The following is a 229,114-nucleotide window of genomic DNA, read 5'->3' as shown; positions in this document are numbered from 1 at the left end:
CCAGCGACCAGAATTGGGCTTTCAAGAACACCTGACGGCGGCCTTTGTCAGTGAGAAACTGCGGCAATGGGGCATTCAGCATCGCACGGGTATTGCGGAAACGGGAATTGTGGCCGTGATTCCGGGATCGCGACCGGGGCCAGTGCTGGCGATTCGCGCCGATATGGATGCGCTGCCAGTGCAGGAGGAAAACGATAAGCCCTACCGCTCTCTCCATGAGGGGAAAATGCACGCCTGCGGGCACGATGGTCACACAGCGATCGCCCTTGGGACTGCGAAATACCTTGCTGAGCACCGCGATTTTGCTGGTACGGTCAAAATCATCTTTCAACCAGCGGAAGAAGGTCCCGGTGGGGCTAAACCCATGATTGAAGCGGGAGTTCTCGATGCCCCCAAAGTGGATGGCATTATTGGCCTGCACCTCTGGAATTTTCTGCCCGTTGGTACGGTGGGGGTGCGTAGTGGGCCGTTGATGGCGGCAGCGGAATTCTTTGAGTGTGAAGTACACGGCAAGGGGGGACACGCCGCTTTACCCCAATTTACGGTGGATACGGTTCTCGTTGTTGCCCAGATCATTACGGCCTTGCACACTATCGTCTCGCGCAACGTGGATCCCCTAGAGACGGCAGTGATCTCCGTGGGGGCAGTACATGCGGGCACCGCCAAGAACGTGATTGCCGATACCGCGACCTTTCGGGGAACAGTGCGATACTTTAAGCCAGAGTTGGGGGACTGGCTACCCCAGCGCATTGAACAGGTGATTGCGGGTATCTGTCAGAGTCATGGTGCCACCTATCGCTTTCACTATGAGCGGATGTATCCCCCCACCGTCAACGATGCCAAGATGGCGAAATTAGTGCGCTCTGTTGCTGAATCGGTGGTTGAGGTGCCGGCTGGGGTCACGTCCCACTGTCAAACGATGGCGGCTGAGGATATGTCGTTTTTCCTGCAAGCGGTTCCGGGCTGCTACTTCTTTTTGGGGTCGGCCAATGGCACACTGGGGTTAGATTTCCCCCACCACCATCCCCGCTTTGACTTTGACGAAACTGTTTTAAGTATTGGGGTTGAGCTGTTTGTCCGCTGTGTGGAGAAATACTGTGGTCTAGTGGAGACCTAAATTTCCTATGTCCCTCACAGTGCTTATTGCCGATGATGATCCCGGCATCCGCCTGTCGGTGAGTCGCTTTTTGGAATCCGAAGGGTACTGTTGTCTGACGGCGGGAGATGGTGCCCAAGCCCTCGAAATGATCCACCGCTATCAGCCTCACCTGCTGATTACGGATATTGCCATGCCGAATATGAATGGCTATGAGTTGGTGCGGCAGGTGCGCCAGCATCCCTCGTTACGCTTACTGCCAGTGATTTACCTAACGGCACGCACAGAACTAGAAGAGCGGATTCGCGCCTATCGCACCGGGGGCGATGTCTATCTCTCCAAGCCCTTTGACCTCAATGAGTTGGCAGCGGTGGTGCGTAATCTACTCGATCGGGCACAACTGGTACAAATGGAGTGGCAGCACCGACAGCAGCCCTTCTCAACCCCGAAAACCCAGCAGATTAGGGTTGATCTGACGCAGCGGGAAAAGGACGTTTTGGCTTTGCTGGTGGCGGGACTCTCCAATGCCCAGATTGGCGATCGCCTGCACTTGAGCGCCCGAACGATTGAAAAGCACGTCAGTAGTCTCTTTCAAAAAACAGCGGTTCACAATCGGGCTGAGCTGGTGCGACTGGCCATTGAACAGGGCTTGGTGGAGCGACAAACCAGTTCCCAAGCTTGAGCCATAGCTGTTACCGTCAAGGAAGAGTGTTGAGGAACTGAAACCCGATGCAACGGATTCCCCCTGCCCCCGGCCAAGAATCGGTTTGGGACTATCCCCGTCCGCCCCGTGTTGAACCCACCTCAAAACACCTGCGGGTGGTCTTTAATGGTGTGGTGATTGCCGACACCCAGCGGGGACAGCGGGTATTAGAAACCAGTCATCCCCCAGTGTATTACTTTCCGCCAGAGGATGTACAGGCGCAGTATCTGCTGCCCTCAGCACGGCAAACCTTTTGCGAGTGGAAAGGACAAGGCGCCTACTACCACGTCAAGGTGGGCGATCGCCAAGCGGATAATGCAGCTTGGTACTATCCCAAACCTACCCCTGCTTTTGCGCCAATCTGCAACTACATTGCCTTCTATGCTGCTTTGATGGATGAATGCACCGTGGATGGTGTAGTGGTGATTCCGCAACCGGGGGGCTTCTATGGCGGCTGGATTACTCCGGACATTGTCGGCCCGTTTAAGGGGACACCGGGGACTTGGGGCTGGTAAGGGCTGCTAAGTGTTTCTCAAATCACTCCATCTGCGCCACTTTCGCAACTACAGCGAGCAATCGGTGACGTTTGCTGCGCCAAAAACCATCGTCGTTGGGGACAATGCCCAAGGCAAGTCCAATTTGCTAGAGGCTGTGGAGTGGCTGGCCACACTGCAATCCCATCGCACCCATCGCGATCGCGACCTTATTCAGCAGGGACAAGAGAGTGCCCAAATTGAAGCCACCCTAGAGCGCCAAGGCATCCCCCTTGATCTGGCGGTGAGTTTGCGACCGCTCGCAGGCCGTGTCCTACAGGTGAATGGCTGTACCGTTAAGCGCACGGCGGAATTTCTGGGGCAACTCAATGCAGTGGAATTTTCCTGCTTGGATTTGGAACTAGTGCGGGGCACACCGGCCATTCGCCGCAACTGGTTGGATCGGATTTTGGTGCAATTGGAACCCCTCTATAGCCAACTGCTGCAAACCTACCAAAAAGCCCTGCGCCAACGGAATGCTCTCCTCAAACAGGCCGGCAGCCAAGGATGGGATGAAGCCCTCTGGCAGGCATGGAATCAGCAATTGGTGATCAATGGCACCCGCATTATCCGCCGCCGACAGCGCCTCATTGAACGCTTGGCACCCTTGGCTCAGGAGTGGCATCGCGTGTTGAGTGGCGATCGCGAGACACTCACTTTGACTTATGAGAGCCATGTGCCCCTTGGGGATGGCACCTCTGAAGCGATTGTGGCTGCCTTTAATGAGGCCTTGGCCGCTCGCCGCGCCATTGAACTGCTGCAAAAAACCAGTCTGGTGGGACCGCACCGTGATGATGTGGGCTTGTGCCTCAATGAGCAAAGTGCCCGTCAATTTGCTTCCCAAGGGCAGCAGCGCACGCTGGTATTGGCGCTGAAACTGGCGGAACTGGCTCTTGTGGAAAGTGTGGTGGGCGACACTCCCCTTTTGTTGTTGGATGATGTCCTCGCCGAATTGGATTTGCAGCGGCAGGGAATTTTATTAGAGGTGATGGGCGATCGCTACCAAACGCTGATTACCACCACCCACCTTGCCCCCTTTGCCACCCCCTGGCGCAAGCATGCCCAAATTCTCAAGGTGACGGCGGGGACGATCGCAAGCGTGCCTGACACTGCTGCTGAAACCAGCAACTAATCTGGGGAACGGTTAGCTCGGCAATGGGCACCCCCTCCCTTGCAGCAATTTGCCGCAGTTGCTTGAGGGCACTGATCAGAATTTGGCCGTACCACGTCATGAATCCCCCTTGGCGCTGCTCCTCCGCTTGCAACTGGGGATCGGCAGCAACGAGTTCATAGACTTGGGCTTCCGTCAGGGCTTCGAGGGGGTTTCCCTCAGTCTTAGCTCGCAGATAGCGCTGGGCATACACCGCTACTCGAATGGCAAAGCGATCTGCGGCCGGTAAGAGCAGTTGATCAATCTCTTGACACTCACTGACGGTGAGCAGATCTGCAGGATTCATGAACGGCTTAGGCCAGTCCAGCGGGTGTCGGTGCCGCTGTGGATTCTTGGATATTAATCACGTTGGGCGTAAAGAGAAAGACACCATCCCCAAGGCGCGATTGATGGCCATTGATGGCATAGGTACTACCAGCGGCAAAATCAGAAATGCGCTGTGCCTCGGTGACATCGAGGTGCTCTAGGTTGAGAATCACTGCCTTGTCAGCCCGCAGCGCTTGAACGATCAGGGTCGTATCACTGAGGGACTGCGGTTTGATCACCACTACTTCATAGCCACTACTCAAGGAATGACCAAAGGCAGTCAGTTCACTCATGACAACTCCCCCCTGGGAACATAGCAACAGTACCTACGATTCAATAATGACATTAGACTTCATCCTGTTATACCGACTACATCAAAATTTATGCAAATTCCAGCCTTACAGTCTTGGCACTGCGTGAATTTTTGAGCATGCATAGCTCTTTCTAATATCGGTTGCAGCCCCCACTGGGCATAGGCAAGTTACTGGTTGCGCACTAGAATAGGCGCACTTAGGTTTAGGAATGTCTCAATGATCAAACGTAGCCAAGCGAAGCGATATGGCTCCCTTGGGGCGATCGCCCTTCTGAGCGCGTATCTCGTGGTCGCGAGTCCTCACCCCGCCTTGGCGATGCACATTAGCGAGGGGTTTTTGCCCCTTGGCTGGGCAGTGGGCTGGTGGCTGGTTTTTTTACCCTTTTTGGCATGGGGACTATGGGCACTGCGACAACAGATTCAACAGCAACCAGAGTCAACCCTGCTGATTGCCTTAGCCGGTGCCTATGCCTTTGTCCTCTCTTCGTTGAAGATTCCTTCCGTTACGGGTAGCTCTTCCCATCCGATGGGGATTGCCTTGGGAGCCGTTCTCTTTCGGCCACCGCTGATGACCGTCTTGGGAACATTGGTGCTGCTCTTTCAAGCCCTGCTCCTTGCCCATGGCGGCCTGACCACCCTAGGCGCTAATGGCTTTTCGATGGCGGTGGTGGGACCTTGGGTGGCTGGGTTGACCTATTGGGGGATGTCCCGTGCCACGACTAAGCCAGCGATCGCGATTTTTAGTGCTGCTCTGATCAGTAACTTGGCCACCTACTCGGTGACTTCTTTACAATTGGCATTGGCCTTTCCCGATAGTATGGGTGGGGTGGCGACGGCTTTTGCCAAGTTTGCGGCGCTCTTTGCTGTGACGCAGATTCCCCTAGCGATCAGTGAAGGGTTACTCACGGTGTTGGTGTGGAACTGGTTGACCACGTACTGCACAGCAGAATTGCAAACCTTAAAACTCTTGCCTGGAGGGGAATCCAATGAATAAAAAAACAGTGGCGTTCCTATTGGGCGGCGCAATTCTCTTAAGTACACTTCCCCTCCTGCTGGTTAAGGGTGACTTTGAAGGTGCCGATGCCCAAGCCGAAGCGTTAATTAGCGAGGTGGCGCCAGACTTTGAACCTTGGGCAGAGCCATTGTTTGAACCCCCCAGCGCCGAAGTCGAGTCACTGCTTTTTGCCCTTCAAGCGGCATTGGGTGCAGGGGTCATGGGGTTTATCTTGGGTCAGTACCGCGAACGCCATCGCCAAAAGGCAGCCGCCGCCTCAAAATCGCAACAGTCCTGAGCAGTCAATGCACCATCACCTCGATACCTATGCCTATACCAATGGTCTGCGGCATCTGCACCCTGAACAAAAGCTGATTTTCGCGATCGCCAGCCTGTTATTGACGTTTTTTGCTCGCCCCCTTGTCCAGAGTTTGCTTTGGCTGTGGCTGAGCTTTTGGATTCTCGGCTATGCCCGCATTCCGTGGCGGGTTTATTTCACCCTCTTAGCCACAGTTGCTGCGTTTTGGCTGGTGAGTTTGCCGGGGTTAGTGGTACAAATCATCCCGACGGAGACTTTACGGGCTTCGGGGCAAGTGGTTCTCAGTGACATCTCCCTAATGGGCTGGTCGTTCTTTATCAGTGCCGAGAAATTGCACCAAGGCTTAACCCTAGGACTGCGGACAATGGTTGCCAGCACCTGTTTACTATTGATTTTATTGACGACCCCCTTTCCAGCCCTGTTGAGTGTGGCCGAACGCTGGCGGGTTCCCCATTTCATCCTCGATATTCTGATGTTGATGTACCGCTATATCTTCACCCTCTTAGAAACCGCTTTCACGCTGCAATTGGCGCAGCGGGCACGGGGCGGCTATCAACGGCGATCGCGCTGGCTCGTTAGTGTGAGCCTGTTGGCGGCTCAACTCCTGCAGCAGTCTCTGTACCGCTATGAACAGGTGAACCTTGCCCTGCTCAGTCGTGGCTTTCAGGGGCAGTTTCGGGTATTGCGCCCCCAGTCCTATGCCTATTCGCAACGCTATGGCCTTGAAATCGTCATTGGTGGCGGTGCCCTCATTCTGCTGAATGCAATCACCTGAGATGTCTGTGCCGCTACTGGAATTTCATCAGGTTGGCTTTCGCTATCCCAATACCACTACCCCCGTGCTGCAAGACTGCTCCTTTACCCTAGAGGCGGGACAGAAAGTTGCCCTTTTGGGGCTGAATGGCTCAGGCAAATCAACGCTCTTTTATCTGGCAGCGGCCCTCTATCGGCGCGATCGCGGTGAAATTTACTGGCAAGGGCAACGGCTCGTCCATCAACCAGAGCGACTGCGGCAGTGGCGTCAACGCATTGGCTTGGCCTTTCAAGACCCCGAACAGCAACTGGTGGCAGCCACCGTGGCGGAGGACATCTCCTATGGGCTGTACAACTTAGACCTACCCACCGCCGAAATCGAAGCGCGTTTGTACCAAACCCTACAGGACTTTGATTTAGTGGAGCTTGCCGATCGCCCCCTGCATCATTTGAGTTTGGGGCAAAAACGGCGGGTGGCACTGGCTGGAGTAATGGCCTTAGCACCGACGCTATTACTGCTCGATGAACCCACCACCTATCTCGACTCTCAGCAACGGCAGCAACTGGGGCGGGTTCTAGAGAAAATCCACCAGCAGGGAACCACGATTGTGATTGCCACCCATGATCTTGATTTTGCCTATGGCTGGGCCGACTGGATCATGATTTTGGCCAATGGTCATGTAGTGGTGAGCGATCGTGCTTCCCATGTCTTTGGGCAGTGGCCGACCCTTGCTGCTGAACTTGGAACACCCACCCTCCTTGCCCTGTGGCAACAATTCCCCGCCTCATGGCGACAGCATCGCCCCTTTCCCCGTACGGTGGCGGACTGCAGCCAAGAATTGATAGCCCTTTTTCAGAGCCTTTTACAAAACGGTCCCCCTTAAACCCCTCTCGGTTCTGTCGCTAAGTGCTGTTCAATGGGCATAATAGGAGCGATACCCTTTACCGATCAGCGGCACATATAAAACTGTATGGCTACAATTATGATTGTTGATGACAGCCCCACCCTGCGGGCAATGATTGTTCAGCTGATGAAAGAGCAGAACTATGACGTTGTTGAGGCCGAGGATGGTATCGAAGCCCAAGAAAAGATCAAGGCTCAATGTCCTGATTTGGTGATTCTGGATGTGGTGATGCCGCGCATGAATGGTTACGAACTGTGCCGCTGGATTAAGGGTGAAGCGGCTTGCCAAAGTGTGCCCGTGATCATGTGCACCACCAAAAGCGAAGAGTTTGATATTCACTGGGGTAAAAAGCAGGGGGTGGATGCCTACATCACCAAACCCTTTGATCCTGCAGAACTCATTGCCACTGTTAAACAACTCCTAGGATAGTCCTAAATCCAAGACGGCAACCACATCCGCCTAAAAAAGTCTTGGGGCGTCAGGGGTAGTCCTAAGTCAAGGGGCAGCCAGTAGAGGAAGCCCCCAACAACCACCCCGAGGACGGCAATGCGTGCCCAGCGTGCCCAAACTCCCCAATCGCGGCTGGCTTCCCAGACCAAGGCCAAGGCCATAAAGCTATAGAGGGCAGCGGGGAGGTAGTGATAGATAAAAACACAGCGGCTCACCAGTGCCCAGGGCAAGAGATTGGCAGCATAGTTTAAGAGCACAAAACGACCTGCGGTTGTGGTCAAGCTAAGGGGGACAAGAGCCACCGTGGCCAAGGTGCCCAGCCACAGCAGGGGGGGATTAAAGAGGGCATAGACGGCATAAACCCATTGCGTATCTGCCAGTGGTAGGGGCGGGCCAATGACCGGCACGGGTTCACTGAGGGTTTGCACCCGCTGAAAAAAGTAGCTCATGGGGCGCAGCAAGAGCGGCCAAGACCACCACGGCGAACAGTAGGGATGGGCAGTACTGGCAACACTGCGATGAAAGTTAAACATTTGGCGATGGAGGTCAAGTAGGCTCTGGTGGAGATGAAACTGGAGATGGGGTAGCCAGAGCAGGGTATAAACCACAAAGGCGACAACGGGGAGTAGCAGGCACATCTGCCACCACTGGTAAGTGGTCTTCCATTCAGCAGGCAGCGGTAACCTCTGCTGGAGAAGCCAGAAAAGCCCTACCCCCAACAGGAATCCCAAGCCACTCCACTTCACTGCCCCACAGGCGCCAAAGGCAACACCTGCGGCCATCAGCCAGAGCGATCGCCCCCTTCCTCGGTAGCGCAGCCCCCACAACCAGAGAATCTGTGCCACCACCCCAAAAAGGACAAGGGAGATATTGATGAGAGCATAGCGGGACTCCACCAAAAAGAGGCCATCGAGGGCAATAAAGAGTCCCGATAACAGTGCCACTCGCGATCGCCGCGTCAGGAGATAGGCCAACACTGCCACCGCTATGGGAATCAGTGATCCCATCAGGGCATTCAACCAGCGATAGCCCCAAGGGTGAAAGCCGCCCCCCAGCCAAATGCTCAGGGCAATCAGGTATTTTCCCAAAGGCGGATGGGCATCAAAGAAAGGAACACCGGCGAGATAGTTGTGGCCAAAGCGGGCAAAATAGACCTCATCAAATACCAGTGTGGGAAAGCGAGTCAGCCCCCAAAAGCGGGTGGCAAGGGCAAAGAGCCACAGCAGCAGTAGCCCCAAGGGCATCCTAAGCCGCTCCCTGCAACTCCGCTGTCCGCACCGCAATCCGTTGGCTGCGATCGCCCCGTTGAACGGTCAGGTTGAGAACTTGCCCCACAGCAGCACTATCAACAATCCCCTGCAACTGATCGGCACTGGTAATCGGTTCCCCATCCACGGCTGTAATCACATCCCCCCAGCGCAGACCGGCTTTTGCCGCCGGTGTATTGGGCAACACTTGCAGGACAAGAACGCCATTGACCTCTGGCAGAATCACTGGTGAGTTGGGGTTAGCATTGTTTTCCTTGGCCATTGCTGGCGTGAAGGTGGTCATTTGAATGCCAATGTAGGCGTGTTGAATTTTTTCACCGCGAATCAGGCGTTCTTGCAGCGCTTTGGCCTTATTAATTGGAATCGCAAAGCCAATCCCCATGGCATCGGCACGAATGGCAGTGTTAATGCCAATCACTTCTCCCTCTTCGTTGAGCAACGGCCCCCCAGAGTTGCCGGGGTTGATGGCCGCGTCCGTTTGAATAAAATCAAGGCGCTTATCGGGGATACCCACTTGGGCGCTGGAACGGTGGAGTGTACTGACAATGCCCAATGTGACGGTGTTATCAAGGCCAAGGGGATTCCCGACGGCGATCGCCCAATCCCCCACTTTCACGTCACTGGAATCGCCAAGGGGCGCAGTGGGTAGTGGTTCGGTGACCCCTTTGAGTTTGACAATCGCTAGATCAGATACCTCATCCACGCCGCGCACCTCGCCCTCAAAGACGCGGCCATCCTTGAGGCGCACTGTTACCGTATCTGCTTGACTCACCACATGGGCGTTGGTCATAACAATGCCACTGGGATCAATGATGAACCCCGACCCCTGACCCCGCAGCCGATCCTCTTGAGGGGGCAAGGCTAAACCGGGGAAAAATTGGCGAAAGAAGGGATCACTCAAGAGGGGATCCGCTGGGCGCACAATCGTGCGTTCGGTATCAATGCGAACAACCGCATCGCCAACCCGCTCCACTGCGGCTGCCACAAAACTATGGTGAGCTGCTGCTGCCCACACCGGTGTACCGCTACTGAGGCACCAAACAAGGGCAAGGCCAAGGCAGCATTTGAGGGTCTGCTGAAGCAAATGGGCAAGGCGTTTCATCATTGGTGGCCTAAAGCGCAACAGATTCATTTCTGATTGTATCGAAGCCCCCCCCTCTGGCTGTGAATCCAAAGCACAAATCTGCATAGGAGGGGAATGTCCCTCAGAACAAGAATCAATGTCACAATCGTAAAAGTATTCAAGTTTAGGGGCACTATGCTGCGGATTGGCATCGTCGGGCTGGGACTCATTGGTGGTTCACTGGGCATTGATCTGCGGGCAAAGGGGCACTATGTGGTTGGGCTGAGTCGGCGGACGGAAACCTGTGAGCGGGCGATCGCCAAGGGTGCCATTGACTGGGGCAGTACGGAGCCAGAAATTTTGCGTGCCCTTGATCTGGTGTTTCTCTGTCCCCCCATTGGCAGCATTCTCAGTGTCGCCTTGGACATTACCCCCTACCTCAGTCCAGAAACAGTGCTGACAGACGTGGGATCCGTCAAAGGAGAAATTGTCCCCGCCCTCGAAAAACTCTGGCCTTGCTATGTCGGTGGGCACCCGATGGCCGGTACCGCAGAATCCGGCATTGAAGCGGCGCAAGCCCATCTCTTTGAGAATGCCCCCTATGTTCTCACCCCAACCCTCTACACTGACAGTGCGGCCATTGACTGTGTGGCTGGTGTGGTCAATGATCTCGGTGCCAAGCTACTCTATGCCACCCCCTCGGATCACGATCGCGCTGTTGCTTGGATTTCCCACCTTCCTGTCCTCGTGAGTGCAGCACTGATTCTTGCGAATGCCCAAGAAGCCAATGAGCCGATTCGGAAGCTTGCCCAGCAGTTGGCTAGCTCCGGCTTTCGCGATACCAGCCGTGTTGGCGGCGGCAATCCAGAGTTGGGACGGATGATGGCGGAATATAACCGCGCGGCGTTGCGCCACTGCCTGATTCACTACCGTGCCACCCTTGATGATCTGATTCGCCAAGTGGAGCAGGAGGACTGGGAGCGGCTGCAAACAACCCTAGAACAGGCACAAGCCTACCGCGAGCAGGTCTATCCCTCAGGGACGCCGCCGGTAGTTTAGGCGACGCACAATCCAGTAACTGGCAGACAAGGCCAAGATGGCGATCGCCAGCCCCAAGAGCTTTGCCACCGTTTCCGGTTGGCCAATATCCAGAATGATAATTTTACGGGCAATGGCAATTAGAGACGTGACAATTACTAGCTCAACGATTTGCGACGAGACGTGGGTTTTCAGGTAGGCGGTGATATTTTCAAGAATCTCCAGAGCCACAAGCACATTGAGAAAGAGGCCAAAGATTTTCACCAGTTCAAGGCTAAACTGTCCCAAGGGGGGTGAGAATAGCTCCACGGTCAGAATCCGCCCCAAATCAATAATGGCGACGATGACCACCAGCAGCATCCCGATCGCCAGCACCCGAGTCGCGATCCCCTCAATCTGACTGAGCAACTGCAAAAACCGCTGATTGTCCTGAAGTAGAAGAATTACCTCTTGCCAAAAGAGAATCAAAGGCCGTAGCCAGCGTCGCATCCCTAGAGCTCAGCCAGAAGAACAAGGGGAGTGTAGGCTACTGGTTCCACCAAACGAGTGTTGAGGCCTAGCCGCTGAAACGACACTTGCAGTTCCTCAAGGGTGCCTTTGACCGAGAGCAGTCGCGGTAGCCATCCCTGAAGACGGAGGGTACCATTGCCAGCGGTGGTGATCATCACCTTGGGCTGAAGCCATTGCCCCAATTCCAATGCCGTTTTGCCCCCCTTGAGAATCGCCCCCACCACGGGTAAACAGACATCCAACAGCGGCGTAATCACCACATCCACCTTGCCGTAGGTGCGCAGCCACAAATCATGACAGCCGTGGGGTTCATAGTAGAGACTTTGAGTGCCCCAGCGCAGAACGTAACCATTTTCCTGTTGACGAGAGCCGATACTAGCGCCCTTCGTGGCTTGAATTGTGAGATCGCGGTACGTGTAGGTTTGGTGGGGGCTAAGGGCAATCACTGTTTCAAAGCCAAGGCCCTGGGCAACTTTGGCGGCACTGGGGGAGGCAATGACCGGTAGGGCGCGATCGCAGGTGCGGAGGGTAGGTTCATGGCAGTGATCCGGTAGCCCTTGGGAAAGCAAAATGACATCCACATCGGTTGGCATGGCACAGGGGCGCGATCGCTCCGCCTGAAACAGCCAAGGCGTGTTGCCAAAAGTCAGTGCCCCGACAAACCACGGATCAACCAAAATCCGCGTATAACCTAACTCCCACAACCAAGTATTGCTCTCCAACCACGTTAACTGCATTGCCCCGCTCCTACAGCAACCGCGCCAAGATATTGTAAATCAGCAAAAAAATGTTGCCCATAACCATGCAACCCAACCCCACTAAACCACAAATGAGCAGCGCTGTCACACCCCCTAGGCCTGCTTGCAAGAGGGGGACAAAAAAAAGAACTGCCCCTGAAATGACCGCAATGATCAACTGCTCCCAGTGTTCAATCCAGCGTTTGTACTGCAAAAACACCAAAAAGGCAAATAGAGCACCAATCAACCCCGCACTCACACCAACAGGCAACTGCCAAGCGGTCATCAAACTAAAAATCATCAACCCCAAGGCCGTCATTTCAAAGCCCGTAAAGCCAGCACCAATGAGAATTTTCAATGCCGGTAAGGGAGGCGCAGGCTGGCGGGGCGGTTTTGCTTTCGGACGTGGTGTGCTGGTCGGTGGCGTCACCGGTCCAGGTGAAGGAGGGGGTGCCGGTTGTGACACTACGGGTGGCGGGGAAGGGGGTGCTACTGTTACTGGTTGTGGCGGTGGGGGCGGTGGTGGGGCGGGGGTAGAGTAAGCATTTAAGTCCGCTAAGACCTCTGCCGCTGATTGGTAGCGATCGCTAGGAGCAGGTTGTAGCATGCGATCTAGAATGGCTTGCAGTTGTGGACTGACTTGGGCATAGGAATGCCAATGCCAGCGGTTGTTATAGGCGTCGAATAGCTCACTGGGATCTTTGCCGGTCAGCAATATGATACAAGTCACTGCTAAGGCATAGAGATCTGAACTGGGATAGACCCGTTCCCCCCGTGCTTGTTCCGGTGGCGCATAGTACTGGGTATAAATACCCGTAAAGTGTCCTTGCTGTCCCCCCGCTTGGGAAATCTGCTTCACCGCACCAAAATCCAGCAGATAGAGCCGCCCTTGGCCGGGAAACTTTGTCTTGCTGGGGTGCTGGCGCATAATATTTGAGAGCTTAATGTCACGGTGGATCGAGCCGTGGTCATGGACGTACTGCAACACGGGTAGGAGTTCCCGCAGCACCTGCCGCACCTCTTCCTCACTAAAGCATCCCTTTTGAGCCAGTTCATCTTCGAGGGTTTCGCCGTCAATATATTCCTGCACCAAGTAGAAATACTGCTCTGTTCCTTGGCCATTGGCACTGGGAACCTCTTCAGCAAAAAATGCCAGCAAGTCGGGAATTTGGGCATGCTGTCCCAGTTCCTCAAGGACTTGCCCTTCCCGCTCAAAGAGTTCCTGAGCTTTTTGCCGACTCTGGGGATCGGAGACGTTGGGGCGAAATTGCTTGATCACGCATTCGCGCCGACCGGGGGTATCCAAATCCCGCGCTAGATAGGCCGCCCCAAACCCCCCCTGACCCAGAACCCGCTCTGCAACGTATCGTCCCCGTAGAATCAAGGGCATCCCACAGGCCGTACAAAAGCGTTCAGCCACACGACTGTACCGTTTGTTGGGGTTGTCTAAGTCTGGAACATCGTTTTGGGGACAACGACAGTAGGGACGGGTGCAATAGACAAGCATGGCAGAGGTGGCGCGATCGTTTCCTTGATCATGATAGACCTGTTGTCGGCAGCAACGCTTGGCCTAAGGGACAAGCCCTATTGTGCTGAAATGAGTGAAAGTGGATCAAAGCTGATGGTCGGACTCGAACCGACGACCTACTGATTACAAGTCAGTTGCTCTACCAACTGAGCTACACCAGCACTACCCCTAGTGTACTACGCTTTGGCAGTAGTGAGAAATCCAAGACTATAGTCTCTTTCATAAACAATTGCGCACTGCCAAGCCAGATAGACAGTCTAAAATAAGGCTGCATGCTCAGTTAGAACAGTTAGCCTTGGCATCTTGAGCTGTTTATGATTTATTGCAAAACACTGCAGACATCGGCAAAGTGTAGGAGAATAGGCTAAATCTCGATGAGTTTGCTGTGGCAGTTCCACACCCGTGATTATTCTGCACCTGTTAGATCCTTGGAAACGCACTCCGGTCAAAACATGGCGTTTCCCGATTAAAACGACTATTCGTATTGGCCGTGCCGCAGACAATGATGTGATTCTCAATGATATTCTCATTAGTCGCTATCACGCTGAACTGTCTTGCTATCGGGATCCAGAAAATATCGGGCGTTGGTATCTCAAAAGTTTGGGGGCGATCGGGACGTTTGTTGATGGTCGCCTTGTTGACGAGAGCAAACTTGCCAGTGGCAGTCTCATTCAGCTAGGACCCACAGGCCCAATTCTTGAATTCCATGAGCAAACCTTTCGCCGCAGTGCGCCCACCCTCAGTGAGTGTACCCATGCCGGTAATATGCCAGGGAATCTGTTTTGCATTCACTGTGGTCAACCCCTCAATGTGCAGCGCACCGTACGCAACTATCACATCCTGCGCCTTTTAGGGCATGGTGGCATTGGCACAACCTACTTGGCCTGTGAAGCGCAACCCCCCGGGGGATGGACTGGCAAGGTTCCAGAGGTGCGGGTTCTCAAAGAACTGCGGTCTGATATGGAGGACAATGAAAAGGCACAGGAACTCTTTGAACGGGAAGCTCGCATCTTACAGCTCCTTGACCATGCAGGGATTCCCCGCTTTTATGACTTTTTCGTGGAAGATGGCAAAAGCTATTTGGTCATGGAACTCATTCATGGCATTGACCTAGAGCGCTGGGTACTGCGCAATGGCACGGTGCCAATTCCTCAGGCGGTGCAGTGGATGATTCAAACCTGCGGTGTCTTGGACTATCTGCACAATCAGGATCCACCCGTGATTCACCGAGATCTCAAACCCAGTAACCTACTGGTGCGATCGCGGGATAATCAAATTGTTTTGATTGACTTTGGGGCGGTTAAAGAACTGGGGCATTCCCCCGGTGGCACCCGCATTGCCGTGGAGGGCTACAGTGCTCCGGAACAGATGATGGGCAAACCCACCATTCAGTCGGATCTGTTTGCAGTGGGCGCAACCCTAGCCTTTCTGCTGTTGGGGGATAGTCCGATGCGTTTCTATCACCACCGTGATGGCTTTCATCGCCTTGATGTTTCGGATCGCCCAGAGATTCCTTACCCTTTGAAACAGGTGTTGCACCGTGCTACGGCTCCTCTGTTGCCCGATCGCTATCCTTCCGCGATCGCCTTGGCTAAAGCCCTCAAGGAAGCCCTTGCGGCACTGCCCCAAGAATCCTCGCAAGTTTAACGTGATCGCCAATTCCTATGATTTATCTGCCTGTTACTGCTCTACTTTTTGTGCTGCTGTTACTGTCGCTGCCTTTCCTTTGGCTAGCGATCGCTCTTGATGCTGTACAAGTGGCCGTTGCCAAGTTGGGCTTTTCACCCACTGCTGCCTCAGTGCTACTGCTGCTTGTGATTCTCGGCAGCACGATTAATATCCCCCTCTATGAGCGGGTCTCCACGGTGGCCATTGTTCCCGACTTTGAGGCACTCTGGTTAAGTCGGTTTTGGGGCATTCCCCTGCGCAAAATTGAGCAAAAGACGATTGTGGCACTGAATGTGGGGGGCGGCTTGATCCCGACGGTGCTAGCCCTCTATCAATTTACCCGCGTCAGTCCCTTGGCGATTCTCTTGGTGACGGCAATTGTGGCCGCTGTCAGTTACTACTCTGCTCAGGTGGTACCGGGGATTGGTATTCAAATGAATGCCTTGGTCGCGCCCCTGACAGCAGCAATGACAGCCATTTTGATTTCTGGAGGCGTAGCGGCGGCACCCATTGCCTTTGCTGGAGGTGTGCTGGGAACCCTGATTGGTGCAGATTTACTCCACCTACGGGAAATTGAGCGGATGTCGGCGGGAGTGCTGAGTATTGGTGGCGCGGGTGTCTTTGATGGTATTGCCTTATGTGGGCTATTTGCACTGCTATTAACTTAGGCATACCCGCTGTAGGAATGACCATGATAAAGTGCTGGATGGAATGCTAAAACCTGTGAGAAAAGATCTATGGGTCTGCTGGCTGGCTATCAATTTGTCAAAGATTTAGAATCGGCGGGGGCACTGGCACTCTTTGTTCCGCCGGAGGGGGGCTTTGAGGGTCGCTATCAACGGCGACTGCGTTCCAAGGGCTATACCACCTTGCACATGAGCGCACCGGGTTTGGGGGATTTGGCAGCCTACCTGACCCAAGCGCACGGGATTCGTCCGGCTCACACGGGCAAGGAAGACATTCGCGTTTATTTCCAGCCCCCCCTAGTGACCTACCACTTGGAAAACCTGCCCCCCAATGCCAAGGGACTGGTGCTTTGGCTGATTGATGGCAAGCGCCTCTCAAGGCAAGAATTTGCCTACTTGGCACAGTTAACCCAAACCCTACCGAAGTTCAAAGTGGTGGTGGAAGTGGGGGGCGATCGCACTGTGCGCTGGGAACCCCTTGCTGATTGGGTCGCTGCTGCTTAAAACCTAACCCTGACCTTCAACGTCAATCAACAAACTGCCTACTTGCCCCTTGACAGTCCCCCTGAAACCCTGAAGGATGTAGGCCAAGAGGGCGCGATCGCGCTGTATCAAAAATAACCATTGGGGAAGAAACCATGACCTCGAATTCCGATATTTCAGGGAAAAAAATTGCAGCCGCCATTTGCGGTATTCTCTTGGGTGCCTTGGGCATTCACAAATTTGTGCTGGGCTACAACACCGAGGGCTTGATCATGCTGTTGGTGAGCCTTTTAACCTGCGGTTTGGTTGCCCCTGTCATGAGCATCATTGGCCTGATTGAGGGCATTATTTACCTGACCAAGAGTGATGAAGAGTTTTATAGAACGTACATTGCGGGTAAAAAAGGCTGGTTCTAGGGGCTAGGGCTGGTTCCATTGGGGGAGACTGAGGGGCGATCGCCGACAGCGAGCCTATGGCCATCGTTGGCCTGTTAGAATAACATGCGCGGCATTTACCCACCAGCGTCTTCTGGCATATCCATTGCAGCCCAGCAGTGACCTACGAACCCCTGCATCACAAATATCGTCCCCAACGCTTTGCAGATCTAGTGGGTCAAGGGGCGATCGCCACCACGCTTACCCAAGCCCTACTCAAGGAGCGCATTGCCCCTGCCTATCTTTTTTGTGGTCCTCGCGGCACGGGTAAAACCTCTAGTGCCCGTATTTTAGCCAAGTCCCTCAACTGCCTGAGGACTCCCAAGCCTACCCCCGATCCCTGTGGCCAGTGTGAGGTCTGCCGTCAGGTGGCCAATGGCACTAGCTTAGATGTGATTGAAATTGATGCTGCCAGCCACACCGGGGTGGACAACATTCGCGAACTGATTGAGAAGGCACAATTTGCCCCAGTACAGTGTCGCTACAAAGTTTATGTGATTGACGAATGCCACATGCTCAGTGTGTCGGCCTTCAATGCCCTCCTCAAAACCCTAGAGGAGCCGCCGCCCCATGTGGTCTTTGTCCTTGCCACCACAGATCCGCAGCGAGTTTTGCCAACAATTATTTCCCGCTGTCAGCGCTTTGATTTTCGGCGGATTCCCCTAGGGGAGATGGTTGCCCACCTTCAGCACATTGCCGATAAGGAGCAAATTGACATTGAGCCGCAGGCCTTGACCCTGGTGGCACAATTGTCCCAAGGGGGACTGCGGGATGCTGAAAGCTTGCTGGATCAGTTGAGCTTATATCCTGAACGGATCACGGTAGAACATGTATGGCAACTGGCTGGGGCAGTACCAGAACAGGATCTGCGGCAATTGCTGGGGGCGATCGCCCGTCAGGATGCGGTGGCGGTTCTTGAGCACACCCGCCAATTACTGGAACGGGGTCGCGATCCGCTGACGATTTTGCAAAATCTGGCCAGCCTCTATCGCGATCTGCTCTTGGCCAAGACAGCTCCTGAACGGCAGGACTTGGTAGCCCTGACAGCGGAAACATGGCAAGCACTGATTACCCTTGCTGAGGCCTGGTCAGTTGAGGAAATTCTGCACGCCCAACAACATCTGCGCACCTGTGAAAGTCAAGTCAAACAGAGCAATCAACCCCGTCTCTGGCTGGAAATTAGTATTCTGGGGCTGATCACAGAGACGGTTCCACCGCCTGCTGCAACGCCAGTAACGCCTACCGCTGATCCAAAACTCAGGAGCGTCCCAACGCCTAAGGCCGAACCCCAAGCCCTAGCTGCGCCTGCTAAGACCCCAGAACCGCCTCCCAAGGAATCTGAGTCACAGGCCAAACCGGTTCAAAAAATTAAAGACCCTGTTGCACCAACGCTTCCACCAGAGCCAGCCACTGAAGCACCAGCCGAGAATCCTGAAGAGGTGTGGCACCAAGCATTACAGCTCTTACAACAGATGCAAATGAGTACCTATGCTCTGCTCTCGCAACATGGTCACCTGCGACAAATGAGCGATCGCGAGGTGCACATCGGCATTGTTAATCAAACACTGTTAAATCTGACGAAGAATAACCAAGCCAAAATTGAAGCCGCCTTTTCCCAAGTTCTAGGCCGCCGCATCAAAGTTGCCTTTGAGATTGCCCCCCTACCCCACAAAACCACGCCTGCGCCAAAAGCTAAGGAGCCGCCGCACTCCGCTGTCGTCATTCCCTCTCAACCACGGGAAGAACCACCGCCACCCCCCATAGAACCAACCCCTACTCCACCCCCGCCCCCTCTCACCACTGACCCGGATCCTGTGCGTGAATCTGCCGAAAAACTGGCACGATTCTTTAACGGGGTGGTTATTCGCTTACCCGATGAGGGAGAAAGTCCAGACATCCCAATTGCTGAAGCGTCTGAAGAGGATGAGCTTGAGTTTTAAGGGCTGTCGGGGTCTAGGCTTGATCGAGGGATTTAACAACGCCAAGATGCAACTGAATTTTTGGCTCTGAGTCAAGGGGGGTCTGAAGCTGCGCCTGTAACGCCGCCACTGCCGTCAAAAAGGCTGTCAAATCTAGGCCGCAAAAGTCTGGATCACACTGTTCAAGGCGACGCCGCCCTTCCCCCAACAGCAAAATCGCTCCCCGCTGGTTGCCCCGACTCAGGTGATAGCAGGCCACGGCAATTTGTAGCAGACCTTGGTAAAACGTGCGCTCAGGTTCACTGGCCTCTAACCAGAGGGCTTCGAGGGTGTCATGGCAGGCATAGAATTCACCTCTGTTGAATTGGCCAATGGCTAAGGCAAGCTCAGGCGGCATATTTGATTGGGGGAGCACAATGGGGGATAATAGTAAAGAATCATGACATTTTTTAACGAATATCGGCAGAGCTTGTGCAAAATCCTCGAACTGTCTCTGATACCAAACGCGCTTTTTATGCGGCTCACAGGCGACCGATTCACTCGATCTACCGCCGCTTTATTGAAGAACTGCTGGTCGAAATCCACCTGCTGCGCGTCAATGTAGATTTTCGCTACTCTCCCCTATTTGCCCTTGGGGTCGTGACCGCCTTTGACCAGTTTATGGAGGGGTATCAGCCTGAGGGCGATCGCGCCAGTATTTTCCATGCCCTCTGCGGGGCTGAGGAAATGAACCCGCAACAGCTTAAGGAGGATGCCGCCAGTTGGCAACAGTACCAAGGCCGCCCCTTGAGTCAAATCCTCGATGAACTCAACAGTGGTCAACCCAGTGCCCCCCTCAGCAGCCTCAACCACGAGGGCAAATATAGCCGCCTCCATGCGGTGGGACTGTATGCCTTCCTTGAGGAGCTGGCGGGGGATCTGACAACGAATCTCAACGAGACACTGGATCAACTGGCTCCCGTCATTAAGCTGCCCATCGAGAAAGTCAAGCGGGATCTCGAACTCTACCGCAGCAACCTCGATAAAATCAATCAGGCTCGTAGTCTAATGAAAGAACTGGTGGAGCAAGAACGCAAGCGCCGTGCCCAGCAGGCCTCTCCCCCACCCGCTGTAGATGCCAGTTCCGATGCCCCCGCTTGATCCGCCCCAACTCATTACCCTCGATGCGGTCGGCACCCTCTTTGGCCTACGGGAATCCGTGGGTACCGTTTATGGTCGCTTTGCGGCGGAAGTCGGGGTTCAGGTTGATTCAGCCGCATTAGATGTGGCCTTCTTTAAGGCCTTTAGGGCTGCCCCGCCCTGCGCTTTCCCTGATCTTGAGGCTGCACAACGGGCAGAGGCAGAATTGCGGTGGTGGCAAGGGGTTGCGGCAGAGACATTTCGCCGCGCGGGCGTCTTGGATCAGTTTGCGGATTTTGATCGTTTTTTTGCCCCTGTCTTTGCCTACTATGCCACGGCTGAGCCTTGGTTGCTTTATAGCGATGTCCTGCCTGCGTTGAAGGAGTGGCAAGCTCAGGGCATTCCTCTGATGGTGGTGTCGAATTTTGATAGCCGTCTCTATGGGGTGCTAGAGGCCTTGGGGTTAGCGCCGTTTTTCAAGGAGGTGTGGATTTCCAGTGAGGTGGGGGCGGCGAAACCGAATCGGCTGATCTTTGAGCGGGCGGTGACCCCCTATGCGACCTCTCAGGTTTGGCACATTGGTGACAGTTGGGAGGATGATGTCCTCGGTGCCCAAGGTGCTGGTCTGCAAGCGATTTGGCTGCGGCGCGATCGCCCCTTACTGCCAGAACCAGCTATCCACGAGACCCGAGCCGTGCCCCAAATTGCTGACCTCTCAAAGGCGCAAGTTATACTGAGGGGGATAGCATCATGACGGAATCAGCGGTGAAAAGCCAAATTTGTATTCTAGGTGGGGGGTTTGGCGGGCTTTATACCGCCCTCCGCCTTGGCCAATTTCCTTGGTCTGCGCCTCCAGAGATTACCCTTGTTGATCAGAGCGATCGCTTTGTCTTTACTCCCCTCCTTTACGAATTAATTACAGGGGAGCTACAGGCGTGGGAAATTGCCCCGCCCTTTGTTGAGTTGCTCAAGGAGACCCCGGTCGTCTTTCATCAGGGAACCGTGAGCGCTGTGGCTCTCAAGGAAAAAACGGTACACTTGACCGAGGGCACCCCGCTCATCTACGACAAGCTTGTCCTTGCCTTGGGGGGGGAAACCCCTAAAAACAGCATTCCCGGTGTTGCAGAGTATGCCTTGACCTTCCGAACCCTCAGTGATGCCTACCGTCTCGAAGAAGCGTTGCAACGGCGGGAGCGCTCTGATCGCGATCGCATCCGCGTGGTGGTGGTCGGTGCTGGTCCTAGTGGCGTGGAATTGGCCTGTAAACTAGCGGAGCGCTTGGGCAGCCGCGGGCGCATTCGTTTGGTGGATCGCAACACCGAGATTCTCAAGTCTTCTCCAGAATTTAATCGCAAGGCAGCTCTGCGTGCCCTTGAAGAGCGGGGCGTTTGGATTGATTTGGAAACAACCCCGGTTGCTGTCACTGCGGATCAGATTTCCCTGCAATACAAAGACCGCGTTGATGATCTGCCCGTTGATATTGTCCTATGGACGGTCGGTACAGCCGTTTCACCCGTGATTGCTGCCCTTGATTTGCCCAAAACCTCCACGGGGCGCCTGCAGGTGATGCCCACATTGCAAGTCGTTGATCATCCAGAGATTTTTGCCCTTGGGGATGCTGCGGATGCCGTGGATGAGCAAGGCCAAGCCATTCCCCATACGGCACAGGCAGCTTTTCAACAGGCGGATTATGCGGCTTGGAATCTCTGGGCCAGTCTGAGCGATCGCCCGCTACTGCCCTGTCGTTATTCCCATCTCGGTGAAATGCTCACCCTCGGAACTGATCGCGCCGCCTTGGCAGGGCTAGGACTGACCCTCGATGGCCCTCTGGCCTACTTGGCACGGCGACTGGCCTACCTCTACCGCATGCCCACCCTCGAACATCAACTGAAGGTGGGGTTGAACTGGATGGCAAAACCAATTTTGGATCTGTTGACCGGCACCGCGATCTAGAACCTGTGCGCATCCTTGGCCTAGACCCCGGCCTTGCTACCCTTGGCTACGGCTGTATTGAGGTGCAGCGCAACACCTGCCAAGTGTGCGATTTTGGTGTGATTACCACTCCTGCGGATATGCCCGTGGGCGATCGCCTCCAGAGTCTCTACAGCGATCTGCACACGTTAATTCTTGCCCTCCAACCAGATTTAGTGGCTTTGGAGCGCCTCTTTTTCTACAAAATGAGCCATACGATTGTGGTTGCTCAAGCGCGGGGCGTGATTCTTTTAGTCCTGAGTCAACTGCACTGTCCCCTCATGGAATTCACCCCTCCCCAAGTGAAGCAAGCCCTCACTGGCTATGGCAATGCCGCGAAAATAGACGTTCAACAGGCGGTGCAACGGGAACTCAATCTCAGCACGCTGCCCAAGCCCGATGACGCTGCCGATGCCCTAGCGATCGCCCTCACGGCCAGTCGTCACTGCCAAGGTTTCAACGCTTGACCAAGCCATTGCCACCGCTTCACTCAGCCATTGGCGGGTTTTGCGATCTAGCAGATCGTCCTCCGCAAGCACCCATTCCTGAACCTGCGCTAGACTGTGACCTTCCGCACGGCAAATCGTAATCACGCCGGCGATCGCTGCCGCCACCACCTCTTCACTGACAGGCTGCTGGCTGAGGGCTGCTATTTCTTCGAGACTCCTTGGAATGGGATAATGCATAGGGCAACAGGGTAATTCTGAGAAACCGTAAACTCTCTTAAACTGTTTAGTACAGTGCAGTTTACGCCAAATTGCGCCCTTGTCAAGCTCCTTAGCGGACTTTTGAAACAAAATGCAAGAACTGTTATACCTTGAGGTGCCCACTCCCGATACCGCAGCGGTGATTCACTGGCTGCACCACACCTTTGAGCCGCACATTGGCACCATTGCGCCAAAACCAAGCGGGGGTTGCTGGCAGGTTCCTGAGGCCCCCACGGAACTGGCTATTTTCCTGTGGAGCTTGCAGCGAACCACATACCTCAAGGTGATGCGCTGGGGAGAGCGGCCTTTCCCCCAGGAGCGGGCCTGTCTCCAACACCTTCAACAGCATTTGCGTTTGGCCTTTCCACTGCAACCTGAGGCGCTTCCCCCTTGGCCGGCTGGCAAGACAATTTTTGAAGCCTTGGTCGATCGCTATCCGCTGACCGTGAAATACTTCCAACGCATGCCCCAAGGTGAGGCGGATTTAGAGCGGGTTTATTGGTGGGAGCAACGCTGGCGCCAAGGGGTACAACAGCCCACGCCCCCGCTTCCAGTTTTGCACACTGCAACGACACCCTGTGATCCCCCTCGCTATGACCTAGTTTATGTGGGGGGTGCCTTGGGGGTGATCCACGCAGCGGTGATGGCGCGGTTGGGCTATCGAGTGCTGGTGATCGAGCGGTTGCCCTTTGGCCGCATGAATCGGGAGTGGAATATCTCCCGCATGGAATTTCAGAGTCTGATTGATCTGGGCTTGTTTACGACTGCGGAGTTTGAAAGCCTGATTGCCCGCGAGTACCGCGATGGCTTTAACAAGTTCTTTGATGCCACTAGTCCTCCCCATTGTCGGGCACCCGTACTGCACACCCCGACGGTTCTGAATATTGCCCTTGACTCGGCCAAATTCCTGCATCTGTGCGGTGAGAAACTGCGCCAAGCGGGGGGTGAGATTTGGGATTGGACGGAATTTCAGACAGCGACGATTCATCCCAATGGCGTGGTTCTGCAAACTCAGCACCGCCAGACCCAAGAACAGCGACAGGCGATCGCCCGTGTCCTCGTGGATGCGATGGGGACTGCCTCCCCTATTGCTCGTCAACTGAACGGTGGTCGTGCCTACGATAGTGTGTGTCCGACGGTGGGGGCGATCGTCAAGGGCATTGCCCCGCAAGTTTGGGATGGCGATTATGGCGATGTGCTCTTTAGCCACGGTGATATTTCGCGGGGACGGCAACTCATTTGGGAACTGTTTCCGGGGGCAGGGGAAGAGCGCACGATTTATCTTTTTCACTATCACCACATTCAGCCAGAGTTTCCCGGCTCTTTGCTGGAACTCTACGAAGACTTCTTTACGATCTTGCCGGAGTACCGCCGCTGCGATTTAGATCAACTGACTTGGGTGAAGCCGACGTTTGGTTACATCCCCGGCTACTTTAGCCACCACCGGAGCGATCGCACCGTGGCCTTTGATCGCGTCTTGGCCATTGGTGATGCCGCCTCACTGCAATCCCCCTTAGTATTTACTGGCTTTGGCTCGCTGGTGCGCAACCTGCCCCGCTTGACGGATCTACTGGACACCGCCCTGCGTCATGACCTTGTGCAAAAGCAATTTCTCAACCAAATTCGCGCTTATCAGAGCAATACAGCGGTGACATGGCTCTTTTCGCGGGGAATGATGGTGCCCAGCGATCGCCCCCTGCCCCCAGAGCGCGTCAATGCCATGCTCAACACCTTCTTTGGCATCCTCGGACAAGAATCCCCCGAATTGGCCGATCGCTTTATCAAAGACCGTGCGGGTTGGCTGCCCTTTAACCGTATGGCACTGCGAGCTGCTTGGCAAAACCCCGGCCTCCTTTGGTGGATCTACGAAATGGTGGGGGTTGGGGATCTGCTGCGTTGGCTGCAAAGCTATCTCAGTTTTAGCTTGGATGCCCTGTACCATGCCCTCTTTGGCTTTTGGCTGCCCCCCTTGGTGCGCCGTTGTCAACCGTGGCTAGAACCCATGGCACCACAACTTTGGTTTTGGCTCTTGGTGCAAAGCTATGCCCTGAGTTACTCTGTGGGACAACCCCGTTTGGAACGACCCTTAACCTCCCTCCCCACTGCCAGAGTTGATCAAGCGGTTTCCCCTCGCTAACCTTGGGAACAAAGGTGTTGCGGAGAGAATGACGGTGAATGCAGCAGAGCAGGCAGTGACCGTGCAGATGGCCAGCAAATTGGGGGCGATCGTCCACCTCTTTAAGCAGTGCAATGCGGATCTGCGGGCAGACCTGCACCCTTGGGCCGATGACCCCCATACCCGCAACCTAGTGGATCCCGATTCAATTGACATTGGTTTTCACCTACCGGGCTGGAGTCGCCGCTGGCAAGCCCGCAGTTTGCTCCTGCAAATCCGCCTCTATTGCGATCCAGACTCTCCCCAGCGCCGTGCCATTGGTCTAGACATCGTGGGGTTTAGCTATATGAGTGAGCAGTGGCGGTTCAGTAGTATTGGTCAGGGGGTTTTTAGTGGCAACAATTTGCCTAGCGAAGATCTACAAAACCAACTGCGCGCCATTAGCCATGAGATTATTGCCCTATTGAACACTTGATTTTGGCCATTGGATCAATCGTCAAAGACCTCCTCAAACACCTCGTGAACATACTCTCCAGCCGTACGCACAACACCCACTCCCACGATTGCCGACAACACGAGAGCTAGCCCCACCAACCACTTCTCCCTGAGGAACTGCCAACCCTCCTTTAGGGAAAAGCGATGTCTTGGCGTCAGTGGCTCTAAAATTTCTAGGGCAACTGGATGCTGTAAATACTCTTGGATGCGTTCTAGCTCACCAACGTATAGACGGCGATGTTGGCGATCGAAGAGCAATCCATGCCGGGGCGCCCGTTCCCCTGCCGTCAGTTGATAGGACAACAGGCGGGGTTGTATCTCTGGATGTTGGCAAAATAATTGCCATCCTTGCAGATTTACTGTGCCCACTGTCTGGCCATCGGTGTAGCAGGGATACCCCAGTTGTGGCTCCCAATACAGACCCAGCCAACGGGATTGTGCAGGCAGCGCCAAAGCACGTTCAAACTGTGCTGGTGCTGGAATAGGCAGAACTTCTAAAGTCATCGGTCTATTCCTCTTCCTTGGGATAGCTTTACTATAGGAACGAACTGTCAAGAACTTGATAAGAAATGCAGACTACAGCCCTTTTCTGAAATATGTGGTCAGCGGTTACCCTAGACTAGTTTCCCCAGTGTTGAGCACGTGTCATTGTTGCCAACAAGACTCTATTAGGCATTAGGTAGGTTCAAAATTGCCTTTTGATCTTGACGACTTCTTGACAATTCCTCCCTACTGTGGGAATTGTTCCGCCTCAGGAACAGTGAACTGAACTTGGAGACTCTACGATGAAAGACTCAATAAAAGTTTTAATGACACTAGGAGTGCTCTCAGCGATCGCCATTGGTGGCAGTGCAATGGCACTGAAAACGCAGCGTCACATTAGCTATGCTCTGGTGGCACAAACAGATCAAAAGGGTGGGTATGACGAGAGCGATCGCTATGAAGCGAAAAATACGGCTGAAGAAATGCAAGAGGAGGCCCAATACCGTAGCCTTGCTAAAATTAGCCCCCAACAAGCTCAACAAATTGCAGAAGCGGCTCAAGGCCAAAAGGCAATACGGGTTGCCCTAGGGGCAGAAAACGGTAGCTTGGTTTATGAAGTGCGCTTTCCCAATGCTGAGGTCAAAGTGGATGCCGGTAATGGGCGTATCCTCAGAACGGAACTAGCGGGTCAAGAGGAAAATGACCTTCATGAAGCTCCCTTGGATGGCAGTATCCAAGTCCCCAATTCTGATCGTCCATAGCAATAATGGCAACCATCCTTAAGGTTCTCTGAATTTTACTCAAATTGCCAAGCTGTCTAGGGTAGATTAACAGGCATAAATATCTACCCTAATTTTTTGCCTAAGGATGGGTTTGTGGTGAAAAGAGTATAGCAACTTCAAGGGGAACGCCAATCCATTAGGAACATGTTTCACGGGTAACTTGAGTTAGAGTAGCCGCCGCTTCTTCACGAATGACTCGCGCAGGATGATCCAATAACATTTGCAAGGCTGTGGTTTTCTCCGGAGAGTCAGGTAGCTTTCTTAAGGATCGGACGATTTCCATAGCTTGCCAAACGTCAATGGAGTAGGTTAAAGCACCTTCGGTAAGGGGAGTGGCCGTTTTGGGATTACCGCGATTGCCAAGGGTAATAATTGAACCCATGCGGGCTTCGGAGTTGGGATGCTTTAGGGCATTGATCAGTCGATCTTCGTAGGAGGGATGCTCCTGTTCCCACTGGTGAATGTTGACACCGCATACAGGACAGATTGAGTCGTCCGCGGCAATCTCCGCAAAACATGCTGGACAAAAATAGGCGTGATCCATCTTTTTATCCCCCAAGGGATACTCCCAATATACGCCCAATCCCAAAAGTGAGACCAGTTTAATGTGTCGTCGGCTGATCATGTGTCACACCAAGCCTGTTAGACTCAAACATAAGATAGTTACATCTTCCGAAGCATTGAAACCCTTCTTTGGCTCCACGGGTGAGTCTGTCATTAAATTTTGTTCGTACCACTGACTATAGTCCTGATATTGGCAATATGGAATACGTAAAAGGGATGTAATACTCTCTCATAGGGGCTTTCGCAGTTTTGAGCTTGTTCTATATGTGAAAAGGGTTGTATTTCGCTTTAATTGAGCAGTACCAATCATGGTCAACACCCTCTTTTCTTTTATGTTCGGCATATTGACAGCCCTCTTTCCGATTGCGAATCCAATTGGGGCAATTCCTATTTTCTATAGTTTGACTGCTAAAAACACTACGAAATATCGCCTGCGACAAGCACGAAAAATCACCTTTAATGTTTTTGCTGTCTTAGCAATTTTTTTCTTGGTGGGCAAGTTTATTCTCAGCTTTTTTGGAATTTCCCTAGCAGTAGTGCGAATTGCTGGTGGGTTGATTGTGGCACATACGGCTTGGCAGATGGTTGCTCCTCAACCGCGTCTGACCAATCAAGAGCAACTGGAGGCAGTGGACAAAGAAGATATTTCCTTTACACCTATGGCAATGCCCATCATTAGTGGGCCGGGCGCGATTGGTATTGTGATTGGTTTTTCAACCCGCTGCCATCAATGGCCAGAGTATCTTGGTTGTGTTCTGGGAATTACTCTGTTTAGCTTTATCACCTACTTTTGCTTAATTCTAGGGGAGCCTTTGATTAAGGGCTTGGGCACAACAGGCATAGGGGCACTCAATCGGATTTTGGGCTTTTTGATTTTAGCGATCGCGGTGCAGCTCATTGCAGATGGCGTGATCACCTTTATCAAATAAGTTAATGACTGAGGGGGAGCCTGACAGTAAATGAGGTGCCCTGACCCACTTGACTCTTGACATCAATGCTGCCACCGTGGCTCTGGACAACTGCTTGGACAATGGATAGGCCTAACCCTGCTCCTCCATCCACATAGTGACGGGAGGGATCTGCTCGCCAAAAGCGCTCAAAAATTTTACTAAGGTGCTCAGACGCTATACCAATGCCCGTATCAGCGATAGTCACGTGAATATGGTGCATGAGACGCTTGGCAGTCACACTGACTTTGCCCCCTTCAGGAGTGTAGCGCAGCGCATTTTGTAAAAGATTGGTGAAAGCCCGTATGAGAGCCGCCTCATCCCCCCGCAGCAGCAGTTGAGGATCGGTACTAAACTCTAAGCTAATTTGCTGTTGCTGTGCCTGTAGTTTATACAGTTGAATTAATTGCGCTAAGGTCTCTGCGAGGTTGATCGTCCGCATGGCCATCGGTTGTTGACAATCAGTTCTTGCCAGAATCAATAAGTCGTCAATGAGGCGGGTCATTTGATCCGTAGCGCTGGCGATCGCCCCGAGGACTTCCCGATCCTCTGGTCGCATTCCTTCATCGTACTTAAGGGCAACTTCAGCATTACTGGAAATGGCCATCAGGGGACTGCGGAGTTCATGGGAAGCATCAGCCGTAAACTGTCGCAACCGCTCAAAACTGTCTTCAATAGGCTGCATGGCTTGGCGATTGAGCCACAGACTACCCATAGCACTGAGGAGGAGTCCTATCATGACCCCTGCCATGAGACCAGTATCCAACTGCCAAACGGTCTCATTAAATTCATCCAATTCTTGACTAATGCGGATGTAGCCAATGATTTCGTTGGTTGCTTGGTGCAAAATTGGCAGTGTGACTAACTGCAAAGGGGGATCATGGGTGTGAATAGCTACTGAAACCTTTGGATTGAGCGGTATGTAGGGAAGTTCTTCGCCCTGTTGCTTGAGAAGTCGGCCGTGGGCATCAAACCACTCTAAGGTTGCTGCTTGCTTCTTTAGCTCATGGGGCAAACCGTGCTCCTCAATCTTGAGCTGACCATTCTCAATATCAGCATTAGCAGCCGCACCTTGGGCAATGGCAATGAGACGATTGGTGAGTTGCTCCCTGAGATTGTGAACAAAGACCACGCGCACAGCGATCGCAAACCCGCCAAGGACGACTGCAAACACGAGGAGATTAAAGAACAGTAAGCGGCGGCGAATATGGGTAAACATTGGGCTAGACGTGGGGGGGTACAAAACGATAGCCAACGCCATAAACTGTTTCAATCAATTCTTGGGGGCAACCTGCTGCCTTCAGCTTATGCCGCAGATTGGTGATGTGGGTTTTGACGGTGCCTTCACCAGCCTCTTGATCGAATGTCCAGAGTTTATCTAGGAGGGCTGTGCGACTAAAGACCTGCTTCGGATACCGCAGAAAATGCTCTAGGAGTAGATATTCCTTGGGGGTCAGAGAGAGCACCGTTTGATCGTACGTCACCACCTGACTCGCCGGATCCAGTTGCAGTGCCCCGTAACATAGCACAGGGGGTTTCAGTTCACGACTGCGGCGTTGCAGTGCCCGAATCCGTGCCGCCAGCTCTTCCAACTTGAAGGGTTTGACAAGGTAATCATCAGCACCTGCATCTAGGCCAATGACTTTATCAGTGGTCGTATCCTTGGCCGTCAACATCAAAATCAGTGCCTGACAACCTACCGCCCGCAACCGTTGACAAAGGGCGATGCCATCTAGGCGTGGTAGCATTAAGTCCAGCAAAATGAGGTCATAGGCAGTTGCTTGGGCATAGTCCCAGCCACTCAGGCCATCCTCAGCAATATCAACAGTGTGGTGTTGATGTCGTAAATCTTTCGCCAAAGGTGCTGCAATGCGGGGGTCATCTTCAACAATGAGAATTTTCATTGCTCTTGCCCTTGCTAAATTGGCTAGGCTTAAATTGTATCGTGGCTAAAATCAACCCTCATTGACGAGTGACGACTCTGCGCCTTTTTGTCTATGGCACCCTTAAACCCGGCTATCAACCCCATGACATCCTCTGTCGGCCTTGGCTGAGTGCCCATCAACCAGCGCTGGTGAGAGGTCGCCTTTATCACCTACCGATGGGGTATCCCGGTCTGACGGCTGAGGAAGGTTGGGTGCAGGGGGAGTTACTGATCTTTCATGATCCACCTCCCAGCGTATTGGCGCGGCTGGATGCCTTTGAAGGCTACAATCCCAACTTGGCTCCCGAAGTAAATGCCTACCATCGCCAAGAGGTGCCAGTGTATAACTTGAATCATCAACCTTTGGGCACAGCATGGGCTTACATGATGAGCACTGAGCGGGTGCGGGATGTCAACGGCGAATGGCTGCTAGAGGGGGTGTGGAATCGGCCAACAGACCTACGTGCCTAGACTTTGGTTTTAGCAGTGGTTGTTGCGGGCTTGGCGGAAGCCACATGGAGTTCCTTGAGTTGCTGTGGCTCAACACTGCTGGGGGCACCGGTAAGAAGGCAACGCGCCTGTTGGGTTTTCGGGAAAGCAATGGTGTCGCGAATGGAGTCTTCGCCGGCAAGGAGCATGACTAAGCGATCCAGGCCATAGGCAATACCCCCGTGGGGAGGGGTACCAAATTCAAAGGCCTCGAGAAGGAAGCCAAATTTTTCTTGGGCAGCCGTCTCATCAAGGCCGATGGTTTCAAAAACTTGCCGCTGCAATTCCGGTTGATAAATGCGCAGACTGCCGCCGCCTACTTCGTAGCCATTAAAGATGAGATCGTAGGCTTGGGCACGGGCAGTTTTGAGGTCCTCAAGGTCGGCGGGATGGGGTGCCGTAAAGGGATGGTGCAGCGCCTCAAGGCGTTTTTCCTCAGCATTCCACTCAAACATGGGGAAATCAACCACCCATAGGAGATGGGTTGCCGTCGGATCAATGAGATCAAATTCACGGGCAATGGTCTGGCGCAGGCGATCAAGGGTTTTATTCACAGTCGCGGTATCCCCTGCCCCAAACAGGAGGAGGTGCCCCGGCTCGGCACCCGTGCGCTCTAAGAGCGTGGCTTTCTGCTCTGGGGAGAGGTTATCCTTGATGGCACCAATGGTGTCAATCTCGCCGTTGTCGCGAACGCGGATATAAGCCAGCCCCTTGGCGCCGGCAGTGGTGGCCTCTTGGAAGAGATCGCCGCCGGGTTTAATGCGCACGTTCGAGATGCGGTGGTTGCCATTGGGAATCGGCAAAATTTTCACCACGCCCCCTTGGGCGATCGCCCCACTAAAAACTTTGAAACCAGAGTCTTTCAGAATATCGGAGACATCCACCAGTTCAAGGCCATAGCGGGTATCGGGCTTATCGGTGCCATAGCGATCCATGGCCTGTTGGTAACTCAGGCGGGGAAAGGGGCGCGGCAGATCAATGCCCTTCACGGTTTTGAAAATGTGGCAGATGAGTGCTTCGTTGAGATCAATAATTTCATCCTGATCCATGAAGCTCATTTCCATGTCCAGTTGCGTAAATTCTGGCTGGCGATCGGCCCTTAAGTCCTCATCGCGAAAGCAGCGAGCAATCTGGTAATAGCGATCGCACCCCGCCACCATCAACAACTGCTTGAACAACTGGGGCGATTGGGGAAGGGCAAACCATTCTCCCGGATTCACGCGACTGGGCACTAAATAATCGCGAGCCCCCTCCGGGGTCGAGCGGGTGAGAATAGGGGTTTCTACCTCAATAAAGCCCGCCTCATCCTCGAGGAAGCGCCGCATGGCTTGGACAACGCGATGGCGTAACTGCAAATTCCGTGCCATCCGTTCCCGCCGTAGATCAAGATAGCGGTAGCGCAGCCGCACTTCTTCGCGGACTGGCTCGTTCTCGGTGCTGGAGATGGCAAAGGGCAGTTGCTGGCGCACCGTATTGAGGACATCAATGTGATCGGCGTAGATCTCGATATCGCCCGTGGCCAATTTTGGGTTCACCGAATCGGCAGGGCGCTTGCTGACACGGCCAACAATTTTCACCACATACTCACTGCGCAGGCGATCGGCTTGAGCATAGGAGTCGGGAGTGCGCTGGGGATCACTGACAATTTGGACAATGCCGGAGCGATCGCGCAAATCAATAAAGATCACGCCGCCATGATCTCGCCGCCGATCCACCCAACCGTAGAGGGTGACCGTTGTTCCGACATCCGTTAGCCGAACATCGCCACAGTAGTGTGTGCGCATAGACCCCAATGATTTGTAAGTATGTTGGTAAAGCCTTACTATTTTAGCGGTTCACCGCCCTACCGTTAGCGGGGCATTCCCAAGGAAGCACAGGTTTGCAGGAGGGCTGCACTTTAGAAATCGCAACAGAAGTTTGCAGGACTTCATGTGGATTCCCTAACTTTAGTTGCAGCTTCAGCAGATTGCGCCCCAATTTTCCGAGGGGCAACGTATGGTAGTAGATAGGTAAAATCTAAAGAAAACCTTAAAAGGAGGGCAAGTATGACCCCCTCTCTCCTCCGGCAGTTCTGGCACTTTGTTGAGCAAGCACAGGTGGGACGATTGTTGAGTATGGATGATCACGCCCTACAGGGGTGGCTGGTGACGCAGTTTAGTGATGTTTATCCTTTAGAGCATAACCAGCGCTATCATCTGGAACGCTACATTTCCTCGCGTCTCTCGTTAATCCGCGATGTGGCAAGGGAGCAGGTGCTGCAAGCTAGGGTCGACTGCCCCTAGGGAACCGTGAACTGAGTTCAGCCTTCAAAAGGTGAGAGGATAGTCCTAGTTCGTGTTGCCGTGCAGAATATCAGTATGTGCGAATGATCAATGGGTATCAGCGATTATGGCGGTGGGGAGCGATCGCCCTTATCACTTTCTTTTTAGTCCTTCTCTCTCCTTGGTCAACTGTAGCTCAGGTTCCTCTGCCGGGGATTAGTCAAGCCACCGTTGCTCCCACCCCCCCCGGCGTCACCCGCATTGGCGAACTGGAAATTGCCGATGTCCGCTTTGATGGCAATACACTCTTTACAATTGCTGCGCCAACAGTTCGCGATCGCGATAACCCCGGTAACGCAATTCCCGTTGAAGTCCGAGCGGATTTAATTCAATCGAACCTACGGCGGGTACTCCAGAGTGCCCTTGAGCATGGGCGGCGATCGCCCGCAAGGGTAGATATTGGCGTTGCTCGCCTCAATAATGTTTTAGTCATCAGTGCCCGCATTGGCCAAGCGGAACGCACCACTCGCCTCCTGACGGTGACAGAGGCCGACAGCGACTACCATCAACTGCCCCCTGAAACCCTTGCTCAGCAGTGGCGAGACATTTTGCAACAGCAGATGAACCGAGCGATTCAGGAACGCACCGACACAGCCCTGATGTCGCAAATTCAGGGGGCGGTCTTGATCTTTATCAAGGTGGGTGCAGGTAGTTTCGTGATTTTAATTGTGCAACGCTTCTTGATCCGCCAACGCAAGCATCTACAAGGGCAACTGGACACAGTGACCACTCAAACGACGGAACCGGAGTGGGTTTTGCCGCTGCTACCCCACCTGCGACATCACTTTTTTCTCAAGCAGCGCATCAAGCTCATTAGTCTCGTTCGGTATCTACTGTTGTGGGGGCAAGTGGCTCTGTGGCTACTCGGCCTAGCGGCAATTCTGCGCCTTTTCCCCATGACCCGCTGGCTGAGTTCCCAAGTCTATGGCTTGCCGATTCTGTGGATGGTGGTCTGGTTTGGCACGGGGCTGCTGAATCAATTTGCTGACTTGGCCTTTGATCGCATTCGTGTTTTCTGGGAGCAAAATAATCTGCTCAAGTTTGCCGATACCCAGCGTAAAACCCTGCGGATTAGTACCACTGTGGAAGTGATGCGCGGCTTTAAGACCGTTGTCATTTATTTGATTCGACTAGTGGTTATCTTGGGTTCCTTAGGGGTACCTGTTTTCTCCATTCTCGCTGTGGGGGGCTTTTTAGCCTTGGCCATTTCCCTAGGGTCACAGAACTTGGTGAAGGACATTATCAATGGTCTGCTCATTGTCTGGGAGGATCAGTACGGCATTGGCGATGTGGTGGAAATTGAACCCTACTCCGGCTTAGTGGAAAATCTCAATTTGCGCATTACTCAGTTGCGCAATGCCGAGGGTCAGCTGATTACAATTCCCAATAGTACGATTACCAAGGTAGCCAACCTGACCCGCACTTGGTCACGGGTTAATCTCGAACTGTGGGTGGATATTGAAACCAATCCCGATCGCCTGTTGTCCTTGCTGAATGACTTGAGTATCCACTTTTACGAAGAACCGGAGTGGCAACTGAAGATGCTGGAGCGGCCAGAGGTTCTAGGAATTGATCAGATTACCGCCAGTGGCTTACTGGTGCGCATTTGGATTAAAACCCAACCGGGACAACAATGGGTCGTGGGGCGGGAGTTTCGGCGGCGGGTGCTCAACCTGATGGCCGCAGAGGGGATTGCCGTGGGTCGGCTGCATCAACAGCTGCATTTGGCGCGCGATCGCAACGGCAAAAACGACAACGATGAACATACCCATCCTTTTCCCTTGGAATCTTGATGGCAGGTCAGCGCATTTTGGTCATCGGCGGTGGTGCCGCTGGATTTTTTGGAGCGATCGCCTGTGCGACGGCTAATCCCCGCAATCTCGTCACGATTTTAGAAGCTGGGGCAACACTGCTGAGCAAAGTCCGCAGCTCTGGTGGTGGTCGCTGCAATGTCACCCACCACTGTTTTGATCCAGCCCTATTGGTGCAGCACTATCCCCGTGGTGGCAAGGCCTTGCGGGGTGCCTTTAGTCGCTTCCAACCCCAAGACACGATCGCTTGGTTTGAGGCGCGGGGGGTGAAGTTGAAAACCGAAGCCGATGGGCGAGTCTTTCCCGTCAGTGATGATTCAGAAACCATTATTGACTGTCTGGTGCAGGAAGCAACGGCTCTAGGCATTCGCATCTGTACCCGCGCAGCGGTGAAGGAGATGGTGAAAGTCGGCAATGAGTTTCAAGTCACGGTTGCTCAGCAGCCTCAACCCCTTGTGGGCGATCGCGTCCTTTTGGCCACTGGCAGCAGTTCCCAAGGTTATCGCTTGGCAGCACAATTGGGACACACCATTATTCCCCCCGTCCCTTCTCTGTTTACGTTTCACATTGATGACCCGCTCTTGCAGGAGCGCTCAGGCCTCAGTGTCCAACCCGTGGAAGCAACCCTCAAACTGCCGCAGCAGCCGCCCTTAACCCAAACCGGTGCTATTCTCGTTACCCATTGGGGCTTTAGTGGTCCTGTGGTCTTGAAACTCTCGGCATGGGGGGCACGTGCCTTGGCGGTGCAGAACTATCGCGGCACCTTGGTAGTGAATTGGCTCCCCCATCTATCGCTGCCGCAGATTCAAGGGGAGTTGGCAGCCTGTCGTAGCCATACCCCGAAGCGAGCGATCGCTAACCATTGTCCCTTTCCGCTGCCGCGCCGCCTCTGGAGTTACTGGACAACCAGCGTGGGGATTCCGGCTGAGCAAACTTGGGCACACCTCAGTAAAAAACAACTGCTGGCACTGGCGGAGGCCTTGCACCGAGGTACCTTCGCGATCGCTGGCAAGGGCGCCTTCAAAGAGGAGTTTGTCACCTGTGGTGGGGTGGCTCTCAAGGAAGTGGACTTTAAGACCATGGCCAGCCGCTGCTGTGAGGGGCTATTCTTTGCGGGCGAAGTTCTCGATATTGATGGCGTGACGGGGGGCTTTAACCTGCAAAGTGCGTGGACAACGGGCTGGATTGCCGGTCAGGGATTGGCAGAGGGTTCGACGGGCACCGTTTCGGCAGGCGCTTCCACGGCCACACTCTCTTGAGCCGCACCTTGGAGGGCAAGGGGTTCGGTTTCTTTTTGCTTGAGGGTGAGGGGTAGGCGCAGGGGTTGCAGTTCCCGTTGTAGCGCAGGTGCCAAGGGCAACGATTGATCCAAATCCTCAAGGGGACGAGGTACCAACATCACTGCATGGAGTTCACCAATGCGATCAGCTTCTGCCATCCCCGCCTCAAGGGCGATCGCGGTATTGGAGGCCGTGCCGCGAATAATGGCCGTACACAAACCGGCGCCAATGGTTTCGTAGGCCGTTAGGATCACATCTGCCGCCTTGAGCATGGCATCCGCTGCCCCCACCATGGCTGGAAATCCTCGCGTTTCCAATAGGCCAACCGCGTGGCTACTGAGGCGATGGCCGCGACTTTTAGAGGCAATCTGGGCGAGAAGACTGCCAATCGGCAGAATTTTCTCTAGGTTGGGGTCAGGTCGGGGAATGACTAACGTACTGAGTTCTTGACCAAACTGCTGCGCCCGTTCAGCGCCCTCTGCCACGGCAAGGCGCACATCGGCAATTCGCCCGCGCACGATCGCGCTACAGTGGCCACTGCCAATTTTCTCATAGCCCACTAGGAGGACATCGGCGGATTTGAGCATGTGATCGGCAATGCCCACAATTGCCGGAAAGCTCTGGGCTGAAACCAGTCCCAAGGCTAAATCCGTAAAGTCATCCCGTCGCTCCATTAGCGGAATTCGTCAATCCTTTCCATTGGGTGCATTTCTATCTTAACGGTTGGGTTGCGGAGGGCGCGGATCCCCCAAAAAACCAAATGATCGTCTTCACGCCAGCGATCGGGGTCTAAAAATGTTTTTAACAGTTCACTGAGAAAGGGGCGATCGCCCCCGGTCACAATCACCGTACCTTGGGGAAACGCCTGAAAAAAGGCGCCCAGATAGGCGTGTAACATGGCGGCAGTACCGTAGTAAAGACCGCTTTCAATCGCTGTGGTAGTGGTGGCGCCCCAACGGGGGGGTGGCTCTGGGGGAAGCGTCACATAGGGTAACGCTGCCGTATAGTCCGCCAGTGCTCGCGCCATTAACCCAACACCCGGGAGAATCACACCGCCCGCAAATTCACCGCGATCGTTGGCTAGGGTCAGCGTTAATGCAGTTCCCGCATCCACCACACACACTGGTGCCCCATAGACCTGAAGCGCTCCCCAGAGGGCAAGGGCACGGTCAATCCCTAGGGTGGGGTACATCTGAGGAATAGGAATATCCTCGAGGGTGAAGGCGATCGCTGTCGGATAGACTTGGTGCAAGGGCACAGAACCAACACTCGCACCCCAGCAAGGGAGTCCGGGATAGTCTTTGGCAGGATTGCAGGCAACTTCCTCAGAGGTGAGGTGCCAAGTGCGGCTGAGGTGTTCACCGCTAAAGAGTGCCCAGTGCTGCCGACTATTGCCAATCATGAGAGCGAACCATTGATTACTCTGTGGGGACACCATCCACCTCTTCTGGATCTATGAGGTAGAGATGAATATGTTTGTATCCCTGCTTAATTTTGAAGGTATCCCCGGGCTTTAGGTTCATCGCTTTTGTATAGGCGGAACCAATCACAATCTGACCATTTTGGTGCACTTTCACCCGATAGGAGGGCGATCGCCCCCGTCCTGATTGACCATTGACTTCTTTTTCCGATGACTTTACTTCTAGTCCGCTGGCAGCGAGTACCGCTTCGTAAAATTTCCCTAAGTCGACACGCACCTCACCGGATTTTGTGACGCGATAGTAGCCACAGAGCTTTGCGGCTTCTTTACGGGATGCAGAACCCAGTTCACTTAATCGCTGCAAGAGTGCTTTACCAGTTAGGGGCTTTGGTTTTTCCATTCGCTCTATATTTCCTCTATCAGAACACTATTCAAATGAATAAAGCAACTAAATTGTTCTTTAATCAACAGGTACCCACACTAGAGAGAAAAAGCGTGTCTGCGAGAATGATCTGACTAGAAATTATTAGATTTAATCAAGTTACCACTTTATTTGAAACACAAAGTATTCTTTTTAACAATATGTTAGTTTGAAGCAATCAGTATAATCATATAGTGATACCGAATCTATTTAACAAGAAAAGGGATTTGATGTTGGTTTGTTAAGTTTTATTTATCACTTATTGATTTTTGAGTCAAATTTATCTATAGCATTATGCCTCTCTAAAAATACGGAAGACATGTCGGCATTGAGTCTGTCAGAGCAGCCCTAGGATAGAAAAAAGGCTGTATAGTGGCTGTACCCTAGCAGATGAGTGACGAATGACCCCTTGGCAAGCGTTGCGGCGCAACCCCTTAGTGATGGTCAGTTTGGGGGTGTTGCTGACGTTGTACCTGCTGGCGATCGCCGCAGATTTTATTGCTCCCTACAGTCCCTATGCCTTTCAAGTGGAGGGTGCCCTGCTGCCCCCTACCCGCATTTACTGGCGCACCCCCAACGGTCAGTGGCTTGGCCCCCATGTCTATCCCACCCGCTTGGGGCCTGTGAACTTGGAAACCGGGGAACGACCTCTGATCGTGAACTGGCAGGAACCGTCACCCATTCGCCTTTTTGTCAAGGGCAGCCCCTATCGCTTCTTGGAAATTACCCTGCCCCTACCGACCCGCTGGAGTCTCACCAATCCACAAATTGAACCACGTACGATCTTTGCTGGGTTCCCCAGCGATCGCCATCTCTTTGGTACCGTGGGTAAGGGCTATCTGAATCTGTTGGGAACGGATGACCAAGGACGCGATCAGTTGAGTCGGCTGCTCTTTGGTGCCCGCATTAGCCTCAGTATTGGCCTTGTGGGGGTGGCGATCGCCTTCCCGATTGGTATTCTCGTGGGGGCGATTTCTGGCTACTTTGGCGGCTGGCTGGATGCCGTTTTGATGCGGGGTGTTGAGGTGCTGATGACACTGCCGACCATCTATCTGCTGGTGGCCTTAGCGGCGGTACTCCCCGTGGGACTCAGTAGTGGCGAGCGATTCCTGCTGATTACCGTGATCACATCGTTTGTGAGTTGGGCGGGGCTAGCACGGGTGATTCGCGGTCAGGTGCTGGGGATCAAAGAAATGGCCTTTGTCCAAGCGGCGCAGGTAATGGGGGGGCGATCGCTCTATATTATTGTGCGGCATATTATTCCCCAGACAGCAACCTACGTGATGATTGCCGCAACGCTCTCGATTCCCAGCTTCATCGTCGCGGAATCGGTGCTCAGTCTCATTGGTCTAGGGATTCAGCAGCCGGATCCCTCTTGGGGCAATATGCTCTCACTGGCAACGAATGCCTCAATCTTGGTCTTGCAGCCGTGGCTAGTTTGGGCACCAGCAACCCTCATTGTCATCACTGTGCTATGTTTCAACATTGTCGGCGATGGCCTGCGGGATGCCCTTGATCCGAGGCAAACCCAAAAATAGCTAGGAGCCTTGGGATACACTAGGGGGAGATTTTGCAGGCTGAAGCTATGAGCGGCGATCGCCAGCCCTATCGAATTCTCGTCATTGATGATGACCCTACCAGCCGACTGCTGCTGCGCAAAACCCTAAAGGATCTGGGCTACCAAGTCTCGGTTGCTAGCCATGGCCGTGAGGGAATCGCGATCGCCACCGCTGAGAAACCCGCCTTGATCATCTGCGACTGGATGATGCCCGAACTGGATGGCCTAGAGGTGTGCCGTCAAATCAAGCAGGATCAGGAACTCTCCCGCAGTTTTTTTGTCCTGCTGACCGCCAAGGGGGAACTGGAGGATCGCATTCAGGGCTTGGATGCTGGTGCGGATGAATTCTTATCCAAGCCCATTGACCCCAATGAACTGCGGGCACGGATTCAGGCGGGTCTGCGCCTTTATCAACTTAACCAAGATCTGCTCAAGCAGAAACAACTTCTTGAAGCGGAACTGCACGAGGCTGCGGATTATGTGCGATCGCTCCTGCCAGCTCCCCAAGAAGCCCCCTGCAAAATCAACTACTACTTCTTGCCGTCAAGTCAGTTGGGCGGCGATTGCTTTGACTTTTTCTGGATTGGCGATCGCTATTTAGTGCTTTACATTCTCGATGTGTCAGGCCATGGTTTGGGGGCTGCTCTGCCATCTGTCTCCGTCTTGAACCTCCTGCGCAGCACCACGCGAGAGCAAACGAGCGGCACATTTGACTATCTGCACCCTGCCCAAGTCCTCGAAGCCCTCAACAATGGCTTTCAAATGACGGATCAGCACGAGAAGTATTTCACGATTTGGTACGGCGTGTACGATCGCCAAACACGGCAGTTGACCTATGCCAGTGGTGGACACCCGCCGGCACTGCTCCTCACCCCTGAGGCTGATGGCTGGCGAGCGACTCTCCTCAAGACACCGGGCATTCCCATTGGCATGTTTGCCGACATGGCCTTTAGTCAAGCCACGATTGAAGTCCCCCCTTCGGCAGTTCTCTACCTCTTTAGTGATGGCATCTATGAGTTTGAAACAACCGACAATCGGGTTTGGGGTCTCGAAGCCTTTAGGACGTTGCTCATGGTTGCCCACACCCAAGACCCTGTGCCGGCGCTGCCCCAGTTGATTGCCCAAGGGCAGAGCCATGCAGCACCCGATGCCTTTGGCAGTGATGATGTTTCATTGGTGCAAGTGGCCTTTCCATCGGCTTAACTTTGCATCTGAGATTGCATAATGTGGCCTTTTCTGTGCAATATCCTAAGCAGTGGGAGAGTGAAAATGCGCTATGGGCGGATGGGAGTTTTTACTGCAAAAGGAGGGCGATCGCGCTTGGTTGCCCCTAGAACCACCCTCGGCGGAAGTTTTGGAGGGCAGTTACCGCTTGATGGCGCGCTGTCCGGTTGCCGAAACCTCGGTGGAAGTGCAAATTACCCATCTTTACGATGATCAGGGGGTGCCCAAGCAGCGCTACCAACGCCGCACCCACCGCAGCAGCTCCACAGGACTCATGGGTATTCTGCCCTTTACGTATTTGCAGGCGGGGCGTTGGGAATTTCAATGCCGTGTGGCCCAAGAGGGGGTGCTGGATGCAGAGGTGTTTGCGATCGCCCTTGATGTCCTTGCCCAAAGCGAAGAGTGGGATTTGCCGGCACCAGAAACCTTGCCTGCGGTTCCAGAGCAGCCAGTGAAAGCTGCCGACCCCCCTAAGCCGCAAGCACCCTCCCCTGCTGAGCTGCCCACGACGCTCATTGAGCTGCCCCAAAGTGCCTATACGATCTTTGCTGATGAAACGCTGGTTTTAGAGGGCACAGTTGCCGTTCCCGGTACGGTAGTGATTCGTTTGCGCAATCCCGTTACTCGCGATGTCGTGCAGGAGCACTCAGTGCCCGCGATCGCCCGCGAGGGGAAATGGGGGTTTCATTGTACACTCACCCCCTTGGCCGATTATCCAGTCATGGTGGGGGAAGCCCGCCTCCTGCCCAACCAACCCCTAGAGCACAGCGATCTTCGCCAAGTGCAAGCCTTTATGGTCACGGTGTTACCGGCACCGGAGATTCCTGCCGTCTCTGCGCCCCCCCAACCCGCCCCACCTAAGAGCGAAACACCCGCTGGCCCGCAGTTGCCCATCTTAGGGGATAGGACTCTCGAACCTGTGCCAGTGAGCGGCTTTTCCCTACCGCCCCAACTGAAGCCTGTAAAAGCCCCTGTTGTCGTGGATTTGCCTAGCTTTTGCCAGCCCCTATCTGCCGTTACCGTACCGCCGCCTCGGGATTTGCCCATTGATCGCCAAGAGCGATTTTGGTTGCGATTGCAACAGTTAGCCGAGTTGGCACCTCCCGTTGAAGCTACTCCCCCAGCATCTAGGAATCCTAAGAGCGCCTATCTATTGACCCCCCCCCAGCTCCTGCTGTCACCAGAGCCACTGGTATCGCCGCTGCACCTCAAGGTGAATTTGCCAGCAACACAACGGGGCTGCTCTGTCAAGGTGTGGATCACCAATGGCGAAACGGGAGAGTTAATTGCTGGCCCCCGCTGGCTCGTGGAGTTTGATTTTTATCGCTATGGGGATTACTGGCAAACCGTCCTTCACATTGATGTGCCCGCGAGTGTACGTTCCATTGCCCTGATGGCGATCGCTATTGACCCCAAAACAGGCGCCGAAAGTCCGACGGTCACCCTGCGACGGCAGGTCCAAGGGGCCTAGCTTTCGGGTTCCGGTTGTGTTTCTGCCCGCTCAAAGGCTGGACAATAGCCCTCCGGTGCCACTTTGAAGTTGTAGAGCGCAGAAGCCTCGTTCCAGCAGCGCTGACCGCGATAAAACTGGCAATTAAAACAGCTCTCCTGATCGGGGGCGATCGAAGCCGATGTCCCACCCAGCACTTCCTTGGGGGTCATACCGCGAATCAGCAACTGCTCCCCCTGCCATGAGGCAAGGACAAAGCCCGTATCCGCCAACCGTCGCCAGCGTGGATCTGTGGTAATAGAAGCGGGTAAACGAATCATCGCTTCATCGTTCCACTCACTCACCTCCCCCTCATAGGCCAGTTGCACCAACGAACTCGGCGTCGAAAGCGTCAGTTGGCCAATGGGAAATTGAATCGTTGAGCCACTGGTGGGGGTGTGCAGATGGTAGCGGTTGCTCAATTCATTCAGGCTGGCTAAATCGGCAAGGTAGTTGGGGTCGCCGTGGATAAGCACCACATGCTGCGGGCGAATATTGTGAATCAGTTGCGTTGTTGCAGGGCCATCGGCATGGAGGGAAAGTAAAAACGTATCCACCTCCACATTGGGCAAGCTGGCTAAGGTAGGATCACCGCCCCGAAAGGGCTGACCATAGCGCAGACGCGGGTAGAGCACGAGCCAAGGCCGTTTCCCCTGAGCCACGTAGGGACGCAGGTCTTGATCCTCCTCCACAAGGACAATGGTGGGGGCGTCGCCTCGAATTTGCGCCAAATCGCTTAAGGGCTGCACTTGGGGTTTGACCCGCTGATCCCAAAAGAGGGACTGGTGTTGGGCAAAATTTTGAATGGCCATGGGTAAATGGGGCAACACCGTGAGGTAGGCATCACAGCCGCGCGCGATCGCTGGCGTGACCCAAATTTGAATCGGCTGTCCCGTAAAAAGATGATGACTGCGCAGTAGGATGAGAATTTCTTGAGCGGTACCGAGGGGCGGCAGCGGCAGTAGGACATTGTAGCCTTGATCAACCGCCGTGCGGATGCGTTCTGCCAGTTGGTTTTCCTGTTGACGGCGGTGGGGATGACGCGCGGTGCCCAAGCTGGCCTCAATGATCAGCACATCCGGCTGCAATCCTCGCAGATCCGCAAGGGGTAGCCCTTCCGTAAAGCGAGTATGGGACAGGAAAAAATCCCCAGTATAGACCACGCTCAGGGGCGGTTGCTCTGGGTTTGGGTCTTGGTATGTGAGGGCAAAAACAGCAGCCCCCGGTAAATGCCCTGCAGGAAAGAGTTCGGCGGTCAGGCCATCCCCAAACTCAACGGGCGATCGCCAAGGCAAAGCACGACAGAAAGGGGGAACCGTTTCATGCGGCCAATTGAGGGGCAAAAGCTGAGTCGTGACCTCACTGGCATAGATGGGAATATGGGGAAAACGGCGATGGAGTGCCAACAAACTCTGGGCATGATCCGCGTGGGCATGGCTACAGAGCACCAAGTCAAAGGGATGCTGTTCAATTTCATCAAGGGGCAAAACATCAAGGGACGGCACACCACAGTCCAGCAAAATCCGATAGGTGCCAATTCCTAAGCCAATGCACACCCCCTCATCTGCGTGACCCACCCCATAGTTGAGGCACTCGATCATGAATGACGAACAGTCACCCTCCTTGGTTAGCTTTAGTGAGCAGAACCGTTGCCGTGGTAGTTATCGGTGTCGTAGAAGCCATTGCGGGTGCCAAAGACCAAACACAGCACAATAAACACCGGCGTAATGGCCAGTAGAATGGGTTTCACGTTAATAGCAACGTCCATGGCTGCACTCCTCGCTCTTGTCAACTCAGTCAATGGTGTCTTCTGCTACTCAGTGTATCGTGGATCATTGGGGGGCATGTGCTGATTTTCTCTCCTCAAAGTAACGCAACTGCCGCCAACCCACAAAATTGGCATAGGGCTGGCGATCGCCCATGCATTCTGCCACGTGTTCTAGGGGAGACAGGTGCTTCGGTTCTGCCCCCGCCAAGCGTTGATAAAGCGCCAGATCAGAGGCGGGGTCACTGCGTTGGCCATCCCGCAGATAGTAGGACACCCGCGCACAACGTGCCACAGACATATACTTACACTCCTCAAGGCTATATTGCTCGCGCTCACTGGGATCGATATAGGGAAGGTGCCAATCCCCCACCGCCACGGGTGTCGGTTCATGGGTTTCCAGCAAATGCTGAATCAGCTTAGCCAAGGCTTGCATTTCGGGCTGGGCATCGGGGTGGTTGCGCAGGCGCAAAAAGTTTTCCCACTCCGTGCTACTCACCACCGTTTGCATCCACATCCACGGCTCCAGCATGCGGTTCACCACCTGCTTGTGAATGCCTAGTTCATGGAGTTGGCGTGCCCCCTCAAGAACCGCGAGGCGGGTTTTCAACCAAATTTCCTTTGCTGCCTCCTTGTGTTCACTCTCTTGGCGCGCCTGCATGCCCCGCTGGTTTTGTCCCCAATGGTAGGGAATCACGGGATCCTCTTCCACCTGCGCCATCATTTTTGTGACTGGTACTGCCCGCGAACTGGCGGAATTACGGGAAAACACGCGATGGGTGAGAAGTTCACTATGGATAAAACGCGGATACGTTAGTTGCAGCGTCACCAAGCGCACCCCTGCTGGCGAAATTGAATCGGCAATCACACGCCCGTCTTGCATCTTTGTCTCTTCTGAATCTCTGCCTTTTCTAGGCTAGTGCAAGGGGAACACCGTCCGCGCGATCCGCAACCGCAAAGCGCGTCAACCTTGATGCTGTGGCACAGTGGAACTAGACCTGTTGTGGATATACCTTGCCATGTATGCGGTTGTTTCTCCAGCCAAAATTATTCTTCCCCCCGGCAGTGTCCTACGCATGCCGGGTACGTGGCAAGATTACTGTTGCCTCCGCAACAGCCGTGGCGATGGTTCGATTCCCCGCATCAAGTTTCGTCGGGGGGAAATTTTGCTCATGAGTCCCTTACCCCGTCATGTCCGCGAAGCGAATATCGTTGCCAATGTTGTCAAAATTTTGCTGGATAGTGAGGAGCGCAATTACGAAGCCTTTACGCCGATCACCATGGAGATTCCTGAGATGGGTGGCATTGAGCCTGACTATTGCTTCTATATTGACAATTGGACGGCAGCCGTCGGCAAAGACCGTATTGATTGGCAAACCGATCCGCCACCCGATTTGGTGATTGAGATTGATGTCACCACCTATACAGTGGCTGAGGACTACCTTCTTTATCGCGTTCCTGAAGTGTGGCTCTTTACGTCAACGGGCTTGAGCATTTATGCTCTCGATGGCCAGACCTATGTCCCTCGATCCAAAAGCCGCTATTTTCCAGACATTAACTTAGTAGCGTTGATGAGTGCTGTCCTCGAAGAGACGGCAACCCAAGGCACAGGGGCTGCGCTGCGACGGCTGCGGCAACAGTTTTCTAGTCAATAGGGAATTGTTAAAGATTGCTTTCTCAAGGAAAAAGGGGGTTGCTAGATCACCTAGGACGATTCCTCGTAGATGCTATGCTTTTTGTAGCATTGCCCTTAAGGTTTCTAACTGAATTCATCCCCTAAAAATTAAAAAATTTTAACTAATTGGCTTATTAGTGTGAAACTTCTATACCAATGACACACCAAGTTGCTTGTGTTTCCGAGTCTCTCAAGCCATACGTCCAAATTGACCAGTGGGGGACAGTTCCTGTTGTTCTAGGACACGGTTTTGGTACCGATAAAAGCGCTTGGGATTACCTAATGCCTTTCTTGCCTGAGGACTTCACCTATATTCGCTATGATCTTGCAGGCTGTGGCTCCGATGAAGACACGTTGCGCCGCTACGACCTGCAAAGACACAGTCATTTGTATGGTTATGCTGACGATCTCATTGAATTACTAGATAGCCTTGGTGTCCAATCCTGCATATATGTTGGTCATTCCGTCAGTTGCATGATTGGCGCAATTGCCGCGATCGCCAGACCTGACTTGTTTCGGCGACACATCTGGATTGGCCCCTCCCCTTATTACCTGAAAGAGGAGAATTATCCCGGCACCCTCCTGCCGGAAGACCTACAGTCGATTTATGAGGCAATGGTCACCAACTACCAAGCTTGGGCAGCGGGATTTGCTCCCCTGATGTTTGGTGTGACCGACGAGCACCGCTTGGCTAATTTTTCGCAAACCCTCTTTCGCTTGCAGCCCGATATTGCCCTGCGTACCCTACAAATGATCTTTGAAGCAGATACCCGCTCCTTTATCAGCAAGGTCAAGCAACCGGTTCATCTGATTTTTAACCGCGACGACTTTGTTGTGCCCCAGGGGGTGGCCCTGTGGCTGCAGGCAGCCCTACCCCAAAGTACCCTTGACTGGATTGACGCCCAAGGTCATCTGCCCCACATGACCCATCCTGAGGTTGTTGGTCCACTCCTCAGAAAATATGTCATATACGCCAACTAGGGCATGCTTAAAAAGTTGCAGCAACACTCCTCCCACCAGCTTCTGCCCACCCCCGATGGCATTACTGCTTTTTGCCACTTAATTGCCAGTTGGTTTCAGGTGGATCTGGTGCTTGCCCTAACAGTGAATGAGGCGGGCGATCGCGCCCAAATCATCACTACAAGCAGCGCAACCCCCTTTCCGCCAATCGAGCTGCGGTGTCCGTGGCGAGACGTCCTGCCGGCTGCTGCTGTGGATTTGACGCCTTTATTACAGAAAAAACTGCCCTCAATTTTTTTGTGCTATCTAGACCGCATTGAACAACTGGTCTACCTGCCCTGTGGTGAGCCCGCACAATGGCGTCAAGGATTGTTATTGATTAATCCGCAGGCCAACCTTTTGGGGCGAGTGACCCAACAAAAGGAATACATCGCCGCCCTCTATCGGCAACTATTGGCGGATCACTACCGGAATCAGCAAAATTTTCTTTTTGAAGTACAATTTCAAGATATTTTTAACACTGTTCCCCTAGGCTTGGTACTCATCAAAGGGGATGGCACTACGGCAATGGTGAACGCCTATGCCAGTGACTGGCTGCAACTACCGCCGGGCAACCATCCCATTTCCCTTGTGGCGCAGCACATGAAACAGGCACGGCAACGTTGCGATAACCGTGAGGAGCTAGAGCGCATTTTTGCGGATTTGGGTACCAATGCTAACTTTAGTGCCAAGGGGGAATGTCAGCTTGGTGAGAAAACAGTGCTCATTGATACCCACCCCGTCCAAGGGGATGGCAGGCTAGGGCGCGTGTGGATTTTTTCGGACATCACCGATATGCGCCAGCGGGAGCAAGCACTTTTGGCCTTGGCGTGGTTGGATCCCCTCACTGGCGCCTACAACCGCCGGTTTTTGTTGAGTCGTGTAGAAGCCTACGAAACCCAAGCGGCAAGCGGACAGACGAGCCTAGCGGTCATGATTTTCGACATTGATTACTTTAAGCGCATCAATGATACCTATGGTCACGATCAAGGGGATGTTGTCCTGCGCACATTGGCAGCAAGAGCCAAGCAGGTGTTAGAGGCTTGCAAAGACGGTATTTTGGTGCGCTGGGGCGGCGAAGAATTCGTCCTTTTGTTTTTTGCCTTAAACGAGGACCACGCCAAATCGGTGGCGGAGAAACTTTGCGCTGTGGTGAGAAGCAAACCAATTGAACTAGGAGATCAGCAGTTTTTGGCTGCAACCATTAGTTTGGGTGGCACGCTTTTTCGACCGGGGGAACAGGTGATCAGTGACTCGATTCCTCGTGCGGATCAGGCCTTGTATAAGGCGAAACATGGGGGGCGCGATCGCTGGGTGTGGATATGAAAGCTCAGAAACGATTTGTTAGAGTAGCGGTGTCTAAGGGATCACGTTTACACCAGTTGAACTGATATGACCTCCCCACGGTTTAGTTTTAGCGGCTTGGCGGTGACCCGCCACATCGGCACCCTGATGCTGACCCTGACTGTCATTGTGTTGGCGGTCTTTATTCTCATGCGGCTGCAAGTGGATTTGTTGCCGGCGATTACGTACCCGCGCATTGGGGTACGGCTGGATATTCCGGGGGTGGTGCCTAGTGTTGCTGTTGAGGAGGTGACCAAGCCCCTTGAGGAAGCCCTGAGTCGCACAGAGGGAGTGGTACAGGTCTATTCCCAAACCCGTGAAGGTCAAGTCAGTATTGATTTATTTTTTGAACCCGGTGGCGATGTTGATCAGGCCTTAAATGAGACCACTGCTGCTTTTAATCGTGCCCGCAGTACCTTGCCCGATATTATTGAGTCGCCGCGCCTCTTTAAGTTTGATCCGTCGCAATTGCCGGTCTATGAGTTTGCACTGACCTCAGAAACCCTTAGTGGCCGCGAGTTAAGGGTCTTTGCCGATGAGGACTTGGATCGCGAACTGAGTATTGTCCCCGGTGTGGCAGGGGTGGACGTCTCTGGGGGCACCACCGAAGAAATACGAATTCTTGTGGATTTGAACCGATTGCAGGCCACGGGCGTAGGATTGAACCAAATTTTAACGGCGCTCAGCGATCGCAACCAAGATGTCTCTGGGGGGCGCATTCGCGGCCAGATGGCAGAACCCCTAACCCGCACAGTGGGACGGTTTCGTAATACCAGTGAAATTGAGGATGTGGTGCTGACAGGCGCCAATGGTCAGCGGGTCTATCTGCGGGATGTGGCGCAAGTGGTGGATGGTAGTGCTGAACAACGGGTATTTGTAACGCTCAATGGTCAGCCCGCCGTTAAAGTCAGTATTCTCAAGCAGCCGGAAGCCAATACGGTGGAAGTGGCCGATGGTATCAAGCGGCGTTTAGCCGAGCTACAGGCAGCCAATCTCGTGCCCCGCGATGCGCAGATCATTCCTGTCCTTGATGAGTCGGTTTATATCCGCAATTCCCTGAACAATGTGGTCACAGCAGGCCTGACGGGAACGCTGTTGGCAGCGATCGCGGTGCTGCTGTTCCTTGGCTCGGTGCGGCAAACCCTGATTATTTTGCTGGCCATTCCTCTGTCAACGATGGCCGCGATGTTGCTGATGGGGCTATTTAACTTCTCCCTCAATGTGTTTAGCTTGGGTGGACTCGCCCTTGGGGTTGGCATCGTTGTGGATAACGCCATTGTGATGTTAGAAACCTTGGCGGATATTGACCCCCACCACATGAGCCAAGAACAGTACCTTGAGGAGGTCAAACGCCGCAGCCAAGGCATCGAATCAGCACTTTTGGCCTCTACTCTCACTAACTTGGTCGCTATTTTGCCCTTTTTGTTGCTGGGGGGCTTGATTGCACTGCTCTTTAATGAGTTGATTCTAACCATTAGTTTTGCGGTTGCCGCATCGCTGCTGGTGGCACTCACGGTCGTGCCGGCCTTGGCCTCGCGCTTTTTGGGGGTGCCGGTGCAAAATCGCCTACGGCAGGTCGCGTTTATTCGCCTTTTTAATGAAAAGTTCCTCTGGCTGACGGGGCGCTATGAATGGGCCTTGGGGCAAGTGCTACGGGCACGCTGGCTGGTGGTGGGGCTGGCGATCGCCCTTCTAGGGGGAGGAAGTTGGCTTTTGGCTCAGCAAATTCCCCAAGAACTGCTGCCGCGCATTAATACGGGTCAAGTTAACCTCATGGCCATTTTTCCACCGGGAACCCCCCTGCCCACCAGTCGCCGTGTCATGGAGGCAGTGGATCAGGTGCTGATGGCTCAACCGGGCACGGAGGCGGTCTTTACCACAACTGGCGGTGCCCTCTTTGGCACGAATACCATTGCCAATCCCCTGCGAGCTAATAGCACCATTGTTCTGCGGCGCGGTGTTAGCGTGGATCGCTATATTACGGAAGCGACGAAAGCCCTTGATCAACTCAACCTTGTAGGGGTGCGGCTGCGCTTGAGTCCTGGCCAAGTGCGCGGCATTATTCTTACCAACTCGCCGGTGCGCGGTGCCGATGTGGATGTGATGTTACGGGGCAGTGATGAGCAGACCCTCAACCGCTTTGGTCGCCAAGTGCTGCAAGTCCTTGATGAAAAAGCCACATTGGTGCGCTTTCGCCCCGATGCGGATCCTCGCCAGCCAGAGATTCAAATTTTGCCAGATTGGGAGCGGGTAAGCGAACTGGGGCTGAATACCCTCAACCTTGGCCAGACAATTCAAACAGCTTTGGAGGGGTTTGTGCCCACTCGCCTGCAACGGGGCGATCGCCTAGTGGATATTCGTGTCCAACTAGACAGTGAAAGCATTCAAACGCCTACTGACCTGACAACGATTCCCCTTTTTACCGCCAATAACCGTCCCCTCCGCCTTGGGGATGTCGCTCGCATCGAACCCAGTCAAGCCCCCGGTGAAATCCGCCGCATTAACCAGCAGCAGGTCTTTATGCTAGCGGGCAATCTTGTTGAAGGTGCCAGTCTCAGTGCTGCCCTTGCCCAAGTGAATGACATTCTCAACGATCTGGGGTTTCCGCCGGGCGTGTCCCTGATGCCAAGTACGGCGGCTCAAGCCAATCAGCAATTGCAACAGGCCTTAGTGGTCTTAGGCGGTTTGGCGGCCTTTCTCGTGTTTGTGGTCATGGCGGTACAGTACAACTCGTTGCTTGACCCCCTAGTGATTATGTTTACCATTCCCTTGGCCTTGGCCGGTGGAATTTGGGGCTTGTACCTGACACGGACGGCCATTGGCGCCACGGTCATTGTCGGTGCCATTTTGCTTGTGGGGATTGTCGTCAACAATGCCATCATCATGGTGGAGTTAGCGAATGAGATTTACCGACAGGAAGGCTGTAGCCATAGCCAAGCCATTCGCAAAGCTGCCCCTGCCCGTCTGCGCCCAATTATGATGACCACAATTACAACGGTGGTGGGAATGTTCCCCTTGGCATTGGGGCTAGGCGAAGGCTCAGAATTTTTGCAGCCCCTTGGCATTGTTGTGTTTTCTGGGTTGGCTGTGGCAACACTGCTCACCCTCTTTCTCATTCCCTGTTTTTATGTGATCCTGCATGGCTTTGAGCGTACTGCCCACCGCGGTCTTCCTGATTCATTGCCAGCGCCGGCCCATCCCTCCCCTGAGGAGCTTCAGGAACGCTAAGCTGTAGGCCAACATTACTGTTTAGAGTGGTAGTGACGCCTCTGCCGAGGTTCTGCTGATGACTGCTGTTGACCCGATTGCCGTTGGTCAAAATACCCTCCTCGAGGTACGCCAACTGAGCGTGTTTTATCGCAGTCAACCACTGCTCAGCGATGTCAGCCTCACGATTCAGCCACGACAACTGGTGACGTTGATCGGTGCCTCTGGATCTGGTAAGAGCTTACTGTTAAGCTGTTTGAACCGCTTTATTGAACTTTTTCCGAATCTCCATGTGACTGGCGAAATTCGCTATCGGCAGCACGCCCTCAAGGAGTGGCATGCATCGCAACTGCGCTCTCGTATGCCGATGATTTTCAGCAAACCGAGTCTCTTTCCAAAATCAATCTATGAAAATGTCGCCTTTGGTGCTCGGGTGCATGGCTATCAAGGGGATCTCGATGCCCTTGTGCAATCTTCCTTGGAACAGGTGAATCTGTGGCAAACTCTGAAGAATCATTTGGGCGAGCCGGCACTAGAGCTATCCCTAGAGCAGCAACAACGCCTTTGTCTGGCGCGGGCGATCGCCCTGCAACCGGAGATTCTGTTACTGGATGACCCCTGTATGGGGCTTGATACTGCTGCAACCCGCCGCATGGAGGAGTGTCTGTGTCACCTCAAACAAACCTACACCCTGATTATGGCAACCCATCACCTACGACAGGCAGCGCGGATTTCTGACTGGACAGCCTTTTTAGCCCTGCAACCCAATCGTCAGGGGCAGACAGTGGGACAACTGATTGAGTACGCCCCCACGCGCTTACTTTTTCAAAGGCCACAGCATCCCTTAACCCGCGATTATGTCAGTGGTCGTTTCTAATCATTCTCACTGGGCAGCAGTTTGGCAATGAACCCGTGTAGAATTGGGGTGTAAAAGCTAACCTAAATGTAGAGGCAGCTAGCTTTTTTGGCTTTACTCTGGGAAGTAGAGATAAGCGATGGGGACCTTAATCTTAGGTTGGTTGGATCGGCAGTGGAATAGAGCATCATTTGTATGATTATCTGTTCCGAGTGTTTTCATCCCAATCCCGTTGGTGCTGTTCAATGTGAAGCGTGCTTTTCGCCCATGCCCAGTATGACTCCTTGTCCAAATTGTGGTGCCCCAGTTCAACCAGAGGCTAGTTTTTGTGGCCAATGTGGTTTCAATCTGCGTCGCATTGCCGTCAGCGCACCCCCAATGCCAGAGGTGATGCAACACACAGCCAGTGCTGCCCCCACAGCCGCTGCCCATCAAGGCCGCCTGACAACGCTACCCCCGCCGCCCCCACCACCGGCCCATGTCTTCTCCGTTGAGATTGCCACCATTGAAGCCAAGCTGATTCATGTGCAAACTCGTACAGAACTGCAAATTCCCACCGGGCGTCCCGTCATTCATATTGGCAAGCCCAATGATCGCATTCCCCCCGATATTGATGTGGCTGGCTTCCCCAACTCAGAAATTGTCTCCCGTATCCACGCAGATCTGCGGATTGAGGGGGATGCCCACTATATTGAAGATGTGGGCAGTGCCAATGGAACTTACATTAACAATACTCCCCTTTATCCGGGCAATCGTCACCGCCTGCAATCGGGCGATCGCATTGCCTTAGGGAAGGGAGATTTAGTCACTTTTATCTATGAACGCATCTCCTAGTTCTTTAGAGTGTATTCAGGTACGAAGAGGCGGTTAGACAACGTGATTACATTGACATTACTCCATCCTGTTCAAGCCACCCCAGTCCAAAGCTGGACCTTTGAGAATGAAAATGTCATCCGTATTGGCCGAGCAGTCGATAATCATGTCGTGCTCTATAGCGCGGTGGTGTCGCGTCACCATGTGGAACTCCGTCGTAATGGCTTGCAATGGGAAGTGGTCAATCTTGGCACCAACGGCACCTACTTGGATGGCAAACGCATTCAGCAGGCAACCTTGATGGATGGCGGCATCCTGCGCTTGGCACGCTCTGGACCCAATATTCAAATTCGCCTCGGTTCTGATCAGCGTCCTGCCACTCCCAATGCCCGCATGGAAACGTTGCCCGAAGGTCGCTTGGTGGATGTTGAGAAGGGCACCTATTCAGGGGAAGAAGAAGCCATTGGCACAGCCGCCGAACCCACCTCCCGTGCTGAAGAAAGCACCCCCACCTCCAGTAGTAGCAGTGCCACCGCCGAAGAGGAGGAAGAGGCTGAGTTTGCGGTGACAGGCCAACTACCGGTTCATTTACTCAGCGAGTGGCGTGCTCCCCCCGATTGCCAGCACAACCATGCCCAAGAGAACGATGTTTTTTGCATTGACTGCGGTGTGCCTCTGCGCGTCTGGAAAACCCTCGGCAACTACCAGATTATTCGTGCCCTTGGTCAAAGCAACATTTATTTGGGCTGGCGCAGTGGCTTAACGGCAGTGATTAAGGGACATAGTCTTGCGGCGTCACGCAACGAAATCCGTGCCTTTCAGCGCCAAGCGCGGCAATTGTGCAAAATCGAGCATCCGGTCTTACCCCAGTTTTGGGAGGCCTTTCAGTGCGGCAGCGATTCCTACTTGGTCTCAGAAATGATCTATGGTCAATCCCTAAAACAGCGGGTTCAGGAACAAGGGCCAATGAACGTGATTGAGGTCAGTCGTTGGCTGATTCCTGTGTGTGAATTGCTTGAGGTGCTGCACCAGCAAGACCCCCCTGTGTTGCATTTGCACATTCGTCCGTCCAATCTTATTCATCCCTACGTTAAGCGGGAAACAACCAATCTAGTGCTTGTGGGCTGGGGCAAAGCCTCCGTCTTGACCTCTGACTCAGGGACATTTATTGGGACAGTGGGCTATTCGGCGCCAGAACAGCAGGAGGGAAAACCCGAACCCGCTTCAGATCTATTTGCCTTGGGGGCAACGATGGTGTACTTGCTCACGGGCTATGAACCGGAGACCTATTTCCGCTGGGGCACCCGTGAATATCGTCTCTATGCCGAGGACATTCCCCATTTGGATCCGCTAATGGTGGATTTAATTAACTGCTTGACCCATCCTGATGCTCGGGAACGCTATCCCAACGCCGCCGAAGTCAAGAAACGCTTGCAGGAAATTGCGACGATTACCCCCGCCGTCTCTTCAAGTGCCTCATAGAACATCAATTTTCACCAAACACTTGCACGCTTCCAGAGGGCATCAACACTAACCGCAGTAAAATCGGGCGATCGCCCCCAAAGGGACTGGCAAGGGGGCTTTGCTGTAAAGGAATTGGGGTGCGATCAATAAAGCGAACGGCTGCACCATTGAGGGGCAGCGCTTGAGCAAGGGTGCCATCGGGGTTGAGCACAATGCGGTATTCCAAACTCGTGTCTAAACTAGCCGGCGGGCGCCAACGGTCTTGAAAATAGGTTTTCACCTCCCGCAGGGTGGTTGCAGGGACGGGGGTGGTTTCGGCTGGAGGGGTGATCATTGGGGCAGGTTCAATACCGGCGGGCGCGCGGTCAGCGGGAGCTTGCACCACCACATTATTTTGATCAGGGGGTTGCGGGGGAGGTGCCTCTTGGGCAACAGGGGGCGGGGGTGGCACGATCGCTGGGGGCGGCATTTCTGGCGGCGAGGGCAGCGGCACAAGGGTAGATGTTTCAGGGGCAGCTGGCGGCGGGCTAGGTAGGGGAGCCAGTTGTGGGGTTTCCGCAGGTTCTGGCAATTCTGGCAAAGGGGATGGCATCGCTAGGGGAGGCAAGTTAGGTTCCTCACGGGTGGCCTCAGAGGAAGTGACGACCATTGAAGCGGGGGGGATGAGCCAGCGTTGGGTGATAAGGGTAAAGGCAGCAACCACACCCACGGCCACCGCTGCACTTTTGGCCCAGATTGGGATTTGAGCAACAGTTGATTGGGCGCGCCCCACCAGTTCCGGCAACGGCTCCATCACGGCAGACCAGTCATCAAGAACCGTCACCAAATCGTATAGTTCTGTCAGTTGCAGAAGAATTACCCGCCCATCGGCTAGATGGAGTTCATGTTCGAGGGGCGATCGCGATCGCAGGACAAAGCCCTCTGCGGTTACTTCTGTCGGTGTTTGGTGATGACTCAAGAAAGCCTCAATATACTCGTTGACCAGCGTTTTGAGTTGATAGAGCTGGCGATCGTTACCCTCAAAGCAGAGTTTTTCTCCGACAGCCAGTGTAAAGTGGAGCGATCGCACCGGCGCACGGCGCAGCTTCTGAGTGAAGGGCAAAAATTCAGCAGCAACATCCAATTGGCAGGTGGGTTGAGAGTAGCTGAGGGTGGTACTCATTAGACATCGGAATGGGGAAACAGGGTGGGCAATTCAGGAGCTGGTGCAGGGATTGGTTCAGGTTCCACCAACGATAGCGAGGGGGGCGCGGGAGTAGTGCGTTCTAGCAGGGTGATCCAAAGGCGACGTGCCCCTTGGGGCGTACTGTAAAAGAGCAAATCCACGAGTAAATCTAAGGCCAGTTGTGCCAATTCACGACCATCGCTGCTGTTGTCGGCCATTCGCTCTTGATACAAATTGGTGAAGCGGTCAATGTAATCCCCGAGAATGGGTTCTAAGTGGGGCGGGCGACCTTGACTCGTCTGCTGTTGCCAGCGTTCAATGGCGGTGCGGATGGTTTGCTGGTGTTGCTGCGCTAAGCGGGTGCAGATCAAGGCCAAGGCACGGGCTTCATCCACATCCAATTTGCGTCGCCCATTACGACCTCGCCGCAGGGGACTTGATTGCCGCAGTCGCCATAACCCCACGCGATCGGGCAAATAGGCCTCAAACCCCATGGCTTCTGCCAATGCCAGTACCTCTGCCGAACCCACATGAGCCAAGGCTTCGAGACTCATCAAAATCAGGTCAATTTGTGCCTTGATGGGCAGGGAAGAGGTCATCGTGCCACCTTATGCAGCGGTTAAACCCAACATTGCGCGTAACGTCAATGCCACAAATGTGAGGAGTCCCACCATGAGGCCAATAAGGGCGATCGCGCTCAGCGGACGCTTCAAAAGAGGCACCAATGGCTCAACGACATTCCACACTACGCCCAATAGAACCGTAACAAAATACCGTTGGTAGCGCAGGACATTTTCCCAAAAGCCATCCATTGATTGATGCTCCTAACTTGGTGACGCCAGTGGGCTTGAAATTGCTTTCATGATACTACTCCTGCGGAGACTCTAGGGAAGCACCACCCTTGGCCTATACCATAGGCACATAACTAGACGGCAGCACAAAGCCCTCCCGACTCACAACGGCACGGGTCAGTTCTTGGTAGGTGTGTTGCAACTGCTCTAACAGGCCTAGAGGAATAAGATGAGCACCCTCAAAGGCAGCAATCAACTCGCGGTAGTACCAAAGAACCCCCTCTCGACCCGCCCGAAAACGTGCCCAAACATCACCACCAATGTTGCCATAGTCTCTAAGAATGCACAGTAGGTTGTGCAATTTATCACTGGCGGAGACCAGTTGAGTGTCGCGATCGGCAGTGGTGCCCTGTTGAATGTGTTTGATATAGGCTAGTTTGCGAGTTGCCCAAGGCAATTTTGCATCTCCTTCTAGGGTATTGGCCACTGAATCAGAACAGGCGCGGACAATTGCAGCAACGCGATCGCCATAACGCTCACGAATAGCCTCTAGGGTCAGCAGTCCCCCTTGATCTTCAACAGCATCATGGAGCAAGCTGGCGATCGCCACATCCTCATCGGCACCATACTCAAGGGCGATCATTGATACTGCGACTAAGTGGGAAATATAGGGCACATTTGATCCCTTGCGCGTTTGTTCACGATGCAGAACAGCGGCATACTCCAAAGCATCGAGATAACGTAGAGAGGGCATCTGCTTCACCTCAAGCATCTATTGCTATTGTGCGACAGCTCTTTTCTGAAATGTGGCGTACATGAAGGGGATGCGATTCTCTTCTGTACCGGTTTTCAGAGTTTTGAGTGTCTTTGTGACAAGAATGGTATGTCTCTGCCTGCTGCCAGAAAGTATCACTGGAGAATCACTGATGAGCATTCATGAGAGCTTAGCGATCATCCTTGACTGGATGAGAAACCATGCGCCAAACGTCCTAGAAGGACTGAACCCACCCGCTAGTGCTGCTGAAATTGCCAGAGTGGAGTCTGCCATTGGCCTACCACTGCCCCCCTGCTTCAAAGAATTCCTCAGTCTGCACAATGGCGAATCTGGTATAGTCGGGGCACTACTTGGAGATGGGAATAAGCTCCTCTCCTGCGATGACATCATCCAGCAATACGAACTAGATCAAGACATTGGCCGCAGTTGCCAAGACCCTGATTTCTTTAGCATTTCCTTTTGGAAGAGTCGGGTGGCTTCCCAAGTTATTTTTATCAAAGGGGCGGTGAAACCGTTGATTTATTATCCCCACTGAATTCCAATTACTTGTATGAATGGTAACATTCTGCGATACATTAACCTTGACCCCGCGCCCACAGGGACGATCGGGCAAGTGATCGAGGTTTGTGATGAAAACTGTAGCTATGAAGTTCTTGCCAATTCCTTTGAAGAGTTACTCAGTCACGATGCTCAGCAGTTGATCGCAGGTGACTATCAATTCAATCCAGAGTATGAAGAAGTCATGCTTCAAACCCCCAAAAATATACTGGAGTGATACTGGAGTGGGAAATGCCAGACTGGCTGGCACGCTTGGCTTAAGGGAGAATCACAATGTACTTATCATATTTAGATCACATTATAAAGATTTGTTAGCAAATTGAATTGCTTATTGTTGTCAAGGATAATTTTGTTGGATGTGCCTCTGAGCGCGCTCCCTGCATAGCGGCTTCCCATGGGCAATGAAGCAAATACGGAACAGAAAATTATCCTACCGTTGCTCAAGCAGTGGGGCTATCAGTCTTCTGAGTATCAAGCCAAACCTCGAATTGGAAAGGGCTACCCTGATTTTTTGGTGACCTTACCGATGGCGGGCGATCGCCCCCTGAACTATCTGATCATTGAGGTCAAAACTCCAGCGCAGTCCCGGCTGACGGGTGGCCAGCAATTGAGGTATTACATGGAAGCAGCGCAGGCTGTTTTTGGGTTACTCACCAATGGCCGAGAATACCACCTTTTGTATCAAAATCCCCTTAGAGAACCACTTCAGCAGGTGACATGTGCTTCAGGGATCCTCGATCAACAAACCATTCAGAAACTGACTAAAATTTTACACCGCTCTGCAGCCGCTGCTCTAGTGACTGCCTTAACCCAGCAAAGGCTCAAAGTCTATCATTATTTTGAAAAGGCACTTGCAAAGAGTTTTTCTATCTCCTCAACCACTTCTAAGGAGTCACCCATGATCATTACCGTCTTTAATCACAAGGGGGGCGTTGGCAAAACAACGCTAACCCTCAATCTTGGTGCTGCCTTTGCCACGATGGGTAAGCGAGTTCTCTTGATTGATATTGACCCACAGTCTAACTTAACCATTGGCGTCGGCATTAACCCTCTCAAAGATGTAGAAGAGCAAGGCAAGAAGGATATTGCTGACCTATTGCTAGAGCCAAAGGTTGGCCTAGAAGATGTGGTCTATCAAAGAGCTTGGGGCAACCTACACCTTGACATTGTTCCCGCCCACATTCGCCTAGCTGACAAGGAACCCGCACTCATCAGCACGATTGATATTGATCGAGTATTACAACGAAAACTCAAAAATCATGGCTATGACATTGTGCTGATTGATCCACCACCCGCCTTTGGTAAAGTCAATGCCATTGCTTTAATGGCGTCTGATGGGGTACTCATACCGACGCAATTTGCCCCCTACCCTATACGGGCAATAGAGTACGTTCTAGCCCGCCTTGAGGCCATGAGGGATGCCATGGAAACTCCGCCTCGACCCCTTGGAATCGCTGTGAGTATGTATAATCGTACAACATCGGCAGCTAACTATGAGATGAAAGAGAAGTTGTCGAATATTCTTGAAAAAGCAGCCAATGGCAGACAGACCGTGCAAATTCTACCCGAATCAACATGGATTGCACACCGAGTTGTGATGTTGCGAGCCACAGAGTCTCAGCAACCGATATTTAGTAGAAAATTTTATGAAGAATTAGATCGATCAGATAAAGAATCGATTGATGATTTAACGACTTCATTTGAAAATTTAGCTCGCTATCTTTTTACTCAGGCATCATAGAGTATGAGTCACTCCAATCACATCTCGAAGCACCTCGGCTTACATCAGACACATCAGGGTCAGATTCATATTGATTATCTGACAGTACCAGAGACCTACCCCAAAGACTTATTCTCTGCTTCACCACAACTGATCCGTGAAGACTTAGATAAATATAAAACCAACCTCATCCCCCTCATTATTCGTCCAGTCACTACACCAGAAGGTGAGACAGCGTATGAAGTTGTCTTCGGCAAGGAGATAGTTGAATTTGCCCGTGAATTGGGTATCCATCAATTATGGGCATCAAGAATTGAGCTTGAAGATGAAGAAGTTCTAACCTTCCAAGAAAGATTCAAATCTATCTTGCAAATAAATTCTAAAGATGATGGTTCTTATTCACAAGAATCAGAGAGAAGTAACTTAGTTGATCAAGATTCCCAATCAGTTATGAAATTATTTTCTGAGTTACAGAAGAGCTTAAATGACCAAAATAAGGCTATTGTAAATTTTCTAGAAAAAATTTTCCAAGAATTGGATAATCTGAAAAGCAAATTTAGTGAATTGCAGCAACATATCTCTAAAGAGACAAAGACTAATCTAAATCCACAAAAATCTGTGCGCATCAACTCCTATAAAAACGCTAAGAATCTTGCCAAGAGTGTTCCGAGGTTAGAGCTTAAAGAAGCTGAAAAAATTATTCAAGAAATTAAACAGGGTAGAAAATTTAAGTCTATTGATGAGTTGAAGACAATCGCACCATCAGGCCGCTGGGATGAAGTTAGCATCTCATTTGGGTAGAGCTTTCTGCAATACAGCCCTTGTATAGCCATTTCGAAAGGAGATGAGATATTTTCAAGAGGGATAGGCTATACTCAAAGCGTCATGAATATTACTCAAGAATATGAGCTATAGCTTGGACTTATTCGTGATCAGAACATGGCAGTTTGTATTCATAAGTGCTGGTACAGATTTTATTGAGTCTTTCACTTAGTATAGCCTAATCCTTGTCAAAATTAGGTTTCCTGCCTCGCTGATGGCGATAATTTGGCGATCGCGCCCAAACAAGGCACATCCCACCTGTAATGACCGCCCCATGGGAGCAGCACAATGGGCATGGATATAGGTAATGGCGCGCTCATCAATGCGGTTGGCAATGTGGCTGAGAATCTCAGGTAAGGCTTGGGGAGCCATTGTTGCTAAAAATTTGAGGGCAGCCTCAACCGTTGGTGCTTGCCACACCTGATGCAGAGTCTCTGGGTCTAAGCCTGCAAGGGCACAAAAGGCGGTGAGAATTTCGTGGCGAGCATCCGCAAGGTGGTGATGGGTATGGAAAATGCCGCCAGCGAGTTTAATTAATTTGCCGTGGTAACCCAAGAGGAGCAACTGTTGAACCTTGTGTTGAGCAGCGGCCACCAGCATTGGCCCTAGCCAATTGGCAGTTTTTACACACAGGGAAGGGGGAATCTGGAGTTGCTGCGCCACCTGAAGGCCGTTCTCGCCAATACAAAAGACGAGGATGGGAGATTTTGCTGCTTTCTGGGCTAAGTCCTCGCGATAGCGCTCCAGTTGCTCCGAGGCTGTGAGGGGTTGGGCTAAGGCGGTGGTGCCCAAGAGGGAAAGGCCTTCAATAATGCCAAAGGCCGCATTGGAGGTGCGCTCTGCTAAGTCTCGCCCTTGGGGCAGGAGAATCGTGACGGCGATCGCCCGCTCCTTAGGACAATAGAGCAACAGGTTAGTGGTTAACAACAAGCGGGCATAGCGATAGATAGCTGCCTCGCCCGTGGCGCGATCGCGCCCCACCCCAAAGCCCCCCTCAATGTAAATTTTGGGAGCAGTTGCAGGGTCTTGCCAGCGCACCCAAGCCCAGATCGGGGTATGGCGGGTGAGATCAAGGGGATCACTGGGTTCACTGTAGGTAATGGCCAAAGCCTGTTGGTCATCTAAGCATGCCCCTTGGGCAATCCTAAAGGTTTCACAGCGATTGGGGCGTAGCAGCGCAAGGGTGATTTCCTTGGGACAGGTTCCTTCCGTAAGGCAACGCAATGCCGCCACCGCCGCCGCCGCCGCAAAAACTGGTAGCGTATAACCCACGGGTGTTAAGTAGTTAACTGAGCCAAACTAGTGCGAGCCGCTTCGGCAACCGCTTCCGCAGAATCAGTGGTCAACTGTTCCAGCAGGGGGCGAGTCTCTGGAGTGCCAATTTGGCCAAGGGCGATCGCTAGCCGATGGCGGACTTGCCAATCGGGATACTCGACAAACTGCCGCAGGTGGACAATGCTTTCTGGTTGTTTCAGTTCACCCAAGGAACCAATGGCGGCTAATTTCACCAATTCTTGGGGATTATTGAGGGCTTCCGTGAGCAGCCCAACAGCAGCAGGATTGCCTAGGGCACCCAAGGCGGCAATGATACTAAACTGCAACAGCCAATCATCGGTACTGTGGTAGGCCGTTTCTAAATCTTCAAGGGCAAAGGGAACTTGTAGGGCAGCCATCGCATCCGCTGCAGCAGCACGGACATCCGTTTCGCTGTCATGGAGCAGGCGATCGCGCAACAGGTCATGGGCTTGATTGAGATTGACGTGCCCAAGGCTGGCAATTTGACTCACCGCAGCGTAGCGGACACGGGAATTTTCATCTTGGCTGAGGGGTTGAATGAGCCGAAAGGCATCGTTGGGGTCAAGGCTACGCAGTTGATTAATGCCCCGCAGGCGATCGCCCACATCCGCTGAGGTAATGAGTTCCTGAATTGCTGCTATGTCCACGCCAATATTCTCCACCTGATTCCTTTGATCCTACTTGCTGGCGTTACCCACAGAAAAGGGCAGAGCGATCGCGGCTTCAATTCTCTGCCCTCAGCTTAGGCGTTGTCACTGGGTTGTGCACTCTAGGCCTGTTGTTCAGCCTCAGCAATTTGCAGCATCGTCTTCAGGACGGAGTCGGGGTTGAGGCTAATGGAGTCAATCCCTTGCGCTACCAAGAATTGAGCAAACTCAGGATAGTCACTGGGGGCTTGACCACAGATGCCAATTTTGCGCCCCTTGGCCTTCGCCGTTTGAATCGCTTGCGCCACCATGCGTTTGACCGCTTCATTGCGTTCATCAAACAGGTGCGCCACCAAGGCCGAATCGCGATCCAACCCCAGCGTGAGTTGCGTCAGGTCATTGGAGCCAATGGAGAAGCCATCAAAGACTTCGGCAAAGGCATCCGCCAACACCACGTTGCTGGGGAGTTCGCACATCACATAGACTTGCAGACCATTTTCCCCTTGCTTCAGCCCATGTTTAGCCATCTCCGCCAGCACTCGCCGTCCTTCCTCTGGGGTACGACAGAAGGGAATCATCAGAATCACGTTCGTCAGCCCCATCTCATCGCGGACTTTCTTCATGGCGCGGCATTCAAGGGCAAAGCCTTCGGCATAGTTGGGGTCGTAGTAACGGGAAGCGCCCCGCCAGCCAATCATTGGGTTTTCTTCATGGGGTTCAAACTGGCGACCGCCCAAGAGGTTGGCGTACTCATTGCTCTTGAAGTCGGACATGCGCACGACCACAGGCTTGGGATAAAAGGCGGCAGCGATCGCCCCAATCCCCTGAGCCAATTTATCAACAAAGTATTCCGCCTTGTCGGTGTAGTTTTGAGTCAGCTCGGCAATTTTCCGTTTTGCCCCTTCATCGGTCAGTTCATCGTAGTGCAACAGCGCCAAGGGATGGGTCTGAATGTGGTTAGCAATAATGAACTCCATACGTGCCAACCCCACCCCATCATTGGGAATTGCCGCCAAGCTGAAGGCTTCCTCGGGGTTACCCACATTCATCAAGATTTGGGTGCGGGTCCGCGGCAGATTTTCCAGAGCCACTTCCTCCACATGGAAGGGCAGTAATCCCTGATAGACGTGCCCCTCTTCCCCTTCAGCACAGGAAACTGTGACCTCAACACCATTGGGGATGGTTTCGGTGGCATCGCCACAACCGACAATGGCAGGAATGCCCAACTCACGGGCAATAATCGCCGCATGGCAAGTGCGTCCCCCCTGATCGGTGACAATGGCACTGGCTTTTTTCATGATGGGCTCCCAGTCGGGATCCGTGCGATGGGTCACCAGCACTTCCCCCGCTTGGAACTGATCGATATTGCGGACGTTGAGAATGACGCGGGCACGGCCTTGGCCAATCATTTCGCCAACTGCCCGACCTGTGGCGAGCAACGTCCCTTTTGCTTCAAGATGGTAGCTGCGCAGGACATTCGTGGCTTTTTGGGATTGGACGGTTTCGGGGCGCGCCTGCACGATAAAGAGTTCACCTGTGAGGCCATCCTTTGCCCACTCAATATCCATCGGTGTATAGGTACCCCGCAGAGCAGAGTAGTGCTCCTCAATGAGGCAGGCCCAGCGGGCTAGGGTGAGGATTTCTTCGTCGCTGAGGGCAAATTGTTTCCGCAGTGGCTCAGGCACGGGTTCATTGCGGGTGAGCTTCGTCCCGCCAAGGGCATAGACCATGCGGATTTCCTTGGTACCGAGGGCTTTTTTCAAGATGGGTTTATAGCCCGCCTTCAAGGTTGGCTTAAAGACAAGGTATTCATCGGGGTTGACGGCACCTTGGACAACGTTTTCACCCAAGCCATAGGCGGCAGTAATCAGCGCTGTGTCCTTAAAGCCTGTTTCCGTGTCAATGGAGAACATCACACCAGAGCAGGCCAAGTCGGAGCGCACCATTTTTTGCACCCCCACCGACAGGGCCACATTGAAGTGGTCAAAGCCTTTGATCTGGCGGTAGGAGATCGCCCGATCCGTAAAGAGTGAGGCAAAGCAGCGATGACAGGCATCGAGAACGCCCTTGAGACCATGGACATTGAGGTAGGTTTCCTGCTGACCGGCAAAGCTAGCATCGGGCAAATCTTCAGCGGTGGCACTGGAGCGAACCGCCACGTCCGTATTTGGGCCATAGCGATCGCACATTTTTTGGTAGGCGGCAGCAATCGCATCCGTCAATTCTTGGGGAAACGGCGTGTGCAAAATTAGCGAGCGGATCGCTTGCCCCACGCGGTGGAGTTCTGTGACATCCTCGACATCGAGACCTTCAAGGAGCCGCCGCAGTTGGGTATCAAGATTTCCCGCTTGAATAAAGTAACGGTAGGCATAGGCCGTGGTCGCAAAACCATCGGGGACATTAATGCCTTTGGGCGTCAGTTGTTGGAGCATTTCCCCCAAAGAAGCGTTTTTGCCCCCTACCAGTGGCAGGTCTTTGCAGCTCAAGGAATTCAGTTCTAAAACAAACGCTGTTTCCCGATGGGTCACTTCACTGGTTGGTCTAGGGATAGATTGAGTCATTGTTATGCTCCCAAACATTAAGTTTCATTGATTAAATTGCCGTTTGCTGTCCCTCTGGGGATGCAACAGCAGTGCTTGAGCCGTTAAAGTTTTGAGTGTCTTTGGCTCCCTTTGCTATCGTGAATCTGTGAATCACCTAACTGCACGCAATTCCCAAGTCAGAATTGTCCGTTGACAAACGCAGGCTGCTCCTTTGCTCAAACACTGGGTAAAGCACGCAATACATTTCCAACGGAGACTGGATAGGCAAAGTTTGCAGCGGTCATCATCTGCACGGTGGTTAAATCACAATTGCCCTATATCTCCATTCTGAAACAGACAAATTGGCTTTGTTTGTTGCTTAACAATCCCTTAAATTCGTTAGGATTCCAAATCACGATGGGTAAAGGGTTTGGCATTGGCGCCGCTATAGGTTGCCACAATGTGGCCATTCCCCACCAGTTGGTATTTGTAGGTGACTAATCCCTCTAGCCCCACCGGGCCTCGCGGCGGTAATTTGTGGGTACTGATACCGACTTCAGCGCCAAAGCCATAGCGGAAGCCATCGGCAAAGCGGGTGGAGCAATTGTGAAAAACGCCAGCGGCATCCACCTCTTGCAGAAAACGGGCGGCGGCGGTGGCATCCTCGGTAACAATGGCTTCAGTGTGCCCCGATCCATAGGTGGCAATGTGATCCAGCGCGGCATCGAGATCGGGAACGACTTTGATGGAGAGGATCAAATCGCAGTATTCTGTCGCCCAGTCGGCTTCACTGGCAAGGGTCATGGGCACGAGGTGGCAGGCGATCCCGTCCCCCCGCAATTCCACCCCTGCTTTCTCAAGGGCAGCAGCCACTTTGGGTAAAAAGGCTTCGGCAATGCCCCGATGGACAAGAAGCGTCTCAATGGCGTTACAGGCGGCAGGGTACTGGGTTTTGGCGTCGAGGGTAATGGCGATCGCCTTCTCCAGATCCGCAGCGACATCCACATAGAGATGACACAGACCATCGGCGTGCCCCAGCACAGGAATCCGCGTGTTGTTCTGGATATAACGTACAAATTCATTGGAACCCCGCGGAATGATCAGATCAACCCATTGATCGAGTTGCAGCAATTCCGTAATTTCTGCCCGCCGCATCAGGAGGGCGATCGCCCCAGCGGGCACTGCCGACTTCTCTAGCCCTCTGTGAATGGCCTGCATAATCGCTTGGCAAGAGCGACTCGCCTCCTGTCCTCCCTTGAGAATGGCGCCATTCCCCGATTTAATTGCCAAGGAAGCGATCTGCACGACGGCATCGGGACGCGCTTCAAAAATTACCCCCAGCACCCCCAAAGGGCAGGTGACGCGACTGAGAATTAAGCCTGTATCCAATTCGCGATGGAGTTGGCGCTGACCTAGAGGATCCGCAAGGGCCGCCACTTGACGCACCCCGGCGATCGCCGCCGCTAGTTTACTGGGACTCAGTTCCAACCGCGCATAGAGAGAAGGATTGAGCTGATTGGCCTTGGCCTGCTCACAGTCGGCAGCATTGGCCGCCAGAATCTCCTCCCGCGCCGCCTCAAGGGCACAGGCTACCTGTTCTAAGGCATCATTGCGGGCAGTGGCATCCAGCGTCGCCAACAGACGCGCCTGCTCATGAACTTCTTTGACCCGTTGCACGAGGGGAGAATCGGTCATAGGGATTGTCAATTCCAAAGACGTATCAAGGGCGATCGTACGCCAAATTGTCCCGCACTTGTGGTAGGTTAACGGCAATTGCGTTGCCCTAGAATTGGCCAAAAAACAGGTTCAGGAGGATCATGCGAATTCTATTTGTTGCTGCTGAGGCGGCACCGCTGGCGAAAGTGGGGGGCATGGGAGATGTGGTGGGTTCCCTGCCCAAGGTGTTACGCCGCATGGGACATGATGTGCGTATCTTTATGCCCTACTATGGCTTCTTGCCCGATAAGGTGGAGATCCCCAAGGATCCCATCTGGATTGGCCATGCCATGTTTCAGACGTTCCATGTCTATGAAACCGTGTTGCCGGGGTCGGATGTTCCCCTTTACCTGTTTGGCCATCCCTGCTTTAATCCCCGCCGCATCTACTACGGTGAGGATGAGGACTGGCGGTTCACCTTCTTTGCCAATGGGGCAGCAGAATTTGCTTGGAACTACTGGAAACCCCAGATTATCCATTGCCACGATTGGCACACGGGAATGATCCCAGTGTGGATGCATCAGGATCCCGACATTACCACTGTGTTTACAATCCATAACTTGGCCTATCAAGGGCCTTGGCGGTGGCGCCTCGAGCAAATTACTTGGTGTCCGTGGTACATGCAGGGGCACAATACGATGGCGGCAGCCGTGCAGTATGCCGATCGCGTCAATACGGTTTCGCCCACCTACGCCGAACAGATTAAAACCCCCGAATATGGTGAAAAATTGGAAGGGCTGCTGTCGTTTATTAGTGGCAAGCTCTCCGGCATTCTCAATGGTATTGATACAGAGGTCTTTGATCCCAGTACCGATCGCGCCCTTGTGCAAAACTACAGCGTAGATACCCTCGAGCGGCGTAAGGCCAACAAAATTGCGCTCCAAGAGGAACTGGGGTTGGAGGTGAACTCCGGTGCTTTCTTGGTGGGGATGGTCACCCGCTTGGTGGAGCAAAAGGGGTTGGATCTGTTGATTCAGGTGCTGGATCGCTTTTTGGCCTACACCGATAGCCAGTTTGTCCTCTTGGGAACGGGCGATCGCTACTACGAAACCCAAATGTGGCAAATTGCCTCACGCTTTCCGGGGCGCTGTAGTGTCCAGTTGCTCTACAGTGATGTCCTGTCGCGGCGGATCTATGGCGGTGCCGATGCCTTCATTATGCCGAGCCGATTTGAACCCTGTGGCATTGCCCAAATGATTGCCCTGCGCTATGGCTGTGTACCAATTGTGCGCCGTACCGGTGGCCTTGTGGATACTGTCTTTCACCATGACCCCGAGAAGCAAACGGGAACGGGCTACTGCTTTGACCGCTATGAACCCCTTGACTTCTACACCTGTCTAGTGCGGGCTTGGGAAGGGTATCGCTACAAACGGGAGTGGCACACCCTCCAGCAGCGGGGTATGCGCGAGGACTTTAGCTGGACAAAATCAGCACTAGCCTACAATGCCCTCTATAACTCCATTTATGGCTTGCCGCCGGAGACCATGCCCAATCCTAGGCCAACCCTAGTACCGGCAACGACCTGATCCTCAGGACGATGTAATGTGTGGTCATTATTGCCTACGAGTACATTGATCCCCTCTGGCAGCCCCTACCCGATCCCCAAGTGTGGGGGCAGGAGATTGACCACTGGGTACTGGATGCGGAGGCTGCTCGGCCGCAGTTGCGGTACTGGTTGCAGCGGTTAGCACCGGGCTATTGGCTGTTGCACCAATTAAGTGCCCTTGGCCAAACGGTGATGGAAGTGAGCGATCGCCTGCGGCAACTGGAGGCAGCGGGTATTACCGTGATTGCCCTAGCCGAAGGCTACGTGAGCGATCGCCCCCCCAGTGGCGATCAACTCTTAGCCCTTTGGGATCAGGTAAAGCAGCAACTCCACCAGCAAACCCTCTGCCACAGCCATGCCCGCAATCGTCTCAAGCACCGTCCGCCGCCGGGTCGTGCTCCCTATGGCTATCGCCGCGGCAAAGAGCACTATGTCATTGATCGAGCGGCAGCCGTTGTCGTCAAGGATTTTGTCGAGCATTTTCTCCTCTATGGCTCCCTCAGTGCGGCGGTGCGCTTTATTGCCACCACCCACCACAAGCAGATTAGCGTAGCGACCGGTCGGCGCTGGTTGACCCACCCCGTCTATCGCGGCCATCTCTACTACCAAGGGAAAACGGTGATTCCCCAGACCCATGCCCCCCTGATTGCCCCCGATGAAGCGGCTCAGGTGGATCGGCTGTTGCGACGCCAACGCTCTCTGCCTCGTCGCAGTGCCAGTGCCCCCCATCCTCTGGCGGGATTGGTGATTTGCCGCCAATGTCAGCAACGCTTTGGCCGGACTCAGGTGCAACCCTACCGCCAACCGAGCCAATATGCCTATTTGCGTCCCCTCCACTGTCCCCTCTCCCCCAAGTGTCGCAGCATTCCCTACGACGCGGCTTTGGCTGCTGTGATTGATCAAATTGCTGAGCGCCTGCCGCCCGCGATCGCCCAACTGTCGCTGCTGCCGCCACCGCTGACGGCTCAACTGCAAGCAATTGAAACCCAACTGCACCGCCTTGCCGAACTAGAAGCCCAAGGCCTCTTGGATCCCGAAACCGCTCAACTGCGCCGCTATAAACTGGCTGGGGAACGGGCACAACTTGAAGCACAGCAGGCGCAATTGCCTCCTAGCAATCTTGTGCAACTAGCGGTGACCCTTGGTCAGCCGCAATTTTGGTACCAACTCTCGGCAGCGGAGCAACGGTTTTATCTACGGGAATTTTTGCGGGCGATCGAGGTGACCAGCCGCTCCTGCCAGCCTTGGTCGATCCATCTGCAATTTATTTGGGAATCCCCCATTGGCAGTACTGCTTAGCCATTTCTAGCTGAGTTTTTAGTCACAAAAGACCAATCGCCATAGCGGCAAGTTGCAACTCAGAATTGCTGAAATACAAAGGCTAGTTTATAGATAGATAAAAAACACAGATAACAAGTCACAGGTGTAAGGGGTTATGACGATTGAACTCAGCGATCGCCAAAAGCAAATTCTGGGCGCCACCATTAACCATTACATTGCCACCGCAGAACCTGTTGGCTCAAAGGCGATCGCCACGGAATACAACCTCAACGTCAGCCCGGCCACGGTGCGCAATACGATGCTGCTCCTCGAAAAAAGTGGCCTGCTTTACCAACCCCACACCTCCGCAGGGCGGGTGCCCTCTGATTCTGGCTATCGCGTCTATGTGGATGAACTAATCCAGCCCATTCCCGATGTGGCTCGCAAAGCTGAGAGCCTCTTGAGTGAGCGGTTTATCTGGGGACAACAACGTCTTGAGGTGATCTTGCGGCAAGCGGCGCAGTTGCTCTCAGATCTCAGCGGTTACATTACGCTGATCACGCTGCCCAATCGTTTGGAGCGGCAGATTCGCCTCATTCAGCTGGTGGCTTTAGAGCCGCACCAAGTGATGGTCATTCTTGTTCTCGATACCTATGAAACCCAATCCGCCCTGATCCAATTGGATCAAGGGGAAGAGGATCCTGAGCTGCGGGAGCGGACTGTACAGGTGCTTACCAACTTTCTTAACCATCAGTTGCAGGGGCGATCGCTGGTGGAACTCAGTGCCATTGACTGGCAAAAACTGGATTTGGAGTTTCAGACCTACAGTCAGCAGCTTCAGACCCTACTGCGGCAGTTGAGCGATCGCTACAGCCAGCAAGGCACCTCCTTTGTCATCAGTGGTCTTGCCGATGTTCTCCAGCAGCCAGAGTTTTCCCAAGTGGAGCAGGTACAAATGCTACTGCATCTTCTCGAAGACCAACAGGATCAACTGGCTCCCTTGATCAGTGCCGATACCCAAGCCCCCTCGCAGGTGCAAATCCGCATTGGCAGTGAAAATACCTTAGCGCCGATGCAGTCCTGTACATTGGTCTATTCCTGCTACTGCTATGGGGACTCCCCCGTGGGCAGTATTGGCATTCTAGGGCCGACGCGGATGCCCTATGCACGGATTATTCCCCTAGTGGCCACAGCGGCAGATTATCTAACCGAACAGGTGAGTCGCCGCAAGTAAGAAAATCAAAACATCAGAGAATTCTTGTGCAGTCAACGGCCGGCTTTATCATGCACAATAAACTATTGGGCTTTCCCAGTTGGAGATATTGAAATGCCGACACCCGCCTTGCTGGTTCTTGCCGATGGTTCAGTCTTTCGCGGTTTTTCCTTTGGGGCACCGGGAACGGCCATTGGAGAGGTGGTTTTTAACACCGGCATGACGGGTTATCAAGAGGTACTCACCGACCCTAGCTATTGTGGTCAAATCGTGACATTCACCTACCCTGAGTTGGGCAATACCGGAACCACGCCCGAAGACGATGAATCCGATCGCCCCCAAGTGCGCGGTGCGGTTGCTCGCCATATTTGTGACATTCCCAGTAACTGGCGATCGCAACAATCCTTACCTGATTACCTCAAAGCCCATCGCATTCCCGCCATTTATGGGATTGACACCCGCGCCCTCACCCGCAAAATTCGTACTGTCGGTGCCATGAATGGCGGCATCTCCACGGAAATCCTTGATCCCGTTGAACTGCTGCAAAAAGTCCTTGCCGCTCCCAGTATGCAGGGGCAAAATCTAGCCAAGGTGGTGACCACCCGCACCCCCTATGAATGGACAGAGCCAACGCCCCCGGCCTGGGAATTTCGTCCCCAAACGGCCAGCGAAGAGCCACCGCTAACAGTTGTGGCCATTGACTTTGGTGTGAAGCGCAATATTCTCCGTCGCTTGGCCAGCTATGGCTGCCGTGTGATTGTCGTGCCGGCGGATACGCCAGCGGAAACGATTCTCAGCTATGACCCCGATGGCATTTTCCTCTCCAATGGCCCCGGCGACCCTGCGGCGGTTCAGGAAGGCATTGAAACCGCACGCAAATTACTGGTGGCTCAGCGTCCCATGTTTGGCATTTGTCTGGGGCATCAGTTGTTGGGACTTTCTTTGGGGGCGGAAACCTTCAAGCTGAAATTTGGTCACCGGGGGTTGAACCAGCCCGCTGGCCTGACGCGGCAAGTGGAAATTACCAGCCAAAACCACGGCTTTGCCATTACTGAAGAATCCCTTGCCCAAACCCCCGTTGAGATTACCCACTTTAACCTCAATGACAAAACCGTTGCCGGTCTGAAGCACCAAACATTGCCGATTTTCTCAGTGCAGTATCACCCTGAGGCCAGCCCCGGCCCCCACGATGCTGATTATCTCTTTGGCGAGTTTGTGGCGCAAATGCGTGCCTATCGTCAACAGCACCCCCGCAGCCAATGAAAGGGCGATCGCTCACCTCCTATCTCTTTCTTGCCCCTGCCTTGGGGTTACTCACACTGACGGTCTTTTGGCCAGCCCTACAGGCCTTTTTCCTTAGTTTCACTCGCTATGAGATGGATCTCCTGAGTCCGCCTGTGTGGGTGGGATGGGCCAACTTTGCGCAATTGTGGCGCGATGGTGTTTTCTGGAAAACCTTGGCCAATACTTTCCTCTATTTAGTGGTAGTGGTGCCGATTCTGGCGATCGCCCCCCTGCTGTTGGCGATTTTGGTCAATCAACCCCTGCGGGGCATCCACTGGTTTCGTGCTGCCTACTACAGCCCCGTGATTATCTCAATGGTGGTGGCGGGGATTGCTTGGCGCTGGCTCTATGCCCCCAATGGCCTCTTCAACCAACTGGTACAGGGTCTACATCTGCGGGACACCCCGATTCCTTGGCTGACAAGTCCCCAACTCGCCCTCTTTAGTGTCATGGCCGTCACGATTTGGAAAGGCTTGGGCTACTACATGGTGATCTATCTGGCGGGACTTCAGGGGATTAGTGGTGAACTCTACGAAGCGGCAGCACTCGATGGTAGTGACGGCTGGCGACAGCATTGGGATATTACCTTACCGCTGATGCGTCCCTATATTCTTTTGGTGAGCATTATCTCAGCAATTTCTGCCACGAAGGTCTTTGAAGAGGTCTATGTCATGACCCAAGGGGGGCCCCTCAATAGCTCCAAGACCATTGTTTATTACATCTACGAGAATGCCTTTCAGCGCTTAGAGATAAACTACGCCTGTACGATGGGACTGGTCTTATTCCTATTTATCCTGTCGTTGTCTCTCTTGAATCTCAAGTTTGGCCGACAGGTGGAAATGCCCCTTAGCTAACCACCTGCATGCGTTGAATCAACCATTGATTGCCGCGACGGGTAAAGGTGTAAATGACGCGGTAGGGATCGCTATAGGAAATATCATTGCGTAGCGTCCCCTGTTCATAGAAACGGGCATCCTCATTGACTTCCGCCAATACATCCACGCGATCGCTCCCTCGGGGACGGACTTCCTTCACTTCTAGGTTCTTGAGGGTATAGACCCAATGGCTGCCCTCGGATTTTAAGCTCTGTGCCCGCGATCGCCAGCGGCTGAGTTCTGGCTCCGCCAAAATCGTTGCTAGTTTGTCCACCTGAAACGTCATACCCAAGGCTTTGGCTTTAATTTGCTGCCACTGATGGAGGCGATCGCGTGCCATCTCCGGCGTTAAGGTGGTGGCTAAGGTCGTTGGTTGTGGCGTTGCCACAGGAGTTGGCGTCGGGGTCACTGGCGGTGGTGGGGGGGCTTCAGCCGTTTTGGCTGGCCAATAAACTTTTGCCAAGGCGCCCAACCCAACAAGAACAACCCCTGCACCCATCCAAAACCAAGTCTGACGTTTTTTGTGGTGACTGGTTGGCGGGCGGCGCCGTTTGCGAGTGGATGCTGGGGGCGTGTCGGTCTCCGTGGCGGTTGAAGAGCGGGTAGCAGCCGATGCCGAAAAGCCTTGACCCAGCCCAGTATGATACTCCAAGGGCAACGTTTCCGCTGTGAAGGAGACGGGCGGCGGCACGGCCACCGTTGGTCTAATGACTTCGGGGAGGGCAGAGGCAGTGGTGCTGGGCGGTTCAGGGGCAAAGGAGTCGTCACTGAGAGCTTCTAGGTAGGTTTGGATATCGGGATCCGCAAAGTAGGCATCCAAGGCCACCGGCGTTTCCCCCAAATCCCGAAAGGCAGGATAAATTTCTTCCCGTAGCCATTGCTCTGTGTAGTAGTACAGCCCCGGCAGCAGATCGCTGGAGTCATGGGAATGACGGCGGATAAAGGCGAGACTCTGCTGATCTTGAGATTTATCGAGAGCGGCCAGTGCCTCAGCAGGTTGACCCAACAGCAGTAAACAACTGGCCAGTTCAAGGTAGATGTCTTGATTGGGAGAGAGTCGCTCTAGTAAATCCTTGGCGCGGCGAATATAGCTTGGCTGAAGTTCCTGTACACCCCGTGCCACCAGCGCATGCACTGCCAGATAGGTCGCTACTGCTGAGGGACGGCGGGATTCTCGTTCAAAGAGTTCCTGTTGCTCTGCTACGGTGAGATGGCTGCGCAGTTGCAAAATAAATTTCAGAAAATCCTCAACCCCAAGGCCAGAGTGATCGTCATGGCGACCTTCAATCCCCCCGCGATCGCTGAGCATCTCCCGCAGCAATAAAATACCCCGCTGCCGATTCACACTATCGGATAGCGGCAGTGCCAGTAACTCCAGAATGTGGTAGGGACGTAGGCGATTCAGTTCCGTCTGAAACTGCTCTTGGAGTTCAGGAAACAGGTTCGCCCGCTGAAGTACCCCTAGACCGGCTGCGAGGCGAGAGGCGGCTGCTTGGTAGGACTGCCGCTGCCATTCCTCGCGTCCCAATTCCAAATAGGCCAAAGCCACAGTCAGCGTAATGTCAGCAACGACGGCAGAGGAAGTATAGGGGCGGTTGAGATCAAAAGCATCCCCCTTTAGGAATTGTTCTCCCAGTTTGACCACTTGGGAGTAGTTCCCCAGTTCATAGAGCAGGAGGAGCGCCCCCGAAAATTGCTGATCACTAATTTCAAGGTGGGGAGCGGTGGTATCGGGATCCAACTGGGCAATCAAATCATCAGGGTCAACGGCACGGCGGTGGCGATCGTAGGCATGGCGCTGCTCAGGTTCTCGCAAAACCGCATAGGCTTGCTCAATGAGTTCACGACGGGTGGCAACGGTGGTGGGGGAGTGTTGATGGGTGGGCAGTTGCAACAGCCGATCCTGAAACGCTTGCTCGATTTGCTCCGGCGTTGCCTGAATTGGCACACCCAGCACTTGGTAATAGTCGAGGGGAATGCGCACCTGAACCCAAACCTCTAGAGATAAACCAGTCCATCAACCGCAACACGTGCCTTGATTTAGGAAGAACAGGGAACCCCTCCAAAAATGGCTAAGGGTTTAGAAATTACACCAGAAGCCTTTGGGAATGACACTACAGAGGATTCCCAGAAAAAAGGGAGCATCAAGCGTTCTAGGGTATCACAATTTTTGCCCCTCAGTGCGAGTTTGCGCAGAGATTGGCTGGCTTAGCCGCGCACTTTTGCTGTAAAGCCAGAGGCCTTAAATTGCTCCAACTGCAAAGGTGTTGGTTGGTCGTAGGGCACGCTAATGCGAATTTCAAAATCGCTAATGCCAGGTGGAATCACATCAATTGCCCCAACTCGTGTGCGGTTTTGCAACACTGGATTGCCATTGGCATCGTAGATGCGGCCAAAGACATCGGCATCCACCACTGTTTTGCCGGATTTATTCTCTGCTTTGCCAGTAATCAGGTAGCAGTTGGCCTTGAGGGTGGTCCCCCCGGGTGTGACTGAACCTTCACCAATTTCTGGCGGGCATTCGTGGTAACTGAGGTCAAAGAGCCGCACTTGAATAGCGGCGATCGCCGGCAGCGTGGCGATACTTGACCAGCACAGGACACTCAGGAGCAAACACACCACTGCTCGACGCAGATAGGCCACAAACCGATTCGCACTCATGGTCATCGCTCAGCACTTCAACACGCCCCTATTATCCCACAGTGGTCAAAATCCACAGATCAACCGCTCCCAAGAGCAGCGTAAAGACGGCCAAAATACCGTACATCCAAGGCTGAGCAAGGGGCTTAACCACCTCTGTGGGCAATCCGGTATGGGTTTCAATGGCACGCATCATTTGGGCAAACCCCGCCACTCGCATCGGCAGAAGATACCCCTGACCTGTGGCAGTGACTAGATAATAGACCAAGCCCCCTTGGCTGGTACTGCGGGGCTGAAGCCCTTGAATCTCTGACCAAGCCAGTTGCCACTGCCGCCGCAGGAAGGGGGGCACCCAACCGGGATAGGTGAGGCAAATCCCTTGCGCGTCCAGTTCTACCCGCTGACTCAGTGCCCCCCAGAGCAAAATGCCCCCACAGGCGATCGCCCCCCAAAGCAGCAGGGGTGAAACAGGCGCCGCCGTCTGTGCCGCCAAAAAGGGGAGAGGAAGTGTGAGTGCGCCATAGAGGGCAATGAGCGTTCCAGAAATCAGGGGCGAGGTTTTGAAGCGCAGAGGTTCAGTCATGGTTGTTGCTGAGTTATTGCCTCAAGGGTTCATGATCATCCATCAATAGAATAGCCAAGTGGCAAAGGCATATTTAGTCCCCTGCACCACGGGCAAAGCCGTATGGGGATGGGTGTAGTAGGCGGGAAAGACAACGACATCACCGGTGCGGGGTGTGACCTTCACCCCTTGGCGATCGAAATAGGTTTCTCCCCCCTGAAAGTCCTCGTTGAGATAGCCCACTAAACTCACATCCCGTGTTGGGATACCTTGCGCCAGTTCCATTTGCCGACTGGCCAGCAGCAGGTTGTCCACATGGCGGCGATAGCCCTCGCCCACGCGATAGCGCAGGATCGAGAAGTTCTCAATTTCAGGAAAGCGAATGCCATAGTGCTGGTAGAGGACGATTTGAATCGTTTGTGTGGCTTGAAGCAGAATCTGCCGCATCGTGTCCTGTTGGGGATCTTGGGGATCAAAGCGGAGCAAACTGCCACCGCGCACTGAGCGATCGACCGTCCCCATGAGAATTTGCGCATCCTCAAACCCCACCTTCTCAGCCGTAGCAATCACCTGCTGACACTGGTGAGCCGGAATCAAACGCTGGAAGAGGAGAATCTCACCCCCCAAGTCAAGAATTTGCAATGGTGCAGCACTCATAGGGCAAAGATTGTTGCTATCTCTACCATCGGTTTAGGGGAGGCGTAGTTGCAGCGGTACTTCACTTCGGACATTGCCACTGACAATCACCTCTTGGCGATCGAGCCACCCCTTTGCCCGCTGTCCCTGAATTTGAATGCGGGGATTGCGCTGGCGGTAAAAGACGCCCCCTTGGGCTTCCACTTCCTGTTGAGGAATCCGCCAAATCAGTTGAGCCGTGCGCAGGTGGGCATTGGGGCGCTGAATTTCCACTTGACCGCTGGCTTCCACCCGCTCTTGGGGAATCCACCAATTGAGGCGTTGGGCACGCAGTTGTGCCTGTTGAGGTTGGCTATTGATCTGGGCATTGTCAAAGATGGCGCGGTTTTCAGCCATCAGGAAGACACCACGATTGGCCTGCCCTTGAATGCCTTGAGTGGAGGACTGCACCCGCACCGGGCGATCGCTTACCAATTGCTGCTGCGGAATCAACCAGCGTACCGTTTCTCCTTCAACCCGTAGGGCAGGGTTGGGAAGCTGCACTTGAACACCCCCCTCAAGGGTAACTACCTGATCGCTAATCGACCAGATGGCTCTTTGGGCTTGCAGCCGCTGCCCTTGGCGATCGCCCGCTACACCGCGGACGGTGACCCCCCCTTGACCAATCACCCCTGCCAACAGTCGATTGGGTTGCTGCTGCCACACTAGACTCTCCGTACTGAGTTGCAAATCCTTGGCCTCCTTGGCTGACGAGGTCACCTGAACGGCATTGAGGGCACGCAGTTCTTGGCGTTGGCTATCGGCTTCGAGGCGCTTAGCAGTAACAGTGACTTGGGGATAGCGGGCTTGCAAGTTTTTCTGGGCAATGAGAACGCCGCGATCGCCCTGCCAGACCAATTGATCGGCCACAATCGTCCCCTTTTGCTGGAGATCAGTGACGGTGGTGCGGCCTGCAATCCAGAGTTGTCCATCCCGCTGCCGCACATTGACTGCCTTAGCTTGCACCTTGTAAACAGTTTTGCCCTCTGCCTTTAATTCCCCCGTCAGGTTTTGAATCTCCAATTGCTGGCGATCGTCATCACGATAGCGCGCTCCCGCCGCTTGTAATAACCAGAGAAGTTCACCTTTGGCATTGGTTTGCCGTAGGGTCAGATTTTGCAGCTTGACCTCCCCCGTGATTTCTGGTTCTGGTGAGGGTTCCTCGCCCACCCATTGATCCACCCAGCCGCAGCCTGTCAAGGCCAGTACAAGGCAAAGGGGGAGGAGGGGTCTAGGCAGAGGCATTGTTGTCTAGGTTCTCTAGGGTCTCGGGTGACTTATTGGGCGCAGCTTCATCTTTCCCTTCGGCGGTATCTTGCTCCCAATGGGGAGTCACAATGGGGGGCGGCGTCAGGCTACCCGTGACGGGGCGATAGGTATAGGTTGGGCGGGGTGCTTTTTGGATTTCTTCGCGGATGCTTTCGAGATCAATGTAGCGATCGGCAACGTTAATCAGGCTATCGCTCGTCATCGATCGCAGGCTCACCACCTCGACCCGTGCCCCCCGGTAACTCACGGCATCCACCGCATAGGCCAAATCCCCATCGCCGCTAACCAAGATGGCCGTATCATAGCAGCCCACCAGTGCCATCATATCGACGGCAATTTCCACGTCAAGGTTGGCTTTTTTGGAGCCATCCGGCAGCTGCACCAGTTCCTTGGAGACAACACGGTAGCCATTGCGGCGCATCCACAGCAAAAACCCCTGCTGTTTTTCATTGGTGGGGTCAACCCCTGTATAGAAGAAGGAGCGAAAGAGACGGGAACCTTGGGTCAAGTAGCAGAGGAGTTTTGAATAGTCAATTTCAATGCCCAGTTGGAGTGCTGCATAGAAGAGGTTGGAGCCATCAATAAAAATGGCAACGCGCCCGCGATTTTGTAACACCTGTTCTGGTGTGTAAATAGCTGAAGACGAAGATGTAACCATGTAGAAATCATCTCAAAAAAAGTGTGTTATCGAAATATGAAGTCATACCTCTAGCGTATCGCGCGTCAAGGGGAATCGGCGACGGTTGCAGGCAGCGACAGTTTTTGGAAAATCGGCCCTGGATTGGCCAGAGGTTGCAACGCCGGTAAAACACCCCACTGGGCTTGGCGATCGCCCAAAAGGTCTGGGGCAACTGATCCGTTAAATTTAATACTATAGCCCAACTGCCCATAGATAGCCTCACTCAGTTGGGGGATAATCGGGGCAAGGACATAGGCCACAAGGCGCACTGACTCCAATACACAGTAGAGAATCTCCGCCACCGCTTGAGTTTCCCCAGCCTTATAGCGTTTCCACGGTGCCTCTTCATCAAGGAACTTATTCCCCGCCCGTGCCAGCGTCAGTGCCTGTTGACAGACCTCATGGAAGGCCAGTTGCCGATACCCTTGGCCATAGGTTTGGCAGAGGTGCTCCGCCAGTTGCCGCAGGGAATGCTCGCGCGGAATCGCTGACCCTTGGACATTGGGTACTTTCCCATCGGTATATTTCCAAGCCATTTTCAGCGTGCGATTGAGCAAATTGCCCAAATCATTGGCCAGATCCGCATTGAGGATATTGACAAAGCGGGTCTCACTAAAGTCACCATCGCGGCCAAACTCCACCTCCTTCATGAAGTAGTAGCGCACGGCATCGGCACCGTATTGCGCTACCAAGGCAAAGGGATCAAGGGTATTCCCCAGACTTTTGCCCATTTTTTGACCATCCTTAGTGAGAAAGCCATGGACAAAAATTTGCTCTGGCAGTGGCAAACCCGCCGACATTAACATTGCTGGCCAAGAGATGGCATGGAAGCGAAGAATATCCTTACCGATTATGTGTAGGTTAATCGGCCACCAGGTTTTGAGGGCATTGGCCAAGGTTGGCTCATCTTCTGGTTCCAAGAGGGCAGTGACATAGCCCAAGAGGGCATCAAACCAGACATAGAGGGTCTGATCTGGATCCGTGGGCACGGGAAACCCCCACGCCAAATTCACCCGCGAAATCGAAAAATCCTGAAGCCCCTGCTCAATAAAACTCAGCACCTCATTGCGACGGCTAGGGGGCTGGACAAAGTCAGGATGTTCAGCGTAGTAGTCCAAAAGCGCCGGCTGATACTTCGAGAGGCGGAAAAAATAGTTGCGCTCATCTCGCCATTCCACCGTGCGATTCACATGGATCGGGCAGCGCCGACCCTCAAGCAGTTCGCGTTCCTCCTTGAATTCTTCGCACTCGACACAGTACCAACCCTGCTGCTGACCGAGGTAAATGTCGCCGTTGTCCCATACCCGCTGAAAAAACTCGTTGACAATGGCGTGGTGGCGAGGACTGGTGGTGCGGCTAAAGCGATCGTAGTGGATATGCAGTTGTTGCCACAGGGCTTGAAAACCAGCGGCAATCTCATCGCAGTGGGCTTGGGGACTGAGACCCCGCTGTTGGGCGGTGCGCTCAATTTTTTGGCCATGCTCATCGGTACCGGTAATGAACCGCACCTGATAGCCCTGCAAACGATAGAAGCGAGCAAGCACATCGGCAGCAATGGTTGTGTAGGCACTGCCAATGTGGGGAAGGGCATTGACGTAGTACAGGGGGGTAGTGAGTGAAAAGTGCGGTGACAAGCAGTGTTTCTCCCTAGGAGGACGAGCAAATCGCGTTATTTATCATAGTGCCATCGGTAACAGCTTGGAGGCGATCGCCCACCGCCAGATCCACCCAAGGACTCAGGGGGCCTTCTTGCTCACTGCCATTGGCAGCCAAGTCACTGTGGCAAAGGAATAGGCGATCGCTCACCCGTGAACATAGATCCACCAGTAAATGCTCCAGACGTTCTGACTCCAATTGCCACACCCGTGCACTGGGACTCGCCGCCCCCTGCCGCAAAAAGATGGGCGCCTGCCAGAGGCATTGCAAGCCGCCATCCTGCCAACGCGGACTCCCCACATCCAGCCAAAAATGCCAGCGATGGGCCAGTTGGGCACTGCGATATTGAAACGTGGTTGCCAGTAAGACCCCTTGGGGCTGCCGCAGGGGTGGGGCAGGATCAGCGGTTACAATTCCCCGCCGCAGTAGGGCGATCCATTCCCGTAGTCGCTCAGCCGTTGGCGTAGCTCGGTGTTCTGGGAGGTGATCATAAATTTGCCAGTAGGCGGCTGTGCCCTCAAGGAGCGATCGCAGGGGTGCCAATTCACTGGCTGTCAGGTTTTGTGGCCAGAGATAGCGTTGAATCGCCGCCTCTAGGAGATACACAGGCATTTGGCTAGGATCTAGCGTGCTCAGCCAATGACGCAAGTTCTCATAGGCTGCGGTGGCACGATGGCCAAAGCGATCCCAATGGCTGTACTGGGTTGTGCTCAGCAGTTCGGCTTTCTCCAGACCCGGCTGAAAACAATAGCAAGAGAGCAGGCCTGCCCGCACAGGATCAATTGCTCGCGGCAGCAAAACCGTTAACATCTCTGCAACCGCCGTTGCCTCTGGGATCATTCCCGTTCGCGGATAAACAAACAGCAACAGCGTCAAAAGAGCACGCACAAAGGGGGATTGAATCAGGGGGCGCTGCTCATTCCAGATCACGAGGGGAATGCCGCGTTTTTTTAGCTCAGTGCTAAAGACATGGCGGGCAACGCTATCTAAACCGGGGGCAAGGATGGCGATCTCGTTTGGTTGCACCATCCCTTGATGAATGGCGGTGGCGATCGTCGCAACTACTTCCTGCAACAGTTGCATCCGCGAAGTGGTTTGAATGGCCGCGATGTTTTCAGGCAGCGTGGCTTGGGGCGTAGTGAGGCGTTCTTGAATCTCAGTTTGGAGAGGGGTGTTGCCAAAAATCGTTTCGGCAGGGCAGGGTTGCTCAATGACGGTGGCTTGGTTTTTCAGGCTGAGAAACGCATCGGGATCAGCTCCGAGACCGAGACGGACAGCGCCAATGGGTTGGTGAGTCAGGACAATCTTGATCCCCTGTTGGTTAAAGCGGGCGATCACATCTGCCATCACCGCTGGATAGTTGTGGATGTTATCAGCAAGAAGACACTGAAACCGTTGCCCCAAGGAGGCTTGGTATCGGGGATGGTCAAGGAGAACTCGGCCAAATAAATCCGTGGTGATGCCGTAGGTGAGAAGGCTGTGGGCAGTACACCAACTTTGCCACTGTTTCAGGGCAGTGACGATTGCCCCCACGGTTTCTGAAGGCATCTCAAGCTGATGATCCCAAATGAGTTGGGGTAGATCATCTAGGCTAAGGCGGGCAAAGGCAGCTAGTTGAAAAATATCGAGCAGGTGACGGGTGGCGCGATCGCGATTTTCACTAAGGACAGCAAACCTATGGTTGGCTAGCCAAGGCTGCCACAACCGCTCTGCGCACACCAACTCCGTTTCTGGTTTCAGACGCAAAGGGGGATGCGGATCAACGGCCTTCGCCTGCACCAGTAGTGGCCAAAAAAGTTCCACCTCATCCTGCATGAAGCCCACTGGCGTGGTGATATAAGGTCTGTAGCCACTGCCCAACTGTGACTCAATTTCCCGTTGGATGACTTGGCGGCCTTCTACGGTATCCGTCAAAAAGAGGAGCGATCGCTCACGGGGAATCACGGACTTGTCCTGCCCAACCCAATGAGCAAATTCCCTCACCAGTGCACAGGTCTTGCCACTGCGACTACCGCCACTGATCCACTGCAACACCGCCAACAAAGCCTGCAAAGTCAATTTGCTACGATCTTTATCTATCCTATCGATTTATTGCTTTTGCGGTAGCCGTTAAGAACAACAGCAATGTCCAGCAATCCCTTTATTCGCCTCAGAGACTGGATCAAGCGTGCAGAGCAGTGGTATCGTACAACTCCGAACCGCGCCCTACAGGAAGCCTATGAAGCCGCTCTGAAAATTCGCGCCATCGAACTGGAACACTTTGACGGTCAACCCATTAGCCCCCTCAATCTACCCGTGGGAGAAGTCTCTACCTATTTCGAGACAGAGCTAAAACAACTGCTAAAAACCATTCGTATGCGGATGACGGAGTTCCGCGCCAGCCGTCAAATTTTGCCCCTTGCTCCCCCCCAAAGCCCCCCCACTCCTGTCAACGATAGTGTCAATGGTGCAACGGCAACCTATACGGTGACGGCTACCGTCAGTAGCACGACGGAGGAACCCAGCGTTTATGAAAAGCTGCGGCTGATTGATGCCACCCTCAACCGCTATAAACGGCAGCGTGAAAAGGAACTCAATGCCCTTGCCCGTCCCAGCCTCAGTCGCCAAGATCCCCAACAACGCCAACAGTCAGATGCCCTCGACAAAATTGAGGATGATTCCCTTTATCTCTCGGAATATATCAGTGATGATCTCACCGATGATTCCAAGCTGGACAGCAGCAGCTTTATTCCCCGCTCGATTTTGCGCACCGCCGATCGCTTTCGCCGTGAACTCAATTCTGATGAAACCACCGAAGCTGAAGTCGTTCGTGATTTTCGCACCTCAAAGCTGCGCACCCGTCTAGCGGTTCGTTTTATGCTCTTGCTGGTGATTTTGCCCCTATTGACCCAGCAAATTTCCAAGGCCCTGATTGTGAGTCCCTTGGTCAACCACTTTAAGGCGGTAGGGCAGATTGAACGCATCATTAACTCACAATTGGAAGACAACATTCTCGATGAACTGGCTCGCTTTGAAAATAAAATTCGCTTTGAAAGTCTGGTGAGCAATGTTCCTGTTTCTGCAGAGGAAATTCAAGACCGCATCCGCGAAAAGGCGATCGAGCTATCCACGGAATACCAAAAGGAACTGATTGAACCCCTGAAAAACATCCTTTCCGATGCCTTGGGCTTTACGGTCTTTTTGGGACTGGTGTTTACGGGTCAACGGCAACTGGCCATTGTCAAGGCCTTTTTGGATGAAGTAGTCTATGGCCTTAGTGACAGTGCCAAAGCCTTTATCATTATCTTGTTTACAGATGTATTTGTCGGATACCACTCCCCCCACGGCTGGGAAGTGTTGGTGAACAATACCCTCGAGCACTTTGGCTTTCCGCGCAACGAGGATTTTATCAATATGTTTATCGCTACCTTTCCCGTGATGCTAGATACGGTGTTTAAGTATTGGATTTTCCGTTATCTCAACCAGATTTCCCCTTCGGCAGTGGCCACCTACAAGAATATGAACGAGTAGTTACGAGCACACCACTGGCTGGAGAATGGGACAGATCGTGCCCTCTGAGAGTTGCGCGGGCGATCGCCAGCCGGAGAGGAGGCCTTGCAATTCCTGTTTAAGAATCTGCAACTGCTGAATTTGTGCCTCAATGGCCGCCAATTTTTCCTCTAACTTTTCCTTGATGTGGTCACAGGGAATCTCACCGCGATCGTATACCTCAAGCAAGGCTTTGATGTCGCTCAGGGTGAGGCCAAGGGACTGGGCACGTTTGATAAAACTTAGGCGAGCAAAGACATCCTCAGCAAAGAGGCGATAGCCGCCACTGGTTCTGCCAACAGTTCGCAACAGCCCCAATTCCTCGTAATAGCGAATGGTCTTGACGGGCAGGCCACTACTGTGGGCAACGGTACCAATCAAGTAGGCGGCTGCATTCATGGCAGTTCTCCCAAGATCAGCGAGACAGCAATTTTAGAGAAGGGCACTTTAATTTTCTGCCATCGAGAGGCCAGATCACCACTTTCAGAAATTTAGCCATCTGCGCTATAATCATAAAGCTACGCGGATGTGGCGGAATTGGTATACGCGCACGTTTGAGGGGCGTGTGGCTTTGCCTTGCGAGTTCGAGTCTCGCCATCCGCATTTTTTTATGGGTGAATAAAGAAGGCGATCGCCAGCACGAGGTAGGTGATCATCAGCAAGACACCCTCTAGCCAGTTCGTGCGGCCATCGTTGCTAATGGAGTTGGTGATGGCAACCGCAGCCACAACGGCCAACAGTTCAAAGAGATTGAAGCTCAGGTTCATCTCCGGTTGACCCAAGAACCAGCCCACCAGCACAAGCACCGGCGCCACAAAAAGGATAATCTGCAAGCTAGACCCAATCGCCACCGCCACTGCCCCTTCCATACGATTATTGAGGGCAAACTTGATACAGGTGATGAACTCAACCACACTGCTGAAAATGGGAATGAGAAACACGCCTGTAAACAATTGGGTCAACCCGATTTCACTAATGCTGTCCTGCAAACTATCCACGAGGATGTCGGAAACAAAGACTAGCAAAATCGTACCCACCAGCAGAATGGCAAGGGGCACCTTGAGATTGACAGTGGGGGAGGGTTCCTGACCAGCGATCGTCTCATCCATCAGGTAGAGGTGACGATGGGTTTTCATGGAAAAGAGCAACATCAGACCGTAAAAAATCAGCAGCAAAATCGCCGACGCATAGGAGAAGTGATCAATCAAGTGAAGCGGCACACTGGGTGCCGCCGCCTGAATCGCGGTCGGGGTCATCAGCACAATCACCGATAGGGTGAGGGCAGAGGCATTAATGCGTGCCACAGGTGCTGAGAACTGTTGCTCTGGAAATCGGATGCCCCCAACAACAATGGCCAGACCCAATCCCAAAAGCAAATTGGCAATAATGGCACCGCTGAGACTGGCTTTTACCACCTCTGCCAGACCCTGACGCAGGGCGACAATGGCGATAATCATCTCCGTCACATTGCCGAAGGTGGCATTCAAGAGTCCGCCAAGGGCAGGGCCAATGACTTCGGCGATCGCCTCTGTGGAATTGGCAATCCCAGCCGCAAGGGGCACAATGGCGAGACCACTGAGGATAAAGCTCACCATTGGCGGCATTTTGACGATAAAGTTAAGGAGGGCAAGGGGCACAAAAATCAATAGGCCCAGCAGCATTTTTTCCTGTGTTGTCATGGATCGATCCCCTTGAGCGAATCATCAACTGACTGTCTCCACCTCTCGGGAATTCGCTACTACGGCTATACGGGCGCCCTGCCAGAGGAACAAATTCTCGGCCAGTGGTTTGAGATTGATATTAAGCTCTGGTTGGATATGACACAAGCTGCCGCTAGCGATCGCCTTGAGGACACCCTTGACTATCGCCCCCTCTTGCAAGCCATCGAGCAGTTAATGCAGCAGCAACGCTTTCACTTAATTGAGACCCTAGCAGCAGCAATTATGAAACTGTGCCTAGCGCCCCCCCAAGTGCAGCGGGCTGCTGTGCGTGTAACCAAACTTGCCCCCCCCGTGCCCAATTTTACGGGTCAAATTAGTGTTGAAATGGTGCGCTGCCATGCCGAATCGCCTTAGCCAGTGCCAAAGTCTCTATCTGCGCAAGCATGCCGAAAACCCCATTGACTGGTGGCCGTGGTGTGATGAAGCCCTTGCCAAAGCAGCGGCAGAGGATCGGGTGATTTTTCTCTCGATTGGTTACTCCAGTTGCCACTGGTGCACTGTCATGGAGGGGGAAGCCTTTTCGGATCTGGAGATTGCCGCCTATCTCAATGCCCATTTCCTGCCCATTAAGGTGGATCGCGAGGAGCGACCCGATCTGGACAGTATTTACATGCAGGCGCTGCAACTGATGACGGGTCAAGGAGGCTGGCCGCTCAATGTATTCCTGACGCCGCAGGATCGCCGTCCCTTTTATGGCGGTACCTATTTTCCCGTGCAGCCGCGCTATGGCCGTCCGGGCTTTTTACAGGTGTTGCAGGCGGTGCGCCGCTTCTATGACCAAGAAAAGGACAAGTTAGCCGCCCAACAGGCCACCCTCTGGCAATATCTCGCTCCCCCCGCTGAGATGGGAGAAGCCGTCCCCCTGAGTGAAGAACTCCTAAGGGCAGGGATTCGCCAAGTGACGCCGATTTTGCGCGATCGCCCCCAAGGCACCTGCTTCCCCATGATGCCCTATGCCCAAATGCTGCTTCAGGGATTGGCTTTGAGTCCCAATCCCCCGCAACTGCTGCACCTGTGTCGGCAACGGGGACGCAATCTCTTGCAGGGGGGCATCTATGACCATGTGGGCGGTGGTTGGCATCGCTACACCGTCGATCCCCAATGGACGGTGCCCCACTTTGAAAAAATGCTCTACGACAATGGCCAAATTGTGACCTATTTAGTGCGGCTGTGGCAGCAGGGCGATCGCTCCCCCCAGATTCCCGTTGCAATTGCCCAAACGATTCAATGGCTCGATCGCGAAATGACGGCCCCTGAGGGGTACTTCTATGCAGCACAGGATGCCGATAGCTTTGTCAGTGCCAATGATCCTGAACCTGAGGAGGGTGCCTTTTATTGCTGGCAATATGCAGAGCTAGAGCAGACCCTAACCCCAACGGAATTGGCACAACTGCAAGCCCACTTTGACATCTCTCCCAGTGGCAACTTCGAGGGCAAGATTGTGCTCAAGCAAGTGCGCCCGCCGGCGAATCCTGAGGTGCTAGCACCGATTCTGCGTAAACTCTTTGCTCGCCGCTATGGTGCCGATACGCCCATGGATCAACCCTTTCCCGTGGCCACGGATAATGCAACCGCAAAGGGACAGGCTTGGCCGGGACGGATTCCGCCGGTCACTGATACAAAAATGATTTTGGCTTGGAATAGCCTGATGATTACTGGCTTAGCAACGGCAGCCCAAGTCTGGAGAGAGCGCACCTACTGGCAGCGAGCGGCTAAAGCGGCACAATGGCTCCACGAGCATCAATATCAAGAAGGCAAACTCTACCGCCTCAACTATGGCGGCACCGTGGCCGAAGTGGCGCAGGCCGAGGATTATGCCTACTGGATCCAAGCCCTGATTGCTCTGCATCAAGCCAGTTTAGCGGTGGGGGAGGCGGCGCAGCCGTGGCTGGAATTGGCCACGCAGTATCAAACCCTCTTTGATCAGGAATTGGCGGCAACAGAGGGGGGCTACTACAATGCACCGGAGCGCGCCGATTTGATTGTGCGCCAGCGGGAAGGTCTCGATAATGCTACACCTTCTGCGAATGGGGTGGCGATCGCCAACTTGGTGCAACTCTTTTTGCTCACAGAGAATCCCGCCTACCTCGAACAGGCAGAAAAGGGATTGCGTTTCCTTAGCCCATTGATGAAGGAGTCTCCCCAGAGTTGTCCGAGCCTTTTGGCGGCGTTGCAGTGGTATCTGCGTCCTGTCTGTGTCCAAGCGCGGCCTGATCAGGTCACAACCCTCTGGGATCGCTACTTGCCAACGGCTGTCCTCAAAGTTCGCGATGACCTCGAGCCAGTTGCCCTTGTCTGTGAAGGCTTGCGCTGCCGTGAACCGGCACTGACCCCCACCCAACTACAACAACAATTGGATGATCTCTATGGCTGAAGCGTTGCGTCGTACCCCCCTCTATCCGTTGCATCAAGGCGCACGGTTTACCCCCTTTGGCGAGTGGGAGATGCCCCTTCAGTACAGCAGCATTTTGCAGGAACACCAAGCGGTGCGGCAGCGGGTGGGGATGTTTGATATTTCCCACATGGGCAAGTTTCTGCTGCGCGGCCCTGAGGCGATCGCGGCACTCCAAGAACGGGTACCCACCAATCTCAATCGTCTCCAGCCCGGCCAAGCGAAATACACCGTTCTCCTCAATGAGGCTGGGGGCATTGTCGATGATGTCATTCTCTACATTGGGGATGGCCAAGTCCGCTGTATTGTGAATGCAGTCACCACTGCCAAGGACTGGGTATGGTTTCAGACGTATTTACCCGCCAGTATTGAGTTCATTGATGAGTCAGCGACACAGGTGCTGATTGCTCTTCAAGGCCCTGCCGCGACAGCGACCTTAGCTCCCCTGTGCGATCGCTCCCTAGATGACCTCAAGGCCTATCGCCATGCTCAAGTCAACCTACTGGAACAGCCCGCTTGGATGGCTCGCACCGGCTACACGGGCGAAGACGGTTGGGAAATTCTTGTGGCACCAGAATTGGGGCAACAGTTGTGGCAAACCCTGCTGGCGGCGGGTGTGACTCCCTGTGGCTTGGGGGCGCGGGATACCCTGCGCTTGGAGGCGGCCATGCTCCTTTACGGCCAAGACATGGATGAGCAAACCACCCCCCTAGAGGCGGGTCTCGATTGGCTGATTGATTGGCAAAAGCCCGATTTTGTAGGTCGTGCGGCCCTCTTAGCCCAAAAGCAGCAGGGGATTGAGCGGCAATTGGTGGGTTTAGAACTGGTGGGCAAAGGCATTGCTCGCCACGGCTATCCCATCTATGCGGGGGCACAGGCTGTGGGGGAGGTTACCAGTGGCACCCTATCTCCCACCTTGGGGAAGGCGATCGCCATTGGCTATGTCTTTCCAGAGTTTGCCCACATCGGTCGTGAACTGGCGGTACAGGTGCGCGATCGCCAAGTCCCAGCAGTAGTGGTTCCTCGCCCCTTCTATCGCCGCCCTCGGTAGCCGCTGCAATTCCGCTAAAATTTGATTCATCAGTCGTAAAACGCAACAAATGCTGGAAACTTGCCCTCGCTGTGGTGCTCGTTTAGGAAAGCCCTTGTCCTCTGGCCGCCAAGTGTGTAGTGTCTGCGGTTGGAGTACGGTGGTCATCGAGCGATCGCCCCCACCGCCGCCCACGGGATTACCCCTGCTTTTGAGTCAGATCGGGCGGTTGATCAAGCGATTTTTCCAGTATTTGGGGGTGCAGCTGCAACTACTGTGGCGATCGCTGACCGCTCGTTCGCAGCAGCAACAACCGCGCCGCAACCTATGGGAAAGCCTCGTCACCAAGCTCAAACACCTCGAGGAAAAAATTCCCACCGGTGATCCCAGTAAGGAGTGGCTGACTCCCGAAGAGGCCTTTCAACTCTTGGGCGGCAACCCAGACAACCCCAACTCCAAGGTGAGTACCCTCGATGGCAAGCGGCGGATTGGCTTATCGGCCTTTCGGCGACTGGTGAATACCGCAGAATATGCGGATTTTGGCTTTCAATACTCTAGCGATCGCCACCTGAAAAATTTACCCTATTTGCGCCGTCTGCCTCGCCAACCCTAAGGCGATCGCAAACCGAGAATAATCTGCCACTCCTGTTCGGTGACCGGTTGTACCGAGAGACGGCAGCCCTTTTGCAACAGCAGCATCCCCTCTAGGCCGGGCGTTTGCCGCAGTTCTGGAAGTGTAATTGGTGGCGAAAAATCGCGGCGATACTGAATATCCACCATGAACCAGCGGGGATTGTCAGGCGTGCTTTTGGGGTCAAAGTAGCGACTGTCCGCATCCCAAGCAAAGTGGTCGGGATAGGCGGCCTTGACGACTTCGGCAATGCCCATGATGGCTGGTGGGTTGGCATTACTGTGGTAAAAGAGCACGCGATCGCCCACCTGCATTTGATCGCGAATAAAATTGCGGGCTTGGTAGTTGCGTACTCCTTCCCAACAGGTGGTTTGTTGTGGGGCTGCCTGCAAATCCTGCCAAGAAAAAACGCTTGGCTCCGACTTCAGTAACCAAATCCCTGCCATGAAAGACTCTTTAACTGTGGGTTTAGAGGTCTGCTGTGCCCAAGCTACAGCGTAGCAAATCCTCAACGGTTGCACAGTAGGGAGTTAGCCCCAAGGTTTGGGGATTGAGCACGGTGTCATAGGTGAAGTTACGATAGTTCAAGCAAAAATAATCCCACGGCGACATCTGCACTCGAAATACCCGCACAAAGAAGTTGATCACTGGCAGTGTCAAGGGGACTTGCAAATAGATGGGCAGCTTTGCCGCAGCGCACAACTGCGCCAACATCTCATTGACAGTAATTGGCGGATTACCCAGAGCCACCCGACGCGGTACGGGATACTCAGGATGCTGCAACAGGTAGAGAACCACTTGGGCAATATCGCGGGCATGGACAAAGTGAAAACTGGCATCAGCGCGGAAAAAGCGAGCCAACCACAGCCACTTGAGAACTTCGCGCATGCCCTCAGTGATGAACGAGGGACGCTTACCATCAGACCCGCCGCCAAACACCATTGTCGGAAACAGTTCAATCACGCGATCGCCCACGGGTAACTGCTCAATGGCATGGAGACACTCATACTTGGAGCGAATATAATCCGTTCCCAAGGTGCCTGCTTCCGGCAGCGGTTCCATTTGATGATTGAGGATACTTGCCGTTGAAAAATAAAAGACCCGCTGGCAGCGTTGCGGCTCCAGTTGCTTGAGGAGATGGCAAGTTTGCTCGTAGTTGATGGCAAAGACATTGTTCCCTCCCCAAGCGGTTGCCGTTAGGATCGCAACATCGAGGGTGGGCAGTAGCGGTGCTAAGGGCGTCAGATCCATCAGATCCCCCTGAATGACGTTCACTCCGGGGCGCTGGTCAGGATCAACTTGCAACCGGGCTGGATTCCGCACCAGCAAAAAGAGCTCATGATCCGTCTCTTGGATCAGCGCCTCAGCGATGTACTGGCCAATGCAACCAGTGGCACCCGTGATTAAGATGCGCATTAGCCGAGGGACTTCACCAGATCAAAAAGAAAGGCCACATTCTCCTCAGGGGTTCCTTGGAGAACGCCGTGGCCAAGGTTAAAGATATATTTGCCCTTGCGACCCGCTTCGATAATGGCTAGCGCTCGTTCCTTGAGCACTGGCTGGGGGGCAAAGAGTGTGATGGGGTCTAAATTCCCCTGCAGACCGACACTGGCAGGAAACTGCTGGCGAATCGTGCCGATGTCCACAGTCCAGTCAAGGCTGACAATATCTGCCCCAGTTGCTGCCATGCGATCGACCACTGCGGCACTGCCATTGATATAGAGGATGATGGGCACATCAGGATAGACGGCTTTAACTTGCTGAACCACCTGCTTTTGGTAGGGGAAGGCAAAGCTATCGTAGTCCTGACGGCTGAGTTGACCCGCCCACGAATCAAACAATTGCACCACCTGAGCACCACAGTCAATTTGATAGCACAGGTAGTCGGCAATGGCAGTGGCCAAATGGTTTAAGAACTTGTGGAGCAACTCTGGCTCACGGTAGGCCATGGTTTTGATTTCAATGTAGTCCTTGGAGCTTTTGCCCTCAATGGCATAGGCGGCAAGTGTCCAAGGGGCACCGGCAAACCCCAGCACCGTGGCGCGATCGCCCACCTCTTGGCGCAGGGTTGAGAGAATCGGGCGAATAAAAGGACAGGCCGCTTCCGGTTCCAAGGGATGGAGTTGTTGCACCTGCTCAAGGGTACGGATGGGTGGATCAATGATTGGCCCTTTACTCTCGACAATGTCAAAGGGAATACCAATCCCTGGCAGGGGCGTGAGAATATCCGAAAAGAGAATCACACCGTCTGGGGCAAAGGCACGAAAGGGTTGGAGTGAAATTTCAATAGCCAGTTCAGGGATTTCCGATCGCTGACGAAACGAGGGATAGCGATCGCGCAGGTCACGATAGACCTTCATGTAGCGTCCAGCTTGCCGCATCAACCAAATGGGGGGACGCTCAACGCTTTCACCACGGGCAGCACGTAGGAGTAAAGGGGTGGTCATCCTAAAATGTGTAATTCCAATCGTTTTCAACCGCTCTGGAAACGTTGCTCAGCAAGACCCATTGCACTCAGGGGTTGCCTACGATTCACAGAGTTTAACCCTACAATCATACCCTAGGGGGCGATCGCTCCCACACCTCAGAGGAGAATTCCCTTGCTTTACCACGCGCGGGGCTGAAACTGCGGGTCGTTGAGAATTGCCACCCCATCCCCCGACTGTGCCAACACAAATAGACCCTGCCGATAGGCATAGCGAGCCACCTCAGGGGGCACAATCATCCCCGCCACGGCTCCCAAGAGTTTTGTGCCCCGATACTGATGAGCCAAACGGCGAAATTTGGCAATCCGCTCTAGGTGTTCATCCACATCACTTTGGCTGAGCTTGGTTTTCACCTCAACGAGAACGGCTTCATCGGTGTTAACGACCAACAGATCAATCTCTAGGCTCTCGTTCCCATCTTGGAGAATCACATCGCTGTAGAGTTGAGAGACGGCAATCCCCCGACTCTGAAATAAGCGCAGCACGGCTGGACGTACTTGCCATTCCACAAATTCCCCAAGACGGTTACCCAGTTTGCCAATTTGTTGGTTAAGTTGGCGAGCTTCTTCTCGCAGTAACCGTTCAGTCTCTTGAAAACGCCGCTCAGTTTCTTGAAATCGGCGTTCTGTTTCCTTTTGAGCTTCCAGTAACTCCCCCAATAACCGCCAAACATCTTCAGGGGTGTATGCTTGTGTCATGATCTTGGTCGGGTTTTCTAGGCTACAGCTAACCCTCTCATCATAGCCTAGGAGGCACTCAGAGAATTTCCATCATAAACTGCGCAAGGGCACTGCCACTATGCTTTACCACGCGCGGGGCTGAAACTGCGGGTCGTTGAGAATTGCCACGCCATCTCCCGACTGTGCCAACACAAATAGACCCTGCCGATAGGCATAGCGAGCCACCTCAGGGGGCACAATCATCCCCGCCACGGCTCCCAAGAGTTTTGTACCCCGATACTGATGAGCCAAACGGCGAAATTTGGCAATCCGCTCTAGGTGTTCATCCACATCACTTTGGCTGAGCTTGGTTTTCACCTCAACGAGAACGGCTTCATCGGTGTTAACGACCAACAGATCAATCTCTAGGCTCTCGTTCCCATCTTGGAGAATCACATCGCTGTAGAGTTGAGAGACGGCAATCCCCCGACTCTGAAATAAGCGCAGCACGGCTGGACGTACTTGCCATTCCACAAATTCCCCAAGACGGTTACCCAATTTACCAATCTGTTGGTTGAGCTGTTGTGCTTCTTCCCGTAGTAAACGCTCAGTCTCTTGAAAACGCCGCTCAGTTTCCTGAAAACGCCGCTCAGTTTCCTGAAAACGCCGCTCAGTTTCCTTTTGGGCTTCTAATAGCTCGCCTAATAATCGCCAAACATCTTCAGGGGTGTATGCTTGTGTCATTGACTTGATTGATGATTGCCGACAAATTCCGATATTTTCTATACGATCATAGCCTAGGGAATAGAACCCATGAATGATCAACTACTCGCACAATTTCTAAACCTCAGCCGCTGACAAACAGGAACCTGCATTCATGCCCAAACTATACTTACTGCGCCCAAGATGAGGCCACCAGTGTCATTTTTGGCCTCCCCAAGCAGGCCATTGCCCTTGGCGGTTGCAGCATATTTTGCCCATTGAGCGCAGAGGTGCCTTTTTGCAGGCGCCGGTAAATCCCTAATTAGCGTGACAGATTCGGGTAAATCCGCAGCCGCCGATTCGGCTCTTCCCCAAAGCTACAGGAGGTCAACTGGTAGTGCTCAATCAACTCGTGTTGCATTCGCCGAATGTTGGCCGATCGCGGTAACAACTCCACCACTTGACCCTTGGGAATTACAATTTCTTCAACGGCTAAGCGTGCCTCTTCAAGGGCCTCTAGCTCATCATCGCTCCCTGTCGGACTAAAAAGGGAAAGATCCGCTGATTCCGCTGGGCTGGGGTCTTCCATGCCAAGCAGCTGTCGCAGTCCCCGCACAATTTGAGCCATGCTGTTGGTTTTAATGGCATGCACCGGCAGGTGATGAATATGGGCAAGGTGCCGCAGCTTGCTTTCTCCCTTGAGGTGGGAGCGCAGCGTCAAAATAACATCTGCTTGATCAATGTCCTTGGTGACAATAATGGGCAGCTGCAAGGTGCGAATGGCTTGCTCCAAATGGTGGCGGCTGACGGCGTAGGGAAAGACATGCAGGGGCAGTTCCTCACCATTGGGGCCGACCGTGGGCGCCTCTAGGGTTGCCTCCAGTAGTTGGGCAAAATTGGCTCGTAGGGGTTCTTTAGTGCCCTCAGGGATGGGTAGCATCTGGCCACTGTTGCGCCAAGAGGGACGCTGGGACAGGGGTTTGACCTCCAATCGCTGGGGAGTCGGCTCAGAACGACTAATCACCACTGAGCCATCGGCGGCAACACTGCGAATTTCAGGTGACGGTTGGCGACCCCGCAGCAGCAGATCCACACTAGCAGCCACGTCGAGATGTATAGCCCAGCGATCGCGCTCCAGCATTTCCACTGCCATTTGAAACGTGGGGGGAGCCTTCCGTTCGAGCACACTTTTTTGGGTGCCGCGCCGCCGCGCTTCTTCATCCCCAAGGGTGACCGATTGAATGCCCCCCACCAAGTCGGCAAGGGTGGGGTTTTTCATCAGGTTCTCAATTTGGTTGCCGTGGGCAGTACCAATCAGTTGTACGCCTCGCTCCGCAATGGTGCGTGCTGCTAGTGCCTCTAGTTCGGTGCCAATCTCATCAATGACAATCACTTGGGGCATGTGGTTTTCCACCGCCTCAATCATCACCTGATGCTGAAGTTCCGGGCGAGCCACCTGCATTCGTCGTGCCTTGCCAATCGCTGGATGGGGAATATCACCGTCGCCCGCAATTTCATTAGAGGTGTCAATAATCACTACCCGTTTGTGCAACTCATCGGCCAAGACGCGGGCAATTTCCCGTAGTGCCGTTGTTTTACCAACACCGGGGCGACCTAAAAGCAAAATAGACTGGCCACTTTCGACCAAGTCGCGAATCATACCAATCGTGCCAAAGACGGCTCGCCCCACCCGGCAGGTCAAGCCAATAATCGTTCCTTGGCGATTGCGCAGGGCACTAATGCGGTGCAGCGTACGCTCAATCCCAGCGCGATTGTCACCACTAAACTCGCCCACCCGATCCACGGCATATTGCAACATCTCACGGCTGACGGGCGTCTCGGCAAGGTATTGGGTGCTGTGGATAAACCGTGCTTCCGGCAATCGCCCCAAATCGAGAACGATTTCTAAGAGTTCTTCCCGCTGCGGATGATCGGTGAGAGACTGTCCAAGGGGCGGCGGTAGGATCGCCAATAATTGATCGAGATCGTCAGTGACTTGGCGTTGTCCAGCAGTCAATTCAGCCATAGGGTACAGAGGGTGACGGGACAGATTTCAAAGGAGACACAAGGGTAGCTGCTTCAGCAACAGCCGCTGCAAGGACGGCAGGAACAGTTTGCCAAGGTTGGTCGGCGATCGCGTGGAAAGGGGCAAGGCGTTTGCGAGCATAACTACCATAGGCAACACCAGCAATTCCCTGTGGATCTAGCAATCCCATTGCCCTGAGTTTAGCAACCGTATGGCCATTTGTGCCGCCCGCCAACTGCACAAATCCGGGTAAATTTGCCCCTAAAATGGCTTGACCCAATTGAATGGTGGCTCGCGTTGCGCCATCACCAATATCGCCACTCATGGGACGACCATCCGCCTGCCAAATGAGGGCACATTCCAACGGTTGAATCTGCCCATTGATCCAGCGCAAATAGTCAATTACTCCCTCTCCTTGGGGACAACTGATGGCCAGCACCTGTAAATAGCGCACCCAAGGACGAACTCGCTGCCAAAGCTCGTGAAAGGCGCTGTAGCGTTGGGGTTGAGTATGAATTTCGAGGGCTTGGATCGTGCCCGCCTGGATCAGGGGCGTGATTTGCTCAAAGACTGCGGGTTGCTCATCGGTGCGAATCAAGCCCAAGGGGCAGAGGGGTAAACAGCGGCCACAACCATAACAGCGATCGCGCACCACCCCCTGCACCTGTTCATCAAAGCGAATGGCAGTGGCAGGGCAAATGCGTTCACAGGGGCGATCGCACCCTGGCGGACAGCGACTCGGATCAAACGTGGCCTTACGAAAATGGGGGTCAGCACCATCGTTGATGCTCACCATCAGCAGGGGGCGAGTGGCCCCAAGGCTTGCCGCAACCGTCAAAGCGTCATTAGCCGCGTAAATCACGGCAGGGTCGGCGGCCACATCAATACAATCAGCCCCTGCCAGTGCATAGGCCAAGGTCAGGTTATAGATTTGGGCAACATCTTGGAAACTGGCACCGTTAATGAGTTTGAACCAACGATGTGCCGCTAAAGCCGCTAGGGGGGCAGCAAAATCAACCATAAATATATTTTATGCGTTTTCAGGATTCAGCCTCGTCGTGACTCATCATCCGTTGTAGGGCTTGGAGGCCTTTTTTAATCTGGCGAGAGACTGTGACCGCACTTAGACCCAAGCGTTCAGCGGTTTCTTTTTGACTCAAATCGTACAAAAAGACAAATTCCAGAATCTGACAGGTGCGGGCTTCTAGTTTTTGCAGACACTGCTGCAAACGAATGCGATCTTCTTGGGCGAGTTGAAAACTTTGGTACCGTTGATCGGGCACGATGTCACCGAGGGAAACAGCATCTTCCTCACCCTCAAAGGTGGGGGCATCTAGGCTGACCGGGGTGGTGTGGTAGTTGGCAAATTTTGCCGCTTGCCATTCTTCAAGGGGGACATCGAGGGCTTGGGCAATTTCACTATCGCTGGGGGGACGCTGCAGTTGTTGGCGTAACTCCTGAATGACTCGCTTTGCTTGGCTTTGGAGGGTTTGCCAACGACGGGGGACGCGAATTTGCGGACTTTTATCCCGCAGGTAGTGTTGAATCTCACCGCGAATGTAGGGAATGGCAAAGGAACTAAAGGCCACTCCCTTACTTTGATCAAAGCGTTCAATGGCGTGAATGAGGCCAAGGGTGCCCACTTGCATCAGGTCGTCAAAGCTTTCTTGGGTGCACTGTACCCAGCGATGGGCTTCCTTGCGTACCAGTCCCATGTTCAACTCGACAAGGCGATTCCGCAATTCGCGTGCAGGGTTGTCTTGGTATGCCTGCAACAGAGACAAGGTAGAACCCTTTAGGTCAGTATGATCAGTACTCAGTGCCCTATTGGACATAGACACCCATGGTTTGGTTTCCCTACCGTTTCCAAAGTAAGCGGCTAGGGCGCTACTTGCTCACGTCATTGTAGAGCGATCGCGTCCCTGTACAATTTTCCCTACTTTCACTATTTCATACTCAGTATGGCAAAGCCTCTGTAGTTTCCCTGTGATCTCGACCACAGGTTAGGTTAAATTTTGCTAAATGTTGTTCCTTAGGTTCGCAGACTACCGAGGGCGATCGCGCCCCACAATGCAGTTCCCAAGCCAATGCGATACCAGATAAAAACCCAAGTGGAATGGCGTTGCAGGAATCGCAGCAGCCAAGCGATTGCCAAATAGGAAAAAACCATGCTCGAGAGTGTGGCAATCACAAGAGGAATAAACAGCGTCCCCTCATCAAAAACATCTTTGGCTTGGACAAGGGTGGCGATCGTCAGTGTGGGAATGCCCAACAGAAAAGAAAAGCGCGCCGCTGTTTGCCGCTCCAGCCCTAAAAATAAAGCTGTCGTTAGCGTCGATCCTGAACGCGAAGCCCCCGGCAGCAGGGCAATCATCTGGCCACAACCCACTAGAAAGCCATCTAAAATGCCAATGTCTTGATAGGTGCGTTTGCGGGAACCCCATTTTTCTGCGAGTCCCAAAAGAATTGCCATGGCGATCGCCATCGTGGCAATGATCTGAGGCCGATCCAACTCGACTTTGGCCCATTTCAGAAGAAGTCCTGCCGCTAGTGCGGGAATCGTGCCCACCGTGATCCCAACCAACAGTTTCCATTCTTCCCGCTGCCAATTCCGCTGTTGCCATGCCTGCCAAGCCCCTTGGACAATTTGGCGAATATCCTGCCAGAAATAGCCAAAAACCGCGATCACGCTACCAAATTGCATCGCATCTAGGGCAGTTTTATGCCAGACACTTTTCCACCCCAAGAGGTCACTAAAGAGAATCAAGTGAGCGGTACTGCTAATGGGCAAGAACTCTGTAATACCTTGCACGAAGCCGAGGATGACTGCTTGCAGCCAGAGAATAATATTCACGTTTCTGTCTCACCTTTGCAACCCCACCATCTTGCCATGAGTCGGTGAACAGGCTATCCTCGCCAAGATTTTGTAATAGATTGTAGAAACAGTCTTCTTAAACGCAGCAGCACTGTTTTGCCGGTTAGGCGTGTATGTCGGGTAACTTAGAAGCCGTTGAGCGGGAAATTTTAGGGTTACAGGGGATGCTATTGGCCGCCTTGGCGGAAATGCGTCAGCTTTATGATGTCTATCTAGAAATGCTCGCCCCCATTGCCCGCCAGCAGTTGATCACGGTTAGTTATCAGGTGTGCACCCAAGTCTTTCCAGAGCAATTTTTGACCCTTGCAGACCCAGAGCGACAGGACCTTCAGCGTCAGATTGTTGAACTGGCGATCGCCTTGGAAACCACGATTTTAAGCCTACAGACCCGTCGCCAAGAAGACTCAACTGCAAGGCAAGAGGCAACGAATGGGGAAGAAGACGCAACCAAGGAACAGGAACCCCCCTCCCTATCGGAGCAATTGAGCCAAGTTCTTTATCAAAGTTCGCTCAAGATTAACCATCTACTACAACGGGCGGCTATCTTACCGCCTGCCCCAATCGCGGTCATTTTAGAGATTGCCAGTAAGGCAGAAAATCGTCCCCTTGGGCGGATTCCCCATTTGTTGACGATGATGCTAGATGAGCAGAAACTACAAGAGGAGGGCGAAGAGGAGCGAGACACCAGTGAGTCCCCAAGGGAATCTTCCAGTCATCACCCCATGGCAGCCATTTACCTGCAACTTGAGGAACTGGAGTTTCAGCATCCCCCCCTCGGCAATCAGCGCAGTCAAATTCGCCAACTGGAAGCACGTCTGGCCACCCTCCAGAAGCAACTGCATAAAAAACAGCGGCAATATCTGGTTCTCAAGGCCAGTCGGGTATGGTGGCAAACGTGGAAAGCCAATGAAGCCGCAGACGCGACCGCCAGTGTCCCCGAAGCAATGGATGGTGAGCAATAGGGAAGGAGGCCTGCTGTGTCCCTTGACTGGCCACGCCTACAACGCGCCCTTGCCATTGAAACGGCGCGGGGTTTTTGCAACCTTCAGGGCAATACCTATCGGTTTAATGAGTATTTACACGCAGCGTTAATGCAAGCCCCTCTGCAACAACTCCCCCTTCAGATGCGCGATCGCTGGCAGGAAACGGCGGCAGCCTATGCCCACTACAACGATCTCTCCCCCAGCCAACGACAACACCTCGTGGTGAAAACGCGCCAACTGCTCCACGATGTCCACAAACAACTCACAAGTCCACCCCCGCGCCCCCGTCCCCTCGATCAAGCGCTCAAAACAGTGAATGGGATTGGTGAGCGCACTGCGGCGAAACTGGAAAAACTCGGGCTTTATAGGGTTGCGGATCTCATTTACTACTTCCCCCGCGATCACATTGACTATGCCCGCCAAGTCTCGATTCAGCAACTGCAAGCTGGGGAGACCGTCACCCTTGTGGGTAAAGTCCGCCGTTGCAACTGTTTTACCAGTCCCCGCAATGCCAAGCTGACGATCTTAGAAATTGTTCTTCAAGATCGCACCGGGCAAATTCGCCTGAGTCGCTTCTATGCGGGTGCCCGCTATGCCCAACGGGGGTGGCAAGAGCAGCAAAAACGCCTCTATGCCCCACAGACCATTGTGGCTGCCTCTGGCCTCGTGAAACTGACAAAGTATGGCCTTACCCTTGAAGATCCGCAGTTGGAAGTGCTGGATCATGCTGGGGCAGAAATAGACTCCCTCACGATTGGCCGTATTGTGCCGGTCTATCCCTTAACGGAGGGGGTATCTCCCGATGTGATTCGCCGTGCGGTCGATCGCGTTCTGCCCTTGGTGCAGGGCTATCCTGATCCCCTACCGCAGGGGCTACGCCAACGTCACCAACTCCTGCCCTTAGACATGGCGCTACGGCACATTCACTTTCCGCCGGATCGAACGCAACTGAGTCTGGCACGGCGGCGGCTGATTTTTGATGAATTTTTTTACCTGCAACTGGGCTTACTGCAACGGCGGCGCCAGCAGCAACAGCAGGCCAGTGCCCCCCTCAATCCCCAAGGGGAACTGATTGAGCAGTTTTACCAAGGGCTGCCCTTTCAACTCACAGGGGCGCAGCAGCGGGTAGTGGCGGAAATTTTGGCGGATTTAGAGCGCCCGATTCCCATGAATCGCCTTGTCCAAGGGGATGTGGGGTCAGGGAAAACGGTTGTTGCAGTGATTGCCCTATTGGCGGCAGTGCAGTCCGGCTATCAAGGGGCACTAATGGCACCCACGGAGGTTCTGGCAGAGCAGCACTATCGCAAGCTCTTGGAATGGCTCACCCCCCTCCATGTGCCGGTGGAACTGCTCACAGGATCGATACGTACAGCCAAGCGCCGCCAGATTCTGGATCAATTGGCAACAGGGGAATTGCCGGTGCTGGTGGGCACCCACGCTCTGATCCAAGAGGGGGTGACGTTTCAGCGCCTCGGTCTCGTGGTTATTGATGAACAGCACCGCTTTGGGGTGGCGCAACGGGCAAAGCTGCAAGCTAAAGGACTCCTGCCCCATGTGTTGACCATGACGGCGACACCGATTCCCCGCACGCTTGCCTTGACCCTCCATGGGGATTTGGATGTGAGTCAAATTGATGAATTGCCCCCCGGTCGGCAGCCGATTCAAACAACCGTCTTGGGACGGGGCGATCGCTCCTGCGCCTACGATTTAATCCGTCGGGAAGTAGCCCAAGGGCGGCAAGCGTATATTGTCCTGCCGTTGGTTGAGGAATCGGAAAAACTGGATCTGAAATCCGCCATTGCCGAGCACGAGCGATTACAAACGGAGATTTTTCCCAATTTTCGGGTCGGGCTGCTCCACGGTCGCATGGTATCGAGTGAAAAGGATGCGACAATTCAAGCCTTTGCCAAGGGGGAATTGGATATTCTGGTGGCTACCACGGTGGTTGAGGTGGGGGTGGATGTCCCCAATGCCACGGTGATGCTCATTGAACATGCCGAACGCTTTGGCCTATCCCAACTCCATCAACTGCGGGGGCGGGTGGGGCGGGGTGCCCAACAGTCCTATTGTCTGCTGCTCAATAGTTCTCGCAATGATGTTGCCAAGCAACGGCTGAATGTGCTGGCACAGTCTCAGGATGGCTTCTTTATTGCAGAGATGGATCTGCGGCTGCGCGGTCCGGGGGAGGTGTTGGGGACGCGGCAATCGGGATTACCGGACTTTGCCCTCGCTAGCCTCGTTGAGGATCAAGATTGCCTAGAGGCGGCGCGATCGGCGGCCAGTGAACTGATCGCCCAGGATCCTGAGTTACGGGGCTATCCTCTGCTGCAGGCAGTTCTCCAGCAGCGGCGCGATCGCCTGCTTGAGGGCATGATGAACTAATACCCCCCCTTTGGGAGGGATATGTTAAATTTAGTTAAGAACCTGATAAAAAGCGCCGCCAATGAAAGTCTCTTGGAAAACTGTTCTCCTTTGGTCAATCCCCCTACTGCTCATGGGGGTTCTCCTCTGGCAGGGGGCGAGCAACTTTATGCTCAATCAAAGTCAGCCTCCTCTGAATACCGCCAGTACGCGCATGAGCTATGGGCGATTCCTCAACTATTTAGATGCGGGTCGCATTAGTAAAGTGGACATTTTCGATAATGGTCGCACCGCCATTGTGGATGTCTCTGATCCGGAACTGATTAACGGTCGCCCCCTGCGGGTACGGGTAGATATGCCGGGGACGGCTCCAGAAGTCATTAGTAAACTGCGGGAGCAGCACGTAGAAATTGATGTTCATCCGGCTCGCAATGATGGTGCCCTGTGGGGACTCTTGGGTAATTTACTCTTCCCCGTCTTGCTCTTGGGAGGACTCTTTTTCCTCTTCCGCCGCTCCAGCAACGTGCCCGGAGGCCCAGGTCAGGCGATGAACTTTGGTAAGTCTCGCGCCCGCTTCCAAATGGAGGCCAAAACGGGTGTCATGTTTGACGATGTTGCTGGTGTCGATGAAGCCAAGGAAGAACTACAAGAGGTGGTCACCTTCCTGAAGAAGCCCGAGAAATTTACAGCGGTGGGTGCTCGCATTCCCAAAGGGGTGCTACTAGTAGGGCCACCCGGCACAGGGAAAACGATGCTGGCCAAGGCAATCGCCGGTGAGGCAGGGGTACCCTTCTTCTCCATCTCGGGTTCAGAATTTGTCGAGATGTTTGTTGGTGTTGGTGCCTCCCGCGTCCGGGATCTGTTCCGCAAAGCCAAAGAAAACGCTCCCTGTCTCATCTTTATTGATGAAATTGATGCTGTGGGTCGCCAACGCGGGGCTGGCATTGGCGGCGGTAACGATGAGCGGGAGCAAACCCTCAACCAACTGCTGACCGAAATGGATGGCTTTGAGGGGAATACCGGCATCATTGTGATTGCGGCAACCAACCGCCCGGATGTCTTGGATGCGGCTCTCCTGCGTCCGGGTCGTTTTGACCGACAGGTGGTGGTGGATGCGCCGGATATTAAGGGTCGCTTGGCGATTCTCAAGGTGCATGCCCGCAACAAGAAATTGGCGCCTGAAGTTTCCCTTGAGGCGATCGCTCGCCGTACCCCCGGCTTTACGGGAGCCGATTTGGCCAACCTCCTCAATGAAGCAGCGATTCTCACGGCCCGTCGGCGGAAACCCGCCATCACCATGCTGGAAATTGACGATGCCGTGGATCGGGTTGTCGCTGGTATGGAGGGCACACCGCTGATTGACGGCAAGAGCAAGCGCCTCATCGCCTACCACGAAGTGGGTCATGCCATTGTCGGGACACTGCTTAAAGAGCACGATCCTGTCCAAAAAGTGACGTTGGTGCCCCGCGGTCAAGCCCGTGGTCTCACTTGGTTCATGCCCTCAGAGGATTCTGGTCTGATCTCGCGATCGCAACTCATGGCGCGGATGGCCGGTGCCCTTGGGGGCCGAGCGGCTGAATACGTCGTCTTTGGCGATGCTGAGGTCACGACTGGTGCTGGCAATGACCTGCAGCAAGTGACAGCAATGGCACGGCAAATGGTGACCCGCTTTGGTATGTCAGATCTAGGACCTCTCTCCTTGGAAACCCAAAACGGTGAAGTGTTCTTGGGGCGGGACTTGGTGTCTCGAACAGAATACTCCGAAGAAATTGCGGCGCGCATTGATGCCCAAGTGCGGGAGTTGGTGCAGCACAGCTACGAACTCGCCATCAAGATTATCCGGGACAATCGCGTGGTCATTGACCGCCTCGTTGATCTCCTAGTAGAGAAAGAAACCATTGATGGTGAAGAGTTCCGGCAAATTGTTGCTGAATACACCGTTGTTCCCGATAAAGAGCGCTTTGTACCGCAGCTTTAGATAAGCTAAATTAGTAGATTCAATCACCCTAACCCCTCTCCCAGTGCGGATGAGGGGGATTTTATTTTGACTGCCTTTCCCCTGTAAATTCTATGCTCAACTAAACCGACTTTCATGTCAGTTTCATTGACACCATTTCCACCAGTAAATAGAATGATAATCGTTATTATTTTAGGTACCCTATGTCCCAGCAATCCCGTAACCAGTTGTTAACCGTGCAAAGCAGCCTTGAAAGTATACCCACCTGCGTCTCGACCCAGGTGTCGGATGCTGAGATGGAGCAGGCGGTTCGCACACTCCTCATCGGGCTAGGGGAAAATCCCGATCGCGAAGGCCTGCGGGATACCCCCAAACGGGTTGTGCAAGCCTTGAAGTTTTTAACCAGTGGCTACCGCCAATCCTTGGATGACCTACTGAATGACGCCGTTTTTTACGAAGACACCAATGAGATGGTCTTAGTGCGCGACATCGATCTCTTTAGTTGTTGTGAGCACCATATTCTGCCAATCATTGGTCGTGCCCATGTCGCCTACATTCCCAATGGCAGGGTCATTGGCCTGTCAAAAATTGCCCGCATTTGCGAGATGTATGCGCGGCGGCTACAGGTGCAGGAGCGCCTAACCCAACAAATTGCAGATGCTTTGCAAGGACTCCTGAAACCGCAAGGGGTGGCTGTGGTTGTTGAGGCCACCCATATGTGTATGGTGATGCGAGGTGTACAAAAACCGGGCTCTTGGACGGTCACCAGTTCAATGCAAGGGGTGTTTGCTGAAGATGCCCGCACCCGCCAAGAGTTCCTAGATCTGATCCGCCACCAACCCTCCTTCCGCTAGCCTGATTAGCAGACAAGGGGGAGAGGAAATATTTCTCCCCCTCTGGTGGCTAAAACAGCGTTCCTGCGTTAACTTACTCCACTACCTTGCTCAAGAATTTTCGGAATTCCTGCCCTTAAGCAGATTCAGCCATTCTTCAACTTGAGACGCGGCAATTTGCCGGCATCCCAACCCAAAGGCGAGGGCGATCGCCACCGCAATAGAACCAAAGAGCAAGCCAAAGGCTAAATTGACAATACTTGTTGCGATGCCCATCTGTTGCAAAGCCATTGCCCCCACAAATGTCATCGTTGCTAGCCGCGCCGCCTGAGCGAGAAAACGCCCTTGGGAGGTGCCAGAACTGGCAAGAAGCCGAAACACTAAATTGGCAAAATACAATCCTACCGCAAAGATCAGCGTTCCGACCAACACCCGACCAATCACCACTACTAGGGCAGTGACAAAAGCACTGAGAGCAGGAATATCCAGTACATCAACGGCAGCGATCGCCCCAAATAACAAAACGCCAACAAGGGCAACGATGCCCATCACTTCTGAGGGCTGTCGCCAGCGCTGCTCGGGTGCCTCCGCAGGCTGAGACTCCTGAGAATCCACCGTCGGACGCTCTAGACCTAGCCAGACAAACACTTGATCAAAGCCGATGGTTTGTAGGAAATTGGTAAGCGTCTCCGCCACAAAGCGGCCAATTACATAGGCCAGCAGCAGAATAATGGCTGCAGTAAAAATTTTCGGCAATGCCGTCAGCACTTGGTTGAGCATTGCCGTTGCCGGTTCCGTAATGGCCACAATTTGCAACGCGTCAAGGCTGGCGATCGCCGTGGGAATCAAGACTAAGACATAGACAATCGTACCGATGACCGTTGCTAGGGATTCCCCTAAACTGGTTTGCCCTAGACCGAGGCGCTGACCAATGCGCTGAATCCCCATGGCCGTCATTAAGTTAACGACTAAGCTGCGGACAATGCGGGCAATAAACCAACCAACAACCGCGATAATCACCGCCTTAAAGACAAAAGGCAGTGCCCCTAGAATATCATTCAAGAGATTTTGTACAGGCTGCAATGAGCCTTGCAGATCAAGCACCCCCAAAATTAAGGGCAGGAAGAAAAGAAAAACAAACCAATAGAGGGTATTTCCCAACATCTCAGCCACAGACATGGTGGCCGGCCCCTCTGAGGAACCATTCCCCTCAGATTCTAGGGGGAGTTGGCGATCCAAATTCAAAGAACGGGCGGACTGAGTAACCACCATTTTTGATATGGTCGCCACTACCCAAGCCACATCCGCCAGCAAGATGGCTGCCCCCAGCTTGGGCAGGAAACTAAAAACTTGATTGAGAAACGCATTGAGGGGCTGGGAAACCGTTGTTAGCCGCAGGGCATCCAAAAAGGCCACCACCGCCAGCAAAAAGATGACCCAAAAAACCACTGCTGCCAGAATAGCAGTCACTGATATGCTCTGAAGCGACTCACTGCCACCAAAGAACTGGGTCAATCGTTCATCAACGCGCAGTCGTTTCAAAACCGAGCGTGTTATCTTTGCCAGAATAGTGGCAACAATCCAGCCAATGAGCAACAAAGCAACTGCAATAATGACTTGCGCTAAAAGGCTCCCCAAATTGTTAAGGTCAAAAGCTGGATTCACTGAATTTTCACCGACAATTTGGGAAGTTTCTTCAGTACTAATTTGAGCCAACAAGCCTTCAATAGGGCTCTTAGATGAAAACCTCAAAATAGCTAGGTTAAATGTATCACGCATTACAACCGTCCTCAGTTAAAACCCAATCTCATCAATGGCAAAATTCAGTCCTAGGATATCTAAAAAGTAGCGTGATGTCATTGAAAACGTTTTTAGGGGACTAGTATATTGAGATACGTTACAAATCCCTAACTTTAGTCGTTGGCAAGGAACTAGTTTGCTGCCGACTTGAAACAAGCAGCTACAACTTTTTATCAAACTTATCAAAAACAAAAATCCCCCACCACGAGGGCAGGGGACTGAACGAAAGTTATCTCAACTCGATCAACCGAACTTGGCGGCGGTTGAAGCAATCAAGAAGGCCGCGTAGGTCAAGACATAGCCAACACTGAAGTGAGCCAAACCCACCAAACGGGCTTGCACAATGGACAGCGCCACCGGCTTGTCTTTCCAACGCACCAAGTTGGCCAAGGGAGTGCGCTCGTGTGCCCACACCAAGGTTTCAATCAGCTCTTGCCAGTAACCGCGCCAGCTAATCAGGAACATGAAGCCTGTAGCCCACACAAGGTGACCAAACAGGAACATCCATGCCCATACCGACAGGTTATTAGTACCAAAGGGGTTGTAGCCATTGATGAGCTGCGACGAGTTCAACCAGAGGTAATCCCGCAGCCAACCCATGAGGTAGGTAGAGTTTTCGTTGAACTGAGCCACATTGCCTTCCCAGACACCAAGGTGTTTCCAGTGCCAGTAGAAGGTAACCCAGCCAATGGTGTTCAGCATCCAGAACATCGCTAGATAGAAGGCATCCCATGCAGAAATATCGCAGGTACCGCCACGGCCAGGGCCATCACAGGGGAAAGCATAGCCAAAGTCTTTTTTATCTGGCATCAGTTTGGAACCACGGGCATCCAACGCACCTTTGACCAAAATCAAGGTGGTGGTGTGCAGACCTAGGGCAATGGCGTGGTGCACCAAGAAGTCACCGGGGCCAATCGTCAAGAACAAGGAGTTGGTACCACTGTTGATGGCATCGAGCCAACCAGGGAGCCAGACGTTACCGTAGTTCGGCCAAGCAGTGCTGGCAATGCTATCGGGGTTCGACAGCAGCGTATCAAAACCGTAAAGCAGTTTGCCATGGGCCGCTTGAATGAACTGAGCAAACACCGGCTCAATCAGGATTTGCTTTTCGGGGGTACCAAAGGCCACCACGACATCGTTGTGGACATAGAGACCCAAGGTGTGGAAGCCCAAGAAGAGGGACACCCAGCTTAGGTGGGAAATAATCGCCTCTTTATGTTGCAGCACCCGATCCAACACGTTGCCTTTGTTTTGGGCTGGATCATAGTCCCGCACCAAGAAGATGGCACCATGGGCAAAGGCACCCACCATCAAGAAGCCAGCGATGTACTGGTGATGGGTATAGAGGGCAGCCATCGTGGTGTGGTCTTGGGCAATGAAGGCATAGGGTGGCAGCGAGTACATGTGCTGTGCCACCAAGGAGGTGATCACGCCCAAGCAGGCCAAGTGCCAACCCAACTGGAAGTGCAGCGAGTTGTTGTAGGTTTCATAGATGCCTTGGTGAGGCATGTTGAAGGGACCTTCCACCTTCGTGCCAAAGAAGTCCTTGGCATCCATCATCTCTTTAATGCTGTGGCCAATCCCAAACTGGGTGCGGTACATGTGACCCGCCACAATAAAGAGCACCGCAATGGCAAGGTGGTGGTGCGCCATATCCGTGAGCCACAGGGACTCCGTTTGGGGATGGAAGCCACCCAAGAAGGTGAGAATCGCCGTTCCCGCCCCCTCTGCCGTGCCAAAGACGTGGCTAGCCGTGTCAGGGTTTTGGGCATAGACACCCCAGTTGCCCGTAAAGAAAGGCGCCAAACCAGCGGGGTGGGGCATGGTACTCAGGAAATTATCCCAGCCCACGTGCTGACCACGGGACTCGGGAATGGCCACGTGAATCAGGTGACCCGCCCAAGCCAAGGAGCTAACCCCAAACAGACCCGCCAAGTGGTGGTTCAACCGCGATTCGGCATTTTTGAACCAAGAGAGGCTAGGACGGAATTTGGGTTGTAGGTGCAGCCAGCCGGCAAAGAGGGCCAGCGAAGCCAGAATCAGCAGGAAGATGGCACCTTGGTAGAGGTCACCGTTGGTGCGCATACCGATGGTGTACCACCAGTGATAGACACCGGAGTAGGCAATGTCCACAGGGTTAGAAGCCCCCGCTTGGGTAAAGGCATCCACTGCGGCTTTGCCAAATTGAGGATCCCAGATCGCATGGGCGATGGGACGGGTGTTGACAGGGTCTTGAATCCATTGTTCAAAGTTCCCCTGCCACGCAACGTGGAATAGGCTACCAGACACCCACAGGAAGATGATGGCCAGATGCCCAAAGTGGGAGGCAAAAATCTTCTGGTAAAGATTTTCCTCGGTCATGCCATCGTGGCTTTCAAAGTCGTGAGCCATGGCGATGGCGTACCAAATCCGGCGTGTGGTCGGATCCTGTGCGAGGTCTTGGCTAAACTTCGGAAATTTAGTTGCCATAGTTGGTTATCTCCTCCTCGCCCCTATCCTACAGAAATAATCCGAGCTAGGAAGAATGCCCAAGTAGTGGCAATCCCCCCTAGGAGGTAATGGGCTACACCGACGGCACGGCCTTGAATAATGCTCAGGGCACGGGGCTGAATGGCCGGTGCAACTTTCAGCTTGTTGTGGGCCCAAACAATGGACTCAATCAGCTCTTGCCAGTAGCCACGACCACTGAAGAGGAACATGAGGCTGAAGGCCCAAATGAAGTGAGCACCCAAGAACAACAAACCATAGGCGGATAGGGCTGAACCATAGGAGCCAATCACCTGAGAAGCTTGTGCCCACAGGAAGTCCCGTAGCCAGCCATTGATGGTGATGGCACTTTGGGCAAAGTTACCGCCCGTGATGTGAGATACCGTGCCATCGGGAGCAACAGTACCCCAGACATCCGACTGCATCTTCCAACTGAAGTGGAAAATTACAACAGAGATGCAGTTGTACATCCAGAACAGACCCAAGAAGACGTGATCCCAACCGGAGACTTGGCAGGTACCGCCACGACCGGGACCATCGCAGGGGAAGCGGAAGCCCAAGTTGGCTTTATCGGGAATGAGGCGAGAGCTGCGGGCAAAGAGGACGCCCTTCAGCAGAATCAGCACTGTCACGTGGATCGTGAAAGCGTGAATATGGTGCACCATGAAGTCGGCCGTTCCCAGAACAATGGGCATCATGGCGACTTTGCCACCGACTGCAACCACATCACCACCAAAGGCAACACTAGCGGTCGCTGCTGCATTGGGAGCAGTGCCACCGGGGGCTAGGGTGTGCAGGTGTTGTACCCATTGGGCAAACACGGGCTGAAGTTGAATCCCCGTATCCGAGAACATATCTTGGGGACGACCAAAGGCGCGCATCGTGTCGTTGTGGACGTACAGGCCGAAGCTGTGGAAGCCCAAGAAGATGCACACCCAGTTCAGGTGAGAAATGATGGCATCGCGATGGCGCAGTACCCGATCCAGAACGTTGTTTTGATTCATGGCCGGATCGTAATCACGCACCATGAAGATGGCACCGTGGGCAGCACCACCCACAATCAGGAAACCGCCAATCCACATGTGGTGGGTAAACAGCGACAGTTGGGTGGGATAGTCGGTAGCCAAGTAAGGATAGGGGGGCATTGCATACATGTGCTGCGCCACAATAATGCTCAGCGAACCCATCATGGCTAGGTTGATCGCCAGTTGGGCATGCCAAGAGGTGGTCAGCACTTCGTACAGACCTTTGTGGCCGGCACCGGTGAAGGGGCCTTTGTGGGCTTCAAGAATCTCTTTGAGGCTGTGGCCGATTCCCCAGTTGGTGCGGTACATGTGACCGGCAACGATGAAGAGGACGGCGATCGCCACGTGATGGTGAGCCGTATCCGACAGCCACAGGCCACCGGTAACAGGGTTCAAGCCGCCGTTAAAGGTCAGGAAATCCGAGTAGGCAGCCCAATTAAAGGTGAAGAAGGGAATGACGCCACTCAAGAAACCCCAATCCACTTTGGGATATAGGTCGGCCATCAAGCTGGGGTTAAGGATAAACTCGTGGGGCAAGGGAATATCCTTAGCAGCAACCCCTGCATCCAAGAGTTTGTTGATGGGTAGCGAGACGTGGATCTGGTGACCTGCCCAAGCCAAAGACCCCAAGCCAAGCAAGCCGGCGAGGTGGTGGTTGAGCATGGATTCCACGCTTTGGAACCATTCCAGCTTAGGAGCGCGCTTGTGATAGTGGAACCAGCCTGCAAAGAGCATTAAGCCAGCCATGACCAAGCCACCGATTGCGGTGCAGTAAAGCTGGAACTCATTGGTGATCCCAGAGGCACGCCACAGTTGGAATAGCCCCGAGGTGATTTGGATGCCGTGGAAACCACCGCCGACATCACCATTGAGAATGCCTTGACCCACAATGGGCCAGACCACTTGAGCACTGGGCTTGATACCGGTGGGATCGGCCAGCCAAGCCTCATAGTTTGAGAATTTTGCACCGTGGAAGTACATCCCACTCAGCCAGATGAACACCACAGCCAGATGGCCGAAGTGTGCACTGAAGATCTTGCGGGAAATATCTTCAAGGTCGCTCGTGTGTGTATCGAAATCGTGGGCAAGAGCGTGGAGGTTCCAAATCCATGTGGTGGTTTGGGGGCCTCTGGCCAAGGTGCGGTCAAAATGCCCGGGTTTTGCCCATTTTTCAAAGGAGGTGGGCACCGGGTCATTATCAACCACGACTTTGACCTTTGGCTCTCGCTCCGGTGGACTGATGGTCATCGAGTCTCTCCTCTCTCTTAGGCAAGGAAGGAACGAGGGCATTCACCTCGGCAATATAGAAAGATCTTTAGATCAATGATTGTGAAGAATCGTGAATCTAAAGACCCAGAATGGAACGATAAAGCCCGTTCAGGAGGCGAATGCTCAATTCAGCATTATAGAAGGGGAGTACAGACTTTGCCGATAATTAACATTATTTAAGATGCTTGAATTCTTGACATGATTGTGGGGGTATAAATGCATAATATATGCGCTATCATATCCATTGATTTAATACAGGTGGCCGTGGCTCAATTCCCTGTAAAATCGGCTTTTGGGGCGATCGCCCCCGATATGTAAATTGTTTTAAGTTTTATGACAAAAGTGATTATTTGTACCACTGATGCGCCTAGGCCGGTCGGCCCCTATAGCCAAGCCGTGCGCCATGGGGAATGGGTCTTTCTCGCAGGGCAAATTGCCCTTGATCCAAAAACGGGTGAGATTGTTGGTGGCGAAGATGTCAAGGAGCAGACCCGCCAAGTGATGGATAATCTCAGTGCTGTCCTCAAGGCCGCCGGTAGCGATTGGTCACAGGTGGTGAAAACAACCGTGTATCTTGCAGACCTCAATGACTTCGCCGCCATGAATGAAATCTATGCTCAGTACATGGATGCCGAGACAGCACCTGCCCGTGCCTGTGTGGAAGTATCGCGCCTGCCGAAGGGAGTCAAAGTTGAAATTGACTGCATTGCCTACTGTCCTACAACGGCCTAACGGCAATCACCGAGGCACGGAAATTATACTCTTTGCCCTCTAATTCTACGGGCGTCCCTACTTTGATGCCAGTATTTCCCAGTACAGGCCCATTGTTAGTGATTTGGCCTCGGCCTTCGAGGGTCAAGAGCAGGTTGCTACTATAGGCCATCTCTGGGCGGGGATCTGGCAGCGCTTTAACCGACCCATCGGGCTGAGAAACAGTAACTGTGCGCGGCAGAACCTGGACATTTTTCACAGTGATTTGGCCGTAGGGCTGGTTGCGAATAATAAAGTTGGCGGTACTGCCCTTGGGAATCAGGTCTTGGGGAGTGGGAGTACTCAGACCCAGAACGAGAACATCTACTTCAATGGGTTGGGCAGCGGTCATTTGTGCCAACGAGGTGCCCGATCGCCCCGGCAGGAGGAACAAGCCCGCCAAAACGCACAGGAGAACAAGCCCTGCCCCAAGGTCTAGAAGACTCAGCTTGCCAAAAAGACGGCCATAGCGATCAATGAGTTTCATCGGCACTCTAGCTTAAACCCGCAGCAACATCCTACCACACGGGTTCTCCCTAACCGGCTTGCCAAACCCAGAGTTCCCCTTGGGTGCCCCCAGCGGCTAAATACGATCCCTTGGGGTGCCAAGCAAGAGTTGTGAAGTATTCTTGGGCACCTTGCAGTAACTCCTGCGGTTGAGTTTGCTGCCAATAACACAGCCATCCCTCATCGCCACTGGACACGAAGCCTTGACCTTGGGGATGAATAGAGAGGGCGCGCACAGTGCCACGGTGCAGATCCAGCACTTGGGGTTGCCAGCCGCTTTCGTCCTCGCTGAGGCGCCAGAGGATAATCCCCTCTTGGGAACTACTCAGGAGCTGGGGGGCTTGGTTGGCGGTTTCCAACCAGTGAAGATGCCGCACTTTACCGGGAAAGCCCTGCATTTGCCACGGATACTGATCGCCCCAACGCCAGACAAAAAGGGTGTGATCCATGTTGCTGGCCGCGAAATATTCCCCTGTGGCGGACCAGGCTACGCCCACTGTCGCAGACATAAACCCCAATTCTTGGGGATCGGCATCCCAATCTTTAGCCGACCACACCCGTACACCGCCATAACCGGCAACGGCCAAAGCATCACCCGTAGGTTGCCAAGCCAAAGCCAAAACTGACGAGGCTGCAAAATCAAGGGTGGCAATGACATCGGCTTGAGCCGCATCCCAAATCTGGACGTAGTGACCAAGACTAAAGGCAACCCAAGGCAATGTGGGATGCCAAGCCAGTTGATCAATCCAGTGGGAACCGTAGTGGAGCACCTGAAGATTCTCAGGGTGAGCTAAGGAACCAATGAGTACCCGTCCCTGCTCTCCCGCCGCTGCCCACCACTGGCGATCGCTCGCCACCGCGAGGATCGTTAAGCTTTGATCGGTCGCCGTTTGCAAGATGAGTTGCTCACCCACCTCTGGATCAATGTGATAGACCTCTCCTGCGGCGGAAGCGGCCAACAGATGGCGATCGCCCCACGCCAAGGCGGTGACGTACTCTTGAAGTTGGGTTTGTCCTAGTGGGATCAGAGAATTCACCAGTTACGCCCCTAGTGGAGGGTGTCGAAATAGATCTGAATGCCGACAATCATGGCAAACATGAGGGCAATAAACAAGCTAATGATCAGCCAGTGCCCCGCCACATTCACGTCAAAGATCTCACCATAAATGCCGTAGAGCCGGTCAATAATGCCTTCCGCTTGACCAATGGCTTTTTCCCGCTTCAGCATCCAGGATGATTCTTGATCCGAGGCTAAAACCGTTGCCTCATTGCTATAGGATGCCATGGGACACAGGCTCAACACACCGACGGTTCCCCTTCACGATAACAAGTGTTCTTGAGTCTTGGGGAAGGCCTAGACTAAACCGTTACGAAGTGCAACAACCGCCGCCTGCACACGGTCATCCACCGCCAACTTGTTCAAAATACCCCGCACATGGGTCTTGATAGTATTTGGACTGAGAAACAGCTTACTGGCAATTTCAGGGTTACTATAGCCTTCCACCATCAGCTTCAGGACATCCAGTTCCCGCTGCGAAAGGTGATAGTCCATTGTCGGTTGGGGCGGATGCAGGTGCTGGATCACATGGCGGGCAATCTGGGGATCAAGATAGGTGGCTCCCTCTTGGGCAGCAGCGATCGCCATCAGTAATCGCTCAACGGTTTCTCCCTTGATACAGTAGGCATCAGCACCACTAGAAAGGGCGGCAACGGCCTCAAGAGCCGATTGGTGGGAGGTGAGCATCACCACATGAATGTCAGGAAATTCTCGCTTCAGCCGTTGGGTTACTGCAATCCCGTCTAGCCTTGGTAGGCCAATGTCCATAATGACCACTTGCGGCTGCAACTGCCGTGTCATATCAATGGCACCATAGCCATCTTCGGCATAACCCACCACAGCAAACTGCTCCCCTAGAGCTTGTCCTAGCCCCAGTTGCATCATCGGATCATCTTCCACAATCAGGAGCCGTAGCTTGGGTGCCATGGTGGGCGGGGCAGTGCATTAACCGAGACCCGGAACGTTCAAACCACCTGTCAACTCTTCCATCCGTTCCCGCATAGTGGCGGTGGATTTTTGGTAGGCATCGCGCATGGCGGCGGTCACCAAATCAGAGAGCACTTCAGCCCCTTCACTCAGGAGATCTGGGCTGATTTCGACGCGGCGGGGTTCTTGGGTACCACTCATAACCACTTTGACGGCACCCCCCGCTGCTTGACCCTCAATGTCCATTTTTTCGAGGTCTTCCTGCAGCTTCTTGGCGCCTTCTTGAACTTGTTGTGCTTTCTGGATGGCTGCGGCCAGCTCCTTCATTTTGCCAAGACCGAAGCCAAAACCCTGTCCCTGTGCCATAGTGTTCCTTCTATACAGTGCGGACTATTGACTGCTATCTTATCACTGTCTTGAGAAGGGATTAGCGCGCTGCACGGGCAAGGGCATTGTAGAGACCATTGAGGACGGGAGGGGAAGGGAGGGGGGGCGAGTTCTCGAAAATTTGCATTGGCGTCAGGTTAGGCCGGCCATAGAAGCGGGTACTAGCACTACGGTCAAAACTAATATTGGCGCCCTCAAGGGCAACACCAGCAAAAAGACCTGCACTGCGCGTGTAGGAAAAGACTTGGGGACTCGGATCCGTAGGACTGACAACTTCGCCACCCACAGGGCCTGCCGCAACGGAGACATTGCCCCCTAGACGAAAGGACTGCGCCAAGCTGCGCATGACGACGGATTTATCCATGAAGGCCAGCACCACATCCGTGGATTGGGCACCAATTTGCAGGCCAAAGCTCCCGCCGGTCATTGTGATAAAGGCGGGCTTACTCCATTCGTTATTTTCATTGCGCACAAGCAGAATACCGGCGCCACGGCGGCCCCCAAAGAGAAACCCCGCTTGAACGACATTGGGAATAATGGCAATCCCTTGAGCGCGCTGGACAATCCTCGGTGGAATGCGGTTGTTGTTGTTAAATGTAAACTCGCCAAGGACAAATGTGGCGTTCTCGACCCGCTGCACCATGCGCGAATCAGGGGCATTTTGGGCAAGGGTGGTGTGGGGGATGAACATCAGGGCGATCGCCCCCCCCATGACAGACCCCACTCGGTATAAGCGTCCCATTACAAAACGCAATTCCATCGCCATCTCCCTCATCAGTGCATCAATATATCGTTAGACGGGTGAACCTTTCTGGCTTGTTCCATCACCAATCATGCCTTCTTAATGGCGGCAAAGCTAAAGAAAATCCGTTTTTTAATTTTCTGTCACTGGTAGCCCTCGTCCCTTGCTAAAAGGGATATGGCAGAATGTAGAGGGTTTTGCCTACACTAGCGATTCATACCTATTTGGTTTTCTAGGCAGGCAGCTCTCATGGAAAGTTAGGTGGCACGCATGGAACCCCTGTATCAATACGCTTGGCTGATTCCCGTTTTACCCCTCTTGGGAGCGCTGATTGTTGGCTTTGGCTTGATTGCCTTTTCAGAGACCACCTCGAAACTGCGGCGACCCAGTGCCATTTTCATCATGGCGTTGATGGCGATCGCCATGGTGCATTCTCTGAGCCTCTTCTGGAGTCAAGTCCAAGGCCACGCCCCCTATACGCAAATGATTGAATGGGCAGCGGCGGGCAATCTCCACATTGCCATGGGATACGTGATTGACCCCTTAGCGGCATTGATGTTGGTCATCGTCACAACGGTGGCCTTTTTAGTCATGCTCTACAGCGATGGCTACATGGCTCATGATGCGGGCTATGTTCGCTTTTTTGCCTATCTCAGCCTGTTTGGCTCCTCGATGCTGGGGTTGGTCGTCAGTCCCAACTTGGTGCAGGTCTATATCTTTTGGGAATTGGTGGGGATGTGCTCCTACCTGCTGATTGGCTTCTGGTATGACCGCAAAAGCGCGGCGGAAGCAGCACAGAAGGCATTTGTTACCAACCGTGTCGGTGATTTTGGCCTTTTGTTGGGCATGGTGGGGCTATTTTGGGCGACGGGTAGCTTTGACTTTGGTGGCATGGGCGATCGCCTGACGGAACTGGTCAATACCGGGCTACTTTCCCCTAGTCTTGCCGCCATTCTTGCCATCTTGGTCTTTCTCGGCCCTGTGGCCAAATCTGCCCAGTTTCCCCTGCATGTGTGGCTGCCGGATGCGATGGAAGGTCCGACCCCCATTTCTGCTCTGATTCACGCGGCAACCATGGTGGCAGCCGGAGTCTTCCTGATTGCGCGGATGTTCCCTGTGTTTGAGCAATTGCCCCAAGTGATGACCATCATTGCTTGGACGGGGGCCTTTACGGCATTTATGGGGGCAACTATTGCCATCACCCAAAACGACATCAAAAAGAGCTTGGCCTATTCAACCATTTCCCAACTGGGCTACATGGTCATGGGGATGGGCGTGGGTGCCTACAGTGCCGGCCTTTTTCACCTGATGACCCATGCCTACTTCAAAGCGATGCTCTTTCTTGGATCGGGGTCAGTCATCCATGGCATGGAAGGGGTGGTTGGCCATAACCCAGACTTGGCTCAAGATATGCGCTACATGGGGGGGCTGCGCAAGTATATGCCCATTACAGGGGCAACATTTCTAGTGGGGTGCTTGGCCATTTCTGGCGTGCCGCCCTTTGCTGGCTTTTGGTCAAAGGATGAAATTTTAGGCGCCGTTTTTCATGCCAACCCGGCAATGTGGCTGCTGACGTGGCTCACGGCGGGCTTAACCGCCTTTTACATGTTCCGCATGTACTTCATGACCTTTGAGGGCAAGTTCCGTAATGTGCCCCCAGAGTTACAGGAACACTATGATCACAATGCCCACCACGATCAGCAGACTGCTGAACCCCATGAATCCCCTTGGACAATGACCCTACCCTTGGTGGTGCTAGCAATTCCCTCGACGTTGATTGGTTTTGTGGGTACCCCCTTCAACAATCTCTTTGCGGCCTTTATCCATGCTCCCGGTGAGGAGATGGTGGCAGATCACGCGGTGGATTTGACGGAGTTTCTCATCCTTGGCGGTAGCTCTGTGGGCATTGGCCTGATTGGCATTACCTTGGCCTCCCTGATGTATCTCAAGGGCACTCCCAGTCCGCAGGCGATCGCCAAAGCCATTCAACCGCTGTACCAGTTCTCACTGCATAAGTGGTACTTCGATGAACTCTATGAGGCGGTCTTCATTAAAGGCTGTCGTCGCTTGGCGCGTCAGGTCTTGGAAGTGGATTACAACGTGGTGGATGGCGTGGTCAACCTCACGGGCTTTGTCACGATGGTCACCGGTGAAGGGCTGAAATACTTCCAAAATGGCCGTGCCCAATTCTACGCCCTCATTGTGCTGCTGGCGGTGTTGGGATTTGTCATCTTCTCGGTGCAAGCCTAACCCCGGTCATGGTTCTTTCCCAACTGCTGGAGGAGTAAACACGACTGCCATGAGTACGTTTCCTTGGCTGACAACGATTATCCTGTTCCCAATTGTGGCTTCCTTGGCGATTCCCTTCATTCCAGATGCCACAGGCAAAGGACGCCCAATCCGCTGGTATGCCCTGACGGTGGGGTTGATTGACTTTGCTTTGATTGTCTATGCCTTCACGAATTTCTATGACCTGAACACCCCCGGCATGCAACTGTGGGAAAGCTATGACTGGATTCCCGAAATTGGCCTGCGCTGGTCAGTGGGGGCAGATGGCCTCTCCATGCCGCTGATTTTACTCACGGGCTTCATTACCACGCTGGCGATTTTGGCGGCTTGGCCAGTGACCCTGAAGCCGCGACTGTTTTATTTCTTAATGCTGGCGATGTATGGTGGCCAGATTGCTGTTTTTGCCGTGCAGGATATGCTGGTCTTTTTCCTTGCGTGGGAGCTGGAGCTGATTCCGGTGTACCTGCTCTTGGCAATTTGGGGGGGGCACAAGCGTCAATACGCGGCAACAAAGTTCATTCTCTACACGGCTGGCAGCTCCCTCTTTATTTTGGTGGCGGGCTTGGCCATGGCCTTCTATGGCGACACGATTAGCTTTGATATGCAGACCTTGGCGGCCAAGGACTATGCCATTGGGTTTCAACTGCTAGTTTATGCCGGCTTTTTGGTGGCCTACGGCGTCAAGCTGCCGATTGTCCCCCTGCACACGTGGTTGCCGGATGCCCACGGTGAAGCAACAGCGCCGGTGCACATGCTGCTGGCGGGGATTCTCCTGAAGATGGGTGGCTATGCCCTGATTCGCATGAATGTCGATATGCTGCCGGCAGCCCATGCCAAGTTTGCCCCCGTTTTGGTGATTTTGGGGGTGGTCAACATCATCTATGCGGCGCTGACTTCCTATGCGCAGCGCAATCTCAAGCGCAAAATTGCCTACTCCTCGATTTCCCACATGGGCTTTGTGCTGATTGGGATTGCCTCCTTTACCAATTTGGGCATGAGTGGGGCGGTGCTACAAATGGTCTCCCACGGCTTGATTGGGGCGAGTCTCTTCTTTTTGGTGGGAGCCACCTATGACCGTACCCACACGCTGATCCTTGAGGAAATGGGCGGTGTTGGCCAGAAAATGAAGAAAATCTTTGCCATGTTTACGGCCTGCTCCTTGGCCTCCCTTGCTCTGCCGGGGATGAGTGGCTTTGTGGCTGAACTCATGGTCTTTATTGGCTTTGCCACCAGTGATGCCTATTCTTTGCCCTTCCGCGTGATTGTGGTCTTTTTGGCCGCAGTGGGGGTGATCTTGACACCGATTTACCTGCTGTCGATGCTGCGGGAAATTTTCTACGGCCCTGAAAACAAGGAATTGGTGGAGCATGAAGCCCTTGTGGATGCTGAACCCCGCGAGGTGTTTATCATTGCCTGTCTTTTGGTACCAATTATTGGCATTGGCCTCTATCCCAAGCTATTGACGCAAATTTACGATGCCACCACGGGGCAGGTGATTGCGCGAGCGCGGGAAGTGGTACCGACACTGGCTCAGCAGGTGGATCAACCCTTAGGGACACTGGTGGCACCGAGCCTGAACTCTCCCTCTAAATGAGTTGGCTGCGAGACTGGGTACTGGGTGAGTGGAGTTGGTTGCGCTTGGGGCGATCGGCACTCCTGATTTATCTGATCATTGCGGTCTATCTCTACTTTGGCGCCGATGCCCTGATCTTCCATCCACCCCGTCCTACCTACTCCCTTTCTGAGGAGATCCGGCTGATTCCAGTGGGGCGGAGCGATCGCCTTGCGGTGCGGTATGTTGCCAACCCAGACGCTCACTTTACGCTGCTGTTTAGTCACGGCAATGGGGAAGACCTCGGCATGGTGGAACCCTTTCTACAGACGCTGCGGCAGTGGGGGTTTTCCGTCCTCGCCTACGACTATCGTGGCTACGGCTTGAGTTCGGGTCGCCCTAGTGAGCGTCATGCCTACGCAGATGCTTTGGCAGCCTATACCTATCTCACAGAGGAACTGCGAGTCCCCCCAGAGCGGGTGATTCTCTATGGCCGTTCCCTTGGCGGTGGGGTGGCGACGGAACTGGCAACACAGGTTGCAATTGCGGGGTTGGTCTTAGAAAGTACCTTTACTTCCATCTTTCGGGTGGTGGTGCCTTTCCCGTTGTTTCCCTTTGATCGCTTTATCAATCGAGATAAACTGCCGCAAGTCAAGGTGCCGCTGTTGATTCTCCACGGTACTGCCGATAGCATTGTGCCCTTTCGTCATGGCCAATACCTTTTTGCCATTGCCCGTGAGCCAAAATTTTCCCTCTGGGTCGAGGGTGCCGATCACAATGATTTTGTTGAGGTGGCGGGCGATCGCCTGCGGATAGCGTTAGAGGAATTTGCTGCTTTTCTGAAGGCACAATCTGCCTAGGGTGTTTATTAAGGGAAAGCTGATGTTCCCAGTAAGGGACAGTTGTTGAGGTACGCTGAGATCGTAGCGCGAAAAGATTTTCTTATGGATGCTTTGGCTCTTTGGCAGCATTACCAAGACTGGTTGTACTACCACCCTGAGTTAGAGTTCTATGTGGATGTCAGTCGTATGGGGCTGACCCCAGAAGTGGTACGTCGCCTAGAGCCAGCTTTTGAGCGCGCCTTTCAGCAAATGAAGGAATTGGAAGCAGGGGCGATCGCCAACCCCGATGAGGGCCGCATGGTGGGGCACTACTGGCTGCGGGATGCCGATTTGGCACCAACTCCAGAACTGCGTGCCGAAATTCGCGATGCCATTGCCCAAGTGAAGCAGTTTAGCCAGCAAGTCCACAGTGGCGCCATTGCCCCACCCCAAGGGGGTCGTTTTACGGATATTCTCTCTGTTGGCATTGGGGGGTCTGCCCTGGGTCCGCAGTTTGTGGCGGCTGCCCTTGCCCCTGTGAATCCCCCCCTGAACATTCACTTTTTGGACAACACCGACCCTGCCGGGTTTGAGCGGGTTTTTGCGGAACTAGGCGATCGCCTGCGGACGACATTGGTGATTGTCATTTCCAAATCGGGGGGGACACCGGAAACCCGCAATGGCATGCTAGAAGCCCAAGCCCGCTTCCAACGTGCCGGTCTGGCCTTTGCCGATTACGCCGTCGCCGTCACCCTGCCGGGCAGTGGCCTTGCCCAAGTGGCGGAGTCCAACGGTTGGCTGGCCATTTTCCCGATGTTTGACTGGGTGGGGGGGCGTACCTCGGAACTGTCAACGGTGGGTCTATTGCCCGCTGCCCTGCAAGGGATTGACATTGATGCCCTCCTCGCGGGAGCAAAATTGATGGATCAGGCAACCCGCGTGCCGAAGATTCGCCAAAATCCCGCTGCCCTACTCGCCTTGGCTTGGCACCATGCGGGCAAGGGTCGGGGTGAAAAAGATATGGTTGTCCTGCCCTACAAAGATAGTCTGCTCCTGTTTAGCCGCTACTTGCAGCAGTTGGTAATGGAGTCCCTCGGCAAGGAAAAAGACCTCGACGGCAACATTGTCCACCAAGGGATTGCGGTCTATGGCAACAAGGGAACCACGGATCAGCACGCCTATGTGCAGCAGTTGCGGGATGGCCTGCCCAACTTCTTTGTCACCTTTATTGAAGTGCTGCGGGATGGTCAAGAACCCGGCATTGAAGTAGAGCCGGGAATTACATCAGGGGACTACCTCAGTGGCTTGCTGCTCGGCACGCGCCAAGCCCTCTATGAAAAGGATCGCCCTTCCCTGACGGTGACGATTCCAGAGGTGACGCCCAAAACGGTGGGTGCTCTGATTGCCCTTTATGAGCGAGCAGTGGGTCTCTATGGCTTCTTGGTGAATATCAATGCCTACCATCAGCCGGGGGTGGAAGCGGGCAAGAAAGCAGCAGCAGCGAATTTGGCGTTGCAACGGCAGATTGTTAAAGTCTTAGAACAAAGTGATGAACCCCTTGACTTGGGGGCGATCGCCGACGCTGTGAATGCGCCGGATCAACTGGAGCGGATTTACCTGATCCTACGGCACCTTGTGGCCAACGATCGCGGCATCGAGCAACTGGGGGATCCAGGGCAGCCAAGTCAATTGCAGTTTCGGTGGCAACGCTAATGCAGCGGCGGCAATTTTGTCAGGGGTTGTTTGCCTTGGGGGCGATCGCCCTCAGTGGGTGTCAAGCCACTGCCAATACAGGACTCACCGTCTATTTACTGCGAAAATCCTTACCCCCCCAATTGATTCAGCGCTTTCGTCAACAGGCCGGCGTGGGACTTCAGCTGCGGCTGCGGGAAACCCCCCAAGAGTTAGCCAACACCTTTGCAGCGGGAATCCTCGGGTCAGCCGTCCTCAGTCTCGGGGATGCTTGGATAGCTCAGGCCGTGGCGCAACGACAGATTGCCCCTATTCCCAAACCACTGATTCAAAACCGGTGGGACTGGGCTGAACCGTGGCAGCCATTACTGCAACTCATTGGCAAAGACGATGCTCTCTGGGGTCTGCCCTATCGCTGGGGGGCAACAGTCCTCATTTATCGCCGCCAGTTCTTTGCCGATTTGGGCTGGGAACCCACAGATTGGGATGTCCTATGGCATCCAAGCGTTCAAGGCCACTATAGCCTGTTAAATCAGCCGCGGGAAGTGATTGGGTTGACGCTGAAATCCCTAGGGCTATCCTACAATGCCCCACCCACCCACCCCGAATTACGGCAACGCTTGCAGCGTCTCCGCCAAGGGTGTCGTTTTTTTAGTTCTGACGCCTACCTGCAGCCACTGATGCTGGGCAGTACACAATTAGCAGTGGGTTGGTCAACGGATGTACTGCCGCTGCTGAAGCGAGATCCGCAGACCTATGCCGCCGTGTTTCCCGCCAGTGGGACAGCGCTGTGGGTGGATTTGTGGGTCTGTGGCCAAAACCCCGATGCGGCAGCCTTGGCTTGGTTGAACTACTGGTGGCAACCGGAAGTTGCTGAGCAACTCAGCCAGTTTAGTGATGCTCCCTCGCCGCTGGTGAGCGATTTAAGACGCACTCTCTTGCATCGCTATATTCCCCTAGCGACTCCCACCGCCTTTGCCAAGAGTGAACTCCTGCTCCCCCTCGATGTGGCTGCCCAAAAACGCTATGACACCCTTTGGCAGGAAATGTTTTTGCCCCTCTCCTAAGTGTGCCGCGGTTGCCTTGAACCACCTAGGATTTCTGCCACATAGGCGAGGGCTTGGGGGCGATCGCGAATTTCTCCCCGCGCTTGCGCCGCTTCCACAGCTCGCAACAATTCACCCACACGCGGCCCCGGCGAGACCTGAAACACTTCTACCAGATCGGCACCCCGCACCAATTGGGGGGGATGGGCAATGGCATCCTTGGGGTCTAACCACCCTTTGACCAAGGGCACTAGATGCGCTTTGGGGATGCCCCGGCTCAGGGCAAGGGCAACAAAGGCTGGAAAATAGCTACCCGCCGCGCGGAATAGATAGAAGGCTTGCTCGCGGTTCAGGGGGTGTTCGAGGGGGACTAGCCAGTGGTTGAGCAATCGGCACAGGACTTGGACAATGCGAATTTCATCAGTGGTGTAGGTGAGGGCAGTTAGTTCCTCGGCAGCGCGGCGATCGCTGGCATTCACGAGGCAGGTGAGCTTGGCCAAAGCCGCTAGGGTTCGCCGTTGGGGTTCGCCGGGGGCAGTTGTTGCGGCAATAGATGTCGTTAGCGCCGGCCAAAGGGCTGGGAAGGGAAAATTCCCTAGGGTGGATTCAAGGGCATGGTAGTGGGTAATCCGCTCCTCGGTGACCGACGGCAGCCACACCGCCAACACGCCATCGCGAAAAGCAAGGGTGAGATAGGGGGCACTCTCAAGGGCACTGAGAAAATAACTGAGTTCCACCCGCACCCGTTCTGGGGCGACTCGTCGCAGTTGGGGGGCAAGGGTTTGGATCACCTGCCGCGTTTCGGGCGTAATCGTAAATTGCAGTTGGGCGGCTTGGCGATAGGCGCGTAGGAGTCGCAGGGGATCAGCAGCGAGATTTTCTGGTGCGACATAGTGAATTTGGCGGCGTTGCAAATCCAAAAGGCCACCGAGGGGATCGACAATGTGGTGGTGGTGAATGTCGTAGGCAATGGCATTGAGGCGAAAATCGCGATCGCTCAAATCCGTTAAGAGCGTCTCACCATGCCGCTGAGCAATATCCACGCTGGTGTTGGCAAAAACTAAGCGGGCAATCTGCCGCTGCCGATCCAAAACCACTAAGCCAGCCTTGTACTTATCCGCTAGTTTTTTGGTCAGGGCAATGGCATCCGCCGGCACAATAAAATCCAAGTCGGGGTACAACGTTGTCCGACCGAGGAGCGCATCCCGCACCGCTCCACCCACGAGGTAGGTATCGGCAGGTAAATCACTGACGGCGATCGGCCAGCGACTAAAATCAAAGGGCTGAACAACGATCATTAGAGCTGGGTTAGATCGATCGCCTGACCACCGATGGTGACCGTCAAATTTTCCCCCCGCACACAGACGGATCCCGCCGCCGTTTGAATCGTTAAGCAGTTATTTTCAAATTTCAGGACACCATTCCAGAGAGGTGCTGTGGGGGTGGGCGCTGGGGCAGTGGTTGTGGGTGAGCCAGACTGGACACTTTCTAGCCAAATCAGCGACGCATCGGCAGGATAGTGGCGATCGCCCGTAGCCGTTTTGATAATCAGACCACCGCCCGCCGACGGTGAAAAGGCAATATCGCAAATGGGCTGCCACTCCTTGCCCACCAACAGTTGTAGCTGTGCTGGCTCCTGCCCTGTAGCCGTGGACTTCAAGAGTAACCACCACGTTTTCCAGAGCTGCCGTGCCGTTCCCAAACGGACTTCACTGCCGCGGGGAATGGGTACTTGCTCGTACTGCCATGCAGGCACGGGGTCACTGATGTATTGTGTGGGCAAGAAGGAATGGGCTTGGAGGACACTGGCCACCACATCGGCAAAGGGCGCCTCGGCAAAAAGGGTTACTTTCTCATTGGCCACACTCTCACCTTCTACCACCGCCACCACCGTTTCCGTAACCGTGCGCAATTGATAACAGTGGTTGCCGAGGCTAGCCACCTTCAAATCAGCACTTTGGTAGGTACTGGGCAGGGGGTGTTGTTGCAGGATCAGCATTTGGATCACCTGCTCATTGGTCCACTCAATCACAGTGGTTTCGTTAGCGGTTGCCATTGGCTTAGCCATTGGCGTTGGAGTGGGCAACGGTACCTCTTCAATGTCCCCTTCATCAAAGACCACTTCGCCATTGGGCAGTATAGTTCCTGAGAGCTTGGCTTCCTCTAAGTCTTGACGGCGGGCGATCGCCCCGGTCAGATCCGCCTCTGAGAGATCTGCCCCCACCACATTTGTATCCTTGAGGTTACTGTCATGGAGCACCGCCCCCTTGAGGATTGCCCCACTGAGCACTGCCCGCTGCAAATTGGCGCGCGAGAGGTAGGCACCCACTAGGATGGCGCCACTGAGCATGGCTTCCTGCAAGTTGGCATCGGTCAGATTAGCACCACTCAGATCCGCACCAATCAGATTGGCGCCTCGCAGATTGGCATTGGCAAGGTTCGCTTTGATCAAATCTGCCCCGCTCCAGTTGATACCCTGCAGATTGGCTCCCGCCAAATCAATATGGCTGAGTTGCACCAACGGAAACACACTGCCCGCCAAATTCACACCACGGAAATTTCGCACCCCACGGGCAAATTCGCTTAACAAGGTTTCAAGGGTCATGGCTTTGCTCATAGCCGCTCGCAATCAGGGCACAACAGAGTCACTCAGGCACACTGCTTATAGCTATTCTAGGTCTTGATTGAAATCCAGAGGAGCCACTGACCGATGCCATGGTTTGTCAAAATTGAACGCGGTATTGTGGACAAGGCCACCTTTGATCGCCACGTTGGTGCCCATCGCGCCTATGTGCGCGCCCTCATTGCCGCAGGGCATCAAGCCCGCACGGGATACTGGGCTGAGCGAGGGGGTGGCATGTTGTTGTTTCAGGCCGATTCCCGCAAGGCGGCTGAGGAAATTGTTGCCCGCGATCCCCTCGTCCAACACCAGTGTGTGCAGTACGAACTCCATGAGTGGTGTATTGTCGAAGCCCCCGATTAGCCTTGGCGCAGTTTTTCTGCCCAGACGCGGGTGGGTAGCCCCCACACATAGATAAAGCCCTCGGCTGCCCTGTGATCAAATTGATCCTCGGCACCATAGGTGGCCAAATCGGGCGTGTAGAGGGAGTAGGGAGATTGCCGCCCCACCACCCGTGCGGTTCCCTTAAAGAGCTTGACGCGCACTGTGCCTGTGACCCGCTGCTGGGTCTGTTGAATAAAAGCATCCAAGGCTTCCTTGAGGGGGCTATACCAAAGACCGTTATAGACCAAACGGCTGTAGGTCTCTTCAATCCCCCGTTTGTACTGCGTCACATCGGCGGTTAAGGTCAAGCTTTCCAAATCGCGGTGGGCGTCAATAAGCACCAAGAGGGCAGGGGCTTCGTAAATTTCGCGGGATTTAATACCGACAAGGCGATTTTCAATCATGTCAATGCGACCAAAGCCGTGGCGCCCTACCCGCTCATTGAGTTCACTCACCAGCGTTACGGGATCGAGGGAGCGGCCATCGAGGCTAACGGGAATTCCGGCCTCAAAGCCAATATCCACATACTCCGGGGAGTTGGGGGTATTTTCAATGGCTTGGGTCATCAAATAGATTTCCTCAAGGGGTTCAATCCACGGATCCTCAAGGGGGCCGGCTTCAATACTGCGTCCCAAAAGATTGCGGTCAATGCTGTAGGGAGAAGATTTTTTCACAGGGGCGGGAATGCCAAAGCGTTCGCCGTAGGCAATGGTTTCTTCGCGGCTCATGCCCCATTCGCGAGCGGGTGCCAAGACCTTGAGGTTGGGATTCAGGGCGGCGATCGCCACATCAAAGCGGACTTGATCATTGCCTTTCCCTGTACAGCCGTGGGCAACGGCATCGGCACCATACTCAGCAGCCGCATCCACCAAGAGCTTGGCAATCAGGGGGCGAGCAAGGGCCGTCGAGAGGGGATAGCGATTTTCGTAGAGGGCGTTGGCCTGAATGGCTGGAAAGGCATAGTTGCGGATGAATTCAGCTTTGGCATCGGCCACCAGCGAGGCACTGGCACCAGCATCAAGGGCTTTTTGGCGAATGGGTTCCAGTTCATCCCCCTGTCCTAAATCAGCGGCGAGGGTAATGACTTCCTTCACGCCCCACTCGTGCTTGAGATAGGGAATACACACAGAGGTATCCACTCCCCCCGAATAGGCCAAAATGACTTTTTCTGCACGCCCCATGACTTTTTTCCTGAAATAAACGCGATCGCTACTATAGCGGATCTGTTTGCCGGAAACGTTATGGGGATAACCGTTTCGCCGAGCCTTACATCTGTTCCACTTCGTTTGCTAGGGGCAGGCCTTGCTCAAAACAGGTCAGATTTTCAATTGTCGTACGGGCAATATCCGTGAGGGCATTGCGGGTAAAGAAGGCTTGGTGAGCAGTAATCACCACATTGGGGAAGGATTGCAGGAGTTGAAAGGTGTCGTCTTGGATAATCGTGTCCGAAAGATCTTGGAAAAAGAGGGAGTCTTCCTCTTCATAGACATCAATGCCCAGATAGCCGATTTGGCCGCTTTTAATGCCCTCAATCACTGCTTTGGTGTCCACCAGTTTGCCGCGACTGGTATTGATTAACATCACCCCTCGCTTCATTTGGGCGATCGTGGTGGCATTGATCAGATGTTCATTTTCGGGCACCAAGGGGCAATGGAGCGTCACAATATCGGATGCCGCCAGCAGCGTCTCTAGGGTTGTGTAGGTACCAATCTCCCTAAAGGCTTCACTAGGGTAGGGATCATAGCCGTAGAGGTGGCAGCCAAAACCAGCCATAATCTGAGCAACAATACGGCCAATTTTACCCGTGCCAATAATTCCGACCGTACAACCATGGAGGTCAAAGCCCATCAGCCCCTCCAAGGAAAAATTGTCATCGCGCACACGGTTGTAGGCACGGTGGAGTTTGCGGTTCAACATCAGGATCAGCCCCACCGTATGCTCCGCCACTGAATAGGGGGAATAAGTACTCACGCGGGTAACTGTGATGCCCAAGCTGGCCGCCGTTGCCAAATCCACATTGTTGAAGCCCGTACAGCGCAGTGTCACCAGACGCACTCCCAACTCTGCCAGCCGTTTTAGGGTCTCCACTCCCAAATCATCGTTGACAAACCCACAGACGGCATTGTGCCCCTCGGCCAAGGAGGCTGTTTGAGGGCGCAGCAGCACATCGTAATAGGTCAGGAGATGGGGGTGCCCCTGCGCTGCATTGGCGGCATTCAAAAACTGGCGATCGTAGGATTTGGCACTGAAAACGGCAACCTTCATGGCATTGCACTCCTGCCCTAGCGACATTACAGGTTTGAGAAAAGGGCTGTTGCTAGCTTAGCGAGTGAGATCTTAAGGTTGTGTTAAATGAGGACAAATCGTTAGGCGATGTACCTAAGGGTTCTGAAAAAACTGGCGAATGGTTGCGGCAATATGCTCAATGGTGGCATCGCTCAACTCAGGCCAAATGGGTAAGCTCAGTACCTCGCGAGCAAGGCGATCGCTCACAGGATTGGGTGGAGATTGCCCCTTATACATTGGACAGTGATCTTGGGGAATCGGGTAGTAAATCATTGAACTAATGCCAGCCGCCTTCAGGTAAGCCGCAAGGGCGTCCCGCTGGCCATTGAGTACCCGAATCGTATATTGATGAAATACATGTCCCGGAGATACTGTTGGGGTGACCACCGTCTCAAGACCCGCCAAGGCTTGGTTATAGGTTTGGGCGACTCGCCGTCGCTCTTGATTCCAGCGATCGATATGGGGTAGCTTCACCCGCAGAATTGCCGCCTGTAGGCTGTCCAAGCGAGAATTGTAGCCAATCATTTCGTGGTGGTAGCGTTGACGGGAGCCGTGAACCCGCAGCATGCGCGATCGCTCGGCTAAATCATCATCATTGGTGGTAATCAGCCCCCCATCACCATAGGCACCCAAGTTCTTGGTTGGGAAAAAAGAAAAGGCACCCATGCTGCCGATCGCCCCCGTGAATTGATGGGCTAAAGTCTTTTGAGTCACCTCTGTACATTGACAATTTTCACAGGGTGGGCAATAGCGGGCACCAAAGGACTGGGCACAATCCTCAAGAATTGCTAACCCATGAGCCTGAGCAAGTTCCACAATTGCTCCCATGGCTGCCGGTCGCCCAAATAAATGCACGGGCAAAATCGCCTTGGTGCGGGGGGTAATCGCTGCGGCAACTTTACTGGGATCAAGGTTAAAAGAGTCCAGTTCCACATCCACAAAGACCGGGCGGGCACCCACCAAACTAATCGCCTCTGCCGTCGCAAAAAACGAAAAGGGGGTGGTAATCACCTCATCCCCAGCACCTATTCCCAAACTGCGCAGGGAAATCACCAGTGCATCTGTCCCTGAATTAACTGCTACCGCATGGCGCACCCCTAAATAGGCGGCTACCTCTTCCTCAAAGGCTTGTACCTCTGGTCCTAGAATAAACTGACCGGATGCCAGTACGCGGGCAACTGCGCGATCGATGTCTGCTTGCAGGGATTGATATTGGGTTTTGAGATCAAGAATAGGGATGGTATCCATGAGAGCATCGAGCGCAAGTCCTTAATTATCATCCTCTCACGAGCGTAGTGTGGTTTTAGCGAATTAAGCTAGGCTTAGAGTGTAGAGCCGTTCTCAAGGGCGGGGTTCCAGACCCGTTTTTTTTGATGAATCCCCAAGAGTTCTTAAAACGCTATGCCAGCGGTGAACGGGACTTTAATCGTGCCAGTTTGACAAATGGCGAGTTTATCAACGCTGATTTACGGGGGATTATTCTCTCCCGTGCCGACATGGAGTGGGTCAACCTGAGCGGAGCCAATCTCAGTGGTGCGGTGCTGTGTGGCGCAGAAATTGTTAATGCCATGCTCATCAAGGCAGAATTGGTGGATGCCAACCTCGCTGGCGCAAACCTTAGCCGCAGTGATCTCAGTTGGGCAAACCTGACGCGAGCCAATCTCAGCCGCGCTGAACTTAGTGAAACCACACTACGGGGAACGGTGCTTCAGGGAGCCAATCTCTCCCGTGTGGATTTGGCGAATGCGGATCTACGGGGACTGACACTCGACGGCGTTAACCTTTCGGGGGCAAATTTACAGGGCGCGAATTTGCATGGCACGGATCTAAAGCAGGCGAACCTAACCCGTGTGGATTTAATTCAGGCGGATGTCAGCAATGCCAATCTCAGTGGCGCGAACCTCAGCGGTGCGAACCTGAGTGGTGCTAATTTAACGGCGGCGAATCTCACGGGAGCCAATCTCAGCCGCGTTGATCTCACAGAAGTCAAGCTCAGTGAAGCCAACCTTGCCAAGGCCAATCTGGTGGGAGCTGAACTGGCAAAGGCAGACCTCTCGTCCCTAGAACTCTCTGAGGTTAACTTGAGTGGTGCCAATCTCAGTGGCGCGAATCTGAGTCATACCAACCTTAGTCGTGCGGATCTCAGTGGGGCGAATTTACGGGGCGCCAACCTCAGCCATGCCAAACTGGTGGGCACCAATCTGCGGGGGGCGAATCTCCAAGGGGCAAACTTGCAGGGGGCATTGCTGGACAATGCGGATTTGAGTCAAACGGATCTACGCAGTGCCAACCTCAGTGGCCTCGTCTTTAATGGCGTGAAGCTGCGGGGTGCCAATCTCAGTGGTGCCAATCTCCGCGACGTGGAGTTAACGGAAGCCAACTTTAGCCGTGCTGACTTGGTAGAAGCGAATCTCAGCCGTGCCCGCTTGGTGGGAGCCAACCTGAGTCGTGCTACCCTCTCAGAAGCGAATCTCAGCCGCGCCACCCTCAGTGGAGCCACCCTCAGCCGGGCAACGTTTAGCGGTAGCTTACTGGGAACCGTCGATCTCAGCGGTGTTAACTTGAGTGGGGCAGATTTAGGGGATGCCAACCTTTCCGGCTCTAACCTGTCGCGGGCGGATTTGACGCGGGTGAACCTGACCGCTGCGGATATGAGTGGTGCCAACCTCAGTGAAGTGGATTTGCGGGGCACAATTATGCCCGACGGCCGGCGGCGAGCCTAGGGCTACTCCTCAGTTTCAAAGGATTCTACCTCAGTTTCAACAGGCTGGGGTCTCGGTGGCGCTTGACGGCCAAAGAGGTGCACCAAGTGCTTCAAATGAGCGGCAAGTTCAAGGGTGAGTTGGCCCGCAGTTAGCCGCCACGCCCAGTTGCCTTCGCCAGTACCGGGGAAATTCATGCGGGCATGACTATCGAGGCCGAGCAAATCTTGAACGGGAAGAATGGCTTGGTTGGCAACGGTTCCTAGGGCCATGCGAATCAAAGCCCAGTGGGGTTCGCTGGGGGTATAGCCCAAATAGTCAATGAGGCGCTGCCGTTCCCAGTCACTTAGGTTGCGGTACCAGCCGACAGTTGTGTCATTGTCATGGGTGCCGGTGTACACCACACAGTTGCGCTCTTGATTAAAGGGCAAAAAAGGATTATCTGAACCACCACCGAAGGCAAATTGGAGAATTTTCATCCCCGGAAACTGAAACTGATCCCGTAGGGCAATGACATCGGGGGTAATATCCCCTAAATCCTCGGCGAGAATAGGCAGTCGTCCCAAGGCAGCTTGCAAGGTTTCAAAGAAGGCAGCACCAGGACCCGGTTGCCACTCGCCATTGACCGCTGTTTCCTCCCCTTCGGGCACTTGCCAGTAGCCCTGAAAGCCGCGAAAGTGATCCACACGGATAATGTCCATGTAGGAGAGCAGGGCACGGAAGCGCTCAATCCACCAAGAGTAGCCATCGGCAGCCAAGGCTTGCCAGTTGTAAATGGGGTTGCCCCAGAGTTGTCCTGTGGTACTGAAGTAATCTGGGGGCACACCGGCCATGAGGGCAGCCCCACCCGTTTCTGGATTGAGTTCAAAAAATTGGGGAAAGGCCCAGACATCGGCACTGTCGTGGGCAACGTAGATGGGAATATCACCGATAATCTGGATGCCCTGTTGATTGGCGGCTTCCTTGAGAGCCTGCCACTGCCGATAAAAGAGAAATTGCTGAAATTCGTATTCAAAGATGCGCTCTTTGAGAAGGGCTTGCAGAGCAGTAAGGGCAGTGGGTTCGCGATCGCGCAAAGGGGCGGGCCATTCATACCACGGCTGTCCCTCGTGGTGATCCTTCAGCGCCATAAAGAGGGCATAGGTGGGCAGCCAGTAGTGGGCAAGGGCTTGAAAGTCGCGAAAGGCCTGCCAGTCTTCTGGGGTGGCTTGATTCTGAAAGCGTTGAGCAGCAAGGCGGAGCAGGGGGAGTTTTTGGCTAATGACAGCCTCGAAATCGACGCGATCGCTATTCTCAAGCGTGAGTCCTGCCAAATCTGCTTCCGTTAACCAGCCCTCCTTGACCAGTTCATCCAAGCTGATCAGCAGTGGGTTGCCGGCCATGGCAGAGTAGCACATATAGGGGGAATTGCCAAAGCCTGTTGGCCCTAGGGGCAAGACCTGCCAGTACTGCTGATCACTGGCAACCAAAAATTCAAGGAACTCACGAGCTGCCGCACCCAAGTCACCAATGCCATGACCACCAGGCAGGGACGTGGGATGAAGCAGTAAACCACAGGAGCGGGGAAAGTGCATTATTTAAGCCACGGGGAGACTTGAGCTAATTATCGCCCAATTCTGGATCGGCAATCTCGCTGGATTCCGCTAGAATTTCTGCTTCAAGGGCGGCTAGCTCCTCTGGTGACATCCGTGCAAGGCGATCGCTCATCACTGCCTCTTCATAGTCTTTGAGTTGCTGATGGTAGGTCATCCGTCCTGTAAAGACCCGCAGGAAATATGTCGAGAGCCAACCCAGAACCACCAAGACAAAAATGGCTTGACTCCAAATCCCGGCTTGAAGCGGCTCAATCCCCGCAATGCGCAACAGGAGATAAACCAAGCCGCCCGTAAAGAAAACACCAATGCCAATCCCTAGAACATCAATGCGGCGCATAGCACCTAGGAATCGAGAGAGCGCGGTTGGGGACGAAAGTTAATAAAGGGTGCCAGCAGGAGTAATCCCGGAAAGAAGAACGTCACCAGAAAGTACATAAATGCCCGCTCAAAGGAGCCAGCCACATACCAGCGAGCATTCAAATAGGCATAGACGATCGCCGGCACCACCAGCAGATATAGCCCTGCCAAGGCGCCATAGACACCGAGTACCAAAAGCTCTGTTGAAACTGCCATAATTGCTACCTCTTCACCAACGATGACCAAACTATTCTGCAACGGTGCGGGTTTCCCTCACCGCTTCCCCAAGGGCAGGAACGGCCATTCCCATGGCTTGCGCAAGGGCTGGGGGCGGAGCTTGGCGACTGGGAGCATTGAGATATTGCCCTGTCAAAATAGGGGGCACCGGCTTCATCTTGTGCTTGGCGGTAAAGAGGCGATGGGTTTGGGCAAGGTTGCCACGCTCACTGATATGCTCATTGGCAATTTTCTTACGCAGCTTGACGATCGCATCCATGATCGCCTCTGGACGGGGCGGACAGCCGGGCAAATAAACATCCACGGGAATCAGCTTGTCCACACCACGCACGGCGGAATAAGAATCAGAGCTAAACATTCCCCCTGTGATCGTGCAGGCGCCCATGGCAATCACGTACTTGGGATTGGGCATTTGATCGTAGAGGCGAACCAAGGCGGGTGCCATTTTCATCGTGATAGTGCCAGAGGTGATGATCAAATCCGCCTGACGGGGGCTATTGCGGGGCACCAAGCCAAAGCGATCGAAATCGAAGCGCGAGCCAATCATGGCCGCAAACTCAATGAAGCAGCAGGCAGTGCCATACATGAGTGGCCAAAGGCTCGATAGCCGCGCCCAGTCATAGACATCATTGAGGGAAGTCAAAATAATATTTTCAGCAAGTTCTTGGGGAACTTCAGGACGAGCAATCGGATTGAGAATGGCAGGCGAGGTCGTATTGGTCATAGGGTTCCCTCAAGGGACATCGGCCAAATGTAAAAACACTTAAGATTATAGGCGTTTGACCCAACAGATGCACCCAATCCGATGTAGTGAGCAATAAAAAAACTTGACACCAAGGATAAATTATTTTTGACTGCCCACCTGTAGCCCCGGTGGTAATTCCAAGGTATCGCCAATGGTCGTTCCATCCCAGTAGGCCGCCAGCAGGACATCACAGGTTTTGCCCCAGGCGATCGCCCCCCGATGGTCGAGGCCAATGGCGCCAAAATCGCGTTGCCGACTAGCGGCTTCGCGGAAGGATTTTTCAAAGGCCGCCTCTAGGGACAAGCCATCGGTTACCCGCACCACAATCCGCGTGGCCAGCGCCTCATCAAGAATATCCTCACCAATGCCAGTACAACTGACTGCTGCTAAGCTGTTGGCATAGTTGCCGGCTGGGGTTGCGGAGTCACTCACCCGCCCAATGCGCTCAAAGCCCTTGCCGCCAGTGGAAGTCCCCACGGCCAAGTGTCCCTGCTGATCTAAAACCACAACACCAATCGTGCCCCGCCTTGCCTCCTCGGCCACGACTCCGGCCATCGATTTTTGGAAATTGCCTTTGCGTTCCTCGAGCCACTCGTAGAGTCGCTGATCCGTGAGGGGTTGATACACAGGAATCCCTAGCTCACGAGCCAGTTCTGCTGCTCCCACATCGGACAGAATACGGTCAGGGCACTGTTGCAGCCAGTGGGCAAGATCAATGGGATTTTTCACCCGTGAGACATTAATGACACCGCTGAGGCTCTGCCGCTGCCCATCCATGAGCGAGGCACTCATGCGAATTTGACCGTCCGATTGCAGCACAGACCCCGTGCCTGCATTAAAGCGCGGTTCATCCTCTAGGAGCCGACACCCCAAAACCACTGCCTCAATCGCCGTTGCCCCTTCTTTTAGGGCCTGAACCACTTGGCTGACAATGGTATGCAGGGATTGGCGGACGGGAATGAGACCGCCTTTGTCTTGGAGCGAGCTGCCGGCGCCGCCATGGAGAATAACAGTGGGTTGGGGCATCCTCAATCCTAGAAATTATAGGGTGTTCTAGCTCCAAAATACCCTGTGGCGATCGCCGAAATCCACTGCCCTAAGCAACCGCAGCTGTCGGCATCTCCTCATAGTCCGTAGAGACTTCCTCAGCATTCAGGAGCGCTTGCAGTTCTTGGATGGCTTGCTGCGTATCTTCCACTTGACTGAGGAGCGATCGCGCGATTTTTTCCCCAGAGGCGGTGGACTCTACAACCTCGCGAATGTGATGGCGAAAATGATTGGCCATTTCCTCTACTTGTTGGTTGGCAAAGACCACTTGGTTGGCCAATTTGTTAATTGCCTCACTGATAAAATCGAAACCAGCCATCTGCTGGCCACTGCGACTGGCAATCAGCCCCGCCTGCACCGCAAGGTGTTTCACCTGACGGGTAATCTCAGCAATTTGATGGGTGGCTTGGTCGATAATTTCCACGTCCTGTTTCAGCCGTTCGCTGAGGCGATAAACCTCCGCTGTGTGACGGCTAATTTGGTTAACCCCGGTGAATGTTTGCTGAAAGGCTTTGCGCCCCCGCTGGGAAAGAACTTGGCTAATGGAGACGAACCGTTGATTGAGTTGGGCAATCCGCTCCGCTTGCTCACGCACAGAGCGCTCCTGCTGCTCTAGGGCTTCGTTCATTTGTTGGGTGCGGCTTAGCTCGCTTTCAAGGCGCTTGGCATAGTCTTGGTTCCGCTCTTTTTCCACCTTTAACTTCTCAAGGAGTTGCTGGGTGTGGAGGTGCTGCTGCTGAATGAAGAGATTTTTCTTGCTCAGCACTTGCGCTTGGGCAATCAGGATCACCCGCATATCCACCAACACCAGTTGCTTGCCCTTACGCACGACCACGGGTTCGTAGACAAAGGCGGGGGGGCGACTCAAGGCCTGTTCCACGGCTTCTTCGACGGGAGTGCGTGCCATCAAGACAAGGGGCGGTACTTGGGGGGCGGCAATTTCTGGAATCAATTTGATCGGGCGCGGCAAGTAGAGATCGCGACCAAACTGCTTACTCATGCGCTCAAAAAACTTGACCTTGGAGATCATGCCGATGACGCGATCGCCTGCCACCACCAGTACCCCCGGTAGCTCAGGATAACGTTGAAATTCGTCAGCCACTTTTTCAGAGATGGTTTCAGGGGAAACCTGATAGGAAAAATAGGGTAAGTCAGCCAACGTAGCGGCTGCGGACAGTTGGATATTGACTGTCTCATTCATCTGATTCTCCCCCGGAGTGAGTATTCAATTGTTTTAGCGTGAAGACTGTACCTTGCTTTACCTCACTATAAATTATCTCGACTTAAGAGTAGGAGGAAATTATTTTTTGGTTATCTTTTGGTTAAGTTCGATTCCCATTAGATTTCAAAATACCCGAATTTTTCACTTATTCCAGACTCACAGACTTCGGATTAAATTTAAGACGTATGGCAAATGAATGTTATGTAGAATACACTTTTTATTTTTGAGGCTATGAATTTTCAGCATACCACTGCTGCACCTGCTGTTGAATGGCTGCCGTTTCTGTGGCGCTCAATTTATCCAAATTTTTGAGGATAATGCTCATGCGTCCTTGGCGACTCAAGATTTTGCGGTGTCGGGCTAGAAAGTGCCAATAAAAAAAGTTAAAGGGACAGGCGCGATCGCCCACCCGTTGCTTGGGATCGTAGGCGCACCCTTGGCAATAATTACTCATGCGTTGAATGTAGTTAGCAGACGCCGCATAGGGCTTGGAGGCCAACAGCCCGCCATCGGCAAATAAGCCCATTCCCAAAACATTGGTTTGCATCACCCAATCGTAGGCATCAATAAAGACACTGTGGAACCAGTTTTCCACTTGTTGGGGAGACAAGCCAGTAATCAGGGCAAAGTTGGCGAGGATCATCAGCCGTTGAATGTGGTGGGCATAGCCTGTGCGCTCAATTTGCTGCAGAACGTGGCGCAGACAATTCATCGAGGTGCGATCGCTCTGCCAAAGGAACGTCGGTAAGGATTGAGTGTGCTGAAAGAAATTATGCTGGCAGTAGTCAGCACCAAGGTAGTGATAGAGACCATACATATACTCGCGCCAGCCGAGAATTTGGCGAATAAAGCCCTCCACACTGTTGAGGGGCAGCGGCCGTTCCCTATAGGCGACTAAGACAGCATCGATCACTTCTTGGGGGTGCAATAGCCCTAGGTTCAAATAGGGGGACAGCAAACTGTGCCACAGGCTCTCTTCTCCTGCCACCATGGCATCTTGGTAGGGGCCAAACTGGGGCAAGCGGTATTCAATAAAGTTTTCCAAGACCTGCAGCGCTTGGGCGCGGGTGACTCCCCAGTCAAAGGGTTCGATGTGGCCGTAGGTGTCAAAGTTCCCTTGGCGCACTGTCTCAATGACTTCTTGGCTGATCTGATCGGGAGAAAAGCGCAGCGGTGGTGGCGGTTTGAGGCGAGTAGGCGGCGGTTGGCGATTTTCGGCATCGTAGTTCCACTTGCCACCCACGGGGGATTTGCCGTCCATGAGAATTTGAAACCGTTGGCGACCGGCGCGGTAGAAATACTCCAAGACCAGCGTTTTGCGACCTTTCGCCCAGTCCTGAAATTCTGCTTCTGACCAGAGAAAGTGATTGTTGGGCAAGAACTTAATGGTACAGGGGAGATCGAGGGTAGCGATCAGATCCCGAAAGGGGCGATCGCTGGGTTGCATGATCCGCAGTTCGTGGATATGGTGGGCTGCAATCCACTGTCGCAGTGGGGTAGCAAAGTTGGGGGCGATCGCATAGGTCACCGGCCAACCGGCTGCTTCCAGTTCTTGGGCAAAATGCCGCATGGCCGACCAGACCAGCACGAGTTTTTGAGCATGGTAGCGGCGTTGTTTCACCCATTGGCGGGACTCAATGAGGATGACGGGCACAGGGGTTGGACAGCTTTGCAGGGCTGATTGCCCTTGCCACAGTTGATCGCCTAAAACCCAAACGCCAATGGCCATCTGAACTCAGATTGTGAATATTGTGAATAAGGACTAAAGGAGAATGGTTTAGTACAACCAATGTGATTTATCTTAGTGTTCAACTGTTGCAACTCCATACGACACTCATCATGCAAATTCGCCGGCGTCCCCCTAATCCTGCTGTAACCGTTCGCAACCTCCACTACCAAGTACCGGTGGCCGATGAGGCTCCCCGCAATATCCTTGAGAAAATCGTGTGGCACAAGGAACAGGAGGTAGAGCAACTGCGGGAAGTGCTCCCCCTGCCGGACTTGCAACGTCAGGTACTCGATGCACCACCCGTACGCTCCTTTTTCGCCGCGCTGCAAAACCCTGTCACCCAGCCAGCACTGATTGCCGAGGTCAAAAAGGCCTCTCCCAGTAAGGGCATTATTCGCCCCAACTTTAATCCGGTGGCGATCGCCCAAGCCTATGTTGCCGCTGGCGCGACTTGCCTTTCCGTCCTGACGGACAGGGAGTTTTTCCAAGGCAGTTTTGAGTACCTCGCCCAAATTCGCCAAGTGGTGGACGTGCCACTGCTGTGCAAGGACTTTATCATTTACCCCTACCAAATGTTCTTGGCGCGGTTGCGGGGCGCTGATGCGGTTCTCTTAATCGCTGCCATTCTCTCGGATCGCGATCTGCGTTATTTCCTGCGCATTGCCCATGGCTTGGGGCTAACCGCATTAGTGGAGGTGCACACCGCCGAGGAGATGGAACGGGTACTTGAGCTGGAGGACGTACAGTTGGTGGGCATCAACAATCGCAACTTGACGGACTTTAGTGTTGATCTAGCCACCACTGAACAGCTTTTGGCCACCTATGGGGCGCAACTGCGCGATCGCCACATCCTTGTGGTCAGTGAATCGGGCATTCATCAGCGTGCCGATGTTGAGCGGGTGACACAAGCCGGTGCCCAGGCCATTTTAGTCGGAGAATCCCTCATGCGACCCCCAGTAGAGATGGCGCACTGCAGCGAGGCGGAGCAACTCCAAGCACGGATTCAGCAGTTATTCCCAGAGTTAGCACGCTAGGTATGCCCCTGAAGGCAGTTTTGTTTGATTTCAATGGTGTCATCCTCGACGATGAGGCGATCCATGCTGCCCTCATTGAGGAGATTCTGCTGCAAGAAAATCTGCGACCCCAGCGGGGCGAGTACGACCTATTTTGCCTAGGCCGCAGCGATCGCGCCTGTTTGGATAATCTCCTCAGCCGCCGCGGCCGGGCAGTGACCCCCGCCTATCTGGATAAACTGGTGGCACAAAAGGCAGTCGCCTACCGCGCACGCTTGGCCAATATGGAGCCTTTTCCCTTCTTTGCGGGGGCGATCGCCCTGCTGGAGAAACTCCATGCTGCGCAGTTGAAAATTGCCATTGTCACCGGTGCCCTGCAATCCGATGTGGACTTGGCTCTTGAGCGGGGAAACTTGACTGGCATTGTGGACTGCATTATCAGTGCCGAAAGTGTGGAACGCGGCAAACCCTATCCCGACCCCTATCTCCGTGCCATTGCAGCCTTGCAAGCCCTAGGGGGCGATCTCACAGCCGCTGATTGTCTGGCGATCGAGGACACCTTGGTGGGGGTGCAATCCGCCCGCGAGGTCGGTGTCAAAGTCTTGGGGGTCGCGCACACCTATCCCTTCCACATGCTCCAGCGTCGCTGCCATTGGGTGCTCGATCGCCTTGATCAGTTTGACCTTGAGGAAATTGCCCCGGTGTTTGATCGCAGCGTGGCCGCCACCCCCTCCTAGAGGTGTTTCACCTCAGCAATGAGTTGATTGAGCACTTCCTTGGCATTGCCAAACAGCATTAGAGTTCTGTCCTTGTAGAACAACTCATTGTCAATACCGGCAAAGCCCGGATTGAGGCTGCGCTTGATCACAATCGTGTGTCGTGCCCGATCCACATCGAGAATGGGCATCCCATAGACGGGGCTACCGGGGTTGGTGCGAGCGGCTGGATTCACGACATCATTGGCACCAATGACCAGTGCCACATCCACATGCTCAAACTCTGGATTAATGTCCTCCATGTCCTTGAGTTGGGGGTAGGGGACATTGGCTTCGGCAAGCAGCACATTCATGTGACCGGGCATGCGACCTGCCACCGGGTGGATCGCGTATTTGACATCGACACCCAGCCGCTCCAGTTGATCCGCTAGTTCTTTGACACTGTGCTGTGCTTGAGCCACCGCCATTCCATAACCGGGGACAATGACCACCGACTTGGCATAACCTAGCATCATCGCACTTTCTTCGGGGTCAATGGTGCGCACTGACTTCGCGGTGGCATGAACACTACCCTCAGCACTGCCTGTGGTCGAGCTACCAAAGCCACTAAAGAGCACATTGGCCAAGGAGCGATTCATGGCCTTGCACATGATTTGCGTCAGGATCAGCCCCGAAGCCCCCACCAAGGCACCAGCAATAATCAGCATACTGTTGCCCACAATAAAACCGGCAGCACTGGCAGCCAAGCCCGAAAGGGAGTTCAAAAGGGAAATCACGACCGGCATATCGGCACCGCCAATGGGCAGAACAAAGAGCACCCCCAAAATGCTGGCGATCGCCACCAAGCCCCAGAAAATCGGCATCTGACTTGGATCCAACCACACCCAGCCACTGGCCACCAAGAAAGCCACCAGCAAGCCGAGGTTAATCGCCTGCTGCATCGGGAAAATGATCGGGGTTCCCGAAATCAATCCCTGAAGTTTACCAAAAGCAACAAGGCTACCAGTAAGGGTGACGCCACCAATCAGCACCCCCAAAATAATCGTGATCAGCGTACTGGGGGTCAGCGGTTCACCCACGGCCACAATGCGGCAAAATTCACCAATGCCCACCAAGGCAGAGGCCGCCCCTCCTAAGCCATTGAGTAACCCCACCATCTGGGGCATGGCCGTCATTGCCACTTTGTAGGCAGCGATCGCGCCAATGACACTGCCGAGGCCCATGGCCGCTAGGATGCCCGTATAGCTAATAATCTGGCGATCGAGGAGCGTGACCACAATCGCAATCAACATCCCCAAGGCGGCAAGGCGATTTCCTTGACGGGCCGTGGCCGGAGACCCCAGTTTTTTCAAACCGAGGATAAAGAGCGCCGCAGCACCCAGATAGCTCAATTCTTCAATGCGTGTTAGCCAATCCATGGTTCCTACCGCTTAAACATCTGCAACATGCGATCCGTGACCAAAAAACCGCCCACCACATTAATCGTGGCGAGCACTGTCGCAATGAATCCCAAGACCACCGTTAAAGTGGTGTGCCCACTCCCCGCCATCAGTAGGGCACCAATTACGGCAATCCCCGAAATGGCATTGGCACCAGACATGAGGGGAGTATGCAGCGTGGGCGGGACTTTGTTAATCACCTCAAAGCCAATGAAACTGGCCAGCACAAAAATTATCAAACCGACAAGAATAGGATCTGTCATAGAACGAATCCTCTAGGGAAATTTCTAAGCCGTTGTTGCCAAGGTTTGGTCAGGATGTAAAAGTTGCAGTACCCGTGGGTTGCGAACCCGCCCTGCATGGGTGATACAGGCGGCATCAACAATGTCATCGCCAAAGTTCAACACCAATTCCCCCTTGGGAGCAAGGTACTTCAGGAGCGTTGAAATGTTTTTGGCATACATTTGACTGGCATGAATAGCCATTGTCGAGGGCAGATTAATCGGGCCAATAATAGTGACCCGCTGATGACAAATAGAGCGCCCCGGTTCTGTGCAGGCACAGTTGCCCCCCTGCTCAGCGGCTAAATCCACAATCACCGAACCCGGTTTCATGCTGGCCACCATCCGTTCTGTCACCAAAAGAGGAGCAGGCTTGCCGGGAATTTGAGCAGTGGTAATGACCACATCGGCACTGTGGACATGGGCAGCGATCGCCTCTTGGGTTTTGTGCTTTGCCGCCTCAGAAACCTCTTTGGCATAGCCGCCGGCAGCAACCGTATCCTCCTCAAGGTTGACTTCGACAAATTTGGCACCGAGGCTTTGTACTTCCTCCTTGACCGCTGGGCGAATATCAAAGGCTTCAACCACAGCTCCCAAACGCCGCGCGGTGGCGATCGCCTGCAAGCCAGCCACCCCTGCTCCAATCACAAACACCTTAGCGGGGGGAATCGTACCCGCTGCCGTCGTCAACATCGGGAAAAAGCGCGGCAAATTAGCAGCGGCCAATAACACCGCCGCATAGCCTGCCACCGCTGCTTGGGAAGACAGGGCATCCATACTCTGGGCACGACTGGTGCGGGGAATGCACTCGAGGGCAAAGGCAGTAATATGCCGCTCTGCCAAGTGTTGCATCTGCCATGGATTGCCCAAGGGATTGAGAAAACTAATTAAGGTGGTGCCGGGTCGAATCCACTCCACCTCGCGATCGCGCAAGGGAGCCACCTTGAGCACCACATCCACATTGCCCCAGACCTCTTCAATGGAGTAACCAATTTCCGCACCCGCTGCACGGTAGTCATCATCGCTGAAGTGAGCCATATCTCCTGCACCGGACTCCACACAAAGGTGATACCCCTGCTGCACCAGCTTGGCAACAACCTCCGGAACCAAGGCAACCCGTTGTTCACCCACTTCGCGTTCCTTAACGACCCCAACTTTCATAGGCACTCTTGGATAGGGTTTGCAGTCTTGACAGAACAATTCCTTGGTGTACTCATCCGGGCATTTTTATAACCGCCCGACACCGTCACAACACATTCACCTGCTGTCCTGTACTGATCCTCACGCTACTGCGATCCCCTCGGAAATGGGCGCAAATGTCAGCGTTTTGTGGGAATTCTCCACAAGTCTTATGATCCCCAGGGAGGGTTGTAACAAATGTTGACACTATGTTTGTTCTTTGTCCCTGCCTTGAGTGACCTTAGGAGCCATCAATCCCAGCACCCTTATGGCAGACTAAGAGATTGCAAGTACAGAGTCACAGGCATGTTCAAAACAATTTTAGTGGCCCTCGATACCAGTGAGCTATCGGCACGGGTGATGGCGGCGGTGGCACAGTTAAATCTTGACCCGGATGCCCAAGTGATTCTCAGTCATGTGATCTCACCGACAGAGGCGGGTTTTGGCGTCAGTGCCGATCGCCCCTCGTTGCATCCGCAAATGGGCACCTACCGTAGTATTGAGCAGCATTTACAACAGTTCCAAAGCCACCTCCCCTGTGACTCGGAAATTGAAATTGTTACCGGTGACCCCGTCGAGGAAATTTTACGCTTGGCCAATATCTATGGGGCAGACCTAATTGTGCTGGGGAGTCGCGGCCTCACGGGGGTTGAGCGGGTTGTGCAAGGCTCAGTAAGTGGCGCCGTTGTGGCGGATGCCCCCTGTTCGGTGTTTGTGGTTAAGTCAGCGGAAACTTAGGGTATGACAGCACCATTGACGGGTCTGACAGCGGCGGAAGTGGCGGAGCGGCAAGCCAGAGGTCGCATTAACCGTCAAGCGAGTGAAAGCAATCGCACCTATGGCGACATTTTGCGGGAAAACCTCTTCACGTTTATCAATGGGGTTTTTGCTTTTATTAGCGTCATTTTGCTCTTTTTAGGTCGTCCGGGGGATGTGGCCGCCATCATCGTGGTGGTGTTTCTCAATGCCATCATTAGCATCCTGCAGGAAATTCGCGCCAAACGGCAGTTGGATGAAATTAGCCTCCTCACCCGTCCCCGTGTCAAGGTGCTGCGCGATCGCCAAGAGGCCATTATTGATCCTGCAGAAGTCGTAGAAGGGGATATTCTCCTTTTGGAGCCGGGGGATCAAATCGTTGCCGATGGCACTGTCGTTGGTGATGGACAGATCCAAGTGGATGAGTCCTTGCTCACAGGGGAGTCGGATCTCATCTCCAAGCAAGCGGGCGATCGCCTGTACTCCGGGAGCTTTTGTGTGCGCGGTGCCGCTGCCTATGTCGCCGAACAGGTGGGGGAAGCCAGTACCGCCCATCAACTGACTGCTGCCGCCAAAACCCACCACCACAAACTCACTCCCCTGCAACGGGAAATTAACCTGATTATCCGCGTCATTCTGGCGCTGGCGGTTTTCCTATGGCTATTGGTGCTGCTCTCGCTATTGGTACGCCTGACCACCCTACAAATGAGTGTGCAAACGGCGGCAGTGGTGGCGGGTCTTGTCCCCGTGGGCTTGTATCTGACAATTACGCTCACCTATGCCTTGGGGGCACTGCGTATCTCCCGTGCCAATGTCTTGGTGCAGCAGGTAAATGCCATTGAATCCCTCAGTGGCGTCGATATTCTCTGCCTTGATAAAACGGGCACACTGACGGCCAATGCCCTTGAACTCCATAGCTGGTACGCCCTCACTGATACAGAGGAAAAGACAAAAGCGGCTCTCGCCACGTTTACCGCCAGTGTTAGTGCTCCGAACCGCACCATTGTTGCCCTCACGGAGGCCTTTGACGGCAGGCCCCAGCCCCTACGCCTCGAAATTCCCTTTTCCTCCGCCTACAAGTGGAGTGCCGCAGCGTGGCATGACTCAGAAGCATTTATTTTGGGGGCACCGGATGTCCTCTTCAAGGCTGAAGACCTCTCCCCTGAGGTGACTGAATTACTCCAGCGGGGACGGCAGCAGGGATTGCGGGTGCTTCTCTTTGCCCGTAGTTGCAGTGATCCTCAATGGGATGAGCGGCAGGAGACTCCCCTCTTGCCCCCAGATCTTGAACCCTTAGCAGTGATTTGGGTGGGCGATCGCCTGCGACCCCAATCCCGCGATGTTTTGCAACGCTTTCAACAGGCTGGAATTCAAATCAAAATTATTTCCGGTGACCATGCGGAAACGGTGGTTGCCCTCGGTAAACAAGTCGGCCTCGATGCGGGGGCGATCGCCATCTCCGGCACAGAACTCGCCGCCATGGATGATCCTAGCTTTGATCAAATGGCCGAGAAAGCCACGGTTTTTGGTCGCATTACCCCCGAGCAAAAGGCGAAACTCGTGACTCGACTGCGTGCCCTCGGGCATCAGGTGGCCATGATTGGCGATGGTGTCAATGATGTGCTGTCCCTGAAGCAGGCCAATGTGGGCATCGCCATGGAAAGTGGCAGTGCCATTACCCGAAATGTGGCTGATATTGTATTGCTTGCGGATTCCTTTGCCGCCTTACCAGCAGCCTTTCGTGAAGGACAGCGCATCTACAACGGCATTCAAGATGTCACGAAGCTCTTTCTGGTGCGGGTGTTTAGCTTTAGTTTGCTTTGTCTAGTCACTGTCATGGCAGGGCGCGCCTTTCCGCTGCTGATTAAGCACAATAGCCTGCTAACCCTGTGGGGAGTGGGTCTGCCGACCTTGGCGGTGGCTTTTTGGGCAGTGCCGGGGCCGCGTCCCCATCGATCGCTGATTCGTTCATTGCTGCACTTTGTCATCCCCGCCACCCTAAGCCTCGCACTGTTGGCCATTTTCATGTACTTGGGGGTGTTGGCACGGGAACTGACGCCCCTTGTGGCATTGCTCCAAGGACGCTTTGATCCAACGCTGTTGAATGGCCGCGAGGTGCTCTTAGAACTAGGGCAGAGTGTGGCGATCGCCCGCACGGCCTTGGTGACGACCCTGATGCTGGCCTCCCTTTGTTTAGTCCTGTTTCTCAAACCTCCCCATCCCACATGGGTTGGCGGTGCGCCTTTAGTGGGCAACTGGCGTTATGTTGCTGTGGTTTTAGCCCTGCTGGCTGCCTTCCTGACAATTAGTTTTTCGCCGACCCTACGGGCAGTGGCTGAGTTGGAACCCCTTTCGTGGTCGCTGTGGGCATTGATTGTACTGATTGTTTTGCTATGGGTGATTTTCCTGCGCAGCTTTTGGCGCTATCGACTCTTGGATCGCTTCCTTGGTGTGGATCTCAGTTAGGCACGAGGGGCGCGATCGCGCTGAATCGAGTAGAGATGGGCATACAATCCCCCTTGGGCGAGGAGTGTCTCATGGTCTCCCTGCTCACGGATTGTCCCTTGATCCAAGACCACAATTTGATTGGCATCCCGAACCGTACTGAGGCGGTGGGCAATCACAATCATTGTGCGAGTACCCGTAATGGAGCGCAGGGCCAGTTGAATTTCCCGCTCCGATTCATAGTCGAGACTTGAGGTGGCCTCATCAAAAATCAGGACATCGGGATCTGCTAAGAGGGCACGGGCAATCCCTAGGCGCTGCCGCTGTCCCCCCGAAAGCCGCAAGCCCCGTTCACCGACAATGGTGCGATAGCCCAAGGGCAACTGCTGCACAAATTCATCCACCCGCGCAATAGCACAGGCCTCATAGACGGCGTCGGCACTGACCTCGGGGTTGGCATAGGTGAGGTTATCCCAGAGGGTGCCATTAAAGACATCCACTTCTTGGTGGACAATGGCCAGCCGGCGGCGATAGGCGCGGACATCGAGGGTTTGAATATCTTGGCCATCAATGAGAATTTGCCCCTGATCCGGCTGGAAGTAGCGAAAGAGAAGCTTGATCAGGGTGGATTTCCCGGAACCCGATCGCCCCACCAAGGCCACCGTTTGGCAGGGTTCAATGAGTAAGTTAATATCCCGCAGAATGGGACGCCCCGGCGTGTAGCTAAACCAAACGTGCTGAAAATCCACTTTGCCCGAAAACTTCAGGCTAGGAATCTCCTGTTGCTCCAGATCAATGGCATCGCGACCGGGGGGCAATTCCATAAATTCATGGAAGCGCAAAATGGAGGCATAGCGGCGCGCAAACACCTCCGACACCTGCGAGAGGGGGGTAATTTCGGCATAGGCCATACTGGCAAGGGTGTAAATCGTAATAAAGTGACCAATGGAGACCCGGCCGGCGATCGTGGCCGCTAGGGAAAACCCCAACAAACTGAAAAGACAGAACTGGACTACGGTTCCCTGCCAAGTAATCAGGTGCATATAGCCGCGATGGATGCGGTCAATGACCATCTTGAACTCGCGATCGAGACGCTGCTGTTGACGAGCAAGTTCACGGGCTTCAGTGGCAAAGGCTTTGACGGTTTTGATATTGGTAATGATTTCTGAGGTGCGGCTTTCTGTGCTTTCGATGTGGCTGTCGAGGATTTCTTCTTTTTGAATAATGCGCCGTAGGGTGTGCAGGGTCAGCACCAAGATCACTGTAAAGGAGAGCAACAGTCCAAGGGCGATCGGCCAATCAAGCCACCAGACAATCAGGCCAATCCCCAGCACCCGTACCAGTTTGGGAATCAGTTGGCCGGCAATCTCAGGATAGCTCCACGTATGGTTGGAAATCCCTTTGCTAACACGGTTGGCAATGCGACCCGGGTTATTTTCCTCAAAGAATTCTAGGGGCAGCGTCAGGATTTTCTCGACGGCTTTGCGAGTGTGGTCGCGGCGGGCAGCCAAGGCAATCCACCAGTGGAACCATACCCCCAGCCACGGTTGAATTGGGGCACGCACCACAGTGGCCAAAAAGACAATACTGCCGAGAACGGTGAGATTGACGCCAAAGGCATTGTTCCAGCCCGTCCATGTTTGCAGCGTATGGGCGATAGCCACCACTGGCGGATCGAGGGGTTGTTGCGAGAGCAGGTTGAGAATTTGACCAATGGCATAGGGCACGAGCAAATCCACCAGTTCGCAGAGACTAGCTGCGGTAATACTAGCGATCGCCATCCCCCGATAGGCGCGGTAGTAACCCAGAATGGAGCGAAACGTGGCCATAAAAACAGGACAAGCACTGTTCCTATTTTAAGATTTCTTAAAATTTTCTGCCGTCGCTCTTGGGTTGAGAATGCCCTTAGACCTTCACAGAGACTGGGGTGCGATTGAGGCGCGTTTCATAGGGGGCACTGGCAATCAGCGATCGCCCCGTCATCTCAGGGGGTTGAGGCAGCCCCAAAATTTCCAGAATCGTCGGTGCAATATCAGCAAGGCAACCATCCTGCCGCAGGGTGACATCCGTGCCATGGCCGGGGATTTTGCGTTTCTCCCCTTCCACCAAAATGAAGGGAACGGGGTTGGTGGTGTGAGCCGTCCAAGGGTTGCCATCCTCGTCAATCATGTACTCAGCGTTGCCATGATCAGCGGTAATCAGCAGCGTGCCCCCCACCTTTGTTGTTGCTTCCACCAATACGCCTACACAGCGATCCACGGTTTCAATGGCTTGAATTGTTGCCGCCAATTGCCCCGTGTGCCCCACCATATCGGGGTTAGCAAAGTTCACCACAATTAGGGCATATTCCTGTTTCTCAATGGCCTCCTTAACCGCTTCTGTTACGGCAGGGGCAGACATGGCTGGCGCTTGATCGTAGGTGGCCACCATTGGACTGGGGATAAGAATGCGATCTTCGCCGGGGAAGGGTTCCTCAAGGCCGCCATTGAAGAAATAGGTGACGTGGGCATATTTTTCCGTTTCCGCTGCCCGCAGTTGCTTCAGGCCATGCTCGGCAATCACTTCCCCAAGGATATGATTGAGGTTTTGGGGCGGGAAGGCGACACCACAGTTAAAGTTAGCATCGTATTGGGTGAAGGTCACGTATTCCAAGGGCGTAATTAGCGTCCGTTCAAAGCCGCTAAAATCAGGGTCAATAAAGGCTTGGGTGAGTTGGCGGGCACGATCGGGACGGAAATTAAAGAACACCACACCATCGCCGGGTTCAACGGCTCCTTCAGCAATGCGCGTGGGAACAATGAATTCATCGCCAATATCTTGGGCATAGGACTTACTGGCCACATCCACCGCCCGCAGGGGTTGAATATTCTCATTGCTGGTCATGACGCGGTAGGCCGCCTCGGTACGATCCCAACGGCGATCGCGATCCATGGCATAGTAGCGACCACTCACCGTCACAATTCGTCCGCAGCCAATGGTTTTCAGGCGTTGCTCCAATTCCTCAAGGACACCTGCGGCATCGCGGGGGGGTGTATCGCGACCATCGGTAATGGCATGAATACAGGCCGGTAACTCATGGCGCTTGGCCAGTTCCACCAAGCCGTACAGATGATCAATGTGGGAATGCACCCCGCCTGCAGAACACAGACCGATAAAATGCAGCTTGCCCTTGCGCTCCTTCACAGTTTGGCAGAGCTTCACAAGGACGGGATTGCTAAAGAGGCTACCATCTTCAACGGCATCGGAAATGCGCACCAACTCTTGGGGAACAATGCGCCCAGCACCGATATTTAAGTGCCCCACCTCGGAGTTACCCATTTGACCCTTGGGGAGTCCCACCGCCTTCCCAGAGGTGCAAATCAATGTGTGGGGGTAGGCTTGCCACAAACTGTCCATGACAGGCGTATTGGCGCTAGCGATCGCATTACCGTAGGTCTCTTCGCGATAGCCCCAGCCATCCAAAATCATCAAAACAACGGGCGCAACAGGAGACGATGCCATGTGAATGCCCTACCTTAAACTTCTCTGGGAAATGGTGTAAATTGTACAACCTCGCAAATGATACCATTCTCCACCGCGAGAGACAAATTGGGTAGCTTCTGCTACAGTCCGCACGCTGGATCAATTCTGAATCCATAGATAGATCTATCCTAACGGATCAACGATGGCCAAATGTTGAAAACTGTTACAGATGCGGCTTTTCGGGATTAAATCCTTGAAGACAAAAAATTGCCGTGATAGTATCCAAGCTGTTGTTTGTTAGCCAAAATTGGGAGTCGTCCGTTGTCACTTCGGGTAGCAGTGGTCGGTGGTGGTCCAGCGGGTTCCTCAGCCGCCGAAACCTTAGCCAAAGCCGGAATCCAGACCTATCTCTTTGAACGTAAATTAGACAATGCCAAGCCCTGTGGCGGTGCGATCCCCCTGTGCATGGTCAGTGAATTTGACTTGCCGCCGGAAATCATTGACCGCCGCGTGCGCAAAATGAAGATGATTTCCCCCTCCAATATCGAGGTGAACATTGGCCATACCCTCAAAGACCACGAGTATATCGGTATGTGTCGCCGCGAAGTCCTCGATAGCTTTATGCGCAATCGGGCAGCGGATTTGGGCGCCAACTTGATCAATGGCACCGTCTTTAAGCTGGAGCAGCCCGCCACCAGCGATCAGCCCTACACCCTCCACTATGTCCAAGAGGATGGCACAGCTCAGACCCTTGAAGTGGATGTGGTGATTGGTGCCGATGGGGCAAATTCCCGCATTGCCAAGGAAATTGATGCCGGCGATTACAACTACGCCATTGCCTATCAGGAGCGCATCCGCCTGCCTGAGGACAAAATGGCCTACTACAACGAGTTGGCAGAAATGTACGTGGGGGATGACGTGTCCCCTGACTTCTATGCATGGGTTTTCCCGAAATATGACCATGTGGCCGTGGGTACCGGCACCATGAAGGTCAACAAAGACCGCATTCGGGAGCTGCAGGCGGGAATCCGCGCCCGTGCTGCTGCCAAACTGGAAGGGGGGCAAATTATTAAAGTGGAAGCTCACCCCATTCCTGAGCATCCTCGGCCGCGGCGGGTGGTCGGTCGCGTGGCTCTGGTGGGAGATGCAGCCGGTACGGTCACGAAATCTTCAGGGGAAGGCATTTACTTTGCCGCCAAGTCAGCCCGCATGTGCGCTGAAACGATTGTTGAAACCTCCAACAGCGGTCGCCGTATCCCCACCGAAGCAGATCTCAAGCTGTACCTGAAGCGCTGGGACAAAGCCTACGGCATGACGTACCTAGTGTTAGATCTGTTGCAACGGGTCTTTTATCGCTCCGATGCCACCCGTGAGGCCTTTGTGGAGATGTGTAGCGATATTGATGTACAGAAGCTCACCTTCGATAGCTACCTCTACAAGACGGTGGTGCCGGCTAATCCCTTAGTGCAGTTGAAAATTACGGCAAAAACGATTGGTAGCCTGATGCGGGGCAATGCCCTTGCGCCCTAAGTGAGTTTCGGATCCGCCCTCGCCTCTAGAGGGCTTGGATCCACTCATGAATGCTGTACTCTGTCCACACCTGATGCTGCCAGTAGGGGTCGTTTTCAATCAATTGGCGCACGGTCTCTTCGCTATCCGCCTCGTAAATGGCAAAAAAGTAGCGCAGGTCTTTCGTAGGACCAATGGTGATGAGCACCCCTTGGGCTTTTTGAACCGCAAGGCCGTCGAGGTGTGCTTGGCGATGGGGGGAACGCCGTTCAAGGACATCTTCACAGTAGCGTCCCCAAGCCACAAATTTGGTCATTTGATCCTCCTAGGCTTGTTCGGCAGCCAGTTGTGCCAGTTGTTCCTGCTGATCACGGCTAATGCAGGCTTGGATAATTGGTTCTAGATCCCCTTCTAGGACACTGCTGAGGCTAAAGTTTTGTCCTAAACGGTGATCGGTGACGCGGTCATCTTTGTAGTTGTAGGTGCGAATTTTTTCGGAGCGATCGCCCGTACCCACTTGGGAGCGACGCATTGAGGTAATAGCTTCCTGCTGTTCCCGCAGCTTCATTTCGTAGAGTTTTGCCCGTAGGATTTGGAACGCGCGCTCTTTGTTTTTCAGTTGGCTACGCTCTTCGGTGCAGAAGATGCGAATACCCGTCGGCTTGTGGAAGAGGTCAACGGCTGTTTCTACTTTGTTGACGTTTTGGCCACCGGCACCCCCGGATCGCGCTGTGGTGAGTTCAATATCCTTGGGATCAATTTCTACTTCCACTTCATCCACTTCGGGCATTACCGCCACGGTGGCCGTAGAGGTGTGAACTCGCCCCCCCGCTTCGGTGACAGGCACCCGCTGCACGCGATGGACACCGGATTCAAACTTCAGCTTGCTATAGACGCGATCGCCCTTGATTTCGAGGATGGCTTCCTTGAAGCCCCCCATTTCCGCGAGGGATTCACTGACTAAGCTCACCTGCCAGCCTTGGCTTTTGGCGTAGCGGGAGTACATTCGCACTAAATCCCCTGCCCAAATTCCCGCTTCATCGCCCCCAGCACCTGCTCGAATTTCTAGCATGATGTTTTTATCATCATTGGGGTCACGGGGCAAAAGCAGAATTTTTAGGCGTTCCTCGAGCTCGGCAATGCGGCGGCTGAGATCCGCGACTTCTTCTTCAGCCATCTGGCGTAGCTCGGGTTCATTGACTGCTTCTTTCAGTAGTTGGCGGGCATCCACCAGTTGCTGATTGAGGGACTGCCATTCGTGATAGGCATTCACCGTCTCCTCCAAGGCAGCACGGGAGCGAGCCACCTTCTGAAATTCGGTTGGGTTGACCGCCACATCGGGATCCGCCAAGCGACGGGTCAGTTCCGTAAAGGTTTGCTCGACAGTGCGGAGTTTTTCCAGAAGATAGGCTTCTGCCATAGGAAGGGCGGCGATACTCTAGACTTTGCGGGAGTAGTACTCAACCACGAGGAGTTCATTGACTTGGAGAGCCACCCATTGCCGTTCGACAATACCGGTGACTCTGCCGGTGAGGGTGCTTTTATCCAGTTCCAAGTGGCTGGGAAGATTGGCAAGTCCGGGATTTTGCAGGTTGGTTTCCACCAAGCGGCGCGATCGCTCATTATCGCGAACCGTAATCACGTCCCCCGGACGGCACTGATAGCTGGGAATAGAAACGCTGCGACCATTGACCAGAATATGGCCATGATTCACCAGTTGGCGGGCGGCTGGAATCGTTGGTGCCATTCCAAGGCGGAAAACGGTGTTATCCAGCCGCATTTCCAGTAACTGTAGAAGGGTTTGCCCCGTGGAACCACTGACCCGACGGGCCTTACGCACATAGCGCACCAGTTGCCGCTCCGAAACCCCGTAGTTGAAGCGCAGTTTTTGCTTTTCGTCAAGGCGCAGGGCATATTCCGAGCGCTTTTTGCGGGCTTGGCCGTGTTGACCAGGGGGATAGCTCCGCTTGGGGGCTTTGCGGGTGAGACCAGCCAGTTCACCCAGACGACGGACAATTCTCAAACGAGGGCCACGATATCGAGCCATGCAACTATACCCAACCTACAGTGATGATGGTGTCCAACCAAAAATGGGCAAGAAATAGACTGATGTGCCGAGGGCAACTTAATCAGCTTGCCTAGTATATCAAGGGGCTGGGCGCGATCGCAACCCTAGGACGAGGATTTCTAGAGCAAACGCATAGTAGAAAAGTAAGCCAATCGTTTGTGGGAATGTCACCATGCCGACCCTCTGCCGGTCTGCTCGACCACGTCAAAACCCTACAAGACCCCCGCGCAGAACACTTGCTAGAGCATCAACTCCTTGACATCATTGGTCTGACCATCTGTGCCGTCCTCTGTGGTGCAGAGGTGTGGGTGGAGATTGAGGACTACATGACTGGACTGTAGTGTACGATAAAGACTTAATCTCGTCCCCATCGTAGCTGGCTTCCGCGTCGCGGTGGAAAATCGACAGGTGCGGGGAGTCCATGTCGCTCACCTTTTAGGTAGAGCGCGGGACTGATAGCTCCCTGAACCCCTCATTAAGTTAGAGCAACAGGTGTAACCCAATCTCTTCGATGGAACTGATCCAAGCTGCCCTGCCGGCCTTTTTGCGGGGAGCACTAAATACACTCATTTACTGTGGCATTTCCTTTCCGCTAGCGGTGTTGCTAGGCATTGTCCTCGCCGCCATGAGCACCTCCCCCTTTCTGTTTCTGCGCTGGCCAGCACTTGGCTTTATTGAGCTAATGCGCAATACCCCCATGATCACCCAACTGCTCCTGCTCTACTACGGCGTCGGTGCAGTATTAGCCCAGATGAATCTTGCGACTTGGGTGAATGCGTGGACAGCGGGGGTGACAGCCCTGGCGCTCAACTATGGCGCCTATGAAGCAGAGGTCTTTCGTGCGGGTCTGCAAGCGGTGGATGTGGGGCAACGGGAAGCGGCTCTCTCCCTAGGCATGAGTCAACAACAGGGATTTGTGCGCATCATTTTGCCCCAAGCCATTCAAATTGTGATCCCACCCCTCGTCAATGACTTTATCTACATGCTCAAGGATTCGGCCATTGTCAGTGTGATTGCCGGCGTGGACTTAACCTCAGTGATGCGGGTGTGGGTGATTCGCAACAGTAGCCAGCCATTTCCTCTGTATGCGCTGGCCTTAATTCTCTACCTGCTAATGAGTTTGCCGATCGCGTGGTGGGGACGGCGTTTGGAGCAGCGGCTAAAGGCTAAAATATCTTAAGGTCTGCACATTCTGGAGCCGCTTTCCCTGTGAGCGATCGCCTGCACCTGACCCACTTACCCAGTCTCGCCACAGAACGGGATGGCCAAGATGTTATCCGAGGTCTGACTCAGCAACCCAAGTCTCTTCCCTCCTACTACTTCTACGATGCTGCGGGATCACGCCTCTTTGAGCAAATCTGTGAGCTGCCGGAATACTACCCCACCCGTACAGAATTGGGCATTTTAGAGACCGCCGCCGGGGCGATCGCCCAACTCACGGGCGCCTGTGAACTGGTGGAACTTGGCAGTGGCAGCGATCGCAAGATTCGCCTTCTCCTATCGGCCTATGCCCACGTACAACCTCGGCTTTACTATCGTCCCATTGATGTCAGTGGCTCAATCCTCAAAACCAGTGCCATGGCTCTTCTTGCCGACTATCCGCAGCTCAGTATTCATGGTCTTGTCGGCACCTATCAAGTGGGCTTAGAGCACCTACCGCCCCCCTTGGCACCTCGGCGCTTGCTCTGCTTTCTCGGTAGCACCATTGGCAACCTCTCCCCCAGCGAATGCCAGACCCTTTTTCAACAGATTCATCAGGTTCTTAGGGACGGGGACTATTTCCTGCTGGGCGTGGATCTGATCAAAGACACGAGTATTTTGCTCCCTGCTTACAACGATGCCCAAGGGGTGACGGCTGCCTTTAACCGCAATCTCCTCCATCACCTCAACTGGCGCTTTCAAGGAAATTTTCAGCCCGCAGCCTTTGCCCATCGCGCCATCTATAACCCGATTGCCCAGCAAATTGAAATGTATCTCGATTCACAGCAGCGGCAAACCGTTACCTTGGCTGCCCTTGATTTTCAGTGCACTTTTACTGTGGGTGAACCGATTCTCACCGAAATTTCCCGCAAGTTTGATCTTGCTGCCCTCAAGGCGGCATTAACGGCTGCTGGATTTCGATGGATCAAGGCCTTTACCGACCCTCAGCAGTGGTTTGCCCTCTGCCTCTGCCAGGTTTAGAGCGAAGGTCTTTGGAATAGGTTAGAATCAGGGAGAAAAGCCGCCTTCGTGGCTCAGGTTGCGGCGTTGATAGCTCAGCGTGGAAGGATTCTATGCCCATCGGAGTACCCAAAGTCCCCTACCGGATGCCCGGTGAACCCTACACCCAGTGGATTGACATCTACAACCGTCTCTATCGCGAGCGGATTATTTTCCTTGGTAAAGAAGTCGATGATGAGATTGCCAACCAAATTGTGGCGGTGATGCTCTACCTTGACTCCGAAGATCCGGGCAAAGACATCATGCTCTACATCAACTCCCCCGGTGGCTCCGTCACCGCTGGCATGGCAATCTATGACACGATGCAACATATTAAATCCGATGTCGTCACCATTTGTGTGGGTCTGGCTGCCTCGATGGGGTCTTTCCTCCTTGCAGCCGGTACCAAAGGCAAACGGTTGGCACTACCCCACTCCCGCATCATGATTCACCAGCCCTCTGGTGGTACCCGTGGCCAAGCAACGGATATTGAGATCGAAGCTCGCGAAATTTTACGGGTACGGCGACAACTCAATGAGCTATACGCCTACCATACCGGCCAGCCCCTCGAAAAAATTGAGCGGGATATGGATCGTGACTTCTTTATGTCCGCCGAAGAGGCAAAAAACTACGGCTTGATTGATCGGGTGATTGAGGAGCGTCACAGCTAGTTTGCTGGCACATTGGCTGAGAGTTCAAATGAACATGAGGTTGAACATGTTGCAATTGCTCAAGTCGGCTATCGGCATTCCCCTTGTGATGGGTGGCATCCTTGTCCTAGGAGCAGGTCAACCAGTGCGTGCCCAAGGCGCCAGCCCGCTGCCTCCGGAAATGATGAAGACCATGGTTGAGCAGCTGAGTGATTCCTTGGCAAAATATGTGTCACGGGCAAGTTGTACAGATATCGCCCAGTTGCTCAAAATGCTACCCACCAATGGTACTAACCCAGCTCCCGATTCCGGTTCCATCATCGGTGCTGCTATCCTGTCAGTCAGAAATAATCCGGAGCTGCAAGGGATCATTGTCTCGCGAGTGGGGCCACCGCTGGTCAGTAAAGTTGTGGAATGCAACATGATTTCGGCGGATCTACTGCTGAAGGTCATGAGTCAATCCCCCTCCAACCCCTAAAAGGAGCAACCCATGACTTGGCGTGCCACGACCACTGCGTTAGATCGTATCTTTGCCAGCTTAGCGTATCTGCTGCCGCTCTTCTACGTCATGCCCTTTGGTGGCTTTTTGTTTGATTTGTTTCCACCACTGCAAGCACTGGTGTTAGTGGTTTTACCGGTAGCCTTGATCTACTCCATTCCCTTTGCTGGCCTAATTGTTTTTATGCTGTTGTACCTGCTGGTGGTGCGCAACAGTCGTATCAGCCTTTTTATTCGCTATAACACGATGCAGGCACTGTTGATGGGGATTGTGCTGTTTATTGTCCAACTACTGGTACAACTGCTGGTCCGCGTTGCTAGTTTTGACCTGCTGATTAAAGTGCTCTTCAACTTTGTCTTTATTGCCACGGTGATTGGCGTCATCTATGCGGTGGTGCAGTCTGTACGCGGCATCTATGCCGAAATTCCCACGCTGTCGGATGCCACAAAAAGCCAAGTGTTTTAGGGGATGCGAGGGAGTCCCTCATCCCGTATGATCAGAAGGTGACGCTACGAAAAACGACAACATCATGGAAACACTCAAAATTACCGTTTATATCATTGTGACCTTCTTTGTCCTGCTCTTTGTTTTCGGGTTCCTCTCGGGTGACCCAGCTCGTAACCCTAAGCGTAAGGATCTCGAGTAATCCTCGCCAAAGGGGGTGGGCATCGGGTAACGTAACTAGGCAGTGGTCGTGAGGAAGTTTGGCCGTTGTTGTTTTTACCCCTTTTTGCTAGTCTGCCCCCCCCGACACAACCCGCAGAAATTACTGAGGTCAGCGGCGCATCACAAGCGGAGCTACTTGGAACAACGGTAGCCCCTGATCTCAGCAGTACAAAGCCGATCAGCCCTAGGCTAACACCGGATTTTACAGCCCCCCTCCGTCTTGGGGAGGCCAATGCTGAAACGCCCGTTGTCCGTGATCAACCCTTAGAGGTGACGGCCGATCGCCAAGAGTTTGATCTGATGCGGCGATTATTTAATGCCATTGGCAATGTTTTCCTCCGATTCAAGGAAGCCGAACTCACCGCTGATCGTATTCAAACCGATATTGACGCCCAAATTCTGGTGGCGGAAGGTAATGTGACAATTACGCGCGGCGATCAAGTCCTGCAGGGCGATCGCTTGGAATATAACCTCAGACTCGATCAAGGCTCTCTCACGAATGCTCGCGGCGTCGTCAATACCGCTAGGGTGGATCAAGACCTGAGCCTGACCCGCTCTCCTAGCCCCCCACCCCTTAGCCCTCTCCCCGGTCTTGACGAACAGGGCACAGATCCCCAAGCCGAAGTGACAGAAACATTTGATCGGTTGCGCTTTGAGGCCGATCGCCTAGAGTTTGATGGCCGCCGCTGGTTTGCTACCAATCTACGGATTACCAATGACCCCTTTAGTCCACCAGAACTGGAGGCACGGGCTCAGGAAGCAACAGCAGAACCCCTCAGTGCCGATGAAACCCTGCTCAAGGTACGACGGGGTCGTGTGGTCTTTGATCAGCGGGTGGCCTTACCCATTGTGCTGCGGCGGTTTGTTGTAGGTCGTCCCTACGAAGTGTTGCCCTTTGAGTTTGGCTATGATGAACAAGATCGCGGCGGCGTATTTCTCGCCTATCGCTACAGAGCGATCAACACTCCCAATACCCAAATCACCTTCCTGCCATCCATTTATTTAGAACGGATCATCAACAATGACTTTGATGTTTTTGATGCTAAAAGCTACGGGGCGGCGATCGAGCTAGGCCATCGGTTCACGCCGCAGACTCGTGTGCGCGGTTACGGCTTCTTGAATACGCTCAACCCTAACGACTGGCCGAGTACGTCACGCGCAGGGGTAGACTTGTTCTACAATTTTGATGCCCGCAATCTCCTAACTGTTTCTGCCCTTTATCGCCAACGGGTTTTTAATCGTTCCCTTGGGGAGCAAGAAATTACCAGTAGCTTTGGCGGCACGTTCAGTGGTACAGGTATTCCCTTAACTCAGGGCCTAGCACTCAGTTATCTTCTGGGAGGTCAATACGTCACGGCAGCCAGTGATGATCCCTCCCTACCCCCTAAGCCAAGCCTAGGTCGTCTTCAAGCTGCCGCAAGTCTTAACTGGGTGATGCCCATTTGGCGGGGCACTCCCTTGCCGCCGACGCGAACCCAAGGCCTGCGCTATAGCCCCCGTCCTGTCCAACCCTTCTTGCAGTTCTATGGCCAGGTAGGCGGTGTAGCGAACTACTATACCAATGGCAGTACCCAACCCGCGTTAGTTGCAGGGGCAGGGTTTCGGGGTCAAGTGGGTCATTTTTCTCGTCATTGGTTTGACTACACCAGTTTTGATGTGGGATTTACACAGACATTGAGTGAGCCATCCTCCCCCTTTCTCTTTGATCGGATTACTGATTTTAGTGTGCTCAACGTGGGATTGTTGCAGCAGATTTACGGGCCGCTGCGAGCGGGTGCCCAAATGCAAATTAATGTGGACACAGGGAGAGTTTTTGATACAAACATTATTGTGGAATATAGCCGTCGCACCTATGGGGTGATGTTTCGCTATAACCTCGATCGCCAGTTGGCGACGATTCTTTTGCGCATTAATGGGTTTAACTGGCGCGGCAATGCTGATCCCTTTTCCAGTCCCGGACTGGGTACGGCGACCGATGGTGTGATTCGCTCCAATTAGGAGGATGCTTCTATGCCAACACCCAATGTACGTGTTTTTCCAGATTTGGCTGCCCTGACGGCGGCGGCAAAGCAGTTTGTGCTTGAGCAGGCCACTGGGGCGATCGCCCAACGGGGACAATTTACGCTTGCCCTTGCCGGCGGCAACACGCCTAAACCGTTGTATGAAAGCCTTGTCTGTGCGGATACCCCTTGGTCACGGTGGCACATTTTCTGGGGGGATGAACGCTATGTTCCCCTCGATCATCCCGACAGCAATGCGGGGATGGCCTTTCAGGCGTGGCTCAATCATGTACCGATTCCCAAAAATCAGATTCACCCAATGCCAACGGCGGATGCGGATCCGCAGACCGCTGCCGATCGCTATGAGCAAATCCTGCGCCAAACCTTTGGCATCCGTGAAGGAGAAGTTCCCAGCTTTGATCTGATTTTGCTCGGTATGGGACCCGATGGCCATACGGCCTCCCTGTTTCCCCACACAGCAGCGCTGACGGTGGGCGATCGCTTGATTACCGTGGGCAACAAGGATGGCCAGCCCCGCCTCACCTTCACAGTGCCCCTGATTAACCATACCCGTCAAATTCTCTTTCTCGTGACGGGTGCCAATAAACAAACTGCCCTACGTCATATTTTCTCTGGGACAACTGATCCCCATCTCTATCCAGCACGGCTGATTACTGGCAATGCCCTTTGGTTTTTGGATGCGGCGGCGGCTGAGGGTGTCGTTGCAAACGCCTAGGCTGTGGGTCTGCCCCGTTCGTGAATGGCCTGAATAATTGCAGTATTGGCTTTTGGAAAGGGAAACTGCTCCAATTCCTCAGGGGTCACCCAACGGATGGCATCGCACCCCAAGGGCTGAGGACTTCCTGAAAGATACTGGCAGTAATAGACATGGAGCGTCACCCGAAAATGGGTGTAGGCATGATCAATGTCAATCAAATGCTCACCAACACTAATCTCAATGCCCAATTCCTCACGAATTTCCCGCTGAATACACTCCTGAACCGTCTCATTGGGTTCAATTTTGCCCCCCGGAAACTCCCATAGTCCCCCCAATAGACCTGTTGGTGGCCGCCGATCGATGAGAATCTGACCTGCCGCATTCCAAATCACCGCGACACCAATCTTTTTATGGGGTAAGGGGGAACGGCTCATTTTGCGAGGAATCTCATGGGTTAACTGGTGGCGATGCGCCAAGCAATGATCTTGCCAAGGACAAGCATGACACAGGGGTTGGCGGGGTGTACAGATGGTTGCCCCCAGATCCATCAGGGCTTGATTAAAATCGCGGGGGGCTTGGGAACACAGCAGTTGCGCCGACCACTGCCAGAGTTGGGCTTCCGCTTGCTTGGGGGGGATCGTGAGTCCATAGAGACGGGCAAGCACCCGTTTGACATTGCCATCGAGAATCGGCTGGGGCTGATTAAAGGCAGCACTGAGGATCGCACCTGCGGTACTGCGACCAATTCCCGGTAACGCCACCACGGCCTCGTAGGTGCAGGGAAATTGCCCCCCATGATCGGCCATGATCTGTTGAGCCGCGCGGTGCAAATGGCGTGCCCGTGCATAGTAGCCCAATCCCTGCCACAGTTTCAAGACGGTTTCCAAATCGGCAATCGCTAAGTCGGCGATCGCGGGAAAGGTGGCTAGCCAACGCTGATAGTAGGGAATCACCGTGGCCACTTGGGTTTGCTGCAGCATGATTTCTGAGACCCAGATGGCATAGGGATCGCGCGTGTGCCGCCAAGGTAAATCCCGCCCCTGCTGCTGATACCACTGTAAAAGTGCAAAACGAAGGGCAGGTAGTGTATACCCGCCCCCACGGTCCTGTACCGTTGGCATGGGTTATTTGCTGTCTTCCCCTTGGGCAGCCGCTTGCAGCGATCGCTCGAATTCAAGACGTTGCTCGGCACCGCGCAAGAAGTAACCACTCATCATTGCCGAAGCCAAGAGACGCCCAAGGTGCTCCCGATTCGTGGTAATGGAAACCTCAAACCCCTCCGGTGGCAAGTAGCCCAGCAGGTTGCCAATGTGGCGTTCCATCACAATGGCCATTTCCGGCGACGCGGGACGGGACAGGCGAGCCACCACTTCTGCATCCAAACTTTGCAGATAGTTCCAGAGGGAATCAGCACTTTCTTGAAGATTGCGAGGGTTCATGGTTGGCTCCATAGAGTGTCCTCCCAAAAAGGTAGTCTGGCCAACAGGTCAGCGTGCCTGTGATAGCCTAGTTTTAATCTAGCAAGGGTGAATTTTAGGTGGGGGGTGGGAGAACCGATCTCCCAAGGTCTCATTTTCCGTCCCCGTTTTTATTATTATTTAGTTAATAAAAATAGGGTTGTTCTGGGTGAATTCCTATGACGGAACGTGATTTGTTTGACCTTGCACCCTACATTGATCATACCCAGCTTGACCCCTTGGCAACCCCAGCAGAGATTGAACGGTGTTGTGCCGAAGCCGAACAGTGGAAATTTGCCGCCGTCTGTGTCATGCCCGTGTGGGTGAAGACCGCAGTCCAGTTGCTCCATCGCACACCCGTGAAAGTGTGTACCGTCATTGGCTTTCCCAGTGGTGCCCACACCAGTGCCACGAAACTCTATGAGGCGCAGGAGGCGGTTGACAGTGGGGCAACTGAGTTGGATGTGGTCATTAACTTGGGTTGGCTCAAGGAGGGCAACACCGAGGCCGTCTATCGCGACATCGCCCAAATCTGCGCGGAAACGGGGGTAACCGTTAAGGCAATTTTGGAAACCACGGTGCTGACAGAGGAAGAAAAACAACTGGCAGTGGATATTTGCTTGGACGCGGGGGTGGCTTTCCTGAAAACCAGTACCGGCTGGCGCGGTGGTGCCACGGTTGCGGATGTGCGTTTGCTCAAGCGCTTGAGTCGCGATCGCGTCGGCATAAAGGCCTCTGGCGGCATTCGTACCCGGGAGCAAGCCCTTGAACTCATTGATGCCGGGGCTACCCGCTTGGGCACCTCCCGTAGTCTCGACTTGATGCAGGTTTAGCTATTCCCCTGTAATCGCAAGGGGACTCACCCACACGGACGGACAACAACCGTAGGGGGTCACTTCAACCTCAGTGCCCAGATGGAGGATATTTTTCAGCAGACTGCGAATGTCCCCGGCCACGGTGGCCGCTTCAATGCTGATGGCTTCGCCGTTACGCAGTAACCAACCGTCAAAGGGGAGGGAAAATGAGCCTTGAAGGGCTTTCACGCCCGCGTGGAGGGCATGGAGTTCATCAATCCAAACAAGGCCATCGGCGCGATCGCCCCCTTCACCCGCTGGGACATCGTAGAAGTGACCACTCACTGTCACCTTTGCCCCTAAGTTGGCATGCCCCGTGGGCTGGGTTTGAAAGCGACGCGCCGTACCGGCACTGTGGTAGAGACCCGTGAGAATCCCCTGCTCAATTAAAGGGGTGCGGCGGGTGGGGGTACCTTCGCCATCAAAGAGGGGTTGACCGACATTTTCAGGGTGGCGAGCGTCATCATAGATGCTGAGAAGGGGGCTGGCGATCGCCTGATGGAGGGACTCCGGCGTCGAAAGGCTTTGACGATCCAAAATGTTTTGGGCATTAAAGAGATTGCTAAAGGCATTGAGCAGGCTGAGGAAGGCGGCGGGTGAAAAAAGAATGGGGTACTGACCCGAAACAATGGGTTCATAGGCTAAGTGGCGAATGGTTTTGTCGGCCACTTCATCAATGCAGCCCGCAATGTCTAAGTGCTCAAGATCGGGACTGATGCGAATGGCACCCGCACTGCGGGGTTTGCGACCCGCCTCATCGGTTTTGCTGTAGAGATAGAGCGTGGTTGTGGTGGTGGTTTGCTGGCGATTGGCACCCTCACTGTTGAGATAAAACCGTTCTAACCGTCGCTGGCTCAGGCCATTGTAGGGCACACTGGCGATCGCTGGGTGGCGTTCCAAGAGGTCTCGTTCCGCAGCAATCAGTTGATCCAAGAGGGTTTTCGCCGGGGCAAGGGGCACATCAGCCGTCGTTAGCGTCGTCTCCCCAAGGGGCGCTGTGGCCAAGGGACTAAAGTCGGGAATGTCCTCGGTGACGCCAAAGGCACTGGCTTCTTTGGCCATTTCTAGGGCTGTTTCCAGACCGCGATCGTCCAATTGGGTGGTGCTGGCAACCCCTAGGCGACCCGTTGAGTTCCACACCCGCACGGTAATTCCCGATCGCTGGGAGGCCTTCACCTGTTTGGGTTCTCCCTGCTGCACTTGGACACTCACCTCATCCACATGGGAGCCACCAAGGTCAAATTTCTCAATACCAAGGCGGTGGGCGATCATCACGACCCGCTCGTGGAGGGTGGATGCAGGGGTCAAGGTTACCGTCATGGTGTTCGGTTCAATGTAATTAACAAATCTTAAAACCATTCTAGCCCTATCCTCGGCGTGGTGGGCGATCGCCTAGGTGGGTTAAAAATCACATCGTTTCTCGCTAAGATTTTTGGAGCAATGTTGATCGCGAGAAGGGAGCCATGGTGCAACCATCCTTGGGGCTTGATGGTGACGGCGAGTGGTTGGGGGGAAAATCGCCCCAGTGGTCTGAGCGCCGCGCCCGCCTTGAAGAATTAATTGTGACACTGCGGGTTGCCGATGAATTGGCGGCTGGTAAATACTTGATTACCAGTGGTGAATTGGCAGAATTGATGGATGTGCACGCCAGTGCCGTCACCAGTCGCGGTGAAGAATGGACATGGCGCAATTGGCAGATTTCGCGGGTGCGCCGTGAAAGCAACCAAATTCTCTGGCAATTGGAACGCATTGATGTCGCCAAAGAGCAGTCCTCAGAATTGCCCCCGACGTAGTTTGCGAGCGAATCATGGATCTGGAATTTCCCCTTGAGTGTTTTGAGTACGACTTGAGTGCTACAGCCTTAGCGCACTTTCTCAATGCCGATCAGTTGGCCGTGGATACGGAAACCATGGGCTTGAATATCCCCCGCGATCGCCTGTGTCTGGTGCAGGTGTGTGACCCCGAGGGGCAAGTGGCCGTTGTCAAGATTGGTCGTGGCCAAACCGAAGCCCCCCACCTTCAGCAACTCCTAGAGCACCCCCGCATTACCAAAATCTTTCACTACGCCCGCTTTGATTTGGCCACCTTGCGCTACCATTTGGGGATCCGTGTTCATCCCGTTTTCTGCACCAAAATTGCCAGTAAGATTGCCCGCACCTATTCCCCCCGCCACGGCCTTAAGGATTTGGTTCTGGATCTGCTGGGGGTAGAAATTGATAAATCCGCGCAAAGCTCCGACTGGGGGAATGCCATGGCACTGCGGGAGGATCAAATCCGTTATGCCGCTAATGATGTGCGCTATTTGATTCCTCTGCGGCAGCAGCTCACGGCCATGCTGAAACGGGAAGAACGCTTTGAGTTATTCCAAACGGCTCTGAGTTGTCTACCCGCGATTGTCGATCTGGATTTAGCGGGCTACACTCAAGTCTTTGAGCACGGCTAGGAATGGGTCAATGGTCGAAACAGAAGTTGGCTGGCCACGCTGACACCGCTCATTAAAGGCGCACGCATCGCAGTATTTCCGAATCTGGGCTGGGGGCACTTGGGGCAGCTCCTGTCCTTGCTCATAGGCTTGTAACCATTGGCGCAGTTGGCTAAGGCACTGCTCTAGGGTATGGTGGATTTGCTGGTGGATCGCCTCACTGTAGGGAAAGGTGTAGAAATTTGCCCCCTTTTCTCCTTGGGCAAACCAGTAGGTCATGGAAATCTCGCTGGGGGGGTAGGGACTGGTGGCTGCCAGGAGATAACAGTAAAGGCGAGTCTGCCAATGACGGGCTAAGGTGTCTGGGGCGGGCAGATGGGCATAGGTTTTCCAATCGAGGATCTGCGCTTGCCCTTGGCCAAAAATCACGTAGTCATACACGCCCACAAGGGTGAATTCCTGCCAGCCCAGACTGCGGACATGCTCTGCTTCCCCTTGGCCCTCGATCATCGGCGGTGGCATGGTTTGAAAGGCCGCAAACCACGGTTGTAATTCGGGCTGCGCCTCAAGAATTGGGCGGATATCGAGTCCTTGAAAGTGCTGTTGCATCAGGCGGTGGAAGTCGCGACCCTGCTTTTGGGCAGTGGTTTCCGTTAATTGTGTGGCCTCTGGCAGTATCAAGCTGTCAAGATAGCGGTACTGATATTGCCGTGCACAGGTTTGCAGGGTGCGCAGATGGGCTTGGGAAAGTTGCATAGTCTTAGATGTCTAGATCCAACCCAATAGTGTCATGAGGCCGTAGAGAATCCACAGCGTGGCAATGGCGATCGCCCAATAGGGGGCAGCCCAAGATTGCTTTTGCTGTAAATCCAGGGAGTGCCACTCACTCACCTCAACAAAGGGAACTGTCCCACGTCGAAACCAGCCGCGTACCACCAGCGATCGCCCCGCCAAGGTTTTCAGATAGGCTGGCTCAAGGATTGGCCAAATCGGCCCCCAAGCTCGATGGCAGCGCAGGGGAAACAAGCCCTGATCCGTCTCCAGCCACAGGTGCTGTCCTAGACCATTGCGCAAGCCGGTCACTGCCCGTAAATGCCCCTTTAGCTCGGCAACGGGACTATCGAGGGGCAAAAGACGATGGAGAAGCTGACCCAAGGTGTAGGTTTGGGGAGGCCGAGGCGGGTAGTAGGCATTCAGGCGTAAAAAGAGACCTAACCCAAGGCCAATGGGAATGAAGCCCCGTGCCAAGGTTAACCCATCCGCCAACCACCACAGAGGAAAGGCGATCGTCCCCGCCCGCAGTGCAAATTGACCAACGCCCGTGAGGATAATCGTCGTGATGACTCCCGCGATCGCCCCCCAGAAGGGAGCCAGTTGTAGCCAGGCCCGTTGACAGCGAAGGGAGGAAGTCGAGGGCAGGGAAAGCAGGGGTTCCAGTCGCCATTGCCGCGCATCGGTCATCAGGGCTTGCAGGCGTAGTCCAAGGGGACGATGGGAGGAGGTCAAGCGAAACCAATAGCGCAGGGGATGGGCGGTATCCCAGCGGAGCAGCATTGGCCAATCGAGGGGTTGATTGCCCCACAGGGCAGCTTGGGTTGGATTTAGGGGTAGGAGCAGGCGCAAGGATTCTAGGGGGGCACCGATTTCCCCTTGGGCACACACCGTCGTTGCTGTGGCTGCCATGAGGCGCAACCAAGCCATCACAAGGGTATTGGGATTACCGATCAAGGCTGCCCCTTGGCGATCGCTATAGTAGTGCCGCAATTGATTGCTCCAGAAGCAGAGCATCTCTAGTCCGCGGAAGAGAAGATAACTCCCCTGACCCACCATGGCACAGAGGAGATAGAGGGTACCCCTGATGATCCGCCGTTTCCAGTGCTTGCCATAGGGAGGGGCAAAGCGATCGCCCCAACGGCTGCACCAACAGTACAGGTCATAGGGCAGTTGCAATAGCAGTACAAGGGGGGTCACTAGGGTATTCAGCCCCAGCCGTAGTTGGGCAATTTCACTGGCCATTAAAGCCAGCAGTTCCTCGCCAGAGAGCGATCGCAATAGACCTTCGCTGACAATAATGCGGCGCTGCCAGCGTCCATAGCTAAAAATGATCGGTGCTGCCGTCATCAAGCAGCCTATTTGGGGACGGGGTTGCCACCACGACCACGACAAACGCCCCAAGAGCGTCACCGTTTCGGGGCTATACTCCTCAAGTTCGCCAAGACTCAGAGGGCGCAAACCATAGCCAGCTCGCAATCGCCATGACCACAGCCAACTGCCACCACTGAGTAACCCCAATCCCAAGCAACCCACTAAAAACCAAGCTATTACCCCTTCCCAGCCCCGCAGGAGTGTCAGTGGATCATTGGCGTAGTTAAGGAGGCTCGCAATCAAAACCTGTAGCGGTTTTTGGAGTAGCCACGCGATCAGCAGCAGCGTTGCCCCCTGACTCAGCCATAAATAGAGGCGAGGCACCGGTCGCAGTTGCATAGGCGGCCTTGAACTCGGCGCTGAAACACACTCAAGGTAGGAGGAAGTGGGTTCCTCATCCAAATAGCGTTCTAACTCTGGCAGATGTTTTTCTGCCCAAGCCCGAATGGAGGGGAGGGGCGATCGCGCCAAGAGTTGACACAGATCAATGGCCTCTTGCCACTGGTGGGTGTGGGCATAGGCTTTAATCAGGTGCAGATGAGCCTTTAGACCTTCGCGGCGTTGACCGTGGCTGGCAATGACGGCTTTGAAGGCGGCGATCGCCAGTTGATAATCTCCGCGATTAAAGGCCGCTAAACCCGCAATATAGCGAGGATCTAAGCGAAAATCGGATTCTGGATCGGGCATACTTGAGTATTCCCCAGATCACGGTTGCTGGTTACCACCAAGGGCGTGGGCTTTCAAATCCTCTAGGGAGACATACTCAAGGGCACTGACATGGGTTGCTTCCAGAATTACTGGGGGAGCTACGTCAGCCTCTAGGGCTTCCCGCCAACGGGAGGCACACAGACACCAGCGATCGCCCGGTTTCAGCCCCGGAAATTGATAGGCGGGCACTGGCGTCGAAAGATCATTGCCCCGCGAACGGGTAAAGGTGAGAAATTCGGCGGTCATTTCCGCACAGACCACATGGGCACCGACATCTCCTGCCCCCGTCCGACAAAAACCATCGCGATAGAATCCTGTGAGTGGATTTTGACAGCAGCACACCAAGGGTGTTCCCAACACATTCATTGCCGTCATCACCAATGCCCCTAAGTCATCAACCTAAGTCTAGCTATAGCATAGGAGGTTTCCCAATGTTCCTACAGCAAACCAACCAATCCTTCACAAATAAGTTAAACTAAGGGGCAGTGTAGCTACAAAAATGTTTGACCTATGCCTAGCGTTGTTCCCCAAGAGCGGCAACAGGTTACTCGCAAGCACTACCCCAACTACAAAGTCATTGTTCTCAACGATGACGTCAATACGTTTCAGCACGTGGCTGCCTGTTTGATGAAATACATTCCCAATATGACCAGCGATCGCGCGTGGGCATTAACGAATCAAGTTCATTACGAAGGCCAAGCCATTGTTTGGGTGGGACCCCAAGAACAGGCGGAACTGTACCATGAGCAACTTTTGCGGGCGGGGCTGACAATGGCACCCCTTGAACCCGCATAGGCATTGCCCTTTGTAAAGCCTGTTATCACCGCTATTAAAAACTTTGAATCCTGTTACCTTTCTTCATATGTCAGGATAAAAGGTAGTTTCAAAGATTGAGGAACTGCCTATGGCCGTCACTACGCCCAAACGTCCACCGCGCTTAACGCTTCAGGTGTTGGACATTGCCCCTGAGACGACGGCAATTCGCTGCCTAGATTGGGATCGCGATCGCTTTGATATTGAGTTTGCCCTTGAAAATGGCACCACCTACAATTCCTTTCTGATCAAAGGGGAACAGATTGCCCTCGTAGATACGTCCCATGCCAAGTTTAGTGATCGCTACCTCGAGCAACTCTGGCAACTAGTGAACCCCAGTGACTTGAACTATCTCATCGTCAGCCATACCGAACCCGACCACAGTGGCCTCGTCAAGGATGTATTGGCAAAAGCCCCCCATGTAACCGTGGTGGCCTCAAAGGTGGCATTGCAGTTTCTGGGGGATTTGATCCATCAGCCCTTTAGTCAGCGACAGGTGAAAAATGGCGATCGCCTTGACTTGGGGAAAGGGCATATTCTTGAATTTGTCATGGCACCCAATCTCCACTGGCCCGACACCATCCTCACATTTGATCACGGCACCCAGACCCTCTTTACCTGTGATGTTTTTGGTGCCCACTTCTGCAATGATGATCCTTTTGACAGCGAACCGGAACTACTAGAACCCGATTTCAAGTTTTACTACGATTGTCTGATGGGGCCTAATGCCCGCTCCGTTCTTTCGGCCTTCAAGCGCTTGGAACCCCTGCCCCCCGTGCAATTGGTGGCCACAGGCCATGGCCCACTGCTGCGCTATCATCTCCCGCAATGGCTAGATTCCTACCGCAACTGGAGTCAAGAACAGGCCAAAGCGGCAACGACGGTGGCTATTTTCTACGCCGCCAACTATGGTTATGCCAATGCTCTTGCCGAAGCGATCGAACGGGGGGCAGCCAAAACCGGTGTGGTGGTTGAAAAAATGGATCTGCTCACCGCTGAACCCCAAGATATTCGCGAACTCACCGAGATTGCTGCAGGAATCATTATTGGTACCCCACCCACCACTGCCGTGGCGAAAACGGCACTGAGTACCATTCGCGCTGCCGCCCATGCCAAGCAGGCGATTGGGGTCTTTGAAAGTGGTGTGGCCGATGCTGAACCGGCCTATCCCCTGCTCAACCAGTTTCGGGATGCGGGACTGACGCCTTCATTTCCTGTGATTCGGGTCACAGCAACTCCCACCGATGCCCTCTTTCAAGAGGCGGAAGAAGCGGGTACCGACATGGGTCAATGGCTGTTGCGCGATCGCACGGTCAAGCAGATGAAAGCCTTGGATACTGACCTCGATAAAGCCTTGGGTCGCCTGAGCGGTGGGCTATACATTATCACCGCCCAAAAAGGTGCTATTAACAGTGCCATGTTGGCCTCTTGGGTGGCGCAGGCCAGTACCGAACCTCTTGGGGTTTCCATTGCCGTGGCCAAGGATCGGGCTATTGAGTCCTTCCTACACGTGGGGGATACCTTTGTTCTCAATGTTCTTGAAGAAGGGAACTACCAGCCCCTGATGCGCCATTTCCTGAAGCGCTTTCCACCGGGCGCCGATCGCTTTGCCCATGTGAAAACCTATCCAGCCAGTAATGGCAGTCCCATTTTGGCTGATGCCCTTGCTTACATGGAATGCACAGTAGTCAGCCGTCTTGATGCCCACGATCACTGGATTGTCTATAGTACTGTTGACAGTGGCCGCGTCTCAAAACCCGATGGCATGACTGCTGTGCACCATCGCAAAGTGGGAAACCATTACTAAACTTGGGCACTCCCTACCCAAAGTGCGCTAGACTAGGTTTGCTGCGGACGTGGCGGAATTGGCAGACGCGCTAGATTTAGGTTCTAGTACCGCAAGGTGTGTGGGTTCAAGTCCCTCCGTCCGCATTCAAAAGCTTAGCAATTGAGGGCACAGTTTGCAGTTCGCAGCCAAGAAAGCATTGGCAAAAGCCCTTCCCTAGATCTTTTTGGGGACGTGACTAGGATGTTTTTCTTTGAAGTGAAGATTTTAGGAGGATGGACACAACTGGACTCGAACCAGTGACCCCCACGATGTCAACGTGGTGCTCTAACCAACTGAGCTATGCGTCCTCGGAATTCCTAATATAGCATACACAAGGCTAACCTTTAAGTAGTTTGACCGTCACATTTGTATCGGTGCGATCGCTCAACGAACGAGTGGCCACCCCTAAAACCACTGGCTCAGTCACCCCCGGTTCAGGATGTTCGATGGTTCGTGCAATCACGGTCAGGCGATCGCTCCCTCGGCCGAGCCGTCCCAAGGAAAATAAATCATTCGCTGCCTGTACCAGCGTTGCCTCAAGGGTACTGCTCTCAATGTCCGGGGGCACTGTGATCACGACTTGCGTTGCTCCGTTGTCATAGACGAGGGTGTATTTGCCAGCACCGGGCACTGGGGAGTGCACAATCGGTACAATACTCAAGGCAAAGAGTCCCACTGTCACAACACCGAGAAACCCCGTAATACCAACAAAGCGAAAGCGCACACCCCAGCGAAAAACAAATGTGAGTGCGGTTAAGCCAGCCATGACAAGGGTGGCAATGCCAGCCCAGCGGCTATAGGTGGCAAAATCGGCGGGGGTCAGCACTACTCTTCCTCCTCATTACTGACAAAACCATTCCCAGGGGCTTGATCCTGCTGCAACGCTGCCCGGAGGGTATGCCATGTCAATGTCGCACACTTAATCCGCACCGGAAACTGAGCCACCCCCTGCATGACATTGAGCTTGCGAAACTCCCGAGGGAACTCAAACTTCCCCTTCATCATGGCTTGGAACTGCTCCACCATTTGGAGGGCACGACTCACGGGTTGCCCCCGCAGGGCATCGGCCATCAAATCCGCTGAGGCCATGGCGATCGCGCAGCCTTCCCCCTCAAACTGAATATCCTGAATGATTGTCTCCCCCTGCTCATTGGTGCCTAGGGCAACAGTTAAATCAATTGTGTCGCCACAGGAAGGGTTATGTCCCCGCTGCTGACGATCCACAGGCTGAGTGCGGCCACGGTGGCGAGGTTTCTTGTAGTGCTCTAGGATGACTTGCTGGTAGAGAGTGCGGAGATTATTAAGAGACATTTAGAATACTCTATGCTCAGTGCATTTCCTCAAGGATTTTATAAACTATATTAACGGCCAAGGGCGGTGAGACTTTGCCAAAAAAGCGTCAAGGTGGCTGCTGTGCCGACACCAAACATGAGGGAGCGACCAAGGGGAAAGTTGGCAATATAGCAGATGCTGTACAAAAAGCGAGCCGCAACGAAACTGAGGCTGGCGATCGCCACCGTTGAATTATGCACCCCCGCAAAAAGGGTCAGCAACACTGCCGCCGCAAAGGGCATAAAGGTTTCAAAGCTATTTTCGTGTGCCCACACCGCCCGCTGCGCAAAGGGGGGCAGTTTCTCAAAGAGGGCACGGGGAGCCGCCATATCAAAGCCCGCCTGCAAGCGCCCCACCACAACAAAAATGTAGGGGAAATAGATCAGCAGCGTTGCTGTCAGTAAACTGGCGGCTAGTAGCCAAGGGATATTGCTCAACATCACCTAGACTCGCTCCAACACTGGCAGCACACCACTGAGCACCCCATCGCGAGGGGGCAATTCCTCACAGAGAATTTCGCAAGAGTTATTGGGACTTTCAATCAACTTCACCTTATGCAGCGTCGCCCCCAACTGGCGAATCGGCTCCTGCAACAACTGGGCAATGTAAATGGCGATATTCTCTGCCGTCGGCACCACCGTCGCAAAATAGGGAATATCTTTATTCAAAAACGTGTGATCCAAAGGTTCAATCACCTGTTCCTTGAGCACCTCCTCGAGCTTGATCAAATCAACAATCATGCCCGTCCGCGGATGAATCGCCCCCTTGACCGTAATCTCCACGTGGTAGTTGTGGCCATGGCCGTGGGGGCGAGCACACTTGCCATAGATGCGGCAGTTTTCTTCGTAGCTGAGATCCTCAAGGGCTAGACGATGCGCCGCACTAAAGTGAGCACCAACAGAAAGATAGGCTTCCATAGGGTCTCCCGTGTAGTCCGCCCAAAGGCGGGGGTGTTCAAACAGTTGAATGCGCACAAGGGGTAAATGGGGAGAGAGTCGATCCCAAATCACCCGTGCAATATGTTCAGTCGTGGGTAATGTGGCTTGAAACTCTGGCCACACCTCATTGAGATAGGAAAAATTCAGGGGTTCAATGACTTCACGGCGAATGATGTGCTTGACATCCGATAGGTTCAACACCATGCCAAAGTCATCAACAACGCCGCCCATTGAAACAAACAACTCATAGTTATGACCGTGGCCGGGAAAGCGACTATTGGCACCAAACCGAGCCAAATTCTCTGCTTCAGACCATTCTGGCAACCAGTAGCGATGACTGGCGGCAAACTCAGCACGGCGGTGAATAATACAATTCATGTCAAGTTATGAAGATTTGCAACAATTCAGCAATCTCCCCCTATCCTAACGGATTCTGGTTCCCCCAACCATTGGCTTTTTTGGCACATTTCCCTAAAGTCCGCCAAGGATGAAAGGCTTTTGCCGTACTTGGCCAATCAGCCAGCGCAGACTGTGGTTACTGAGAATCGATAAAGGCCCCATGACCATCAGGGATTTCACCTCTGCACGGCTAATTTTAACTACCCCTCCCGGTTGCAGCATCGCCGTCGAGTGAGTGAGTTCCCGTAGGGTGGCATAGGCAAAGAGCAGCGGCAGCACGCAAAAGAGGCGAATCGGAATTGCCGCCTTGGGCACGGATAGCAAGTAGGCTTGAGCTTCATCGAGATCATGCCAAGCAAGGGCAATCAATTCCTTAATGGCGGCATGATTTTGCTCAAGATGTTCAGCACTGAGGATGGACTGGTGGCTACTGCCTTGGAGCAGCAGAGATTCATTGGGGATATAGATCGAGTTTTCGTGCTCCGCATCCCAAGCAATATCCTTGAGAATATTCACCGTTTGCAGCGCTTCACCAAAGGCAGCGCAGCGCTTGAGGAGTACTTGGTATTCATCGGCACCAATGCTGGGGGAATGCTCGTACCACAAATCCGTCAGGAGATAGCCAACGGTACCCGCGACGTAATAACAGTACTCTTTATATTCATCGAGGGTTTGAATGCGAATGCCATTGGGGTAGAGGTTAATAAATTTTTTCATCCCATGCACCATTTCGCTCACCCAGCGTTGGACGTGCTGTTGGGACGTGAGGGGCAAAGAACGGTAGAGGGCAAAGACGAGTCTCGTATTTTTCACCAGTTGGACATGGGCTGGCTCCCCCTGAACCCCCCGTGCCGTTTCACCATAGCTATTGGCTAGATCGGCACTGTCAAAACACTCCAGCAGGCGATCCAATAGAGCTGTTTTTGCGGGGATACTGGCAACCGGATCATCCTCAACGGTATCGGCAATGCGACAGATGAGATAGGCCACCAGAACCGCCCGACCCAAATTTCCGGGGAGGAAGCGAATACTGAGGGCAAATGTGCGCGAGACTTGGGGGAGTATCTCTTGGCAAAAGCGCTCAGCATCCTTGACGGAAACTGGGTTCTCCAGCACCATTTGAATCATATGGGGGTTCACTCCTACACGCATTGATCGATAGTTGAGTCAATCCTCGACCGTTCCTCAGGCCAACACTCTAGGGCAGTCAATTCACGATTCTCCAAAAGGGTCTCGCGATCGCAACCCAGCAGGGGACGACTTCCACAAACAAGGATTGATCAAAATCTATAGCTATCATAGTCATTTTTGTTTGTCTAGGTGGCCTGTGACAGTTGCCGAGATTGCCTGAGGTAGAATGGTGGATAGCTCACAATTTGCCAGAACAATAACATAGCTTCAACAATTAACAACGGTATCAGATTTGGCGGAAAATGCCTCTCGTCCACCATAGCGGACGCTTGAGTGTGACACTCTTTCCATTGGTCAGTTTCTAAATTGCCCGCGATCGGTCTATCCAAAAGTTAAGACGGTAATGATAAAACAATGACCTCATGCCTCGTCCTTGTGCCCCAAGGGGCAGAATATCAAGCGGTACAACGAGGGCTACAGGCGTCCAAGGGGGTGATTATTCCGATCCGAGCGGGGGCAGCCACAGTGACCACACCGGCATTGATCAGTGCCCTCAGGGAATCGCCTGCCATGGTTCTCATCTTGGGGGTCTGTGGCGGCTTACGTCCTGATGATCGCATCGGTGAAGTGGTGGTTTATGCCACGTGTCAGGATGAAACAGGGCAAACGTATTCTTTAGACCAGACGTTATCGGCGAAATTAGCGCCTGCTTGGCGACGGGTAAAAGGCATCACAACCGCAAGAACCCTTTCTCAGGCTCAGGAAAAACAGAGTCTTGCGGTTCGCTGGGGGGTGGAGGTGGTGGATATGGAAGGGGTGCCACTCCTCAAGGCTTTAGCGGGAATGCCGGTGGTGATGGTGCGGGTGATCAGTGATGGTGGCGATCGCGACCTCCCCGATTTGAGTCAAGCCTTTGATGCTCAAGGCAATTTGCGGCCGGGGCCACTGGCTATTGCAATGCTGCGCAACCCCCGTGGGGCGGCACATTTGATTCAAGGCAGCCTCAAAGCCCTCAAGGTGCTCACAAGAATTGCCCCAGAGATTGTGCAGCAACTCAATGGCTAAGATAGGGGTAGCCAGCTTGGAGAACGCTGTGGCGCAGCTCATTGGTGAAATTTTGGGCGATCGCTATGAACTCCTGCGCGAACTGGGGTCTCATCCGGGGCGACGCACCTATCTGGCGTTGGATCGGCGGCGCTATGAACAGGTGGTGCTGAAGCTGCTGCTTTTTGGTGGCGGCATGACATGGGACGACTTTAAGCTCTTTGAACGGGAAGCGGCTGTGCTGCAAACCTTGGATCATCCGGCCATTCCCCGCTATCTCGACTACTTTGAAATCAATACCCCTGATCTCAAGGGCTTTGCTTTGGTGCAAACCTACATTGAGGCAAAATCCCTCGCCACATGGCAAGCAGAAGGACGAGTGTTTAGTGAAGAGGATTTGCGGCTGTTGGCCGATCGCCTGCTGGATATTTTGATCTATCTCCATGGCCGTCAACCACCGGTGATTCACCGCGATATTAAGCCGACAAATATTCTCTTGGGCGATCGCTCCGGTCATGATCTTGGCAAGGTCTATCTTGTGGACTTTGGGGCGGTACAAACCGCGATCGCAGGCAGCACCCGAACCGTGGTGGGTACCTATGGCTATATGCCCCCGGAACAATTCGGCGGTAAAACCCTACCCGCCAGTGATCTCTACGCCTTGGGCATGACCCTCATCTACTTAGCAACCGGCACTCCCCCCGATGAGCTGCCGCAAAAGGAACTGCGGGTTCAATTTCAACCCTTGGTCTCCTTGAGTCCCCCTTTTATCCGCTGGCTCGAAAAAATGGTCGCGCCCGCCCTTGAGGAGCGATTTGACTCCGCGACTGCGGCTCGCCAAGCCCTAAAGCGACTGGACACATCACCCCACGAGGCCTCACTCATAACAAAAACGCCGCCCTACGGCTCCCGCCTACAGGTGAGAGAAACACCCCAAGGGCTACTGGTGCAAATTCCCCCGGTTGGATTTAATGTCAGTCTCCTCTTCCTGATTCCCTTTGCAGTGGCTTGGAATGGGTTTTTGGTCGTCTGGTACAGTCTAGCGATTAGTTCTGGCTTTTGGCTGATGGCTGTTTTTGCTACTGGTCATCTTGCTGTCGGTTTAGGCCTCATTGGCGGCATTCTTTACATGCTATTGGGATGGCAGGTGCTGATGGTCACCCGTAAGGATCTGCGCTTCTATGAACATATCCTTGGTTTCCGCTGGCGTCGTCCCAAAGTCCTGCCGCTTGAAGTGATTGAACAGATTGAATTTCAGCCCCACAGCACGTACCGCGATCGCGAGGGCGATCGCCAAGAGCTATCGAGCAAACTGGTGATTCGTGCCGGTAGCCAAGCGATCGAACTGACTGAAAATGCCCTTAGCGTGACCTCAAGGGATCTGGAATGGTTGGCCTACACCCTTGGCCGCTATCTGGGGCGACGGGTCACACAGGCTCGTCAGGATGTCCGAAGTGCTTGAGAACATCACCACTGAGGCGGCAGATACGCCAGTCAGGTAGCACAGTCGCACCGATGCGCTCATAGAATTGAATCGCGGGAGTATTCCAGTCCAAGACGCTCCACTCGATACGGCCATAGTCGCGATCGCTGGCTAGCCGGGCTAATGCCTTCAGAAGAGCAGTGCCCACCCCTTGACGCCGATAGGCGGGGAGGACAAACAAATCCTCTAGCCAAAGGCCGGGGCGGGTGAGGAATGTGGAGTAGGTGGTGAAAAACAGGGCATAGCCAATAACGTCTGTGGGGGTATGGGCAAGGAGTACCTCGGCATAGGGGCGATCGCCAAACAAATGCTGCCGCAGCGCTTCCTCTGTGCCCGTTACTGCGTGGCTGAGCTTTTCATAGGCCGCAAGCGCTTGGATCAGTTGGAAGATGATTGGAACATCCGCCGGGGTCGCTGCACGAATCGCAAAGGAGAAAGACACGCTAACCCAAACTAAATTGAGCGCAGCCAACCAGCACTCAGAGCAACGGTAAGCGCCATAAACAACACTGTCAAAGTCCACGTGGCACGGTTTAAGGTCGCTTCTGCACTTTTGGTGCTGGTAAAGAGCTGGGCTTGACCGCCAATACCACCGAGGCCATCCCCCTTGGGACTGTGGAGCAAGACCAATACAATCAGGCCAACTGCTGAAAATGCCCACAGACCAATGGCAATTTTTTCAATCATCCTCAACCTCGCTGGCGATGCGAATCTATACAACTTGACCTCTCCCTCATCTTACCGCAAGCCTAGGAGCCAATGGCACAATACAAGATAGGCGTTTTGAACGTGCCCCATGAACCAGCAAAATCTGCTTCAGCAATTGCTTTTAATTGGTGTCGGCACCACCTCCCTTGTGGCCGAGAAGTTGCGTCAAGTGAGCGACCAATGGGTGAAAGAGGGACGCCTCAATGCCGATCAGGCCAAGGCAATGGTGGATGAAGTCCTTGCCCACCTCAAAGAAGATGCCGCCTCCCTCGATGAAGCGGTGCAACGACAAACGCGCCAGTTTCTAGAGAGCTTGGGGGTGCCACAACAGTCAGAAATTGATGAACTGCGGGGACGCATTGATCGCCTAGAACGGGACGTTAGGGAGTTAAAAAATCGCTCATGGTAAGACAACGGGTGCATCGAGACTACGGCTGGCTCCTCTGTGGTATTGTCCTAGTAGTGGTATGGTTGGTGGCCGCTCCGATCGCGATCGCCAGTGTGCCGCTGGAAGCGTCAACGGAGGCTGCGGGACTTATGGGGAATCCAAAGGTGGTGACCACTCCTTCAGGTTTGCAATACGAAGATATTGTTGTCGGCTCAGGGGCGCAGCCTCAAGTGGGCGATCGGGTAACGGTGCACTACACAGGAATGCTCACCGATGGCCGCATTTTTGATAGCTCCCGCGATCGCGGTCAGCCCTTCCAATTTCAAATTGGTGTCGGTCAAGTCATCAAAGGCTGGGATGAAGGAGTTGGCTCAATGCACGTCGGGGGGCAGCGGCGGCTGATTATTCCCCCGAACCTAGGCTATGGTGCACGCGGTGCCGGCGGGGTCATTCCCCCTAATGCGACGCTGATTTTTGACGTTGAACTTTTGAGTGTGCAATAGGATTGAACTCGGCAAGGGATGCCCAAGGCCAAGGTACTGTATATCTGCCGCGAGTGTGGTGCCGAGTCTCTGCAATACTTTGGTCGCTGTCCCAACTGTGGTCAGTGGAATACCCTTGATGAGCAGGTGGTTACCCCTGTAGAGACCGCTGCTCGACGCACAACCTCCCGAAAATCGACCGCTCCCCACCCCCTCAGCGCCAAGGCCTTAGGAGAGATTAGCGAACAGACCCAGAGCCGTTCTGCCTCTGGATTTGCTGAGTTGGATCGGGTTTTGGGAGGGGGGATTGTGGTTGGCTCCCTCGTGTTGGTGGCCGGCGAACCGGGAATTGGCAAGTCCACGCTTTTGTTGCAGATGGCAGCCACCTTGGGGCAACAGCAGCGGGTGCTCTATGTCTGTGCAGAGGAATCGGCGCAGCAGGTGAAATTGCGATCGCAACGCTTGGGCATTGCTGCCCCCCCTTCCCTTTATCTCTTGGCCGAGACGGATTTAGAGGTCATCCTGCAGGAACTTACCCATCTGCAACCCCATCTGGCGATTATTGATAGCATCCAAGCGGTGTATCTGCCCCAACTGACGGCTGCCCCCGGCTCGGTGTCTCAGGTCCGTGAGGGCACAGCCGCCTTGATGCGCTTAGCCAAGCGGGAGCAAATGAGTTTATTTATTGTGGGGCATGTCACAAAGGAAGGGGCGATCGCCGGTCCGAAGGTGCTGGAACATTTGGTGGATACCGTGCTCTACTTTGAGGGCGATCGCTTTGCCAGTCACCGCCTCGTACGCGCTGTCAAAAACCGCTTTGGTGCTAGTCAAGAAATTGGCGTTTTTGAAATGGGCGCGCAGGGCTTAGCCGAGGTCACGAATCCCTCCGCGCTGTTTTTGGGCGATCGCGAGCCAACCCCCGGTACCGCCACCATTGTGGCCTGTGAAGGCACCCGTCCGCTTGTGGTTGAGTTGCAAAGTTTGGTCAGCCCCACCAGTTATCCCTCTCCGCGCCGCACGGCCACGGGCATTGAGTACAATCGCTTTTTGCAAATTCTCGCCGTCCTAGAAAAACGCCTAGGGGTGCCCCTCTCGAAGCTAGATGCCTATGTGGCGTCCGCTGGCGGGCTGAATGTGGCGGAACCCGCTGCTGATCTCGGGGTGGCGGTGGCTGTTGTGGCTAGTTTTCGCGATCGCTGGGTACAACCCCAAACCGTGATCATTGGCGAAGTGGGCTTAGGGGGACAGGTGCGAGCGGTTTCCCAGTTAGAATTACGGCTGCGGGAGGCGCTGAAGTTGGGATTTCGCCGTGCCATTATTCCCGAAAGCCAAGCCTGTGCGATCGCGGGGCTAGAAATTTATCCTGTACATCGTGTCACCGATGCCATTGTGGCTGCCCTTGCCCCCATGACCACTGAGGAATCCCCCTGAGGGCTATCCTTGCGAGTCCAATTTATCCCTAAGATGTCTGAGACAAATACCCCATTGGTGCAGCGGCAGTGCAAAGCCAGTTGTGACAAGATACACTTCCGCCATCAACGGACTCAATTGCTGACACAGTTCCCCTAGGCGATCGCGAAAACAGCGGCCACTGGCATAGGCAGGAACAACTCCCCAGCCCACCTCTTCAGCAACAAAAATGAGTTGAGCGGCACACCCTTGCACACTCGCTAGGAATTCAGTAACGGTTGCTTGCCATTGATCTTGAGATTGATCTAGGCAATTGGCCACCCATGTTCCCAAGGAATCCACAAGGGCGCAATGATCAGGCGGCAGGTCACGCAGCAGGGCAGCCAGTTCGAGGGGGCACTCCCGCAATTGCCACTCAGCGGGGCGGCGAGCACGGTGCTGTGCAATCCGCTGCAACCATTCTGTATCCTCTGGGGGGGCGATCGCCGTCGCAATATAAATCACCGGTTGTTCGCTTTGGGTAGCAACGGCTTCTGCCCATTCACTCTTGCCACTGCGACTCGGACCGGTCACCAAGACATGATCAGGCATGATTAGGCACTGTTGGTTAACTCAACTGTCGGGGATCAAGACGTTCTCCCAAGCCCTCACCAAGGAGCGACAGACCCACGACCAGCAATGTCATGGCTAGCCCCGGAAAGAGCGTCGTCCACCAGATGCCCACCGACAACCCATCCAAGGCCTGTCGTAGATCCTGCCCCCACTCTGGTACCTGCGGCGGTAACCCTAAGCCCAAGAACCCCAGCCCTGCCAAGGTCAGGATGGCATCGGCAGCATTGAGGGTAAAGAGCACGGGGATACTGGGAAGCACATTCACCAAAAGATACCGCTGCAGAATGCGGGGGGTCGAGGCACCAAGGGCGCGGGCAGCTTCGATAAAGACCTCATTTTTTAGGCTCACCGTGTGGTTGCGCACAACGCGATAGTACTGGGGAATATAGGCGACACTAAGGGCGATCGCCGCATTGAGCACCCCCTTGCCGACCACAAAGGCCACCGTTACCGCTAGGAGTAGCCCCGGCAACGTGTAAATCGTATCCATGAAAAAGAGCAACCCGCGATCGAGCCAGCCCCCGCGGTAGCCACTCAACAATCCCAAGGGCACCCCCACCACCAAGCTCAAAAGCGTTGCCACCAAGACCACCTGCAAAGCCGCTTGGGCACCAAAAATCGTGCGGGAAAAGACATCATAGCCCAAGCGATTCGTACCAAACCAGTGCTGCGGCGAAGGCGGCGCGTGAATCGGAAAGTCAAGAAATTCTTGGGGATTGGCAATCCAACCGAGGGCTTGGCCAAGGGGAGCAAGAACCGCCAGCAGCAAAAAAGCCCCACAAATGACCGCCCCCACCAGCAATAACCGATCCGAGAGGCTGAATTTCTGCCAACGGGAGTAGAGCATCACCCTATCCCAAGAGAGTGGCAAGTAGAGCCTTCTGGGCATGGAGACGATTTTCCGCTTGCTCCCAAACCCGAGACTGCGGCCCTTCAAGAACACTGGCCGTAATTTCCTCGTCGCGGTGAGCCGGCAGGCAATGGAGAACGATCGCCCGTGGATCCGCAAGGGCTAGCAGTTGATCATTAATTTGGTAGGGCTGAAAAATGGGCTGGCGATCGCCCGCTTCTGCTTCCTGTCCCATACTCGCCCAGACATCCGTGTAAAGCGCATGGGCACCCTTAGCCGCGGCCTGCGGATCCGTGAGAACAGTCACTTCACTCTTACCGCCACTCAGTGCCTTGGCTTGCGTCACAATATCGGGCAAAGGCGCAAACGGCGGTGGGGAAGCCACACGAATATTCACCCCCAAGAGGGCACAGCCCAGTAGTAAGGAATGCGCCACATTATTGCCATCGCCAATGTAGCAGAGGGTCAGTCCCGCCAATGTGCCAAAGGATTCCCGTAGCGTCAGCAGATCCGCCAAAATCTGGCAGGGATGCTCGCGATCAGTGAGGGCATTAATCACAGGTATCCGGGCATAGTCGGCAAAAAGTTGCAGTTCTGCCTGACCATAGGTGCGAATCGCCACCGCATCCAAATAGCGATCCAATACCCGTGCTGTATCGGGCAATGGTTCACCACGCCCCACCTGCATGGATTGGGGATTCAGGTCAATGACTTGGCCGCCCAGTTGGTACATCGCCACCGTAAAGCTGACACGGGTACGGGTCGAAGCCTTCTGAAACAGCAGCCCCAAGACCTTAGGACACTGGGGAGCCACCTTGCCGATTTTCATCTGTGCTGCTAAATCCAGCAGATATTCCGCCTCTGCCCGTGAAAGGTCGGCGATGCTCAGCAAATCACGCCCCCGCAGTGTTTCCATCACAAATCTCCCCACCAAAACTGGTATCCACTCATGGTAGCAACCTCAGAGGTCTTCCAAATGTACAAATACAACCCTTTTCTAAAATATGGGGGGCATTAAGGAACGCCGAACCCGTCCAAAAGTCACCTTCTAAGAGGTCTATCCTTCCGAGGCGCCCAACCGTGGCTCTGTCCCTGCAAGGAGGCGCTGAATATTACTCTGGTGTCGCCAAATCACAAAGGCACCTGCAATCACGCTAAAGCCGACAAAGGGCCACGACTGTGTAAAGAACCAAAACCAGAAGGGCAAGGAGATAGCAGCAGTGATTGAACTCAGGGAGACAATGCGGCTGGCCGCCAAGACCACGAGAAACACCCCAAAGGTGGCCAAAGCCGTGGGGGCATTGAGGGCAAGGAGCACCCCTAAACCAGTGGCAACGGATTTGCCGCCGCGCCAGCCCAACCAAATCGGCTTACTGTGGGCTAGAACCGCAATGAAGGCGATCGCCAGCAGCACAAATTCCAACCAAGTGGTCGGTACTGTACTCCAAGATTGCCCCAGAACCCATCGCGCCAAAAGAACTGCCCCTAGTCCCTTGCCCACATCGACTAAAAACGTCACTAGTCCGGGGCCTTTGCCCACTACCCGCAGCACATTGGTCGCCCCCGTTGAGCCAGAGCCATGCTCACGAATATCAATCCCCCGCAGCGCTTTGGTCAAGAGGTAGCCCGTGGGAATCGAGCCGAGCAGGTAGCTAGCGAGCGCCAGCAGTCCAAGGATGAGTGCAGTGGTCACAGGAGCCTCCCTACTCAAAGAAATCAGAACTACGGCTAGGACGCAACTGGGGTTCAGGGGCAAAGCCCAAGAGCAAGGGATATTGCAGTAGTGAAAGGCTGACTTGGGGTTGGGAATCATCAATAAGAATTAGAGGGATGTAGTCCTCCTGCTCGAGGCGATCGGCACGAAAGGCCAAGGCATCCGCAGATTCAAAGAGCGCCACCCCCTGATCGGGACCAAAATCTTGGCGACTAATGCCCAAGCAATCCTGCAAGCCGCGTCGCCAGTCCCCCAGCCGCTCAGGGGAATCAGCTAAGACCAAAACCCGCAACATATCGCCATAGAAGTCCCGCAGGATTGAAATGATTGCCGAGGCAACAAGGATATTTTGCAACCGACTGGGGAGCGATCGCAGGGCACCCCGTCCCCCGAGATCAAAGAACCAACTTTCTACCCGCTCAGCATGAACTTGCTCAAACGTGCGTCGCAACTGCCAAGGAGGGCCATAGTAGTTGGGGCTACTCCGATATTGCTCTAGCAAACGGCGAATCCGATCCGCTTCCTCCTGAAATCCCTCATCGAGAACTAACTTGGGCGGCGTTGTCGCTGTTGCTGCTGGGGCAGGGGCAGTTTCCACGACAGCGGGCGTCGGGGGCAGCAATTCCATTTCCTCAACGGTGGCCGCCAACTCCTGCATGCTCTTGACGAGAAATTCCTTGAACCCCTGCACTCGAATCGCGAGTTCTTGGGAGGCACCCACAAAGTTGCGGCGGAGCTCCTGTTCAATGCGTTCCTTGCGCCGTTCTAGTTGCTCAATCGTGAGTTGCAGACTTTGTTGCCGCTCTTCAAGGGACTTGAGGCGATCGTGGACGAGACGATGAAACTCAGCATCAAGGGCTTGAATTTCAGCTTTGAGGGCATCCCGTTGAGCTTTGAGGGCAGTTAGTTCCTCTGGGGTAGGTTCAGAGGCATCAGTCACCGTAGGGTCATCCGTCATTGCGAACCGTGGAAATAAAGGCTGTGCGTGGGCAGCGTTCTTGGAGGCATTGTACTAAAGTTTTGACGTCAAACAGAATCGGCAGAAAGTGGATATTCTTGACCTCCCGAAAATAAAAGAGGACGGGGAAGGCCGGCCAAAAGACCTCCCAGTGCTGCCATTGCTGATAGGGAAAGTGACGAATCTGTTGGCTGCCCCGATAGACATCGAGAGCGGTTGCCGTAAACTCCAAGCGCAGCGTCGCCGCCTGCACAGCCAAAAATATCGCAAAGAGCGAAAGGGGCAAGCCCAGCCACCAGCGCAGCCACCACAGGGGCAGACTTAACAGCAGAACCCCTAGAGGAACAGCAAATGAGGGTTGAAGACGTACTGTGGCCAGTGAGGTTCCTTGCATGGTTTTACTCTACTCCTGAGGGGTCGTCGGTTCTTCTAATTGTGGCAAATCCTCTGGAGTGGGAGGAGTTTCCTGTTCAGTGACCTCAGGTGCAGTGGTCTCTAGAGTCGGTTGCTCCAAAGGTGGGGACGGCTTGGATGGAACTCGCGGGCTAACGAGAACAGAACGAGTCGGGCTTTCTGCTTTCTTAAAGGGATTCAGGCGCTGCCAGAAGGGCTTTTGCGGCGTGGGGGGCGGTGTCTCTTCGGCTGCTTTGACGGTGGGTTCTGGGGTTGGCTCTGGTGCAACGGGCGTTTCCTCTACAGGTTCAACGGTGCGTGTTGGTGCCTCTACTGCCGACGTTGGTGTAGGTTCCTCAGCAACGGGGGTCTGAGCGGCAGATTCTTCAACAACAGCTGTTGGCTCTGGGGTCGGCTCGGAGGGAGCGGCGGATTCCTCAACGACAGGTGTTGGCTCTGGGGTCGGTTCAGGGGGGAGGTTGCTGGGGAGATCCGGACTGAGGCTACTTTGAAGATTTTTGGCGGCCAGTTCTCCCCGCAGCAGGCGCGAGAGGACATCCTTGCCATTGGGTTGATAGGTCACGAGGCGGGTAATGGGATTGTAGGGAGAGGGGATGCGCTGACCCTTGCCATCCAGAAGTTCGAGCCGTACCCAGTTATCCCCCGGCTGGAGTCCAGTGAGATAGTAGGCCTGCCAGCGATCGACCGTGAAGGATTGACCATTGATCGTGCAGCGCACCTGCCAGACTTTCTCATTGTTTAATTGTTGATCCAACGGCAGGTTGCTGAGATAAAAATCAAGGAGCACTGGTTCAGCACCATAGGTGTCGCTGGGCTGATTGTAGGTGATCAGGGGAAGACTAGCAGATCGAGTGTCCTCATCTGCGGTATAGAGATGAAAGGCCGTTTGAGCATAGGCAAGGGGATTTTTCAGACTTTCACCCCAAGGGTACACAACAAAAGCACGGAGAAGGTGCGTTCCCGGCTCAAGGTTCGTAAATTCAATGGGGGTGTTCAGGTCATAGACACTGCGGCTGGGCAGATCATCGAGCACCACCTCCACATGGGGGCCTAACCCTGTGCGCTGATCTTGAAACAGGCGCAGCCCTTGGACACTTAGCTTGACGGTGACGTTGCGGCTTTGGAGGGTTTGGTTGGCTTCGGGGGTGAGAATTTTCAGCCGAGGTTCATAGCGATCGAACCAATCCTTCATATCCTCAATGGCTACAGGAGCCGCCACCTCTGCTAGCGAGCCACTGGATTTTGCCGCTGCGATGCCCCCCACTGACCACAGGAGAACGATGCTGAGAACGAAAGCGATCGCCCGTTGCCAACAGACCTGCCAACCCTTCATGCCCACCTCAGATGGTTGTAGTACCAAGGACAATTTTCGCAGATGGGCTACCCATTTCAGCAAGCCAGATCTAGGGAGCACGATCGCCGCTGTAGAGGACATGGCCACTGCTAAATTCTCGCAACTCCCCATTGTTCAGGCGTACTTGCAACGTCCCGCGATCGCTAATGCCCACACCGATGCCCTGCCACCTTTGTGCTCCTTGAACAAGAGTCAGCGATCGCCCCCGTAAAAAATCCCGCTGCGCCGTGATCTGCACCCCTTGGGACTGTTGCCAACACCACAAAAGCTCAGCGCGAATCGCCGCTAGCAGTTCCAGATCCGTAGGCACCGCTTCGGGAGAATGAAGCAGCGTGTGGAGGCTAATGGCTTGGGGAAGACCCATTGCGGCAACATCAACACAGCGGTTAAGTCCCACCCCCACCACCAGCCAAGGGGAACGGCGTTCACAGAGAATTCCCGCCAGTTTCTTGCCCTGAACCATCACATCATTCGGCCACTTCAATTGCAGATGGCGTTCCACCGTTGGTCGCAGCCCACTCAACGCCCGCATCACGGCTATCCCTGCTTGGACACTGGGAGCCACGATCGCCGCCGACTGCGGCAGGATAAAGGAGGCCGTCAACACTCCCTTTGGGGACTGCCAAGTGCGGTTGTACTGACCTCGCCCCCGTGTTTGTGCCTGAGTGTAGATGACTTGACCACCATAGAGTTGATCGGCGTGGTGCAATGCCCATGTATTCGTGCTCTCACAGGTTTCTAGCCACACCAACCAAGGAAATTCCATGGCGATCGCTTACTGGTGCACAGAAACAGATGGCTCAATGAGTGCCCGCAACAGTTCTGGTTTCGGATGCGCCCCTACCCGTTCAAAAAACACCCGAAGGGTCTGATCTAGCCACTGCGCCAGTGCGGCATAGCTTGCGGGAAGGGTTGTGATTTTCGCAGCAACAAAATAGCGATCGCCACTGTGGGGAGCTGGCACAAGAATATTGGCCGCTTGGCAGTTATTCAAGGCAATTTCAATTTGACTGCCACCAATCTCCGCTGGGGCGGTTTGCTCAATCATGGTGGCCAGTTCTTCTAGGGTGGCAGCGCAATCGCGATGGTCAAGGAGCCACGCTAAAACATAGGCTAAGGCTGGGGGTTGGGCGATCGCCACCCGTTCGTGACTGAGCAAAGCGCGATAGGTTGCCAGACTATGGAGGGGACGCTTTTCAAAATTGGCCATCACCACAGCACTGGGGGGAAGATGCTCCCGTAGGCCAAGACGCAGTTGATTGGCACTGCCCTGCCGATGAAAGACGCAGAAGATCGTGTTTTTGCAGACGTAGCGCAAGTATTCCGAGAACTTGACCATCCCCAACTGCAAAATGTCAAAGTTGGGCAGCAGGGCTTGTACCGCCCCTTGGACTTTACTAATGGGTAGCCCTTCCTGCCGCAGGAGCTTGCCACACTCCGAATCACGGCGGTACCAATCGAGAATCTGCCGCGTTTTGGCGATCGCCCCCTCGGCATGGCGAGCCAAACTGACACTCAAGTCCGCACACAAACGACGATTATCGGGATCTAAGGGAATGGCGGAGGGTGGGATGCTGGGCGGCGGCGCTTCAATGGGGGGAGCGGGACTGGCGACAGGTGGGCGGGGTTTTACGGTTGGATCAGGGATGTGGACAAAGGCATCACAAATGGCCTGAAAACTCTTGCCAGCCGCATCTTCGTAGGCGCAGCCAATGACTGTTTTGCCGTACTGCCGTAACTTCTTGGCAAGGGAGCCAAAGCCACCATCGCCGGAGACAATCACAAACGTATCAAAGCGGTCATCCTGAAAAATCAAATCCACCACATCAATCGCCAATTGAATATCAGCAGCATTTTTGCGATTTTCGTAGGAAAAACCAAAGACCTGTACAGGCTCAATGCCCAATTGGTGCATTTCCCGGCGCAGTGGCCCAAGGCGAGCATCACTCCAGTTGGCATAGGCACGTTGCAGCAGCACCCGCTCGATGGGGTAGGCTTGGCGAATATGGGCTTGGATGGCAGCGAGGGAGATTTTGGCCACATCTGCGGCTTTGATGTTGTAGCCTTTGATCAGGTTTTCAATGTCGTAGAAAATAGCGGTACGACGCGGGCCATTTCCAGAAGTGCGGGTTTCAAGGTGTTGCAGTCTTTCCTCTAAACGTTGGAGGAGGTCTTCGATCTGGGGGGTTAGAGAATGACGTTGACGATCTTGCACCCAAGTGCCCACCCATGCCCCCGCAGAACTGACCGCCACCACAGGAAGCGGTTCACGGGTAAGGGCGACGGCGAGGGAACCCGCCACAATCGCTCCTAAAGGAGGTATGCACCAGTTCTGCCATGCCATAACTTATTTTACGAATTCTTGGCAAACTCCCTCTCAAACACTAGTTTCTTGCAACAGTGCCATCCCGCGATCGCAAATCGTTTTTGCATAGTCTGTCCAGCGGCCACTGCCCCAGTAGCGAAAACAACTGGTTTGCGATGTCAGCACATAGAGGAGCGCTTCGCGGTAGGCAGGGCTTTGGGTCACTTGCGGGTCAGCCGCCACCAAAGGATCATAGATGCGGTGAAACTCGGCACTCAGGCGTTCCATCGGTTGCAGAACGGTCTCATAGCCCTTGACCCAACTGAGGTGATTCGTCCAAGAGGCACCCGCCATGGAGAAGTGGGGATTGGTTTGTTCAAGGTGGGCGATCGCTGCCGCAACCCTTTCTGGCGTCATCGGGCTATCCCCTAAGGTCTGCCAGAGTAGATGTTGGTGTACCGCCTGACAGCGAGGAAAGCGATCGCTAGTCACTCCCTGAGCCGCCAAGAGGGCAAGGTACTCACTGCCATTGAGACCCACCACCCCCGCCTCTGGATTCGCTTTTATCTCATGCCACACCGGCATAAAATCGCGGGGATATTCATTCATCATCACACCACCGTTTTCACCATCGGCAATTTGACTCACACAGGGGGGACCAAGGGGAGCCTGCCAGTGAGTGGCCAGATGCTTAGCTTCGTGATAAGGCTGCATTTGCGCCACAAGTTTCGTATCCGAGCCTTGGGTTTTAATCAGCACCGTTATTTCCGCCACCTCTCCTTGGGAGTTGCGCGCCACAAGGACATTCGGTACATACTTGGCAGCGTAGGGTAGCGGCGACCCATCCAACTGTTCAACACTGTGCTCCTGTACCAGCAACCAACTGTATCCACAGCGTTTGAGGCAGGTCACCAAGGTAAAGAGCGTATCCGGATGGTTGGGCAAATGCATTTCTGGCAGTGAAAAGCCCTGTACCCGTTGCAGCGCCTCAACCCCAAAGAGGGCCACAAATTGATGCTGCCAAGCGCGAATATGCAACTCAATGTCAGCGATTGGAGTGGAGGGAATCACCGCATGTCCCCAGCAGGTGCCCAGCCATTCCACATAGGGAGCATAGGCATCCACGGTAATCCGCCGTAGGGCGTCCAGCACCTCTTCCTGTCCCATCTGCTCCAGCCCCCAGAGGAGGTTGCCGGAGTAATCGAGCATAATCCGCGGTTGACAGCCCTCAGCCACCAACTGGGGAATCCAGTCCCCCATGCGTCGATAACACCAGAGAAATTGGGTTGCGTTGTGATTGTCCCCCTCGTGGGGATGCATCAGCATATACTGCAAGTGACTGATGAGGCTGCCGCCCTCCCCCGCTGGAATGGTCGGCTGGTGCATATGGAGGGCACAGGCAAAGGCCGCGCGAATAGAGGGGAGCATTTGGGGGGGCAAGGGGGGGCAACGGGGCACTTCACTCAACGCCTGTTCCCAACCACTGAGGACAGGTTCTCCTTGAGGCGGACAGGTTGACCAAGGGAGGGTAGGGCGGGGCATGATTCAAGCTCGAAAAACTTGGGCGGGATCAAGGCGCATCACTTTTTGAATCGCCAATAGGGAAGCACTGACACACATGGCTACGGTGGCACTAAAAACGGCGAGGGCAAGTTGGGGAGTAATGATAATTTGGATGGCACGGGCTTGCATGGTCCACATCCCCAGTCCCCAGCACAGGCCTAAACCGGGCAGATAACCCAGTACGGCCATCCACAGGGCTTGCTCAATAATAATGCGATACAAGTACCCGTCAGAAGCCCCCATTGCTTTGAGGGTGCCATACTCCTGTAGGCGATCGCTCACCGAGGAATAGAGAATCTGACTGACAATCACTATCCCTACAACGATGCCCACCCCTGCTCCTAGCCCCAAAATGAACCCCACACTGGTACTGGCCAACCAATAGCGCCGCGTCATTTCACTCAGGGCGGCACGACTGAGCACTTGATAGTTGGGAAAGGCTGCCCGCAAGCGCTCCTGCACTTTTGCTAGATCCTCTGCCGGGTTGGCTTTTACCATAACATAGGTGATGCGGGTACTGGGGGACACCAACGGCAGAAATTCGGGAACCGGCTCACTGGTATCAAACCGCGGGAAGTTCAAGTAAAGGTTCGCCGTTTCTAACGAGGTAAAGACATAGGGGCTAGAGACAATGGATTTGACACCGCGCGTCCAGCCAGTGACCGTCGCTGGGTAGTTATTCACGCGACCTTGCTCCCCTAGAGCCGTAAGGGAAAGGGCATTGAGGTCAATGCGATCCACGATGACACTGTAGGGTTCCTCTAGCTCCGTCAGGGTTGCACCAGCAACTGTCGTCAAGGGCAGCAAGGTGCCTGTCGGTTCAATACCCACCACCTGCACTGGATCGATCGCCTCTGTCTCTGAACGGCGCCACATACCTGATTGGATCAGGAGTGGTTCTGCGGCTGCAACCCCTGCAACTGCCTGGGCATCGAGGACAACTTGATACTCAATAGGCAACGTTAAGCCAAAATAGCGCAACTCACTGGAGGCAATCCAGAAATCCGCTTGGCTTTTGTTCACCAAGAGAGTGGCCGATCGCCCAAATCCCTCAAGGAGTCCCGTTTGAATGGTGACGAGACTGACGGCAAACGTGATGCCTAGTTGAGCCACGAGAAAGCGACTAAAGTCTTCTAAGAGATTTTTGCGGGCAAGGGAAACCATTTTTCTATCTTAAGTTTGCGATGGGGACATGTCTAGACTGTGCTAGGCAGTTGGGGAAAAAACGGCCACCTTAGGCGGCTAGTAAAAAATCCCTAGTTAAAAACTCTGCTGGTACCTCTTGTTCCTGGGGCAAGTAAATAGCCACTTGAATCTGCATTTGTGAAAGATAACGACACATCAGTGGTCCTATTTCCCTCCAGTCTAGACCCCCCAAGCCACAGCCAAGGGCGGGAACAGCAAGAGATTGAATGCCTTCTGCTTGATAGCTATCCACTAACCATTGCAAACCTCGCTCAATTCCTGTAATGTCAGACGATCGTTTCCAGTGAGTTTTAGTCGGAAAGAGTAAAAACCATTTATTGGCATTCAAGTTGGGTAAGCTCAAAGGTTCATCCGCTAGATCGCTGTCTAGAGAAGCTTCACGTTTATACAAATATGGTTTCCCCATTGTAAGTTGCTTTTTCTTGCAGACATCTTGATAGACGACGTACATATCCGGAAATTGATATTTTGCCCGTGAGGCTAATCCCTTACCCATTACACCGACGGTATTAACACTAATTGTTAAGGTTTGCATTTGGGAGAAGAACATATCTCCATCCACCCAAGATAGATGAGTCGTAATTGCAGCACGTCGTCGGGGTTGGAAAAACATGTGGGGTTCAACTACGACTTCAACAGAACTGAACTGTTGTCGAAGGCGCTCTACCATCTCCTGACTTGCAACATAAACAGAATGAATCTCAGTGGGGGGAACCACTTTTGGAACCAAGCATTCCGCCATAATTTTTCGCTTTGTACCATCTTCAGTTTTCCACCAGTCATTATTGAGAATGCTCCAATAATCGCGATGGATGATTTGTAGTCCAGTTTTAGCATCGCGGATTTCAGTAACGAAGTGGGCTGCATTCCCTAAAGCAATGAAGGTTCCTTTGATATCTAGGATACGGGGTTTAATTCCTAAAATGACAACATTGTTTTTATTGATTTCACTTAATACTTTATAAAGCATGGGATTTCGGGGTTGAAAATAGAGGTTGGCATATTGCCATAGACTCTGACCATTTGGTGCGAGGCGGTGTTGCCGATGCGCAACGATGTCTGCGTTATAGATAGGTGTCGGGGAAAGACCGCGTTCTACGACTTGCTCATGTGCAAGAATTCCGTGTTGGAATATAGAGGAGAGGTTGTTCACATGGGTAATGTAATATAAGCTTTTGATTTTGGGTTCAGGCATTCTTAACCTCTAGAGATTTTTTGAGTTTGTTCTTTGACCCAACTCAAGTAAGCAGGAGAACCGGCAATAATTGGCAGGGCAATGATTTCTGGAACTTCATAACTGTGTAATGCCAGCAGGCGATCGCGCACCTGCTCAAATAAAGTGATGCGAGTTTTAATGAGCAATTGCCATTCTGGATCGCGATGTACGGTTTCTTGCCAGCGGTATATTGATTGAATAGGCAGAATTTGCACACAGGCAGCGAGGTGCTCAGCCACGAGTTGATCGGCCAAGGAGAGTGCCTCAGCTTCTGTGGCCGTGGTAACCATCACCACACAATACTCCATTGCCGCTTCCAAGCCTGCTGTCCTCACGTCACGCTTGATGATGTCGATCATATCCTGAACAAATCTTGAATAAAATCGTGCAGTGAATGTTGTTATTACCGGTATTGGTCTGTGGACAGCTCTGGGGGAGAGCGCGATCGCCACATGGCGGCGCTACTGTCAAGGAAAAACGGCACTCATCGCCACGCCTAAAGGACTGGTGGGTGCAACGACCTTACCGATTGAGAAAATTATTGCTGCGACGACAACTCAAGCGCTCAACGACGCAAAATTAACGGTTCCCCTAGGCGATGCTGGAGTGGTGGTTGGCTCCAGTCGGGGCTTTCAAGCACAGTGGGAAACGTGGTTACGGCAGCCTTCTCTATCGCGAGAAACATGGTTACAAACCTTGCCAGCAACTGTCTCGCAGCAGGTAGCACAAATTGCAGGCATTCAGGGGATAGTGCTCAACCCCACAGCCGCCTGTGCCACGGGAATGTGGGCGATCGCCCAAGGGGCATTACTCATTGAGCAGAACCAGTGTGATCTGGTGTTGGCGGGAGGGGTCGAGTCCGCCGTCTCCCCCTTGACCTTGGCGGGATTTCGGCAGTTGGGGGTATTGGCTCAGGAGCGTGCGGCCCCCTTCGATCGCCAGCGGCAGGGATTTGGCTTAGCGGCCGGCGGTGCTATTGTCGTCCTAGAATCTGAGGCACGGGCGCGATCGCGAGGCATTGACCCCTATGCCCGAATTGCTGGAGTGGGTCTCAGTGCTGATGCCGAGCATATGGCTGCCCCCAGTGTCCACCAAACCGGTGCTTTCCTAGCCATTCAAAAGGCCTTGGCTCAGGCGGGGCTAACACCGCCACAGATCGACTGTATCCATAGTCACGGTACGGGCACACAGCGTAACGATGCCGCCGAAGCCACTTGGATGCAAACCCTTTTTGGTCAAGGGGTTGCGGTCACCAGTCACAAAGGGGCCCTTGGGCATACCCTAGGTGCTGCTGGCGCGATCGCGATCGCCCTCTCTTGCTTATCCTTACGGGAGCAGCAGATTCCTCCCTGTGTTGGCTGTGAGACTCCCGACTTTGACTTGGACATTGTCCAACAGACGCGTTCTGCCCCTCTAGAGCACATTCTCTGCTGTAGTTACGGCTTTGGGGGGCAAAATGCCGCGATTGTCCTCGCCCCTCCCTAGGAGGCAGTGACCACCCTTGGTTGAGCCACCCCAAACTTTTCCATGATCGTTTTAGCCATTTGTGGGGGTGTGAGTCCTAAGTCAGCCTTTGATTCTTCGGGACTAGCGTGCTCAACCAAGATATCCGGTACTCCTAAACGTAACACCGGCACCAAAATATCCGCCTCTTGGAGTACCTCGAGTACCGCCGAGCCAAAGCCCCCCATCAGGCAGCCTTCTTCTAAGGTGACCACGCGGCCAATTTGTTTCGCCAAAGGCAGAATCAACTCAGTATCTAGCGGTTTGGCAAAGCGGGCATTGATCACTGCGGCACTCATGCCGTGTTCCTTGAGGATTTCTGCCACTTGCATCGCCGGATAGACCATTGAGCCGTAGGCCACCAAGAGAATCTCTTCACCGGGGCGCAGGAGTTCCCCTTTGCCGATTTCGAGGGGTTCCCAGCCTTCCTCCATGAGGGCGACACCATAGCCATTGCCCCGGGGATAGCGTAGGGCGATCGGGCCATCGGTGTAGTTGATGCCCGTTACAATCATGCGTTGCAATTCCGCCTCATCCTTGGGTGCCATCAGCACCATATTGGGTAGGCAGCGCAAATAGGCAATGTCGTACATCCCTTGGTGGGTCGGGCCATCAGCACCGACAATCCCCGCCCGATCCATGCAGAAGAAGACGGGTAGCTTTTGGATGCAGACATCGTGAACAATTTGGTCGTAGGCGCGCTGCAAGAAGGTGGAGTAAATCGCCGCTACGGGGCGCATTCCTTGGGTGGCCATGCCGGCGGCCATTGTTACGGCGTGCTGCTCGGCAATGCCGACATCAATGTATTGGTTGGGCACCCGTTTTTGGAGGATATCTAGCCCTGTACCCGTGGCCATCGCCGCTGTAATGCCAACAATGCGCGGATCGTTTTCTGCGAGTTTAGTCAGGGTTTCGCCAAAGACTTTGGAGTAGCTGGGGGGCTTGGGTTTGCTGGAGGGTTTGGCCTTACCAGTGACGAGATCAAAGGGGTTTTGTGCATGGTAGCCCACTTGGTCTTTCTCGGCGATCGCGTAGCCTTTGCCCTTAACCGTTGCCACGTGAACCAAGACAGGACCGGAAATCGTATGGGCATGTTGGAATGTGGTAATGAGTTCTTCCAAATTGTGGCCATCCACCGGACCAACGTAAGTAAAGCCCAGTTCCTCAAAGACGGCGCCCACCTTAGGAACCGCAAGGCGTTTCATGCCCTCCTTGATGCGCTGCATCTCTGGGGTTAGGTTTTCACCAAAGAAGGGGATATGTTTGAACTGCTCTTCGAGGTTATCAGTAATAAATTGCACCTGCGGCGAGAGGCGGATTTTATTCAGATAGCGGGGAATCGCGCCCACATTGGGGGAAATGGACATCTCATTGTCGTTCAGCACCACCATCAGGTTGGTGTGGGGCAAGTGGCCGGCGTGGTTAATCGCTTCTAGCGCCATCCCCCCAGTTAAAGCACCATCACCAATAATGGCCACGACTTTGAACTTCTCTCCCTTGAGATCGCGGGCGATCGCCATCCCTAAGGCCGCGGAAATACTGGTGGAGGCATGACCGGCACCAAAGTGATCAAAGGGGCTTTCGCGGAGGTTGAGATAGCCAGCAATTCCTCCCTTTTGCCGCAGGGTATGGAAGTTGTTGTAGCGACCCGTCAACATTTTGTGGGGGTAGGCTTGGTGCCCCACATCCCAGACCACACGATCTCTGTCTAAGTCAAGGGTTTGGTAGAGTGCGAGGGTGAGTTCGACAACCCCCAAGCCCGGTCCAAGGTGTCCTCCCGTGGCCGCCACCGTTTCCAAATGTTTGTCGCGGATTTGGGCGGCAATTTGACTCAATTGGGCAATGGACAACCCATGCAACTGGTTGGGATGGGTGAGTTCACTTAAGTGCATAGAAACCCGACCTCGCAAGATACCTAGGAGCGATAGCCTACCGCTGACCACAGAAAAACTATCTGTTGACTGATTCTAGCAAAGTCCCCCACCGAAGTTGGGTATTATTTCGCCCCTAGACGCGGTGAAAAGCCGCAATAATCCCGAAACAGTTGATCATAAATTTCTAACGCTGTTTCATAGAGTTCGCTCAATTCACGAATTTCTTCCGTGGATTCATTGGTGTAATTTTCCACCAACCAAATCACCCATTGGTAAAATCGCTCCCGACCCCACTGTTGCCAATAGTTGGCGAGAATTCCCCGCGCAAGGTCAGTTCCCAACCGTTTGGGGTAACCGTGGCTTGTGGCCAAGTCTTGGAGATCCCCTAGGAAGCGTTCGGTCATCGCACTGAGGTGACTCAGGGACATCTGAGCACATTGACAAGCCCGCTCAAAGGCGGCGTTGGTCTCTAGGGAACTGGGCTTGACCGTTTCAGCCATCAAGCGACCATGACTATCTACCTGACGCTCGACAGCGCAGTGGGGAACTTTAGTGAGGGGGTAGCCTTCACAGGCGAGATACACCCGAAAGTTTTTCTCTAAACGATCCACTTCTTCGGGACTGAGGTGGATGTCGAGTTCAAGCAGGAGTTGACCAAAGGTACGCTCATCAGTGGTGGTGGTGGTTTGCGAGTAGGTCATCGCGAAGTCCCTCACAGGTCGTCAAAAGATTATCCTGTGATGTTTTTTCCGTTATGCACCTCAGCCAAGAAGGCAGCCTACAAAGCTCCCAACACCGTGTTCTCGAAAGTCATTAGTTCATCGCGGTGTCCCTCTAGGGTGACTTGGGTACCGATCGCATGGGGTTGCAAAGAGAGTTTGACGGTTTCGAGCCGTTGGGCACCTCGCCAATAGAACCACGGGGCAATGGGCGTCAGGCCAATCAGACCAAAGGCCAGAATGCCGCGATCGGGAAAGAGAACGGTCAACACAAGGGCGATCGCTGTGGCACCGGAGACGGCAAGGCCAAAAAGCAATGCGGCCAAAAAGGGACTAGCGGCAACATTTCCCTGAAACGTCACTTCACTGCCATCAGCACTGACGGTATGCAGGCGGTAGCCCCGCTGCTGGAAATACTGCTTGAGGCGGGGAGCAAGTTCAGCAATGGGCTGGGCAATGAGCCATTCTTTGGTTTCAATGCGTTCTTTGGTGGAAGCACGAATAAAAAACACAAATCCGACGGCCAAGAGACTCGTGAGTAAGAGAGTGGAAGGATAAATTAAATCGCTGGACATGGAGGTTAGGTAAATGGACTGTTTGTCTCTTATTGTCAAGGATTTATGGGGGTCTGCAAAGAGATATTGCACCGCGATCGCCCCTTGGGGTTCTGCGGAATACTAAACCCTAGCCATTGTTGTTGTGTTGCTCCATGATGCGGTCTCACACGTCTCCCCGCGATATTCGGGCACCCCGCTGCCGTCGGATGTGGTTACGCTCAGAAACGGCCTTTGCCCTGCTGCTATTGACCAGTGACCTCGTGGGGTTGGTGTTGGCTTGGAAGTTGGGCTTACAACTCAATCGCTTCTATGCGCCGTTGCCCCCTGATTTAGCAGCGTGGTACTGGCTGGGATTGCCCAGTGTCTTTTGGCTCTTTGCCACTGGTCTATTGTTTTTGATTGCTGTGAGTGGGCTGTATCACCCGCGCGGCCATTGGAAAAATTATCTGCGCCTTGCTAAGGTACTGAGCTTGGGCTATTTGTTGGCACTGGCGATCGCCTACTTCTATGATCCCAAGGTAGATTTGCCTCGCTCACTGTTTTTTAGTGCTTGGGGTCTCAGTGTGGTTTTCGCCGTGATCTTGCGCTTAGCCGTGAGTCTGGCGTTTAAAATTTGCACCCTACGGCAACCGATTCGCGCTTTTCTGGTGGCGCCCCCGGAGCGACAGGAGCATCTCAGCAGCCTACTAGAGCAACGCTCGAACTATAAGATTGTCGGCAGGGCGATCGCCACCATGGCCAATGAACCGGAAACCCTGACCGAGATTCTCAACTGTCAAGCCCAAGAGGTGATTGTAGAAGGCCTCCCCCCAGCCCATCTCGCTTCAGCCCTCTATTGGCAGCTACGCCAACATGGCATTGCCCTACGGTTGATCCCCTCCAGCTTGGAAATGCTCTACCGCCGCGGCACCCCGGAAATTGTGGCGGCTTTGCCCACCCTGCGGGTAGATATGACGTATCTCAATGGTTGGGAATATCGGCTGAAGCGCTATTTGGACGTGATTTTGGCACTCTTTGGCATCGTGGTGCTGGCACCCCTCTTTATCGTGGTGGCGATCGCCATCAAACTCACCTCCCCAGGGCCTGTCTTTTTCCGCCAAGAGCGGGTAGGACTCCACGGCCAAGTCTTTCAGATGTGGAAATTTCGCACCATGCGAGCCGATGCCCCGCAACTCCAAGCGCAGTTGGAAACACAAAATGAATCCGCCGATGGCATTCTCTTCAAGGTCAAAAACGACCCCCGCTGCACGCGCCTCGGCAGTTTCCTGCGCAAGACCAGCATTGATGAACTGCCGCAACTGTTTAATGTCCTCTGGGGAGACATGAGCTTAGTGGGGCCGCGTCCGCTACCCCTGCGGGATGTTGCCCGTTTTCATTCTTGGCACCATATTCGCCATCAGGTGATGCCAGGGATTACCGGGCTGTGGCAAATTTCTGGCCGCTCTGAGATTGGCAACTTTGATGAAGCGGCACGCCTTGACCTCTACTACATTGACAATTGGTCGCTCAATCTGGATTTGGAAATTTTAGTGGAGACGGTGCGTATTGTGCTTTTTGGCAGTGGGGCGTACTAGGTGCGGCAACAATTGGCTGGCAAATAACTGTTCCACCTGTTGAGCTGAGAGGGGGCGGGCAAAGAAATAACCTTGGCCATAGTTGCAGCCAAGCGCCTGAAGAACGCGATACTGATCGCGTGTTTCAATACCCTCCGCCACCACCTTCAACCGCAAAGAATGCGCCAGCATGAGAATCGTGTGCACAATTGTCGCCGAAGATTCCTCATTGTTGAGAGCGGAAATAAACGTGCGATCAATTTTTAGTGTGTCAATGGGAAAACGGTGCAAATAACTCAGGGAAGAATATCCTGTACCAAAGTCGTCCATATACACGCCAATGCCCATGGCGCGAATTTCCTCAAGGGTGGCGATCGCCACCTCCTTGTTGTCAATCAAGATGCCCTCGGTCACCTCAAGGCGCAGTCGCTCAGCGGGAAATTCTGTTTCTGACAAAATTGATCTTAAGTTGAGCAGCAGATCCGCTTGCTGGAAATGACGACCGCTGAGGTTGACACTAATGCTTAAACCGCGACTGCGGGGAAACACCTTTGACCAGCGTTGCATTTGCCGACAGGCTTCTGCCATCACCCACCAACTAATGGGTAGGATCAGACCCGTTTCTTCGGCGACAGTCATGAATTCACTAGGGGAGACGATTCCCCGTTCGGGATGTTGCCAGCGCAGCAGCGTTTCAAAGCCGACAATATTGAGCGTTGATAGATCAACAATCGGTTGATAGTACACCAAAAATTCATCGCGCTCTGCCGCCCGTCGCAGATCAGTTTCCATTTGCATCAGGGCAATGCTCTGGGCACGCATCGTCATGCTAAAGACTTCATAGCGAGCTTTGCCCAAGGATTTCGCGCGGTACATGGCGGTATCCGCATCTCGCAATAAGTCCTCAGCCGTTTTGCTTTCCTCGCTGGGGAAGGCAATGCCAATACTGGCACTGGTAAAGACTTCATGCCCCTCAAGGAGAAAGGGACGGCTCAGAGCCACTAGCACTCGTTCTGCCACTTCGATCGCTTGGGCGGGAGTCGTTAACTCCTCCAAGAGAATGGCAAATTCATCACCCCCAAGGCGGGCGATCGTGTCCTCAGCGCGGGTACAGGCCGTCAGTCGCTGGCCAATGCCAATCAGGAGTTGATCCCCAGCTAAGTGCCCCAAGCTATCGTTGATCACCTTAAAGCGATCCACATCTAAAAACAGCACCGCAAAGAGGGAGTTGGGACGTCGCACGCGGCGGGTAATGGCCTGCGTCAGCCGATCCATAAAGAGCACCCGGTTGGGTAGCCCCGTCATGGCATCGTGCAGCGCATCGTGGAGAATTTGCTCCTGAATCAAGTGGTACTCTGTGACATCGGTCATCGAACCGGCCATGCGATAGGGCTGCCCCTCTTCATTGCGCAGGGCTTTGCCTCGCGATCGCATCCAACGGTAACTGCCATCGGCGTGTTTAATCCGAAACTCACACTCAAAATGGGGACGGGTACTGAGAAGATGCTCCTTCATGCTCTGGCGTAGCTGCTCTAGGTCATCGGGGTGGACACGCCGCCACCATTCCTCGATGGTGGGTTGTAGGGTACCGGGGGTTTCGCCAACCAGCAGTTCCCAGCGGGGAGAATAATACATCGAGCGATCGCTAATTTGCCAATCCCAAAGGCCATCATTGGCGCCCTCAGCTGCCAGAGCATAGCGTTCTTCACTAATGCGCAGGGCGAGTTCAGAACGTTTGCGTTCAGTAATATCGGTAATGTAGCAGCGAATTAATTGGCTCTCCCGCAGCAGATGGATTGTCACTTCGTAGGTGCGATCGCCAACGTTGATTTCTTCAACAGAAAATCGCTTTTCCTGCAACGACCAGCTTTTGAGGCGCGATAGCAGCGGATGCTGCACATCTGGTTCCCCAAGATCGGGAAATTCCTGAATGGCCGCTGGGTTGAGATAGGTAATTTGGCCATTGGGAGCCAGTTCAATGATCGGATAGGGACTTAACTCTGGAAAAGAGGACAACCGCAGCAGTTGGATTTCGGTCACCTCAGACATTTCACTGCTGACGAAGGCACCCCCCAAAGAGGCCACGTCTTGATCTGAGATACTTGATGCTTCGAGGGCGCGGGTGTAGCGATTGAACCCGGAGTCAGAAATATTGGCGATCGCGTGGTAGCGGGCACGCACATCACCCCCAAAGACGATCAAATCCTTATGCTGGAGAATGTGGGATTGACAGGGCTTGCCATTGACCGTCAGACCATTGACACTGCGCTTCCCTTGTAGATCGCCATCAATGAGGCGAAAGAAAAAATTACCACTGCTGGGATCCAAAACCCGTAGCAAAACAGCGTGCTGACGGGAAACCATTGGCGACTTAAGAACAATCGTATTACTGGGATGTCGCCCAATTGTATAGGTACTGGCTTCCAAGGGAATGGTACGCCGACCCTCTTGATCCTCAATAACGAGAAGATGGCGCCACTTCTTCGGCGGATCAGACTTCACATCAATCGCCTCGGCAAATTCTCATGACGGAACGGTTTTCACTAGAAACTCCCCAATCAAGCCGGTATTGATGAAGAGACTCACTTGCTATTCTAGGACGTGAGATTTTATTCTGTTTACAGAAAATTTACTGGGTTGCAGTGCAGTCTTTATCCTGACAATACTTGGAATAAGTTAAGCATTTCTTAACAGTGTAATGTAATTTTCATGGGTGGCAGTCTTTTTCACATCGATGGAACACACTTAAAACTGTGAAAGCTGCTCTGGGAGAGGATGATATCCCCCTCACATATCCCATAATTTAGAAAACAGTTATATGTTGGCTTCATCCTATCGGATTATTTTTATTCTTTTTCTCTCGATGGCTGTCTGGCTCCAAAGACGCCGTCCAGTGGGGCGATCGCTTTGCCTTGGACTCGTAGTGGCTCTCCTGCTATGGTTGATCCCACCCCCTTTGGCAGCAGCCATGACCCCCAAGCACTACACTGAGCTGACATTTCCCCCCTTACCGGAAATTCAAGTGCCGGCCTATGAACGCCGTCAGTTGGCCAATGGGATGGTGGTCTATCTCCTAGAGGATCACGAGTGGCCCTTGGTGCGAGGCACCTTAATCTTTCGGGCAGGTAGTCGTTGGGATCCGCCGGCTCAGGTGGGTTTGGCAGAAGTCAGTGGCGACCTGATTCGCACGGGTGGCACCCAAGTTCATCGTGCCGCTGAAATTGACCAATGGCTTGAGGATCGAGCAGCAGCCATTGAATCGGGTGTCGGCAAAAGTTTAGGGCGGATTAATTTCAACAGCCTCAAGGAACACAGTGAAGCGGTTCTAAGCCAACTAGCGGAGATGCTCCAAGCGCCAGCAGTAGAACCAGAGCGATTTGAACTGGCGATTCGGCGGCGGCAAGGGATCATTCAACGCCGCGATGATCAACCCAATGCCCAAGCAGAACGGGAATTTTACAAGCTGATCTACGGTGCTGAGAGTCCCTATGCCCGCACCCAAGAGTTAGAGACCCTTGCCAAGATCACACCGGCGGATGTGCAGCAGTTTTACCGCAGGTACCTCGCTCCCTCCCGCTGTATTTTGGGCTTGGTGGGCGACTTTGATGCCTCGCAAATGGGCGATCGCCTTGAAGCAATTTTTGGCTCATGGCAAGATCCACCGAATTTACCTCCTTTGCCCCCCTTACCTAGGGTAACAGTTGATACGTCGCCAACAACGGTGGTGATTAATCGCCCCCATCTCTCCCAAAGCTATATCTACACGGGGCAATTGGGGGGGACGCTCAAAGATCCGGACGTGTTTAACTTCTATGTTCTCAATGGGGTTCTCAATGGCTTTGGTGGGCGTCTTTTCAATGAAGTGCGATCGCGCCAGGGCTTGGCCTATAGTGTTTATGCCGCTTGGAGTCCCGAATTTGACTATCCGGGGGTGTTTTATGGCGTTGGCCAAACGCAAACAGAAACCACAGCCAAGTTTCTCAGCGCCCTACGGCAGGAAATCCAGCGACTGCAACAGGAACCCGTTAGTGCCGCAGAACTGAACTACGCCAAAGACAGTATTCTCAACTCCTTTGTCTTTAATTTTCGCGATCGCCTGCAAATTCTCAATCGTCTCCTGCGCTACGAATACTACGATTTGCCCAAGGATTTTATCTTCCGCTATCAGCGAGCCGTTAAAGCCGCAACGGCAGCAGATCTGCAACGGGTGGCACAAACCCGCCTAAAACCAGAACAGTGGCGTACCCTGATTGTGGGCGATCGCATCCCCTGCCCTACGACAAATTGCCAGCAACGACAATCTCAATCCTAAGAGCAAGATGAGCTTTCGCATTCAGAATATTGCGCGGCTGTGCCAAATCAAGCAATCATCGTTAGACTAGCGATACAGACCTTTTCCAAAATCAAGTAACAAGTTGTGAGGAAACCCTATGTCAGCTTTGCGTCTCGCTCTTTTAGTCAGCCCTACCTTTTTGGGATCCGTCCTGAGCTTGGTCGCATTGATTGCACCTGCCCATGCCCAACTCAGTACCCCCATTCCCGTGCCACCTCCAGAAAGCAGTGAGTGTGTCACTAATCCCCACCAGAAGTTTCAACTGGTCTGTACTCGCCTAGGCGCTCAGGAAACAAAACTGCAAGCCAGTCGTGATAATGGTTCGCTGCCCCCTCCTGTACTAGAGTTTACTGAGGAAGAAAGTAATACCGCGATCGCGCTATTTGGCTGTGATTGTCCCCTGTGTCTAAATGCCTTACGGCAAATGCGTGGCCAGCCTCCCCTCAATCAATTGGGTTAATACTGGATACAAGGGAGTAGGATCCAAGTATGAGCCGCTGGATTAACCTGCTTGCCCTGCTCCCTAATACCATCCTCACGATTTTAGTCATCCCTCGCCCCACAAGCGAGAAGTGAGGTTGAGAACCGTAGGGTCAGCGTCGGGAGGATGTCACACAATCCCAATTTGGGTCTGTTGATCATTCCACATTTTCCATTTTTCGTAGATGCGGCGTAATGTGCCGTCCTTCTTGAGGATGTCGATGGCTTGATCAACTTCTGTTTTGAGGGTTTCTCCTTTGGGGTTGTTCTTATTAAAGGCAATCACATAGTTATTCAAAAAGATCGGGACACCAATTGGACGCAGGCTATTGTTCACTGTGCCCCCCGGACCGGCGCCAAGAACATAGTAGGCAACAATCGGATAGTCTAGCATCACGGCATCAATCCGCCCTTGGGCGAGATCATCAAAGGGCAGGTTGCCATCGTAGGCACGGGTTTTAATGTTTTTGTCCCTTTCAAGAATTTCTTGGGCTTTGTAGCCAATGCCAGTGCCGACAGTCATGCCAGCCAGATTGGCCAGTGTGACTTCACTCGTGGCAGTGTATTGCTCAAAACGGGGGTCATTGGCTCGGACAACGATCTGTTGGCCATAGCGATAGTAGGGCTGGGAAAAGAGTTGGGTGCGATCGCGATCGGTGGTGATCTCCCAACCGTTAAGAATCATGTCAAAGCGATTGGCGGCAAGGGCAGCGGACAGTTGATCGTAGGCAGTGGCAACGAATACGGCATTGACCCCCATTAGTTGGGCGATCGCGTCGGCAATTTCCACCTCAAAGCCAATCAACTTACCGGGATCAACTGGGTCGTAAAAAACGTAGGGAGCACCACTAATCGCCTCAGCCCCCCAAGCCAATGTACCGGGATTGAGGAGACCTTTGCTGGAGACAGTGCCCGTAGTTGACGTTCCAGAGGTCGAATCGACATTGCCGGCACAGGCCGTGAGTAGGGTTTTACTCCCTGTGGCGATCGCGATTGCCCCCATCCCCTGTGCCACACGGCGCAAAAACGTACGACGGTGCAGTCCCATAGCGCTCTCCTCACATCAGGTTGATCTTGAATTTAGAGTTATCAATTGATCAACTTTGACTCAGTTTAGTTTCTATCGCTACCGCTGCCAAGACTACGACGTTTTGTTACTGTTTGGAAGGCGTAAATAATATCTCCTTCCTGCCATTGTTGAAAATCATCCAAGCGCACACCACATTCGTAGCCCGCCGCAACTTCGCGGACATCGTCCTTCAGGCGTTTTAGCGAACTCAAGATGCCTGTGTGAATGACGCTTTGCTGGCGCAGCACCCGTACTTTGCAGTTGCGCACGAGCTTGCCATTGAGGACATAACAACCGGCCACAGCTCCTTTGCTGAGGGGGAAGATAGCTCGCACTTCGGCTTGACCCAGTTCTTCCTCGACCAGTTCGGGTTCCAGCATCCCCTCCATTGCCCCTTGAATATCATCGAGGAGCTTATAGATGATGTTGTATTCGCGGACATCAACATTGTGCTGCTCAGCCGCTTGGCGTGCCCCTGAGGCAAGGGTCGTATTAAAGCCAATGATGACGGCACTACTGGCGGCGGCAAGGTCAACATCGGTTTCAGTAATTTCGCCGGGGGCAGCCAACAAGACTCGCAACTGTACTTGATCTTGGGGCAGTTGGTTGAGGGCCGCCAAAATCGCCTCGACGGAACCTTGAACGTCGGCTTTGAGAATGAGATTGAGTTCCTTGAGTTCCCCTTCGCGGGCTTGACTGGACAACGAGGTAAGGGAGACCCGCCGGGCGGCTGCGGCTTGGGCAAGGCGGGATTGGCGTTGAGCGGCGGCTCGCTCCTCCACAAGGGCACGGGCGGCTTTTTCATCGCTGAGGACTTCAAATTCATCCCCGGCAGCAGGGACATCCGCCAGACCCAAGACTTCGACAGCAAAGGAGGGGGTTGCTGCCTCGACACGCTGCCCGCGATCGTCAATCATGGCGCGAACCCGACCAAAACAGGCACCTGCCACCAGAATATCGCCGACCCGCAGGGTACCGTTTTGTACCAGCAATGTGGCCACAGGTCCCCGTGCCCGATCCAAGTGGGCTTCAATGACGGTGCCTTTGGCAGGGCGATCGGGATTGGCGTAGAGATCCTCCACCTCAGCCACCAGCAGGATCATTTCTAGGAGCGTATCGAGATTTTGCTGTTGCAGGGCACTGACGGGAACCATAATCGTGTCGCCCCCCCACTCTTCGGGCACCAAGCCGTATTCGGTGAGTTCCTGCTTGACCCGCTCCGGTTGGGCAGACTCTTTGTCAATTTTGTTAATGGCGACAATGATCGGCACTTTAGCTGCTTTGGCGTGGCTAATGGCTTCAATGGTTTGAGGTTGCACCCCATCATCGGCAGCAACCACGAGAACAGCAATATCGGTGACCCGTGCCCCCCGTGCCCGCATGGCGGTAAAGGCTTCGTGACCGGGGGTATCGAGAAAGACGACCTGATGTTTTTCGCCGTTGTGTTCGACATCCACGTGGTAGGCGCCAATGTGTTGGGTGATGCCGCCTGCTTCCCCTTGGGCCACTTTGGCATTGCGAATGGCATCGAGAAGGCTGGTTTTGCCATGATCCACGTGACCCATAATCGTGACTACGGGTGGACGCCGTTGCAGGTGATCGAGGTCGCTCGACTCCAGCATTTCGGTGACTTTTGTGGCCTCGGCTTTCTGCTGTGCCGTTTCCACCGTAATCCCCAATTCCTTGGCCACGAGTTCAATTGTTTCCACCTCAAGGGTTTGGTTGATGGTGGCGGCAATTCCCTTAAAGAAGAGAATTTTAATGATTTCCGCTTCGGGGCGACGCACTAAACTGGCCAACTCCTGCACTGACATCGGGCCTTCAATCGTAATGTGATCGGGCGGTGGTGCTTCGGCTGGCTCTTCGTGACGGCGATCGCGATGGCGGGGTTGTTTTTTCTCGCTGCTTTTTTCGGTTTTCGCCGCTGGTGTAACGGGGCGGGCAGGACGAGGCGCCTTGGGCTTGGGTGGCCGTTGCAGCGATTGGCTGACATCAACGGTTACTTGGTGTGCCCCGACCAAACGGCTGGTGAGTTCTAGTTCTTCCTCTTCGTCGATGACTTCTTCACGCAACTTGACAACGCGAGAGGATTTCCGTTTGTTCTCCTCATCATCAAAGTCTTTGTGACGGTGGCGGTCTTTGATGACTTTGCTAACGGACTTGTCATCGAGTACCTCAACGGTTTCGGTGACGGGCTTGGGTGGATTTGGTGCCCGCAGGACTGGCGCAACGGGTTTGGGTGGCGGTTGTAGCTCTGGTAAAGCTGGCTTGGGCGCCATTTCCGGGGGCTTGACGGGTGCCGGGGGAACTGCCCGCTGGACAATTTCAATGCGATCTTGACTGCTGGATTTCGCAGGAGCGATCGCCACCTTTTCTTTTTTGGGGGGTTCCTTTAGCTCTTTGCGGGGCGGGGGAGCCGCAGCGACTTTTTCCGCTTTCTTGGTGGGGCGGGCGGGCGGGGGGACTAAAGTAGGCGCTGGACGCGGTGGTGTCGGTTCGGGTTTTGCGGGAGGTGTAGGGGGTTTGGGCGCCACAGGTTCCACTGGCTTGGTGGCAACCGGCGCAGGGGGTGTGGGTCGCGCAGGGGGCTGCGGTGCTTGGGGACGAGCGGGAGGTTGTTGTAATTGAGGCTTGGGCGCTTCTGGTGTCTCAGAGCGGGGTTGAGTGTGGACAGCAACAATTTGCTGCGTTTTTGGAGGGGCTGCGGCTTTCTTCACAGGAGGAGGTGTTTTTGAAACTTTACGGGGAGAGGCACTATGGGGTTGATAGGTTTTGGCAGCTTCGCGAATGCGATCGGCATCGGCATCGGAAATTGTGCTGCTGTGACTTTTATAGGCAATTCCCAACTGTTCACAGATCGCCAATAAATCTCGATTATCTAGGTTGAGTTCTTTTGATAGGTCATAAATGCGAACTTTACCAATGCTCATGCTGTCTCTCAAAGGCTCTGAAATCTCTACAAAGGGGCAAACGGTAGGGCGATCGCGATCGCTCAAGTAAAGGCTACCGTCAAGGTGGAATTAATGGGTTTTAAGGGATGGGTTGGGGCAACTCACTCAACAACAATCTCAAGAGTCGGGGCTAAAAAATAGAAGTATCCCTATTATTAACGATTTTGGTAGGGATTGATCAGGGCAACAGCCCCAAGGGGGGATCAATTTCAATTCTGCGGGCTGCTAGATCAACCAGCGGCACGATGGCTGGCACAAAAGGAATATACACTGATCGGCGGGCTTCTTGCGCTGGGTCGAGTAACTGCACTTCTAGTAGGTCATTGCCGGCATTGACCAAGCCCACCACTTCGCCAACTCGCTCACCGTGGTGATACACGGCGAGTCCAATCAAGTCCATGAGGTGGTATTCATTTGCAGCAAGGGGTGGGCGATCGCTAGCGGGGACTAAAATTTCTGCCCCCTTGAGTGCCTCCGCTGCGGTGCGATCGCTGACTTCGGCAAAGGTAACCACAAACTGTTCGACACGGGGTAAAAATCGCCCGCGCACGAGGGTAACCGCATAGGGTTGGAGCTGCCGGGGCGATCGCAACCAACGAGAACCCGCTACGGTAAAGCGTTCGGGAAAATCACTAAAGGGCTTGACCTTCACCTCCCCCCGCAGGCCGTGGGCACCGACAATTTGGCCGATACAGAGCCATTCACTTGTCTCAGGGAAGGGGGTCACCATAGGCCGTCCAAGCCAACTTGAGTAAACCGTTCATAATTGCTGTGGCAACGCTCACGCCCCCCTTGCAACCCTTAATGGAGATGTGGGGCACCCAAGACTTTTGCAGGCGATCCAAAATGGGGGGGAGAAAATTGGGGGCAGCGTCAATAATTAAGGCAGGGCGAATTTCCTGAGCCTCCACTAAAGTCAGGAGAGGTTCTAGGGCTGAATGATCACTACTGAGGACAAAAATAGCCGTGGGATGGCGTCGTGCCAAGGTTTCTATGCCAAAAGCAATGCGGGACTTTTCCTGCTGCGGACGGGTGAAGGTTTCTGCCCCACAGTAAATGGGATTGCCAAAGGTGTTTTGGGTGTAGGAGAGCACCCCCACCTGCACCATCGTCACATCCACCACAATCGGGGTATGAGCGGCAAGGGCAGCCACACCGGATTGCAGGGCCTGCTCTGAATAGACAATCAAATTCAGATATTCTAAATCCCCCGTCGCATAAATCACACGGCGCGTAATATCGTACTGTGCTGGACTCAGGTTGTGCCCGGCCAGCAACTGGTCAATAACCCGTAGTTGTGCAACGTCAGACTGGTGCCATTCCATCAAAGGTGCCGCAAGGGAGCTAGGGAATAATCAATATAGCAACAAAGTTTTCCCCCCACTAGACGCGGGGTAGGCGTGACACCCTCTAGTGTACGGGGCGATCGCCCGATTTCATGCATGGTGTGGCGATCCACGATTTCAGCGAGACTGGTATGCTGGAAACAGCGTCCTTGAACTTGTGCCACTGTGTCTCAGATTCTCTGTCCTGTCCCGGCAGATCAACGACCGATCAACGAATATCGTGACCTCAAAGCCTCTTGGTTTTTTGAATGGTCGAGTTGGCCGCGGCCACGCTTTCAACGGCGTTTGCTACTGCTGTGGGGGATGGCTTGGCTAGTCAGTGGACCGGTGGCGATCGCCAGCTTTTCTCTGAAAGAGGCACCCCTACATGTTTTCTTCGCTGGGGCGCTAGGAGCAAACTTCCTGCTGTTGCTGATTCTTTTGCGCCTTGTACTCGGTTGGGCCTACGTGGGCGATCGCCTGCACCGTCCCACCGTCATTTATGAGGAAACAGGCTGGTACGACGGTCAGGAGTGGCAAAAACCCGAAGCTGAATTGGCTCAAGATCGCCTGATCTATACCTACGAGTTGCGCCCGATTTTACAACGGTTACAGGTAACCCTTTTGGCGCTCGTGATCTTTTCTTTGGGACTGACCCTTGCTTGGGCACTCCTGTAGCTGCTGCTGATATTGTTGCTCATTGACCTGCATGACCGAACCTATGTCCAAACGCACCCAAGCCCCTCTCCTCGATGTTTGCTTACTGCGGGAAGGGATTGTTGAGTCGCGCCACCATGCCCATGCCGTGGTCTGTGACGCCCGGGGGCGAATTCTTGCCCTTGCAGGAAACGCTGAAACCGCTGCTTTTATCCGCTCTGCCCTCAAGCCCTTTCAAGCCTTGGCAGTGACCACCACGGGAACGATGGAGCGGTTTGACTTGAGCGATCGCGACCTCGCGATTATCTGTAGCTCTCACCAAGGTCGTATTGAGCAAGTGCGCCAAGTCTTTAACATCCTCTGGCGTGCCGATGTGGATCCCACCGCCTTGCAATGTCCCGTTCCCCCCGGCCGCCAAGGGGCACTGCAGCACAACTGTTCGGGTAAACATGCGGGGATGCTAGCGGTTTGTCAACAGCGTAATTGGCCATTGGCAAGTTATCTGCACAAAAATCACCCCGTTCAGGCTCTGATCCTCTCCAAGGTGGCGGAACTACTGAAGATGCCCGCCGCAGAATTTATCTGTGCCCACGACGACTGTGGGGCGCCCACGTATTTGATGCAACTGGTGCAGATGGCTACCCTTTACGGCCAACTGGCCTCGGGCAATGACTGGGCAATGGAGCGCGTCGTTCGTGCCATGACCCACCACCCTGATTTTGTTGCCGGTCCCGGTGCCTTTGATAGCGAGCTGATGCGCCTCACGGAGGGGGAAATCCTCAGTAAGTCCGGAGCTGAGGGGATTCAGTGTGTGGGTCGTGTGGGCGAAGGGATGGGATTGGCGATTAAGGTGAGTGATGGTGCGAAGCGTGCTAAGTATGCCGTTGCCATTCAACTGTTGAAGCAACTGGGCTGGATTACTCCCAGTGTGGCGGAAGCCTTGGGGGAGCAGTTTCTGATTCCCAACCAATTTACCCGTCTCGAGGTGAATGGTGAACTGACCTTTGCCTAGGGGGCTAGATTCTAGCCTGAATAGGCTCTCCCTTGGGTTATGATTTGTATTCAATTTTAGTGAGCACGGAGGCTGTTGTGGCTGTCACAGCAAATGTCGGAACCATCTTTCCTGTGGTGTGGGCGGGCAATCGCGTGCAGTTAATTGACCAAACCCGCTTGCCAGAACAGTATGAACTCAAGGACATCACCACCGCAGCGGAGATGGCCACCGCCATTCGGACGATGATTGTACGGGGTGCGCCAGCGATTGGTGTGGCAGCAGCTTTTGGTATGGTCTTAGGGGCACGGGAATACACAGGGAGCGATCGCGAGGGCTTCTTGGCTCACCTAGAGAATGTCGCTTCCGAATTGCGGCAAACCCGCCCCACGGCAGTGAATTTATTTTGGGCCATCGATCGCATGCTTGGGGCAGCCCAGCAAGCCACAGCTAGCCTTGAGGAACTCCAGCAGCACCTTCTTGAAACCGCCCAAACCATTGCCCGTGAAGATGTGCAAACCTGTCAAGCCATTGGTGAAAACGGCCTTAGTGTCCTGCCGAAAACACCCGAGAAGTTGCGCTTGCTTACCCACTGCAATGCCGGTGCCCTAGCGACAGCAGGCTATGGAACAGCGTTAGGGGTGGTGCGTGCGGCTTGGGCGGCGGGTCGCTTGGAGCGAGTCTATGCCGATGAAACTCGTCCTCGTCTTCAGGGAGCGAAATTAACCGCTTGGGAATGTGTGCAAGAGGGCATTCCTGTCACCCTGCTGGCGGATACGATGGCGGCGCACTGTATGCAGCGGGGGATGATTGATGCGGTGGTGGTGGGTGCCGATCGCATTGCCCTGAATGGAGATACCGCCAACAAAATTGGTACCTATAGTGTGGCTCTTGCCGCCAAAGCCCACAACATTCCCTTCTTTGTCGCCGCCCCCCTTTCTACCATTGACACCAAAATTGCCACTGGGGCGGAAATTCCCATTGAGGAGCGACACCCTCAAGAAATTTATCAGGTGGGGTTTAGCCGCATTACACCCGCTGGGGTAGATTTTTACAACCCTGCCTTTGATGTCACCCCTGCCCATTTAATTAGCGGCATTATCACAGAGCTAGGGGTTTTTGCTCCCGCTGACCTTGCACGGGGTATTGGTGCAGCAGCAGGTTAACGACGACAGACCGCACGGGCAATATCACCCGCTATCGTGCCGGGGGGATAGCTTTTGGTTCCCGTCCACTCCCAACCGTAATACTCACTTTTAATGTCATAGGGATTACAGGAGGCGGTTGCCCGATGCCAGTAATCGTCGCCAAGGGTCGAGAGGCTAAAATCCACTTGGATAATGCCATTCCTATTTCTATAAAAGCGACGGGAATCCATATCCACGGTGTAAACACGGCCTCTACTGTCGCGAGCCACTTCCACTTCCATTTCTGCGAAAGCAGGCGGGGCGATCGCCAGACTGAGGCTCAACGTTGCTGCCCCCACAAGGGCAACAGGTGTCCGAAACATGGTCAGAAACCTCTTTCTTTGGTAATACGATCGTAGCAATTGTGCTAGAACATCGTTATTCTTAGTTCAAAAAGCTTTATAGAAAAATAGAAAAAATGATTTCCTCACCATCCTCTTTAAGTACAACCGACCTCAACGCCCTTGCTGAACGGATCCGTATCGCGGCTGAGCGAGCCAATGGAAATGTCCATGACCTGTTGGCATTGCTGCGGCTTTTAGAGCAATTGCATCGTGAAATTTGTAACAATCAGTTTCAAGCGGCCTTGCCCACCAACCGCCAAGCGCTCTATAAACTACTGCGGGATATTGAAACCAATGGCGGCTGGCCCTACATTCCCCGCAAACGCCTAGAGTCTTTTTTGGGGGCAATTCAAGAGGAATCGGATAGTCATGAATGTTGAACGCTGGCTGATCCGCCAAGAGCCGCAGTGGCTAGAGCTAGAACACCTCCTCAACCGTGCTGAGACAGAGGGGATTCAAGCGCTATCGGCAACGGAGATTTGCCGCCTCAGTCAGTTGTACCGCTTGGTTAGTGCGGATTTAGCGCGGGCAAAAACTCGCCGCTTGGGCAGTAGCATCGTCAACTATTTGCAGGGTCTCACCTTGCGGAGTTATAGCCAAGTCTATCAGGGTGAGCGCTCCCAAGATTGGCGCCAAGTTTGGTGGTTTTTCCAGCGGGGCTTCCCAGCGGTTGTCCAGCAAACATGGGTCTATACGGCCTTTGCCTTGGGGGTATTTCTGGTGGCGGCGGCGATCGCTTGGTGGTATGCGTGGAGCGATCGCCAATTTTTGGAGCTGGTGGTGCCCTCAGACATTCTGTCCCTCGTGGAAGAGGAGGGCAAGCTCTGGATGGGATCGATCGTGGGGGTTGAACCCCTAGCCTCCAGTGCCATTATGACCAATAACCTGAGTGTGGCTTTTACAATGCTAGCGGGCGGCATCCTAGGGGGACTAGGAACCCTCTATATCCTCTGGAATAACGGTCTGCATATCGGGGCGATCGCTGCCTTGGTGGCGCAAAACAACCTAGGGTATCCCTTTTGGGCGTTTGTCAGTTCCCATGGTGCTTTGGAGCTGCCTGCAATTTTTCTGGCCGGCGCTGCGGGTCTGTTGTTGGGGCAAGCGATTCTCTTGCCGGGGCGTTACCGTCGCCTGAGCGCACTCAAACGCAATGGCGCTTTGGCAGCACAACTGATGTTTGGCATTGTTCCCCTCTTGGTGATTGCGGGCATTATCGAGGGCTTCTGGTCGCCCAATCCCCTGATTCCCAACAGTGTGAAATATTTGTCTGGCCTAGGGTTGTTTGCGGCTTTAGGCTTTTATTTGGCTTGGCCGCTAGAGCGATCGCCCACGGGTGAGGGAAAATAGAAGGATGCTTTATTGACGTTTAGGCCGATCGCGAGAACACTATGGCAGAAAACTGGCGCAGTCGCATCATTACAGAAGGCGTTCAACGCACCCCCAACCGAGCCATGCTGCGAGCCGTGGGCTTTGGCGATGACGATTTCAACAAGCCGATTGTTGGGGTGGCCAGTGCCCACAGTACGATTACCCCTTGCAATATGGGGATTGCCGCCCTTGCCAGTCGCGCCGAAGCAGGCATTCGCGCAGCGGGGGGGATGCCGCAGTTGTTTGGCACAATTACGGTCAGCGATGGTATTTCCATGGGCACGGAGGGGATGAAATACTCCTTGGTCTCGCGGGATGTGATTGCTGATTCAATTGAAACCGCCTGTAATGCCCAAAGTATGGATGGGGTGCTGGCGATCGGTGGCTGCGACAAAAATATGCCCGGCGCGATGATTGCCATGGCACGGATGAACATTCCCGCCATTTTTGTCTATGGGGGCACGATTAAGCCCGGTCATTGGCAGGGTCAAGACCTGACGGTTGTTAGCGCCTTTGAAGCCGTGGGTCAGTTTAGTGCCGGCAAAATGGATGAGGCGACGCTCCATGCGATTGAACACCATGCCTGTCCGGGGGCGGGTTCCTGCGGCGGGATGTTCACGGCCAACACAATGTCCTCAGCCTTTGAAGCCATGGGCATGAGCCTGATGTACTCCTCAACAATGACAGCGGAGGATGCTGAAAAAGCCGACAATACAGAGTTAGCGGGCAAGGTGCTGGTGGAGGCGATTCGTAAGAATATTCGACCCCGCGATATTATCACCCGCAAATCCATTGAAAATGCCCTCAGTGTGATTATGGCGATCGGTGGCTCGACAAATGCCGTGCTGCACTTTCTGGCGATCGCCCACAGTGCCGAGGTTCCCCTCACCATTGATGACTTTGAAACCATTCGCCAGCGGGTGCCCGTTCTCTGCGATCTCAAGCCCTCGGGTAAATACGTGACTGCGGATCTACATCGGGCAGGGGGCATTCCCCAAGTAATGAAAATGCTCCTCAATGCTGGCTTGCTCCACGGGGATTGCCTCACGATTACGGGGGAAACCATTGCCGAGCGGCTGCGGGATGTGCCCAATACCCCCGACCCCAACCAAGAGGTGATTCGTCCGTTTGACAAGCCTCTCTACGCCACTGGCCACCTGACCATTCTCAAGGGTAATTTAGCCAGTGAGGGGGCTGTGGCCAAAATCTCCGGCGTGAAAAATCCCCAAATTACTGGGCCGGCCCGCGTCTTTGACTCCGAGGAAGCCTGTCTTGATGCCATTCTTGCCGGCAAGATCAACCCCGGCGATGTCATTGTCATTCGCTATGAAGGCCCTGTGGGTGGTCCGGGGATGCGAGAAATGCTGGCTCCCACCTCTGCCATTATTGGTGCCGGTTTAGGGGATAGTGTCGGCCTCATTACCGATGGTCGCTTCTCTGGTGGAACCTATGGCATGGTTGTGGGTCACGTGGCTCCGGAGGCGGCAGTGGGTGGGACGATCGCCCTTGTGGAGGAGGGAGACTCGATCACCATTGATGCCCATCAGCGGCTGCTGCAACTGAATGTCAGTGAGGAAGAACTGGCAGCGCGGCGGGCTAAATGGCAGCCCCCGGCACCTCGCTATACCCGTGGGGTATTGGCCAAGTATGCTAAGCTAGTGTCTTCTAGTAGTCTGGGGGCGGTGACTGATCGCTTTGTTTAGAGGTGGCTAATTCCTGCAAAAAGGCCTCGATACCAGCGCGATCGCTTGTTTGGCGCGGATAAACCATAGGCGGGCGTTGCAGTGTAATCAGCTTCACCCCCAGCTCACGGGCAATCGCCTGTTTGATCTGCTCACTCTCGGTACCCGAGGCCTTGGTCACCACCGTTGTAATCTGCCACTGTTGCCAGAGGGCGCGCTCTAACTCTCGCGATACGGGGGGGAAAATGGCAATTAAGCGCTGGCGATCGAACCCCGCCGCCAAGGCAGCCTCCAGTGCGCTTGTTGTGGGCAAAATCCGTGCAAAGAGGGTAGCCTGACGCTGGAGGGGCACAAAAGCTGCCAAATGTTTGACTCCTAGGGTCAGCAACACCCGCTCACCCATGAGGAGATTCCCTTGCAGCAGTGTTGGCAAATCAGTATAGATGCCAAGAACTGGCGGAAATGCTGGGCGTTCAAAGCGCAGGTAGGGCAAGCCAAATTCTTGGCTGATGGCAATGGCAAGGGCAGAGATTGCCACCGCAAAGGGATGGGACGCATCCACTACGGCTCGAATCGAATGTTGCTCGATAAACTCACGGGCACGCTCAGGGGTCAAGCGCTCGATATGGCAACTCAACAACGGATGCGCGTCATAAAGATGGCAGGCCGCCGCTGTGGTCACGCTCACCCAGCAGGGAAACCCTTGGCAGACAATTAATTGGGCAATCCAGCGACTCTCTTGGGTGCCGCCAATCAGCCAAATCGCCCCAGTCACCTAGCCCAGCAGTGCGCGGCGAAAGTTTTCCCGATAGGACTTATTCATGAGCAGCGGTAGCCACAGCACGCTGAGGACAAAGCGCGATTGTGTGTAGTACGTGCGGTGAAACCCTTGCCAAAAGCGCAGGGCAATTAAGAAGTAGAGAACAATTGCACCAAGACCAAGGAGTTCCATAAACACATTGGTGAATCTGAACTACCACTTCCACATTACTGGATTCTCCGAATCAAGGGTGGCGATGACTGGCTGGCTAATTTCATCGAGCATGGCCAAAATCGACTCATCCAAGTGGAGGTCAGCCGCTTTGATATTTTCTAGCACCTGCTCTGGATGGCGGGCACCAACAATGGCACAGGTTTGCGGTTGATGGAGTAGCCACGCCAAGGCTAAATTCCCTATCGTTGTGCCCAAGCTGGTGGCAATGGGCTTCATCAGTTCAATGGCTTCAAGGGCACGGGCGTAAGTTTCCCCCTGAAAAAGTTGGTTTTTGGCGCGGTTATCTTCGGGATCGAACTGGTGGCCGGGGCCAAAGCGACCCGTGAGTAACCCTTGAGCCAGAGAGGAGTAGGCCAAAACCGTAATCTCATGCTCAATACAGAAGGGGATGAGTTCTGTTTCTGCCCAACGCCAAAACAGGGAATAGGGGGGCTGGATACTGTCAATGCGTCCGTACTGCATTGCTTCGGCCAGTTGGGCACGGGAGAAGTTGGAAACCCCAATGGCACGGATTTTGCCCGCCACTTGCAACTCCACCATTGCCTGCATGGTTTCCTCGATGGGCACGATTTCCGAGCCAAAGGAACCGGCGGGCCAGTGAATTTGGTAGAGATCAATGTAGTCGGTGTTGAGGTTGCGCAGCGATCGCTCGCAGGCGGCAATCACCTCTTTGTAGCGCAAGTGATTGGCAAAGACCTTCGTCGCATAGACACAGCGATCGCGCAAGTCTCCCACGGCGGCGGCCACAATCCGCTCTGAATGACCATCCCCATAGACCTCAGCCGTATCAATGGTGGTCATCCCTGCTTCGACAGCGGTACGAATCGTGCGAATGGACTCCTCATCTTCAATACCGACCCACCAGCGTTTGCCTGCTTGCCAAGTGCCAAGAATCAGCGGTGTAATTTGAATCTCTGTGCGGCCGAGGGGGCGAGTTTGCATAAGAAATCCCCATAAAGGAACCACTAACGAGGCACTGTGGGCGACTTGACAATGGGGCGGACAACAATGCGGTTGCGTTCTTGGCGTTTAGCATCGTAAAGCGCCTGATCCGCTGCGTTAAAAAGCTCTAAGGGAGAATCACTGCCCCCCGGAATCAGGGCTGCCACCCCAAAGCTGAGACTCACACAATGACTCGCTGAAGAATATTCATGGACAATGTACCGTGCCTGCATAGCCTCCTGCAACTGCCGTGCTACCAATTCAGCACCACCAATGTCTGTAAATGTCAATTTTTGTAACAAACCAAGAAGAGTACTGTTGTGCTGCCATAGGTTTTAATGCGTTGCTGCTGCCAGCCGATCGCTAGGATCGCCTCTAAATCTGGTGGATTTTTGGTGCGACACTCAACAGCAATTTCCCCCTTAGGGCTGAGACGCTCCTCCTGCCAAAGCAACTGGAGAACGGGTAGATATAAATCACCATTGTAGGGGGGGTCAAAGTAAATAAAGTCAAACTGCGGAATAGGGACTTGCGGCAATTTCTGGCGTACATCTCCCCGCAAAACCAGCGTGTGCTGATGGGGTTGGGCAACGGCTGACCAGTTGTCACGAATGACTTGGCAGGCTTGGGGAGACTGCTCAATACCCACTACCCACTGGGCACCCCGCAGCAGGGCTTCCGCTCCCATGGCACCGGTACCAGCACACAAATCCAGCCAGCAACATCCTTGGAGGCGACCCTGCCAGATATTGAAAATGGCTTGGCGAACTTTGGCACTGGTGGGTCGCGTACTGTGACCCGGCAGCGTTTTGAGCGATCGCTGGCCAGAAATTCGCAAAGGCATATTCTTTAACGTAACGGTTTTCGCCCAAAATAAAAAGCCCCGGGAGTCTTGCCGTGTTTCGACCCCGAGACTTTTGTTTGCGAATCACTCCTCACTACCTAAAAGATACTCTGAGTCCTTGGGCACTCCTATAGCGGCACATGACACTTTCTCAAGCGGCACCCTTTTCTCTTTAGGCTGCGGGTGTTGACTGCATTGTCGTGGTTCCTTTGGTTTGGGCAAGCCTGCCAATTTCCTGATCAATAAAGAAGAGTCCTTGCCCCTCCGTGCCAATCAGTTCAATTTTGTCAAGGATACTCTTGAACAAAAACTCTTCTTGGTGCTGCTCGGCCACATACCACTGCAAAAATTGCAACGTCGCATAGTCAGGCTCCGTATCCGCTAACTGCACTAACTCATTAATTTTGTGAGTCACAAACTGTTCATGCTCATAAACTTTACTGAACATCTCCTTCAGGGACTGAAATGTGTGTGGGGGAGCTTCCATACCGCCTAGGATTGCCAAGGCGCCGGTTTCATGCATGTAGTTCAAAAGCCGCCGCATGTGTGCCATTTCTTCATCAGCATGTTGACTAAGGAAGGCCGCACAACCCTCAAGGGCTTTGTGGGCACACCAAGAACTCATCTGCAAGTAGAGATGTGCTGAATAAATCTCAAGGTTGATTTGCTCATTGAGCCGGTTGGTCATTGCTTGGGATAGCATTGTTGATTCTCCATTCGTAAAGTTCAAGAGGGTAAGAGCCACACTGATAACAGCCGCCACAGTGGCTAGGGATGATTTTTTTCACCCGTCCTTTGCGGATGAGTTGGCTAAGGATCAGTTCAATCATCGCTGGCGGTACCTGAAAATGGGCAACCAATTCTTCCAAGGAAACCACGTGGTGCTTCTGAATATAGTCCTGTAGTTGCAAGAGCATAATCATGTCCCCTGTGGCGAGGAAAACCGCTGGCGATCGCCCCAATATTTCAAGGCCATGATTACCATCCCCATCACTGCCCCTAGAGCCAGTAACCAAATCAACGAGAACATCGGATGCGCCGCAAAGGTCATGAGTTGGTAGTAAGCAGTGGCGACCCAGTAGGCCAATCCCGTTGTCCAAGCCGCTACAAAGATGGTCCAGCCCAAATTGGTTTCTCGATAGACGGCGGCAGTGGCCGATACACAGGGAAAGTAGAGCAAAACAAAGAGCAGGAAGGCGATCGCTGCCGTTGTCGTGCCAAACCGTTGTGCCATCTGGCCAAATGTTGTGTAGTGCACGCTCTGAAGTTCAGCCGCTGCTTCGGGGTTATCTGCCTCTTGCAACACATGGAACCCTAAAGGATCAAGCACCCGTTGTCCCAGCTCACTGAGATTTTTGGGAATGCTGAGCACTGCTTCCTGCAATCCCCCCCAAACGGAAAAGGGTTCTTCTGGTGTATCCCCGGCTTCAGTGCTTTGAGCTTCTTGGCGAGCTAACTCTGTATAGAGGGCATCCATCGTTCCCACCATCACTTCCTTGGCAAAGATCCCCGTAAAGAGTCCCACGGTTGCTGGCCAGTTGTCGGACTGAATCCCCATTGGCGAGAAAATCGGCGTAATTTGGCGACTAAAGGCGCTCAAAATCGATTGAGTACTATCCTTTTGGCCAAAGCGACCATCGGTGCCGACAGAGTTGAGCAGTCCGAGGATGACGACAAGGACAACAATCATCTTGCCTGCTCGACTAAGAAAGGTTTTTAGCCGCTCCCAAGCCCGCAGCAGTACCCCTCTGAAGGTGGGTAAACGGTAGGGGGGCAACTCCATTACAAACGGAGCAATCTCTCCTTGAAAGAGGGTGCGCTTCATCAAGAATCCTGTGAAGATGGCTGCGGCAATTCCCACCACATAAAGCAAAAACACGATATTTTGGCCGTTGCGGGGGAAGAAAGCAGCAACAAACAGGGCATAGACCGGTAGGCGGGCACCACAGGACATAAAGGGATTCATCAAAATCGTCATCAGGCGATCGCGCCGATTCTCGAGTGTGCGGGTGGCCATAATGCCGGGGATATTGCAGCCAAAGGAAACCATCATCGGTACAAAGGACTTACCGGGTAAGCCCAGCCAGCGCATCAACCGATCCATGACAAAGGCCGCCCGTGCTAAATAACCAGAATCTTCAAGAAGTGTGAGAAAAATAAAGAGCAAGCCAATTTGAGGAATAAATGTTGCCGTTGTTTGGATACCGCCCCCCACCCCCTCTGCCAGAAGACCAATGAGCCAACCGGGGGCATTGAATGTTTCCAGCACTTGGGTTGGCCAACCCACAACCAGCGTTCCGACACCAATATCAAAAAAGTCAATAAAGGCACCCCCCACATTAATTGAGATGAGAAACATCAAGTACATGACGGCCAAGAAAATGGGAATTCCCAACCAGCGGTTGAGTACAATGCGGTCAATGCGATCGGAGACTGTTGTTGTCAGGCGATCGCCCTGTTCCAGAACCTCAGCCATTAGGTGCTGAATCCAGCCATAGCGACTATCGGCAATCACAAGGTCTATGTCTTCTCCTAGGGTCTGGTGAATCCGCTCTCGCCATTGGCGTAGTGGTGCTACAACATCATTGGGAACTGATTCAATATATTGCAGCCAAGCCAAGGCCTGTGCCCGATTTTTGAGGCCTTGAGTCAGCAAATCAGCAATAGCCTCTTCAATCACAGGGGGTTGGGGCACACTAACGCTGGAAACAGGTGGTGCTGCCAAGGCGGTGCGAATAGTTTGCCGCAGTTGAGCAAAATGCTGTTGTTGTTTGGCACAAAAAGGCAGCACCGGCAGACCTAAGCGCTGGCTCAAGGCTGGGATATCCATCTTGATTTTGGCGGCACGAGCCACATCCATCATGTTGAGGACAAGGATGAAGGGGACTCCTAGATCAAGCAATTGCGATGTGAGGTAAAAATTGCGCTCTAAGTTAGCGGCATCCAGAATATTCACTACCAAGTCATATTCCCCCGCCAATAGAAACTTGCGGGCAATCTGCTCGTCTAAGCCAGTGCTATCCTCGGCATCGAGGGCATAGACCCCCGGTAGATCCACAACTTGGACAGTGATGTCGCGATCGCGATAGCGGCCTTCCTTGCGCTCAACAGTAACTCCTGGCCAGTTTCCCACCCGCTGATTTGCCCCCGTAAGACCATTGAAAATTGTTGTTTTGCCACAATTTGGGTTACCAATTAACGCAATTGTTGCTGCCATGTCACACTCCTTTGCTAGAGCAGATGGACTTTGAGAGCATCAGCTTCATCCTTACGCAAGCTCAAATGAAAGCCTCGCACCTTAATATCTGTGGGATCACCCAAGGGGGCATGGCGGACAACCTCAACTTCGGTGCCGGGGGTTAAACCCATGGCTAATAATTTGCGTTTGTAACTGGGGGTCGTAGGGGCATAGCCGATAATGCGCAGGCGAGCACCAATGGGGGCACTGCGTAGGTTTACAGCTGCCAATTCCAGCTCTTTGAGCAAGATGTTTTGGGCTAGCTCGTGGTTCACACAAAACCGCTTTGAGTCAAGAGCCACCATGACTGCCCCGCGATCGCCCCGATGGAGGATGCTAATTATTGCCCCCGGTGCCAAGCCCATCCCCAACAGTTGCTGGGTATTGCTGCACATTAATTTCATAATGCAGTAGCGATCGCCCACCTTAGCTTCAGCAAGGGAAATCAGATTAGACATGCCTCGTCTCCATCGCTGTCTTCGAGAATGGGGGTCGGCGATATAAGTAAAGGGTGGCCACAAAAGTGATGACATATTGCATTTAATGATTTTTTGAAAGCTAGTTATTGCATATGATTCTCAATTTATAGCACAGCTTTGCAGTGGCATCGTGACTTTAGCAAGTCTTAACCTATCTCCAATCATCCTAAGAGCTGGGTCTATTTGAAAGTTTTGGTGTGAATTTTGTCTTAAGTGAGATATTGAGACTTACAGCAATTCTTTTCATGAGATACTTAATCTCATAAGAGATATCATAAAAGACTAGCTTGAATGGACGGGCAAAACTGCTGCAATGTCACCTCAGCGTTATGGCACGGGGATGAAAAACAAATGAACATGAACAGGCAAGCGAGGTCAGAGCTTCTGATTTTCAAGTAGCGTTTGAACTCATTGGGTTTTTCAGGTCAGTGGGGTAAGGTGTCATCCCCCGTTCCCAGCGCTTTGGCAGCAACGATTAAATCGTAGTAATCGGTGTACCACACCTGCGGATCGTCCATGTCGGGAAAAAGCCGAGCGTTGCCAATCAGGTAAAGAAGAGCGACTAGGATAGTTTTTCTGGTGCGGTAGAGCTGTCTCGGCGGGCAATGTTCTGCTGTGAGCAGATGAACAAGACGAATCAGGGCAAACACGCGACTTAAGGTGATCTCGAAGTCTGACCGTACTTGAGAGGGGGATGTTCTTCTCCTTAAGGTTTACAGTTGCCATCCCCAGAGACAAGCGTTGGTATCGAACCCTTGGAAAACCGCTCTACTGGACGGGTTCGGTTTGACCGATTGTGGGTGCCGCAATAAAGCAGATTCCTAAAACTGTCTCTTAGTGGGAGTTTTCAGTGCCCTAGTTTGGATGTTGGACTAAAATTGGCCTAAATTTCCTTGCCCTGTAACCCCCACATTTCCATTGAGGAAAAAGCCAGCAGATGCTATCTTAGATAAGTTATCGGGATGTAGCGCAGCTTGGTAGCGCACTTCGTTCGGGACGAAGGGGTCGCAGGTTCAAATCCTGTCATCCCGATTGGTCAGCCTTCAACTGTTAAGATAGGTAATACATACCCTAGGATTGTGTTGTGCTATGACCTCGGCTGCATCCTCAGTTGCCCGTTCTGACTTAGCAGAATTGCGTCGTCTCAAGTCTCTCTTGCCACCAGAGCTGCAAAGCTGGGTGATGATTGAACCAGCTAGTGGGGTGAATCCTCCCCTCATTACCTGTGAAGAAATTGGCAAGGATGAGGTGGAGATTCAAATTGATTTAGCCCGTTGGGATCAATTGGCCAAGGATCAGCGCAATCTCCTCTTTTGGCATGAGGTCGCCCGCATTCAAAATGACACGATTCCCCGCGATGGCTGGGAGATGGCAGCACTGGCGATTGGTTTAGGGGGTGCTGTGGGAGAACTCTGGGTGCAGGATGGCCTGTTGCTGCTGCTTGCCCTTGGGCTGTGTGGCTTTTCGGGCTGGCGGCTCTACCAGCGCAATAATGGTGAAAAGGTTCTCAAGGAAGCCATTGCTGCTGATGAGCGGGCGATCGCCCTTGCGACTCGTTTTGGCTATGAACTCCCCAACGCCTACAAAAGCCTTGGCAGTGCCCTCAAGCTCTTGATTGAGCAAGCCCCCAATCGCCGTCAACGCAAACGCTATGAACTGCGTCTGCAAGCACTGAAAAAGAGCGCAGCTAAAGCAAAAGCGCGCATGCAGGCCATGCAAAACGACACCCCAGCAGAATCTTAATCATGGCTCGCCTAAAACGCCAACTGCTGCTACCAACCCTCATTCTCCTATGGACAGTGGCCAGTCTAGGGTTTATGGCGCAGTGGGATTTACATCCTGTCCTGCGGTATTATGGCTGGGTCTTCACGGCGCAAGTTGCTTTTTTGATTTTCTTTGCGCCAGCGATCGCGCGACAGCTTAGGGGTACCAAACGTTCCCCAAAAAATGAAAGCCTGCCTTAAATTCATAAAAAACCCTCGATCGCTCTGACCGAGGGCAGCACCTATGGCTCAAGAGGGGAACTATTGCAATTAATTTTCAAGAGCTGGGTTCAGAAAATTTTCTAATTGCCTGAAATTAAATCCCATGGCGCGCAGGGCATGCCAAAGGTGACCCTGTAGGAAGAAAAAGGCAAGGAAGAAGTGGGCATTGGCCAACCAAGCCCGCGGGGTATGCTGCCCAAGGGGCAAGTCAATCGTGTCGGCAAAATAGGGAGCAACTCCCAGTTTCACTTCTAGGGGTGGCCCATAAAACTCTACGGGATAGGCGAGGGTATTCACCGCACAAAAATAGGCCGCTACAAATCCGGCGAGGGCAATGCCGCCAAGGGAGTAGGAAAGGATAGCTTCAGCATTAAACATCAGCACTTTTCGCGCCCAAGTCAGCGGTGGTACCAAAATATGCCAAATGCCCCCTCCAATGAGCAAAAGGGCGACGTAGATATGCCCGCCCACAAGGTCTTCCAAATTGTTAATACTGGCGAAGTGGGTTTGATAGCCATAGATGACAAAGGGATCCAAGGTGGGCTGGGTGACAAGGCGTACCGTTTGCAAATTGGCATCGTACAACCCGCCCCAGATTGTTGCTTTGAGCACCAGTAGCAGGGCACCGAACCCCAAGAAGAGCAAATGGTGTCCCAAAATGATTCCCAGTTGCTTTGGATCATCCCAGCGGAAGTGGAAACGGCGCGCCCGGCCACTGGCAGTACTCAGATCCTGAGGGGCACGAAAGGTATGAAAGAGTGCACCGGCACCCAGCACGGCTGAGGAAATGAGATGCACTGTGCCAATGACAAAGTAGGGGTACAAATCCACAACTTTACCGCCCTCGCCAATGCCAAACCCTAAGGTCGCCAGATGGGGCAGCAAAATCAAGCCCTGTTCCCCCATGGGTAGATCGGGTTTGTATTGGGAAATTTCGTAGAGCGTAAAGGCACCCGCCCAAAATACAGTTAGCGCTGCTTGCGCCACATGGGCGGCAATGAATAGGCCTGAGAGGTTCACAAATCGGGCATTGCCTGCCCACCAGTCGTACTTGACATTGGCTTGGCCATAGGTTTGTAAACCTGCACCTGTTGGTGGTGGTGTAGTCACAGAGGTTGGGGATTCACTGGCGATCGCCATACATTCCTCCTTCGATAAACGCATAATATCGACGCTGAACTTATTGAGGATAAATCTCAATAAAGCCTAGGCCTACTATAGCATCACTGTTGAGAATTATTAGCATCTGACAAGGATAAAATGTAAAGATATGTAACTACCCTCCAGCGGCAATCTGTATCTCCGAGAACTTGAGCAAGATCAAGCCAAGGCAGTAGGGTAATAGCAATAGGCTGTTGGCGGGCAAGTATGGCCATTTTGCTTTATCACGACGACGTGGCAACGGCAGCAACGTTGGTCTCCATTTTGACCACTGCGGATCATCGGGTGGATGTCGTTGCTCGCTCTGAAGACCTCTGGGGACTATTGGCCAGTAGTCGCTATCACCTATTGATTGTGGATGAGTCCCATTTAGGCACGGCAGTTGAGGCCTTTTGCCAGCAGGTGCGCGATCGCGGGTTTCAGGAACCCATTTTGATCCTGACGCGCAAGGATTGGCCAACCCAGCCAGAAACCCAAGTGATTTATTACCACTACCCCTGCTCGCCCGCTGCCCTTCTTGAAATTGTCCAGCAACTCCTCAGCGCGATCGCCACCTCCAAACCTGACAATCATAACGACTCAGGCCTGCCCCTTGTCCTGCACATTGACAACGACGCCGAGTTAATTCGCTCCCTTGAGGAGCACTCCGTTGATGGTGGGTTCCGCTACGTCGCTATGGATAGCTGGCCGCTGGTCAACACCTTACTTGAGGAATGCTGGCCCAATGCTGTCATTCTCAATCCTGAAGTGATGCCTGATGAGGTAACCACCCGCGAGTTCTTGCAGCAGTTGCGGCAACATCGTCCCTCCATCCCCGCCCTAGTATTTACTGCCCGTGACACCTGGCGCGATCGCCTCGCCGCCATTCGCCTTGGCTCACGGATGACCCTGAGTAAGCCCGTAGATGTCGAGCGGTTGTTGCAGACCCTTGAACAGTTGCTCCAGCCTCAAGAAATGACCTCCGCTAGTATCCTGACCGTGGATGATGATGCCGTCACACTGGCCATCTTGAAACGGCTCTTGGAACCCTGGGGAATGAGTGTCACCTCCCTTCAGGATCCCGATCAATTTTGGGATGTCCTAGAGGCCACCAACCCCGAATTGGTCATTCTCGATGTCCAGATGCCCGGTATTAACGGCCTAGAACTCTGCCAAGTGGTGCGCAATGATCCCCACTGGAACCAGCTGCCAATTCTCTTTCTCACCGCAACCACCGATCCAGCCCTCGTCACCCAACTCTTTGCCGCTGGCGCCGATGATTTTGTTAGCAAGCCAATTGTCGGCCCTGAGCTAATGACGCGGATCATCAATCGCCTAGAGCGTACTCGCCTCCTGAAACGCTTGGCAGAGGTAGATCCCCTCACGGGATTGAGCAATCGTCGTAAAGCCACAGAAGAGATTGAACGCTTTTTGACCCTTGCCAACCGCCAACAACAAACCCTTTGCATTGCTGTTTTAGATTTAGACCATTTCAAACGTATTAATGACACCTATGGCCATGACGTTGGGGATCAGGTATTGGTAACCACTGCCCGCATGCTGCGACAGTCCCTACGGATGGAAGATGTGGTTGCTCGCTGGGGTGGCGAAGAATTTTTAATTGCCCTCTATGATATTTCCCTTGATGTGGCCAAACACCGCCTTGCCATCTGTTTACAGCGATTGCGGAATCACACCTTCCACGCCCCCAACCATGACAGCTTCAAGGTGAGTTTTAGTGCCGGCATCAGTCAGTTTCCCACCCATGGACAGAGTTTACTGCAACTAGTGAAGATAGCGGATGACGCCCTCTATGCCGCTAAGGCAGCAGGACGTTCTCAGATTGTCATCGCACCAAAAGAGGCTGCCCCAGAATTTGCCAACGCTTCCTCCCCAGAGGAATAAGCTATCCTAAAGGAGCACACTCATTCTTAGTAAGACTTGGCGTCAGCACCGTTAACTGCTCTGAATGTATGAACCTTGAGGCGTCCCCTGCGCAAAATGCCACGATTTTACTGGTGGATGACGACCCTAATCTTGTCCTCTTGGTCAAGGATTACCTTGAGATGCAGGGGTATCGTGTACTGACGGCAGCCCATGGCAACGAAGGTCTGGCAATTCTGCAGCAGCAGACGCCCGACTTAATTATTTGTGATGTGATGATGCCCCAGATGGATGGCTATAGCTTTGTCAGTGCAGTGCGACAACAAACACACCTCAGTTGGTTACCGGTGCTCTTTCTCTCGGCCAAGGGGCAAACCCACGATCGCATTAAGGGGCTGCAAACGGGGGGGGATGTTTACTTGGTCAAGCCCTTTGAACCGGATGAACTCTTAGCCCAAATCCAAGCCCTCCTCAAACAAACCGCTCGCCTACGGGAAGCCCAAGGACTGCAATCGCCGCCTGTGCCCACCCCACCCCCCGGTGTCGAACTCACCCCCACAGAAACGCGAATTCTCCAATACGTCGCTCGGGGCATGTCGAATCGTGAAATTGCTGCTGAGCTACACGTGAGTCAGCGCACGGTGGAAAGCCACGTCAGCAATATGCTGGGGAAAACAGGCTGCCACAATCGTACTGAATTGGCTCGCTGGGCGATCGATTACCATTACGTGTAACATACTCTCGACGATCGCGGGGCTTCCCGCCTAGTCGCTAAACCCATATCACCGCTGCATGTGTTCTGCCAATAGGGCTTGGGCGCGGGGTTTATAGAGCAGATAGAAGAGTGCCTCCATATAGCGCATCATGTCTTCGCGGTTTTCTTGGGAAGAGAAGTTCCAGAAGCCGTAAATCTTGGCGAGGGAGAGCAGGCGTGTGCAGTGAATTTTCCAAGTGTAGGTGCTGTAGACCCGCTGGATACCCGCTTTGGAAATTCGTTGCCACTGCTGCGGATCGCGATCGCAAGCCTCCAGAAAGCGGACAATAGTTTCAGCCATTTCTTCTAGGTGGGTTGGGTTGATATAAAAACCATTCACCCCATCTTGAATAATTTCCAGAGGGCCACCAAAGCGGGTACCAAAGGTGGGCAGACCACTGATCATGGCTTCCAAAATCGTCAGGCCAAAAGCTTCAAACAACGCCGGCTGGACAAAAATCCCTTGGCGATCGGCAATGATGCGGTAAATTTCCCCCGAATCTGCTTTCGGTAAACGAATCCCCAGCCAGCGAATTTTGCCATGGAGATTGTACTCGTGGATGATTTGATAGAGCTTCTCAATTTCGGCGATTTCCTCGCGATCGCTGGAGTCTTCGGTACGCAATTTCCCTGCCACCAAAATTAAATTACACCGCTCTTGCAGTGCTTTGCTGCGGCCAAAGGCCTCTGCCAATCCTGTGAGGTTTTTAATCCGATCCAACCGTGCCATCGAAAAGAGAGGGCGTTTTTCGGGATACTCTAAGTAACCATAGATCTGCTGCGGATCCTCAAGGGTAAAGAGCAGTTCCTCCAACCGCTGGCGATCGCCCTCTAGCCGCTCCGTGTAGTGGTAGTAGGGAAAGTAAACCTGTTCATTCACCCCCGGTGGCACCACATTAAATTTCGGGCTAAAGAGTTCAATGCCATTCACCACATGGTACAGGTCAGGCATCGTAAAGGATTGATAGGACTCGTACTGGCCAATACTGTCGGGTGTGCCCACAATCTCTTGGTAGGTGCTGCTGATGATAAAGTTGGCAGCATTCATGGCAATCAGATCCGCCGTAAATTGCATCGAGAAGTGATATTTATCCTCTAAGTCCTGCCAGTAGAGGTTACTAAAGAGGTATTTAGATTTCTCGAGGGCATGGGCAATGTTGCATTGGGTCACCTTCATTCGCCGCGCCAGCAAAAAAGCCACCAAGTTGCCATCGGAATAGTTACCAATAATTAAATCGGGCACATGGCCAAATTCCGCCCGCAACTCCCGCTCCGCGTCAATGGCAAAGGTTTCCAAATAGGGCCAGATTTCAAAGCGAGAAATCCAGTTTTGGGTCACCTTGGGATTAAATTCCCGAAACGGCACCCGCAGGATCCAAGCGTTGTTGGTGCCGTAGATTTTCTCTAGGCGTTGGTTGCACAGCGTTCCTTCGGCATTGGGAATCAGGCGAGTCAGGACAATAATTTTAGGCCGTGCCTCCAGTACCCCCAGCCCTGCCAGTTCTAAATCCTCCCGCATTTGTTTTTCAAGGCTTTTCACTTGATCGAGGATATAGACCACCTGCCCGCCGGTGTCGGGTCGCCCCAGCACCCCCTCCTGGCCAAACCAGCCGTGGGGAGAAATGAGGGCAATGCGAAAGAGCATCGGAATCCGCGAGACAAAGGCCTCTAGCACTTGGTGATCGGGCGAATCCAAGAGTTGATCTAAAATTTCTAGGGTGTCGCGTACCCGTGCCGCCGTATTGCCCCAACCCGGTTCAAAGCCCAGATTTTGGAGTTCAAAGCGAAACTCACTGTAGGCCTCGTCGGAGGCGCGATCGCTCAAGGCCACAAGAGCTTGCTTCACCTGTTCTGAGAGGTGCTGAGGAGAGCGAATCCGCTCATTAATCAGGAGTTGATAGCCGTTGTAGCGGTGAATTTGCAAAAAGTTAAAGAGGTTCTGCTGCCACTGGCGCGGATCTTGGAAAAGTTTACTAGATAAGTAACGGTTGAGAAATTCCACCCCCTTACCGATATTCTTGGCATCACGGATGATCGGCGAGTAGTCATAGAAGGGCTGGACATCAATTTCAAAAACATCCCCCTCGTTGGGATGGTACCGATTCACTAGGCGATCGCGCAGATCCAGTAGCTCTGGAATCGTCATCGGCACGATCGTCAAATCCTCCACCAGCAGCCGACATACCTCCTGCTGGGCAATCCGTGGCCGAATAATCCAACACAGACTTTCGTTGTCAACAATGATCTCTTGGGTATAGAACACCAGCTTGCTGAGGCGGGATTCGAAGGGTGTGGGGACAGGGCGATCGAGGTCGCGACAGTAATCTGCAAAGGCGCCCAAAATATCATTGCGCAGGAGATAGCGTTTTTCCCCTAGTTGCAGGATGCGTGAAAATTGGCGCAGATCGGCACGTTCATCACTTTCAACAACGGATTCGAGGAGGACAGAGGTCATCGGCAAACTCACAACACGGCTTTTACCTGAGACGGCACAGCGGCTCAAGTCGTTTCTATTCTAGGTTTCTCCCTGAATGGGGTCAATTTTGCGCTAGCGATCGCCGGATTTGGCCATAGTTCCAAAAACCAAACCACAACGACAGCAACAATAGCGCACCTGTCAATCCCAGCAGTGGCACAAGGCCAAAATTACGGATCAAAATCGGTGCTGCCGCCGTAAATAAGCCACCGCCGACAATTGGCTCAAAGAGAATTTGCTTGTAGGCAAAACTTTCCAAGGCGCCCGATTGGTTGTGGGGATCCACCATACGAATCAGCAATAGCCCAGTAGATGTCACCCCCATCGATTGCCCCATGTCGCCAATTCCCCGCTCAAACCAGAACATGGGCAAAATTCGCGGCGCTAAATAGAGCATGACAAAGAGATTCCAAGCAATTCCCCCCACACTCAAGAGGAGAAAGGGAATGAGATTTTCACCAATGGCGGCTAAAGAGAGGGTGGCCAAGGCGGTAATAATCGTCACATCCAAGGCGACACCGCCAATACGGTTAATCAGTGGCCGGCTAATCAGGTACTGTTTGCGCCAACGGGTCAGGATGAGCTGCACAATAATGCCACCGATCAGCGCCAAGGGAAATAGGGGCACATAGGCCATGAGCTTCAAACCCGTTTGTCCCCAAGTGAGACGCTCTAGGAGTCGCAGCGCTTCAAGAATCACCCAGCCCACAATAATCGCCAAACCCACAAAACAGAAATTTAATGACAAAGGATCAATGAGTAACTCCCGCAGCAGTTGTCGCCGCCGTTGCCGTGTTTCTAGGTCATCGTGGGGATGAGGGTCGAGATTCTCCTCGGTTTCAGAGTCCACCAAGGGTTTGATCTGCAAGCGCCCTGTGCGCCGTGCCCAGTTGATCAGTGCTACTCCAAAAACCACCCCAGAGACTAAGCCCACAGTGGCCAAGCCCAAGGCCATATCAGCCCCAGCGGTAAAGTTTAACTCCCTAAAGGTATCGGCCATGCCGGCGGCAGTGCCATGCCCCCCCTCAAAGCTGATCTCAATCAGGGCACCAGCAATTGGATCCATGCCAAAGACAGGAGTGAGAACGAGCAACGTCAGCAGCAGCCCCACCACGTATTGCCCCCAAGCCAAAATCTGACCAAAGGCGACCTGCGGCGAAGCTTTCTGCCAAATTTCCCGAGGGCTAGGGATGATCTCCC

The 229,114-nt window shown here is 53.7% G+C and carries 224 protein-coding genes and 5 tRNA genes (2 of these 229 only partly in view); 104 read left to right on the top strand and 125 right to left on the bottom strand.

Annotation, left to right across the window (positions count from 1 at the left end):
- The 4 genes in view from M0644_RS12705 to recF are tightly spaced (at most 47 nt apart) and all read left to right on the top strand, a layout consistent with a single transcriptional unit that may run on beyond the window.
- Positions 1-1,117 carry the 3' portion of a M20 family metallopeptidase gene (locus M0644_RS12705; protein WP_286625980.1) on the top strand. It extends 92 nt beyond the left edge of the window, so only the last 1,117 of its 1,209 coding nucleotides appear in the window; the start codon falls outside the window, past its left edge; its stop codon occupies positions 1,115-1,117.
- A 7-nt stretch (positions 1,118-1,124) separates the two neighbouring features.
- Entirely contained in the window at positions 1,125-1,778 is a 654-nt protein-coding gene (locus M0644_RS12700) for a response regulator transcription factor (RefSeq protein WP_286625979.1), read from the top strand.
- Positions 1,779-1,825: 47 nt separating this feature from the next.
- Positions 1,826-2,314 carry a DUF427 domain-containing protein gene (locus M0644_RS12695; protein ID WP_286625978.1) on the top strand — a complete coding sequence of 163 codons (489 nt, stop codon included), beginning with the start codon at positions 1,826-1,828 and terminating at the stop codon, positions 2,312-2,314.
- Positions 2,315-2,324: 10 nt separating this feature from the next.
- Positions 2,325-3,464 (top strand): DNA replication/repair protein RecF, encoded by a 1,140-nt coding sequence (recF, locus tag M0644_RS12690; RefSeq protein WP_286625977.1) that lies wholly within the window; start codon positions 2,325-2,327, stop codon positions 3,462-3,464.
- Here the strand turns inward: recF and M0644_RS12685 are convergent.
- Together M0644_RS12685 and M0644_RS12680 are read right to left on the bottom strand one after the other, a co-directional pair.
- Positions 3,403-3,789, bottom strand: a complete 387-nt coding sequence (locus M0644_RS12685) for a hypothetical protein (protein ID WP_286625976.1) — start codon at positions 3,787-3,789, stop codon at positions 3,403-3,405. The genes recF and M0644_RS12685 overlap by 62 nt on opposite strands.
- A 7-nt stretch (positions 3,790-3,796) precedes the next feature.
- Positions 3,797-4,102, bottom strand: coding sequence for a cell division protein SepF (locus M0644_RS12680; RefSeq protein ID WP_149821405.1), 306 nt, complete (start codon positions 4,100-4,102; stop codon positions 3,797-3,799).
- A 237-nt stretch (positions 4,103-4,339) separates the two neighbouring features.
- Here M0644_RS12680 and M0644_RS12675 point away from each other — a divergent pair, with 237 nt between their 5' ends.
- The 5 genes from M0644_RS12675 (at position 4,340) to M0644_RS12655 (ending at position 7,522) form a co-directional block, all read left to right on the top strand.
- Entirely contained in the window at positions 4,340-5,116 is a 777-nt protein-coding gene (locus M0644_RS12675; RefSeq protein ID WP_286625975.1) for an energy-coupling factor ABC transporter permease, read from the top strand.
- The gene (locus M0644_RS12670) at positions 5,109-5,414 is read left to right on the top strand and encodes an energy-coupling factor ABC transporter substrate-binding protein (protein WP_149821403.1); all 306 of its coding nucleotides are present in this window, start codon (positions 5,109-5,111) and stop codon (positions 5,412-5,414) included. The genes M0644_RS12675 and M0644_RS12670 overlap by 8 nt, the downstream gene beginning before the upstream one ends.
- Positions 5,415-5,421: 7 nt before the next feature.
- A complete protein-coding gene (cbiQ, locus tag M0644_RS12665) occupies positions 5,422-6,210 on the top strand; it encodes a cobalt ECF transporter T component CbiQ (protein ID WP_286625974.1) in 789 nt (262 codons plus the stop codon).
- A complete protein-coding gene (locus M0644_RS12660) occupies positions 6,197-7,072 on the top strand; it encodes an energy-coupling factor ABC transporter ATP-binding protein (protein WP_286625973.1) in 876 nt (291 codons plus the stop codon). The genes cbiQ and M0644_RS12660 overlap by 14 nt, the downstream gene beginning before the upstream one ends.
- 87 nt (positions 7,073-7,159) lie before the next feature.
- Positions 7,160-7,522: a response regulator transcription factor gene (locus tag M0644_RS12655; RefSeq protein ID WP_149821397.1), complete on the top strand. Its 363-nt coding sequence runs from the start codon at positions 7,160-7,162 to the stop codon at positions 7,520-7,522.
- Between the two features lie 2 nt (positions 7,523-7,524).
- On the opposite strand, the gene M0644_RS12650 is transcribed toward M0644_RS12655, so the two are convergent.
- Entirely contained in the window at positions 7,525-8,787 is a 1,263-nt protein-coding gene (locus M0644_RS12650) for a phospholipid carrier-dependent glycosyltransferase (RefSeq protein WP_286625971.1), read from the bottom strand.
- 1 nt (position 8,788) lies between these two features.
- The gene (locus M0644_RS12645) at positions 8,789-9,916 is read right to left on the bottom strand and encodes an HhoA/HhoB/HtrA family serine endopeptidase (RefSeq protein ID WP_149821393.1); all 1,128 of its coding nucleotides are present in this window, start codon (positions 9,914-9,916) and stop codon (positions 8,789-8,791) included.
- A 156-nt stretch (positions 9,917-10,072) separates the two neighbouring features.
- Here M0644_RS12645 and M0644_RS12640 point away from each other — a divergent pair, with 156 nt between their 5' ends.
- Positions 10,073-10,933: a prephenate/arogenate dehydrogenase gene (locus M0644_RS12640; RefSeq protein ID WP_315863035.1), complete on the top strand. Its 861-nt coding sequence runs from the start codon at positions 10,073-10,075 to the stop codon at positions 10,931-10,933.
- Here the strand turns inward: M0644_RS12640 and M0644_RS12635 are convergent.
- The 4 genes from M0644_RS12635 to M0644_RS12620 form a co-directional block, all read right to left on the bottom strand.
- Positions 10,910-11,401, bottom strand: coding sequence for a phosphate-starvation-inducible PsiE family protein (locus tag M0644_RS12635; RefSeq protein ID WP_286625967.1), 492 nt, complete (start codon positions 11,399-11,401; stop codon positions 10,910-10,912). The two genes, M0644_RS12640 and M0644_RS12635, sit on opposite strands and share 24 nt — an antisense overlap.
- A gap of 2 nt (positions 11,402-11,403) precedes the next feature.
- A complete protein-coding gene (locus M0644_RS12630) occupies positions 11,404-12,159 on the bottom strand; it encodes an MBL fold metallo-hydrolase (RefSeq protein ID WP_286625965.1) in 756 nt (251 codons plus the stop codon).
- Positions 12,160-12,169: 10 nt separating this feature from the next.
- Positions 12,170-13,666 (bottom strand): serine/threonine-protein kinase, encoded by a 1,497-nt coding sequence (locus tag M0644_RS12625; protein WP_149821385.1) that lies wholly within the window; start codon positions 13,664-13,666, stop codon positions 12,170-12,172.
- A gap of 109 nt (positions 13,667-13,775) precedes the next feature.
- Positions 13,776-13,848: transfer RNA gene (locus M0644_RS12620), tRNA-Thr, on the bottom strand.
- Between the two features lie 241 nt (positions 13,849-14,089).
- Here M0644_RS12620 and M0644_RS12615 point away from each other — a divergent pair.
- From M0644_RS12615 to M0644_RS12595, 5 genes are all read left to right on the top strand, one after another.
- On the top strand, positions 14,090-15,334 hold the full coding sequence (locus M0644_RS12615) for a protein kinase domain-containing protein (protein ID WP_286625964.1): 1,245 nt from the start codon (positions 14,090-14,092) through the stop codon (positions 15,332-15,334).
- A gap of 17 nt (positions 15,335-15,351) precedes the next feature.
- Positions 15,352-16,023, top strand: a complete 672-nt coding sequence (locus tag M0644_RS12610) for a DUF1614 domain-containing protein (RefSeq protein WP_149821381.1) — start codon at positions 15,352-15,354, stop codon at positions 16,021-16,023.
- Between the two features lie 69 nt (positions 16,024-16,092).
- Positions 16,093-16,545 (top strand): photosynthetic/respiratory NAD(P)H-quinone oxidoreductase subunit N, encoded by a 453-nt coding sequence (gene ndhN / locus M0644_RS12605; protein WP_149821379.1) that lies wholly within the window; start codon positions 16,093-16,095, stop codon positions 16,543-16,545.
- 134 nt (positions 16,546-16,679) lie between these two features.
- Positions 16,680-16,940 (top strand): TM2 domain-containing protein, encoded by a 261-nt coding sequence (locus tag M0644_RS12600; RefSeq protein ID WP_286625962.1) that lies wholly within the window; start codon positions 16,680-16,682, stop codon positions 16,938-16,940.
- 137 nt (positions 16,941-17,077) lie between these two features.
- Positions 17,078-18,898 (top strand): DNA polymerase III subunit gamma/tau, encoded by a 1,821-nt coding sequence (locus tag M0644_RS12595; RefSeq protein WP_286625960.1) that lies wholly within the window; start codon positions 17,078-17,080, stop codon positions 18,896-18,898.
- Between the two features lie 13 nt (positions 18,899-18,911).
- Here the strand turns inward: M0644_RS12595 and M0644_RS12590 are convergent, their stop codons facing one another.
- Entirely contained in the window at positions 18,912-19,274 is a 363-nt protein-coding gene (locus M0644_RS12590) for a DUF309 domain-containing protein (RefSeq protein ID WP_286625959.1), read from the bottom strand.
- A gap of 74 nt (positions 19,275-19,348) precedes the next feature.
- On the opposite strand from M0644_RS12590, the gene psb29 reads away from it, so the two are divergent.
- From psb29 to ruvC, 4 genes are read left to right on the top strand one after another with little or no spacing between them, the layout of a single operon-like run.
- Complete coding sequence (psb29, locus tag M0644_RS12585) at positions 19,349-20,017, top strand: photosystem II biogenesis protein Psp29 (RefSeq protein ID WP_286625958.1); 669 nt, start codon at positions 19,349-19,351, stop codon at positions 20,015-20,017.
- On the top strand, positions 20,004-20,750 hold the full coding sequence (locus M0644_RS12580) for an HAD family hydrolase (protein WP_149821370.1): 747 nt from the start codon (positions 20,004-20,006) through the stop codon (positions 20,748-20,750). The genes psb29 and M0644_RS12580 overlap by 14 nt, the downstream gene beginning before the upstream one ends.
- Positions 20,747-21,949 carry an NAD(P)/FAD-dependent oxidoreductase gene (locus M0644_RS12575; protein WP_286625957.1) on the top strand — a complete coding sequence of 401 codons (1,203 nt, stop codon included), beginning with the start codon at positions 20,747-20,749 and terminating at the stop codon, positions 21,947-21,949. The genes M0644_RS12580 and M0644_RS12575 overlap by 4 nt, the downstream gene beginning before the upstream one ends.
- Before the next feature lie 5 nt (positions 21,950-21,954).
- Positions 21,955-22,434: a crossover junction endodeoxyribonuclease RuvC gene (gene ruvC, locus M0644_RS12570; RefSeq protein WP_149821366.1), complete on the top strand. Its 480-nt coding sequence runs from the start codon at positions 21,955-21,957 to the stop codon at positions 22,432-22,434.
- Here the strand turns inward: ruvC and M0644_RS12565 are convergent.
- A complete protein-coding gene (locus tag M0644_RS12565; protein WP_149821364.1) occupies positions 22,384-22,653 on the bottom strand; it encodes a hypothetical protein in 270 nt (89 codons plus the stop codon). The two genes, ruvC and M0644_RS12565, sit on opposite strands and share 51 nt — an antisense overlap.
- Before the next feature lie 112 nt (positions 22,654-22,765).
- Between M0644_RS12565 and M0644_RS12560 the strand changes: the two genes are divergently transcribed.
- A complete protein-coding gene (locus M0644_RS12560) occupies positions 22,766-24,811 on the top strand; it encodes an NAD(P)/FAD-dependent oxidoreductase (protein ID WP_286625956.1) in 2,046 nt (681 codons plus the stop codon).
- Between the two features lie 28 nt (positions 24,812-24,839).
- Complete coding sequence (locus M0644_RS12555; protein ID WP_255451674.1) at positions 24,840-25,265, top strand: hypothetical protein; 426 nt, start codon at positions 24,840-24,842, stop codon at positions 25,263-25,265.
- A 14-nt stretch (positions 25,266-25,279) separates the two neighbouring features.
- On the opposite strand, the gene M0644_RS12550 is transcribed toward M0644_RS12555, so the two are convergent.
- Positions 25,280-25,789 carry a hypothetical protein gene (locus M0644_RS12550; protein WP_149821360.1) on the bottom strand — a complete coding sequence of 170 codons (510 nt, stop codon included), beginning with the start codon at positions 25,787-25,789 and terminating at the stop codon, positions 25,280-25,282.
- A gap of 281 nt (positions 25,790-26,070) precedes the next feature.
- Between M0644_RS12550 and M0644_RS12545 the strand changes: the two genes are divergently transcribed.
- Positions 26,071-26,529, top strand: a complete 459-nt coding sequence (locus tag M0644_RS12545; protein WP_226971970.1) for a PepSY domain-containing protein — start codon at positions 26,071-26,073, stop codon at positions 26,527-26,529.
- 157 nt (positions 26,530-26,686) lie between these two features.
- Here the strand turns inward: M0644_RS12545 and M0644_RS12540 are convergent, their stop codons facing one another.
- Positions 26,687-27,175: a HEAT repeat domain-containing protein gene (locus tag M0644_RS12540; RefSeq protein ID WP_226971969.1), complete on the bottom strand. Its 489-nt coding sequence runs from the start codon at positions 27,173-27,175 to the stop codon at positions 26,687-26,689.
- Positions 27,176-27,422: 247 nt separating this feature from the next.
- On the opposite strand from M0644_RS12540, the gene M0644_RS12535 reads away from it, so the two are divergent.
- Positions 27,423-28,043 carry a MarC family protein gene (locus M0644_RS12535; protein ID WP_286625954.1) on the top strand — a complete coding sequence of 207 codons (621 nt, stop codon included), beginning with the start codon at positions 27,423-27,425 and terminating at the stop codon, positions 28,041-28,043.
- 1 nt (position 28,044) lies between these two features.
- Here M0644_RS12535 and M0644_RS12530 read toward each other — a convergent pair whose 3' ends face one another.
- Entirely contained in the window at positions 28,045-29,280 is a 1,236-nt protein-coding gene (locus tag M0644_RS12530; RefSeq protein ID WP_149821356.1) for a cell wall metabolism sensor histidine kinase WalK, read from the bottom strand.
- Between the two features lie 4 nt (positions 29,281-29,284).
- Positions 29,285-29,965 carry a response regulator transcription factor gene (locus tag M0644_RS12525; protein WP_149821354.1) on the bottom strand — a complete coding sequence of 227 codons (681 nt, stop codon included), beginning with the start codon at positions 29,963-29,965 and terminating at the stop codon, positions 29,285-29,287.
- Between the two features lie 68 nt (positions 29,966-30,033).
- On the opposite strand from M0644_RS12525, the gene M0644_RS12520 reads away from it, so the two are divergent.
- Entirely contained in the window at positions 30,034-30,456 is a 423-nt protein-coding gene (locus M0644_RS12520; RefSeq protein ID WP_286625953.1) for a gamma-glutamylcyclotransferase, read from the top strand.
- On the opposite strand, the gene aspS is transcribed toward M0644_RS12520, so the two are convergent.
- Positions 30,453-32,258 (bottom strand): aspartate--tRNA ligase, encoded by a 1,806-nt coding sequence (gene aspS / locus M0644_RS12515; RefSeq protein ID WP_286625952.1) that lies wholly within the window; start codon positions 32,256-32,258, stop codon positions 30,453-30,455. The genes M0644_RS12520 and aspS overlap by 4 nt on opposite strands.
- Before the next feature lie 261 nt (positions 32,259-32,519).
- Between aspS and M0644_RS12510 the strand changes: the two genes are divergently transcribed.
- The 3 genes from M0644_RS12510 (at position 32,520) to M0644_RS12500 (ending at position 35,865) form a co-directional block, all read left to right on the top strand.
- Entirely contained in the window at positions 32,520-32,756 is a 237-nt protein-coding gene (locus M0644_RS12510; RefSeq protein ID WP_149821348.1) for a hypothetical protein, read from the top strand.
- An 83-nt stretch (positions 32,757-32,839) separates the two neighbouring features.
- Positions 32,840-34,588 carry a mechanosensitive ion channel family protein gene (locus tag M0644_RS12505; protein WP_286625949.1) on the top strand — a complete coding sequence of 583 codons (1,749 nt, stop codon included), beginning with the start codon at positions 32,840-32,842 and terminating at the stop codon, positions 34,586-34,588.
- Positions 34,588-35,865, top strand: coding sequence for an NAD(P)/FAD-dependent oxidoreductase (locus M0644_RS12500; protein ID WP_149821344.1), 1,278 nt, complete (start codon positions 34,588-34,590; stop codon positions 35,863-35,865). Before M0644_RS12505 ends, M0644_RS12500 begins: the two co-directional genes overlap by 1 nt.
- Here the strand turns inward: M0644_RS12500 and M0644_RS12495 are convergent.
- The 3 genes from M0644_RS12495 to M0644_RS12485 are packed head-to-tail and all read right to left on the bottom strand — an operon-like array spanning position 35,799 to position 37,706.
- Positions 35,799-36,560 (bottom strand): carbon dioxide-concentrating mechanism protein, encoded by a 762-nt coding sequence (locus M0644_RS12495; RefSeq protein ID WP_149821342.1) that lies wholly within the window; start codon positions 36,558-36,560, stop codon positions 35,799-35,801. The genes M0644_RS12500 and M0644_RS12495 overlap by 67 nt on opposite strands.
- On the bottom strand, positions 36,560-37,324 hold the full coding sequence (locus M0644_RS12490) for a pantothenate kinase (RefSeq protein ID WP_149821340.1): 765 nt from the start codon (positions 37,322-37,324) through the stop codon (positions 36,560-36,562). The genes M0644_RS12495 and M0644_RS12490 overlap by 1 nt, the downstream gene beginning before the upstream one ends.
- Positions 37,305-37,706 carry an AbrB family transcriptional regulator gene (locus M0644_RS12485; RefSeq protein ID WP_149821338.1) on the bottom strand — a complete coding sequence of 134 codons (402 nt, stop codon included), beginning with the start codon at positions 37,704-37,706 and terminating at the stop codon, positions 37,305-37,307. Before M0644_RS12485 ends, M0644_RS12490 begins: the two co-directional genes overlap by 20 nt.
- 422 nt (positions 37,707-38,128) lie before the next feature.
- On the opposite strand from M0644_RS12485, the gene M0644_RS12480 reads away from it, so the two are divergent.
- The 3 genes from M0644_RS12480 to M0644_RS12470 all read left to right on the top strand — a co-directional run bounded on the left by M0644_RS12480 (position 38,129) and on the right by M0644_RS12470 (position 41,980).
- Complete coding sequence (locus M0644_RS12480) at positions 38,129-39,265, top strand: ABC transporter permease (protein ID WP_286625946.1); 1,137 nt, start codon at positions 38,129-38,131, stop codon at positions 39,263-39,265.
- Between the two features lie 47 nt (positions 39,266-39,312).
- Positions 39,313-40,488 carry a PP2C family protein-serine/threonine phosphatase gene (locus M0644_RS12475; RefSeq protein ID WP_399374395.1) on the top strand — a complete coding sequence of 392 codons (1,176 nt, stop codon included), beginning with the start codon at positions 39,313-39,315 and terminating at the stop codon, positions 40,486-40,488.
- A 73-nt stretch (positions 40,489-40,561) separates the two neighbouring features.
- Complete coding sequence (locus M0644_RS12470; protein WP_286625942.1) at positions 40,562-41,980, top strand: hypothetical protein; 1,419 nt, start codon at positions 40,562-40,564, stop codon at positions 41,978-41,980.
- Here M0644_RS12470 and M0644_RS12465 read toward each other — a convergent pair.
- The 3 genes from M0644_RS12465 to M0644_RS12455 all read right to left on the bottom strand — a co-directional run bounded on the left by M0644_RS12465 (position 41,977) and on the right by M0644_RS12455 (position 44,646).
- Positions 41,977-43,599: an MBL fold metallo-hydrolase gene (locus M0644_RS12465; protein ID WP_286625940.1), complete on the bottom strand. Its 1,623-nt coding sequence runs from the start codon at positions 43,597-43,599 to the stop codon at positions 41,977-41,979. The genes M0644_RS12470 and M0644_RS12465 overlap by 4 nt on opposite strands.
- Positions 43,600-43,631: 32 nt before the next feature.
- Positions 43,632-43,766 carry a hypothetical protein gene (locus M0644_RS12460; protein WP_255451743.1) on the bottom strand — a complete coding sequence of 45 codons (135 nt, stop codon included), beginning with the start codon at positions 43,764-43,766 and terminating at the stop codon, positions 43,632-43,634.
- A 64-nt stretch (positions 43,767-43,830) separates the two neighbouring features.
- Positions 43,831-44,646 (bottom strand): FAD-dependent thymidylate synthase, encoded by an 816-nt coding sequence (locus tag M0644_RS12455; RefSeq protein WP_149821332.1) that lies wholly within the window; start codon positions 44,644-44,646, stop codon positions 43,831-43,833.
- Positions 44,647-44,782: 136 nt separating this feature from the next.
- Between M0644_RS12455 and M0644_RS12450 the strand changes: the two genes are divergently transcribed.
- The 7 genes from M0644_RS12450 (at position 44,783) to M0644_RS12420 (ending at position 54,139) form a co-directional block, all read left to right on the top strand.
- Positions 44,783-45,418 carry a Uma2 family endonuclease gene (locus M0644_RS12450; RefSeq protein WP_286625938.1) on the top strand — a complete coding sequence of 212 codons (636 nt, stop codon included), beginning with the start codon at positions 44,783-44,785 and terminating at the stop codon, positions 45,416-45,418.
- Positions 45,419-45,720: 302 nt separating this feature from the next.
- Positions 45,721-46,419: an alpha/beta fold hydrolase gene (locus tag M0644_RS12445; RefSeq protein WP_255451671.1), complete on the top strand. Its 699-nt coding sequence runs from the start codon at positions 45,721-45,723 to the stop codon at positions 46,417-46,419.
- A gap of 3 nt (positions 46,420-46,422) precedes the next feature.
- Complete coding sequence (locus M0644_RS12440; protein ID WP_149821325.1) at positions 46,423-47,763, top strand: GGDEF domain-containing protein; 1,341 nt, start codon at positions 46,423-46,425, stop codon at positions 47,761-47,763.
- Between the two features lie 66 nt (positions 47,764-47,829).
- A complete protein-coding gene (locus tag M0644_RS12435; protein WP_286625934.1) occupies positions 47,830-51,009 on the top strand; it encodes an efflux RND transporter permease subunit in 3,180 nt (1,059 codons plus the stop codon).
- Positions 51,010-51,067: 58 nt separating this feature from the next.
- On the top strand, positions 51,068-51,865 hold the full coding sequence (locus M0644_RS12430; protein ID WP_286625933.1) for a phosphate ABC transporter ATP-binding protein: 798 nt from the start codon (positions 51,068-51,070) through the stop codon (positions 51,863-51,865).
- 174 nt (positions 51,866-52,039) lie between these two features.
- The gene (locus tag M0644_RS12425) at positions 52,040-52,678 is read left to right on the top strand and encodes an FHA domain-containing protein (protein WP_149821319.1); all 639 of its coding nucleotides are present in this window, start codon (positions 52,040-52,042) and stop codon (positions 52,676-52,678) included.
- A gap of 42 nt (positions 52,679-52,720) precedes the next feature.
- The gene (locus tag M0644_RS12420; RefSeq protein WP_286625932.1) at positions 52,721-54,139 is read left to right on the top strand and encodes a protein kinase domain-containing protein; all 1,419 of its coding nucleotides are present in this window, start codon (positions 52,721-52,723) and stop codon (positions 54,137-54,139) included.
- Between the two features lie 4 nt (positions 54,140-54,143).
- Here the strand turns inward: M0644_RS12420 and M0644_RS12415 are convergent, their stop codons facing one another.
- The 4 genes from M0644_RS12415 to M0644_RS12400 form a co-directional block, all read right to left on the bottom strand.
- Positions 54,144-55,283, bottom strand: coding sequence for a DUF4335 domain-containing protein (locus M0644_RS12415; RefSeq protein ID WP_286625931.1), 1,140 nt, complete (start codon positions 55,281-55,283; stop codon positions 54,144-54,146).
- The gene (locus M0644_RS12410; RefSeq protein WP_286625930.1) at positions 55,283-55,885 is read right to left on the bottom strand and encodes a DUF3038 domain-containing protein; all 603 of its coding nucleotides are present in this window, start codon (positions 55,883-55,885) and stop codon (positions 55,283-55,285) included. Before M0644_RS12410 ends, M0644_RS12415 begins: the two co-directional genes overlap by 1 nt.
- 9 nt (positions 55,886-55,894) lie before the next feature.
- On the bottom strand, positions 55,895-56,098 hold the full coding sequence (locus M0644_RS12405) for a DUF751 family protein (RefSeq protein ID WP_149821311.1): 204 nt from the start codon (positions 56,096-56,098) through the stop codon (positions 55,895-55,897).
- A 94-nt stretch (positions 56,099-56,192) separates the two neighbouring features.
- Positions 56,193-56,831, bottom strand: a complete 639-nt coding sequence (locus tag M0644_RS12400; protein WP_149821309.1) for an HD domain-containing protein — start codon at positions 56,829-56,831, stop codon at positions 56,193-56,195.
- Positions 56,832-57,003: 172 nt separating this feature from the next.
- Here M0644_RS12400 and M0644_RS12395 point away from each other — a divergent pair, with 172 nt between their 5' ends.
- From M0644_RS12395 to M0644_RS12380, 4 genes are all read left to right on the top strand, one after another.
- Complete coding sequence (locus M0644_RS12395) at positions 57,004-57,387, top strand: SMI1/KNR4 family protein (protein WP_286625928.1); 384 nt, start codon at positions 57,004-57,006, stop codon at positions 57,385-57,387.
- Between the two features lie 15 nt (positions 57,388-57,402).
- Positions 57,403-57,627 carry a hypothetical protein gene (locus M0644_RS12390; protein ID WP_286625926.1) on the top strand — a complete coding sequence of 75 codons (225 nt, stop codon included), beginning with the start codon at positions 57,403-57,405 and terminating at the stop codon, positions 57,625-57,627.
- A gap of 177 nt (positions 57,628-57,804) precedes the next feature.
- Positions 57,805-59,151 (top strand): AAA family ATPase, encoded by a 1,347-nt coding sequence (locus tag M0644_RS12385; RefSeq protein WP_286625924.1) that lies wholly within the window; start codon positions 57,805-57,807, stop codon positions 59,149-59,151.
- A gap of 3 nt (positions 59,152-59,154) precedes the next feature.
- Complete coding sequence (locus M0644_RS12380; RefSeq protein WP_149821303.1) at positions 59,155-59,931, top strand: hypothetical protein; 777 nt, start codon at positions 59,155-59,157, stop codon at positions 59,929-59,931.
- A 189-nt stretch (positions 59,932-60,120) separates the two neighbouring features.
- Here the strand turns inward: M0644_RS12380 and cbiD are convergent, their stop codons facing one another.
- The 4 genes from cbiD to M0644_RS12360 form a co-directional block, all read right to left on the bottom strand.
- A complete protein-coding gene (gene cbiD, locus M0644_RS12375; protein WP_286625923.1) occupies positions 60,121-61,224 on the bottom strand; it encodes a cobalt-precorrin-5B (C(1))-methyltransferase CbiD in 1,104 nt (367 codons plus the stop codon).
- 5 nt (positions 61,225-61,229) lie between these two features.
- Positions 61,230-61,895: a HEAT repeat domain-containing protein gene (locus M0644_RS12370; protein WP_286625921.1), complete on the bottom strand. Its 666-nt coding sequence runs from the start codon at positions 61,893-61,895 to the stop codon at positions 61,230-61,232.
- 122 nt (positions 61,896-62,017) lie between these two features.
- Positions 62,018-64,456: a phosphoenolpyruvate synthase gene (ppsA, locus tag M0644_RS12365; protein WP_286625920.1), complete on the bottom strand. Its 2,439-nt coding sequence runs from the start codon at positions 64,454-64,456 to the stop codon at positions 62,018-62,020.
- A gap of 360 nt (positions 64,457-64,816) precedes the next feature.
- On the bottom strand, positions 64,817-66,112 hold the full coding sequence (locus tag M0644_RS12360; RefSeq protein ID WP_286625919.1) for a glutamate-5-semialdehyde dehydrogenase: 1,296 nt from the start codon (positions 66,110-66,112) through the stop codon (positions 64,817-64,819).
- 122 nt (positions 66,113-66,234) lie between these two features.
- Between M0644_RS12360 and glgA the strand changes: the two genes are divergently transcribed.
- The 5 genes from glgA to M0644_RS12335 all read left to right on the top strand — a co-directional run bounded on the left by glgA (position 66,235) and on the right by M0644_RS12335 (position 72,290).
- Complete coding sequence (gene glgA / locus M0644_RS12355; RefSeq protein ID WP_149821293.1) at positions 66,235-67,659, top strand: glycogen synthase GlgA; 1,425 nt, start codon at positions 66,235-66,237, stop codon at positions 67,657-67,659.
- Between the two features lie 20 nt (positions 67,660-67,679).
- Complete coding sequence (locus M0644_RS12350) at positions 67,680-68,978, top strand: recombinase family protein (RefSeq protein WP_286625918.1); 1,299 nt, start codon at positions 67,680-67,682, stop codon at positions 68,976-68,978.
- Between the two features lie 136 nt (positions 68,979-69,114).
- A complete protein-coding gene (gene hrcA / locus M0644_RS12345) occupies positions 69,115-70,173 on the top strand; it encodes a heat-inducible transcriptional repressor HrcA (RefSeq protein WP_149821289.1) in 1,059 nt (352 codons plus the stop codon).
- Positions 70,174-70,266: 93 nt separating this feature from the next.
- On the top strand, positions 70,267-71,415 hold the full coding sequence (carA, locus tag M0644_RS12340) for a glutamine-hydrolyzing carbamoyl-phosphate synthase small subunit (RefSeq protein ID WP_286625917.1): 1,149 nt from the start codon (positions 70,267-70,269) through the stop codon (positions 71,413-71,415).
- Positions 71,412-72,290, top strand: a complete 879-nt coding sequence (locus tag M0644_RS12335) for a carbohydrate ABC transporter permease (protein WP_149821285.1) — start codon at positions 71,412-71,414, stop codon at positions 72,288-72,290. The genes carA and M0644_RS12335 overlap by 4 nt, the downstream gene beginning before the upstream one ends.
- Here M0644_RS12335 and M0644_RS12330 read toward each other — a convergent pair.
- The 8 genes from M0644_RS12330 to M0644_RS12295 form a co-directional block, all read right to left on the bottom strand.
- Positions 72,283-74,295, bottom strand: coding sequence for an IMS domain-containing protein (locus M0644_RS12330; protein WP_286625916.1), 2,013 nt, complete (start codon positions 74,293-74,295; stop codon positions 72,283-72,285). The two genes, M0644_RS12335 and M0644_RS12330, sit on opposite strands and share 8 nt — an antisense overlap.
- A 224-nt stretch (positions 74,296-74,519) precedes the next feature.
- Positions 74,520-74,978, bottom strand: coding sequence for a hypothetical protein (locus M0644_RS12325; protein WP_286625915.1), 459 nt, complete (start codon positions 74,976-74,978; stop codon positions 74,520-74,522).
- A 25-nt stretch (positions 74,979-75,003) separates the two neighbouring features.
- Positions 75,004-75,534 carry a hypothetical protein gene (locus M0644_RS12320; protein WP_149821278.1) on the bottom strand — a complete coding sequence of 177 codons (531 nt, stop codon included), beginning with the start codon at positions 75,532-75,534 and terminating at the stop codon, positions 75,004-75,006.
- Between the two features lie 42 nt (positions 75,535-75,576).
- Entirely contained in the window at positions 75,577-76,170 is a 594-nt protein-coding gene (locus tag M0644_RS12315; protein ID WP_286625914.1) for a 2OG-Fe(II) oxygenase, read from the bottom strand.
- Between the two features lie 33 nt (positions 76,171-76,203).
- Positions 76,204-77,433 carry an LPS export ABC transporter periplasmic protein LptC gene (lptC, locus tag M0644_RS12310; RefSeq protein WP_286625913.1) on the bottom strand — a complete coding sequence of 410 codons (1,230 nt, stop codon included), beginning with the start codon at positions 77,431-77,433 and terminating at the stop codon, positions 76,204-76,206.
- On the bottom strand, positions 77,420-78,115 hold the full coding sequence (locus tag M0644_RS12305; protein ID WP_149821272.1) for an NYN domain-containing protein: 696 nt from the start codon (positions 78,113-78,115) through the stop codon (positions 77,420-77,422). Before M0644_RS12305 ends, lptC begins: the two co-directional genes overlap by 14 nt.
- Positions 78,116-78,180: 65 nt before the next feature.
- A complete protein-coding gene (gene metG, locus M0644_RS12300) occupies positions 78,181-79,770 on the bottom strand; it encodes a methionine--tRNA ligase (RefSeq protein ID WP_286625910.1) in 1,590 nt (529 codons plus the stop codon).
- Between the two features lie 13 nt (positions 79,771-79,783).
- Positions 79,784-81,850, bottom strand: coding sequence for a recombinase family protein (locus M0644_RS12295; protein WP_190278105.1), 2,067 nt, complete (start codon positions 81,848-81,850; stop codon positions 79,784-79,786).
- 66 nt (positions 81,851-81,916) lie between these two features.
- Between M0644_RS12295 and pxcA the strand changes: the two genes are divergently transcribed.
- Entirely contained in the window at positions 81,917-83,302 is a 1,386-nt protein-coding gene (pxcA, locus tag M0644_RS12290; RefSeq protein ID WP_286625909.1) for a proton extrusion protein PcxA, read from the top strand.
- On the opposite strand, the gene M0644_RS12285 is transcribed toward pxcA, so the two are convergent.
- Positions 83,303-83,719 (bottom strand): heavy metal-responsive transcriptional regulator, encoded by a 417-nt coding sequence (locus M0644_RS12285; RefSeq protein WP_286625907.1) that lies wholly within the window; start codon positions 83,717-83,719, stop codon positions 83,303-83,305. It lies immediately after the preceding gene.
- Between the two features lie 123 nt (positions 83,720-83,842).
- On the opposite strand from M0644_RS12285, the gene M0644_RS12280 reads away from it, so the two are divergent.
- Positions 83,843-83,923, top strand: a tRNA-Leu gene (locus tag M0644_RS12280).
- A 5-nt stretch (positions 83,924-83,928) separates the two neighbouring features.
- Here M0644_RS12280 and cax read toward each other — a convergent pair.
- Positions 83,929-84,999, bottom strand: coding sequence for a calcium/proton exchanger (gene cax, locus M0644_RS12275; protein ID WP_286625906.1), 1,071 nt, complete (start codon positions 84,997-84,999; stop codon positions 83,929-83,931).
- A 12-nt stretch (positions 85,000-85,011) separates the two neighbouring features.
- Here cax and folB point away from each other — a divergent pair, with 12 nt between their 5' ends.
- The 4 genes from folB to M0644_RS12255 are packed head-to-tail and all read left to right on the top strand — an operon-like array spanning position 85,012 to position 89,076.
- Complete coding sequence (gene folB, locus M0644_RS12270; protein WP_255451668.1) at positions 85,012-85,395, top strand: dihydroneopterin aldolase; 384 nt, start codon at positions 85,012-85,014, stop codon at positions 85,393-85,395.
- Positions 85,379-87,415 (top strand): thioredoxin domain-containing protein, encoded by a 2,037-nt coding sequence (locus M0644_RS12265; RefSeq protein WP_286625904.1) that lies wholly within the window; start codon positions 85,379-85,381, stop codon positions 87,413-87,415. Before folB ends, M0644_RS12265 begins: the two co-directional genes overlap by 17 nt.
- Entirely contained in the window at positions 87,399-88,484 is a 1,086-nt protein-coding gene (gene gcvT, locus M0644_RS12260) for a glycine cleavage system aminomethyltransferase GcvT (RefSeq protein ID WP_286625903.1), read from the top strand. The genes M0644_RS12265 and gcvT overlap by 17 nt, the downstream gene beginning before the upstream one ends.
- 49 nt (positions 88,485-88,533) lie before the next feature.
- On the top strand, positions 88,534-89,076 hold the full coding sequence (locus M0644_RS12255) for a hypothetical protein (protein WP_149821255.1): 543 nt from the start codon (positions 88,534-88,536) through the stop codon (positions 89,074-89,076).
- Here the strand turns inward: M0644_RS12255 and M0644_RS12250 are convergent.
- From M0644_RS12250 to M0644_RS12210, 9 genes are all read right to left on the bottom strand, one after another.
- Positions 89,073-89,540 carry an EVE domain-containing protein gene (locus M0644_RS12250; RefSeq protein WP_190278103.1) on the bottom strand — a complete coding sequence of 156 codons (468 nt, stop codon included), beginning with the start codon at positions 89,538-89,540 and terminating at the stop codon, positions 89,073-89,075. The two genes, M0644_RS12255 and M0644_RS12250, sit on opposite strands and share 4 nt — an antisense overlap.
- A 22-nt stretch (positions 89,541-89,562) precedes the next feature.
- On the bottom strand, positions 89,563-90,510 hold the full coding sequence (locus tag M0644_RS12245) for an NAD(P)-dependent oxidoreductase (protein WP_286625900.1): 948 nt from the start codon (positions 90,508-90,510) through the stop codon (positions 89,563-89,565).
- A complete protein-coding gene (gene hemE / locus M0644_RS12240) occupies positions 90,510-91,541 on the bottom strand; it encodes a uroporphyrinogen decarboxylase (protein ID WP_286625899.1) in 1,032 nt (343 codons plus the stop codon). Before hemE ends, M0644_RS12245 begins: the two co-directional genes overlap by 1 nt.
- A 158-nt stretch (positions 91,542-91,699) precedes the next feature.
- Positions 91,700-92,278: a hypothetical protein gene (locus tag M0644_RS12235; protein ID WP_286625897.1), complete on the bottom strand. Its 579-nt coding sequence runs from the start codon at positions 92,276-92,278 to the stop codon at positions 91,700-91,702.
- 105 nt (positions 92,279-92,383) lie between these two features.
- The gene (locus tag M0644_RS12230; RefSeq protein ID WP_149821245.1) at positions 92,384-92,983 is read right to left on the bottom strand and encodes a hypothetical protein; all 600 of its coding nucleotides are present in this window, start codon (positions 92,981-92,983) and stop codon (positions 92,384-92,386) included.
- A 280-nt stretch (positions 92,984-93,263) separates the two neighbouring features.
- Positions 93,264-94,967 carry a R3H domain-containing nucleic acid-binding protein gene (locus tag M0644_RS12225; protein ID WP_149821243.1) on the bottom strand — a complete coding sequence of 568 codons (1,704 nt, stop codon included), beginning with the start codon at positions 94,965-94,967 and terminating at the stop codon, positions 93,264-93,266.
- On the bottom strand, positions 94,960-95,988 hold the full coding sequence (gene ldpA / locus M0644_RS12220) for a circadian clock protein LdpA (RefSeq protein WP_286625896.1): 1,029 nt from the start codon (positions 95,986-95,988) through the stop codon (positions 94,960-94,962). Before ldpA ends, M0644_RS12225 begins: the two co-directional genes overlap by 8 nt.
- A gap of 19 nt (positions 95,989-96,007) precedes the next feature.
- Positions 96,008-96,802 carry an RNA polymerase sigma factor SigF gene (locus M0644_RS12215; protein WP_149821239.1) on the bottom strand — a complete coding sequence of 265 codons (795 nt, stop codon included), beginning with the start codon at positions 96,800-96,802 and terminating at the stop codon, positions 96,008-96,010.
- Positions 96,803-96,999: 197 nt separating this feature from the next.
- The gene (locus tag M0644_RS12210; protein WP_286625894.1) at positions 97,000-97,821 is read right to left on the bottom strand and encodes an undecaprenyl-diphosphate phosphatase; all 822 of its coding nucleotides are present in this window, start codon (positions 97,819-97,821) and stop codon (positions 97,000-97,002) included.
- Between the two features lie 134 nt (positions 97,822-97,955).
- Here M0644_RS12210 and M0644_RS12205 point away from each other — a divergent pair, with 134 nt between their 5' ends.
- The 4 genes from M0644_RS12205 (at position 97,956) to folE (ending at position 103,997) form a co-directional block, all read left to right on the top strand.
- Positions 97,956-98,804, top strand: coding sequence for a hypothetical protein (locus M0644_RS12205; RefSeq protein WP_149821235.1), 849 nt, complete (start codon positions 97,956-97,958; stop codon positions 98,802-98,804).
- Between the two features lie 15 nt (positions 98,805-98,819).
- Positions 98,820-101,207 carry an ATP-dependent DNA helicase RecG gene (gene recG / locus M0644_RS12200; protein WP_286625892.1) on the top strand — a complete coding sequence of 796 codons (2,388 nt, stop codon included), beginning with the start codon at positions 98,820-98,822 and terminating at the stop codon, positions 101,205-101,207.
- A 61-nt stretch (positions 101,208-101,268) separates the two neighbouring features.
- Positions 101,269-103,164 carry an ATP-dependent zinc metalloprotease FtsH2 gene (ftsH2, locus tag M0644_RS12195; RefSeq protein WP_149821231.1) on the top strand — a complete coding sequence of 632 codons (1,896 nt, stop codon included), beginning with the start codon at positions 101,269-101,271 and terminating at the stop codon, positions 103,162-103,164.
- Positions 103,165-103,346: 182 nt separating this feature from the next.
- Complete coding sequence (gene folE, locus M0644_RS12190; RefSeq protein ID WP_149821229.1) at positions 103,347-103,997, top strand: GTP cyclohydrolase I FolE; 651 nt, start codon at positions 103,347-103,349, stop codon at positions 103,995-103,997.
- A gap of 90 nt (positions 103,998-104,087) precedes the next feature.
- Here folE and M0644_RS12185 read toward each other — a convergent pair whose 3' ends face one another.
- From M0644_RS12185 to psaA, 3 genes are all read right to left on the bottom strand, one after another.
- On the bottom strand, positions 104,088-105,695 hold the full coding sequence (locus M0644_RS12185) for a mechanosensitive ion channel (RefSeq protein WP_286625891.1): 1,608 nt from the start codon (positions 105,693-105,695) through the stop codon (positions 104,088-104,090).
- A 324-nt stretch (positions 105,696-106,019) separates the two neighbouring features.
- On the bottom strand, positions 106,020-108,245 hold the full coding sequence (gene psaB, locus M0644_RS12180; protein ID WP_149821225.1) for a photosystem I core protein PsaB: 2,226 nt from the start codon (positions 108,243-108,245) through the stop codon (positions 106,020-106,022).
- Positions 108,246-108,268: 23 nt separating this feature from the next.
- Positions 108,269-110,476, bottom strand: coding sequence for a photosystem I core protein PsaA (psaA, locus tag M0644_RS12175; RefSeq protein WP_399363257.1), 2,208 nt, complete (start codon positions 110,474-110,476; stop codon positions 108,269-108,271).
- A 414-nt stretch (positions 110,477-110,890) separates the two neighbouring features.
- On the opposite strand from psaA, the gene M0644_RS12170 reads away from it, so the two are divergent.
- Complete coding sequence (locus tag M0644_RS12170; RefSeq protein ID WP_149821221.1) at positions 110,891-111,289, top strand: RidA family protein; 399 nt, start codon at positions 110,891-110,893, stop codon at positions 111,287-111,289.
- Here M0644_RS12170 and M0644_RS12165 read toward each other — a convergent pair.
- From M0644_RS12165 to M0644_RS12140, 6 genes are all read right to left on the bottom strand, one after another.
- Positions 111,276-111,794, bottom strand: a complete 519-nt coding sequence (locus tag M0644_RS12165; RefSeq protein ID WP_286625889.1) for a DUF4330 domain-containing protein — start codon at positions 111,792-111,794, stop codon at positions 111,276-111,278. The genes M0644_RS12170 and M0644_RS12165 overlap by 14 nt on opposite strands.
- 49 nt (positions 111,795-111,843) lie before the next feature.
- A complete protein-coding gene (locus M0644_RS12160) occupies positions 111,844-112,851 on the bottom strand; it encodes a WD40 repeat domain-containing protein (RefSeq protein ID WP_286625888.1) in 1,008 nt (335 codons plus the stop codon).
- A gap of 11 nt (positions 112,852-112,862) precedes the next feature.
- A complete protein-coding gene (locus M0644_RS12155; protein ID WP_149821215.1) occupies positions 112,863-113,099 on the bottom strand; it encodes a hypothetical protein in 237 nt (78 codons plus the stop codon).
- Between the two features lie 69 nt (positions 113,100-113,168).
- Positions 113,169-113,798 carry a response regulator transcription factor gene (locus M0644_RS12150; protein WP_149821213.1) on the bottom strand — a complete coding sequence of 210 codons (630 nt, stop codon included), beginning with the start codon at positions 113,796-113,798 and terminating at the stop codon, positions 113,169-113,171.
- 18 nt (positions 113,799-113,816) lie between these two features.
- The gene (locus M0644_RS12145; RefSeq protein WP_149821211.1) at positions 113,817-114,164 is read right to left on the bottom strand and encodes a YbaB/EbfC family nucleoid-associated protein; all 348 of its coding nucleotides are present in this window, start codon (positions 114,162-114,164) and stop codon (positions 113,817-113,819) included.
- A 61-nt stretch (positions 114,165-114,225) separates the two neighbouring features.
- On the bottom strand, positions 114,226-114,927 hold the full coding sequence (locus M0644_RS12140) for a lipid-binding SYLF domain-containing protein (protein WP_286625884.1): 702 nt from the start codon (positions 114,925-114,927) through the stop codon (positions 114,226-114,228).
- A 270-nt stretch (positions 114,928-115,197) separates the two neighbouring features.
- On the opposite strand from M0644_RS12140, the gene M0644_RS12135 reads away from it, so the two are divergent.
- The 5 genes from M0644_RS12135 (at position 115,198) to M0644_RS12115 (ending at position 122,348) form a co-directional block, all read left to right on the top strand.
- Entirely contained in the window at positions 115,198-117,177 is a 1,980-nt protein-coding gene (locus M0644_RS12135) for an NAD(P)H-quinone oxidoreductase subunit 5 (protein WP_149821207.1), read from the top strand.
- A gap of 49 nt (positions 117,178-117,226) precedes the next feature.
- The gene (gene ndhD1, locus M0644_RS12130; protein ID WP_286625883.1) at positions 117,227-118,810 is read left to right on the top strand and encodes a photosynthetic/respiratory NAD(P)H-quinone oxidoreductase subunit D1; all 1,584 of its coding nucleotides are present in this window, start codon (positions 117,227-117,229) and stop codon (positions 118,808-118,810) included.
- Positions 118,807-119,628, top strand: a complete 822-nt coding sequence (locus M0644_RS12125) for an alpha/beta hydrolase (protein ID WP_286625882.1) — start codon at positions 118,807-118,809, stop codon at positions 119,626-119,628. The genes ndhD1 and M0644_RS12125 overlap by 4 nt, the downstream gene beginning before the upstream one ends.
- 84 nt (positions 119,629-119,712) lie before the next feature.
- Positions 119,713-121,302 (top strand): glucose-6-phosphate isomerase, encoded by a 1,590-nt coding sequence (locus M0644_RS12120; RefSeq protein WP_286625880.1) that lies wholly within the window; start codon positions 119,713-119,715, stop codon positions 121,300-121,302.
- Positions 121,302-122,348 carry an extracellular solute-binding protein gene (locus M0644_RS12115; RefSeq protein ID WP_286625878.1) on the top strand — a complete coding sequence of 349 codons (1,047 nt, stop codon included), beginning with the start codon at positions 121,302-121,304 and terminating at the stop codon, positions 122,346-122,348. The genes M0644_RS12120 and M0644_RS12115 overlap by 1 nt, the downstream gene beginning before the upstream one ends.
- On the opposite strand, the gene M0644_RS12110 is transcribed toward M0644_RS12115, so the two are convergent.
- Complete coding sequence (locus M0644_RS12110) at positions 122,345-123,625, bottom strand: CCA tRNA nucleotidyltransferase (protein WP_286625877.1); 1,281 nt, start codon at positions 123,623-123,625, stop codon at positions 122,345-122,347. The two genes, M0644_RS12115 and M0644_RS12110, sit on opposite strands and share 4 nt — an antisense overlap.
- Positions 123,625-124,932, bottom strand: coding sequence for a pentapeptide repeat-containing protein (locus tag M0644_RS12105; RefSeq protein WP_190278099.1), 1,308 nt, complete (start codon positions 124,930-124,932; stop codon positions 123,625-123,627). Before M0644_RS12105 ends, M0644_RS12110 begins: the two co-directional genes overlap by 1 nt.
- A 105-nt stretch (positions 124,933-125,037) precedes the next feature.
- Here M0644_RS12105 and M0644_RS12100 point away from each other — a divergent pair, with 105 nt between their 5' ends.
- Positions 125,038-125,310: a YciI family protein gene (locus M0644_RS12100; protein WP_149821193.1), complete on the top strand. Its 273-nt coding sequence runs from the start codon at positions 125,038-125,040 to the stop codon at positions 125,308-125,310.
- On the opposite strand, the gene M0644_RS12095 is transcribed toward M0644_RS12100, so the two are convergent.
- The 3 genes from M0644_RS12095 to M0644_RS12085 form a co-directional block, all read right to left on the bottom strand.
- Positions 125,307-126,512, bottom strand: coding sequence for an argininosuccinate synthase (locus M0644_RS12095; RefSeq protein ID WP_286625876.1), 1,206 nt, complete (start codon positions 126,510-126,512; stop codon positions 125,307-125,309). The genes M0644_RS12100 and M0644_RS12095 overlap by 4 nt on opposite strands.
- An 85-nt stretch (positions 126,513-126,597) precedes the next feature.
- Complete coding sequence (locus M0644_RS12090; RefSeq protein WP_149821189.1) at positions 126,598-127,596, bottom strand: 2-hydroxyacid dehydrogenase; 999 nt, start codon at positions 127,594-127,596, stop codon at positions 126,598-126,600.
- 114 nt (positions 127,597-127,710) lie between these two features.
- Complete coding sequence (locus tag M0644_RS12085) at positions 127,711-128,865, bottom strand: DegT/DnrJ/EryC1/StrS aminotransferase family protein (protein WP_286625875.1); 1,155 nt, start codon at positions 128,863-128,865, stop codon at positions 127,711-127,713.
- Between the two features lie 125 nt (positions 128,866-128,990).
- Here M0644_RS12085 and M0644_RS12080 point away from each other — a divergent pair, with 125 nt between their 5' ends.
- Complete coding sequence (locus tag M0644_RS12080; RefSeq protein WP_286625873.1) at positions 128,991-130,340, top strand: pentapeptide repeat-containing protein; 1,350 nt, start codon at positions 128,991-128,993, stop codon at positions 130,338-130,340.
- Positions 130,341-130,342: 2 nt separating this feature from the next.
- On the opposite strand, the gene malQ is transcribed toward M0644_RS12080, so the two are convergent.
- The 7 genes from malQ to M0644_RS12045 all read right to left on the bottom strand — a co-directional run bounded on the left by malQ (position 130,343) and on the right by M0644_RS12045 (position 137,251).
- The gene (gene malQ, locus M0644_RS12075) at positions 130,343-131,893 is read right to left on the bottom strand and encodes a 4-alpha-glucanotransferase (protein WP_286625871.1); all 1,551 of its coding nucleotides are present in this window, start codon (positions 131,891-131,893) and stop codon (positions 130,343-130,345) included.
- A gap of 25 nt (positions 131,894-131,918) precedes the next feature.
- Entirely contained in the window at positions 131,919-132,251 is a 333-nt protein-coding gene (locus M0644_RS12070) for a DUF3007 family protein (protein WP_149821181.1), read from the bottom strand.
- A 5-nt stretch (positions 132,252-132,256) separates the two neighbouring features.
- Positions 132,257-132,487 carry a photosynthetic/respiratory NAD(P)H-quinone oxidoreductase subunit L gene (gene ndhL, locus M0644_RS12065; RefSeq protein WP_181495109.1) on the bottom strand — a complete coding sequence of 77 codons (231 nt, stop codon included), beginning with the start codon at positions 132,485-132,487 and terminating at the stop codon, positions 132,257-132,259.
- A 31-nt stretch (positions 132,488-132,518) separates the two neighbouring features.
- A complete protein-coding gene (gene ndhK / locus M0644_RS12060) occupies positions 132,519-133,232 on the bottom strand; it encodes a photosynthetic/respiratory NAD(P)H-quinone oxidoreductase subunit K (RefSeq protein ID WP_286625869.1) in 714 nt (237 codons plus the stop codon).
- A 120-nt stretch (positions 133,233-133,352) separates the two neighbouring features.
- Positions 133,353-134,279, bottom strand: coding sequence for an isoaspartyl peptidase/L-asparaginase (locus tag M0644_RS12055; protein ID WP_286625868.1), 927 nt, complete (start codon positions 134,277-134,279; stop codon positions 133,353-133,355).
- A gap of 70 nt (positions 134,280-134,349) precedes the next feature.
- Positions 134,350-135,501, bottom strand: coding sequence for a methyl-accepting chemotaxis protein (locus tag M0644_RS12050; RefSeq protein WP_286625867.1), 1,152 nt, complete (start codon positions 135,499-135,501; stop codon positions 134,350-134,352).
- 250 nt (positions 135,502-135,751) lie between these two features.
- A complete protein-coding gene (locus M0644_RS12045; protein ID WP_286625866.1) occupies positions 135,752-137,251 on the bottom strand; it encodes a cryptochrome/photolyase family protein in 1,500 nt (499 codons plus the stop codon).
- A 110-nt stretch (positions 137,252-137,361) separates the two neighbouring features.
- Here M0644_RS12045 and trpC point away from each other — a divergent pair, with 110 nt between their 5' ends.
- The gene (gene trpC / locus M0644_RS12040; protein ID WP_286627195.1) at positions 137,362-138,285 is read left to right on the top strand and encodes an indole-3-glycerol phosphate synthase TrpC; all 924 of its coding nucleotides are present in this window, start codon (positions 137,362-137,364) and stop codon (positions 138,283-138,285) included.
- A 2-nt stretch (positions 138,286-138,287) separates the two neighbouring features.
- Positions 138,288-139,001, top strand: a complete 714-nt coding sequence (locus tag M0644_RS12035) for an HAD family phosphatase (RefSeq protein ID WP_286625865.1) — start codon at positions 138,288-138,290, stop codon at positions 138,999-139,001.
- Here the strand turns inward: M0644_RS12035 and M0644_RS12030 are convergent.
- Genes M0644_RS12030 through M0644_RS12020 form a run of 3 tightly spaced genes read right to left on the bottom strand, consistent with a single transcriptional unit; the run spans position 138,998 to position 141,861 of the window.
- Positions 138,998-140,398 (bottom strand): NAD(P)(+) transhydrogenase (Re/Si-specific) subunit beta, encoded by a 1,401-nt coding sequence (locus M0644_RS12030; RefSeq protein WP_286625864.1) that lies wholly within the window; start codon positions 140,396-140,398, stop codon positions 138,998-139,000. The genes M0644_RS12035 and M0644_RS12030 overlap by 4 nt on opposite strands.
- A 5-nt stretch (positions 140,399-140,403) precedes the next feature.
- On the bottom strand, positions 140,404-140,682 hold the full coding sequence (locus M0644_RS12025) for an NAD(P) transhydrogenase subunit alpha (RefSeq protein WP_286625863.1): 279 nt from the start codon (positions 140,680-140,682) through the stop codon (positions 140,404-140,406).
- 24 nt (positions 140,683-140,706) lie between these two features.
- Entirely contained in the window at positions 140,707-141,861 is a 1,155-nt protein-coding gene (locus M0644_RS12020) for a Re/Si-specific NAD(P)(+) transhydrogenase subunit alpha (RefSeq protein WP_286625862.1), read from the bottom strand.
- Between the two features lie 324 nt (positions 141,862-142,185).
- On the opposite strand from M0644_RS12020, the gene M0644_RS12015 reads away from it, so the two are divergent.
- On the top strand, positions 142,186-142,617 hold the full coding sequence (locus M0644_RS12015) for a universal stress protein (RefSeq protein ID WP_149821161.1): 432 nt from the start codon (positions 142,186-142,188) through the stop codon (positions 142,615-142,617).
- 3 nt (positions 142,618-142,620) lie between these two features.
- Entirely contained in the window at positions 142,621-145,101 is a 2,481-nt protein-coding gene (locus tag M0644_RS12010) for an HAD-IC family P-type ATPase (protein ID WP_286625861.1), read from the top strand.
- Here M0644_RS12010 and M0644_RS12005 read toward each other — a convergent pair.
- Together M0644_RS12005 and gpmI are read right to left on the bottom strand one after the other, a co-directional pair.
- Positions 145,098-146,909 carry an ABC transporter ATP-binding protein gene (locus tag M0644_RS12005; RefSeq protein ID WP_149821157.1) on the bottom strand — a complete coding sequence of 604 codons (1,812 nt, stop codon included), beginning with the start codon at positions 146,907-146,909 and terminating at the stop codon, positions 145,098-145,100. The two genes, M0644_RS12010 and M0644_RS12005, sit on opposite strands and share 4 nt — an antisense overlap.
- Before the next feature lie 76 nt (positions 146,910-146,985).
- Complete coding sequence (gene gpmI, locus M0644_RS12000) at positions 146,986-148,581, bottom strand: 2,3-bisphosphoglycerate-independent phosphoglycerate mutase (RefSeq protein ID WP_286625859.1); 1,596 nt, start codon at positions 148,579-148,581, stop codon at positions 146,986-146,988.
- A 282-nt stretch (positions 148,582-148,863) separates the two neighbouring features.
- On the opposite strand from gpmI, the gene chlP reads away from it, so the two are divergent.
- On the top strand, positions 148,864-150,072 hold the full coding sequence (chlP, locus tag M0644_RS11995; protein WP_149821152.1) for a geranylgeranyl reductase: 1,209 nt from the start codon (positions 148,864-148,866) through the stop codon (positions 150,070-150,072).
- 25 nt (positions 150,073-150,097) lie between these two features.
- On the opposite strand, the gene M0644_RS11990 is transcribed toward chlP, so the two are convergent.
- Genes M0644_RS11990 through rpsD form a run of 3 tightly spaced genes read right to left on the bottom strand, consistent with a single transcriptional unit; the run spans position 150,098 to position 152,098 of the window.
- Positions 150,098-150,367, bottom strand: a complete 270-nt coding sequence (locus M0644_RS11990; protein WP_149821150.1) for a YciI family protein — start codon at positions 150,365-150,367, stop codon at positions 150,098-150,100.
- Positions 150,368-150,376: 9 nt separating this feature from the next.
- On the bottom strand, positions 150,377-151,471 hold the full coding sequence (gene prfA, locus M0644_RS11985) for a peptide chain release factor 1 (RefSeq protein WP_149821148.1): 1,095 nt from the start codon (positions 151,469-151,471) through the stop codon (positions 150,377-150,379).
- Between the two features lie 18 nt (positions 151,472-151,489).
- Positions 151,490-152,098: a 30S ribosomal protein S4 gene (rpsD, locus tag M0644_RS11980; protein WP_181495092.1), complete on the bottom strand. Its 609-nt coding sequence runs from the start codon at positions 152,096-152,098 to the stop codon at positions 151,490-151,492.
- A gap of 185 nt (positions 152,099-152,283) precedes the next feature.
- Between rpsD and M0644_RS11975 the strand changes: the two genes are divergently transcribed.
- The 9 genes from M0644_RS11975 to pgl all read left to right on the top strand — a co-directional run bounded on the left by M0644_RS11975 (position 152,284) and on the right by pgl (position 158,869).
- On the top strand, positions 152,284-152,460 hold the full coding sequence (locus M0644_RS11975) for a transposase family protein (RefSeq protein ID WP_149821145.1): 177 nt from the start codon (positions 152,284-152,286) through the stop codon (positions 152,458-152,460).
- Positions 152,461-152,630: 170 nt separating this feature from the next.
- Positions 152,631-153,299, top strand: a complete 669-nt coding sequence (locus M0644_RS11970) for an amino acid ABC transporter permease (protein WP_149821143.1) — start codon at positions 152,631-152,633, stop codon at positions 153,297-153,299.
- A gap of 29 nt (positions 153,300-153,328) precedes the next feature.
- Positions 153,329-154,300, top strand: a complete 972-nt coding sequence (gene egtD, locus M0644_RS11965) for an L-histidine N(alpha)-methyltransferase (RefSeq protein ID WP_149821141.1) — start codon at positions 153,329-153,331, stop codon at positions 154,298-154,300.
- A 92-nt stretch (positions 154,301-154,392) separates the two neighbouring features.
- Positions 154,393-154,989, top strand: a complete 597-nt coding sequence (locus tag M0644_RS11960; RefSeq protein WP_149821139.1) for an ATP-dependent Clp protease proteolytic subunit — start codon at positions 154,393-154,395, stop codon at positions 154,987-154,989.
- Positions 154,990-155,035: 46 nt separating this feature from the next.
- Positions 155,036-155,446: a hypothetical protein gene (locus tag M0644_RS11955; RefSeq protein WP_190278096.1), complete on the top strand. Its 411-nt coding sequence runs from the start codon at positions 155,036-155,038 to the stop codon at positions 155,444-155,446.
- 12 nt (positions 155,447-155,458) lie between these two features.
- The gene (locus tag M0644_RS11950) at positions 155,459-155,932 is read left to right on the top strand and encodes a Tic20 family protein (RefSeq protein WP_286625855.1); all 474 of its coding nucleotides are present in this window, start codon (positions 155,459-155,461) and stop codon (positions 155,930-155,932) included.
- A 64-nt stretch (positions 155,933-155,996) separates the two neighbouring features.
- On the top strand, positions 155,997-156,113 hold the full coding sequence (locus tag M0644_RS11945; RefSeq protein WP_286625854.1) for a photosystem II reaction center protein I: 117 nt from the start codon (positions 155,997-155,999) through the stop codon (positions 156,111-156,113).
- A 68-nt stretch (positions 156,114-156,181) separates the two neighbouring features.
- On the top strand, positions 156,182-158,131 hold the full coding sequence (locus tag M0644_RS11940; RefSeq protein ID WP_286625853.1) for a DUF3769 domain-containing protein: 1,950 nt from the start codon (positions 156,182-156,184) through the stop codon (positions 158,129-158,131).
- 12 nt (positions 158,132-158,143) lie between these two features.
- Positions 158,144-158,869, top strand: a complete 726-nt coding sequence (gene pgl / locus M0644_RS11935; RefSeq protein ID WP_149821133.1) for a 6-phosphogluconolactonase — start codon at positions 158,144-158,146, stop codon at positions 158,867-158,869.
- On the opposite strand, the gene mutY is transcribed toward pgl, so the two are convergent.
- The gene (mutY, locus tag M0644_RS11930; RefSeq protein ID WP_149821131.1) at positions 158,866-159,972 is read right to left on the bottom strand and encodes an A/G-specific adenine glycosylase; all 1,107 of its coding nucleotides are present in this window, start codon (positions 159,970-159,972) and stop codon (positions 158,866-158,868) included. The genes pgl and mutY overlap by 4 nt on opposite strands.
- Before the next feature lie 3 nt (positions 159,973-159,975).
- Positions 159,976-160,290 carry a DUF760 domain-containing protein gene (locus M0644_RS11925; protein ID WP_226971964.1) on the bottom strand — a complete coding sequence of 105 codons (315 nt, stop codon included), beginning with the start codon at positions 160,288-160,290 and terminating at the stop codon, positions 159,976-159,978.
- A gap of 197 nt (positions 160,291-160,487) precedes the next feature.
- Between M0644_RS11925 and deoC the strand changes: the two genes are divergently transcribed.
- Positions 160,488-161,141 carry a deoxyribose-phosphate aldolase gene (gene deoC / locus M0644_RS11920; RefSeq protein WP_149821126.1) on the top strand — a complete coding sequence of 218 codons (654 nt, stop codon included), beginning with the start codon at positions 160,488-160,490 and terminating at the stop codon, positions 161,139-161,141.
- Here the strand turns inward: deoC and M0644_RS11915 are convergent, their stop codons facing one another.
- The gene (locus M0644_RS11915) at positions 161,142-162,434 is read right to left on the bottom strand and encodes a TldD/PmbA family protein (RefSeq protein ID WP_286627194.1); all 1,293 of its coding nucleotides are present in this window, start codon (positions 162,432-162,434) and stop codon (positions 161,142-161,144) included.
- Between the two features lie 191 nt (positions 162,435-162,625).
- Between M0644_RS11915 and M0644_RS11910 the strand changes: the two genes are divergently transcribed.
- On the top strand, positions 162,626-162,955 hold the full coding sequence (locus M0644_RS11910) for a hypothetical protein (protein WP_149821125.1): 330 nt from the start codon (positions 162,626-162,628) through the stop codon (positions 162,953-162,955).
- Between the two features lie 14 nt (positions 162,956-162,969).
- Positions 162,970-163,605 carry a ribonuclease H-like domain-containing protein gene (locus M0644_RS11905; protein WP_286625852.1) on the top strand — a complete coding sequence of 212 codons (636 nt, stop codon included), beginning with the start codon at positions 162,970-162,972 and terminating at the stop codon, positions 163,603-163,605.
- Here the strand turns inward: M0644_RS11905 and M0644_RS11900 are convergent.
- Genes M0644_RS11900 through M0644_RS11890 form a run of 3 tightly spaced genes read right to left on the bottom strand, consistent with a single transcriptional unit; the run spans position 163,570 to position 166,812 of the window.
- Positions 163,570-164,340 carry a PD-(D/E)XK nuclease family protein gene (locus M0644_RS11900; protein WP_286625851.1) on the bottom strand — a complete coding sequence of 257 codons (771 nt, stop codon included), beginning with the start codon at positions 164,338-164,340 and terminating at the stop codon, positions 163,570-163,572. The genes M0644_RS11905 and M0644_RS11900 overlap by 36 nt on opposite strands.
- A 12-nt stretch (positions 164,341-164,352) precedes the next feature.
- Positions 164,353-166,416, bottom strand: coding sequence for a zinc metalloprotease HtpX (locus M0644_RS11895; protein WP_286625850.1), 2,064 nt, complete (start codon positions 166,414-166,416; stop codon positions 164,353-164,355).
- An 18-nt stretch (positions 166,417-166,434) separates the two neighbouring features.
- The gene (locus M0644_RS11890) at positions 166,435-166,812 is read right to left on the bottom strand and encodes a DUF2237 family protein (protein WP_399362305.1); all 378 of its coding nucleotides are present in this window, start codon (positions 166,810-166,812) and stop codon (positions 166,435-166,437) included.
- A gap of 135 nt (positions 166,813-166,947) precedes the next feature.
- On the opposite strand from M0644_RS11890, the gene clpS reads away from it, so the two are divergent.
- The 3 genes from clpS to M0644_RS11875 all read left to right on the top strand — a co-directional run bounded on the left by clpS (position 166,948) and on the right by M0644_RS11875 (position 169,182).
- Positions 166,948-167,232, top strand: a complete 285-nt coding sequence (gene clpS / locus M0644_RS11885; protein ID WP_149821115.1) for an ATP-dependent Clp protease adapter ClpS — start codon at positions 166,948-166,950, stop codon at positions 167,230-167,232.
- Positions 167,233-167,341: 109 nt separating this feature from the next.
- Positions 167,342-169,057 carry a diflavin flavoprotein gene (locus tag M0644_RS11880; RefSeq protein ID WP_286625849.1) on the top strand — a complete coding sequence of 572 codons (1,716 nt, stop codon included), beginning with the start codon at positions 167,342-167,344 and terminating at the stop codon, positions 169,055-169,057.
- A gap of 43 nt (positions 169,058-169,100) precedes the next feature.
- Positions 169,101-169,182: transfer RNA gene (locus M0644_RS11875), tRNA-Leu, on the top strand.
- A 130-nt stretch (positions 169,183-169,312) separates the two neighbouring features.
- Here M0644_RS11875 and M0644_RS11870 read toward each other — a convergent pair.
- The 6 genes from M0644_RS11870 to M0644_RS11845 form a co-directional block, all read right to left on the bottom strand.
- Positions 169,313-169,386, bottom strand: a tRNA-Val gene (locus tag M0644_RS11870).
- 29 nt (positions 169,387-169,415) lie between these two features.
- Entirely contained in the window at positions 169,416-169,904 is a 489-nt protein-coding gene (locus tag M0644_RS11865) for a Ycf51 family protein (RefSeq protein WP_206200786.1), read from the bottom strand.
- A complete protein-coding gene (gene sufU / locus M0644_RS11860; protein ID WP_286625847.1) occupies positions 169,904-170,389 on the bottom strand; it encodes a Fe-S cluster assembly sulfur transfer protein SufU in 486 nt (161 codons plus the stop codon). Before sufU ends, M0644_RS11865 begins: the two co-directional genes overlap by 1 nt.
- 50 nt (positions 170,390-170,439) lie before the next feature.
- On the bottom strand, positions 170,440-170,853 hold the full coding sequence (locus M0644_RS11855) for an MAPEG family protein (RefSeq protein WP_149821107.1): 414 nt from the start codon (positions 170,851-170,853) through the stop codon (positions 170,440-170,442).
- Positions 170,854-171,726: a 6-carboxytetrahydropterin synthase gene (locus tag M0644_RS11850; protein ID WP_286625846.1), complete on the bottom strand. Its 873-nt coding sequence runs from the start codon at positions 171,724-171,726 to the stop codon at positions 170,854-170,856.
- Positions 171,727-171,819: 93 nt separating this feature from the next.
- The gene (locus M0644_RS11845) at positions 171,820-172,875 is read right to left on the bottom strand and encodes a phytoene/squalene synthase family protein (RefSeq protein ID WP_286625844.1); all 1,056 of its coding nucleotides are present in this window, start codon (positions 172,873-172,875) and stop codon (positions 171,820-171,822) included.
- A gap of 417 nt (positions 172,876-173,292) precedes the next feature.
- On the opposite strand from M0644_RS11845, the gene M0644_RS11840 reads away from it, so the two are divergent.
- Positions 173,293-173,943, top strand: a complete 651-nt coding sequence (locus M0644_RS11840) for a hypothetical protein (RefSeq protein WP_149821101.1) — start codon at positions 173,293-173,295, stop codon at positions 173,941-173,943.
- A 28-nt stretch (positions 173,944-173,971) separates the two neighbouring features.
- Positions 173,972-175,384 carry a serine/threonine-protein kinase gene (locus tag M0644_RS11835; protein WP_149821099.1) on the top strand — a complete coding sequence of 471 codons (1,413 nt, stop codon included), beginning with the start codon at positions 173,972-173,974 and terminating at the stop codon, positions 175,382-175,384.
- Here M0644_RS11835 and M0644_RS11830 read toward each other — a convergent pair.
- Positions 175,350-175,847: a GNAT family N-acetyltransferase gene (locus tag M0644_RS11830; protein WP_149821096.1), complete on the bottom strand. Its 498-nt coding sequence runs from the start codon at positions 175,845-175,847 to the stop codon at positions 175,350-175,352. The genes M0644_RS11835 and M0644_RS11830 overlap by 35 nt on opposite strands.
- 11 nt (positions 175,848-175,858) lie before the next feature.
- A complete protein-coding gene (gene secG / locus M0644_RS11825; RefSeq protein WP_149821094.1) occupies positions 175,859-176,092 on the bottom strand; it encodes a preprotein translocase subunit SecG in 234 nt (77 codons plus the stop codon).
- Positions 176,093-176,201: 109 nt separating this feature from the next.
- Here secG and M0644_RS11820 point away from each other — a divergent pair, with 109 nt between their 5' ends.
- The 3 genes from M0644_RS11820 to radA are packed head-to-tail and all read left to right on the top strand — an operon-like array spanning position 176,202 to position 178,414.
- Positions 176,202-176,522 (top strand): phasin family protein, encoded by a 321-nt coding sequence (locus tag M0644_RS11820; protein ID WP_149821092.1) that lies wholly within the window; start codon positions 176,202-176,204, stop codon positions 176,520-176,522.
- Positions 176,516-177,004, top strand: a complete 489-nt coding sequence (locus tag M0644_RS11815; protein WP_286625842.1) for an FKBP-type peptidyl-prolyl cis-trans isomerase — start codon at positions 176,516-176,518, stop codon at positions 177,002-177,004. Before M0644_RS11820 ends, M0644_RS11815 begins: the two co-directional genes overlap by 7 nt.
- An 18-nt stretch (positions 177,005-177,022) precedes the next feature.
- Positions 177,023-178,414, top strand: a complete 1,392-nt coding sequence (gene radA / locus M0644_RS11810; protein ID WP_286625841.1) for a DNA repair protein RadA — start codon at positions 177,023-177,025, stop codon at positions 178,412-178,414.
- Positions 178,415-178,417: 3 nt separating this feature from the next.
- Here radA and cobU read toward each other — a convergent pair whose 3' ends face one another.
- The 13 genes from cobU to cutA all read right to left on the bottom strand — a co-directional run bounded on the left by cobU (position 178,418) and on the right by cutA (position 190,944).
- Positions 178,418-178,984: a bifunctional adenosylcobinamide kinase/adenosylcobinamide-phosphate guanylyltransferase gene (gene cobU, locus M0644_RS11805; RefSeq protein WP_286625840.1), complete on the bottom strand. Its 567-nt coding sequence runs from the start codon at positions 178,982-178,984 to the stop codon at positions 178,418-178,420.
- Between the two features lie 16 nt (positions 178,985-179,000).
- Positions 179,001-179,852, bottom strand: a complete 852-nt coding sequence (locus M0644_RS11800; protein WP_190278093.1) for an ABC transporter permease — start codon at positions 179,850-179,852, stop codon at positions 179,001-179,003.
- A gap of 4 nt (positions 179,853-179,856) precedes the next feature.
- Positions 179,857-180,771 carry an ornithine carbamoyltransferase gene (argF, locus tag M0644_RS11795; protein ID WP_286625838.1) on the bottom strand — a complete coding sequence of 305 codons (915 nt, stop codon included), beginning with the start codon at positions 180,769-180,771 and terminating at the stop codon, positions 179,857-179,859.
- Between the two features lie 141 nt (positions 180,772-180,912).
- Complete coding sequence (gene plsY / locus M0644_RS11790) at positions 180,913-181,548, bottom strand: glycerol-3-phosphate 1-O-acyltransferase PlsY (protein WP_149821080.1); 636 nt, start codon at positions 181,546-181,548, stop codon at positions 180,913-180,915.
- A gap of 10 nt (positions 181,549-181,558) precedes the next feature.
- Entirely contained in the window at positions 181,559-182,527 is a 969-nt protein-coding gene (locus M0644_RS11785; protein ID WP_149821078.1) for a DUF3086 domain-containing protein, read from the bottom strand.
- Positions 182,517-182,921, bottom strand: coding sequence for a DUF3119 family protein (locus M0644_RS11780; RefSeq protein WP_286625837.1), 405 nt, complete (start codon positions 182,919-182,921; stop codon positions 182,517-182,519). The genes M0644_RS11785 and M0644_RS11780 overlap by 11 nt, the downstream gene beginning before the upstream one ends.
- 9 nt (positions 182,922-182,930) lie before the next feature.
- Positions 182,931-184,274: a hypothetical protein gene (locus M0644_RS11775; protein WP_286625836.1), complete on the bottom strand. Its 1,344-nt coding sequence runs from the start codon at positions 184,272-184,274 to the stop codon at positions 182,931-182,933.
- A 70-nt stretch (positions 184,275-184,344) separates the two neighbouring features.
- Positions 184,345-185,061, bottom strand: coding sequence for a biotin--[acetyl-CoA-carboxylase] ligase (locus tag M0644_RS11770; protein WP_286625835.1), 717 nt, complete (start codon positions 185,059-185,061; stop codon positions 184,345-184,347).
- A gap of 9 nt (positions 185,062-185,070) precedes the next feature.
- On the bottom strand, positions 185,071-186,597 hold the full coding sequence (locus tag M0644_RS11765) for an NYN domain-containing protein (RefSeq protein ID WP_286625833.1): 1,527 nt from the start codon (positions 186,595-186,597) through the stop codon (positions 185,071-185,073).
- Between the two features lie 75 nt (positions 186,598-186,672).
- On the bottom strand, positions 186,673-188,142 hold the full coding sequence (locus tag M0644_RS11760; protein WP_286625832.1) for a glycosyl hydrolase family 57: 1,470 nt from the start codon (positions 188,140-188,142) through the stop codon (positions 186,673-186,675).
- A gap of 3 nt (positions 188,143-188,145) precedes the next feature.
- Entirely contained in the window at positions 188,146-189,327 is a 1,182-nt protein-coding gene (locus M0644_RS11755) for an FtsX-like permease family protein (protein WP_286625831.1), read from the bottom strand.
- 70 nt (positions 189,328-189,397) lie between these two features.
- On the bottom strand, positions 189,398-190,564 hold the full coding sequence (locus M0644_RS11750) for a DarT ssDNA thymidine ADP-ribosyltransferase family protein (RefSeq protein ID WP_286625830.1): 1,167 nt from the start codon (positions 190,562-190,564) through the stop codon (positions 189,398-189,400).
- A 2-nt stretch (positions 190,565-190,566) separates the two neighbouring features.
- A complete protein-coding gene (gene cutA, locus M0644_RS11745; protein ID WP_286625828.1) occupies positions 190,567-190,944 on the bottom strand; it encodes a divalent-cation tolerance protein CutA in 378 nt (125 codons plus the stop codon).
- A gap of 31 nt (positions 190,945-190,975) precedes the next feature.
- Between cutA and M0644_RS11740 the strand changes: the two genes are divergently transcribed.
- On the top strand, positions 190,976-192,070 hold the full coding sequence (locus M0644_RS11740) for a beta-ketoacyl-ACP synthase (RefSeq protein ID WP_286625827.1): 1,095 nt from the start codon (positions 190,976-190,978) through the stop codon (positions 192,068-192,070).
- On the opposite strand, the gene dxs is transcribed toward M0644_RS11740, so the two are convergent.
- The 3 genes from dxs to M0644_RS11725 form a co-directional block, all read right to left on the bottom strand.
- Positions 192,067-193,980, bottom strand: coding sequence for a 1-deoxy-D-xylulose-5-phosphate synthase (dxs, locus tag M0644_RS11735; RefSeq protein WP_286625826.1), 1,914 nt, complete (start codon positions 193,978-193,980; stop codon positions 192,067-192,069). The two genes, M0644_RS11740 and dxs, sit on opposite strands and share 4 nt — an antisense overlap.
- Positions 193,981-194,084: 104 nt before the next feature.
- Complete coding sequence (locus tag M0644_RS11730) at positions 194,085-194,663, bottom strand: hypothetical protein (protein WP_190278090.1); 579 nt, start codon at positions 194,661-194,663, stop codon at positions 194,085-194,087.
- Positions 194,664-194,740: 77 nt separating this feature from the next.
- Positions 194,741-195,256 (bottom strand): cofactor assembly of complex C subunit B, encoded by a 516-nt coding sequence (locus M0644_RS11725; RefSeq protein WP_149821060.1) that lies wholly within the window; start codon positions 195,254-195,256, stop codon positions 194,741-194,743.
- 137 nt (positions 195,257-195,393) lie between these two features.
- Here M0644_RS11725 and M0644_RS11720 point away from each other — a divergent pair, with 137 nt between their 5' ends.
- Positions 195,394-196,812, top strand: a complete 1,419-nt coding sequence (locus M0644_RS11720; RefSeq protein ID WP_399374392.1) for a sugar transferase — start codon at positions 195,394-195,396, stop codon at positions 196,810-196,812.
- Here M0644_RS11720 and M0644_RS11715 read toward each other — a convergent pair.
- The gene (locus M0644_RS11715) at positions 196,765-199,293 is read right to left on the bottom strand and encodes an EAL domain-containing protein (protein ID WP_286625823.1); all 2,529 of its coding nucleotides are present in this window, start codon (positions 199,291-199,293) and stop codon (positions 196,765-196,767) included. The genes M0644_RS11720 and M0644_RS11715 overlap by 48 nt on opposite strands.
- A 316-nt stretch (positions 199,294-199,609) precedes the next feature.
- Between M0644_RS11715 and M0644_RS11710 the strand changes: the two genes are divergently transcribed.
- Both M0644_RS11710 and M0644_RS11705 read left to right on the top strand, forming a co-directional pair.
- Positions 199,610-201,103: a pitrilysin family protein gene (locus M0644_RS11710; RefSeq protein ID WP_226971963.1), complete on the top strand. Its 1,494-nt coding sequence runs from the start codon at positions 199,610-199,612 to the stop codon at positions 201,101-201,103.
- Positions 201,104-201,221: 118 nt separating this feature from the next.
- A complete protein-coding gene (locus tag M0644_RS11705) occupies positions 201,222-201,584 on the top strand; it encodes a hypothetical protein (RefSeq protein ID WP_190278089.1) in 363 nt (120 codons plus the stop codon).
- 150 nt (positions 201,585-201,734) lie between these two features.
- On the opposite strand, the gene M0644_RS11700 is transcribed toward M0644_RS11705, so the two are convergent.
- From M0644_RS11700 to M0644_RS11685, 4 genes are all read right to left on the bottom strand, one after another.
- Complete coding sequence (locus M0644_RS11700) at positions 201,735-202,652, bottom strand: ABC transporter substrate-binding protein (RefSeq protein ID WP_149821056.1); 918 nt, start codon at positions 202,650-202,652, stop codon at positions 201,735-201,737.
- Positions 202,653-202,717: 65 nt separating this feature from the next.
- Positions 202,718-205,603: a translation initiation factor IF-2 gene (infB, locus tag M0644_RS11695; protein ID WP_286625819.1), complete on the bottom strand. Its 2,886-nt coding sequence runs from the start codon at positions 205,601-205,603 to the stop codon at positions 202,718-202,720.
- Between the two features lie 199 nt (positions 205,604-205,802).
- A complete protein-coding gene (gene rimM / locus M0644_RS11690) occupies positions 205,803-206,354 on the bottom strand; it encodes a ribosome maturation factor RimM (RefSeq protein ID WP_149821052.1) in 552 nt (183 codons plus the stop codon).
- Positions 206,335-206,949, bottom strand: a complete 615-nt coding sequence (locus M0644_RS11685; RefSeq protein WP_149821050.1) for a precorrin-8X methylmutase — start codon at positions 206,947-206,949, stop codon at positions 206,335-206,337. The genes rimM and M0644_RS11685 overlap by 20 nt, the downstream gene beginning before the upstream one ends.
- Positions 206,950-207,135: 186 nt before the next feature.
- On the opposite strand from M0644_RS11685, the gene M0644_RS11680 reads away from it, so the two are divergent.
- From M0644_RS11680 to mtnA, 3 genes are all read left to right on the top strand, one after another.
- Positions 207,136-207,627: a CGLD27 family protein gene (locus M0644_RS11680; RefSeq protein ID WP_149821048.1), complete on the top strand. Its 492-nt coding sequence runs from the start codon at positions 207,136-207,138 to the stop codon at positions 207,625-207,627.
- Positions 207,628-207,670: 43 nt separating this feature from the next.
- Positions 207,671-208,618 carry an asparaginase gene (locus tag M0644_RS11675; RefSeq protein ID WP_255451666.1) on the top strand — a complete coding sequence of 316 codons (948 nt, stop codon included), beginning with the start codon at positions 207,671-207,673 and terminating at the stop codon, positions 208,616-208,618.
- Between the two features lie 77 nt (positions 208,619-208,695).
- Complete coding sequence (mtnA, locus tag M0644_RS11670) at positions 208,696-209,763, top strand: S-methyl-5-thioribose-1-phosphate isomerase (protein ID WP_286625817.1); 1,068 nt, start codon at positions 208,696-208,698, stop codon at positions 209,761-209,763.
- On the opposite strand, the gene M0644_RS11665 is transcribed toward mtnA, so the two are convergent.
- Positions 209,760-210,107, bottom strand: a complete 348-nt coding sequence (locus M0644_RS11665; RefSeq protein WP_149821042.1) for a hypothetical protein — start codon at positions 210,105-210,107, stop codon at positions 209,760-209,762. The two genes, mtnA and M0644_RS11665, sit on opposite strands and share 4 nt — an antisense overlap.
- A 95-nt stretch (positions 210,108-210,202) precedes the next feature.
- On the opposite strand from M0644_RS11665, the gene M0644_RS11660 reads away from it, so the two are divergent.
- The 3 genes from M0644_RS11660 to ilvD are packed head-to-tail and all read left to right on the top strand — an operon-like array spanning position 210,203 to position 213,199.
- Complete coding sequence (locus tag M0644_RS11660) at positions 210,203-210,508, top strand: hypothetical protein (RefSeq protein WP_286625814.1); 306 nt, start codon at positions 210,203-210,205, stop codon at positions 210,506-210,508.
- On the top strand, positions 210,498-211,475 hold the full coding sequence (locus M0644_RS11655; RefSeq protein ID WP_286625813.1) for a stage II sporulation protein M: 978 nt from the start codon (positions 210,498-210,500) through the stop codon (positions 211,473-211,475). The genes M0644_RS11660 and M0644_RS11655 overlap by 11 nt, the downstream gene beginning before the upstream one ends.
- Before the next feature lie 41 nt (positions 211,476-211,516).
- Positions 211,517-213,199 (top strand): dihydroxy-acid dehydratase, encoded by a 1,683-nt coding sequence (ilvD, locus tag M0644_RS11650; RefSeq protein ID WP_149821036.1) that lies wholly within the window; start codon positions 211,517-211,519, stop codon positions 213,197-213,199.
- Here ilvD and M0644_RS11645 read toward each other — a convergent pair.
- The 9 genes from M0644_RS11645 to M0644_RS11605 form a co-directional block, all read right to left on the bottom strand.
- Positions 213,162-213,953 carry a cobalt-precorrin-6A reductase gene (locus tag M0644_RS11645; protein ID WP_286625812.1) on the bottom strand — a complete coding sequence of 264 codons (792 nt, stop codon included), beginning with the start codon at positions 213,951-213,953 and terminating at the stop codon, positions 213,162-213,164. The genes ilvD and M0644_RS11645 overlap by 38 nt on opposite strands.
- Positions 213,954-214,130 carry a hypothetical protein gene (locus M0644_RS11640; RefSeq protein WP_206200825.1) on the bottom strand — a complete coding sequence of 59 codons (177 nt, stop codon included), beginning with the start codon at positions 214,128-214,130 and terminating at the stop codon, positions 213,954-213,956. It abuts the gene before it with no gap.
- 21 nt (positions 214,131-214,151) lie between these two features.
- Positions 214,152-215,114: an aldo/keto reductase gene (locus tag M0644_RS11635; protein ID WP_286625809.1), complete on the bottom strand. Its 963-nt coding sequence runs from the start codon at positions 215,112-215,114 to the stop codon at positions 214,152-214,154.
- Positions 215,115-215,137: 23 nt separating this feature from the next.
- Positions 215,138-215,404 (bottom strand): diguanylate cyclase, encoded by a 267-nt coding sequence (locus M0644_RS11630; protein ID WP_149821028.1) that lies wholly within the window; start codon positions 215,402-215,404, stop codon positions 215,138-215,140.
- Positions 215,401-215,958, bottom strand: coding sequence for a 16S rRNA (guanine(966)-N(2))-methyltransferase RsmD (gene rsmD / locus M0644_RS11625; protein ID WP_149821026.1), 558 nt, complete (start codon positions 215,956-215,958; stop codon positions 215,401-215,403). The genes M0644_RS11630 and rsmD overlap by 4 nt, the downstream gene beginning before the upstream one ends.
- Positions 215,959-216,130: 172 nt before the next feature.
- Positions 216,131-216,661 carry a non-heme ferritin gene (gene ftnA, locus M0644_RS11620; RefSeq protein WP_149821024.1) on the bottom strand — a complete coding sequence of 177 codons (531 nt, stop codon included), beginning with the start codon at positions 216,659-216,661 and terminating at the stop codon, positions 216,131-216,133.
- Complete coding sequence (locus M0644_RS11615) at positions 216,627-216,875, bottom strand: FeoC-like transcriptional regulator (RefSeq protein ID WP_190278088.1); 249 nt, start codon at positions 216,873-216,875, stop codon at positions 216,627-216,629. Before M0644_RS11615 ends, ftnA begins: the two co-directional genes overlap by 35 nt.
- A gap of 2 nt (positions 216,876-216,877) precedes the next feature.
- A complete protein-coding gene (gene feoB, locus M0644_RS11610) occupies positions 216,878-219,175 on the bottom strand; it encodes a Fe(2+) transporter permease subunit FeoB (protein ID WP_286625807.1) in 2,298 nt (765 codons plus the stop codon).
- Between the two features lie 14 nt (positions 219,176-219,189).
- Complete coding sequence (locus M0644_RS11605) at positions 219,190-219,654, bottom strand: ferrous iron transport protein A (RefSeq protein ID WP_286625804.1); 465 nt, start codon at positions 219,652-219,654, stop codon at positions 219,190-219,192.
- 979 nt (positions 219,655-220,633) lie between these two features.
- Here M0644_RS11605 and M0644_RS11600 point away from each other — a divergent pair.
- From M0644_RS11600 to M0644_RS11590, 3 genes are all read left to right on the top strand, one after another.
- Positions 220,634-220,707 (top strand) — tRNA-Pro (locus tag M0644_RS11600).
- Between the two features lie 57 nt (positions 220,708-220,764).
- Complete coding sequence (locus M0644_RS11595; protein WP_286625803.1) at positions 220,765-221,418, top strand: DUF3318 domain-containing protein; 654 nt, start codon at positions 220,765-220,767, stop codon at positions 221,416-221,418.
- Between the two features lie 2 nt (positions 221,419-221,420).
- On the top strand, positions 221,421-221,639 hold the full coding sequence (locus M0644_RS11590) for a hypothetical protein (protein ID WP_149821014.1): 219 nt from the start codon (positions 221,421-221,423) through the stop codon (positions 221,637-221,639).
- Between the two features lie 69 nt (positions 221,640-221,708).
- Here M0644_RS11590 and M0644_RS11585 read toward each other — a convergent pair whose 3' ends face one another.
- Positions 221,709-222,800 (bottom strand): chlorophyll a/b binding light-harvesting protein, encoded by a 1,092-nt coding sequence (locus M0644_RS11585; protein WP_286627193.1) that lies wholly within the window; start codon positions 222,798-222,800, stop codon positions 221,709-221,711.
- Positions 222,801-223,028: 228 nt separating this feature from the next.
- On the opposite strand from M0644_RS11585, the gene M0644_RS11580 reads away from it, so the two are divergent.
- Together M0644_RS11580 and M0644_RS11575 are read left to right on the top strand one after the other, a co-directional pair.
- Positions 223,029-224,705 (top strand): diguanylate cyclase, encoded by a 1,677-nt coding sequence (locus M0644_RS11580; RefSeq protein WP_286625802.1) that lies wholly within the window; start codon positions 223,029-223,031, stop codon positions 224,703-224,705.
- Between the two features lie 68 nt (positions 224,706-224,773).
- Positions 224,774-225,418 carry a response regulator transcription factor gene (locus M0644_RS11575; protein WP_149821010.1) on the top strand — a complete coding sequence of 215 codons (645 nt, stop codon included), beginning with the start codon at positions 224,774-224,776 and terminating at the stop codon, positions 225,416-225,418.
- A 48-nt stretch (positions 225,419-225,466) separates the two neighbouring features.
- Here M0644_RS11575 and M0644_RS11570 read toward each other — a convergent pair whose 3' ends face one another.
- Both M0644_RS11570 and M0644_RS11565 read right to left on the bottom strand, forming a co-directional pair.
- On the bottom strand, positions 225,467-227,893 hold the full coding sequence (locus M0644_RS11570; RefSeq protein WP_286625800.1) for a sucrose synthase: 2,427 nt from the start codon (positions 227,891-227,893) through the stop codon (positions 225,467-225,469).
- Between the two features lie 82 nt (positions 227,894-227,975).
- Positions 227,976-229,114, bottom strand: the 3' portion of a protein-coding gene (locus M0644_RS11565; protein ID WP_286625799.1) for a sodium/glutamate symporter. Its footprint extends 292 nt past the window's final position; the window shows 1,139 of its 1,431 coding nt (coding positions 293-1,431); its start codon lies beyond the right edge, outside the window — the gene reads right to left on this strand; the stop codon is at positions 227,976-227,978.

Origin of the sequence: Thermosynechococcus sp. B1 (assembly GCF_030322985.1) — a bacterium.
GTDB lineage: Bacteria > Cyanobacteriota > Cyanobacteriia > Thermosynechococcales > Thermosynechococcaceae > Thermosynechococcus.
Note: the sequence above shows the minus strand (reverse complement) of the source record. Positions and strands in the feature narration are given on the sequence as shown.

Bases quoted from the DNA above. Each gene is read 5' to 3' on its own strand.
- M0644_RS12245 (WP_286625900.1), bottom strand. From the start codon at position 90,510: ATGCGCATCTTAATCACGGGTGCCACTGGTTGCATTGGCCAGTACATC.
- M0644_RS12150 (WP_149821213.1), bottom strand. From the start codon at position 113,798: ATGGCACCCAAGCTACGGCTCCTGATTGTGGAAGATGATCCGATGATG.
- M0644_RS12050 (WP_286625867.1), bottom strand. From the start codon at position 135,501: ATGAATGAGACAGTCAATATCCAACTGTCCGCAGCCGCTACGTTGGCT.
- M0644_RS12560 (WP_286625956.1), top strand. From the start codon at position 22,766: ATGCAAGAACTGTTATACCTTGAGGTGCCCACTCCCGATACCGCAGCG.
- cbiQ (WP_286625974.1), top strand. From the start codon at position 5,422: ATGCACCATCACCTCGATACCTATGCCTATACCAATGGTCTGCGGCAT.
- M0644_RS12490 (WP_149821340.1), bottom strand. From the start codon at position 37,324: ATGGTGTCCCCACAGAGTAATCAATGGTTCGCTCTCATGATTGGCAAT.
- M0644_RS12635 (WP_286625967.1), bottom strand. From the start codon at position 11,401: ATGCGACGCTGGCTACGGCCTTTGATTCTCTTTTGGCAAGAGGTAATT.
- ndhL (WP_181495109.1), bottom strand. From the start codon at position 132,487: ATGGCAGTTTCAACAGAGCTTTTGGTACTCGGTGTCTATGGCGCCTTG.
- M0644_RS12655 (WP_149821397.1), top strand. From the start codon at position 7,160: ATGGCTACAATTATGATTGTTGATGACAGCCCCACCCTGCGGGCAATG.
- M0644_RS11820 (WP_149821092.1), top strand. From the start codon at position 176,202: ATGAACCAGCAAAATCTGCTTCAGCAATTGCTTTTAATTGGTGTCGGC.
- M0644_RS12430 (WP_286625933.1), top strand. From the start codon at position 51,068: ATGACTGCTGTTGACCCGATTGCCGTTGGTCAAAATACCCTCCTCGAG.
- M0644_RS12265 (WP_286625904.1), top strand. From the start codon at position 85,379: ATGCCGAATCGCCTTAGCCAGTGCCAAAGTCTCTATCTGCGCAAGCAT.
- M0644_RS11675 (WP_255451666.1), top strand. From the start codon at position 207,671: ATGTCCAAACGCACCCAAGCCCCTCTCCTCGATGTTTGCTTACTGCGG.
- M0644_RS11725 (WP_149821060.1), bottom strand. From the start codon at position 195,256: ATGTCCAGCGATTTAATTTATCCTTCCACTCTCTTACTCACGAGTCTC.
- M0644_RS12315 (WP_286625914.1), bottom strand. From the start codon at position 76,170: ATGAGTGCTGCACCATTGCAAATTCTTGACTTGGGGGGTGAGATTCTC.
- M0644_RS11890 (WP_399362305.1), bottom strand. From the start codon at position 166,812: ATGACGGCAATGAATGTGTTGGGAACACCCTTGGTGTGCTGCTGTCAA.
- M0644_RS12020 (WP_286625862.1), bottom strand. From the start codon at position 141,861: ATGAAAGTTGGGGTCGTTAAGGAACGCGAAGTGGGTGAACAACGGGTT.
- M0644_RS12380 (WP_149821303.1), top strand. From the start codon at position 59,155: ATGAGTCACTCCAATCACATCTCGAAGCACCTCGGCTTACATCAGACA.
- ftnA (WP_149821024.1), bottom strand. From the start codon at position 216,661: ATGCTATCCCAAGCAATGACCAACCGGCTCAATGAGCAAATCAACCTT.
- M0644_RS12510 (WP_149821348.1), top strand. From the start codon at position 32,520: ATGACCCCCTCTCTCCTCCGGCAGTTCTGGCACTTTGTTGAGCAAGCA.
- M0644_RS12600 (WP_286625962.1), top strand. From the start codon at position 16,680: ATGACCTCGAATTCCGATATTTCAGGGAAAAAAATTGCAGCCGCCATT.
- M0644_RS12425 (WP_149821319.1), top strand. From the start codon at position 52,040: ATGATTATCTGTTCCGAGTGTTTTCATCCCAATCCCGTTGGTGCTGTT.
- M0644_RS11590 (WP_149821014.1), top strand. From the start codon at position 221,421: ATGGCTCGCCTAAAACGCCAACTGCTGCTACCAACCCTCATTCTCCTA.
- M0644_RS12110 (WP_286625877.1), bottom strand. From the start codon at position 123,625: ATGATCGTTGTTCAGCCCTTTGATTTTAGTCGCTGGCCGATCGCCGTC.
- M0644_RS12580 (WP_149821370.1), top strand. From the start codon at position 20,004: ATGCCCCCGCTTGATCCGCCCCAACTCATTACCCTCGATGCGGTCGGC.
- rimM (WP_149821052.1), bottom strand. From the start codon at position 206,354: ATGGTGACCCCCTTCCCTGAGACAAGTGAATGGCTCTGTATCGGCCAA.
- M0644_RS12650 (WP_286625971.1), bottom strand. From the start codon at position 8,787: ATGCCCTTGGGGCTACTGCTGCTGTGGCTCTTTGCCCTTGCCACCCGC.
- M0644_RS11575 (WP_149821010.1), top strand. From the start codon at position 224,774: ATGAACCTTGAGGCGTCCCCTGCGCAAAATGCCACGATTTTACTGGTG.
- M0644_RS11615 (WP_190278088.1), bottom strand. From the start codon at position 216,875: ATGCTCTTGCAACTACAGGACTATATTCAGAAGCACCACGTGGTTTCC.
- M0644_RS12010 (WP_286625861.1), top strand. From the start codon at position 142,621: ATGACAGCACCATTGACGGGTCTGACAGCGGCGGAAGTGGCGGAGCGG.
- M0644_RS11580 (WP_286625802.1), top strand. From the start codon at position 223,029: ATGGCCATTTTGCTTTATCACGACGACGTGGCAACGGCAGCAACGTTG.
- M0644_RS12550 (WP_149821360.1), bottom strand. From the start codon at position 25,789: ATGACTTTAGAAGTTCTGCCTATTCCAGCACCAGCACAGTTTGAACGT.
- M0644_RS12460 (WP_255451743.1), bottom strand. From the start codon at position 43,766: ATGGACGTTGCTATTAACGTGAAACCCATTCTACTGGCCATTACGCCG.
- ndhN (WP_149821379.1), top strand. From the start codon at position 16,093: ATGGGTCTGCTGGCTGGCTATCAATTTGTCAAAGATTTAGAATCGGCG.
- M0644_RS12545 (WP_226971970.1), top strand. From the start codon at position 26,071: ATGAAAGACTCAATAAAAGTTTTAATGACACTAGGAGTGCTCTCAGCG.
- M0644_RS12675 (WP_286625975.1), top strand. From the start codon at position 4,340: ATGATCAAACGTAGCCAAGCGAAGCGATATGGCTCCCTTGGGGCGATC.
- M0644_RS11785 (WP_149821078.1), bottom strand. From the start codon at position 182,527: ATGACGGATGACCCTACGGTGACTGATGCCTCTGAACCTACCCCAGAG.
- hemE (WP_286625899.1), bottom strand. From the start codon at position 91,541: ATGACCACCCCTTTACTCCTACGTGCTGCCCGTGGTGAAAGCGTTGAG.
- rpsD (WP_181495092.1), bottom strand. From the start codon at position 152,098: ATGGCTCGATATCGTGGCCCTCGTTTGAGAATTGTCCGTCGTCTGGGT.
- M0644_RS12475 (WP_399374395.1), top strand. From the start codon at position 39,313: ATGAGCGGCGATCGCCAGCCCTATCGAATTCTCGTCATTGATGATGAC.
- cutA (WP_286625828.1), bottom strand. From the start codon at position 190,944: ATGATCGACATCATCAAGCGTGACGTGAGGACAGCAGGCTTGGAAGCG.
- M0644_RS12700 (WP_286625979.1), top strand. From the start codon at position 1,125: ATGTCCCTCACAGTGCTTATTGCCGATGATGATCCCGGCATCCGCCTG.
- ndhK (WP_286625869.1), bottom strand. From the start codon at position 133,232: ATGACCAATACGACCTCGCCTGCCATTCTCAATCCGATTGCTCGTCCT.
- M0644_RS12485 (WP_149821338.1), bottom strand. From the start codon at position 37,706: ATGGAAAAACCAAAGCCCCTAACTGGTAAAGCACTCTTGCAGCGATTA.
- M0644_RS12685 (WP_286625976.1), bottom strand. From the start codon at position 3,789: ATGAATCCTGCAGATCTGCTCACCGTCAGTGAGTGTCAAGAGATTGAT.
- M0644_RS12505 (WP_286625949.1), top strand. From the start codon at position 32,840: ATGATCAATGGGTATCAGCGATTATGGCGGTGGGGAGCGATCGCCCTT.
- M0644_RS11605 (WP_286625804.1), bottom strand. From the start codon at position 219,654: ATGTCTAATCTGATTTCCCTTGCTGAAGCTAAGGTGGGCGATCGCTAC.
- M0644_RS11585 (WP_286627193.1), bottom strand. From the start codon at position 222,800: ATGGCGATCGCCAGTGAATCCCCAACCTCTGTGACTACACCACCACCA.
- M0644_RS12525 (WP_149821354.1), bottom strand. From the start codon at position 29,965: ATGAAAATTCTCATTGTTGAAGATGACCCCCGCATTGCAGCACCTTTG.
- M0644_RS11800 (WP_190278093.1), bottom strand. From the start codon at position 179,852: ATGCTCTACTCCCGTTGGCAGAAATTCAGCCTCTCGGATCGGTTATTG.
- M0644_RS12660 (WP_286625973.1), top strand. From the start codon at position 6,197: ATGCAATCACCTGAGATGTCTGTGCCGCTACTGGAATTTCATCAGGTT.
- ilvD (WP_149821036.1), top strand. From the start codon at position 211,517: ATGGCAGAAAACTGGCGCAGTCGCATCATTACAGAAGGCGTTCAACGC.
- M0644_RS12170 (WP_149821221.1), top strand. From the start codon at position 110,891: ATGACAAAAGTGATTATTTGTACCACTGATGCGCCTAGGCCGGTCGGC.
- M0644_RS12530 (WP_149821356.1), bottom strand. From the start codon at position 29,280: ATGTTTACCCATATTCGCCGCCGCTTACTGTTCTTTAATCTCCTCGTG.
- hrcA (WP_149821289.1), top strand. From the start codon at position 69,115: ATGACGATTGAACTCAGCGATCGCCAAAAGCAAATTCTGGGCGCCACC.
- M0644_RS12120 (WP_286625880.1), top strand. From the start codon at position 119,713: ATGGATGCTTTGGCTCTTTGGCAGCATTACCAAGACTGGTTGTACTAC.
- M0644_RS11640 (WP_206200825.1), bottom strand. From the start codon at position 214,130: ATGGAACTCCTTGGTCTTGGTGCAATTGTTCTCTACTTCTTAATTGCC.
- deoC (WP_149821126.1), top strand. From the start codon at position 160,488: ATGACGGAACGTGATTTGTTTGACCTTGCACCCTACATTGATCATACC.
- pxcA (WP_286625909.1), top strand. From the start codon at position 81,917: ATGTCCAGCAATCCCTTTATTCGCCTCAGAGACTGGATCAAGCGTGCA.
- M0644_RS12255 (WP_149821255.1), top strand. From the start codon at position 88,534: ATGCTGGAAACTTGCCCTCGCTGTGGTGCTCGTTTAGGAAAGCCCTTG.
- M0644_RS11840 (WP_149821101.1), top strand. From the start codon at position 173,293: ATGACCTCATGCCTCGTCCTTGTGCCCCAAGGGGCAGAATATCAAGCG.
- M0644_RS12360 (WP_286625919.1), bottom strand. From the start codon at position 66,112: ATGACCGATTCTCCCCTCGTGCAACGGGTCAAAGAAGTTCATGAGCAG.
- M0644_RS12155 (WP_149821215.1), bottom strand. From the start codon at position 113,099: ATGGCATCCTATAGCAATGAGGCAACGGTTTTAGCCTCGGATCAAGAA.
- M0644_RS11760 (WP_286625832.1), bottom strand. From the start codon at position 188,142: ATGCCCCGCCCTACCCTCCCTTGGTCAACCTGTCCGCCTCAAGGAGAA.
- M0644_RS11730 (WP_190278090.1), bottom strand. From the start codon at position 194,663: ATGACCTACTCGCAAACCACCACCACCACTGATGAGCGTACCTTTGGT.
- M0644_RS12500 (WP_149821344.1), top strand. From the start codon at position 34,588: ATGGCAGGTCAGCGCATTTTGGTCATCGGCGGTGGTGCCGCTGGATTT.
- M0644_RS12645 (WP_149821393.1), bottom strand. From the start codon at position 9,916: ATGATGAAACGCCTTGCCCATTTGCTTCAGCAGACCCTCAAATGCTGC.
- malQ (WP_286625871.1), bottom strand. From the start codon at position 131,893: ATGCACTTTCCCCGCTCCTGTGGTTTACTGCTTCATCCCACGTCCCTG.
- M0644_RS12320 (WP_149821278.1), bottom strand. From the start codon at position 75,534: ATGACTGAACCTCTGCGCTTCAAAACCTCGCCCCTGATTTCTGGAACG.
- M0644_RS12090 (WP_149821189.1), bottom strand. From the start codon at position 127,596: ATGAAGGTTGCCGTTTTCAGTGCCAAATCCTACGATCGCCAGTTTTTG.
- M0644_RS11960 (WP_149821139.1), top strand. From the start codon at position 154,393: ATGCCCATCGGAGTACCCAAAGTCCCCTACCGGATGCCCGGTGAACCC.
- lptC (WP_286625913.1), bottom strand. From the start codon at position 77,433: ATGCCTCTGCCTAGACCCCTCCTCCCCCTTTGCCTTGTACTGGCCTTG.
- M0644_RS12390 (WP_286625926.1), top strand. From the start codon at position 57,403: ATGAATGGTAACATTCTGCGATACATTAACCTTGACCCCGCGCCCACA.
- carA (WP_286625917.1), top strand. From the start codon at position 70,267: ATGCCGACACCCGCCTTGCTGGTTCTTGCCGATGGTTCAGTCTTTCGC.
- M0644_RS12435 (WP_286625934.1), top strand. From the start codon at position 47,830: ATGACCTCCCCACGGTTTAGTTTTAGCGGCTTGGCGGTGACCCGCCAC.
- M0644_RS12385 (WP_286625924.1), top strand. From the start codon at position 57,805: ATGGGCAATGAAGCAAATACGGAACAGAAAATTATCCTACCGTTGCTC.
- M0644_RS12415 (WP_286625931.1), bottom strand. From the start codon at position 55,283: ATGAGTACCACCCTCAGCTACTCTCAACCCACCTGCCAATTGGATGTT.
- M0644_RS12625 (WP_149821385.1), bottom strand. From the start codon at position 13,666: ATGCTTGTCTATTGCACCCGTCCCTACTGTCGTTGTCCCCAAAACGAT.
- M0644_RS12140 (WP_286625884.1), bottom strand. From the start codon at position 114,927: ATGGGACGCTTATACCGAGTGGGGTCTGTCATGGGGGGGGCGATCGCC.
- M0644_RS11780 (WP_286625837.1), bottom strand. From the start codon at position 182,921: ATGCAAGGAACCTCACTGGCCACAGTACGTCTTCAACCCTCATTTGCT.
- gpmI (WP_286625859.1), bottom strand. From the start codon at position 148,581: ATGGCATCGTCTCCTGTTGCGCCCGTTGTTTTGATGATTTTGGATGGC.
- M0644_RS12610 (WP_149821381.1), top strand. From the start codon at position 15,352: ATGATTTATCTGCCTGTTACTGCTCTACTTTTTGTGCTGCTGTTACTG.
- trpC (WP_286627195.1), top strand. From the start codon at position 137,362: ATGCAAATTCGCCGGCGTCCCCCTAATCCTGCTGTAACCGTTCGCAAC.
- ppsA (WP_286625920.1), bottom strand. From the start codon at position 64,456: ATGACTCAATCTATCCCTAGACCAACCAGTGAAGTGACCCATCGGGAA.
- M0644_RS11815 (WP_286625842.1), top strand. From the start codon at position 176,516: ATGGTAAGACAACGGGTGCATCGAGACTACGGCTGGCTCCTCTGTGGT.
- folE (WP_149821229.1), top strand. From the start codon at position 103,347: ATGTCCCAGCAATCCCGTAACCAGTTGTTAACCGTGCAAAGCAGCCTT.
- M0644_RS12025 (WP_286625863.1), bottom strand. From the start codon at position 140,682: ATGACAGATCCTATTCTTGTCGGTTTGATAATTTTTGTGCTGGCCAGT.
- M0644_RS12005 (WP_149821157.1), bottom strand. From the start codon at position 146,909: ATGGCCACGTTTCGCTCCATTCTGGGTTACTACCGCGCCTATCGGGGG.
- M0644_RS11595 (WP_286625803.1), top strand. From the start codon at position 220,765: ATGACCTCGGCTGCATCCTCAGTTGCCCGTTCTGACTTAGCAGAATTG.
- M0644_RS12230 (WP_149821245.1), bottom strand. From the start codon at position 92,983: ATGACACAAGCATACACCCCTGAAGATGTTTGGCGATTATTAGGCGAG.
- M0644_RS12405 (WP_149821311.1), bottom strand. From the start codon at position 56,098: ATGGATGGCTTTTGGGAAAATGTCCTGCGCTACCAACGGTATTTTGTT.
- M0644_RS11755 (WP_286625831.1), bottom strand. From the start codon at position 189,327: ATGGTTTCCCTTGCCCGCAAAAATCTCTTAGAAGACTTTAGTCGCTTT.
- M0644_RS12555 (WP_255451674.1), top strand. From the start codon at position 24,840: ATGACGGTGAATGCAGCAGAGCAGGCAGTGACCGTGCAGATGGCCAGC.
- M0644_RS11955 (WP_190278096.1), top strand. From the start codon at position 155,036: ATGTTGCAATTGCTCAAGTCGGCTATCGGCATTCCCCTTGTGATGGGT.
- M0644_RS12680 (WP_149821405.1), bottom strand. From the start codon at position 4,102: ATGAGTGAACTGACTGCCTTTGGTCATTCCTTGAGTAGTGGCTATGAA.
- M0644_RS12115 (WP_286625878.1), top strand. From the start codon at position 121,302: ATGCAGCGGCGGCAATTTTGTCAGGGGTTGTTTGCCTTGGGGGCGATC.
- M0644_RS12305 (WP_149821272.1), bottom strand. From the start codon at position 78,115: ATGGTTACATCTTCGTCTTCAGCTATTTACACACCAGAACAGGTGTTA.
- ldpA (WP_286625896.1), bottom strand. From the start codon at position 95,988: ATGGTTGATTTTGCTGCCCCCCTAGCGGCTTTAGCGGCACATCGTTGG.
- M0644_RS11910 (WP_149821125.1), top strand. From the start codon at position 162,626: ATGGTGCAACCATCCTTGGGGCTTGATGGTGACGGCGAGTGGTTGGGG.
- M0644_RS11915 (WP_286627194.1), bottom strand. From the start codon at position 162,434: ATGATCGCCCACCGCCTTGGTATTGAGAAATTTGACCTTGGTGGCTCC.
- M0644_RS12215 (WP_149821239.1), bottom strand. From the start codon at position 96,802: ATGTCCAATAGGGCACTGAGTACTGATCATACTGACCTAAAGGGTTCT.
- M0644_RS12225 (WP_149821243.1), bottom strand. From the start codon at position 94,967: ATGGCTGAATTGACTGCTGGACAACGCCAAGTCACTGACGATCTCGAT.
- M0644_RS11990 (WP_149821150.1), bottom strand. From the start codon at position 150,367: ATGACCAAATTTGTGGCTTGGGGACGCTACTGTGAAGATGTCCTTGAA.
- M0644_RS11655 (WP_286625813.1), top strand. From the start codon at position 210,498: ATGAATGTTGAACGCTGGCTGATCCGCCAAGAGCCGCAGTGGCTAGAG.
- M0644_RS11635 (WP_286625809.1), bottom strand. From the start codon at position 215,114: ATGCAAACTCGCCCCCTCGGCCGCACAGAGATTCAAATTACACCGCTG.
- cax (WP_286625906.1), bottom strand. From the start codon at position 84,999: ATGACAACACAGGAAAAAATGCTGCTGGGCCTATTGATTTTTGTGCCC.
- M0644_RS11570 (WP_286625800.1), bottom strand. From the start codon at position 227,893: ATGACCTCTGTCCTCCTCGAATCCGTTGTTGAAAGTGATGAACGTGCC.
- M0644_RS11775 (WP_286625836.1), bottom strand. From the start codon at position 184,274: ATGAAGGGTTGGCAGGTCTGTTGGCAACGGGCGATCGCTTTCGTTCTC.
- clpS (WP_149821115.1), top strand. From the start codon at position 166,948: ATGCCTAGCGTTGTTCCCCAAGAGCGGCAACAGGTTACTCGCAAGCAC.
- M0644_RS11945 (WP_286625854.1), top strand. From the start codon at position 155,997: ATGGAAACACTCAAAATTACCGTTTATATCATTGTGACCTTCTTTGTC.
- ndhD1 (WP_286625883.1), top strand. From the start codon at position 117,227: ATGAGTACGTTTCCTTGGCTGACAACGATTATCCTGTTCCCAATTGTG.
- M0644_RS12450 (WP_286625938.1), top strand. From the start codon at position 44,783: ATGTATGCGGTTGTTTCTCCAGCCAAAATTATTCTTCCCCCCGGCAGT.
- M0644_RS12540 (WP_226971969.1), bottom strand. From the start codon at position 27,175: ATGATCAGCCGACGACACATTAAACTGGTCTCACTTTTGGGATTGGGC.
- M0644_RS11660 (WP_286625814.1), top strand. From the start codon at position 210,203: ATGATTTCCTCACCATCCTCTTTAAGTACAACCGACCTCAACGCCCTT.
- M0644_RS11665 (WP_149821042.1), bottom strand. From the start codon at position 210,107: ATGTTTCGGACACCTGTTGCCCTTGTGGGGGCAGCAACGTTGAGCCTC.
- M0644_RS12670 (WP_149821403.1), top strand. From the start codon at position 5,109: ATGAATAAAAAAACAGTGGCGTTCCTATTGGGCGGCGCAATTCTCTTA.
- M0644_RS12590 (WP_286625959.1), bottom strand. From the start codon at position 19,274: ATGCCGCCTGAGCTTGCCTTAGCCATTGGCCAATTCAACAGAGGTGAA.
- psaB (WP_149821225.1), bottom strand. From the start codon at position 108,245: ATGGCAACTAAATTTCCGAAGTTTAGCCAAGACCTCGCACAGGATCCG.
- gcvT (WP_286625903.1), top strand. From the start codon at position 87,399: ATGATCTCTATGGCTGAAGCGTTGCGTCGTACCCCCCTCTATCCGTTG.
- M0644_RS11705 (WP_190278089.1), top strand. From the start codon at position 201,222: ATGTCAGCTTTGCGTCTCGCTCTTTTAGTCAGCCCTACCTTTTTGGGA.
- prfA (WP_149821148.1), bottom strand. From the start codon at position 151,471: ATGGCAGAAGCCTATCTTCTGGAAAAACTCCGCACTGTCGAGCAAACC.
- M0644_RS11880 (WP_286625849.1), top strand. From the start codon at position 167,342: ATGGCCGTCACTACGCCCAAACGTCCACCGCGCTTAACGCTTCAGGTG.
- M0644_RS12440 (WP_149821325.1), top strand. From the start codon at position 46,423: ATGCTTAAAAAGTTGCAGCAACACTCCTCCCACCAGCTTCTGCCCACC.
- M0644_RS12035 (WP_286625865.1), top strand. From the start codon at position 138,288: ATGCCCCTGAAGGCAGTTTTGTTTGATTTCAATGGTGTCATCCTCGAC.
- M0644_RS12100 (WP_149821193.1), top strand. From the start codon at position 125,038: ATGCCATGGTTTGTCAAAATTGAACGCGGTATTGTGGACAAGGCCACC.
- argF (WP_286625838.1), bottom strand. From the start codon at position 180,771: ATGGAAACACTGCGGGGGCGTGATTTGCTGAGCATCGCCGACCTTTCA.
- M0644_RS12105 (WP_190278099.1), bottom strand. From the start codon at position 124,932: ATGACCCTTGAAACCTTGTTAAGCGAATTTGCCCGTGGGGTGCGAAAT.
- M0644_RS12410 (WP_286625930.1), bottom strand. From the start codon at position 55,885: ATGACCTCTTCCCTGCCCATCAAGGCACAAATTGACCTGATTTTGATG.
- infB (WP_286625819.1), bottom strand. From the start codon at position 205,603: ATGAGCATTGGTAAAGTTCGCATTTATGACCTATCAAAAGAACTCAAC.
- M0644_RS11975 (WP_149821145.1), top strand. From the start codon at position 152,284: ATGTCACCATGCCGACCCTCTGCCGGTCTGCTCGACCACGTCAAAACC.
- M0644_RS12395 (WP_286625928.1), top strand. From the start codon at position 57,004: ATGAGCATTCATGAGAGCTTAGCGATCATCCTTGACTGGATGAGAAAC.
- M0644_RS12575 (WP_286625957.1), top strand. From the start codon at position 20,747: ATGACGGAATCAGCGGTGAAAAGCCAAATTTGTATTCTAGGTGGGGGG.
- M0644_RS12325 (WP_286625915.1), bottom strand. From the start codon at position 74,978: ATGACCATGAGTGCGAATCGGTTTGTGGCCTATCTGCGTCGAGCAGTG.
- M0644_RS11710 (WP_226971963.1), top strand. From the start codon at position 199,610: ATGTTGGCTTCATCCTATCGGATTATTTTTATTCTTTTTCTCTCGATG.
- M0644_RS12250 (WP_190278103.1), bottom strand. From the start codon at position 89,540: ATGGCAGGGATTTGGTTACTGAAGTCGGAGCCAAGCGTTTTTTCTTGG.
- M0644_RS12400 (WP_149821309.1), bottom strand. From the start codon at position 56,831: ATGCCCTCTCTACGTTATCTCGATGCTTTGGAGTATGCCGCTGTTCTG.
- cobU (WP_286625840.1), bottom strand. From the start codon at position 178,984: ATGCCTGATCATGTCTTGGTGACCGGTCCGAGTCGCAGTGGCAAGAGT.
- M0644_RS11905 (WP_286625852.1), top strand. From the start codon at position 162,970: ATGGATCTGGAATTTCCCCTTGAGTGTTTTGAGTACGACTTGAGTGCT.
- M0644_RS12565 (WP_149821364.1), bottom strand. From the start codon at position 22,653: ATGCATTATCCCATTCCAAGGAGTCTCGAAGAAATAGCAGCCCTCAGC.
- M0644_RS12285 (WP_286625907.1), bottom strand. From the start codon at position 83,719: ATGAATGCAGCCGCCTACTTGATTGGTACCGTTGCCCACAGTAGTGGC.
- M0644_RS12335 (WP_149821285.1), top strand. From the start codon at position 71,412: ATGAAAGGGCGATCGCTCACCTCCTATCTCTTTCTTGCCCCTGCCTTG.
- M0644_RS12085 (WP_286625875.1), bottom strand. From the start codon at position 128,865: ATGGATACCATCCCTATTCTTGATCTCAAAACCCAATATCAATCCCTG.
- M0644_RS12470 (WP_286625942.1), top strand. From the start codon at position 40,562: ATGGGCGGATGGGAGTTTTTACTGCAAAAGGAGGGCGATCGCGCTTGG.
- M0644_RS11845 (WP_286625844.1), bottom strand. From the start codon at position 172,875: ATGATTCAAATGGTGCTGGAGAACCCAGTTTCCGTCAAGGATGCTGAG.
- M0644_RS11895 (WP_286625850.1), bottom strand. From the start codon at position 166,416: ATGCCCGATCCAGAATCCGATTTTCGCTTAGATCCTCGCTATATTGCG.
- M0644_RS12165 (WP_286625889.1), bottom strand. From the start codon at position 111,794: ATGAAACTCATTGATCGCTATGGCCGTCTTTTTGGCAAGCTGAGTCTT.
- radA (WP_286625841.1), top strand. From the start codon at position 177,023: ATGCCCAAGGCCAAGGTACTGTATATCTGCCGCGAGTGTGGTGCCGAG.
- aspS (WP_286625952.1), bottom strand. From the start codon at position 32,258: ATGCGCACACACTACTGTGGCGATGTTCGGCTAACGGATGTCGGAACA.
- pgl (WP_149821133.1), top strand. From the start codon at position 158,144: ATGCCAACACCCAATGTACGTGTTTTTCCAGATTTGGCTGCCCTGACG.
- M0644_RS11950 (WP_286625855.1), top strand. From the start codon at position 155,459: ATGACTTGGCGTGCCACGACCACTGCGTTAGATCGTATCTTTGCCAGC.
- mutY (WP_149821131.1), bottom strand. From the start codon at position 159,972: ATGCCAACGGTACAGGACCGTGGGGGCGGGTATACACTACCTGCCCTT.
- M0644_RS12145 (WP_149821211.1), bottom strand. From the start codon at position 114,164: ATGGCACAGGGACAGGGTTTTGGCTTCGGTCTTGGCAAAATGAAGGAG.
- M0644_RS12015 (WP_149821161.1), top strand. From the start codon at position 142,186: ATGTTCAAAACAATTTTAGTGGCCCTCGATACCAGTGAGCTATCGGCA.
- M0644_RS12030 (WP_286625864.1), bottom strand. From the start codon at position 140,398: ATGGATTGGCTAACACGCATTGAAGAATTGAGCTATCTGGGTGCTGCG.
- glgA (WP_149821293.1), top strand. From the start codon at position 66,235: ATGCGAATTCTATTTGTTGCTGCTGAGGCGGCACCGCTGGCGAAAGTG.
- M0644_RS12080 (WP_286625873.1), top strand. From the start codon at position 128,991: ATGAATCCCCAAGAGTTCTTAAAACGCTATGCCAGCGGTGAACGGGAC.
- sufU (WP_286625847.1), bottom strand. From the start codon at position 170,389: ATGTCTCTTAATAATCTCCGCACTCTCTACCAGCAAGTCATCCTAGAG.
- M0644_RS12495 (WP_149821342.1), bottom strand. From the start codon at position 36,560: ATGGAGCGACGGGATGACTTTACGGATTTAGCCTTGGGACTGGTTTCA.
- rsmD (WP_149821026.1), bottom strand. From the start codon at position 215,958: ATGCCTTTGCGAATTTCTGGCCAGCGATCGCTCAAAACGCTGCCGGGT.
- M0644_RS12235 (WP_286625897.1), bottom strand. From the start codon at position 92,278: ATGACACAAGCATACACCCCTGAAGATGTTTGGCGGTTATTGGGGGAG.
- M0644_RS12695 (WP_286625978.1), top strand. From the start codon at position 1,826: ATGCAACGGATTCCCCCTGCCCCCGGCCAAGAATCGGTTTGGGACTAT.
- M0644_RS12055 (WP_286625868.1), bottom strand. From the start codon at position 134,279: ATGCCCCAACCCACTGTTATTCTCCATGGCGGCGCCGGCAGCTCGCTC.
- M0644_RS11850 (WP_286625846.1), bottom strand. From the start codon at position 171,726: ATGAATTGTATTATTCACCGCCGTGCTGAGTTTGCCGCCAGTCATCGC.
- M0644_RS12205 (WP_149821235.1), top strand. From the start codon at position 97,956: ATGTCGGGTAACTTAGAAGCCGTTGAGCGGGAAATTTTAGGGTTACAG.
- M0644_RS11925 (WP_226971964.1), bottom strand. From the start codon at position 160,290: ATGAACCCTCGCAATCTTCAAGAAAGTGCTGATTCCCTCTGGAACTAT.
- M0644_RS12630 (WP_286625965.1), bottom strand. From the start codon at position 12,159: ATGCAGTTAACGTGGTTGGAGAGCAATACTTGGTTGTGGGAGTTAGGT.
- M0644_RS11770 (WP_286625835.1), bottom strand. From the start codon at position 185,061: ATGGAATTTCCTTGGTTGGTGTGGCTAGAAACCTGTGAGAGCACGAAT.
- secG (WP_149821094.1), bottom strand. From the start codon at position 176,092: ATGATTGAAAAAATTGCCATTGGTCTGTGGGCATTTTCAGCAGTTGGC.
- ftsH2 (WP_149821231.1), top strand. From the start codon at position 101,269: ATGAAAGTCTCTTGGAAAACTGTTCTCCTTTGGTCAATCCCCCTACTG.
- M0644_RS11900 (WP_286625851.1), bottom strand. From the start codon at position 164,340: ATGCAACTTTCCCAAGCCCATCTGCGCACCCTGCAAACCTGTGCACGG.
- M0644_RS11720 (WP_399374392.1), top strand. From the start codon at position 195,394: ATGCGGTCTCACACGTCTCCCCGCGATATTCGGGCACCCCGCTGCCGT.
- M0644_RS12445 (WP_255451671.1), top strand. From the start codon at position 45,721: ATGCCTTTCTTGCCTGAGGACTTCACCTATATTCGCTATGATCTTGCA.
- M0644_RS12535 (WP_286625954.1), top strand. From the start codon at position 27,423: ATGGTCAACACCCTCTTTTCTTTTATGTTCGGCATATTGACAGCCCTC.
- M0644_RS12125 (WP_286625882.1), top strand. From the start codon at position 118,807: ATGAGTTGGCTGCGAGACTGGGTACTGGGTGAGTGGAGTTGGTTGCGC.
- M0644_RS11970 (WP_149821143.1), top strand. From the start codon at position 152,631: ATGGAACTGATCCAAGCTGCCCTGCCGGCCTTTTTGCGGGGAGCACTA.
- feoB (WP_286625807.1), bottom strand. From the start codon at position 219,175: ATGGCAGCAACAATTGCGTTAATTGGTAACCCAAATTGTGGCAAAACA.
- M0644_RS12070 (WP_149821181.1), bottom strand. From the start codon at position 132,251: ATGCGCCGCATTGATGTTCTAGGGATTGGCATTGGTGTTTTCTTTACG.
- M0644_RS12045 (WP_286625866.1), bottom strand. From the start codon at position 137,251: ATGGCCATTGGCGTTTGGGTTTTAGGCGATCAACTGTGGCAAGGGCAA.
- M0644_RS11700 (WP_149821056.1), bottom strand. From the start codon at position 202,652: ATGGGACTGCACCGTCGTACGTTTTTGCGCCGTGTGGCACAGGGGATG.
- M0644_RS11685 (WP_149821050.1), bottom strand. From the start codon at position 206,949: ATGGAATGGCACCAGTCTGACGTTGCACAACTACGGGTTATTGACCAG.
- M0644_RS12455 (WP_149821332.1), bottom strand. From the start codon at position 44,646: ATGCAAGACGGGCGTGTGATTGCCGATTCAATTTCGCCAGCAGGGGTG.
- M0644_RS12465 (WP_286625940.1), bottom strand. From the start codon at position 43,599: ATGATCGAGTGCCTCAACTATGGGGTGGGTCACGCAGATGAGGGGGTG.
- dxs (WP_286625826.1), bottom strand. From the start codon at position 193,980: ATGCACTTAAGTGAACTCACCCATCCCAACCAGTTGCATGGGTTGTCC.
- M0644_RS12135 (WP_149821207.1), top strand. From the start codon at position 115,198: ATGGAACCCCTGTATCAATACGCTTGGCTGATTCCCGTTTTACCCCTC.
- M0644_RS12480 (WP_286625946.1), top strand. From the start codon at position 38,129: ATGACCCCTTGGCAAGCGTTGCGGCGCAACCCCTTAGTGATGGTCAGT.
- M0644_RS11750 (WP_286625830.1), bottom strand. From the start codon at position 190,564: ATGCCTGAACCCAAAATCAAAAGCTTATATTACATTACCCATGTGAAC.
- M0644_RS12095 (WP_286625876.1), bottom strand. From the start codon at position 126,512: ATGGGGCGTGCAGAAAAAGTCATTTTGGCCTATTCGGGGGGAGTGGAT.